We start from the raw sequence: 228,474 nt of genomic DNA, 5'->3' as shown, positions 1-228,474 counted from the left end.
CATGATCAACGCCGAGCTGCAACGCCATGGCGGCAACGTGGCCCGCTGCGCCGAGGCCTTGAACATCGCCAAGACCACCTTGCACGACAAGATCAAGCGCCACGGCCTGTGAAGCGCGTTCAGGCGAAGACGCCGGCCGTGTCCTGCATGCGTTGAGACACCTCGCCCAGGTGGTGCAAGGTGTCGCCCAAAGTCAACTCGATCACGGTCAAGCGCTTGAAGTAGTGCCCGGCGTTGTACTCGTCGGTCACGCCGATGCCGCCATGCAATTGCACCGCCTGCTGCCCGACGAAGCGCATGGATTGCCCCAACTGCACCTTCGCCTGCGAGATGGCACGGCGCCGTTCTTCCGCAGGCGCCGTCAGTTTGAGCGAGGCGTAATAGCTCATCGAGCGGGCCAGCTCCAGCTGCATCTTCATGTCGGCCACGCGGTGGCGCAAGGCCTGGAAGCTCGCGATGGCCACGCCAAACTGCTTACGCGTGTTCATGTAATCCACCGTGATGGCCAGCAGTTGCTCCATGGCCCCCACTGCCTCAGCGCAAAGCGCGGCGATGCCGATGTCGGTGGCGTGCTCCAGCACGGCATGGCCGCCCAGTGGGTGCGCACCCTGGCTCAGCGCGGGCACCAGCATCGTGGAAGCGGCTTGCGTCAAGGTGAGTTCAGCGGCACGGCCACCATCTTGCGTGGGATGGGGCTGAACACGCAGGCCGGGCGCGCCTCGCTCCACCAGGAACAGGCCGATGCCCGCGTGGTCATCCACCGCACCTGTCACGCGGGCCGGCACGATGTAGGCCTCGGCCACACCATCGTCCAGGTCGCCCACGGGCACCAGGCTCTTCACACCGTTCAGCACCCAGGTCTCGCCTTGGGCCTGGGCCGTGGTCGTGACGTGGCCCAGTCGGTAGCGCGCCGCGCGCTCCTGGTAGGCCAGGGTCAGACGCGCGCGCCCTTCCGCGATCTGTGGCAACCATTGAGCCTGCACGGCGACAGGCACGTGGTCTCGCAACACCGCCACGCCCATCAGGGCCACGGCCGCGTAAGGTGCCAGCACCAGGCCGCGGCCCAGTTCCTCCATCACCACCATGGCCTCGATGGGCCCCATCTCCATGCCGCCATGGTCACCCGGCACGGCCAGGCCCAGCAGGCCCAGATCGGCCAGCGATTGCCACACCTCTTTCGAGTAGCCACCCTGCTGCCCACCCGCCTTGACGATGCCACGCCGGCGTTCGAAATCGAAATCCTTGCTCACCCATTTGCGCACCGCGTCGCGCAACTGTTCCTGGTCGTCGTTGAAATCGAAATCCATGTCGGTGTCCTTTGCAGAAAGCGCGCGCGATCAGCCCAGCAGCTGCTGGGCCACGATGTTGCGCTGGACTTCGTTGGAGCCCCCGTAGATCGTGGTCTTGCGGTAGTTGAAGTAGTTGGCGGCCAAGGGCGCAGCGTGCAGCGCCCCGCCGGGGAATCCACCCGCGAAGTACTGGTCGCCTTGCCAACCCGCCTCCATGGCCTCGAACAAGAAGGGCACGGCGTAAGGCCCGGCCGCCAGCATCATCAACTCGGTGTAGCGCTGCTGGATCTCGCTGCCGCGGATCTTGAGCAGGCCCGCCACTTCCAGCGCCTTCTTGCCGCCCTTCTCGGCGCTGAGCACGCGCAGCACCATCATCTCCAGCGCCACCACATCCACTTCCAGCAAGGCAATCTGGTCGCGGAAGCGAGGGTCGTCATACACGCCTTCAGTGACGGCAATGCGCTTGAGGCGTTCAAGCTCGCGCTTGGCGCGGTTCACATCTGCGATGTTGGTGCGCTCATGGGCCAGCAGGTACTTGGCGTAGGTCCAGCCCTGGTTCTCCTGGCCGACCAGGTTGTCAACGGGCACCTCGACGTTGTCGAAGAACACCTCGTTGACCTCGTGCTCGCCATCCAGGGTGATGATCGGCCGCACAGTCACGCCGGGTGACTTCATGTCGATCAGCAAGAAGGAAATGCCCGCTTGCGGCTTTCCTTCGAAATTGGTGCGCACCAGGCAGAAAATCCAGTCGCCATGCTGGCCCAGCGTGGTCCAGGTCTTCTGGCCATTGACGATGTACTTGTCGCCCTGGCGCTCAGCCCGCGTCTTGACCGACGCCAGGTCTGAGCCCGAGCCAGGTTCGCTGTAACCCTGGCTCCACCAGACATCGCCACTCATGATGCCGGGCAGGAAGCGCTGGTGCTGCTCGGGCGTGCCATAGGCCATGATGACGGGCGCCACCATGACAGGGCCAAACGGCACCACGCGTGGCGCGCCTGCCAGCGCGCATTCTTCTTCGAAGATGTGGCGCTGCACGGCGTTCCAGCCAGGCCCGCCAAATTCCCTGGGCCACGCCCAGCCGTGCCAGCCCTTCGCGCCCAGGATGCGCGCCCAGCCCTGCTGATCGGCTTTGTCCAGCCGCAAGGCCTTGTGCACCTTGTCTGAAATGTGGGCTGGCAAGTTGGCGCGTACCCAGGCGCGCACCTCGTCGCGAAAAGCCTGTTCTTCAGGGGTGAAATGGAGGTCCATGTCAGTACCTTTTGGTCAGGGTCAGGGTGTCGTTGTCCCGCTTCATCTGGAAGCGCGACAAGAAGCTGTTGCCCAACAAAATATAGGGCATGGACTGAGGCAACACTGCCGCGTCAACATTGAAGATTTCCACGTCCTGAATGCGCACGCTGGCCAATTTGATGCCGTAGCCCGTGACAACGCCATTGGCCGTGCTGCCCTGGAAGCGCTGACCATCCTGGTACTTGATGCCCATGCGCTGCGCCTCGGCCATGCCCATGGCGATGGTGGTGGCGCCCGTGTCCACCATGAACTGGGTGGCCTTGCCATTGATGGTGCCCTGCGACATGAAATGCCCGCCAGACACCGCCGACAGCACGATCTGATTGCCCGTGCCGCCACCGCCCGAGCCACCCACACTGATGGGCGCGCCACCCAGCACCACGGTCTGGCGCACACCCTTCATCTCGACCACGGTCTTGTCGCCGTTCACGCTGATCACCTTGACGCCCTTGAAGGTGTCGCCCACCCCCACGGCCTTGGGCGGGCTGCCATCCACCACCAGCAGGGCCTTGCTGCCCATGCCACCGGTCATGGCCACGCTTTGTGCCTGGGCCGCCCCCAAGGTGAACCCGATCAAGGCGGACAAAGCCAAAACATGGCGCAAAGACGCAGGCATGGTGTGCAAGGTGCTCAAAAAGGGTCTCCCTGTGGGCGGTGGTGCCACCCTTGTCAAAAAACAGTCAGTCGCGGAAGTTGTCAAACGACAAAGGCGCTTCGGTGATTTCCTTGCGGATCAGCGCCATCGCCGTCTGCAAGTCATCGCGCTTGTTGCCTTGTACCCGAATGCTGTCGCCCTGGATGCTGGACGTGACCTTGATCTTGCTGTCTTTGAGCAGTTTGTTGATTTTCTTGGCCAGTTCGGCCTCAATCCCGGCCTTGACGGTGATAACTTGCTTGACCTTGTCCCCACCCATTTTTTCGGGCTTGCCAACGTCCAGGAAGCGTGAATCGACGTTGCGCTTGGTCATCTTCAGGGTCAGCACATCGCGCACCTGGTCGAGCTGGAAGTCGCTGTCGCCGAACACGGTGATCTCTTTTTCCTTGATCTCGATGCGGGCGCTGGTGCCCTTGAAATCGAAGCGCGTGACGATTTCTTTCGTGGTCTGGTCAACGGCATTGCGCACTTCAACCAGGTTGGGGTCTAAAACGGTGTCAAAACTGGGCATGAAAAGTCTCCTTTGGTCTGCGAAAATTCTGCCATGCACTTACCCCTAGCGGTCGACCGAGGCGCCAGCCTCAAACCCTACAACACCTTTGGCCTGCCCGCCGTGGCACGGACCCTGGTGCGCATCACGTCCGAGGCCGACGTGCGCAAAGTCGTCGACAGCCCTGAATTCGGCCGCGCCCGCAAGTTCATCCTGGGTGGGGGCAGCAACCTGGTGCTCACGCAGGATGTGGACCTGTGTGTGCTCAAGATCGAGATCATGGGCAAGCGCTTGCTGGAAACCCGCGATGATGCCTTCATTGTCGAGCTGGGTGCTGGTGAATCCTGGCACGAGGCCGTGGCCTGGACGCTGGACCAAGGCCTGCCCGGCCTGGAAAACATGGCCCTGATCCCCGGCACGGTGGGCGCCTCGCCCGTGCAGAACATTGGCGCTTATGGCGTCGAATTGCAAGACCGGCTTGAATCGGTCGACGTGGTCGACCTGACCACGGGCCGCACCGTGACCCTGGGTGTGGACCGCTGCCACTTTGCCTACCGCGACAGCGTTTTCAAGCACGAGCTGGCGGGCAAAACCGTCATCACCAAGGTCCGCTTGAGACTGCCCCGACCCTGGAAACCCTTGCTGGGCTACCTGGAGCTGGAACGCAAGATCGCCGAGACCTGCATCACCCAGCCCGATGCCCGCCAGATCTTCGACTGGATCTGCGAGATCCGCCGGGCCAAGCTGCCCGACCCGGCCGTGATCGGCAACGCCGGCAGCTTCTTCAAGAACCCGGTGGTGACGGCCGAACAATGCCGCGACATCATCGGCCGCGACCCGGAGATCGTGCACTACCCCTTGCCCGATGGCAGCTTCAAACTGGCCGCGGGTTGGTTAATCGACGCCTGCGGCTGGAAGGGCAAGTCCATTGGCCGCGCGGGTGTGTATGAAAAGCAAGCCTTGGTTTTAGTGAACCGAGGCGGCGCCATTGGGGCCGAGGTGCTGACCCTGGCGCGCGCGATCCAAGAGAGCGTGTACGGCCGCTTTGGCATCAGGCTGGAACCCGAACCCGTGGTGGTGTGAAGCATCACCCTTCTCCCTAGAGAGAGGGGTAGCGCCACAGAATCGTGCCCACCTATACTGCCGTTTTACGCCTCCACACTGCTCTTTCACAGGGGTAACTCATGCATTTGGTCTCTTCCAAAAACCACGCCACCGCTCAACGGCTTGGCCAACTGGCCGCCATGGCCACCAGCCTTCTTTTGATGACGGCTTGTTCCACCGGTCCCACCATGGGGGAGAACAAGGGCGTGGTCACAGGCGCCGTGGGCGGATCCAGCGCCGAAGCGCAGAACTCCGCGCTGGAGTCCTGCGGCGAAACCCTGGGCACCCTGGCGATTGAAGAAGACACCAATGCGCCCTGGTACTACCAATTGCGCGACCATCAACTGGGCTCGACCGTGCCCGTGTTGCGCATGATGATCCAGCAAAGCAACTGCTTCGTGATCGTCGAGCGCGGCAAGAGCATGAACAATGTGATGCGCGAGCGCGAGTTCGCCCGCGGCGAGGAAAGCCGCGCTGGCAGCAACTTTGGCAAAGGCCAATTGGTGGCGGCCGACTACACCATGTCACCGTCGATCCAGTTCTCGGGCAAAACGGGCGGCGGTTCTGCCTTTGGCGGCGGTGGCACTTTGGGCATGATCGCCGGGCTGGCGGCCAACGTCAGCCGCAATGAGGCCTCCACCACCCTGCTGCTGATCGACAACCGCTCTGGCGTGCAGATTTCGGCCTCCGAAGGCAGCGCCAAGAACTTCGACTTTGGCGGCTTCGGCGCGGCCTTTGGTGGTGGCGGCATTGGCGGCGGAGGTGGCTACTCCAAGACACCGCAAGGCAAGGTCGTGATGGCCGCCTTCGCCGACTCGTACAACCAGATGGTCAAGGCCTTGCGCAACTACAAGGCGCAAACCGTCAAGGGTGGTCTGGGCACCGGCGGCCGACTGGGCGTGCAAGGTGGCGACACCGCCGCATCCAGAGAAATCGATGCCAAACCCAGGCCCAAGTCGACCAAGAAAAAACAATGAGGCCAGCATCGCGATTTGCCGGCTTGGCTGGCGTCCTGTTGTTGATCGGCGGCCACGCCTGCGCCGCCGAATTCAACCTTTACCTCAACTGCAAGGGCAAGTTGTCAGCCGGCAGCAAGAGCAAGGCGGCCACGCTGGACCTGGCCATGCGCGACAACAACACCACGGCACTGATCCAGAAATCAAACGTGCTGCCGGTGGGTGAGCGCCTGCATTACAAGGCCTCGCAGGTGTCCTACACCATGCTGTACAAGCTGCCCTTGCCGGGCACCGTGTACTACAACGACTGGGTGCGCGGCCAGTGGATCGTGTGGCAGCCCAACCTCAAAAAGCTGGCCACCATCCGCATGTCCATCGACCGCCAGAGCGGTGAGCTGGAAGGCGAACTGCTGGACCATGACGACAATCTGCTGGGCAACCTCGAAATGGAGTGCGAGCCGCAGTCCATGGACGAGGTGCCTGAACCGCGGTTCTGAGCTTTCAGATCAGCCGAAGTGGCAGATGTAGTGGTAAGGCTCGCCTTCCACCTTGATCTCGAACGACGAATTGCCAGGCACGTTGTAGCTTTCGCCCGGGCCGTAAGTCGTCCATTCGCTGGCACCCGCCAGCTTGATCGTCGCCTTGCCGGCCACGGTTTCCATGATCTCGGGCGCGCCAGTGTTGAAGGTCAACACGGCCGGCAGGATCACGCCCACGCTCTTGCGCGTGCCATCGGCCAGCGTCACGGTGTGCGACACGCACTTGCCATCGAAGTAAACATTGGCCTGGGTGCTGACGGTGCCAGCCAGGGTGGTGGTGATGGTCATGAAGAATCTCCGAAATGAATGATGAGGAAGGCTGATCAGGCGGCCTTCTTGGCCACGGCCTTCTTCGCTGCGGGCTTTTTGGCGGCCGACTTGCGGGCCGCCGACTTGTCGGCCTTGGCCTTGGCAGTGGCCTCGCGTTGGGCGTTCACATTGGCGCCAATGCGCAAGCGCAGGGCGTTCAGCTTGATGAAGCCAGCCGCGTCGGCCTGGTTGTAGGCGCCGCCGTCATCGTCGAAGGTCGAGATCTTGGCGTCGAACAGGCTGTCGGTCTTGGACTCGCGGCCCACGCACAGGATGGTGCCCTTGTACAGCTTGAGCTTGACGGTGCCGTTCACAGTCACTTGCGACGCGTCGATCAGGCCTTGCAGCAACTCGCGCTCGGGGCTGAACCAGTAGCCGTTGTAGATCAGGCGGGCATAACGGGGCATCAGGTCGTCCTTGAGGGACAGCACTTCGCGGTCCAGCGTGATCGACTCGATGGCGCGGTGGCCCGACAGCAGGATGGTGCCGCCAGGCGTTTCGTAGCAGCCGCGGCTCTTCATGCCCACGTAGCGGTTCTCGACCTTGTCGAGGCGGCCGATGCCGTGCTTGCCGCCGATCTCGTTCAGCTTGGTCAGCACCTGAGCGGGCGACATCTTCACGCCGTCGATGGCGACCACGTCACCCTTGGCGTAGGTCAGCTCGATGATCTGCGGCTTGTTGGGCGCCTTCTCGGGCGACACTGTCAGGCGCCACATATTGGCTTCGGGCTCGAAGTTCGGGTCTTCCAGCACGCCGCCTTCGTAGCTGATGTGCAGCAGGTTGGCGTCCATCGAGTACGGGGCGCCGCCCTTGCGCTTCTTGAAGTCAACCGGGATACCGTGCTTGTCGGCGTAGGCCAGCAGCTTTTCGCGGGACAGCAGGTCCCACTCGCGCCAGGGGGCGATCACCTTCACGCCGGGCATCAGCGCGTAGGCGCCGAGCTCGAAGCGGACCTGGTCGTTGCCCTTGCCGGTGGCACCGTGGCTGATGGCGTCACCCTTGGTCTTCTTGGCGATCTCGATCAGGCGCTTGGCGATCAGCGGACGGGCGATGGAGGTGCCCAGCAGGTACTCGCCTTCGTACAGCGCGTTGGCGCGGAACATGGGGAAGACGAAGTCGCGCACGAATTCTTCGCGCAGGTCTTCAATGAAGATGTTCTCGGGCTTGATGCCCATCTTGATGGCCTTGGCGCGGGCCGGCTCGATCTCTTCACCCTGACCGATGTCGGCGGTGAAAGTGACCACTTCGCAGTTGTACTCGTCCTGCAGCCATTTCAGGATGATGGAGGTGTCCAGACCGCCTGAATAAGCCAGGACGACTTTCTTGACTTGAGGCGCGGCAGCGACAGCGGCGGGCGCAACTGCTTTCACGGGCTTCGCGGACTTGGCGGCGGGCTTGACGGTCTTGGACATGGTGATGAGTGGCGATTGAGACAAACCGGGGATTTTAGGCGCCCTGGGGGCCAGAAGTCTTCACCGATCTTTACGCCACCCACAAAACAATCCTGTCCACCCGCCTGAACGGGGGCCCGTTATAGGGGCAGGCTCGGCTCATTGCCGATCCGCCAATGGAGAAAGACACCGCCATGAACCACCGCCCCTCCCTCTTGAACACCGTGCTGGCCTTGGGCTGCGCACTGGCCGCGGGTGGCGCCATCGCCGGCCCCCGCGTGGGCTCCGTCGTTGGCGCGACCAGTTCAACCTCGTCCACCGTGCAGGCCAAGGTGATTTCGGCCACGCCAGTGGTGGCCCAGGTGGCCGTGCCCCGACAGGTCTGCCGTGACGAGCTGTACCAGGAACCCGCGCGTTCGTCGGGCGCCGGCGCCTTGCTGGGCGCCATCGCTGGCGGCGTGGTGGGCAATGCCCTGGGCAAGGGATCGGGCAATGTCTTGGCCACGGGTGCCGGCCTGATTGGTGGCGCTGTGCTGGGCGACCACATCGAGAACGATGGCCGCCAAGGCAGCACGCGCTCGGTGCGCCGCTGCGAACAGCAGGCCTCTTATGAAAACCAGGTGGTGGCTTATGACGTGGTCTACGAATACGCTGGCCAGCGTTACAGCACCCAGATGGACGAAGAACCAGGCCGCACCATCCCCTTGCAAGTCACGGTCAATCCCGTGGGCTCGGCGGGCCCCATGGTGATGGCGCCCCCACCAATGATGGAGGACTCTGGCGTGGGCCCCGCGACTTATTACCAGCCCGGCGTGACGGTCTATGGCGGCGCGCCCGCCCGAGGCTGGCATGGCGAGCCTCGCCGCTGGCACCACCGCTGGGATTGATGGCCTTTGACGGCGGCGGGCGGTCAGCCCTCGCCGTACACGATCTGGGGCTGGCCCAGGGGCATCAGTTCCTTGAAGCGGGCCAGGGCCTGGTCGCTGGGGTAGATGCGCGCTGATTCACCCAGGTCCAGCTCGCCCCGGGCCGACAGCTCGGCCTCCTGGCGCTCGACCACCACGCGGATCGGCAGACCCTGAATGGTCTCCGGCTGATCGGGCTGGGGCGAGGCCACCCGCCGCGCGGGGAACTCGCGCAACACATCGGCCACCGGCAAATGCTGGTTCTTCGCGGTCACCCGCACGAAGCGCGCGAAACGGCAACGGGCTGCCGCCAGGCTCCACACCTGTTGCACGTTAAGGCGCAGGCCGCCCGAGAACCGATCGGTTTGCACCTTGCCCTGGATGATCACCAGTTCATCGTCCTTGAGCAGCTCCTTGTTGGCGTCCAGCGTGTCCTGGTTGGCCACGGCCTCGATGCTTTCGCTCTTGTCATCCAGCTTGAACAAGCCGACGCGGCCGCGCGTGCCATTGATGACGCGCAGGTCGCTGATGATGCCGGTCACGACTTGCACCTCGCGGCTGTCCTGCAGGTCGGCGATGCGCTGTTTTGCAAAGCGGCGCACCTCGGCCTCGGCCTCGTCGAACAAGTGGCCCGACAAGTAGAAGCCGATGGCGGTTTTCTCGAGCGTGAGCTGCTCTTTCAGGCCCCAGGGCTCGGTGGGCACCAGGTCGGGCTCGTTGGTGGAGGCCGCGTGCGAATCTCCAAAGTCGAACAGGCCGCCCTGGTCGGCATTGGCCAGTTGGGTGTCGGCGTAGTCGAAGGCCAGGGCCACGCTGGCCAGCAAGCCGGCGCGGTGTGGCTCCAATGAATCAAAGGCACCGGCCTTGATCAGCGCCTCGACCACGCGTTTGTTGACGCGAGAGCGGTCGACCCGGGCGCAAAAATCGAAGAAACTTTTGAAAGGGCCGCCCTCATTGCGGCAGGCCACGATGGCCTCGATGGCGCCCTGCCCCGTGCCCTTGATGGCACCCAGCGCATAGCAGATCGTCTTGTTGTCGATCGGCTCGAACTTCCACGCGCCGGCATTGACGTTGGGCGGCGTGAAGGTGATGTTGAAATTCTGTGTGGCGTCGTCGTGGAAGATCTTGAGCTTGTCCGTGTCGTCACTCGACACGCTCATATTCCCCGCGAAGAACTCGGCGGTGTAATGCACCTTCAGCCAGGCCGTGTGGTACGCCAGCAAGGCATACGCGGCAGCGTGCGACTTGTTGAAGCCGTAGCCCGCGAACTTCTCCATCAAGTCGAAGATCTCATCGGCCTTGGCAGACTTGATGTCGTTCTTGGCCGCGCCTTCCGCGAAGATCGCGCGGTGCTGCGCCATCTCCTCGACCTTCTTCTTGCCCATGGCCCGGCGCAACATGTCGGCGCCGCCCAGCGAGTAGCCGCCCACCTTCTGCGCCACCTGCATCACCTGCTCCTGGTAGACCATGATCCCGTAGGTCTCCTTGAGCACCTCGGCCATCAAGGGGTGGGCGTACTCCACCTCCTCGCGGCCATGTTTGCGCGCGCAGAACGAGGGGATCAGGTCCATGGGACCAGGGCGGTACAAGGCCACCAGCGCGATGATGTCCTCGAAGACGCTGGGCTTGGCGTCGCGCAACATGCCTTGCATGCCGCGCGATTCAAGCTGGAACACGGCCACGGTCTTGCCTTCGGACAGCAAGCGGTAGGTGGCAGCGTCCTTCAGCGGGATCTTGGCGAAGTCAAAATCCTTCTGATCCGGGTGCCGCGCGATGATGAACTCTTTGGCGGTCTCCAGGATGGTCAGCGTGGCCAGGCCCAGGAAGTCGAACTTGACCAGGCCGATGGCCTCCACGTCGTCCTTGTCGTACTGGCTGACGGCGCTGTCGCTGCCGGGCTGCATGTAGAGCGGGCAAAAATCGGTGATCTTGCCTGGCGCGATCAAGACGCCCCCGGCGTGCATGCCGATGTTGCGCACCATGCCTTCAACGCGCATGGCCAGGGTCAGCAGTTCGGCCACTTCTTCTTCGGCCGCTTCGCGCTGCTCCAGTTCGGGCGCTTCCTTGCGGGCGTAGATGATGCCGGGATCGGGATTGGCGGGCACCTTGGCCAGCGTCACCGACTTGCCCGGCGGCGCGGGGATCAGCTTGGCGATGCTGTCGACGTGGCCATAGCCCATGCCCAGCACGCGGCCCACATCGCGCAGTGCCGCCTTCGCGGCCATGGTGCCGAAGGTGGCGATCTGCGACACGGCTTCGCGACCATACTTGTCTTTCACATAGTCGATGACGCGGTCGCGGTTGCCCTGGCAGAAGTCGATGTCGAAGTCGGGCATCGAGACGCGCTCGGGGTTCAGAAATCGCTCGAACAGCAGGTTGTATTGCAGCGGGTCGAGGTCGGTGATCTTGAGCGCATACGCCACCAGCGAGCCGGCGCCCGAACCCCGGCCCGGTCCCACGGGGCAGCCGTTGTTCTTGGCCCAGTTGATGAAGTCGGCCACGATCAGGAAGTAGCCGGGGAAGCCCATCTTCAGGATCGTGTTGATCTCGAACTCAAGCCGCTCAACGTATTCGGGCCGCTTGGCATCGCGCACGGCTTGATCGGGGAACAGGTGCAACAGCCGCTCTTCCAAGCCTTCAAAGGACAACACGCGGAAGTAGTCCGACATGGGCATGGGCTTGCCTTTGTCCGGCCCGTCTTCCAGGATGGGCGTGGGGAAGTCAGGCAGTTGCGGCTTGCCCAAGATCAAGGTCAGCCCGCAGCGGCGCGCAATGGCTGCAGTGTTGGCCACGGCGGTGGGGATGTCGGCGAACAGTGCCTCCATCTGCGCCTGCGTCTTGAAGTACTGCTCGCGCGTGAATTTCTTGACGCGGCGCGGGTTGCCCAGGGTCTCGCCCTCGGCGATGCAGACGCGCGCTTCGTGCGCCTCGAAATCATCGGGTGTCAGGAACTGAACCGGGTGCGTGGCCACCACGGGCAGGCCCAAGCGCGAAGCCAAGGGCACAGCGGCGCGGATGTAGGTTTCGTTGGTACCATGCCCCGAGCGCTGCAGCTCGATGTAGAAGCGCCCTTCAAAGATGCTGCCCAGGCGCTGGGCCAGGGCTTCGGCGCGCGCCAGGTCGCCCTGCATCAGGGCTTGCCCGATGACGCCCATTTCGGCACCCGACAAGGCAATCAGGCCCGCTGATTTGGCCTGCAGATTGGCCCAGCTGACCGTGGCATGCGTGCGCTGGCCCGGGGCCGTCCAGGCATCGCCCAGCAGTTCGCTTAAATGCAGGTAACCCTGGCTGTTTTGAATGAGCAGCAGCAAACGCGATGCGGGCCGCTGAGGCTCGTCGGCCTCCAGCCAGACGTCGGCCCCGATGATGGGTTGCACACCTTTTTTTCGCGCAGCGGAATAGAACTTGACCGCGCCAAACAGGTTGCTCAGGTCGGTGATGGCCAGGGCGGGCTGGCGGTCGTCTTTGGCGGCAGCCACCAGGTCGTCGATGCGGAGCGTGCCATCGACGACGGAAAACTCGGTGTGGGTGCGCAGGTGAATGAAGGGCATGAGGGGGATTGTAAGAAGCCCCTCCTTAGAATTGCGCCCATGACCCCGATCCTGAACATTTCCGCGTACAAATTCGTCACCTTGCCCGACGCTGCCCAGTTGCGGGAGCAGGCCATGGCCTTGTGCCAGGCTTCAGGCCTGAAAGGCACCATTTTGCTGGCCGAAGAGGGGGTCAACCTGTTCCTGGCCGGCCCTGAACAGGCCGTGCGCGATTTCGTGGCGTGGCTGCGCGCCGATCCTCGCTTTGCCGACCTGCTCCCGAAGGAAAGCTGGTCCGAGACCGTGCCTTTCCACAAGATGCTGGTCAAAGTCAAGAACGAGATCATCCGCATGAACCACCCGACCATCCGGCCGGACGTGGAAGGGGCCGAAGGCCGCGCGCCCGCCGTGGACGCGCCCACCTTGAAGCGCTGGCTGGATCAGGGCCACGACGATGAAGGCCGCAAGGTGGTCACACTGGACACCCGCAATGCTTTCGAGGTGGATTTCGGCACCTTCGAGGGTGCGATTGACTGGCGCCTGGGCAAGTTCAGCGAGTTCCCGGAGCAGGTGCTGGCCCACAAGGATCAATTCCAGGGCAAGACGGTGGTGAGCTTTTGCACCGGCGGCATCCGCTGCGAGAAGGCCGCGCTGTTCATGGCCGAGGCCGGCGTGGACCACGTCTACCAACTGGACGGCGGCATCCTGAAATACTTCGAGTTGGCTGGGGGCCAGCACTACCAGGGCACGTGCTTCGTGTTCGATGAGCGTGAGGCGCTGGGCGCGGATCTGGCGCCCAGTGATCGCTGACCTCAGCGCTTGTCCAAGAGCGACATCAACCCCTGATACGGCAGCAGATTCGTCCGCACCACTTTGTCGATCGGCTCCACAAACCCATCCTGCATCCAGCGCGCCGCCAGCAGCACGTTCATGCCGATCATGCCTTCGGCCAGCAGGTCCAGGCTGAGCTCGGGCAGATCGTTGGCGGGAATCATGCGCCCCAGGTGCAGCTTGAGCAATTCAGAGTAATCGCGCGCCGTGGCGCCACTGAAAGCCGCCACTTCGTTGTCAATGCTCAGCGAATCGACCAGCATGATCCGGCCCCGCCGGGGGTCGTCGCGGATGAACTCCAGGAACACGCGGATGGCAGGTTCCAGCAAGCCCAGGGGCGTCTTCTCGGCCGAGGCCATCACGGCCAGGGTCTTGGCCATCAACTCTTCGCGCAAATGCGCGTACACGGCGATGAACAACTGCGGCAGCGTCTTGAAGGACTCGTAGAAGTAGCGCTCCGTCAGGTGCGCGGCCACACACACTTCGCGCACGGTCGCGGCGTGGAAGCCCTTCGTGCCGAACACCTCGATGGCGCCGTCGATGAGCTTGACCCGCCGCTGACGCTGGCGGTCCTCGGGCAAGACGCCACCATAGCGGCGCTTGTTCGGAGGGTTGCTGTCAGAAATTAGTCCGTCCATAGGGATCACTATATTGACATGGATCATTGTCAAAGTTAATCTGACATGATTCTTTGTCACAAAAACGGATTTGAGAAGTCGCATGAACCCCAATTCCAACCTGGCCTACAAGCCCAGCGCCGATCCCCAAGCCGCCGTCGTGCAGCGGCACAAGATCCTGGTGATCGGCACCGGCTTTTCGGGCCTGTGCATGGGCGTGAAATTGCGCGAAATGGGTGAAGACGACTTCGTGCTGCTGGAGCGCGCCGACGATGTGGGCGGCACCTGGCGCGACAACACCTACCCCGGCTGCGCCTGCGACGTGCCCTCGCACCTGTACTCGTTTTCGTTCGAACCCAACCCGAACTGGTCGCGCATGTATGCGCCCCAACCCGAGATCTACGCCTACCTCAAAGGCGTGGCCACCAAGTACGACCTGCTCAAGCACATCCGCTTCAACGCCAACCTGCTGAGCGCGCGCTTTGACGATGCTCGCAAGCGGTGGGTGGTCCAGTCCGACGACGGCCGCACCTTCGAATCCGAGATCCTGGTCTCGGGCATGGGTGGCCTGAGCAACCCCGCCACGCCCAACATCAAAGGCCTGGACAAATTCAAGGGCGCCACCTTCCACTCCGCCACCTGGGACCACGACTACGATTTGGTCGGCAAGCGCGTGGCCGTGATCGGCAGTGGCGCCAGCGCCATCCAGTTCGTGCCCAAGATCGCACCCAAGGTGGATCACCTGTATTACTTCCAGCGCACCCCGCCCTGGGTCGTGCCCAAGGATGACCGCCCCCTGTCGCAGCGCGAGCAGGCCGACTTCAGCGCCAACCCCTGGCGCCAACGCTGGGCGCGCACCAAGCTGTACTGGACGATGGAACTGCGCTTCCTGGCCTTCAAGTTCAAGCCCGAGTGGATGGGCCTGGTGGCCAAGGTCGCCAAGCACAAGATCCGCCAGGCCATCAAGGACCCGGTGCTGCAAGCCAAGCTCACGCCCGACTACACGCCTGGCTGCAAGCGCCTGCTCATTTCCAACGACTACTACCCGGCCCTGGCCCGCACCAACGTCGATGTCATCACCGAAGGCATCCACGAAGTGACACCACGAGGCGTGGTCACCACCGATGGGGTAGAGCGCCCAGTCGACGCCATCATCTTGGGCACGGGCTTCAAGGTGCAGGACCCGATCCCGCACAACACCGTGTTCGGCAAAGGCGGCATCGACCTGGCCGATGTGTGGAAGCAAGGCCCTGAAGCCTACCTGGGCGTGGCCGTGTCGGGCTTTCCCAATTTCTTCATGCTGATGGGCCCCAACACCGGTCTGGGCCACAACTCCATGGTCTTCATGATCGAATCGCAGGCGCATTACATCGTCAATGCGATCAAGGCCATGAAAGAGCACCGCATCAAGGCGCTGGACGTCAAGCCCGAGGCACAGGCCCAGTTCATCGACAAGGTGCAAAGCGAGCTCAAGCAAACGGTTTGGAGTTCAGGCTGCAAGAGTTGGTACGTCGATGACAAAGGCCGCAACTCCTTGCTGTGGCCAGGCTTTACATTTGCGTACCGTTTGAAGACGCGCCACTTCAACCTTTCGAAATACACCGCGGACAAAGCATGAGCATTCAAGTCGTCATCGCCAACCTGGTTTTACGTTGGCAGTTCAAGAGCAAGGGCCGCGGTCCGATCGATGTTCCCAAAGTCCGCCACATGATCACCAAGGCGGCCAAGCGCTACCCGGCACCGCCCGCCGAGATCAAACACACGCCCGTGGCCGCCAAGGGCGCTTCCGGCCTGTGCGCGGCCGAATGGCTGAGCGTGGACAACCCGCAGCGCACGGTGCTGTACTTCCATGGCGGCGGTTATTTCTTTTGCGGCCTGGACACGCACCGCCCCGTGTGCGCCTACCTGGCCAAGTCGGCCAAGGCCCGCGTGCTGTCGGTCGACTACCGCATGGCCCCCGAGAACATCTTCCCCGCCGCCGTGGATGACGCCGTGGCCTGGTGGAAAGAGTTGTTGAGCCAGGGCATCTCGCCCAAAAGCGTGGTGTTCGCCGGCGACTCGGCCGGTGGTGGTCTGGCCCTGGCCTGCCTGGTGGCCGCGCGCGACCAAGGCCTGCCCATGCCCGCCGGTGCCTTGCTGTTCTCACCCTGGACCGACCTGTCGTGCTCGGGCGAAACCATGAAGACCCTGGCCGACGCCGACGTGATGTTCAACCCGGAATCATTGCCCCAGGCTGCCACCTTCTACCTGGCCGGCCAATCGGCCACGCACCCGCTGGCCTCGCCCCTGTTCGCCGATTTGAAGGGCTTGCCGCCGCTGATGATCCACGCCAGCAGGCACGAGATCCTGCTGTCCGACTCAACCCGTCTGCACGAACGAGCCCTTCAGCAAGGCCTGCAAAGCGAGATTCACCTCAAGGCCAAGATGCCCCACGTCTGGCCCACCATGGTGATGCTGCCTGAGGGGCGCCAGAGTCTGAAAGAATCCAGCCAGTTCATCACCCGCGTCACGACCGGAGCCTGATCGCCATGAAATCCTTCAAGAACAAAGTTGCCGCCATCACCGGCGCGGCCTCGGGCATGGGCCGCACCCTGGCGGTTGAGCTGGCCAGCCGCGGCTGCCACCTGGCGCTGAGCGATGTCAACGCCACCGAGCTGGCCAAGACGGCTGAATTGGCGGGGGCGCATGGCGTCAAGGTCACCATCGCCAAGCTGGACGTGGCCAACCGCGACGACGTGTTCGCGTGGGCCGACCAGGTCGCCAAGGACCACGGCCGCGTCAACCTGATCTTCAACAACGCGGGCGTCTCCCTGACCGTGCCAGTCGAGTCCTGCAAGATCAGCGATTTCGAATGGATCATGGGCATCAACTTCTGGGGCGTGGTACACGGCACGCAGGCCTTCCTGCCGCACCTGAAGGCTTCGGGCGATGGCCACGTCATCAACACCTCCAGCCTGTTCGGGCTGATGTCCATCCCCAGCCAGGGCACTTACAACGCCAGCAAGTTCGCGGTGCGCGGCTACACCGAATGCCTGCGCATGGAGCTTGAGATGGAAGGCGCTGGTGTGAGCGCCACCTGCGTGCACCCAGGCGGCATCGCCACCAACATCGCCATGGCCGGCAAGATCGATCCGGCGATGGAAAAAATCACGGGCGTGAGCGCCGAGCATCAAAAGCGCCGGGCCAACAAGATGATCAACACCACCACCGCACACTCGGCGGCTTTGCAGATCCTGGCCGCCGTTGAGAAAGACCAGCGCCGCGTGCTGGTCGGCCCTGATGCCAAGTTCCTGGACAAGCTGGTGCGGCTGCTGGGTGCCAGCTACCAAAGACTGGTGATCCGCCACGTGGCGCGCATGAACAAGCCCCGCCAGCCAGTGCGCGCCACCAGCTGATTCCTGAATGACCTGGCTCAACCGCGTTTGGTGGACCTGCGTTTTGCTGGGCCTTGGCCTGGCCATTGCCGTGGGCGTGTCCTGGGAGCCCGATCGGCAGATCGGCCCGCTGGTGGCCAAATGGGCCAAGGAGCCGTCCACGTTTGTCGAGCTGGATGGCATGCAGGCGCACATCCGAGACACGGGGCCACGGACGGATCCCGTGCCCATCGTGCTCCTGCACGGCATGGCCTCCAGCCTTCACAGCTGGGAAGGCTGGCAGCAGGAGCTGCAGAAAACGCGCCGGGTCATCTCGGTCGATTTGCCGGGCTTCGGCCTCACGGGCCCCAGCCCGCAAGGCGAATACCACATTGATGCTTACACGCGCTTCGTGCTGCGGCTGCTGGATTCGCTCGGGGTCAAGCGGGTGATGCTGGTGGGCAATGCCTTGGGCGGCGAGGTCGCCTGGCAGACCGCCATCCTCGCGCCCGAGCGTGTGCGCAAGCTGGTGCTGATCGACTCCGATGGCTACGCGCAATCGGCGCTCTCCATGCCGATTGGCTTCCAGATCGCCAGCGCGCGCAGTTGGCGCTGGATCGCCGAGCGCATCCTGCCGCGTGCCGTGGTCGAGTCCAGCGTGCGCAGTGTATTTGGTGATCCCAGCAAAGTCACGCCTGAGCGCGTGCAGCGCTACTTTGAGCTGACCCTTCGCGTGGGCAACCGACGCGCGCTCTTCCAGCGCATGGACCAGGCCCAGTGGGGCGCGAGCTCGCACATGATCAGGCGCGTGCAGCAACCCACGCTGGTGCTGTGGGGGATGAAGGACGGCATGGTATCGCCCGCGAACGGGCCGCAGTTTTGCCAGGAGATCCCGCATTGCACGCTGGTCACCTTTCCCGAGCTGGGCCACATCCCCCAGGAAGAAGATGCCCAGCAGACCCTGAAGGCGGCGCTGCCGTTTCTGGCCCAGGCCAGCACGGCCACCGGCAAGTAAGCCACTCAGGCGGTGGCGCGCCAGCGGGCCTGCTGGATCACCGAGGCGACCACCTTGTTCAGGATCTTGTCGTAACCCGCGCTCTTGAACGCACCGGCTTCGTCAAAGGCTTGGTCGGCTTGCGAGACGCCCAATTGCTCGGGCACCACCACCATCGCGAAATTGGTGCTCAAGAAAGTGCGCACGATGGGCAAGGCACGGATGCCGCCCAGCGCGCCCGGTGACGCTGCCAACAAGCCCACCGGCTTGCTGACCGTGGTGGCCGCACCGCCCGGGTGGCCTTCGCCCTCCGGCACGGTTGACAGCCAATCGAAACTGTTGATCAGCAAGGGCGTGGGCAAGGCGTTGTACTCGGGGCAGGCCAGCAGCAGGCCATCGTGCGAGGAAAAAAGCTCGCGCAGCTTCGAGGCGCCGGGCGGCACGCCATGCAAGGCATCCCAGTCGGCATGGAAGATCGGCAGATCGAGCGCCGCCAGATCGACCGAGGTCGTCTGGGCACCCAGGGCCTGCGCCTTGCGTTCGGCCAGATCAGCCAGTTGGCGGTTGTAGGAGCCTTTGCGGGCGCTGCCGGCGATCACCAGCAAGCGGACGGGAGCGGTGGCGTTGGTCATGGTCATCCAGTTAATGCAGATTTTTCATCAAGGCGAATCGTCGGATCATGCCGGGAATTTGGCGAAAAGCCGCTACCCTTGGCACATGTTCAGTTATCGACACGGCTTCCACGCGGGCAACCACGCCGATGTGCTCAAGCACATGGTTTTGGTGCAGCTGCTTTCGCACCTGCTGCTCAAAGACAAACCTTTCTGGGTCATCGACACCCACGCCGGTGGCGGGGTCTACGACCTGACCAGCACCTACGCAGCCAAAAGCGGTGAAGCGCTTGATGGCATCGTCAAGGTCTGGAAAGAGCGCAACGCGCCCGACCTGCCCAAGGGCGTGGCCGAACTGCTCGAGCAGATCCGCGCCACCAACACGGGCGACCGCCTGGACTGGTACCCAGGCTCGCCGCAGATCGCCGCGCAAATGCTGCGCGAGGGCGACCACCTGCGCCTGTTCGAACTCCACCCCAGCGAAATCAAGAACCTGCAGAACCACTTCTCGTCCGTCAAGCGCGGCGTGAGCGTGCAGGCGGCCGATGGCTTTGGCGGCCTCAAAGGCTGCGTGCCGCCGCCACCCCGCCGTGGCCTGGTCCACATGGATCCGTCCTACGAGATCAAGGAAGACTACCGCCGCGTGGTGCAGGCCCTGAAAGACAATGTGCCGCGCTTTTCCACGGGCGTGTACGCCATCTGGTACCCCGAGGTGGCCCGGCGCGAATCCAACCAGTTGCCGGCGCAGCTCAAGCGCGCGGCGGCCGAGCTGTCGGTCGATTGGTTGCACGCCACCTTGCGGGTCAAGGGCGCCTCGAAAGACGGCCTGGGCCTGCATGGCAGCGGCATGTTCGTCATCAACCCGCCGCACACCTTGTACGACACCCTGGCCGAGGCGCTGCCCTGGCTGGTGGAAACCATCGGCATCGACGAGCACGCGGCCTATTCGCTGGAAGTGCAGCAGCGCTGAGGCCACCTCCGTCTTCCAGGCTTTCCCATGTCCGAACGCCGCCAAGCCCTCACCCCCGATGCGCTCTTGATGATGGATGCCATCGAGCGCACTGGCAGCTTCGCGGCGGCGGCGCGTGAATTGGGCAAGGTGCCTTCGGCGCTGACGTACAGTGTGCGCCAGCTCGAAGAGTCGCTGGACGTGCTGCTGTTCGACCGGCGCTCGCGCCAGGCCAAGCTCACCGCCGCCGGAGAAGAACTGCTGCACGAAGGGCGGCTCTTGCTTCAACAGATGGACGCCGTCGCCAACCGCGTGCAGCGCGTGGCCTCGGGCTGGGAAACCCAGTTGACGATCGCGATCGACAACGCGGTGGCGCCCAGTGCCATGTTCGACTTGATCGAAGCCTTCTATGCCCTCAACCCGCCCACCCGCCTGAAGCTGCGCAATGAAGTGCTCAACGGCACCTGGGAGGCGCTGGTTTCAGGCCAGGCCGACATGGCCATTGGCGTGCCGGGCGATCGGCCATCGTCGTCCAGCATCCGCATCGAGCCTCTGGGTGAGCTCGAGTTCGTGCTCACCGTGGCCCCGCACCACCCGCTGGCGCAGGTGCCCGAGCCCCTGCCCGCCAGCACCCTGGCCCTGCACCGCATCATTGCCGTGGCCGACACCGCCCGCGATTTGCAGCCCCTCACCGTGGGCATCCAGCCTGGTCAGGATGTGCTGACCTTGCCGTCCATGTCGGGCAAGCTGCAGGCCTTGCTGCGCGGACTGGGCTGCGGCTTCTTGCCCGAACCCATCGTGCGGCCTCACATCGAAGCAGGCCGCTTGATCCTCAAAGCCGTCGACCAGCCGAGGCGACTGAACCCCGCCTACTACGCGTGGCGGCAGCAGTCGACCCGGCCCGGCCACGCGTTGGACTGGTGGCTCCAGCAACTCAGCCGGCCCGCCACGCGCACCGCGTTGCTGTCACTGCACGGAGACATGCTGCTGTGACCGCCGCTGCGCCGAGCCCCTGCATCGGACGCTTCGCACCATCGCCGACAGGCGCCTTGCACGCCGGCTCGCTGGTGGCGGCGCTGGCCAGTTGGCTCGATGCCCGCGCCCATGGTGGCCGCTGGCTGGTGCGCATTGAAGACGTTGACACGCCGCGCTGTGTGCCTGGCGCTGACCAACTTATCCCGCAGCAACTGGCCGCCTTGGGCCTGGTGCCCGACGAGCCGCCTCTCTACCAAAGCCAGCGCGGCCACCTGTACCAGGCCGCCCTGGACACCCTGGTGGCCCGCGATCTGGCCTACCCTTGCGCCTGCACCCGCGCTGACATCGCACAGGCCAATGCGGCATTGGGCCTGGCCAAAACTCGGCATGGCGAGCTGGTCTACCCCGGGACCTGCCGGCCTGAAAACGGCGGGCTGCGCGGACGTGCACCGCGCGCCTGGCGCCTGAAAGTGCCCCAAGGCCCGGCAGCGCTGTGGACATGGCACGACCGCCGGCTGGGGCCTCAGACTCAGGCGCTGGACGCCACCGTGGGCGATTTCGTGATCCGCCGTGCCGATGGCTTGTGGGCCTACCAACTGGCGGTGGTGGTGGACGACGCGGACCAGGGCATCACCCACATCGTTCGGGGCGAGGACCTGGCCGACAACACGCCACGCCAGCAGTGGCTGCAGCAGTGCCTGGACTTGCCCACCCCCACTTACCTGCACACCCCGCTGGTCCTGGATCCGCATGGTGAAAAGTTGTCCAAACAACATGGCGCCAAGGCACTCCAACCAGAACATGCTTTGACCGATATTCAAAGGGCCGGCGCAGTGCTGGGCCTGTGTGTGTCCGAAACCACCCTGGAGAAATGGCTTGAAAGCGCCCAAAAGGCCTGGCCCTGGTGCTGAAGTGGCCTGATCCCCCTCAGCCGAGGGGTCAGATTTTTACCATTGGCGGCCTGGCACTGCAACAATCCGTATCAGTTCAGAAGTCAATGGTGTTCAAAACACCACCCAGGAGTAGTTCATGTTGTACCGCATCGCCGCCGCCAGCCTGCTGGCCCTTGCCGCCGTCACCTCGGCCCAAGCCGCCCCCACCGCCGATTACTCGGTGCTGTTCACCACCCCGTTCAATGCAGCCGCCAACCCTGGCCTGACCTTCACCGACGCCGATGTGCAAGCCGACGGCCTGCACACTTACTACGGCAGTTGGGGCGCCTCGTCTGTCAGTCTGGCCGATGTGCTGGCTTCGGGCAGCGAATACACGCTCAACCTGAGCTTCGCCAGCGTGGCGCGCACCGACTACACCCGCAAGCTGTTGGACTTTGCCGGCCTGACCAGCGATGCTGGCGTCTACATCAACGATGGCGCCCTGGCGTTCTCCAACTCTGCCCACGCGAACGTGCTGGGCACCGCCGCCGTGTTGAGCCCCGGCCAGGCTTTCAACCTGACCCTGACCCGCTCGGCCTTGTCGGGCAGCTTCACCGCCTACATCAACGGCGTTGAGCAGTTCAGCTTCCTGGACACCGCTGGCGAAACCGTTTTCAGCTCGGCCTTGAAGTCCATCTATGTGCTGACCGACGACAACGACGGCTACGAAATCACCCCCGGCGTGCTCAAGGGCATCAGCGTCTACAACACCGCCTTGAGCGCCACCGACGTGGCCTCGATCAGCGCCGTGCCCGAGCCCGAGTCCTACGCGCTGGCCCTGGCTGGCCTGCTGACCGTTGGCAGCCTGATGAAACGCCGTCGCGGCTGATCAAACCGCCGGCTTTCACGCCTCTGAACTACCCCGCCAAACGCCCCTTCACTGGGGCGTTTTTCATTTCACCAGGAAATGCTCGCGGTAATACGCCAGCTCGTCAATCGACTCGTGGATGTCGGCCAGGGCGGTGTGTTTTTGCGCTTTCTTGAAGCCTTCGGCCAGGCCAGGTTTCCAGCGTTTGGCCAGCTCCTTGAGCGTGCTCACGTCCAGGTTGCGGTAGTGGAAAAACGCCTCCAGCTTGGGCATGTAATTGGCCAGGAAGCGCCGGTCCTGGCAGATCGAATTGCCGCACATCGGTGACTTGTTGGCCGGCACGTATTGCTTCAGGAAAGCGATCACCGCCTGCACGGCCTGGTCCTCGTCCACCGTGGAGGCCTTGACCCGGTCGATCAGGCCGCTGCGCCCATGGGTGCCCTTGTTCCAGGCGTCCATGCCATTGAGCATCTCGTCAGACTGATGCACCGCGAACACGGGGCCCTCGATGCGCACCGTCAGGTTCGGGTCGGTCACCACCACGGCAATCTCAATGATGCGGTCGGTGTCCGGCTTGAGCCCGGTCATCTCCAGGTCGATCCAGATCAGGTTCTGATCGCTGGAAGCGAGGGTCGGGGCGGCGGAGGTAGGCGTCGTATCGATCATGAGGGGCAAACAATGGGTGGTCGAGTGCAGATTGTCGGGCAACTCGTACACTTGCAGCCATGCAATCAAGCACCCTCTCTCTGGTTTTTGCCGCTTTCCTGGTGGCTTCCGTGATCACCAAATTGTGGCTGGCCAACCGCCAGGTGCGGCACGTGGTCAAGCACCGTGGCCAGGTGCCCGCCGGTTTTGACATGGCCGTGGGCCTGTACAACCACCAGCGCGCCGCCGACTACACGATCGACAAGCTGCGTTTCGACCTGGTCAGCACTGCCATTGGCACCGCGCTACTCGTGGGCTGGACGCTGCTGGGCGGGCTGGACGCCCTCAACATCGCCTTGCGCGATGCCCTGGCCACCAGCCATGGCCCCTTGGCCTACCAACTGGCGCTTCTGCTCAGCTTCGGCCTGATCAGCAGCCTGGTCGACCTGCCCCTGGCCGCCTGGAGCACCTTCCGCATCGAGCAGCGCCATGGCTTCAACCGCATGACCTTCCGCATGTGGATGGGTGACCAGCTCAAGGAAGGGCTGCTGGGCCTGGCCCTGGGTGCCCCCATCGCGGCCCTGATCCTGTGGCTGATGGGCGCTGCAGGGCCGCAGTGGTGGTTGTGGGCGTGGGGCGCCTGGGTGGGCTTCAGCTTGCTGCTGATGATCGTCTTTCCCATCTTCATCGCCCCGCTGTTCAACAAGTTCTCGCCGCTGGAAGACGACACCCTGAAAGGCAAAGTTGAATCGCTGATGGCGCGCTGCGGCTTCGCGGCCAAGGGCCTGTTCGTGATGGACGGCAGCCGCCGATCGGCTCACGCCAATGCCTACTTCACCGGCCTGGGGTCGTCCAAGCGCGTGGTTTTTTACGACACCTTGCTCAGCCGCCTCAACCATGGTGAGATCGAAGCCGTGCTGGCCCACGAGCTGGGCCATTTCAAGCACAAGCACGTGTTCAAACGCATGATTGGCATGTTCGCCATGAGCCTGTTGGGCTTTGCCTTGCTGGGCTGGCTGTCGCGCCAGGTGTTCTTCTACCAGGGCCTGGGCGTCACGCCCAACATGGCGGCACCCAACGATGCGCTGGCCCTGCTCTTGTTCATGCTGGCTGTGCCGGTGGTGATGTTCTTCGTGGCCCCGGTGTTCGCCCACTTCTCGCGCCGCGATGAGTTCCAGGCCGACGCCTATGCCTGCGCGCATGCGCAGGCCAGCGACCTGCGCCAGGCCCTGATCAAGCTCTACAAAGACAACTCGTCCACTCTGACGCCCGACCCGCTCTACGTGCGCTTTTACTACTCGCACCCGCCGGCCTCCGAGCGCATGGCGGCCATGGGCCTGTGACGATGAGCGCGCCCAAGCCATCCGCTTTGCCATTGGCCCAGCAGCGCTGCGAACACCGCACGGGCGCCTGCTTGTCCGAGCGGGGCGGCCAGATGATGCTGACCCAGGTACCCGACTGGGCCATCGACCACTCTGTGCCAGGTGGCGTGCTGCACCGCACCTTCTCCTTCAAGGATTTTCACGCCACCATGGCCTTCGTGAACGCGGTAGCCTGGATCGCGCACGATCAAGATCACCACCCTGACCTGGCCGTGAGCTACAACCGTTGCACCCTTCGCTGGTCCACCCACTCGGTGGCCGGCTTGTCCCTGAATGATTTCATCTGCGCCGCCCGCGTTGATGCACTGAGCCTGTAGCGCCCATGCGATCCCATCAACGCATTTCCACCCGTTCCCCGGCCACCAACAAACGCCACGATATCCCCGAAGGCACCGAGCTTGAAACCGGCCTGGTCGTGTCCACACATGGCCGCCATTGCTTTGTCGAAACACCCGATGGCCGCCGCCTGATTTGCCACCCACGTGGCAAGAAAAGCGAAGTCGTGGTGGGTGACCGCGTCAACTGGCACCTCACGCAAGACGGCGCCAACGAAGGCGTCATCGTCAACATCGAAGAGCGCCGCAACCTGCTCTACCGCCAGGACGAATGGCGCAGCAAGTCCTTCGCCGCCAACCTTGATCTGCTGCTGATGTGGATCGCGGTCGAGCCCGTGTTCAGTGAAGCGCAACTCACCCGTGCGTTGATTGCCGCCGAGGTGGCGGGCATCACGCCCTGCATCGTGCTGAACAAGACCGACCTGCCCGGCACCGACGCGGCCCGTGAACGCCTGCTGCCTTACCGCGCCATGGGCTACGAGGTGATCGAGCTGTCGCTCAAGCACCAGGGCGAAGCCGCCAAGGAGATCATCCTGCCCATGCTGCGCGGCAAGGCCACGCTGGTGCTGGGCCCCTCCGGCGCGGGCAAGAGCACCCTCATCAACACACTGGCACCGCACGCGCGCGCCGAGGTGGGCGAAATCTCGCAAGCCCTCAACTCGGGCAAGCACACCACCACGCACTCCACCTGGTATTGGGTGGAGGGTGAAGCCACCAGCGACGCCGACAAACGTGCCGCGGTGATCGATTCACCGGGCTTCCAGGAGTTCGGCCTGCACCACGTCACGCCCGTTCAATTGGCCCACCTGATGCCTGACATCGCCAAGCACGCCGCCGATTGCCGTTTCGCCAATTGCACGCACCGGCAAGAGCCGGGCTGCGGCGTTCAGGCCGCCGTGCAGCAAGGCCAGATCAGCGCCATGCGCATCAGCCTGTACACCGCCTTGTTCGACGAACTCAGCCAGACCCGCTGGTGACTTGATCCCACCAGCCGCATTGCCCCCTCTGCCATGCCTTCAGACCAACTCAACCCCCTGCCCGCCACGCTGGATGCCTTCCGGCAAGGCGCCTTGCCCCTGAACGCGCTGGTGCAGCAATGGCGCGCCGCCGCCGAAGGGCACGAGCCCGCCCTGCCGCAGCGCTACCGAGACGTGCTGGAACGCATCCTGACCCAGCTTGAATCCAGCGCGCTGTTCTCGGAAGAAAGCTGCTCGTTCAGCCAGACGGACATCGTCAACGCGCTGAACGACTGGTGGGTCAAGGCCCGCGCCTTGGGCTGATCCTGCTCAGGCCGCGGGGCGGGCCACCGAACACCAGGCCGCCTCGGCCAGCATCTCGCGGTACTGTTGCGGCGAGGTCTTGACCCGCCCTGACAACCAGGCCCGACAGTAATTCTCGGCCTGGCCCACGATCAAGGACGGCAGCAGTTCAGGCGGCCACTCGCGCAGGCCAGCTTGGCGCTCGGGCTGGGCAAACCAGGCCATCAATGCCTTGCCACGCAGGCGATTGCGCTGGCGCAGCTCCTGTCCATGCGGGCCCTTGGCCACGCTGGCGCGCGCCTGGAACATGAAACGCGCCAACTCTGGCTGCGCCGTCACCCAATCCACATAGCCATGGACCAAGGCCGCCACGCCCTCGCGCAGGGTTTGAGCTTGCGCAAAGCCTTCGTCTGACAGGGCCGCTTGCGCCTCCAGGGCACAGAAGAACAAGGCCGCCACCAGCCCCTCCTTGCTGCCGAAATGGTGGTACAGGTTGCCCACGCTGGCATCGCAACGCTCCTTGAGCATGTCGATGGTGGTGGGCTCGATGCCGTGCTCATTGAAGCAGGCCAACGCACCCAGGAGGATGCGGCGCTTCAACTGGGCACGGGCACCGGGATAAGCGCGCTCCAGCACGCTCAAGGCGGGGTTCACAAGGGCAGGCATCAGCGGGCTCGCGGGGCTTTCATCAAAAGTGCATTTGACACCGAATAATATTCCAGAATATTATTCTGCAAATAACTTGCATCACAGCTTTTTTACCTGGAGACCACCATGAGCCAACTTCTCAACCTTTACAAAAGCGCTGGCGCCGATCAGTTCACCGCCGCCGTCTGCCAGTTCGCGCCTTACTTCAGCACCATCTCCCCGCAGTTCACCGATCTGCAGCCCAACCGCGCCGAGGCCACGGTGCCCTTTCGCCGCGAGATCACCAACCACCTGGGCACCGTGCATGCGATCGCCCTGTGCAACGCGGCCGAACTGGTGGCCGGCACCATGACCGACGCCTCCATCCCCGCTGGCGCCCGCTGGATTCCCAAAGGCATGACGGTGCAGTACCTGGCCAAGGCCAAGACCGACGTGCGTGCCGTGGCCGATGGCAGCCAGGTGGCCTGGACGCAGCCTGGTGACCACGAAGTCCCGGTCGACATCTTCGACACGCAGGGCACCAAGGTGTTCCACGCCCGCATCACCATGAACATCAAGATCGACTGAGGCCGGCCATGATTGACATGCTTGCCATGGGTCGCCAGGTGCTGGCCATGCAGGGTTTCAGCCGCTTGCTGGGCACGGAGCTGATTGGCTACGGCCCCGAGGGGGTAGAGATGCGCCTGCCCCTGCGCGATGATCTGGGCCAGCAAAACGGCTTCGCGCATGGCGGCGTGATCAGCTATCTGGCCGACAACGCGCTGACGTTTGCCGGAGGTTCCAGCCTGGGGCCTGCGGTGCTGACCGCCGAGTACAAGATCAACTACCTGCGCCCGGGGGTGGGCACCGCCCTGGTGGCGCGGGCCACCGTGATCTATGCCGGAAAAACCTCGGCCACCTGCCGCTGCGATGTTTTCAGCGTGCTGGACGATGGCACCGAAAAACTGTGCGCCACCGCGCAAGGCACGATCGCCAAGGTGGGCTGAAGACCAAGACCCGGCTCAACGCCCTGGTTAGCCAATCAGGTTGGCCAGGGACAGCAAAGCCAGCAACAGCATCCACAGCACCACCGAGCGCCAGATCAGGGCCACGACGCTGCGCAAATGGGCCATCTGGGGTGGCGCCCCGGACGTGCTGCCCGCGGAGGACGTCGCATCGGGGTCATCGCCACTGCTGAGCGTGCGGCTCACGTCCAAGGTGGCCGACGCAGCGGGTGGCGCCTTGCCGCCCAGGCGCACGCCCACGGCGCCAGAGGCCGCTGCCAGGATCGTGCCTTCATTGCTGCTGATCCACAACCGGGCATGACGCCGCCAGGCCTCGACCGCCTCTTCGAAGTTGCCAACCACCGCAAAGCCGAAAGCCGTCAGGCGGGCGGGCACATGGTCCAGCCAGGCAAACAACTTTTGCGACAGGTTCATCAGCCCATCATGGGTAGGCGCCCCTGTGACATGGCTCTTGTAGGCCCAGTAACGGCTGGTGAACTCGGCCATGCGGTACAGCACGGCCCCCATCGGCCCCAGGCCGAGCGTGGACAAGGCCACGAACCAGAAAAACACGCCGAACACATGGCGGTGCGCCGCCAGCAGCGAATGCTCGATCACATGGCGCAGCAACTCGGCACGGGGCAACTCGCTGGCATCCACGTGGCGCCATTCGGCCAGCAACTCGCGCGCGCGGTCCTCCCGGCCATTGTCCAGCGCATCACGGATGGCCGTGAAATGGTGGCTGAACTGGCGAAAACCCAAGGTCGTGTACAGCACAGCCACATCCCACACCAGCGCCAGCACCGTGCTGTAGCGGTTGAGCAGCACATACACCAGGCCCAGCGCCAGGGCCGGGCCCAGCACCGTGATCGCCCAGACCACCTTGGAGTGCGAAGGCGCGCCCGCGTCAAAATTGCGCCCAGTCCAGAGCACCCAGCGCGTCAGGCTGTGGTGAATGGGATTGCGGGTCGGCAAGGGCTTGAGCTGTTCGATCAACAAGGCGAACAGCACGGCGAAGAAACTCATGCGTCGATCATAGCGGTGCGCCCGTGCACCAATGCAAAAAAGCCAGGCACGGCATCACGCAGCCAGGAATCGGTACAGATTTCGCAACATCGCGGCGGTGGCGCCCCAGATGAAATACGGTTCTTCGGCCAGGGTCGAGGACCAGGGCATGGCCAGGAACTCAACCGGCGCGCCGGCCACGATGAGCATGCGGCGTTGGTGGTGTGCAGGGTTCATCAAAAAGGCCAGCGGCACTTCGAAGATGTCGTCCACCTCGCCAGGCTGGCGCTCCAGCTTGAGCAGTTCGTCGTCCAGATCCCAGGGTTGCAGCAGGCCCACCACGGGCGTCACCACAAAGCCCGAATTGGTGGTGTAGGTGGGCAGGCTGCCCAGCACCTCCACCCGCTCAGGGTGCAGGCCGACTTCTTCGTGGGCTTCGCGCAAGGCGGTGTTCACCGGCGTGATGTCGGCAGGCTCATGGCGGCCACCCGGAAAGCTGATCTGGCCGCCATGAGCCTTCAGGTGCAGAGACCGCTGGGTCAGCAGCACGGTGGGCTCGGGGCGCATCACCAAAGGGATCAACACCGCCGCAGGCCGAGGGCTGGTGGCATTGAACCAGCGCTCGATCTCGACATCAGGCGTCCACTCGGGCGGGTGCTTGAAACGCTGACGCAAGGCATGCGCAGTCAAGCTCGCGGCGCCCACGGCCGGCAGATGCTGGTCGTATCCGAGCACTTCGGTGGCTTGAGGGTCGAACGGCAGGGCCATGACGGGTGGGTTCAAAAGCAAAAAACCGCCTGGGCGTGAGCAACAGGCGGTTGATGGAGTTGCTGCGATTAAGCGAGCTTTTCCTTGATCCGAGCCGACTTGCCGCTGCGTTGACGCAGGTAGTACAGCTTGGCACGGCGGACATCGCCGCGGCGTTTGACTTCGATCGTGGCGATCAGGGGGCTGTACAGCTGGAACGTGCGTTCCACGCCTTCGCCGCTGGAGATCTTGCGCACGATGAAGCTGCTGTTCAGGCCACGGTTGCGCTTGGCAATCACGACGCCTTCGTAAGCTTGCACACGCTTGCGGGTGCCTTCAACGACGTTCACGTTTACCACCACGGTGTCGCCAGGGGCGAACACGGGGATGGTCTTGTTCAGGCGAGCAATTTCTTCTTGCTCAAGCTGCTGGATCAGATCCATGGATAACTCCTAAGTGATCGTGTCTGCGCACTTAACGCCATTGTGGCGGGCCAGATAGAGGATCGGAAAAGACCGCGATTATAGCAGTAAAGTTTTAAGAAAGCGCTCGTCTTCTTTGCTGAGGGCGCCGGACTGGCGGGCAATCTCGATCAATTCTGGCCTTCGGCGGGCCGTGATCGTCAATTGTTGCTCACGCCGCCATTTGGCGATGTGAGCGTGGTGACCCGACATCAGCAAGGGCGGCACGGCCATTTCAACGCCATCCACTGTCAGAACCTCGGGTCGGCTGTAGTGCGGACAATCCAGCAAACCGTCCGAAAAACTGTCTTGCTGGTGCGAAGCGGCATCGTTCAGCACGCCAGGCTGCAAACGCGCCACGGCGTCGATCAAGGTCAGGGCGGGCAATTCGCCCCCCGACAGCACGTAGTCGCCCAGGCTGATTTCTTCGTCCACATGGGCATCGATGAAACGCTGATCGATGCCTTCGTAGCGGCCGCACAGCAGCACGGCACCAGGGCTTTGCGCCAGCGACTGCACGCGCGCCTGGGTCAGGGGCTTGCCAGCGGGACTGAACAAAATCACGGGCAATGGCGCCGGCAGGCCTTGCAAGGCCTGGTCTGCCTGGATGGCGCCCAAAGCCTTGGTCAGGGGCTCCACCAGCATGACCATGCCGGGGCCGCCGCCATAGGCCCGGTCATCAACACGCCGGTAGGTGTCTTCCGCGAAATCGCGCAGCGGCCACAGGCGCACATCGACCGACTTGTTTTCAAACGCACGGCGTGTCACGCCCACCGACTGAAAGGGCGCGAACAATTCGGGAAACAGGGTGATGACGTCAAAGCGCACGAGCGTGCCGCCTTGTTCAGTAGTCGAGGCCCCAATCGGCCACGATGCGCTTGTCAGCCAGGCTGACGCTGTCGATGTAGGCCGACACGAATGGGATCAGGCGCTCGGTGTTGGCCTCGTCGACGCAACGCAGCACGCTGTGCGCGCCGGTGTCGATGAGGTCGGCCACGGTGCCCAGGACTTCGTCCTGGCGGTTCACCACGGTCAACCCCATGAGGTCGATCCAGTAGAACTCGTCGGAATCAGGCGTAGGGAAGGCAGAGCGCGAAACAAATACGCGGGCCCCGCGCAATGCCTCGGCGCCATTGCGGTCCGTGATGCCATCGGCCGTGGCGACGATGGTGTCGCCTTGCTCGCGGGCGTTCTTGATCTTCAGGGTGCGGGGTGCGCTCAGGCGGGCCACAGCCGGGGCGGCAGACTTCGCAACAGGGCGCACTGCAGCGCCCGGCTGAACTTCAGCAGGGCGCAAAAACCAGCGCTTGGTGCAGAACAGGGCCTGGGGGTCACCCGAAAAAGGCTGGACTTTGAATCCGCCCTGGATGCCCCAGGCCTCGCCGATGCGCGCGACTTCCACCGCATCCTCAGGCCAGGCGATGTCATCGTCCAGCCCCAAAGAGGGCGCAGCCACGCGATCGTTCATGCCATCAAGACTCAAGCAGCCGCAACGGCCTTGGTCTTGGCTTCGCGGAACAGGCGTTCCACGGTGGGCGACACTTGTGCGCCGTGGCTCACCCAGTGTTCCACGCGGTCAAAAGCAACGCGCAGCGACTCGGCTTGACCAGAAGCCACGGGGTTGTAGAAACCCACGCGCTCCAGGAAGCGGCCGTCACGGCGGTTGCGCTTTTCAGCGGCAACGATGTTGAAAAAGGGGCGCTTCTTGGAGCCACCGCGAGCAAGTCGAATCACGACCATGATGTGTCCTTCAAATGAATTGGGCGGCTGCCTTTCCCGGGAGACACTCGGGGTCCGGCGACCTGTCGGCCGGCTTGGGGCTTTTTGCCTTGGGCCGACACCTGATCGTTCCAGCACATTTAGATACGCGCCCTGCCTGGCAGCAAACCGCCGGGCAAAACACATGCTGGAAAACCGCGCATTATAGTCCGAGCAATTCGTTTTGTGCGCATTCAATGGCGCCGCCCCATGAGCAACACCACCGCCAACGCCCAAAATTACAAGTCCAAGACCCTGGCCACCTGGCTCGCGCTGATCGGCGGGCCGTTGGGATTGCACCGGTTTTACCTCTACGGCTTTGGCGATTTGTGGGGCTGGTTGCACCCAATTCCGACCTTGTTGGGTGTGCTGGGCATCCAGCGCGTTGAAGAACTGGGGCAGGACGACAAATTGGCCTGGCTGCTCATCCCGGTTCTGGGCTTCATGGTGGCCTACACCATGCTGCAAGCCATCGCCTACGGGCTGATGGCCGATGAGAAATGGCACGCACGCTTCAATCCAGCCCTGCGCGCCGACCCCAACGCTCCTGCCAGCGGCTGGGCCGCCGTGATCGGTGTGGTGCTGGCCCTGCTGCTGGGCGCCACCGTGCTGATGGCCACCATCGCGTTCTCGGGCCAGCGTTATTTTGAGTACCAGGTCGACGAGGCCCTGAAGATCAGCCAATGATCCGCACCTTGTTGCCATGACGCGTTTGAGTTTGCACCACCGCCTGGGCAAGATGCTGCTCAGTCTGCGGGAAGACACGTTCTTGATGATTCTCCTCGCCGGGCTAGTCGTGCTCAGCGCGCTCGCGCCCGGCCGCATCGCCACTTATCCATCGCTGGTGGACTGGCCGACGATCGCGGCACTCACCGGCCTCCTGTTGCTCACCAAAGGCCTGGAGGTCAGCGGCACACTGCACCGTCTCGGCCACGCGCTCATCCGCAGGATCTTGACCGAGCGCCAGGCTGCGCTGTGCCTGGTGACGGCCGCCGCGCTGCTGTCCACCTTGCTGACGAATGATGTCGCACTGTTCATCGTGGTGCCCCTGACGATCGGCATGTGCCGCCTCACGAAAATGCCATCGACCAAGCTGGTCGTGTTCGAAGCACTGGCCGTCAACGCTGGCTCAGCCTTGACACCGATCGGGAACCCGCAGAACCTGTTCTTGTGGCAACTCTCGAAAGTCTCGTTCGGCGAGTTCGTGTGGCACATGCTGCCGCTGGTCACCCTGATGATGGCGGCGTTGCTTGTGCTGACCGCGTGTGCGTTTGGCAGCGAGCGAATTCAGGTTCGCGACGACGCTACCGCGGCGCCACTCGACCACACGCTGCTCGGCATGTCGCTGACGCTGTACGTCCCGTTCCTGATCGCGACCGATATGCACCACGCCGGTGCAGCAGTCGCCGCCGTGCTGGCCGTGTTCCTGATGTTGCGCCCGCGGGTGCTGGCGCAACTCGATTGGCGCCTGTTGCTGGTCTTCGTCCTGATGTTCATTGACCTGCGCCTGATCGCTGGCCTGGCAGTGGTGCGCGATGCGATGCAAAGCCTCGGCCTCGATCAGCCAGTGCACCTGTATTTCACCGGAATCGTCACCTCCCAGGTCGTGAGCAACGTGCCAGCGGCCATTGCGCTGGCGGAGTACGCCAACAACTGGCGCGTGATCGCGTACGGCGTGAGTGTTGGAGGCTTCGGGTTCATGGTTGGCTCGCTCGCCAACCTGATAGCGCTGCGTCTTTCAGGCGACCGCAGGGCTTGGCTGAGCTTTCACATGTACGCCATCCCTGCACTGTTGGTGGCTGCCGCGATGGGCTACGCGCTGCTGTTCAGCATGAAGTAACTGGGCGACTTCCTGCCGCAACTCAGGCAAGTGCCGGATAATCGCGCTTTTGCCCTTCCCTCGCTGCGCCATGACTGCTGAAAACCCGTCCACCCCCCTCACCTACGACCAGGCCGGCGTCAACTACGACCTGATCGACCCCTTGAAGGTGGCCGCACAACGGGCCGCCGCCCAGACGGGTGCGCACCTGGCCAGCCATGGTTTCAGCGAAGTGGGCGCCTCGCGCGGCGAATCGGCCTACGTGGTCGATGTGGGCCCGATGTACCTGGCCAGCATCGTCGAATGCCTGGGCACCAAGACGCTGGTGGCCGACGACATGGCCAAGCTGACTGGCAAAAGCTATTACGACGGCATCGCGCAGGACACCATCGCCATGGCGGTGAACGACCTGATCACGGTGGGCGCCACGCCCCTGGTGGTGCAGGCCTACTGGGCCGCTGGCGGCTCCGACTGGTTTGGCGACAAGGTGCGCGCCAATGCCCTGGTGGCCGGCTGGAAGAAAGCGTGCGACGTCTGCAATGTGGCCTGGGGCGGTGGCGAAACCCCCGCGCTGGCCGGCATCGTGGCCGATGGCCGGGTCGACCTGGCCGCGTCCTGCACCGGCATCATCAGCCCCAAGACCCGCCTGTCGGTGGGTGACAAGATGGGCCCGGGCGATGCAATCGTGCTGCTGGCCTCCAGCGGTATCCACGCCAACGGCCTGTCGCTGGCGCGCAAGCTGGCCGAACGCCTGCCTCAGGGTTACCTGACCGACATCGGCAACGGTGAAAGCTATGGCGAGGCCCTGCTGGCCCCCACGGTGCTGTACTCGCCCGTGACCGAGGCCCTGGCCGCCGCCGGCATCAACCCGCACTACTGCGCCAACGTCACCGGCCATGGCTGGCGCAAGCTTTTGCGCCACCCCAAGCAACTCACCTACCGCATCACGCAGGTGCCTACCGTCACGCCCGTGCTGGCCTTCATGCAGCGCGAATGCCAACTGGACGACCAGGAGGCTTACGGCACCCTGAACATGGGCGCCGGCTTTGCGCTGTACGTGGCGGCGGGCGATGCGCAACGCGTGGTGGACATCTCTAAGAGCCTGGGCATTGACGCCATCATCGCTGGCCGGGTCGAAGAAGGGCCCAAGCAAGTGGTGATCGAACCTTTGAACGTGGTTTACGGGGCGGACGAGCTGCAATTGCGTTGATCACACCTCTGGCTAAACTGAGGTTTAGGCCCCGGTTTTGAGCGATGGACCTCGTTACCATTTGTTCAACGGATTGTTCAAAACGCTGTCCGTTCACGACAAAAAAGGCATTTGCTCAGGGAACGTCATGGATCTCCGCTAGCCGGTTGGAGAAGTTGCAGCCGTGCGTGTATTGATCATTGACGACCATCCTCTCTTCCGAGAGGGTTTGCAGAGTCTGCTGCTCTCGCTGGATGCCCACAACCACGTGGTCCAGGCAGCGAGGGTGGCAGATGCTTGCAAACATCCCACCGATGGATTCGACCTCATCTTGCTGGACCTGAACCTGCCGGGCCAGAGCAGGCTGGACGCCTTGCGCGAAGTCCGCCAATGGTTCGAATCAGCCTCGGTGGTCATCATCTCCGCCGACGACGAACTGGACACCATCCACGCCTGCATCCAGGCGGGGGCCTCCGGCTTCATCCCCAAAGACACCGATTCGGACGTGACCATCGAGGCACTGCGCATCGTGCTGGCGCAAGGCATCTACCTGCCGCCCAAAGCCGTGACCTCGCCGCCCCCCAGTCGCGACACAAGCTCGGAGCCGGGCGCCACCAAGCCCCTCCCCACGGTTACCTTCAGTGACCGGCAACTGGCTGTGCTGCGCAGCCTGCTGCAAGGCAAGTCCAACAAGGTCATCGCCCGCGACATCGGCATCGCCGAAGGCACAGTCAAGGCCCACCTGTGGGCCGTCTACCAAACGCTGGGCGTGAGCAGCCGTGCTCAGGCCATGTACAAGGCCCATGAGTTGGGCCTCTTGCGGCAATTGGACACCTTGCAACGCCCCGCCCCCCGCAAAAAGCGCGAGTGGTGATGAACGCGGGCGTGCCAGTCCCCAGCAACGCGCCGTTGAGCCCACCGCACTCGGCGGTGCACGAGGTGCTCAGCCTGGTGGCCCGCCAAGTGGGTTTGATACCGTGGCCCGTGTTCCTGGTCGCGGCCCTGATCGCGTCCATTGCCATGCGCAGCTACCCAGGCTGGCTGGTGATCGGTTGGCTGCTGATGGTCGGGGGCGTGCTGACCCTGCGCTGGCGGCTGTTGACGTTTCCCACCGACGACGCCGACGATGAAGCCTTGGCCCCTGCGCTGCGCAAAGCCATCGTTCTGAGTGGCGTCAATGGCGTCACGCATGCAATGTGCGTGTTCTTCTTTCCACTCATGACCGAGTTGGAAAGGTCGGTACTGACCATGCTGCTGGCAGGCTTGTCCAGTGGCGCGGTGGGCAGCACGTCCGGGCACCCTGCGATCTACTCGGCCTATGCCGTGCCGGTCATGGGCGGGCTGGCGTTGGCGTGGCTCGTGGTGCCCTCGAACGCACAACAGGGCTGGCTCGGCACCTCAATGTCGGTGCTGATCGTGATGTACCTGCTGGTCCTGATGTCACTGGCACGCGGCAACTACCAATCCCTGCAACGGGCCGTGGGCCTGCGCCAGAAGGCCTTCCAGCTCAACCGAGAATTGCGCCAAGCCCTGGATGCGGCCGAGCATGCCAACATCGCCAAGACGCGCTTCCTGGCCTCGGCCAGCCATGACTTGCGCCAACCCCTGCACACCCTGACGCTGTTCAGTGCCGCCCTGAACACGGAGAACCTGTCGGATCGAGCCCAGGACATCGTGGGCCACATGAACACCGCCATCCGCGCGCTGGGCGAACAACTGTCAGGCTTGCTCGACCTGTCGAAGCTGGACGCCGGCATCATCCAGACCCAGGCCTGCGCCATGCACCTGGCGCCCTTGCTCAGGCAACTTCACCACGAGTTCACGCCCCTGGCCCACAGCAAGGGCCTGCGCCTGGTGCTGACCTGCCCCGAATCGCTGGGCGTTCACTCTGACGGCGTGCACCTCAGCCGGGTGGTGCGCAATCTGCTGGACAACGCCATCAAGTACTGCGATGCCGGCACGGTCTGGCTGGGCGCCGAGGCCCTGCCCGGGCAGGATGGGCTGCCCGACCGGGTGCTCATCAAGGTGCGCGACACCGGCCGAGGCATTCCATCCGAACACCACCGCCAGGTGTTCGAAGAATTCTTCCAGTTGGACAACCCCGAGCGCGACCGCACCAAAGGCCTGGGCCTGGGCCTGTCGATCGTGCAAAGGCTGTCTCAACTGCTGGACATCCGGATCTCGCTGGAATCGGAAATAGGCGTGGGCACCCAGGTGACCTTGAACATGGGCGCAGCCACATCGATGTTGCCGCAAACACCAGCGCATGACGAGCCGGAAGCGTCCATGCCCATGTGCCACATGCTGGTCATTGACGACGAAACGGAAGTCAGGGCCGCCATGAAAGCCTTGCTGACCTCGCGGGGTTGCCGCGTCACCCTGGCCGCCAGCACGGACGAGGCCATCCGCCTGGCCGCCGACGACCCGCCGGACATCGCTCTGGTGGACTTCCGGCTGCGTGCTGAAGAAAACGGCATCAAGGCCATCCGCAAGCTCAGGCAATTGCAGCCCAGCCTGCCCGCCTTGCTGGTGAGTGGTGACACCGCACCCGACCGCTTGAGGGAAGCCCAGGAAGAAGGCTTGCTTTTGCTGCACAAACCCGTGTCTGCGGACACCTTGCTTCAGGCCATCCGACTGGCGCTTGAGGAGGAAGACTGACCATGTCCACAGACACTGCCGAACATTTGCTTTCCATGGGATTGGAATCACTGATGGCCAGGCAGGAGGGCACCAAGCATGAACGGACCAAATCCTCGGCGGAACGATTTGATTGCGATGTGCTGATCGCTGGCAGTGGCTATGGCGCTGCCGTGACCGCCGATGCCCTGGCAGGCGCGCTCGACGGCCACACTGGTCAAGCCTGCCGGGTGTGGGTGCTGGAGCGTGGCCAGCCCTACGCGCAAGGCAGTTTTCCAGCTCGGCTGGCCGAACTGCCTGGCCACGTTCGATTCACCACACCCGACAGCACCACGGCCCAAGGAGTGCGTACCGGCCTGTTCGACGTGCGCGTAGGCCCAGATGTGTGCGCCGTGGTGGCCAACGGCCTGGGTGGCGGCTCGCTGATCAATGCCGGGGTGATGGTCATGCCTGAGCCCCAGGTGTTCGAGCAGGCTGCCTGGCCGCATGCCTTGCGCCAAGACACCGCCTTGCTGCGTGAATTGGCGCAAGGCTTGTCCACACGGCTGGGCGCGCAAGCCTGCCCCACTGACCAGCCCAGGCTGGCCAAGCACGCCGCGCTCGAAGAACTGGCCAATGCATTGCCCGGGCATGGTGGCACGTTCAAATCGGTGCCCATCACCGTGGACTGGTCAAACTGCCAACGCTGCGGTGATTGCGCCACCGGCTGCAACCACAACGCCAAACGATCGCTGGACAAGACCCTGCTGGCCTCGGCGCGTCGGCGGGGCGCGACCTTGGTCACTGGCGCCAGCGTGCAGCGCCTGGAGGCACTGTCGAGTGGTGGGTGGCGGGTCTGGGTCGAACACACCAACCCCTTGTTCGCGGCCCAAACCGACCAGGCGTTCACCATTCGGGCCAGGCGGGTGGTGCTGGCCGCAGGCACGTTCGGCTCCACTGAAATCCTCATGCGCTCACGGGCCCATGGCCTGCCAACCTCAGGCCGCCTGGGCGAGCACTTTTCAAGCAATGGCGATGTGCTTGCCGCCGTGTACGGGCAGGCTTCGCCGGTCAATGCCGTGGCCGACGAGCACCAAGCCCCCGGCGAACGCGAGGTGGGACCCACCATCACCGCGATGGTCGATCTGCGCCAGGCCACCCATGCAGAGCAACCCACGGCGCCGGGTCTGGGCCACGTGGTTCAGGAGCTGGCCATCCCGGGACCGCTCAAGCGGCTGTTCGCAGAGCTGTTCACCACCGCCAAGGCCCTGCACGACCTCGACCGTTTCGACCTGACCCGCCACCAGCCGGATGACAACGACCCCCTGGTCTTGCTGGATCAGCAACTCAGGCACACCCAGGTGCTCGCCATCATGGGCCACGACAGTGCCAACGGCCACCTGCGCCTGCCCGACCTCATCGACTGGGATGATCCGAGCCGTGGCGAAGGGCTGCTCACCGTGTCCTGGCCCGAGCTGCAGGAAGACCAGCGGCCCGACCAGCAACTGGCGGCACTGCGCCAATGGTGCGAGGCCTCTGACCGGCCCGGCCAGGTGCTCCCCATGCCATTGTGGCAACCCCTGCCCGCCGCCATGCGCGCGTTGACCGGAGATCAAAAAGGCCCAGCCGTGAGCACTCATCCGCTGGGCGGCTGCGCCATGGGGGACTCGGGCACCCATGGCGTGGTCAACCATCTTGGCCAGGTCTTTCAGGGGCAAGGCACCGAAGTGCACCCGGACCTCGTCGTGCTGGACGGCTCGATCATCCCCACCTCCCTGGGCATCAACCCCGCCTTGACCATCGCCACCGTCGCACAACGGGCCATCGATCGACTGCGCGTTCTCTGGCAAGTCACCGAAGCAGACCCCACGCCACCACCCCCCGTGACCGCGCCGCGTGTCTACCGTCAGCCATCGACCCTTTACGCCAGCGCCGCGCGCCAACGAACCCCCACGACCATTGAAGTCACCGAGCAACTGCACGGTTGGGTGAACCCCGAGGACTGGACACACGACCCCTGGCCCGAAGGCCACCGCCTGGCCTTGAGGCTCACCTTGCGCTTTGAGCCGGTGGAGGCCCTGTCCCTGCTCAAGCCGCACCCCGACGCCCGCACCCTGTGCCTGGACCCGCAGCACAGCCGTCTGGAATTTGCCCTGGTCAGGGGCCAGGAGTCGCGCGTGGCATCGGCGTTTGAATGGGGCAAGGTGGTGTTGACGGCCCCCCTGTCGGGCCAGTTGCGCTTCATGCACCGCGAGGCCTCGGCGGCCTGGCAACGCACGGCGCGCGCGGGTTGGGCCTGGCTCATCAACCGCGGCCTGCGGGACACCGTGCTTCACTTGCTGGGCCGGGATTCGACTTCTTCATCATCCGTCCAGTTGAGCAAAGTCGACCGGCTCCGTGGGCTGCTGCAACTGGCCACCCGAGCCGGCGAGGTGCGCCGCTTTGACTACAGCTTGCGCACACTCGAAGCCACAGCGCAAAGCCAGGACCCATGGGTTCTGCAGCTCCAGCAAGCCTGGCAAGGCCAAGATCTGGCCGGCCACAAACGCCTGACCTATTCGCGGCGCGGCAACCCCTGGGCACAGTTGATGAGCATGCGCCTGACCCGGTACCCGGGGCGCCCCGCCTGGTCCAACGCCGACATCCCCATGCAGGTGAACCTGTCGTACTTCGCAGAGCAAGGCGTGCCCTTGCTGCGATTGCTGCGCTTTGACACCATGCCCGATGCCCTGGCTGACCTGGGCAGCCTGGCGGCCTGGGTCTCGCGCGTGCTGCTGCACACCCATGTGTGGACTTTCCGCAAGCCCGACACGCCACCATCGCGCCCGGTCCACCGGCTGCCAGGCCCCATCCCCGACCTGCCAGCACCTGAAATCATCGAACTGGACATGGGCCCACCTGCGGTGCGCATCCGGCTCACGCGTTACGCCAGGCACCAAGGCCGCCCGGTGCTGATGATCCATGGCTACAGCGCCAGCGGCACCACCTTTGCCCACCCGGCCGTTCGCCCCAACCTGGCCGAAACCCTGTGGAAGCAAGGGCATGACGTGTGGATCCTGGACATGCGCACCAGCCCCGGCATGCCCACGTCGAGCCAGCCCTGGACCTTCGAGGACGTGGCCTACAACGACATCCCCGAAGCCGTGGACCACATCACACGCGTCACCGGCCACACCCAGGTCGACATCGTGGCCCACTGCATGGGCTCGGCGATGCTGTGGATGGCCTTGCTCGGTGACCTGCCCGCGCACGCCACGCCCACCGATGCGCGGCCCGCCTTGCGGGCCGCGCTCAAGGGCCGCATCCGCCGCCTGGTCATCTCGCAGGTCGCTCCCAAGGTGGCTTTCAGCCCCGCCAACGTCATGCGGGCCTACCTGGCCCGCTACCTGCGCCAGTTCATGCCCTTGGGGCGCTTCGAATTCCGCCCCGAGCACCCCACCCTGGCCGACACCTTGCTGGACCGCCTGCTGGCCTCGCAGGCCTACCCTGACGCGGAATACAGCATGGAGAACCCGTTCTGGCCGCCCTGGCGTCAAGCCAGCTGGATCGGCACGCGGCACCGCATGGACGCGCTGTATGGCCGGGACTTCAATGCCCTGAACCTGTCGGCTGGCATGCTGGACGCCATTGACGACCACTTCGGCCCCATGAACCTGGCCTCGGTCAGCCAGGCTATCCACTTCGCCCGCTGGCGTTGCCTGACCGACCAGCAGGGCAGCCCCGTCTACGTGACGCCCGCCCGCATGGCCGCCGCGTTCACTTTTCCCTGCCTGTACGTGCATGGCGAGGAAAACGGCCTGTCCGACATCACTGGCATGCACCTGTTCCGGGATTTTGTGGCCAGCCTGGGGCCCGAATTTGCCGAACGGCTGGTCTGCGCACCCATCCCCGGCTACGGACACCAGGACTGTCTGATCGGAAAGCGGGCGCATCACGACGTTTTTCCACACATCACACGATTCTTGCAATGAGCAAGCTCACCAAGTTGTTGTCGTTGTGATGTTGGTATGCAAAAAGATGCCCCTCGGGGTTCAGGGAGGCTTGGCTGCACATCGCCGGGCCATGGTCCATTCATGGTGCTGCACCAGGGTGCGGACGCTGTCGTGCGTGTGGGCATGGGGGCGTCACCGGGCGAATGCAGCCCCACTTTTGCGGTGCTGGTGGCCCCAGCGCAGCCCGGTTCGGACCGTTGGCACACCCATGCCTGGCGCTGGCCAAGCGACCATGCCACCGTGCATTTTTTCGACATCCCCGACGGCTGGCTGCAAGCCCATGACCGCTGTGCCGCGCTGCTGCTGACCGATTCATCCAGCACACCGGACTGCGTGCCCGGGCTGGATCACCCCAGCATCGCCGAAGAGATTCACCGCCACCTGGAAAACGGGCGCTTTCAAGTCCTGGCACAACTGAACCTGCTGGCGGCCCGCCACACGCGCTGGCCGGACTGTGGCCCTGATCCCGAGGAGCACGGCATCCACATCGCGGTGGCCAGTTGCCAATACGCCAGCGGCATGATCGATGGCCAACCACGTGGCGGCCAGTGGGTGCCCGGGCCTGCCGACCTGTCCTACCACCGCCTGGGCCAATGGCAAAAGCACAGCCCTCTGGACGCCATCCTGCTGGTCGGCGACCAGGTCTACAGCGACGCCACAGCGGGCCTGTTCGACCCCACCGCGGTGGATGACCGCTACCACGGTCCCTACCGGCACTGGTTGTCCCGCTCGGTGGTGCGCCAGGCGCTGGCGGGCCCCATGGTGCACACCCTCCCGGACGACCACGAGTTCCATGACAACTGGTCACCCATCGGGGCCCTGCATGCCCGGTTCGGCGACAACAACCATGCCCGGCAAAACGGACTGGCCGCCTACTTTGCCCATTTGAGGGGCCACACCGCCGACCGGGCCGCGCCGCCAGTCTGGTACCACTTCCAGCAAGGCCCCATCGCCTGCTTCATGATGGACACGCGCACCGAACGCGAACGCCGGCAGGCGCGCACCCTGGGCCAGGCCCGCATCATGTCCAGCGCCCAAAGGCAGGCCCTGGAGGACTGGCTGGCGACCCACGCCAGCACCTGGGCACCCAAGGTGATGGCGGGCCCTTCCATGGTCCTGCCCCGCAGGCACACCAGCCTGGCCGACGAGGCCGGCGCCCTCCAATCCGACGCCTGGGACGGCTACCCTGCCGCCCTGCACGGCCTGCTGGCCCGGCTGTGGCATCACCAGGCCAGGCACGTGGTATTCGTGTCGGGCGACGAACACCTGGGCTGCGTGTGCCAGATCACCATCAGTTGCCCTGAGGCGCCCGAGCGGGACGTCACCGCCTGGTCCGTGCATTGCCCGGCCCTGTATGCGCCTTTCCCCTTCGCCAACTCGCGGCGCGAAGACTTCGTGCCGCGCGAGTCGTTCCCCCTGTGCACGCCGCTGGCAGGCACCAACCTGGTTTGCCACGTCGACACCTGGTATCCACGCGCTGGCGATGGTTTTGCCGTGCTGGGCTTCCAATGCCAGCAGGGACGCTGGCAAGCACAAGTGAGCTTTGTCCAGGATGACCTGACGTCAGGGCTGCCCCACTCGCCAGAGGTCTGCCGCACCCTGTTCTGAGACCTCGTTTACAATGGTCAGTGACGGGCCTCCCCGCATGGGGGCGCGGCCAACCGGGTCAGATTGGGAACGAAGCAGCCCTAACCGTTTGCCTCCAGTGCCGGGGTAAGGCTCGTCACCCTATTCTTTTGATTGATGCCCCCTGCGTCGCGGCCATAACCGCTGGGAACTCCACCCACTCTTGCGCGGGCTTGGGGCCCTTGTTGGGACCCCAAGCGCTCATGGCATCGACCTCTTCCAGCTCGCCTTCCACCACCACCGTCGCCATCGACCTGGGTGACCGCAGCTACGACATCCTGATCGGCGAAGGCCTGCTCGGCCAGCCCGGCACCTACGCTGGCTTGCCCAAATCGGCCACGGCCCTGATCGTCACCAACACCACCGTGGGGCCGCTGTACACGGCCAAGCTGACGCAAGCCCTGCAGGCCCACCACAAGCGCGTGCTGTCGGTCGAGCTGCCCGATGGCGAAGAGTTCAAGGACTGGCCCTCGCTGAACCAGGTCTTCACCACACTGCTGGAGTCGGCTTGTGACCGCAAGACGGTGCTGTACGCCCTGGGCGGCGGTGTGGTCGGTGACATGACGGGTTTTGCGGCCGCCTGCTACATGCGCGGCGTGCCCTTCGTGCAGGTGCCCACCACCCTGCTGGCCCAGGTTGACTCCAGCGTGGGCGGAAAAACCGCCATCAACCACCCGGTGGGCAAGAACATGATCGGGGCGTTTTACCAGCCCCAGCGCGTGATCTGCGACATCGACACGCTCGACACACTGGCGCAAAGCGAGTTGCTGGCCGGCCTGGCCGAGGTCATCAAGTACGGCCCCATCGCCGACGCCGAATTCTTGAGCTGGCTGGAAGCCAACCTCGACGCCCTGCTGGCCCGTGACCGCACGGCCTTGCGCCACGCCATCCGCCGCTCATGCGAGATCAAGGCCTGGGTGGTGGGCCAGGACGAAAAAGAAGCCGGCCTGCGCGCCATCCTCAACTTTGGCCACACCTTTGGCCACGCCATTGAAGCCGGCCTGGGCTATGGCGAATGGCTGCACGGTGAAGCCGTGGGCTGCGGCATGGTGATGGCAGCCGATTTGTCGGCGCGCCTGGGCTTGATCGACCAAGCCACCTCATTGCGCATCAAGGCCCTGATCGAACGCGCGGGCTTGCCCATCGTCGGCCCCGCTCTGGGGGCCGAGCGCTACCTGGAGCTGATGAGCGTGGACAAGAAGGCCGAAGACGGCGAGATCCGTTTCGTGGTGATCGACCAGCTGGGCAAGGCCAGCATGCGGCCTGCCCCCGATGCCATCGTGCGCGAAGTCATCGCGGCGCACACCGCCTGACGCTGCGCCATGTGGCTCGCCCCTTACGCCAGTGACCCGGCCCACACCAGGGGCCGTCTGCACGCCGAGCCACCTGCGCCCACGCGCAACGACTTCCAGCGCGACCGAGACCGCATCGTGCACAGCACGGCGTTTCGCCGCCTGGTCTACAAAACGCAGGTATTCCTGAACCACGAAGGCGACCTGTTCCGCACGCGGCTGACGCATTCGCTGGAAGTGGCGCAACTGGGCCGTTCCATCGCGCGGGCATTAGGCCTGAACGAAGACCTGGTCGAGGCCATCGCCCTGGCGCATGACTTGGGCCATACCCCCTTTGGCCACGCCGGCCAGGACACGCTCAACGAGTGCATGAGCACCTATGGCGGCTTTGAGCACAACCTGCAGTCCCTGCGCGTGATCGATGAACTGGAAGAGCGCTACCCCGCCTTCAACGGACTGAACCTGAGCTTTGAAACCCGCGAAGGCGTGCTCAAGCATTGCTCACGGCGCAATGCCGAACTGATGGAAGCGCGCGAGCCCCATGGCGTGGGACACCGGTTTCTGCAAGGCACGCAGCCCAGCCTGGAAGCCCAGCTGTGCAACCTGGCCGACGAGATCGCCTACAACGCCCATGACATCGACGATGGGGTGCGCTCAGGCCTGATCACCATGGAGCAACTGGAAGACGTGCCCCTGTTCACGCGCTTTCGGGACGAGACCTTGTCGGAATTCCCGGACGTCAAGGGACGGCGCTTGTTGTTTGACACCATCCGCCGCATGTTGTCGCAGCAGGTGTACGACGTGATCGATGCCACGCGCGATGCCATCACCGAGCACGCACCCAGTTCTGCCGATGCGGCGCGGCTTTGCCCGTCACTGGTGCGTTTCAGCCACCCGATGCGGGAGGCCAGCACGCAGCTCAAGCGCTTCTTGTTCAAGGAGTTATACCGACATCCGCAGGTCAACGACACCACCGTCCGGGCCAAACAAGTGATCGCGGAGTTGTTCGCGGCTTATGTCGACAAGCCCGGTGACATGCCACCGGAGCATGCGCAGCGCGAAGACAAGCACCGCGCAGTGGCCGACTACATCGCAGGCATGACCGACCGCTTCGCCATCCGCGAGCACGAACGGCTCACGGGACAGCGGCTGTTCTGAGCAAGCGCCAGGGTCAGTTGTCGTCGGGCAGGCAGAAATCAGGGCGCATGACACGCGCGGTGGTGCGCTCTTTCAAGGTCGTCTCGATCTTGGTGAGCACCACCTTCATGAAGGCGGCTTTTTCTCGGCCGCACTCCACCAGCTTGTCGTCCAGATAACCGAACTGCTCGACCGTGAAACGGTGTTCGAACCAGCCCAGGTACCAGAACCAGTCGGTGTAGTACAGCCAGGATTTTTCATTCAAAGCGCGCAGGTGAGTCGGGTCTTGCCAAGCGGTGGCTGCGTGCTCGTAAGGCACCTCCAGCAAGAACTTGCCACCCAACTTGAGCAACTTCAGGCAATTGCCCATCAACTCGGGCAGATCGGGCACATGCTCCAGCACGTTGTTGGCATAGACCAAGTCCACGCTGCCGGCTTCCAGGCACACCGGGCCGGCGTAGGGCGTTTGCGCCCGAACTGGCCAGGTCACGGATCGTCCCAGGTCCAGCACCAGATCGGGCTGTGCGCGGTCCAGCACATCGATGTTCAGCCACCCTGGCTTGTAGTCCTTGCCCGACCCCAGGTTGATGCGGGTCGGTTGCCAAGCCTCTTGTGGCCTGGCCTGCTGGTGAGTGCGGCCATAGCCTGCGGCAAAAGCCAGTAGATCGGCATAGGCTTCGACAGGGTCAGCCTCTTGAAAATTCACCAGGCCATTGATGGCCTGCTCGTAGAACGCAGGCGTGCCAAACTGCTGCGCAAAGAAGCCTTCCAGCTGGGCTTCCTCGACCCACAGCACGCTGTTCTCAAAGGCTGCGTGAGGCTTGGCCAGGGGCGAACGCTCCGAGATGACGGGCGTTCCCAAAGACAGGCAATGCGACACACGGGCCTGCTCAAAGCGGCTGCTGGGGTAAAAGTGCGCGTTGAACACGGCCTTGGATTGCACGATGAACTGGTCGCGCTCGGGGCCGTACAAGGGACTTTCAAACAGGCTGACCTTCACGCCCTGCGCTTCGATGCGTTCGATCATGCTGCGGCGTCGTTCGTTCATGCTGCCGATGAACAGCAGGTCGATCGGCCGATCTTCCAGCGGCAGGAACTCGACCTGCGACAGGTAGGGCGCATACAGGAACGGCACCAGAGGCACGTCGTCGGCATGCGATGAATAGGCGGACACATTGTCGGCGTCGTAATCCACCACGGCTGAACTGGCCAACAATTGGAGGTAGTCGCGCGCGACGGCTGCGCCACCTTGGCCCAACTGCTCCAGATTCACGAAGATGCAGCTGTGGCGCTGGCGCAGCGAGGCGTCGAAGCCCAGGTGCGCACCAAAGATGAAGTTGACCGCGTCATGCCTCAACCGGTTCTTGGCCAGGCTCACCTGCGCACCCATGCGGCGGAACTGGTGACGGAAATACCGTGCCTGGTCCAGGAAGCCCAGCGAGTGCACGTACCCGCTCGGCTGCACGATGCACAGGTGGACTTGGGGGAGCTGGGTCATGGGGCGGTTCCGTCAATGAGTGAGATGTGATCAAAGGGCAAGCCTTGTGACCAACGCTCGGCCATGGCCCACAACAACTGGCCGAAGTCGCGCGTGTAGCTGTGGCTGTCGAACAATGGCGCGGTCTCTCGGGCGTGGACCAGTTGGTCGCGAATCGTCTGGCGCTGAACCAAGTCGGTGGCCAGTTGCATCACCTTGGCCTCGTAGTCGATCAGGTTGGTGGTGACCAGTTCAGGCAGGCCCACGTCGGTCAACAAGCTGGCGGCCACGCGCGATGCAAAGGTGTTGCCAGCGTAAGTGACCATCGGCACACCAGCCCACAAGGCATCGCTGGCGGTGGTGTGCCCATTGCAAGGCCAGGTGTCGATGAACAAGTCAGCCAAAGCAAGGCGGCTCATGTGTTCTTTGGGTCCGACCCTGGGTGCAAAGATCAGGCGGCTGGCGTCCACACCCCGGGCTTCGGCTTCGGCACGCAGCTGCGGGGGTGACTGGTCGTTCCACTGCAGCAGCCACAGCACCGAGCCGGGCAGCTGGCGCAACATGCGGCACCAGACGTCAAACACTTCCGGAGACAGCTTGAATGGCTGGTTGAAGCCGCACAGCACCAAGGCATCCCGTGGCAATCCCACTTCTTCGCGGGTGCAAGGCTGAGGCTTGGCGCGCTGGCGATCGTTGGGCTGGTAGCAACGTGGCATCAAGGCCAGCTTCTCGCTGTAGTTGTCCGCATGCTCCAGTGGCGACACGATGGCATCGCCAATGAAGTAGTCCATGTACTCGGCACCCGTCGTGCCGGGAAAGCCCAGGAAGCTGACTTGAACCGGCGCAGGCCGGTGGCCGAAGATGCCCAGGCGGCCGCTGCGCGTGTGGCCTTTCAGGTCCACCAACACTTCGATGCCGTCTTCTCGGACCATCTGGGCCACCTGCAGGTCGCTCAAGGCCTCGACGGCGACAAACTTGGCGCAGGCCAGCTTGAGCCGATCTCGCATGGGACTGCCATCTTCCGGGCCATGCGAGTACATGACGACTTCAAAGCGCGGATCGGCGTTCAGATGCTCGAACACTTCGGCCATCAGGATGGCTGTGGCGTGCTGGTGGAAATCGGCGGACACAAAACCGACGCGCAGGCGCTCGCCCAGTGCCCGGGACGCCAATGGCGGGAGCGGCTCGGCCAAACGGGCCTGGAAGCGCGCGCATGAGCGGGCCACGCGCAGATGTTCTTGCGCATCGTCGGTGACCGTGACATGCGCGAACACGGATGCCCAAGCCTTTGAGTCGGCAGGCAACCTGGCAGCCAGTCCGCGCAAAACCACGAGGTCGGTCTTGGCATGCTGCCAGGAGCAGATCTCTCTTTCGATGAAAGTCAACAGGCCTTGCGCGGCCAAGTCACCAGGCCCCATGCCCAAGGCCAGCGCCGTGCGAAAGCATTCGATGGCTTCTGGCTTGAGCCCGAGCGCATTGAATGACAGGCCAAGCCGGTAGTGAGACAGGACGTGGTCGATGTCCCGCCCCAAGGCCTCGAACAAGGCACTGATGGCCTTCTCGTGTTGATTGGAGTTGAACAGCGACTCACCCAGGAGCTGGTAGTACCGGGTTGAACGCGCCACGTGCTCGGGCAGTTGCTGCATCAACACCACGCTTTCGGCGTGGCGATTCTGCTGGTTCAGGCACTCACAAGCGATCTCCAGGGCAATGACATTGTCGGGCTCTTGGGAGACCACCTTCATGGCTGTGAGGTGGGCATCCTTGATATCACCGTTCTTCATCTGGGCCCGCGCCAGGTTCAGCAAGTACAGCGCATCGCGCGGTTGCCCTCTCACGGCCTGATCAAACGCAGCCTGCGCCTTGGGCCAGTCGCCGGACTTGGCGTATTTCACACCCGCCTCCCAATTCTGTTGGGCCAGCCTCAAGACTTGGCTTTTCGCGCCGTTATGAGTCTTGTTCGGAGTTTTAGCGGGTTTCTGGTGAATAGCCATGAACCGCAGTCTAGAAAGAATGTCTGGAGCCCAGATTTGAAGTTGGCAGCCGCAAGCCGCTTTTTTCACCGGATCTAAAAGTTCCTAGACCCTTTCAAAAAAAAACTCAAGTCCCTGCAAGCACGTTCCGATAACTAAACCAACGGCCTTCACATCAATTAAGTAAGTAGGCACGTGGTCCGGTTAGCCGGCCGATGGTTCTGGTGGCCAAGCCACTTGGGCAACGCGGTTGACTAGCGTCGGGCAGGCGAGCTGCAGTAGCTGTATCGCTGCACCAATCTTGTTTAGGCGCTTTCCGCCGTTTTTTTTACCATTAGGAGTACACCATGGCTTCCATCATCAGCACAAACTTGAACTCGCTGAACGCTCAGCGCAACACGTCGGCCTCGCAAATGTCGCTGGCCACCTCCATGCAGCGTTTGTCGTCAGGTCTGCGGGTCAACTCCGCCAAGGACGACGCCGCCGGTCTGGCCATCGCCGAACGCATGTCCGCTCAAGTCAAGGGCATGAACGTCGCAGTGCGCAATGCCAATGACGGCATCTCGCTGGCTCAAACGGCTGAAGGCGCCTTGGGCAAAGTTGGCGAATCGCTGCAACGCATGCGTGAACTGGCTGTCCAAGCCCGTAATGCCACCAACAGCGACGGCGACAAGGATTCGCTGGACAAGGAATTCCAACAACTGTCGGCCGAAATCAAGCGCGTTCTGGGTGGCACCACCTTCAACGGCAAGGCCATCATCGGTAGCGACGCAGACACCTTGACGTTCCAAGTTGGTGCCAACACCACCGACAACGACATCATCTCGATCACGACCACCGACATGACCACCGACGCCAGCATCACCGCTGTCACGGACACAACGGTCGTGATCGACAGCACGACGGACGCCACCGCATTGGCAACCGTGATCGACGACATCGACGGCGCCATCGACCGCATCAACAACGAACGCGCCGTCTACGGTGCCACGCAAAACCGCTTCGACTCGGTGATCTCGAACCTGCAAGTGTCGGTTGAAAACCAGACCGCCGCCCGCAGCCGGATCATGGATGCCGACTTCGCCTCGGAAACGGCCAACCTGTCTCGTGCCCAGATCCTGCAACAGGCTGGCAACGCGATGATCGCCCAGGCCAACCAGTTGCCCCAGCAAGTCCTGTCGCTGCTGCGCTGATCTTCCTGGCAACTCCCGGGCTCCAGCAGCCCGGACCGCCTCCAAGCCACCTTCGGGTGGCTTTTTCATTGGTTTGGATTAAAGCGGTTTTCACTCCTCACATCCGACGATTGCCGGCTAAAGAACTCTCGAACAATCGAGTCACAGGTCAAAGCTTTTCAACCAGCATCTTTGGCCAGCTTTCTAGCAGGCCGGCGTGCGCGCCGGAAGTCACAGGATTTCTCAGGAGTGCCCCATGGCCCAAACGATCAACACCAATCTGAATTCGCTGAACGCTCAGCGGAATCTGAACATGTCGCAGACTTCCCTGTCTGTGTCGATGCAGCGTTTGTCTTCGGGCTTGCGCGTCAACTCCGCCAAGGACGATGCCGCCGGCCTGGCCATCGCCGAGCGGATGAACTCCCAGATCAAGGGGATGAACGTCGCAGCGCGCAATGCGAACGACGGCATTTCCTTGGCGCAAACGGCTGAAGGCGCCCTTGGCAAGGTCAGTGATGCCCTGCAACGCATGCGGGAACTGACGGTTCAAGCGCGCAATGCATCGAACAGCGACAGCGACCGCGACTCGCTGAACAAGGAATTCCAGCAGTTGTCCGCAGAAATCATCCGCGTGACCGCTGGCACCACCTTCAACGGCAAGCCCATCCTCGCCACTGGCGCTGCACAAGATTTCCAGATCGGGGCCAACACCACGGCCAACGACATCATCACCATCACCACCACGGACATGACGGCTGATCCCAGCATCACGGCCGTGACGGATGCCCTGACCGTGATCGACAGCACATCGACCACCACCACCCTGGGTGACGTGATCAATGCCATCGATGGCGCCCTGGACCGCATCAACAGCGAACGCGCTGTCTACGGTGCCACGCAGAGTCGTTTTGACGCGATCATCTCGAATTTGCAGGTTTCTGCCGAGAACCAGACCGCTGCCCGCAGTCGGATCATGGACGCCGACTTTGCCGCGGAAACGGCCGCCATGTCGCGCGCTCAGATCCTGCAACAAGCTGGCAATGCCATGGTCGCCCAGGCGAACTCCCTGCCCCAGCAAGTGCTCAAGCTGCTGCAAGGCTGATCTTTGAGGGCTTAAGTTTCCGGCTGGTGGTGCCGATACACCTTGTGTCGAGCCACGTTGTGTAACGGGCCGAGACGTTTCGTGGGCTGAAGGAGCAACACATGGCCACCACCAGTAGCATCAGTTCCCTGGGCATCGGCAGCGGTCTGCAGGCAAACGACATTGTGGCCAAGCTGGTTTCGGTGGAAAGCCAGCCTATCGTCAACCTGCAAGCCGCTTCAGACAAGCTGCAGACGAAGATCTCGGCCTACGGGCAGGTCCAGTCCGCAGTGTCGAGCGTGCGTGATGCCGCCCGAAAACTGACTTCGGCCGACTTGTGGGGCGCTACCGCCGCCGCCTCAGCGGATGCCACCGCCGTGAACGCCACCACTTCGGCAGGCGCCCAGGTGGGCACCTACGCCGTCGACGTGACGGTTCTGGCCAAAACTCAATCGGTGGTGACCAAGACTTCACTGGCCTCAGGCGCAAGCACCTTGGGCTCGGGCACTTTGACCATCGACCTGGGCACCTGGACCGGCAACAGCTTTGCTGCCAAATCGGGCACCACACCCGTGACAATCAATGTGGCGGCCACCGATACGCTGGCCAACATCCGCGACAAGATCAACAGCAGCAATTCAGGCGTCAAGGCTTCGATCATCACGGACTCGTCAGGGTCGCGCCTGGTCATGCAATCAGCCACCACCGGCGAGGCCAATGGCTTTCGCATCACAGCCGCCGACGCGGGCGACGGCAACAACGCTGATGATGCCGGACTGTCTGCCCTGGCCTACGACCCTGGCAACGCCACCGCCGGCACGAATTTGAGCCAGGCCGCCACGGACGCGGAAGCAACGATCAACAACGTCCCCATCAAGTCAGCCACCAATACCCTGAGCGAAGTGGTGTCCGGCTTGACCATCACCTTGAGCAAGGTCACCAGCAGCCCCACCATCACCACCGGCCCGATCAGCATCACGGTCAGCCAGGACACGGCCACCATCACCAAGGCCGTCACGGACTTCGCCACGGCGTATTCGGCCATGGCCAGCCTGTTGAAGAGCAACACGAAGTACGACGAGAGCACCAAGACCGCCGGCACCTTGCAAGGCGACAGCGGTGCCCTGAGCGTGCAGAACCAGTTCCGGGCCCTCCTGGGCAGCAGCTCCGATGCGTCGAGCACCTTTGGCACCCTGTCGTCCATCGGGCTTGAAATCCAGACCGATGGCACGGTCAAGGTCAACAGCACCAAGCTGACCAGCTCGCTGGGCAACCTGGGCGAAGTCAAAAAGCTGTTCATGAACTCGGATTCGGTCGACTCCAACAAGGATGGCATCATGACCCGCTTGCGGGTGCTGAGCGACAACCTGATGGGCAGCGAAGGCATCCTGACCTCGCGCACGGCCGGGCTCAAGCAAACCATCACCGACAACGGCAAGCGGCAAGAGAGTTTGCAAGCCCGTGTGGACTTGTATGAAAAGCGCCTGAAGGCGCAGTACACGGCACTTGACACCATCATGGCGGGCCTCACCAGCCAGGGCAACTACGTGACACAGATGATCAACTCGCTCAACAACAGCAGCAGTTGATCAAGCCCTGCCACGGCAGGATTTCACGAGTTATTGCCGATTGCTTCTCAAGACTGAGCCAAGCCTGCCGAAACCCATGGTGAATGGGTTTTTTGTGCAGGTTTTCAGCAGTACCGGGAGCAATATCATGGCTTCAATCTCCGTATCGGGGACGGGCAGTGGCATTGATGTCAGTTCGTTCGTCACACAGCCACCACTGACGGTTGACAAACCGTCAGCTGAGTCATCGCGAGCCATCCCGGCTGAACCTGTCCAGACCCACTTATCCCCCCAGGGAAAATTGCAAAGCGCGCAATCCAACTACGCGAGCGCCGCCCAATACCTGGCCAATGAGATGAGCTGGGCCAACACCGCCACACAGTCCAGCCAGCCATCGGCCGTCTCGGCCTCCAGTGACGGCACCGCCGCGGCGGCGGGCAACTACAGCATTGAAGTGAACTCCCTGGCCACGGCACAGGCCACCTCGTCCGCGTCCTTCTCTGGTGTGGGCACCGTCATCGGCCTGGGCACCCTGCACATCGAGCTGGGTGGCTTGAACAGCTCACAAACGGCGTTTTCAACCAACCCCAATTGGCCCAAATCGGACGTGCGCCTGGGCCCGCACGACAACTCGCTGGAAAAGATCCGCGACAAGATCAACGCAGCGGGCGTGGGGGTGGTGGCCTCGGTCATCAGCGATGCCACCGGCTCACGCCTGGTGCTGCGATCGACCAACACCGGCGCAGACAACGGTTTCAAGGTCTCGGCCTCAGGTGAGGGCGGCAAGCCCCCCAGCCCCGATCTGGCGGCCCTGGGCTTCGACCCCATGCAAACTCAGCAAAGCACCGTGCAGACGCAAGCCGCGAGCGATTCCAAAGCCAAGGTCAATGGCGTGGATTTTCAATCGCCCACCAACACCATCTCGAACGCCGTGCAGGGCGTGAGTTTCAAGCTGGGCAAGGTCACCGATGGACCGGTCAACGTGTCGATCGGCCAGGACCAAGATGCCTTGAAGAAATCGATCGACCAGTTCACCCAGGCATACAACGAATTGAACGCGCTGGGGCAGCCCCCCACCGCGCCAAACCAGCGCCTGGTCGACATCGGCATTGATCAGGACGCCAGCGGCGACCTGAAGGTGGACAGCGCCAGGCTGGACAAGGCACTTGTCAGACAGCCTGAAAAGGTCCGGGATGTGTTTGCCGAAGCCGCAGAACTGGCATCCGCCGCCAAAGCCCAGGTGCCATCGCCAGCGCGCAGCTCGCAACAAGCTGCGACCTCCTATGCACAGAAGCTGCTGGACCAGTACAAGTCGCTCGAGTCCAGCGAGACCGCTGCACATTGATTTTTCGTGTTGGAAAACAGAGGCCCAAACCCCCTCCATTTCGCGCAATCAGGATGGCGTTTGAGGTTCAAGCTGATCAGGGAAGTGTCGATAAATAGCTCAACGCTGATTGCAGCATCTTCCGAGAGTCATTTCAGATGTACGCCACCATCACAGCCTCCTCTGCCAACGTCTTTGGTCCCCGGACCTCGGGCAACATGTACCGCCAGGTCGGTCTCGAAACCGGCGTCAGCGGTGCGTCGCCGCATCAGCTGATCGGCATGCTGCTCAATGGCGCGCTCGAAGCCATTGCCCAGGCACGGGGCGCCATCAAAGCCAAGCAGGTCGAAACCAAGTGCAAGGCCATCAGCAAGGCCGTGAGCATCGTCGACGAGGGCCTGAAGGCCAGCCTTGACCTGAAAACCGGCGGCGAACTGGCCGCCAACCTGAATGACTTGTACGCCTACGTGACCACCCGTCTGACGCAGGCCAATCTGCATTCGGATGACGAAATCCTGGAGGAATGCGCCAACCTCCTTGGCCCTTTGCGCGATGCCTGGAGCAGCATTGGCTCCGGCAACGTGGAACAAGCGCGCACAACCTACCTTGAAGGGGTTCGCCCATGAACGCCCCAGAACTGATCACCGCCCCTGACGAAGACATCCAAGCAGGAAGCCTTTTGAGTTACTACGAAGCCATCGAAACCGCCAGCCACGACATGCTGGAAGCTGCCCGCACGGGCGATTGGGACACCGTGGTCCGCCTTGAAGGCGCCTGCGCCGTGCTGATCTCTCAGCTCAAGCACGCGGCCGACCAATACCCGCTGGGCGCCGATGAACGCGCGCTCAAGAGCCGCATCATGCAGCGCATCCTGGTCAACGACGCCGAGATTCGCCACTTGGCCGAACCCTGGATCAATGACCTGAGCAAGATGATGGGCAGCAAGTCGGATCCTTCCCAGATGCATTGACCACAGCGGCCCATGGACGACTACCGAATCACCTCGCCTGTTGAAGTCGACGACTTCCTCAAGCGATTGCTCAATGCCAATGCCTTGATGACGCTGAGCGGTCCTGGCGGGACCAGCTACACCACCATGCTGTGGGCGGTCGATTCAACGCGTGGCATCGTGTGCTTCAGCGCCGAGACGGGTGACACCCGTTTGCAAGCGCTGCTGGAAACCGAAGAGGTGGTGGCCGTGGGCTATCTGGACAGCATCAAGCTCCAGTTCGACCTGGAAGGCGTGGTGCAGGTGCATGGCAATGGCACCGTGGCCCTCAACGCGCAATACCCGCGCACGCTTTACCGCTTTCAACGGCGCTCCAGCTTCCGCGTCAAGCCGCTGGTCAGCAGCACCCCGGTGGCGCACATGCGCCACCCCGCCCTGCCCGACATGAAACTGGATCTGCGCGTGCTGGACATCAGCCTGGGCGGTGTGGCGCTGTTCTTGCCGCACAACGTGCCCATGGTGTCCCCCGGCGTCAAGATTGGCCAGTGTTTTCTGGACCTGGACTCTGACACGCGCCTGGAGATCGGCCTGATCATCCACCACGTCAGCGTGATCAACCCCGAATCCCAAGGCGCCCGCCTGGGGTGCGAATTGATCAACGTGAACGGCGCCACCGAACGCGCCCTGCAGCAGTACGTCAACCAGACCGAAAAAAGGCGCCTGGCATTGGCCATGAGCCAGGACTGAGCCCACGGCTGGCACGCAGCGCCCCGAGCGCTGATAGCATCGCCGCATGACCGCTCATGACAAGACCCCCTCGGCGTGGGTGATCGCCACCCGCGAAAGCCGCCTGGCCCTGTGGCAGGCTGAACATGTTCGCGACCTGCTTCAAACCCGTTTCAGCCACCCCGTCTCCCTGCTGGGCATGACCACCCGAGGCGATCAGATCCTCGACCGCTCGCTGTCCAAGGTGGGCGGCAAAGGCCTGTTCGTCAAAGAGCTTGAAGTGGCCCTGGAGGAAGGCCGGGCCGATCTGGCCGTGCACTCGCTCAAAGACGTGCCCATGGAACTGCCCGATGGCTTCGTGCTGGCCTGCGTTCTGGAGCGTGAAGACCCCCGCGATGCCTTTGTGTCCAACGATTTCGCCACCCTGGACGCCCTGCCCCAGGGTGCAGTGGTGGGCACCTCCAGCCTGCGCCGCCTGACGCAACTGCGCGCATTGCGCCCCGATTTGAAGATCGAACCCTTGCGTGGCAACCTGGACACCCGACTGCGCAAGCTGGACGACGGCCACTATGCCGCCATCATCCTGGCCACAGCCGGCCTCAAACGCCTGGGCCTGGCCGAGCGCATCCGCCAGGTCATCGACACCAACGTCATGTTGCCCGCCGCCGGGCAGGGTGCCCTGGGCATCGAAGTTCGCCTGGATCACCCAGACCTGGTGACACGGCTGGCCACGCTCACGCACACGCCCACCTGGCTGGCCACGCTGGCCGAACGCGCTGTCTCGCGCGCCCTGGGTGGCAGTTGCTCCATGCCCCTGGCCGCTCACGCGCAGTGGTCAGGCAGCGATGCCGCCACGCCAGGCACCATGACGTTGCGCGCGCTGTTGGGCCACCCCGCCCAGAACCAACTGGTGCGCGCCCAGCTGCAAGGCTCACCCACCACGCCGGCCGAGGCCGAAGCCCTGGGCCAGCAAGTGGCGCAGCAGCTTCAGGCCCAAGCCGGCCCCGAGTGGCTGGCCGCGCTGGTGGCCTGAGCTGGCATGAGGCTGCTGGTCACCCGGCCCGAACCCCAAGCCAGCGCCTGGGTTGAGCAACTGCGGTCCTTGGGCGTGGATGCCCAGGCCCTGCCATTGATCGACATCCAGGCACCCACCGACCCGGCGCCCGTTCAAGCCCTGTGGCGCCAATTGCACCAGGCCCGCCTGCTGATGTTCGTCAGCCCCAGCGCGGTCGAATGGTTCTTCCGCCTGCGCCCGCCAGGCTGCCTTTGGCCAGAGCAGACCTTGGCCGCGGCCCCTGGCCCCGGCACGGCCCGGGCCTTGACGCAGACCGCGCAGGACGCCAAGGTGAGCCTGCCCCCCATCATCTGCCCCAGTGAGGACGCCGCCCAGTTCGACTCCGAAACCCTGTGGCCACTGCTGCAAACGCTCGATTGGCAAGGCCAGGCCGTCTGGACCATCAGCGGCGGTGATCGCCAGGATGCCAAGGGCCGGGCCTGGCTGAGCGAGCAATTGCGCTCGCGTGGCGCCACCGTCACCCCGCTGCTGACCTACCAGCGCCGTGCCGCGTCATGGTCGCCCGATCAGCAAACAATGGCCCAGGCCGCCGCACAGCAGCCCTCCGATCACCGCTGGCTGTTCAGCAGCTCTGAAGCCATTGACCACCTCACCGACACGCTGATGCCCGACCAATCCTGGCACGAGGCCACCGCACTGGCCACCCATCCACGCATCGGCGAGCGCGCCAGGCTGGCCGGATTTGGCCGAGTAATTGCGACACGCCCCACACCCGAGGCAGTGGTGGCCGCACTACGACCCGCGGAATCGGGCCGCGCCCACGTCGATACAATGAATCCATCGTGAGCGAAACCGACGTCATCCTTCAGCCTGAACCCGACTACCAACCCGTGGCCACCTCGGACTGGATGCGCTGGGCCGTCCTCGTCCTCACCGCGGTTTGCGTGGGTGGCGCCTGGCTGGCCTGGACCACCCAGAAAAAGGTCGACACCCTGGAACAGGAGTTGGTGCGCCGCCAGCAAGACAGCCAAAGCCAAGCTGCCGAAGCGCGCCTGCTGGCCAAGCAGGCCCAGGACATCTCTCGCGAGGCCGCCGCCCGCACCACCTTGCTCGAAACCCGGTTGGCCGAAGTCACCTTGCAACGCAGCCAGGTCGAAGACCTCATCAAATCGATGTCCCTGTCGCGCGACGAAAACCTGGTGGTGGACGTCGAAGCCGCGCTGCGCGTGGCCGTGCAGCAATCGGCCCTGACCGGCAGCGCCGAACCCCTGATCACCGCCATGAAATCGGCGGAAGACCGCCTGAGCCGCGCCCGGCAACCTCGGCTGGACGGCGTGCGCCGCTCGCTGGCCAAAGACCTGGACCGCATCAAAGCCACCCGCGTGGCCGATCTCTCGTCCCTCACGATTCGCCTGGACGAGGCCATTCGCCTGGTTGATGAGTTGCCACTGATCAGCCAGCCCGTTGACGAGTCTGGCCGAGCGTTGGCCCGCCCTACTGCCCCACCGCCCAAGGGCAAGGCCGCGCAACGCGCCAAACAAGCTGCCAGCAGTGCCTCCACTGTCGAATCGGCCGCATCAGACGCCCCGCTGGGCGATCAATTGATGCGTTGGGGCCAAAGCACCGCGCGGACCGCCTGGCAGGAAGCCCAGGCCCTGGTGCGCATCACCCGCATCCGCCAGCCTGAAGCCATCCTGATCACGCCCGAGCAATCGTTCTTCCTGCGCGAGAACCTCAAGCTGCGACTGCTGAACGCGCGACTGGCCCTGTTGAGCCGGCAATCGGCCTCGGCCGTGGCCGACGTGAACGTGGCACAAGCAGCCCTGGCCAAGTACTTTGACACCCAATCGCGCAAGACCCAGTTGCTGCAAAACCTGCTGACCGACGTGGCCACGCAAAGTTCGCAGACCCTGGTGCCCCGCCCCGATGACACGCTGGCCACCCTGGCCGCCATCGCCGGCGGGCGCTGAGCCGCCCCTGAAAGACACCGCCTTCCATGCGCACCATCGTCTGGCTCCTGTTGCTCGCGGTCGTGGCGGTTGTCGCCGCCTCTGGCCTGGGCGGCAACGACGGCCTGGTCAGCATTTACTGGCTGGGCTGGCGCACCGACCTGTCCTTCAACCTGTTCGTGATCGGGATGGTGCTGCTGTTCCTGGCCATCTACTCCACGATCCGTGGGCTGGACTCCCTGATCGGCCTGCCCCAGCGTGCCAAGCGCTGGCGCCTGATGCAACGCGACCGCGCCGCCCAGACAGCCCTGCGCGAAGCCCTGGCCCTCTACCTGGCCGCCCGCTACACGCGTGCCCACCGCGAAGCCCAGCGCGCCATCGCCATCCAGGCCGACACGCCCGATCTGGCCCTTGATGCCGAGTTCACCGCCTTGTCGCACCTGTTGTCCGCCGGCAGCCTGCACCGCCTGCAAGACCGCAAGCAGCGCGACGAACACCTGCAGCGTGCGCTTGACCTGTCTCTGCTGACGCGCCGCCCCCGCGCCACCGAAGAAGGCGCCCGCCTGTTGGCCGCCGAGTGCGCCATCGACGACCGCGACGCCACCCGCGCACTGCGCGACCTGGGTGAACTGGCGCCGGGCGTGGCCCGCCGCACGCAGGCACTGCGCTTGAAGCTGCAAGCCGCCCGCCTGGCACGACAGCCCCTGGAAGCGCTCAAGACCGCGCGCCTGCTGGCCAAGCACCAGGGCTTCACCGAAGGCGCCGCCGAAGGCCTGTTGCGCACCCTGGCCACCGAAACGCTGGAAACCGCGCGCGATGCCGAGCAACTGCGCAAGATCTGGCAGCAACTCGATCCCGCCGATCGACGCGACCCCATCGTGGTGGCCCGTGGCGCCACGCGCATGTCCGAGCTGGGCGCCCCCAAGGAAGCCCGCCAATGGCTGGCTCCTTTGTGGGATCAGATCAGCCGGCAAACGCCAGAAGCCAGTGAAGCCCTGGCCCGGGCCTTGTCGAACAGCCTGCTGGGCCTGGAGGCCGAATGGCTGCCGCGCCTGGACGCCGCCACGCCATCGGCCTTGCGCAGCGCAGGCCTGGCCCTGGCCGTGGGCTTGGCGCTCGCCGAACGGCAGCTCTGGGGCAAGGCCCGAAGCCTGCTGTTGTCGGCCGCCAATGACCTGCAACTGGACAGCCACCGCCGCCGCCGCGCCTGGACCCGCCTGGCCCAGTTGGCCGAACAAGAGCACCGTGCCGATGAAGCCGCGCGGTTCTACCGTCTGGCGGCCTTGGCTGATGCCTCTTGATTTCAAATATTTTGCGCCCGGCTTTACAAGACGCTTAAATCAATGCTACATTATTGGTCTTGGCGGCTGTAGCTCAGTTGGATAGAGTACTTGGCTACGAACCAAGGGGTCGTGGGTTCGAATCCTGCCAGCCGCACCAGAAATGACGAGGGTCAGCAAGTTAACTTGCTGACCCTTTTGTCATTTTCGGCCGCATTCAAGTGCCGCCACCCTGTGCCGATAACGTTGCATCAAGTCATGCAGACGGTGCACATGAGGTCCAAACTCCTTCCGCTTCTGAGTTTCAGAACGCACATCGCGATTGTTTTCGGTGGGCTGGTCATCGTCGTGGCCGCGGCCCTCACCTTCGCCCTGGGCCAGATGCTGAAAACCCAGATCCAGCGTGACTCTGGCGGCGCCCTCAGCGTGATCGCCAAGAATGCCTCGCAGATGCTGGCCGACGGCCTGTACGACCGCAGCCGCGAGGTTCAAGTGCTGACCGAATCCCCCGCCATCTGGAGCGGCGGCCTGGACGGCCCCGAGGTGGCACACAACCTGGCCCGCAGCCAGGCCATGCGGCCCAACAGCCTCTGGATTGGCGTGGCCGACACCGAAGGCGTGGTCAAGTCGGCCACTGGTGGCCTGCTGCTGGGCAAGAACGTCAAGGAACGGCCCTGGTTCGCCGCCGGCATCCAACGCAACTTCGTGGGCGATGTGCACCCCGCCAAACTGCTGGCCTCGCTGATTCCCCGCCCCGCGACCAGCGAGCCTTTGCGCTTCGTGGACTTCGCCGCCCCCATCAAGGTCGGCGGCAAGGTGGTCGGCGTGCTGGGTGTCCATGGCAGCTGGGATTGGGCGCGCGACGTGGTGGAGTCGCTGTACCCCGCGAACGCCAAGGCACGCGAATTGTCGGCCTTCATCTTTGACCGATCAGGCGCCGTCATCTATGCGCCCAACGGCAAAACCGCCGAGTACGCCGAAGCGGGCATGCGCCTGCCCGTGAGCCTGTCCATCGCACCCGGCCGCGACGGCGAAGATCAACCCGCCTCGGTGATGAAGTGGCAGGACGGCCAGGAGTACCTGACCGCCGTCGTGCGCATGAAAGCCCGCAGCGTGGCCAGCGACATGGGCTGGTACGTGGTGGTGCGCGAGCCCGTGGGCATCGCCTTTGCCAGCAGCCACGATGCCATGCTGCGCAGCCTCATCGTCGGACTGGCGATTGCCTTCGTGACCGGCGTGATCGCCTGGATGGCGGCAGGCCGAGTGAGTGAACACCTGACCACCATGGCCCGCTCGGCCCGCGATGTGGAACTGGGCTTGCCCGGCGCCTCCATCGCCTTGCTGGACAGCAGTGCAGAGGTGCACGCCCTGTCGACCGCGCTCCACAACATGACCCGGCGCCTGATCACGCTCAATGAGCAGATGGAAGACAAGGTCAAGTTGCGCACGCAAGAGCTGGAAGCGGCCAACCGCGAGCTGGATCGGCAATCGCGCAGCGATCACCTCACTGGCGTGCTGAACCGCCGTGGCTTTGAGGCCCAACTGAAGATCGCCTTGTCATCGGCCAAGCGCCGCAGCAGCCCGATCAGCGTCATCATGGTCGATCTGGACCACTTCAAGCAGGTCAATGACACGCACGGACATGATGTGGGTGACCAGGTGATCCGGCACCTGTCGGACACCCTGCGCCAACGCGTGCGCGACTCAGACATCGTGGCCCGCATGGGCGGCGAAGAATTCATCGTGATGCTGCCGGACACCGACGCCAAGGGCGCCCAGATCCTGGCCGATGAACTGGTCAAGGTCGTGGCCTCGCGCCAGGCGCCGGTGGCCGGCAAGGTCACCATCAGCGCTGGTGTGTCACAACTGGACATGAAGGTCGAAGACCTGACCGAGATGCTCAAGGGCGCCGACGAAGCGCTGTACGTGGCCAAACGCTCCGGCCGCAACCAGGCGGTCTTGCACGACGCTGGCGCCATGGCCTCCATGGCTTGAGCAGCCCCGAAAGGTCAGTTGCCCAGGTAATCGCGCTTGCCGATCTCGACCCCGCCGTGGCGCAGCAGGTTGTAGGCCGTCGTGACGTGGAAAAAGAAGTTGGGCAACACGGCTTCCGTCAAGTACTGCTGGCCTTTTGACTCGACCACACGATCGCGCATCTTGATCGAGATGTCGCGCTCTTCGCTGCCATCGATCTGCTCGGGCTGCAGGGTAGCCAGGTAATCCACTGTCTTGGCGATGCGGGCCTGCAGCTCGGCGAAGCTGGTTTCAGTGTCTTCAAAGCGAGGGATCTCCACGCCCGCGAGGCGCGAGGCGCCGCCCTTGATCATGTCGCAGGCGATCTGCACCTGGCGGGTCAAAGGGAACATGTCGGGAAAGATGCGCGAGTTGAGCAGCGCGCTTTCATCGATCTTGCGGGCCTCGCAATGCGCGGCGGCCTTGCCCAGGATGGTCGACAGGTTGTTCAGGATGCGGGTGGCCACGGGCACGCTGGCCGAGTACATGGAGAGGGACATGGTGTGCTTTCTGAGGGGGTGGGGAGCCGCATTACACCCCAAGCGCGAAAAACCTGCACGAACAAGGCCCCTCTTGAAATCCCGCAGCCGGCCACTATCTCCTGCAGCAGACGCACGGTGCGTCGCCCTTCATTGCGACAGGAGAACTGCCATGTACCCTTCACTGCAAAGCCATGCCAGCGGCGTGTTCGGCGACTTTGAACGTCTGCGCCGCGAACTGGACGATGTCTTCGGCCTGGGCACCGCGCCCACCAGCATCCGGTCCGCCGGACCCGGCGCCTTCCCGGCCCTCAACGTGGGACACACCCCTGCCAGCGTCGAGATCTACGCCTTCGCCCCCGGCATTGATCCGGACCAGGTTGAAGTCACGCTCGACCGTGGCGTGCTGACCCTGGCCGGTGAGCGCCCATCCGCCGTGCCCGAGGGCAACGAGAAGGTCAGCGTGTACGGCCGCGAACGCCTCAGTGGCCGCTTCAAGCGCGCCGTGAGCCTGCCCGACGACGTGGACCCGGACCGCGTGCAAGCCAGCTACAGGGACGGTGTGCTGCACATCAGCATTGGCCGGCGCGAAGCCGCCCAGCCCAAGCGCATCACCATTCAATGAATGACCGAAACGCACATAGGAGTTGAGACCATGAACAACCAACAACTGCAGCAGACCGACAACTCGTCACGCCCCACCCGGGCCATGGTGCCCCGCGTGGACGTGCTGGAAGACCAGACCGGCATCACCTTGCTGGCCGACCTGCCGGGCGTGGCCAAGGAGCAGCTTGAGCTGAAAGTGGATGGCGACACGCTGCTGATCGAGGGCAGTGTGGGCACACTGACCCAGGAAGGCCTGGAGCCCACCTACGCCGAAGTGCGGCTGCCCTTGTACCGGCGCGCCTTCACGCTGAGCCGCGAGCTGGACTCATCGCGCATCGAGGCCAACCTGAAGAACGGCGTGCTGAACCTGCGCATTCCCAAGCAGGCGCATGCCCAGCCACGGCGCATCCCCATTCAGGTGAACTGATGCGCTGTGGGAGTGGGACAATGGCGGGGCCCCGTTCACCCTAGCCCTGAAAGTCAGCACGATGCCCATCCAATGGTTTCCCGGTCACATGCACCTGACCAAAAAAGCCATCGGCGAGCGCATCAAGGAAATTGACGTCGTGATCGAGCTGCTGGACGCCCGCTTGCCGGGCTCCAGCGCCAATCCCCTCCTGCACCAACTGACGGGCCACAAGCCCAAGCTGAAACTGCTGAACAAGCAGGACCTGGCCGACCCGGTGCGCACCGAGGAATGGCTGGCCTACTACAACAGCCAACCCGACACCCGCGCCCTGGGGCTTGATGCCTCGGTGACTGCCCCGGCGCAGCGCCTCATCCAGGCCTGCCGGGCCCTGGCACCCTTGCGTGGCGGCATGGCCAAACCCATGCGCGTGCTGATCTGCGGCATCCCCAACGTGGGCAAGTCCACGCTGATCAACACCCTGACCGGCAAGAAGGCCACCAAGACGGGCGACGAGGCCGGCATCACGAAGATGGAGCAGCGCATCGCGCTGGCCAACGACTTCTACCTGTTCGACACACCTGGCATGCTCTGGCCCAAGATCATCGTGGACAAGAGCGGCTACAACCTGGCGGCCAGTGGCGCGGTGGGCCGCAACGCGTATGACGAAGAAGAAGTGGCGCTGGAACTGTTGAACTACCTGCGGCAGCACTACGCGCCTTTGGTTGAGGCGCGCTTCAAGCTGGACAACACGGCCGGCCTGCAAGACGAAGAACTGCTGACCGAGATCGGCCGCAAGCGCGGTGCGGTGCTGGGCGGCGGGCGCATCAACCTGCAAAAGGCTGGCGAAATCGTGCTCACCGATTTCAGGGCCGCCACCATGGGCCGCATCACCTTGGAAACGGTGGACGAGTTCCAGGCCTGGTGGGCGGCCGGCATGGCGATCGAAGCCGAGAAAGCCAAGAAGAAAAACAAGAGCAAGAAAGGCACCCGCGAGGCCGATGCTGAAGCCGCCCAAAACGTCGATTCGGGCGATGAATGACGGGCGCCGTTTTCCAGCCCAAAGGCATCACGCCGACCGCTGAGCAGCGCGCAATCCAGCTGGAGCGCCACCGGCACGTCGTCGTCGAGGCCAATGCTGGCGCGGCCAAGACCACCACCCTGGCCTTGCGCCTGGCCCAGGCCTTGGAGCGCGGCGCCAACCTGACCCACATCCAGACATTGACCTACACGGACGCCGCCGTGGCCTCGCTGCGCCTGGCGCTGGACCGCATCGGCATCCCGGCTGCCGTGCGCAACAAGCTCCGCATCCAGACCTTCGACCAGTTCTGCGCCGAACGCCTGGCCAGCGTCGAAGGGCCTGGCGTGACACGCTACAACGCGCCCGAGCAGCTCAAGCCTCATGTGCTGCAGGCGATCGACCGCGTCTTGTCCAACGAGGACGAGCGCCACCGCGACGAATTCGCCATCGAAGGTTCGGGCGAAGGCGCGGTGGAAGGCCTGCTGGCCTCCTTCGCCCGCCTGAAAGGCACGATGCAACTGACCCTGGAGGCGGCGGACCGCCCTTTGACACCGGCCCTTGCCGATGAACTGGGCCACGACTACCTGACCCTGCGCACCTTTTGGGCTTATGAGCACCTGCGCCGTGGCGGCCACCCTGATCGCCACGCCTTCCGGGCGCCCGACGACGCCACGCACGACCTGGCCAAGCTGCTACTGACCGAAGACGCTTTGCTGGAAGGCGAGCACCCCCTCGCGCTGGGCCTGCACCTGGTCCTGCTGGACGAGATGCACGACACCAACCGCGCCATGTTCACGGTGCTGCAGCACCTGATGGCTCAGAACCCAGCCGCCTTCATCGGCTTTGGTGACCGCGACCAGGTGATCCACGCCACGGCGGGCGCCGACGCCAGCTTCATGGGCAGTGGCTTTGACCGCGAGATCGGCCCGGCGCGGCGCCTGCCCCTGACCAGCTCCTACCGCTTTGGCCGGACCTTGGCGCACCATGTGGGCCGACTGGCGGTGAAGGACTACCTGTCCCAGAGCCTCCACGACACCCCCGTCAACATGGTGCGCTACGAGCACCTCAAGGAAGCGCACTGGCACATCGCCAAAGTCATCGCCGAGCGCGAAGGCCTGGGGCCCCAATCGCATTTGTCGGAAATTGCGGTGCTGCTGCGGCAGCCTCACCAGTCTGTCGAGCTGGAGAACCACCTGCTGGACAAAGGCGTGGACTACCGCACCGCAGGCTTCGACCCCTACCTGATGCGACCCGAGGTGCTGTTCGTGCGCGGGCTGATCGCCCATGCGCGCGAGGAGTTCGCGGCCATCGAAGACGTGGCCACGCGCGTGCGCATCCTCCAATCGCTGCTGCTGTTTTGCGGCTCTTTTGTCGAGGCCGACACCGACGACCACGGCCAGCAGCAACAGGCCGAGCAATTGGCCATCAAGGAAGTGGCCGCGCAGCCCGTGCTGGTGCCCCACTTCGTGCAGAACCAAGTGCTGCGCAACGCCCCACCCCACATCCGGGGACTGATCTACGCCGCGCTGGACGTGATCCGAGCCAACGCCACCGATGTGCTGATGGAACGCTTCATCCAGGCCCTGGCGCCCCAGCAACTGGCCGCCCGCGTGATGGTGCGCACCGATGACATTGCGCAGGTGAGCGCCAACATCCAGGGCCTGATCCAGTCGGCCGCCACCTTTGACAACGTCGAATCGTTCTTTCGGGCCATGAACGCGCGCGAAGTGCGTCAAAAATCCATGCGCAGCAAGCACTGCGTGGTGCTGTCCAGCATCGAAGCCGCCAAGGGCCTGGAGTTCGAGCACGTCATCATGCCGGGCCTGAACAAAGGCGAATTCGCTGTGGGCGGCAACACCGCCGACAACCGCAACCTGCTGTATGTGGGCATGACCCGCGCCAAGCACCGGCTCACCATCCTGTACGACGTCGGCAAGCCCAGCAAATACCTCGTCGACGCCGGGCTGATTTGATCCCCGTCAGCCATCAGGCAGTTGCGCTCTGCCGCCCGGTACGCCCTGCCTGGAAAATGACCCCACGAGGAAAGCCTTTTTGCCCCTCGAAGGAGCCTTCATGAAACGCAGCCCTTTGTTCCCTCGCTTCCTCAGCAACCTGGTCATGGCAGGGGCCATGTTGCTGTCCGCGCCTGCAGGTGCCCAGGTCATCAGCGCCTCCGCCGAGGCCGAGGCCCTGGTCCAGAAGATCAAGTCCGGCGCGCTGCTCGCGATGAGTGACGAGCAAGTGCTCAAGACATTCAGCCAGCTGGACCCCCAGGCCATTCCCAGCTACCTGGAACTGGGCCTGAAGTCGCTCGACGAGTGCGAGATCTGGATGAAGCGCCAGGAGCGCTTGTCCAGTGGCTGGACGAGGCAACCCTTCGTCACCTACATCAAATATCGCCACCAGCCTCGTCAGGTCTACGTTCAGTGGCTCAAGGACAGCCCCAAGGCTGGCCAGGAAATCATCTACGACGAAACCAAGCGCAAGGACGCCAGCTATGGCCACCTCGGGGGTTTCTTCAACGTGACCTCGATGTGGACCTCCATCGACGGCGCCATGGCCAAGGGCAACTCCAACCACACCGTGCGCGATCTGGGCATGCAGTCGGTGGTGGGCATCCTGGTGGACAGCAACCGCCGGCGCCTCAAGGAAGGCCTGCCCACCGCGCCCAATCAGATCGAGATCGCCAGGATCAATGGTGAGCGCACTGCGGCCCTGACCTGGGTCACGCCCCCTGGCATGACCGGCAGCTACGCCGCCAAATCCAAGGTCTACGTGAACCTGGCCCAGCCCTGGATCCGCATGATCGAGTCCTGGGACGAACATGGCGAGATGAACGAACGCGTCAGCTTCGACAAGGTGCTTCCCGCCACCTTCACCGACGCGGATTTCGACCCTGAAAACAGCAGCTATGGGTTTTGAGCCCAGGCCATGTGATGATTCGGGCCACTGAGACCAATGAGAACGACATGGCCACACCCCAAGACCACATCAGCATGGCGCTGTTCTGCGACTTCGAAAACGTCGCCCTCGGCGTGCGCGATGCGCAGTACGACAAGTTCGACATCAAGCGCGTGCTGGAGCGCCTGCTGCTCAAAGGCAGCATCGTCGTCAAGAAAGCCTATTGCGACTGGGAGCGCTACAAGGGCTTCAAAGCCACCATGCATGAGGCCAATTTCGAGCTGATCGAGATCCCGCACGTGCGCCAATCCGGCAAGAATTCAGCCGACATCCGCCTGGTGGTCGATGCGCTCGACCTTTGCTACACCAAGTCGCACGTCAACACCTTCGTCATCATCTCGGGCGATTCCGATTTTTCGCCGCTGGTGTCCAAGCTGCGCGAGAACGCCAAGTACGTGATCGGCGTGGGCGTCAAGCAATCGACCTCGGACCTCTTGATCGCCAATTGCGACGAATTCATCTTCTACGACGACCTGGTGCGCGAAAGCCAACGCCAGGCCGCGCGGCGCGACACGCGCGACAACCGCGAGCCCCAGCAAAACCGCCGCACGCCCGAAGAAGAAGCGCGCCGACGCGAAGAGCTGCACGCCCACCGCACCAAGGCCGTGGAGATGGCCGCCGAAACCTACGAGGCCATGGTCACGGACCGCGACGAAGGTGGCCGCATCTGGGCCTCGGTGCTCAAGGAAGCCATCAAGCGCCGCAACCCGGGCTTCAACGAGAACTACTACGGCTTTCGCACCTTCGGCAACCTGCTGGAAGAAGCGCGTGCCCGTGGCTTGCTGGAGTTTGGCCGCGATGAAAAATCCAGCGCCTATGTGTACCGCAGCAGCGGTGTGCCACCGCGCGCCGAAGACAACAGCGCCGCCGAGGCCACGTCGGATCAGGCCCGTGCCCAGACAGCCCATGGCGAAGGTGAGGCGCAGCCATCCAACGCCGAGCCTTCGGTCCGTGAAGAGCGCGGCGAGGGTGGCCGCCGCCGTGGGCGCGGTGGTCGTTCGGCCTCAGGCCGTGGGCAGCAGCAAGGCGAACGCAGCGAAACTCGCCGCCCACAGCATGAGGCCGACGCAGGCCGTGGGCGCGACGGACGCGCGGCACCGCAGGGCGATCGCCAGCCCGCCGGACAGGAACACGCCAGCCCGCCCGAGCCCGTGAACGCACCGGTGAACCCGCCCAACGCCAGCCCCAGCCCGGCGCAGGGCGACCTGGCCCTCCCCCCCGCCGCCAAGAAAACGCCGCGTGCTGCCGCCAAGAAATCCCCTGCCCGCAAGAGCGCGGCCAGCAAGGCAGCAACGGCGCCAGCCACCGCAGGCGACGCACCCGCGGCCCGCAAGGCTGCGCCCCGCGCGCGGCGGCCGCGCAAAGCCGCTGACGACAACCCCGCATGAAACGCGTTGCATGCTGGGCGAAATAGCGCCCAAGCGTGCAACATTTCACACGCGCATACCCAGGGTTGTCTGCATGCTTGAGGGTGTCAAGCCGATATACAGGGCTTGATCCGATAAACATGGAGGAACCTCATGCTGGGCTCATGCCGCATTCACAAAGCAGAGGGTTCTTCCACGGGCCATCGGAGCAGTTTCCTGCTTGACCAGCACGAGTCGGTCGGTCTGACCGACTCGTCGAGCTTGAATTCAACTCTGACAAAAAATGGATCCCTGGCGCTGCTGGCCGTCACTCCACACTCAATCAGTGAAGGACATTCAGCATGAGCCAAGCTACGCATTCGTGGATCACCCGCCTTTTTGACAACGCCAGGTACCGCCGGCAACTGGCCGAGGCCGAGCAAGCCAGGCTGGATGCTGAGATTGCGTTGGCCGACATGAAGGGTCAACTCAGCGCCATCAGAAAGGCCCAGGCCGTGATCGAGTTCTCGCTGGATGGCAAGGTCCTCACCGCCAACGACAACTTCCTGAACACGCTGGGCTACTCGCTGGCCGAGATCCAGGGCCAACACCATGGCCTGTTCGTGGACCCGGCCTACCGCGCCACCGTGGAGTACCGTCTGTTCTGGGAAAAGCTGGGCCGCGGTGAGTTCGATGCAGGCGAATACAAGCGCATCGGCAAGGGCGGCAAGGAGGTCTGGATCCAGGCCACCTACAACCCCATCATGGACGCCCATGGCAAGCCCTTCAAAGTGGTGAAGTACGCCAGCGACATCACCACCGCCAAGCTGCAGGCCGCCGATTTCTCGGGCCAGCTGTCCGCGATCAACAAGGCCCAGGCGGTGATCGAATTCACGCTGGATGGCAAGATCGTCAACGCCAACGAGAACTTCCTGAGGACGCTGGGCTATTCGCTGGCCGAGATCCAGGGCCAGCACCACGGCATGTTCGTCGACCCGGACCACCGTGCCAGCCTGGAATACCGACTGTTCTGGGAAAAACTCGGCCGTGGCGAGTTTGATGCCGGCCAATACAAGCGCATTGGCAAGGGTGGCAAAGAGGTCTGGATCCAGGCTTCTTACAACCCCATCATGGACATGAACGGCAAGCCCTTCAAGGTGGTGAAGTACGCCACCGACACCACGGCCCAAGTCAACGCGGCCCGAATGTTGGCGCAGGCTGTGGAACAGGCTCAAAGCGTGACCTCGGCTGCCCAAGGCGGTGACCTGAGCCAGCGCATCCCCATGGCCGGCAAGACCGGCCCGATCGAAGTTCTTTGCGCCGGCGTCAATGCCCTGCTGGAAACCACCAGCGTCATCTTCGACGATGTGGGCCGTGCCCTGAGCGCCTTGTCGGCCGGTGACCTGAGCCAGCGCATCACCCGTGATTACAGCGGTGTCTTCGGCCAAGTCAAGGAAGACGCCAACGCCACCAGCGAGAAGCTGTCCAGCATCATCGACGACGTGGGCCGCGTGCTCGGCGCCATGGCCTCGGGCGACCTGGGCCAGCGCATCACGCGCGATGCCGAAGGCACGTTCGAGCAAGTCAAGAACGACGCCAACACCACCTGCGAGAAGCTGGCCAGCATCATCGACGAAGTGCGCGGTGCGGCCGATGCCTTGTCGGGCGCGGCCAGCCAGGTCAGCGCCACCGCGCAATCGCTGTCGCAAGCGGCCAGCGAGCAGGCTTCTTCCGTGGAAGAAACCACCGCCTCCATCGACATGATGTCGATCTCCATCACGCAGAACAGCGACAACGCCAACGTCACTGATGGCATGGCCACCAAGGCCAGCACCGAAGCCGGTGAAGGCGGCGAGGCCGTCACGCAAACCGTGCACGCCATGAAACAGATCGCGCAAAAGATCAGCATCGTGGACGACATCGCCTACCAGACCAACCTGCTGGCCCTGAACGCCGCCATTGAAGCGGCGCGCGCGGGCGAGCATGGCAAGGGCTTTGCCGTGGTGGCCGCCGAAGTGCGCAAGCTGGCCGAACGCAGCCAGGAAGCCGCCAAGGAGATTGGCGACCTGGCCAGCCACAGCGTGTCCACCGCAGAGCGAGCGGGCAAGTTGCTGGGCGAGATCGTGCCCTCCATCCAGAAAACCAGCGGCTTGGTGCAAGAAATCGCCGCGGCCTCATCCGAGCAAAGCCAGTCGGTGTCACAGATCAGCAGCGCCATGTCGCAGCTGAGCAAGGCCACGCAGCAAAACGCCTCGGCCTCTGAAGAACTGGCCGCCACGTCCGAAGAGTTGTCGGGCCAGGCCGAACAGTTGCAACAATCGGTGGCCTTCTTCCACCTGGGCGAAGAAGCCGCCCCGGCCAAGAAGGCCAAACCCGATGCCGACCAGGGCAAGCGCCGCGCCAATGGCGCACCCTCGGTCATGCGCGCCGTGGCATCATCGTCCAAGCCAGGCGCCCCAAGGGCCATCAGCGGCAACTTCCGGCCTTACTGAGCGAGGAGCTGATCATGGTTGAGCTGCGTGACGACACGTACCGCCAGATCACAGGCCTGATGTACCAAACCATGGGGCTGTCGCTGGGCGACGCCAAGAAGCCCTTGGTGTCATCGCGCCTGGGGCCTCGCATCCAAAGGTTGGGCATGGAGGGTTTTGATGATTACCTGGCCTTGATTTCCAGCGATCACGACGAGGGTGAATTCCAGGTCGCGGTAGACCTGCTGACCACCAACGAGACCTACTTCTTCCGCGAGCCCGAGCACTTCGCCTTGCTCGAAAAAGAGATCGATGCCCAGCGCCTGAAAGCGCCTTCGATCTGGAGCGCCGCCAGCTCGTTTGGCGACGAAGCCTTCAGCATCGCCATGCTGCTGGCCGACCTGCAGCAAAAGGGCCGCATCAGTTCGAGATGGTCCATCCTGGGCACCGACATCAGTGACAGGGTGCTGCGCAGCGCCAGCCAGGCCATCTACCCTGAAGAGCGCCTGCGCCACGTTGCGCCCCGGCGCCTGAAGCAGTACTGCCTGCGCGGCGATGGCGATGCCGAAGGCCTGGTCCAGATCCAGCCCAAGCTGCGCGAGCACGTGCGTTTTGGCCAGCTCAACCTGTGCCAGCCCATCGAAGACCTGGGGCCGTTCGACATCATCTTTCTGCGCAATGTGCTGATCTACTTTGACGCGCCCACCAAGCGCGAGGTGGTGGACCGCGTGCTGACCCAACTGAAGCCCGGCGGCCTGTTTTTCATCGGCTCGGCCGAAGGTCGCGTGGCCTGCGACACGCCCTTGAAATCCATCGCCACAGGCGTCTTCCGCAAGGTGGCCGGGTGATGGCGGAACAGTGCTTCCACACCTTTTTGCACCCCGGCGATGTTGTGTGCGCCCACCGTGGTGACCGGATCGAAACCCTGTTGGGCTCGTGTGTGGCCATCATCCTGACCGACCCACACCGCACGGTGGGCGCGATGTGCCACATCGTGCACGCGCATTCGGCCAACGCCAAAGCGCGGCTCACCACCTCCCACGCCAGCACGGCCCTGGCCACCATGTACCAGTTGCTCAAGACCGAGGGCTTTGCCCCCCAGCTGTGCAAGGCCTACGTCTATGGCGGCGGCAACATGTTCCCCACCCTGTCGCACCGGCGCCCGGTGGGCGATGCCAACGTCAGCTGGGTGCTTGACGCCCTGCAGCGCGATCGCGTGGACCTGATCCACCATGACGTCGGTGGTGATGCCTATCGACGCCTGGCCTGGACCGTCGGTACCGTGGCGCCGCAGGTGAAGGCCGTGAAAGTAGCCTGAGGAAGGTTGCCCAACCCCGATCTGCAAAAACAATCAGACCGGGGTTTTCTTCTTTCGGCGCCATGCAAGCGCCAGCGCCCCACCCCCCAACAAAGACAGAACGACCGCATTGGGCTCAGGCACCGAGCTTGGGATCAGCATATAAGGTCTGGACACCCCTGAAACAACATGCTGCGCGTTGCCAACGACCCACCCCTGGTCATTGATGCCCACGGCATTGACGAGCACCCACTCCGACCCTTCTGCATATTGGTTGAGGTCGATGACGCTCTGACCGTCCCACAACGTCGCGACGGCTTGCCCGCCTTTGTAGCTGCTTCCGACGATCTGGCCCAGGTTGTTGATGTCCCCGGCAGCACCGGAGACAGACCCGGCGAGCAAACCAAGTTCCGTGATGTTGCCGTTGTCCCAGCGCACGGCGTGGCCACCGCTATCCCCGATGATCTGACCGGCATTGTTGATGTCGAACGCCGCACTGCCATCGCCTTCATGGAGCACGCCCAGGTCTGTCGGCACGCCACTTGTCCACAGCGTGGCTCGACCCTGGGAGAAATCCATCTCGCTGCGTCCCACCACCAGCCCGGCGTCATTGATGGCGGACGCGCTGCTGCCAAGGTGCGCCCCGCCCACGGACGGCAGGATGGCGGCTTGGGCACTGTGCGATTGCCAAACCAGCGCATGCGCGGTGCCACTGACACTGCCCGTGCCCACAATCTGGCCAGAAAGGTTGATGCTTTCCGCCTGGCTTTCATCGTTGATATCGCCGGGTGACCGCAATTGCTGAACAACAGAGTTGTCCCAATAGCTCGCCTGGTTTCCACGTCTGCTGGAGTTATAACCAACGCCTGCACCCAGGTCATTGATGGCCAAGCCCCCGCTGTAACTGCTCACCTGCATGGCGGAGGTTTCAGTCCAGACCATGGTCGAGGTGACGTCCGCGACCCAGGACCCGCCAACTGCTTGTCCAACGTTGTTGATGCCCGCCACCCAGCCCGAGGCATATTCCCCGCCCTCCACGCCCAGCTCCACGAATCGGTAAGGCGGGGAAGTGGCGGCTTGAGCGCTGGCCGCCAAACCTGTGGCAGCCACGAAGGCCAGTAATTTTCGGCGCAGGCCCATGTTGCGGCTTAGCAATGTGGTCGACATGTGGATTCACCCTGAAGTTTTTAATGACAAAAAGCATCGTACAGGGGCTGGCGAGTTCATCAAGCTGAAGACTGCTTCCCTTTGTAAATGGCCTGCCCGTGGAAATCCGCGAAAATGGCGACCATTGCCCGCAACCCACCATGAGGCCCCATGAACGAAGCTTCTCTACACACCCCCAGCCTGCCCGACCGCCTGTCCATCGACCCGCGCAGCGCGCATTACAACGCCGCTGTGTTCGAGCGTGACATCGGCATCCGCTTCAATGAAAAAGAGCGCTTCGACGTCGAAGAATACTGTGTCAGCGAGGGCTGGATCAAGGTGCCCGCCGGCAAAAAGGTCGACCGCAAAGGCAAGCCCCTGCTGCTCACCTTGAAGGGCAAGGTCGAAGCGTTTTACAAGTGACTGAAGGCTGTTGACCCAACCACACAATCAGCCCCACGATGAAACCCCTACCCCGCAAACTGCTGGCAGCCATCGCCTCCGCAACAGCCTTGTTGACATCACTTCCCGCCACCGCCGCCCAACACGGCCCAGCGCCCATTGCAGCCAAGCTCAATGAAGCCGGCCCCTACGAGGTCAGCGACTACTCAATCCCCAATGCCGACGCAGAAGCCAAGGGCTACGGCGGCGGCACCGTCTACTACCCCAAGGCCTCTTCAGGCGAAACCTTCGGCATCGTGGCGATGATGCCCGGCTTCCTGGCCTTCCAGGCCGTGTACGCCAAGCTGGTCCAGAAGATCGCATCGCATGGCTTCATCGTGGCCAGCCTTGACAGCGTGGGCCGGGCCGACTTTCCCGAAGCACGCGCGGCACAGTTGGCGGTGGGCCTGGCGCACGTGGCCCAACTCGCCCGGGGTGGCCAAGTGCCTTACGCCTCGGTGGCCGATCCTTCGCGCCGCGCCATCATGGGCAACTCCATGGGCGGTGGCGCCGCCTTGTCAGCCATGCTCGTTGACCCAAGCCTGAAGGCCGCGGTGGCCCTTCAGCCCTGGCACACCGTCAAAAGCTTTCCAGGGGTCAAGACACCGACCTTGGTCGTGGCCTGCCAGACCGACGGCATTGCGCCCAACAAGGCGCACTCCGACGCTTTCTACGCCAGCTTGCCCGGCAATCTGCCCCGGGCTGAAATCGAGGTCAAGGACACCGGCCACCTGTGCGCCACCTTCCTGACCAGCGAGGCCAACCTGAACACCATGGGCAAATCGGCCGTGGCCTGGCTCAAGCGCTTCCTGGACGAGGACATGCGTTACGACCCGATGGTGAAGGGCGGCATCAACCAGGGCGAGTTCAGCCGTTTCACCGTCGAGGGCTTCTGATCACGCGGGGTTGAGCGAAGTGCCGCATGGTGCGCTCAAGCGCCATTGTGGCGCGCCTGCCAGGCCCGCAAGGCCTGCCGGTAGTCGTCCATGGCCATGTCGTGGAGGTCGAAGATACAGGGCTCGCAGCCATTGCCGCAGCAGGCGTCGAGGTCAGGCTGCTCGGGCGGCAAAGGCATCGGGTCGGTGTCGGGGATGGCGGAATCGGTGCTCATGGCGGCTATTTTCGCGCACATGCGGACACACGGCATTGGCCAGGCGCGGACAGAATCCCCTCCCATGTCACGAAGCAGCAAACGGCGCCCACCCGCCGCCCCACCCCAACGCACCGCCGCCCTGATCTCGCGCTCCCTGGCCTACGTGGACGCGCACCTCGACCAGGTGCTCGATGCCCACACCCTGGCCGACCAGGCCGCGATGTCGCGCCACCACTTCCACCGCATGTTCCAGGCGCAAGTAGGCTGCAGCGTCGCCAGCTACGTCACGTGGCGCCGTCTGCAACGTGCCTGCGCGCTGCTGGTCAGCGGCCCCGAGCCGGTGCTGGAAATCGCGCTGGCGGCAGGCTACGAATCGGCCCAGGCCTTGGCCAAGGCCATGCGGCGCGAACTGGACACCACGCCCACCGCCGTGCGCCGGGGCGACAGCGCGCCCTGGACCAGCCTGCTGACGCCCGATCGGCTGCAGCACCTCATTCCCTCCATTCACCAAACAGGAACCCCCACCATGCAAGTCACCCGCTTCACCACCCTGCCCCCGGGCATCCAGGCCCTCACCGCCACCGCGCGCGGCATGGTCGCCAACACCATGACCCGCGCCGCCCAAAGCGCCTTTGGCGAATTGATGGCCGCCGTGGTGCCCACTGGCCTGATGGCGCAGGCGCGCAGCTTCATCAGCATCGTGCCCGACGAGCACCAGGGCCCCGATGACCCGCATTGCCGCTACGTGGCCGGCATCGTGTTTGGCCACGAGATGGCCAGCGGCCAGGGCACCAGCCAGCAACCCGACCTGCCCTTGAGCGGCACACTGGCCTGGCAGACCCTGGAGCCGGGCCGCTACGCCGTGTTCACGCACATCGGGCCTTACACCACGTTGTACCAAGCCTGGGACGCCATCTACGCCGACTGGCTGCCGTCTTCAAACCTCACCCTGCGTGACGTGCCGCCCATGGAGCTGTGCATCAACACCCCGCAGACCACGCCGCCTGAAAAACTGCACACCGAGATCTGGCTGCCCGTGAACGACTGACCAGTCCTGCAGTCATCACGCCGACACACGCGAACGACAAGCTGCCGGGCTTCACCCTTTGTCATGCGTTCAATTGGAGTTGTCGATGAAAGCAGTTCAGAAGAAGGCCTTGCTGGCCGCGACCGTCCTGGCCTTGAGCTTGGACACCGCCGCCACGGCCCAGGCCCAGATCCGCGTCACCGAAGTTGCCCCCTGGGGCAGCAGCGCCAGCAACCCGGCCATCCCCTATGCCACCGACTGGTTCGAGTTGACCAACTTCGGCAGCAGCGATATCAGCATCAGCGGCTGGAAGATGGACGACAGCTCCAATGGCAGCGCCAAGGTGTCGCTGGTCGGCATCTCCACCATCAAGGCCGGTGAGTCAGTGATCTTCACCGAGACCGCCGCCTCGGCCAGCTTCCTGAGCACCTGGTTCGGTGCGAACGCACCCGCCGGCTTGCAGATCGGCACCTACACCGGCAGCGGCGTGGGCCTGAGCCAGTCGGGTGACGCGGTCAACATCTACAACGCCAGCAACGTGCTGCAGGCCAATGTGGTGTTCGGCGCTTCTGACGCCACCTCGCCTTACCAGACCTTCGACAACGCCATCGGGCTGAACAACACCACCATCACACAGTTGAGCGTGGTCGGTGTCAACGGCGCCTTCGCGGCGGCCAACCATGCCATCGAGATCGGCTCGCCCGGCAGCATCGCCGCCGTGCCCGAACCCGAAAGCTACGTGCTCGCGCTGGCCGCCCTCGGCCTGTTCGGTGTGATGGCTCGCAAGCGCCAACAGCGCTGATCACTCGGCGAAGGCACGCACACCATGAAGATCAAACACTTGACGATGGCCCTCGTGGCCGCGCTGGCCAGCCTGGGCGCGCATGCGGCCAGTTCCATCAACCTTGGCAACTACCAGGTCACGGGCACCTATGGGCTCGACATCCTGGGCAACACCAGCACGGGTGTGTCGGGCCTGGAAGCCTCGGCCGTCACCTACGCGCGCGACCGCGGCACCCTGTTCTACGTCGGTGACGAAGGCACGGGTGTGGTCGAGGTCTCGCTCACGGGCCAGACGCTCGGCACCATGGCCTTCAACTGGTCCAACACCGGCAGCAGCAAGCACGACACCGAGGGCCTGACCTACCTGGGCAACGGCGTGCTGGTGGTGAGCGAAGAGCGCCTGTACGACGCCTACCGCTTCACCTACGCCGCCAATGGCACCGCCAACCTGGCCAACGCGTCCGTGTCCATCAGCAATGCCAACGTGGGCAACGATGGCCTCGAAGGCATCAGCCACGACCCACGCAACGGCAGCTTCGTGATGGTCAAGCAGGACGTGCCCGAGGACATCCGCAGCGGAACATTGACCTTCGGCAACAACCTGGGCGGCGTGGCCAACACGACGACCTTGTTCGATCCCACGCTGATGGGCCTGTCGACCTTGTCCGATGTGCAGACGCTGTCGCCCGTGGACGCGTTGGCCGGCACCGCCGCAGCCGACAATCTGCTGGTGCTGAGCCTGGGTTCGCGCAAGCTGGTCGAGGTGAACCGCCAGGGCCAGGTCCTGAGCTTCTTCGACCTGTCCAACGTGCTGCCCCACAACGGCATCGAAGGCGTGACCGTGGACGAGAAAGGCACCATCTACCTGGTGGCCGAGCAGATCCAGGACGGTTTCGGCCCGGCCAATCCGCAGTCGCAGCTGATCGTGCTGTCGGCCATGCCGGTGCCCGAGCCCGAGTCCTACGTCATCGCGCTGGTGGGGCTGGGTTTGCTGGGCGTCCTCTCGCGTCGCAAACCACTATTCACTTGCCCCAGCTGTCCTTCAAGCCCGTCACCCGGTTGAACACGGGCTTGCCGGCCACATGGTCCTTGCGGTCGGCCACGAAATAGCCGTGCCGCTCGAACTGGAACTTCTGGTCAGGCGCGGCCTGGGCCAGTGAAGGCTCCACAAAGGCCGTGACGACCTTCTTGCTGTCGGGGTTCAGGCTGGCCAGGAAGTCCTTGCCACCGGCATCCGGTTGCGCATCGGTGAACAGGCGGTCGTACAGGCGCACCTCGGCGGCCACGCCATCGGCCACGCCAACCCAGGTGATGGCGGCCTTGACCTTGACGCTGTCGGCGCCGGGTGTGCCACTCTTGGTGTCGGGCACCACGGTGGCGTGAACCTCGATCACGCGGCCATCGGCGTCTTTGGCGCAGCCGGTGCACTCGATCACGTAGCCGCCCTTCAGGCGCACCTTGTTGCCGGGGAAGAGGCGCTTGTAGCCCTTGGGCGGCACTTCCTCGAAGTCCTCGCGCTCGATCCACACTTCCTTGCCCAGCGTGAAGTGGCGCACTGGCGATTCAGTGCCTTCGGGCGGGTGCGGCAGGGCGGGCAGCGCGCAGGGCTCCAGGTGGCCGTTTGAAAAAACCTCGTCCCAGTTGTTCAGCACCAGCTTGACCGGATCGAGCACGGCCATGCCACGGTGGGCCTTGTTCTCCAGGTCGTCACGCAAGGCGATGTCCAGCGTGCTGTAGTCGATCCAGCTGTCGGCCTTGGTCACGCCAATGCGTTCGCAGAACAGCTGGATGGCCTCGGGCGTGTAGCCACGGCGGCGCAGGCCAACGATGGTAGGCATGCGCGGGTCGTCCCAACCTTCAACCGTGCCTTCGTCCACCAGTTGCTTGAGCTTGCGCTTGCTGGTGATGACGTAGGTGAGGTTCAGACGCGCGAATTCGTACTGCTTGGGCGTGGGTTGTTGCAGCAGGCCCAGTTCGGCCAGTCGGTCGAGCAGCCAGTCATAGAAGGGGCGCTGGTCCTCAAACTCCAACGTGCAGATCGAATGCGTGATCTGCTCCAGGGCGTCTTCGATCGGGTGCGCGAAGGTGTACATCGGGTAGATGCACCACTTGTCGCCCGTGTTGTGGTGGGTGGCGCGGCGGATGCGGTAGATGGCCGGGTCGCGCAAGTTGATGTTCGGCGCGGCCATGTCGATCTTGGCGCGCAGCACCATGCTGCCGTCGGCATGCTGGCCATCGCGCATTTCGCGGAAACGGGCCAGGTTCTGCTCGGGCGTGCGCGAGCGGAAAGGGCTGTCCTTGCCGGGCGTGGTGAAGTCACCGCGGTTGGCGCGCATTTCTTCGGGGGTCTGCTCGTCCACATAGGCCAGGCCAGCACCGATCAGGGCTTCGGCCGCGCGGTACATGAAATCGAAGTAATTGCTGGCGTAGTAGAGGTGGTCCTGCTGCTGGCCATTGAAGTTCGATTGCCAGCCGAAGCCCAGCCACTTGACCGAGTCCAGGATGCTGTCGACGTATTCCTGTTCTTCTTTTTCAGGGTTGGTGTCGTCGAAGCGCATGTGGCAGACGCCGCCGTAATCGCGTGCCAGGCCAAAATTCAGGCAGATGCTCTTGGCATGGCCCACATGCAGGTAGCCGTTGGGCTCGGGCGGGAAACGGGTGCGGACCTTGGCCGGATCGGGTTGCCCGCTCAGTTGGTGTTGGGCGTCACCGGGTGTGCCGGCCCATCGGCGGCTGGCATACGTGCCCTGCTCCAGGTCGCGGTCAATGATGCCGCGCAGGAAGTTGCTGGGTTTGTGGGGGGTCGAATCATCAAGGGGAGCGTTCATCCCCCGATTCTATTCATTCACCGGTTCGGGTTGGCCAGTTGCTGCAGCATGGCCAGCAACTGCCCGGTGCCGGCCGCCCCCAGTGGCCGCGCGGCCAACTGGTCTTGCTGCACCACGGCCTGGGTGATCGCCACCAGGTCGGTCTGCCCTTTCGCGGTCAAGGCCAGGCCAAAGGCGCGGCGGTCTTCGGGGACATCCAGGCGCTCCACATAGCCCAGATCCTCCAGGGCATCCACCAACATCACCGCGCCGGAGCGGGCGATGCCCATCACTTTGGCCAGCTGGGTTAGCTTGAGGCCCGGGTTGCGCGAAATGATGATCAGCGCCGAGAACCGAGGCGGGGTGATGTTCCACGGGGCGAGGGACTGGATGAACAGGTCGTTCAGGGCCAGTTGCGCGCGGCGAACCCCGTAGCCCACCAGGGAGTCCAGCACGCCGTAGTCAATGCCCGGCACCTGGGGATTGAAAAATGCATCGATGGAAACGTCGTTCTTGTTCATTGGGGCCCTGGGTAACTTGTGCGGCGGATTTTAGTCGCAGTGCCAAAACACCAATTTCAAACATCGCCATCGCAAACACTTAGAGAGAATTGATGCTTGTTTCAAACGATCACCCCTCAAGCAAGGGGGTAGCTTGGCCAATCAAGGGTTCGCCCTCGCAGGCGATGCAAACGGTGCTTCTCACAATGGCCGGGGCGCGAAAAACATCACACAAAGCTGCCCGAGATCGGCCTCAATGCTCAGCACCCATTACCAAAAAGTACGGTCCCTCAGCGTGTTCGACATCATGCGGATGCACGCCATCTTCTCGGCCAACTACGCCAATGGACCCATGGACACCTTCATGAGCGACCTGAGCCGCAAGGACGGTGTGTTCCTGGTCCGCAAGAAATCCACCGACGAGATCGTGGGCTTTTCAACGCTGGGCATCCACGAGTTCCAGCACCAGGGGCGCACCGTGCGCGGCCTGTTCAGCGGTGACACCATCATCGAGAAGGCCTACTGGGGCTCGCGCAGCCTGCAGACCGCGTTCGCGCTCAAACTGTTCACCGAGGCCCTCAAGCGCCCTTTCTCGCGCCAATACTGGCTGCTGATCTCCAAGGGCTACAAGACCTATCTGCTGCTGTCCAAGAACTTTCCAGAGCATTACCCCAAGCGCGGGCAAGACAACCCACGGCTGAAGGCGCTGGTGATCAACTACTGCGATGCGCTCTTCCCCGGCAAGCTGGACCGCGAGTTGATGACGCTGGATTTTGGCGACAACGCCAATTGCCTGAAGCAGGATGTGGCCGGCATCGATGACGCGCTGAGGGCGCGCGAGCCCGACGTGGCTTTCTTTGAACAGCTCAACCCGAACTGGCAGCGCGGCACCGAGCTGCCGTGCATTGGCCGCGCCGACCTGGGCATGTTTTTGTGGGCGATCTGGCCCTTCTTGTGGAAGGCCGTTTTCAAACCGGCCAAGAAAGCAGGCGCCAGGGCCGGCGTCAATCAGGTCGTCTGACCACTGCCATCTTCAGCTGGTGCGGGCGAGACCGCCACCCCTTCGCGGGCCCGCTCTGAATAGCGGTTGAAACGCCAGGCGCTGGATTCCATGGTGATGCGGCGCCAGGTGCCGCGTTTTTCACCGGGGGTCATCTCGGGCCACAACTGCACCTCGTCAAAGGTGCGGCCACAGCCTTTGCAGATGTCATCGCCCTGGCTGGTCGAGCAGATGGCGATGCAGGGCGTGTCGGGCGTGGTTTCGTACCATGCCAGCCAGGCCTGCTTGGCCTTGGGGGGCATGGTCGCTTCGTCGCACGAGGGTTCGCGGTAATACACCATCAAGGCGTATACCTCGGCCAGCGCACCCACTTGCGGACATGACTGGATGCCGTCCACGGACGGGCTGCGCTCGCGCCACCAGTTGATCGCCGATTCGATGTCCGTGATGTGGATGCCAGCCATGGTGGCGTTTACTCCTGCGCCGCGAGCAGTGCGGCCAAGGCGGCTTCAACGTCGGCCTGGGCCACGCCAGCGGCCAGGGCCACCGGTGCGCCAGCCAAGGCCTGCACGCCCTCCTGCTTGAAGCGCTTGACCCAAGTGCCTGCTTCGCGCCCCTCGGCAAAGGCCTGGCTTTGCAGCAGCACGCCGCCATCGGCCGTGGTGAGCTTGAAGTAGAACTGGCCATCGGCCTCGCGGTATTGCTTGAACACCGGCACGGCCGCTTTGCTGGCCTGGGCGGCCTGGGCTTTGGGGGCCGCCACGGCCACCATCTTGCGCAGGCCCACCGCATTGCGCAACTCGGCGAGGAAGGGTGTGGCCACGGCGCGGGCCTTGCGGGCACCCAGCAACAAAATCTCTTCGATCTGCTCGGGGTGAGCCATCAAGTGCTCGTACTTCTCGCGCATGGGGCCCACATGGGCTTCGATCAGATCGACCACGCGCTGCTTGGCCTCGCCCCAAGCCAGGCCAGCGCGCAGGTCGGCGTGGAAGCTGGCACGTTGTGCATCATTGGCGAAGGCATCGTGGATGGTCACCAGGTGCGCACCCTCGGGGTCTTTCGGCTCGCCAGGCAATCGGGAATCGGTGACGATGCGCGCAACCGCGTCCTTCAAAGCCTTGGGACCACCCTGGAACAAGGGCACGGTGTTGTCGTAGCTCTTGGACATCTTGCGGCCATCCAGGCCAGGCAAGGTGGCCACGGTCTCTTCGATCTCGGCTTGCGGCAGCACGAACAAGTCCTTGCCGGCCCCAAAGACATGGTTGAAACGCTGGGCCACGTCGCGGGCCATCTCGATGTGCTGCACCTGGTCGCGGCCCACGGGCACGCGGTGGGCGTTGAACAGCAAGATGTCGGCCGCCATCAGGATGGGGTAGCTGAACAGGCCCATGGTGATGCCGGCATCGGGCTCCTCGCCCGCGGCTTCGTTGGCATCGACCGATGCCTTGTAGGCGTGGGCGCGGTTCATCTGGCCCTTGGCGGTCACGCAGGTCAGCAGCCAGGTCAGTTCAGTCGTTTCGGGGATGTCGCTCTGGCGGTAAAAGGTAACGCGCTCCGGGTCCAGGCCGGCCGCCAGCCAGCTGGCCGCGATTTCGATGCGCGAGCGCTCGATGCGGGCCGGGTCGTCGCACTTGATCAGCGCGTGGTAATCGGCCAGGAAGAAAAAGCTTTCAACGCCGGCCTCACGGCTGGCCGCAATGGCCGGTCGGATGGCCCCGACGTAGTTGCCAAGGTGCGGGGTGCCGGTGGTCGTGATGCCGGTGAGAACGCGTTCGGTCATGGCTGGCTCGGGTGGGCGGTTGCGTGGTGGCAGGAAAGAGGCGCATTGTAGAAGGCCCCTCTTCCAAGCGCCCCCGCTACACTCTACGCCGCATGAAAAACATCGTCATCCTGATTTCCGGACGCGGCTCCAACATGGAAGCCATCGTCGAGGCCTGTGCCTCGGAGCACTGGTCGGCGCGCATTGCCGCCGTGATCAGCAACAAAGCCGAGGCCACGGGCCTGCGCTTCGCGGCCGACCGGGGCATTGCCACGGCGTCGGTGGACCACCGCCAGTTCGACACCCGCGAGGCCTTTGACGCCGAGCTGGCACGCACCATCGATGGCTTCGCACCCGACCTGGTGGTGCTGGCCGGTTTCATGCGCATCCTGACCGAGGGCTTTGTGCGGCACTTCGAGGGGCGCATGCTGAACATCCACCCCTCGCTGTTGCCAGCGTTTCCGGGCTTGCACACGCACCAGCGCGCCATTGAGGCGGGCTGCAAGCTGGCCGGTGCCACGGTGCATTTCGTGACGCCGGAGCTGGACCACGGCCCCATCGTGGCGCAAGCTGCGGTGCCCGTGCTGGTTGGCGACACGCCCGAGAGCTTGTCGGCGCGGGTGCTCAAGCAGGAGCACGCGGTCTACCCACGCGCCGTGCGCTGGTTCGTGGAAGGCCGCTTGAAGGTCGATGGCCACCAGGTGGTGCAGACCGAGGGCGAAGCGCAACTGGTGGTGGCTGCCGCGACAACCACCTCGCCATGATCAAGTGGTTGCTGCTGCTGTTCGGCGCGCTGAAGTTCAGCAAGCTGTTGATCACGGGCGGCACCATGCTGCTGTCGGTGGGGGTGTACGCCTGGATCTACGGCTGGCGCTATGCCGTCGGCTTTGTGGGCCTGCTGTTCGTACACGAGATGGGTCATTTCATCGCTGCGCGCCAACGCGGCTTGAAGGTCGGCGCGCCCACCTTCATCCCTTTTCTGGGCGCGTGGATCGAGATGAAAGACATGCCACACAACGCCGAGACCGAGGCGTATGTGGGCCTGGGCGGCCCCTTGATCGGCAGCCTGGGCGCCCTGGCCTGCTATGCCGTGGCACGCGATGGTGGGCCGGCGTTGATGTGGCTGCTGGCGGTGTCCTACGCGGGCTTCTTCTTGAACCTGTTCAACCTGATCCCGCTGTCGCCGCTGGATGGTGGGCGCATCACGGCTGTGTTGTCGCCCAAGCTGTGGTTGCTGGGCGCGCCCATCCTGGTCGGCCTGTTCTGGCTGAACCCCAACCCGGTGCTGCTGATCGTGGCCTTGCTGGCGGCACCGCAAGTGTTCAAGGCCTGGAAGTTCAAGGCTGAAGACCCCGTCCACGCCGACTACTACCGCGCCTCACCGCAGACGCGCTGGGTCTATGGCACGGCCTACCTGGGCCTGCTGGTGTTCCTGGCCGTGATGACGCATGACGTGCATGAGTTGCTGAAGATGGGCCAGGTTCACCCCGGGATGTGAACCCCGATGCCCGAGCGGGTGCCGTTGAACGGCTTGAGAACCACGCTGCCCCCCAGCTGTTGGGCGATCTGGGCCACGATGGCCAAGCCCAGCCCACATCGCCTGAGCGTCTGCGTGGGTGAGGCCTGCATGCCAAGCTGAACGAAAGGCTGAGTGGCCTTGAGCAGTTGTTCATGCGAAAGACCCGGCCCATGGTCGAAAACCAGCAGCGCCACGCCTGCCGCATCAGCCTGCACTTCGACCCAAACCGGCGCCGCGCCGTGGGCCAGCGCGTTGTCAACCAGATTGGCCAGCACCCGCTGCAGGGGCAAGCAGGGCACGACCACATCACGGGCTTCCAAAGGCCCCAGGCCGACATCGGACTGAACCTGTCGGTACGACGACACCCCACGGCGCACCAGTTCATGCAAGGAACCGAAGCCCTGGGACGATGGCGCGATGCAGCCCTGCGCGTAGCCCAGAATCTGGTCGATGAGGTGCGTGACCGTCTGGAAGTCCTCCTCCATGGCGCGAGAGACTTCTTCGGGGCAGTCCAGCTCGGCACGCAGGCGCAGGCGCGCCAGCGGCGTGCGCAGGTCGTGGGCGATGCCGGCCAGCAGCTTGATGCCAGCGGGCATGTCGGCCTTAAGGGACGAAGACATAGCCGTGGCCCCTGACCGTCTGGATGTAGCGCGGGCGCGAAGGCTCGGGCTCCAGCGTTTTGCGCAAACGCACGATGGACGCGTCAACCGAACGCAAGGTCACGTCGCCTGTCTTCGGATGCGACACCTGCAGCAGGCGTTCACGGGTGATGGCGGCGTGGGGATTGAGCACCAATTCGGCCAGGATGGCGTACTCGACAGTGCTGAGGATGCGCATCTCGCCATGGCGCTGCAGGCTGCGTGAGGCGGCCACAAAGCTGTGTTCGCCAATGCGCACGGTGGCATCGGGATCGATGGTGGAGCCCCCGTTCACGGGCCCCTGCCGGGCTGTCCGGCGCAACAGGGCGCGCACGCGGGCCAGCAACTCGCGGGTCGAAAAAGGTTTGCTGAGGTAGTCGTCGGCGCCCATTTCCAGGCCCAGCACGCGGTCGATTTCATCATTGCGCGCGGTGACCAACATCACGGGCATGTCGTGACCACCGGCCCGCAGGCGTCGGCAAGCGTCCAGCCCGTCCAGGCCTGGCAGGCCGATGTCCATCAGGATCAGGTCGGGGCGCGTCTCGGACACGCGCTGCAGCATTTCTTCGGCCTTCGTCATGGTTGTGACGGCGAAACCTTGCTTGCCCAGGTAACTGGACAGCATGTCCTGCAGCGCCAGATCGTCTTCCACAAGGTACAAGTGATAAGGCCGATCGTTGTCCATCGTGGTACTGCGTTGGGAAGGAAACCGCATCCTAGAGATGGGGTCGGCGCCTTGATCTGCCCATAAGGTCATGGCGGGAGGTCTTTATTGGCCAATGTGGTTCATGACATTTTCACGCCAGGGAAAAACACAGTTTACCCATATTGAATGAGCGCACCGGCCGCTTACCCGATTTAACATAACTTTTCGAAAGCGAACCCAACTTCACAAAATTGATCTGAACCCACATTTCAACTTCAACACAAAATCATCACATTGTGACGCGAGGTGAGGCGCGCATGAGGTTGGCCTCTATTTATGAGTGGTTTGTGATATGGGTGTAGCACCACGGTAAGGCGGCGGCCAAATACCGCCGTTTCCGAGGCCAGATTGAAAGAACGGGGATTATTTCGGCACCTAGCATTCATTCACCTCATCCACCTATCGGAGTTTTGAAATGAATGGCATCAGCAATTATTCGGTGCGCCCCAGCGCCGCCTCCACGGTCAACGCCGCCAGCAAAACCGGTGATTCAAGCTCGTTTGGTCCGATGATGTCCAGTGCCCTGTCGGCAGCCGCAGCGGCCAGCGCACCGACCGCCAGCGCCGTGTGCGCCATCAGCCAGGAAGGGCTCTCGGAACTGGCCAAGGTGTCCCGCGATGCCTACCACGCGGCCGACTCCGCCCTGCACGCCACCACCTCCTTCGTGAGCAAAGCCATCGACACGGTGGAAGACGCCGCGCAGGACGGCGTCAATGAGGTCAAGGCCGCCGCGCGCTACATCGGCAAAGAGTTGTCAGAGGCGGGCGAAGCCATCTCGGAAGGCGCCTCCACCGTGGCGGACGCCGTGAGCAGCGCCATTGACTCGGCCGAGAGCTACGTGGGGCACGCCGTCATCGCCGGCGTCACGGCCTTCAACAAGATCGTCTGAGGCGCCGAACATGTACGCCCGCCCCTTGTCCATCCTGGCAGCCTTGACGCTGTCGTCGCCGCTGCTCACGGCCTGCTCGGTGTTCAGCCCCCATCCGCTGTGGGAGCTGGCCAAGGCTTCGGGCGCCACGGTCACCGCTGCTGTGAGCACGGCGGCGCCTGGCAAGGCCATCAACACGGTCTACCACCTGCACCCGCCAGTGCGCAGCGTGTGCATCGAGTTCAACCCCAACACCCAGGTGCCCGACATCTTGCCGGCGCTGCAGATTGAACTCAAAGCCCAGCGCGTGGAAAGCCGGGTATATGAGACACGGTCGGCCACCGGCCTGTGCAAATTCTGGCTTCGGTACAGCGCCTACACGGGTTTGGATATTCCACCCTTGGGGGGCGATTACAAACCTTATATCCAGCAAGCCACCCTGACCTTGTGGAATGGCAGCGAACAGATATTGGCCAGCAGCCATTATGACCCCGGCGGCCCATTCGGGATTGGAAAATGGGCCAGCACCCGCGCCAAACTGGCCCCGGTGGTGCAGGCCCTGATCACGGGCGACGAGAATATCAAGGAATAACACCATGAATATGAAATTCAATACCTCCCAAATGTCGATTCGGCGCCGGATCACCGTCTGCGCCGTGGCCCTGCCCTGTCTGAATACCTTGCTCGGCTGCAGTTCGACGTCGCCATTTGCCAACTTGCCCATGTCGACAGCGCCCCAGGAAACACCTGCCTACATCGAGAAGATCAATACCGGATCTTTGTTCCAGGCGGGCATGGACGCCACATCGCTCTTCTCGGGCGACCGAAAACCCCGGTACGTCGGCGACACCTTGAAAATCGACATCGCTGAAAAATTCGCAGCGACGAGCAAGGTCAACACCAGCACCAGCCGCGAGAACAAGGTCAGCACCAAGGGGCCCGGCACCGCGAACCCCAATGGCGGCTTCATCGACCGGGTGTTGAACGTGGACGCCAGCGCGGCCGGCAGCGACGCCTACAAGGGCAAGGGCACGACCGACAACGCCGGCACCTTCAATGCACTGCTCACGGCATCGGTCATCAACGTGCTGCCCAACGGGCACCTGTTGGTGGCAGGCGAGCGCAGCATCACCCTCAATGGCGGCACCAGCAACCTGCGCTTCCATGGCGTGGTCAACCCCAAAACCGTCAAGGCGGGCAACATCGTCGCCTCCGAAGACGTGCTGAACGCGCGCTTCGAGGTGGGCGGCCAGGGTGACGTGTCGGATGCCGGCTCACGCAATTGGCTGCAGCGCTTCCTCACCAACAACCTGGTGATCTGGTGATGGTGGATGGGCGCGTGGATCAGGCCAGCACCGCGCGGCTGGCCAAGGCCGCCGCGGCCGCGCGCGTCTCCACCCCCAGCTTTTCAAAGATGTGCTCCAGGTGCTTGTTCACCGTGCGGTGGCTCAGGCCCAGGATCTCGGCGATGTCGCGGTTGGTCTTGCCCTTGGCCAGCCAGGACAACACCTCGGTTTCGCGCGGGGTTAGCGCGGCCAGGTCCAGTCGCGGGCGCGTGCCCCAGGCGTTGCGCAGGTGCGTGGCCAGGCGGGCCAACACCTCTTCGATGCGCACAGGCTTGACCACGTAGTCCACGCCACCGGCGTCAAACCCCGCCACCACGTCGGCGGTCTCAGACAGGCCGGTCATGAAGATCACCGGGATCTTGCACCAGACCTCGTGGGCCTTGATCCGACGGCAAGTGTCAAAGCCCGACAGGCCCGGCATCACCGCGTCCAGCAGGATGGCATCGGGCAGGATCAGCGACAGGCGGTCCAGCGCCTGCTGGCCATCGCGGGCCACCAGCACGGTGTAGCCCTCGTTGGCCAGCGCATCGCACAGCATGCGCAAGGTGTCGACGGCATCGTCCACCACCAGCACGGTGCCCAGGTGGGGTTCAGGCTTGGGGCTCATCCAAAGCATCCTCAGAGATCACGGGGTTCAAACGCTCGATCAAGGTGTCGAACTCGAATTGGTCGGCCAGGTGGGACAGGTTGACCCACTCGCTTTGCCATTGCGGATAGCGCTCGGCCAACTGCGTCAGCTTTTCACGAAGCGCGCGCAGGTGGCCAATGCGGGCCAGGCGGCACAGCTCTTCCACCACCTCCAGGGGCAGGTCGCTGGCCGTCAGGCGCGGGGCACCAATGGCCTCGGCCTCGTTGTGGCGCTGGCCCAGCAGGTGCAAGGGCAAAGCGGCCGGCTCGGCACTCCACTCGATGTGGAGATGCTCGCCCAAGGTGTCCAGCAGTTCAGACTCAATCACCGGCTTGGCCACAAAGGCCTGGCATTGCGCGGCTTGCAGGTTCTCGGGCCGGTTCTCGAACACATTGGCCGACACCATGATGATGGGCACCTCGGTGAAGCCAGCCGCGCGGATCTGGCGGGCCACTTGCCAGCCATCGACATCGTCCATGGTGATGTCCAGCAACACCGCGTCGGGGCAAGCTTCCCGCACGCTTTCAAGGCACTCCAGGCCGCTGGCCGCCTCGCGCAAAATGAAGCCCAAGGGCAGCAGCATGCCCGCCAGCATCTGCCGCTGGATGGGTTGATCGTCCACCACCAGCAAGGTGCGGCGCGCGCCGTCGTAGGCCGTGATCGGCAAATGGCGTGGCCTGGCGGCCAGGGCCGATTGCGGCGGCATGGCGGGCTCGGCAATCTCGCGCAGGTACATGCGCACGGTGAAGGTGCTGCCCTGCCCCAGCTCGCTCTTCACACTCAACTCGCCCCCCATCAGCTCGGTCAGCAGGTGGGTGATGGTCAGGCCCAGGCCCGTGCCCGGCTCGCTGCTGCGGCGGCCCGCACTGCCACGCTCAAACGGCAGGAAGATGCGGTCCAGGTCTTGGGGCGCGATGCCAATGCCGGTGTCGATCACTTCAAAGCGCAGCACCTCGCGGCGCGCGTCCACCAGCAGCGTGATGCGGCCTTTGTAGGTGAAGCGCGCGGCGTTGCTCAACAGGTTCAGCAAGATCTGGCGCAGGCGCTTGGCATCGGCATACACCCATGCAGGCACGCGGCCACGGGTCTCCAGCGCGAAGTCCAGGCCCTTGGCCTGGGTCTGCGTCTGCACCATGCGCACCACATCGTCCAGGAACTCGCGCAGGGGCAGGGGCACCGGGTCCAGCCGCAAACGGCCGGCCTCGATGCGGGCCAGGTCCAGCAGCCCGTCGATCAGGCCCATCAGGTGTTCGCCACTGCGCTGGATGGTGTTGAGGGCTTCGCGGCCCGAGCCCTGTCGCGGCTCATCCTTCAGCAATATCTGCGCGTAACCCATGATGCTGTTGAGCGGCGTGCGCAACTCGTGCGTCATGCCGGCCACGTAGCGCGTCTTGGCCTGGTTGGCGGCCTCGGCCAGGTCCTTGGCGGCTTGCAAGGCGGCATCGGTGCGGCGGTGGGCGTCGATCTCCAGCTGCAGCAACTGGTTGTGACGGTTGCTTTCGTCTTGCGCCAGGCGCCGGCTTTCCGAGGCCAGCACCACCCACCATGAACACACGGCGGCCGCCAGCAGCAGCAAGGCATAGGCCTTGATGAAAGGGCCTTCGAGCATGGCCACGGCCGGGCCGTTCACGGCATCCACCACGTGGTTGACCACGCCCTCCTGGTAATAGACCACGCCCAGCACCATCGCCAACACGGCGGCCAGTGACAAGAAGACGACCAGGTAGTGCCCCACCCGGAAATTGATGCGGCTGGACAGTTGCAGTGGCAGCACCGCGGTGAGTGCATCAGACACCTGCTCGGCCGCGCGCGACCGGCTCTTGCAGCGGTCATGGCAGCGTGACTCCAGGGTGCAGCACAAGGAGCAGATGGGCGCGTCGTAAGCCGGGCACGTCGCCATGTCTTCTGACTCGAACTGGTTCTCGCACACCGAGCAGGCCACCATCTGGCCCGGTGCCCAAGGCGTCTTGTTGGGCCGCGCCAGGTAATAGCGGCCCTGGGTGGTCCAGGCCAGCAAAGGCGAGGCGATCAGCGCGGTGGTCAAGGCGATGAAAGGCGAGCCCGCCTGCGCCAGCGCGCCGAACATGCCCGCGTGCGCCGCGAAGGCCATCACCGTGGCCAGCAAAGTGGCCCCCAAACCCACGGGGTTCAGGTCATACAAATAGGCGCGCTTGAACTCGATGTGTTTTGGGCTCCAGCCCAGCGGCTTGTTGATGACCAGATCAGCCACCAGCGCGCCCACCCAGCCAATGGCCACGTTGCCATACAAGCCCAGCACACGCTCCAGTGCGCCGAACACGCCCAGCGTCATCAGCATGACGGCGATCAACACATTGAACACCAGCCACACCACGCGCCCGGGGTGGCTGTGCGTGAGCCGCGCGAAGAAGTTGGACCAGGCCAGCGAACCCGCATAGGCATTGGTGACGTTGATCTTGACCTGCGAGACGATGACGAACAACACCATCGTGCCCAGTGCCCAGGTGGGCGAGGTGAAGACCTCGCCGAACCCGGCCAGGTACATCTGCGTGGGCTCCATGGCCTTGTCGGCTGGAACGTTGTGCTGCAGGGCCAGAAAGGCAAGAAAGCCCCCGCCCACCATCTTGAGCATGCCCGGCACGATCCAGCCCGGCCCCGCCACCAACACCGCCGTCCACCAGCGCACGCGGTTCTCTTTGGTTTTCTCAGGCAAGAAGCGCAGAAAGTCGACCTGCTCACCCACCTGCACGATCAGCGAGAACACCACCGTGGCCGCCATGCCAAAGGCCATCAGGTTGAAATCGCTGCTGCCCGAGCTGCGCCCCACCATGCCGGTGAACTCGACATAGGCCTCGGGCCGCTTGATGGCCACGAACACGAAGGGGCACACGAACATCAGTGCCCACAAGGGCTGCGTCCACAACTGTAGGCGCGAGATGAGCGTGATGCCGTGCGTGACCAGCGGCACGATCACCAGCGACGACGCCAGGTAGCACACCGGCAATGACCAGTCGAACACCATCTGCAAGGCGAGCGCCATGATGGCCGCCTCCAGCGCAAAGAAGATGAAAGTGAAGCTGGCGTAGATCAGCGAGGTGAGCGTGGAGCCCAGGTAGCCAAAGCCCGCGCCGCGCGTGAGCAAGTCCAGGTCAACCCCGTACTTGGCCGCGTAGTAGCTGATGGGCAGGCCTGTCATGAAGATGATCAAGCCCACCACCAGCGTGGCCCACAGCATGTTCGAGAAGCCGTAGTTCAGCGCAATGGCGCCGCCAATGGCCTCCAGCGCCAAAAAGGACACCGCGCCGAACGCCGTGTTGGCCACGCGGAACTCCGACCACTTGCGGAAGGTGCGTGGCGTGTAGCGAAGCGCGTAGTCCTCCAGGGTTTCGTTGGCCACCCAGGAGTTGTAGTCACGACGGATGCGAAAGATCTTCTGCCGGGCAACGGACACAGACTGGCTCCGTGGAATGAAGACTCTATGGCAATTGCAAGAAGCGATCCACCGCCTCACCTACGTTGAATGACGTATTCAAGGAAGCCTGGCTCTTGCTTACTGTGATGGACATGGTCACACCAACAGTGCATGCACGAAATCATGCATGCACCAAGGCGTGGCATCTGTAGTCCCTTTTTGTGTGCAAGGAGCTTTTCCATGTCGAATGACCGTGACGATTCCAATCAGCAAAACCGCCGCCGCCTGTTGCAAGGCATCGGTGCCCTTCCCCTCGTGGGCATGACGGGGCTGAGCTACGGAGCCGCCCCCGCCACCGCCGCCGTCAACACGACCAAGCTGGCCGTGACCGACACCGAAGTCACCGTGGGCCAGTTGCACTCCGCCACCGGCACCATGGCCATTTCGGAAACCGGCTCGATCCAGGCCGAGCAGTTGGCCATCGACCAGATCAACGCCATGGGCGGCATCCTGGGCCGCAAGATCAAGGTCATCAAGGAAGACGGCGCCTCCGACTGGCCCACGTTTGCCGAGAAGTCCAAAAAGCTGCTGGTCAACGACCACGTCGCTGCCGTGTTCGGCTGCTGGACATCGGCCTCGCGCAAGGCCGTGCTGCCCGTCTTTGAAAAGGAAAACGGCCTGCTGTACTACCCCACCTTCTACGAAGGCCTGGAGCAGTCCAAGAACGTGATCTACACCGGCCAGGAAGCCACGCAGCAAATCATCTGGGGCCTGGACTGGGCCTCGAAAGAGAAGAAGGCCAAAACCTTCTTCCTGGTGGGCTCTGACTACATCTGGCCCCGCACCTCGATGAAGATCGCGCGCAAGCACATCGAATCGGTGGGCAAGCTGGGCAAGGTCGTGGGTGAAGAGTACTACCCACTGGGCAACACCAACTTCAACTCCCTGATCAACAAGATCAAGGTGGCCAAGCCCGATTGCATCTTCGCGGCCGTGGTGGGTGGCTCCAACGTGGCCTTCTACAAGCAGCTCAAGGCCGCCGGCATCACGGGCGCCAAGCAGTTCCTGCTGACCTTGTCGGTGACCGAGGACGAAATGCTCGGCGTGGGTGGCGAAAACTTCGCCGGCTTCTACTCGTCGATGAAGTACTTCCAAAGCCTGGACAACGACAACAACAAGAAGTTCGTTGCCGCGTTCAAGGGCAAGTACGGCCCCAAATCGGTGATCGGCGACGTGACGCAAGCCGGTTACCTGGGCCCATGGTTGTGGAAAGCCGCGGTTGAAAAGGCCGGCAGCTTCGACGTGGACAAGGTGGTGGCCGCCTCGCCAGGCATCGAGTTGAAGATCGCGCCTGAAGGCTACGTGAAGCTGCACGAGAACCATCACTTGTGGAGCAAGGCCCGCATCGCCCAAGGCCAGCCTGACGGCACCTTCAAGGTGGTGGCCGAGTCCAAAGACCTGATCGAACCGAATCCTTTCCCCAAGGGTTACCAGTAAAGGAAGGCCCACCCCCTGCGGCCTTCGGCCGCCCCCTCAAGGGGGCAACACCAGCGGACCGGCATAGCCGGATCCGCGGTGTTTGCTTGATCAGTGACTTTGGCGCGCGAGGACCTCATGACTCTTTCAGAAATACTCAACATCAGCGTGATGCAGGGGTTTGCAGGCTTGAGCCTGTTCTCGGTGCTGCTGCTCATGGGCCTGGGCCTGGCCATCATCTTTGGCCAGATGGGCGTGATCAACCTCGCGCACGGCGAGTTCATGACCATCGGCGCTTACACCATCTACATGGTGTCCAGCTACGTTGAAGCGAAGTACCCCAACTTCCTTCCCTATTACTTTCCCTGCGCCATCGTCCTGGCCTTCATCTTCGCGTTCGTGGTCGGCTACCTGGCCGAGTGGGCGTTGATCCGCCACCTGTACAAGCGCCCGCTGGACACCCTGCTCGCCACCTGGGGCTTGAGCCTGGGCATGCAGCAATGCTTTCGCACCTTCATCGGCCCCAAGGAAGTGAGCCCCACCCTGCCCGAATGGCTGATGGGTTCATGGGCCCCCAAAGAAGGCCTGGACATCCCCATCAACGGCATGTTCGTGATGGGCCTGACGGCTTTGGTGACCGCCGGCGTGATGCTCGCGCTGTACAAATCACGCTGGGGCCTGCGTGTTCGCGCCTCGGTCTCCAACCGCATGATGGCCAACGCCATCGGCATCAACACCAGCCGCACTGACCGCCTCACCTTCGCCATTGGTTGCGGCATCGCCGGGATCGCGGGCGCGGCCTTCACCACCATTGGCTCCACCGGCCCCACCTCGGGTTCGCTCTATATCGTCGACGCCTTCCTGGTGGTGACCTTCGGTGGCGCGGCCAGCTTGCTGGGCACCGTGGCCTCGGCCTTCGGCATCGCGCAAACGCAGTCCATCGCTGAGTTCTTCATCACTGGCTCCATGGCCAAGGTGCTGACGCTGTCGCTGATCGTGGTGATCTTGATGATCCGTCCGCAAGGCCTGTTCGCCTCCAAGGTGCGCCGCTGAATCCCGACTTGACTGATACACGGAGTAGCTACTCATGAAGAGTCTTTTGAACTGGTTGAAAACGTCGAGTCTGGGCAGCATCTTGTTGCTGGCCCTGGTGATCCTGGTGGTGTTCCCGCTGTCGATGGACATCTTCCGCCTGAACCTGGTGGGCAAGTACCTGACCTACGGCTTCGTGGCCATCGGCCTGGTGATGCTGTGGGGCTGGAGCGGCACCTTGAGCCTGGGCCAGGGCGTGTTCTTCGGCCTGGGTGGTTACTGCATGGCCATGTTCCTGAAGCTGGAAGCCTCTGACCCGGTGACCACCAAGATCCAGTCCACCCCCGGCATCCCTGACTTCATGGACTGGAACCAGATCACGGCCCTGCCGCTGTTCTGGAAGCCGTTTCAAAGCCTGCCCCTCACCTTGATCGCGGTGATCCTGGTGCCCACCTTGCTGGCCTTCATCATCAGCTACGCCATGTTCAAGCGCCGCGTGGGGGGCGTGTACTTCGCCATCATCACGCAGGCGGTGGCACTGATCCTGACCGTGCTGATCATTGGCCAGCAGGGCTACACCGGTGGCGTGAACGGCATGACCGACCTGAAGACCGTGCTGGGTTGGGACACCCGCACCGACCACGCCAAGCTGATCTTGTACTTCGTGAACGCGGGCTTGCTGCTGGGCTGCATCCTGCTGTGCAAATGGGTGCAGACCAGCAAACTGGGCACCCTGCTGCTGGCCATGCGTGACAAGGAAGACCGCGTTCGCTTCTCGGGCTACGACGTGTCGATGTTCAAGGTCTTCACCTTCTGCCTGGCGGCCGGCATCTCGGGCATTGGTGGCGCGATGTTCGCCTTGCAAGTGGGCTTCATGTCGCCGTCCTTCGTGGGCATCGTGCCCTCGATCGAGATGGTGATCTTTGCCGCGGTGGGTGGGCGCATGAGCCTGGTCGGCGCGGTGTACGGCACCTTGCTGGTCAACGCGGGCAAGACGTACTTTTCGGAGACGGCGCCTGACCTGTGGCTGTTCCTGATGGCCGCGCTGTTCATCGGTGTGGTGATGGCCTTCCCCAACGGCTTGGCTGGTTTGTACGAAGAAAAGATCAAGCCCTGGGCCGCCAAGCGCCGTGTTGATCTGGCAGCAGAGAAGGCACGCCGCAAGGCCCGCGATGCGGACGATGCCAAGCCCGTGGCAGCCGTGCCCCAGTCCACCACGCCCACACCGCCCACACCGCAGATGCCCAACGGCATGAGCAACCAGCAAGCCTGACCGCCACAAGGAACGACTGAATCATGAGCAACACTGACTTCGTCCTCGCGGTTGAAGACCTCACCGTGTCCTTCGATGGATTCAAGGCCATCGATGCCCTGACCTTGTACGTGGACCGCGGTGAGCTGCGCGTCATCATCGGCCCCAACGGCGCCGGCAAGACCACCTTGCTTGATTTGATCTGCGGCAAGACCAAGGCCAGCACCGGCAGCATCAAGTTCAAGAACAAAGAGATGACCAAGATGCAGGAGCACAAGATCGTGCGCGCTGGCATCGGCCGCAAGTTCCAGACGCCCTCCATCTACGAAAACCTCAGCGTCTTCAAGAACCTGGAGGTGTCGTTTCCCCGAGGCCGCAGCGTGTTCGGCGCCCTGTCTTTCAGCTGCACCGACGAGGTCAAGGCCCGCATCCAATCGGTGGCTGAAGAGATCGGCCTGGCCGACCAGCTGCACACCGAATCCGGCCTGCTCAGCCACGGCCAGAAGCAGTGGCTGGAGATCGGCATGTTGCTGATGCAAGACCCCGAGCTGCTGATGCTGGACGAGCCCATCGCCGGCATGAGCGTGCGCGAGCGCGAGCTCACCGCCGAGCTGCTGCAACGCATCGCCAAGAACCGCTCGCTCATCGTGATCGAGCACGACATGGATTTCGTCAAGCGCATCGCCGACAAGGTGACCGTGATGCACCAGGGAAAGATCCTGGCGGAAGGGTCGATGGACAAGGTCCAGAACGATCCCAAGGTCATCGACGTGTATCTGGGCCACTGAGCCTTCAAGCCAAGGAAAGCAACACCATGTTGGCAGTCAACGATCTGTTTGTCGCATACGGTCAGAGCGAGGCGCTGCACGGCATCTCGTTCGAGGCCAAATCCAAGGAAACCGTGGCCATCATGGGCCGCAACGGCATGGGCAAGACCACGCTGTTCAAGAGCCTGATGGGCGTGCTGCCCACCAAGTCGGGCAAGGTCGAAGTGGGCGGGCTTGATGTCACCAAGGACGAGAGCTACCGCCGCGTGGCCAAGGGCATCGCCTATGTGCCGCAGGGCCGCATGATCTTCCCCACCCTGACGGTGGAAGAGAACATCCAGACCGGCCTGGAAAACGCCAAGCACAAGCGCATCCCCGATGAGATCTACGCGCTCTTCCCCGTGCTGTTCGACATGCGCGCGCGCAAGGGCGGCAACCTGTCGGGCGGGCAACAGCAGCAACTGGCCATCGCCCGCGCGCTGGTCACCAACCCCAAGGTGCTGCTGCTCGACGAGCCCACCGAGGGCATCCAGCCTTCCATCATCAAGGACATCGCCAAGGCCCTGAACGAGATCCGCAAGATGCGCGACATCACGATCATCGTGTCCGAGCAAGTGCTGTCCTTCGCGCTGGACGTGGCCGACCGCCTCTTCGTGATCGAAGGCGGCCGCCTGGTCCATGAAACCGACCGCGCCGACACCGACGTCGCGCGCATCAAGCAATACCTCTCTGTGTAAGTCAAAGGAGCCAAGCCATGCCTGAAACCCTCATCAAAGTCGACCTCAACGAATCGCCCTACAGCAACGAGAACATCCACAACCGCTGGCACCCGGACATCCCCATGGCCTGCTGGGTGAACCCCGGCGACGACTTCGTGCTGGAAACCTACGACTGGACCGGCGGCTACATCAAGAACAACGACAGCGCCGACGACGTGCGCGACGTGGACCTGACCACGGTGCACTTTTTGTCGGGCCCCGTGGGCGTGAAGGGTGCCGAGCCGGGCGACCTGCTGGTGGTGGAGCTGCTGGACATCGGTGCCAAGCAAGACAGCCTGTGGGGCTTCAACGGCTTCTTCAGCAAGAAAAACGGCGGCGGTTTCTTGACCGAGCACTTCCCGCTGGCGCAGAAGTCGATCTGGGACTTCAATGGCATGTTCACCAAGAGCCGCCACATCCCTGGTGTGGAGTTTGCCGGCCTGATCCACCCCGGCCTGATTGGCTGCCTGCCCGACCCCAAGATGCTGGCCACCTGGAACGAGCGCGAAGTGGACTTCATCGCCACCCAGCCCGACCGCGTGCCCCCCTTGGCCAACCCGCCCTTCGGGGCCACCACCCACGCCGGCAAGGCCACGGGCGCGGCCAAGGAAAAGATCGCGGCCGAAGGCGCCCGCACGGTGCCCCCGCGTGAACACGGCGGCAACTGCGACATCAAGGACTTGTCGCGCGGCTCCAAGGTCTTCTTCCCCGTGTACGTGGAAGGCGCGGGCCTGAGCGTGGGCGACCTGCACTTCAGCCAGGGCGATGGCGAGATCACCTTCTGCGGCGCCATCGAGATGGCCGGCTGGGTGCACATGCGCGTGTCGGTCATCAAGGGCGGCATGGCCAAGTACGGCATCAAGAACCCCATCTTCAAGCCCAGCCCGATCACGCCCAACTACAAGGACTACCTGATCTTTGAAGGCATCTCGGTCGACGAATACGGCAAGCAGCACTACCTGGACGTGCACGTGGCCTACCGCCAGGCCTGCCTGAACGCCATCGAGTACCTGACCAAGTTCGGCTACAGCAAGGCACAGGCTTATTCGATCCTGGGCACCGCCCCCGTGCAGGGCCACATCAGCGGCGTGGTCGACATCCCGAACGCGTGCGCCACCTTGTGGTTGCCGACCGAGATCTTCGAGTTCGACATCAACCCGACCGCGGCCGGGCCCATCAAGATGCTGGACGGCAGCATCGACATGCCGATCTCGCAAGACCTCTGATTGATCGATCGAAGCAGGAGCCACCACATGCCGACCTATGAATACGACTGCCCGGACTGCGGTGGCTTCGATGCCATCCGCAGCGTCTCGCAACGCAACGAGCCGTGCGCCTGCCCGGAATGCGGGAGCGCGGCGGGCCGCGTGTTCGCGACGGCACCGCGGCTGGCCTGCGTGAGCAGTGACACGCGCACGGCCATGGACCGCAATGAGAAGGCGCGGCATGAGCCGCGTTCTTCAAAGGATGGGAGCTATGGGAGGTTGAGCCACCCGTCGGGGTGCGGGTGCTGCTCGACGGCCTCCAAGGGGATCCGGAGTGCGACGGTGACGGCGGCGAATGGGAACAAGGCGTTTCCGTCGAAGAGGCCTTGGATGATTAGTCATTGAGAGTAATGGCGCATTGGCCATCATTGGAGTGATTCTTGGCAAGAAGGTGAAGTGGTTGGAAGCGGTCGGGGACGAGCAACATTAGGAAGTACCACTTCTTCAGGACTGACGCTTTCGTCCCAGCTTTCGTGCAGGTTGGCCGACTGCAGGCCCCCTGCACGGTCGGTTTAAAGCTTTAATCGACACCTTGTGCGGTCTTTTCAATCAGTTCCATCCCCGATCGGAAATTCAGTACTGAGACTGTTAAGTGCCTATGGTTGGCCTTTCCTGCTGTCGCCACCTGCGAACAATGTCGGTAACGTAGGCAGCATCTGCGGTGTCCGTACACCACAAAGCCGCGAAAGGAACGTCTGCACTGTGGGGGCGGCGGTCTTCAGCAAGGTCACTGAATCGCACTCGAACAGGCACGGCAGTTCCCTCGCCGACAATGAGTGCCTCCTGAGAACGAAGCGTTGGCAACGAGTCAATCAGGCTTCGCACGGCATCTGGTAACGCCCTTTGCACAAAGTGCTGATCCTGTTCGTTGCTCATGCGTAAGGCGATCAAGGTATTGCACTGCGAGAGGATGGTTTCCGCAAGTTCTGAGGGGCGTTGGGAGATAAGTCCTAGCGATACGCCGTACTTGCGGCCCTCCTTGGCAATTCGCGCCAAGGCTTGCTTTGTAGGCTGAAAGGCCGCCGCGTCACTGCGTGGCGCATAGCGGTGAGCCTCTTCGCAGACTAGAAGGATCGGTACTTTGACCGGACGCGGACTCCAAACTGCGAAGTCGAAGACCATGCGACACAGGACAGACACCACCACATCAACCACATCCGAAGGAATGCCAGAAAGGTCAATGATTGATATTGGCTTGTCGTCGACTGGAATTCTCAGGTATTGCTTGATGATGTCAACAAGGCCATCAGTCACTTCCGTATCAGGACGAACCAAGAAAGAGAACCGTTTGTCAGCTTGCATCGACTTGATCTTGTTGATGATCTTGTCATGAGACTCTCGTTTTGATGGTGACAGGTCCTTGGCCTGTAGCTCAACAGCCGCCAATACCGCGCCAAGTTTGTAGGGTATGGGTGTATCTACAGTTATATCGTCTGCCGCAATATCGGCGATCCCAAAGCTACGACGAGCCGACAATATTGCTTCCTTAAGTATATTGGTTTGACTAGTTGCGGCGAATTCGGACTTCCCAACAAAAATCTCACTACATTCCTCAAAATTTAGTAGCCAGTGAGGCAAGTTCAGTGTTGCTGGGTCAATGACTTCGGCCCTTGTACCAAAGGCCCTACTATATTCGTTGTGCGGATCTAGAAGAATGATGTGTCCGCTGGGCGCCGCATCCAATATTGCTTGGAGTAAGACAGTAACAGAGCAGGACTTTCCAGACCCAGTTGTCCCAAGCACAGCGAAATGCTTGCCAAGCAACTCATTCGTCATTAGGTAAATTGGCAATGCCGATGCCTGCGACAGCGAGCCAATATGAATAGAGGGGCTGTCAGGCCGATTATAAATTTGACTCAACTCACCCACAGTCGCGACAAATATGGGCTGACCAGGCAGAGGGTAGGTGACAACGCCACGTTGAAATGTGAAATCGTTTTCACCAAGACCGCTACGCAGCCCTTCGCCGAAAAGCTCGATTTCGAGCCATTTGGCATCACTGCTGCGTTCCACTACTTTCTTATCTTTGGATTTTTCTGCTATGGCGACTTCAGCCATTCTCAACGCTGTCACGAGGCCGAACACTAACTTGTCGCCAGCCTCGATTCGAACAATTGAGCCGATCTGTCCCACTGTGTAGCGGCGGCTTTTATAGGTCCGATATAGGTCTTCGACAGAAGACTCCAATTCACCGACAACTTTAGAGCCAGAAATCTCGATAACCCGGCCAACCCGTAGAATTTCTGCGCTCATGCTGCCACCCCTGCGATGTAATCCACTAAGCCTTCAAATTTCCAAAGCTCCGCCTCAAGAAGAATCTTTGCTTCGGTCGCATCAAGCGCATCGCCAACATGAAATGAATTACCGACATAAGCATTAAATCGGCTATTGCAGCGTTTTTCAATTTCTTTTAGTTGTGTTTGCTGCTCAATCGCTTTCACGTCGGGCCCAATGAACGCTATCACGGTCAGATTGCTGCCGGTGGCGTTAACAGCATCAATGATTGCTTCATTAATATGTTCGTCATTGAAGCTGTAGCCCAGCGTCACAAGGCAGTTGTTCACATTGGGCGCGCGCAAGCGCGCTCTGAATTTACCGAAAAGTGTCTCATACACGCCAAACTGGGTTTGGAGATATTTTTGTTCCGAGGGATAAACAAGGACTGTTTCTGTGATGTCGGCGGCTGAACTGACGACCGAGCGACGTACATGCCCAGTTTTTTCTCGTAACCAGTTAATAGAGCCGTGCAGTTTGTAAATTCGAAAATTCGGCATGCAGGTTGGCGCCTCTTCAAATATCGTCGGGTCAAACCACCCCAGACGTGAACCTCGAAAACCATCAACATACTGATAACGCAATTTATCAAGTGTCGCCTCAATCAGCGTGTCATAGTTAAGAGTAAAAATATCGCGACCTGCCTTTGTTGATCTATTAGCGATCCGCTGCAGAAAACGCGCATGTACCGTGCTATCCAGCCATGAATCGGCAATGTTCTCGACGATTTCTTTCTTAATGGAATGCAACGCGTCGCCAATCCATGCTGGCTTGACCGCATGTTTATCTGCATCTCTAAGCGTTTGCAGAATATTTTGGTAACGCACCAAATAATTTATGAGGTCTTCGATCGTCGTTGGCCGCGTTCCAGCTGCTTTCAGTCCATCGAATTCTGTCTTAATGGACGCATCGACCTTAGCCAACACATTCGTTGTCAATTCGCCAATGAGCGGTTTTCCTGCGCAGCGACTGCAACCGGCGCCAATGAGAAAGCAGGTATCTGAGCCTGTAAGCCATTGAAGAACACGCTCTTTCGTTTCGCTCGACATATTTTCCTCCCTTAATGCAACCCGAGACGGGCAAATGAATCCTAGCTTTCATGCGAAATGAGCGGCAGTTGCGCCCATGAAATTCGGCAACACGGCCGAACCCAACGCTTAACAGACTCTGAAAACACCTACGGCGCGCAGCGCCCCTACTGACCGAGCGTTCGATTTCGCGATGGAACTGCGAACCGTGCGTCATTTAGGCGCCAAAAAATACTTTTATTTGATAGTGAGTTAACATGCATTCATGAGAAGCCACAACGCTACGGCGAGTTGCCGACTGGAATAAAATCAGAAATTTGCATTTGACATTAACTCATTCGTCCCGCAGTTGATGATATGAGTGTCCGAGAAACAACCCCCAGATAAATCGGTTATCTTCCTGAGCTCTGTAAACAGTGCCCGCCATCGATCCTGACCAAAAAAAGTCGGGTCATCAAAACCTACTAAAAGATTGGTTCCTCTTGGATATTGCTTTTTCGCCTTCTTCTCGTGCAGGTACGCAATGCTTTCGGCTAAATTTTCAATACCGACTTTATATGGTTCTATTTCGCTGACGGCAACAATCTCGCCTGTGATTTTGTCTCGATAGATCCTTCCCGCCGTTGGAGTTGATCCCGTTCTCCACATAAGTTCTCGCCTCAACGCATCTTCATATGAGTGTACATAGGTCACTTCGACATTGAGCTCTTGAGAATATTGACCTAAGAAATGAATTACTCCATCAACGGGCTCATTGTTCTCGAAAGCTTCGACTTCTACATGAGAGCCTGGAAACTTGAGACTAATGGCAAATCGGCTCAAAGGGTACAGTTCCTCCAGCAAGTGCTTAGCCCTCCCAGTTCTGAGGATGTACTCCTGTCTCGATAGCGCTTCAATCTGGCTATCTACTGACAATGCGAAATCGAATACAGGTGCGCGCATATGAATTTTTGAAGCTAATGGCGAGTTGAACCTGACGGCGTAGCCCTGGCAATTTCAAGCAGCCAAATTGGAGATATGTGCTTCTTGGGAATTAGGTGTTACTGCTAACTGTCCCGGTGTCGCAAGATTCGGCCCCGCAATCTGGGCAGCCCCGCCCTCATCGTCCGGATCCTCCGCAGCCATGCTGGCTTCATAAACCAACTGCTGACTCACCCATACTTGACGAGCCAGTTCGCTCTCTTCGATCTGCTTCTCTATCGCTAGCGTTTCCCTGTACTCGCGCGCCTCAGCAGCCATGGTCCAACTCACATTGAGTCCCATGTTCTCCATCGCCACCCTCAAGTCTGTGATGCCCACCCTGAAAAACTCTTTTCTGGGATTGAGCTTGTTCACCTGCGCCTGCACAAACATCCGGTGCAACTTGGTCTCCAACTGCGGCGCGTTGTCCGACCAGATCATGGCGTGAACATCGAACCCGAACGGCACACTGGCATCGCCCAATTCACGAATGCGATCCAGCGGCTCCATGCGGCGAGTCATGCCCACCTTGTAGACGTGCTCTCCGAATGAGCCAACATTCGAGATCACATAGACATGGCCAGCTTTGGTTTGCTGAGCCATCGACAAGGCCCGCTGGTTCTTACTTTCCGCATCCAGCAACTTGCCTTGAAGTTCAGCCAACAAGGCCTCGTACTTGGCACGCTGTTCATCCGAAGCCTTGGCAACCTGGGCTTGGGCTTTCTCCATCGCTTTGCGGATGGTGTCTTCTTCTTTGGCTGCTTCCTTTATCGCGCGTTCGTATTCGCGACGAGCTTTTTCTTCTTCACGAATCTGCTCCCGGATGCGGCGTTGCTCTTCACGCTCCCGCTCACGCAGTTCGTTCACCCGCACGGCCCATTGAAGCTCCTGGATTCGACTTTCCACGTACTCTGGTTTGATGCGCGCGGACTTGAACGCCGTTCCATTGGCATTGACGATGGCAACAGCATCCCTCAGCTCTTGTTGCAAAGTCCCGAAGTTGTCGATCTTCGCCCGCGACAGGATGGAGTCGGCCTTGCCATTGAACGCATCCGTCACGAATCTGATGGCCGTCTCCTTGCGAACTTTTTCGACGTAGTCGCAATCGGCCGCAATGCCTTGCACCACCATGCGCTTGGTGCGTTCACGTGCTTGCTTCAGTTCACGCCCGGCTTCTTCATGCGAATACGCTTCTGCAAGGTCATCGAGCAGGCTGTGGGTTGGGATCATGTAGCGATTGCCATACCCATCAATGACGTTCTTCATCGCCTGGACGGTGGCTGCAATGTTCTTGGCGTCCTCTAGTGCGCGGTAAGCATCGCCGCCGATGGCTTCGGCATTTTTTCGAGCTTCATCGACAATGCCGGCGGCCTGTGAGCCGGCTTGTTCGAGCATCAAGTCTGCGGCTTGGCGCTTGGCTCGCACTTCATCACCAACCGCTTGCCTGAGTTGATCGGCTTCCAAATTGGCGAGGGACTTGTCTACCTCCCCTGCGGAGCGCAACGCTGATGCCTGGCGCTTCGCCTCTTCCAAGAGGCCAGAGGCTTCCAAGGCTGCATCGCGCACCTGGGCAAAGGGCGTCAACGACTCGATTTCCCTGCGGCGAAGTTCTGACTCACGACCAACCGCGTCCAGTTCCGTCTGTACTTGCACGGCATGAGCCTTAGCCTTTGCCAGTTCCCCGCGAACTTTGAAGAGGGCATACAACAGGACGCCCAAACAAACTAACAGTAGCAATGCAACTAGTGCATCCATAGCATTCCTCCCTGATCTCGTCATCGCATGACGCGTTAACTGTTACGGAATGCTACGACAAAAAATCGAGTCTTAAATTGGAGCCAACGCCAAGCCGTAACTGAGAAGAGCGCCACCTTCTGGCCATACGCTGCCTCCAGCTGTATCGGTAACGCTTGGCAAAGCCAGGTCCAAACACCCCCTTGATGGTGATTTCCTAGCCTTGTCCGAATCCCTAAAGTCGCGGCCTCATCAACAAAACGAACGCCAGGAAGCCATGCCTCAAAACCTCATTTCCCTCACCCTGACCGCCGCCGACCACGTCGCCATCGCCGACGCGCTGTCCACGCTCGAAAGCAAGCTGTCCGGCCTGATCTCGCTGAGCACCGACGAGCGCCGCAGCCTGAACAAGATGGGCGAGAAGTCTGAAACCTTCTGCCGCCGCACGCTGGTCGCGATGAGCGACAACGCCGGTTTGATCCCGACCGACGTGGACGTGGCAGAAGCGCAGCGCGACCTGGCCCAGCTCGACGCGCTGCGCCCGCACATCGCCAGGCTGACCAAGCTGCTGGGCCGCGCTGAAGACTCCGAGATGGCCTTGGGCAGCGACGTCATGGTCACCGCCTTGGAGGGCTACGCCCTGTTGAAGGTGCTGGGCAAGGGTTCTGGCCTGGACGCCCTGCGCAAAGACATGTCCGTCCGCTTCATGCGCAAGACGCGCGCCACGGAAAGCACGGCCGAAGCCGCTTAAAGCCCGGCCCGCCAGCATCAAAGCCCCGCTCGCGGGGCTTTTTTCATGGGCCTTCGGGTTGGAAGGCCTTGCGCGCAAGGCTTTTCTCCTTGCGGCCAAGGCTCTGGTACCCGGCGCTTGGGGCTCAGAGGCTTGCGCCGCAAGGCTCAACACCCCGACGTTGGGGATGCAGGGCCTTGCGCGCAAGGCTCAAAGCCCGGCGCTTCGGGTTCAGATGGGCAAAGTGCAAGGCTCAAGTGCCTTGCGTTTGGGGCTCTCCATCCTTGCGCGCAAGGCTTTTTGCCTTGCGGCCCGGGTTCAGAAGGCGGCACGAAGGGAAACAAAACAGTCAGTAGCCCCCCTGCTACAGTGCGCCCAAACACATGAATCCAGGAGAGTGAACATGGGGCGCCCATTCATCGTCCTTGGCGACAGCACTGACCACGGTGGCGTGGTGGTTGGCGCCGCGGGCACGACAGATACCCACGGCAAACGCATCGCCCGCGTGGGCGACCAGGTAACGTGCCCGAAGAAGGGACATGGCACCACGGTGATCGTGACGGGCGATGCCACCATGATCATTGACGGCCAGCCGGCCGCCCGGCACGGCGACAAGTGCGCCTGCGGCGCAACCCTGATTGCCGGCCAGTTCTTGTCCACGACTTCGGAAGGCGGAGCTTCCAACCCCGCAGCGGCCAGTGCCGACCAAACGGGCAAAGCTGCCGCCGCAGGCTACGCTGCCGTCAAGCCCGATGTGCGCATCACCTATGACGAGCAAACGAGGCTTGAGGTCATCGGCGACACGGCGGTGCTGGTAGGCCTACCCTGGGTCGTCAAAACCCTGTCCGGCCAGACCCGCTCCGGACGCTTGGACCAAAGCGGCGAATTGCCCCGCATCGTGACGGACTCAGAAGAAGAGTACGAAGTGTTCTGGGGTGAAGATGCCCTGTTGCTGATGGAGGGCCACTGAGATGGCCACCACGCTCAAGCAACAAGCGAAGGTTCGCACCAACACCACGCCTCAATCCGTCTGCGCCATCCAGGTCACCCCCATCCAATTCGCAAACCTGTGGGCAGCCTATCCCAAGGAGCGCGATCCATACCGGGACGCGAAGGGCAAGGTGCCAGCAGGCTTTGACAACCAATGCGCCATCAGGGTGAGTTCGGCCCTTCACCATGTCGGCGTCACGATGAAGTCATTCAAAGGTGCTGCGGTGCAGCTTGATGGCCAGCGCGCCGCCATCCGGGCCGAGGAATTCGCCACATGGCTGAAGCTGCAACCCTTTTGTGGTCTGCCCAGCAAGCCACACAACATCACAGGGCCCGACTGGCAGCAGAAAATCAAAGGCAAGACGGGCATCATCTTCTTCAAAGACTACTGGTCCCGGGACGGCGAGGTCAGCCATGCGTCAGGTGATCATGTGGACCTTTGGAACAAGGATCGCCTGACACCTGGCTTTGCCAGCTTCATGCGATTCACTCTTGGCTTGAACGCCAGCAGCATCTTGGGTTTTTCTGACCTGGGCAAAGCAAAGGAAATACTGTTTTGGGAAGTCAAGTGAGATCCCGCATCAAACCGGCCGGCCTTTTCTTTCTGGCGGGCATTGTGTTTGTCGTGCTGCTGGACAGGTTTTCCACGGTGGCGTGCAACGGCACATGCCCAGATTGGTTTGCCGGGCTGGTGATGGGGCAACTGCTGTTTCCCCTGGCCTGGGCCATCATTGGGTACGCGGCGCCGCCGGGCCGACGCACACGGTGGCTGTTTCTCACGGCCGTGTGCTCAAGCGCCATCTCATACGCCTTGCACGTTCAGACGATGCAGTTTGCGATGAGGGCCATCAGCGGTTGAACCATCTGTTCTGACCAAATGCAAGCCATGCAAATGAACAAGGTTCTGCTCACATTGGGCGCGGCTTTGCTGCTCGCCGATGCGTCATGGGCAGTCAAGGTGCGGGACAAAAAATCAGGCAAAGAAGTATGTCTGGGAGTCCACGGCGGCGTATGGCCGAAGCATCTTCTGGAAACACGATGCGGACTATCTGACTGCGACCGGCGGAAAGGCCTACCGATGAAGTTCCTTGCTGCATTGATACTGCTTCCTGCATTGGGCCAGGCTGCCACGGTATTTGATGGCTATGAGGCCTACTACGAGGCCCTGCCGAACCGCTTGTTTCGGGACAAGGGCACAGAGTTGCAACCTTATAGCTTGGAAGGCGACGATGTCGCTCGCCATGAATGGCACGGCATGGCCGCCGGCCGTCAACAACGAATTGACGTGCGCGACGGTCAACTGAAAATCAACGGCCGGGTGTTGAGCCCGAAACGGGTCAAGGCGTTTCCCGATGAGGTCGTGAGCAACTCAGACCTGGGCCTTGGCACGACGGTCTATTTCTCAAAGGGATGGGTTTGTGTCGAGAACACGCCCGCTTCAGCGTCGGGTACGGCCGTCAGGCACAAGGCCGTTTACCTGATCAAGCAATCCGGCAAGCAACAGCAGGGTTGGAAGCTGCCCAGCCTGTTTGCGTCTTGCACGGCCATTCGAATGCAGAAAGGCCAAGTGCAGTTTGACAAAGTGACGTATCGCTACCTTGATGGGCAAGATGAACCGCAAGGGGTCATGTTCAAGGGGTACGCCATACAAGGCAACAAGTTCGTTGCGTTGGGAAGCCTTAGGTCCTCCACGTTTGTGGAGCCTGGCAATGTGTACAAGTTCTCCGTAGAGCCAAATTGAGCAAATTGAGCGGGGGGACCATCCGGTTCTTCAGGCGCTCAGAATCCAGCACGAAACCTTCGTGCAGGTATGCCTTGATGCTGGTGGATGACCGAAGCCGACCACGCCGCCATCGCCGACGCGCTGTCCACGCTCGAAAGCAAGCTGTCCGGCCTGATCTCGCTGAGCACCGACGAGCGCCGCAGCCTGAACAAGATGGGCGAGAAGTCTGAAACCTTCTGCCGCCGCACGCTGGTCGCGATGAGCGACAACGCCGGTTTGATCCCGGCCGACGTGGACGTGGCCGAAGCGCAGCGCGACCTGGCCCAGCTCGACGCGCTGCGCCCGCACATCGCCAGGCTGACCAAGCTGCTGGGCCGCGCTGAAGACTCCGAGATGGCCTTGGGCAGCGACGTCATGGTCACCGCCTTGGAGGGCTACGCCCTGTTGAAGGTGCTGGGCAAGGGTTCTGGCCTGGATTCCCTGCGCAAAGACATGTCCGTCCGCTTCATGCCCAAGACGCGCGCCACGGAAAGCCCGGCACAAGCTGCTTGAAGCCCGGCGCTTGGGCCTCAGATGAAATAGGCAGACAAGCGGCCTTTCACCATGTCCGATGCTTCAGCCATCATTCGATCAATCAGCTCCTTGACGGTAGGAATATCGTCGATCAAACCCACAGTCAGACCGCAGCTCCACGCCCCGGCATCAACCTCGCCTTGCTGCATCACCCGGGGGTACACGCCCGCCACCATCGCGATGATGTCTGCGATCTGGAGATCACCCCCTTTTTCATGCTCGACCTGCAACAGCCGATCAACGCTGTCGTTGTGCAGAACGCGTTCGGTATTCCGAAGCGGCCGCATGATCAACCTGGTATCGCGCTCTGTCGCGGCAACCAGTGCATCCTTCACACGTTGGTGCACCGGCGCCTCACGGGTTGCCACAAATCGCGTACCCATGTTCACGCCCTCAGCGCCCAATGCGAAACACGCGACCATGCCTCTGGCATCCGCCACGCCGCCGGAGGCCACAATGGGCACGCTCAACTGAGAGGCCGCCAACGGCAACAGGATCATGTTGGGAATGTCATCCTCCCCTGGGTGCCCCCCGCATTCAAAGCCATCCACGCTGACCGCGTCGCAGCCGATCGTTTGCGCTTTGATGGCATGGCGTATGGACGTGCACTTGTGAATGACCTTGATGCCCGCGCCTTTGAGCAGCGGCATGAATTCTTCGGGGCTGCGTCCAGCCGTCTCCACGATCCGCACGCCACCTTCTCGGATGGCACTGATGTACTCGGCATAGGGCGGCACGGCAAAGGCCGGCAAGAAGGTGAGATTCACCGCAAATGGCTGATCGGTCATCTCCTGGCAGCGCCGAATCTCCTTGAGGAGGTCTTCCGGCGTGCGCTGGGTCAGTGCCGTGATGGTGCCCAGGCCTCCGGCGTTCGACACGGCTGACGCCAGTTCGGCGTAGCCGACATGGTGCATGCCGCCTTGCATGATGGGATGGCGGATGCCGAAGAGTTCAGTGATGCGGGTTTTCATGGTTTGGTCACCAATTCCAATTGACGGCGAAGCCCGCGCTTGATCGCCGTGTAGGTTCGCCGGTCGAACTCGGCCAGCTGCTCAGCCCTTGCCATGGCCGCAGACAACACGTCGTTCTCCTGAAGTGCTGCTGAAACCACCCCTCGCGCAGCACACTCGTCACCACCCCAAGCGTCGCCTGTCAGGGCCAGCTCATACAGGGCGTCTGGCGCAGGCAGCAATCGAATCACTTCGAGCAAGGGGGCTGTGAACGGAAGGCCCAGCTTGACTTCAGAGAAGCAAAACCGTCCGCGGTCGGCTCGCATGTAGCGAAAATCAGCGGCACACGCCAATACCGCGCCACCTGCATAGGCATGCCCATTGATCGCGGCAACGACGGGCATGTTGAGCAAGCTGAGTCGGATGAAGAAGTCTTCCAGTTGGCTGACGAAGGGCTTCACGTCAGCTTGCTGCATCACCCAGGGCACATCCAGTCCAGAGCTGAAGAACTTCGGGTCATCGCTGGTGATCACCAAACCTGCTTTCCCTGGCGTGTTCTCCAGCTCATCCAGGACAGCCGACCATTCATCGACAGCGTCGCCGTTGAATACATTGCCTTTGCCGCCGTCGCTCCATGTCAGCACTTGGACTTTGTCAACGCGGGTGAGCTTCAAATTTGCCATCAAGCACAACCTCAGATAGTGGAGCGCTCATTGTTCTCGGCAGGCTGGTCGATGCCTAGTTCAGCCAATGCCAGAATGCATTCATTTCACGCCAGCCCCCTGGGTCATTGGTCATGAGCCATCCACTTCTTCCTACAGCGCCGCAGTTGCCGGGTGCTTACGTCAACCTGCTCACCGAATTGGTGTCGCAGAAAGGCGTGCCAACGCGGCTTTTGCTTTCCGGAAGCGGCGTCTCGGTCGAGAAACTGGATAGGCCTTACTGGTATGTGGATTTCGCTTGCTTCGACGCCCTGCTTCATCGCGCCATCCATCTCACCGGTGAGCCAGATCTGCCGGTGCAACTGGGGCTGAAGATGACGGTCACCTGCCATGGCCCGCTGGGCTTTGCGATGCTCGTTTCGCCTGACCTGAGATCGGCTATCCAGCTAGGGTGCGACCTGCTGCAGCACCAATGTCGCGGCATACGCTTTACCCTTCATGAAGGTCAAGACAAGTCAACACTTCGCCTTGAGCAACCGCTTGCTTCTCATCAAGTGGGAGAGGCTGCTTTGATGTTCCTGATGGTGGGTTTGGGAAAGGTGGCGACATCACTGGCCGGGCGCCCATGTCCGGCACGCGCAGAGATGACCGTTGTGAAGCCAAACTACACGCATGGCTTCCTTCGTCGGCTCTTTCGCTTCAGTGCGCCGTCCAACCAGTGGGTATTCTCGACAGCATGTCTTGGATGGCCGCTGCCCCATGCAGACCCCATCGCCGCCCGTCTGGTTGGGGCGCAATGCAAGCGTTTCATCATCGCCAGGAATCTGCCCATCGAAAGCCTCAGCCAAACGATACGTCAGCTGGTGATGCACACAGCCGAAGGGCAGCCCAGCATAGAACAGGTCGCGAAGAAGCTGAAGGTTTCAGCCAGAACCTTGCAGCGCCAGTTGGCCTCAGAAGGCAGCAACTTCTCCGACATCGGCGAGCAAGTGCGGTGTGAGAAGGCAGCGCAGCTTTTGCGAGCTCGAAGGCAGACGGTGTCCAGCATCGCCGAAGAACTGGGTTACGCCAGCGTGGCAAACTTCAGCCGCGCCTTTCGACGCTGGTATTCATCCACGCCATCCGAATACATCAACGTCACACTCGATGAGCCGTCTCATGGCCCTGCCGCTGCGCCAGACGCACCGTGACCTTCCGGTCCAGCCCGTTGGGTCAGTGGAAATCCTCTTCGCGCTGGTGGCGTGCGCCGATGACGAGGACCAACTCAGGGGTGCGTATATCGAAGCGGAGCACATACCCGGTGGAGCCGAACGGGACAATGAGTTCACGCAATGTTGGGCGTTGACCGACCTTGCGATAGCTGTAGGGCGTGATCGCGAGATGACTGTTGGCAGCGGTGCGAATGGCCTCGACAGCTTCGTAGGCACGCATGGCTTCTTCGACAGTCTCGGCGCGCTCCAGTAGGAAGTCGAACAGGCGATCCAGGTCGGCATCGGCCTCAGGCGTGAACTCGACTCTGAACGTCATTTGCGAAGCTGCTTCACCCGTGCTGCGACCTTCGCCTCAAGCTTCGACAAAACAACGTCCGACGGGATGGAAGCCCCGGTGCGCTCGTACGCTGCCAATGAGGCATCGCACCGCGCGGCGAAGTCTGTTTGTACGCGACGAAATTCAACGGCGCGGCGCACCGATGCCTCGACAAATTCAGTCAGCGTTTCGCCGGGCAGGAGTACCGAATCAAGATCGGCGCGCAACTCTGGTTCGACACGGACTTGGGGGATGACAGCGGTTTTCATGGCCTCAATGTATTGCATTAGCACTACAAATTCAAGGGCTTCGCTGCGGTTGACGGTGTATTTGCTGTCCATCCGGCACCACCGGCAGCTCTCTCGATTGACTTTGCGTGTCTCTGGCTGGCGCCTGAACAGGCCATCTCTGCGCCCTGTTGAAGGTGCTGGGCAAGGGTTCTGGCCTGGATGCCCTGCGCAAAGACATGTCCGTCCGCTTCATGCGCAAGGCGCGCGCCACGGAAAGCCCGACGCAAGGCTTTTTGCCTGGCGGCCCGGGTTCAGATGCTTGGCACCCTGCAGCACGCAAGACATGGGATTACGCCGTGCTAGGGGGCCAGGTCCGACGGCGTGCGAAAGTCCAGTCGCCTCGACGACATGGCGTCGAATGCAGCCTGCAATTGCCCCGCAACAGCGGGCAGGGTTGCGCGGTAGGTGGCAATCAAGTCCCGCGCTGCCAACTCGTCACGTGGGTCCAGGCGCCCCAGCTCATCCATGCGGGAGCCGAAGAAGTTGGCGGGGCCGAATTGCGTCGGGTCAAAGTCCAATTTGGGAAGACTGCGAAAAATCGACGCCGAGGGCAAGGTACGCAGATAGCGTGCCCAGCACCGAGCCACAGCATCGTGCCAATCCTGGCCATAGGCGAGCAGCACGCCATCGACGCGCAGGTTGCCGGCGGCGGACCGATCGTCGGCCGGCGTCTTGAGGGCGCCGGGCGCGTCCTCGCTGGAGGTCACCTGAACCCAAAGGTCGAAGTTGCCGTCGCTGCTTCGCGCCCCCAAGGTCAGTGTGTTGTCAACGAGCTCAAAGTTCAGCGTTGCCATCAGGTTCTGCTTGAGCACCTGGTTCGGCTGCGGGAACTCGGCATTGACTGGCACTTGCACGGACCCCGATTTGCGCGGCGTGCCCGGCGCAACCTCGGGCAAGGCCACACCGTTGATGGCCCACCCGAAGGCCGGCAGCGTGTAGCCAGAGGCCCGCGCCGACAAGACGAACTTGGACTCCTGACGCGTGATCTGGTAATGGAAGCGACCGGTGCCGCAATTGGGCGGGATAAAGACGTCTGCGATACCAGACTCCACCAGTTCGCTATCACCGCCTTGCCACTCGGGAATGCTGGCCACCACGCCTTTGCGTTCCACCAGAGCCGCCCCACCGATCGTCAGGTCTACGTAGCTGCCATCCGGGGCCACGCCCCGCACGACCAGGCCGAGATCGCGCCCACCCCCGAGCCGGAAGTCCGCGTCGCCAGTGAGCGGAATCGGGATGACGCCTTCGTAGACAGCAAGCTGGCGTGTGGCGCGCAGCGGATCGACGCCGTCGCGAATCGAATGGATGACGATGCCAGGCGAGACAAAGCCGAGGCCGCTGCGTTCGCCAGCTTTGAAGGCGCGGTCCCACCCCTGCGAGCGGCGGTACTCCAAGACGAAAGACTTCTCGGCCGCGCCCGCCGCCGGGTCGGTCGCCGCCACGACGACGATGGGCTGGCCGGCCCAGCCGCCGTCCGTCGCGTGCAGTCGCACGTTCACGCCCGCCAGCCGGAAATCGGCGGGGAGCGTCTGTACCAGGCTGGATGTCTGGAAGGCATTGATCGAGTGGTAAAGCATGGCGCCAGAGGGGCGCGGCGCCATCCCTGAGAAGTAGGTGCCGCCCACGCTTGGCACAGACGGGTCAGCCGGCAACGCAAAAGCCGACTGGCTGCTAGCGTAGAAGCGTGCGCTCATGACGCAATAGGGATCCCAGTAGATGGTGGGGTCTGGACGGTTGCCGAAGGCGTCCGCCAGGCCGAGCGTGTGCCCGATCTCATGCGCGATCACGTCCTGCGTCAAGCCCTCATTGAGCAAGGCGCCACCCACCAACTTGCCGCCGCCGATGTTGATGGCGGACGAAGCGCCCGCATCCGCGCCAGGGACGGCCGGAAACACAACGACCACCGCGGCATAACCGGCAAGGGACACGCCCTCTGCCAACACCTGGTCGACGGCGGCCTGGATCACCTTGCCGCGGTCGTTCTGCTCGGTCACACCTTTCTCGGGATTGAAGCGCATGAAGGTGAATGCGTGCGTGCGCCAAGGCAGCACGGCACTACCGCCCAGCTCGATCAAATTGAACGAGCAGTCCTCCCAGTAGCGCGCCACCCCCCACCATGGGCCGCCGGGCAGAAAGATGGATGCATAGGCACTGTCACTCCAAGCAGCCGGCGCCTGGGCCTGGTCGCTCCACTTGAACCGAAGAATCGCGATGGGCATGGAAATCATCGTGGGCTCCTGGTTGGAATCTGATCCAAGTGTGCGGTGCTCACGCTCCCTGTGGCATCCCTAACTTAGCTGGCGGCCCGCCTCCCGGTAGACCGCCATGTCCATGGCCAAGAGTGGTTCCTTATCGTGCCTGTGGATCTCTTTATCCTCATTCAGATGGGAACAAGCCGGGCGGATCAGCTTGCGGAGGGCCTGGTGGGCTGTACTGGCTGTATTGGCTGGCAGGCGGCGGCGCAGGCGTGGCCTGCCCATCGGATGAAGGGGCCTGCAGCCAAACCTTGCAGCCTTGCGCATTGCACAGGGCTGCAAAGTCAATGTGCCCATCCAGCAACTGGGCCAGCAAAGGCATGGCGTTGCGCCCCTGCCAATGCCGGCTGACCGTTGGCGTGTCGTCCAGCGCGCTGGTGGACCCAATCAGTTGGGTGCCGGTGGCGGCGGCCAGTTGTTCCACCACGGCACGACGCGAGGCACGCTGGGCGTCCACCTGCAAGGCATCGCCCACGCGTTGCACCAATGGCGCCTGTGCGGTCGCGTGTGCAGGCAGTTTTGCAGGCGGTGCTGCAGGCGGTGCTGCAGGCGTGCCCAGCTTCGTGGTCGGCCGCGTGGCCTGCACCACCACCGCCACCGGCGCATCGTGCGCCGCAGGGCTGGCGGCGGTTGAGCCTGCTTGCACCAAAGCCTGCACGCCCGAGGCCGCCAAGAGCCATGCCAGCACATAGGTGGTTTTCATGTCAGAACTGGGTGGTGCCGTTCAGGTTGTTGCCCATCGAGCGAAACCCGTAGAAGTTCTGGGCGGGGTTGGTGCCGTTGCCGTTGCCCGTGGCATAGACGGCATGCCCGGCGGCCCCATCAACACCGTGGCCGAAGTTTTCAATGGCCTCCACATTGAACAGGGTGACACCGCTCTGCGCGTTGATGCCTTTGCCGCCGTTGTGGTTGGACTGTGAGCGCTCGATCGTGCCGACGGCAGAGCCAGTGTCGATGCCATTGCCCGAGTTGTAGCTGGCGTTGATGCCTGACAGGCGGAACGACGTGCCAGCACTTACGCTGAAGGAGACCCCTTGCATGTTGAAGGTGGCCGTGATGTCTTCAACACTGGCTGATGCGTACGAGGAAACACCTGACTGGAAGCCCTTGACAGTGCCCCCGCGCACCTTGGCGCCTGCAGCGTTGGAGCCGACCGCCACACCGGCGAACGAGCCGGTGTAAACGCAGGTCACGGCTTTGGTGTTGTAGACGCGGGTGCAGGTGCTCGGCCCGATGATGCTGAAACCATTCAGGTCCAGCGTGACATTCGCAGCTGTGATACTGACGCCAATCGAGCCCTCGGGCACGAACAGGTTGCTGGTGAGCTTGTAGCTGCCAGGCTGGCTGATGGTGACGGGGAAGCCCGCCGTGTCGCCGGGCGTGACGCCGCCGGCCACGGCCATGTTCTGTGTGATGGCGGCCTGTGCGAAGGCAGCGCTGCCGCTGGCGATGAGGGCTGCGGCGATGAGGGTGCGGGTGAAGTTCATGATGAGTAGTCCTGTGAAAGTTTGTTGCCGCAGCACCGTGCTGCGTTGGGGTTCAGTGTCAGCAGCGGGCGTTTCAATTCGGTTTCATTGCAAACGCCTGTGTGTTTCATTTGTTGCGCCACGGCAGCCCGTTGGGGATGGCGTGGTAACCGGGGCGGAGAGAGGCGTGAACAATTGAAACAATCGCGCGCTTGTGTTGCAACGTCTTTGAAACGGGCGTCTCTCACACTTCGGTCTGTCGCATCGAAGTTCATTCCGAACCAGGCGAACAATCAACGGAGAGATCCATGAACCGCTTTATTTCCACCATCCGCCAATCCGCTGTCCTCGTCGCTGCCGCAGTCGTCATGGCCTCGTCCCATGCCTGCTTGAGCAACAATGCACTGCACAACAACGCGCTGCACAACAACGCACTGCACAACAATGCCCTCCACAACAACGCGCTCCACAACAACGCCATCGGAGCCAACGGCCTCAACGCGGTTGCCAAGCAGCCCGCCAGCACGCCACTGCCTGCGGGCAGCTACACGCCCGCCAGAAGCTGGGACCTGTCGACCATCCAACTGACTTCGCCCGCGACGGCCGCGCGCTAAGGCGCTCCGCGACGCACCCTGCACACTGAGATGATGATGTTCAAGCGAATGGTTGGCACCGCGGCCCAATTGACCGCGGTCGCCTTGATGCTGCTGGCCGCCACCGCCCACGCGTCGGGGTCCGCCCCGGGGCGGGTATTGCGGGTGGTGGGAACTTCGATCGAAGTCGTCGACGGCGAAGGTGTGCGTCGCGCTGGACAGGCGCTGGCCGGCACCGAACTGACGCTGGGCGATGGCCCTGATGCACCGCACCTGCGTGTACTGACAGTGCTGTCGGATGGCACGCGCGGCGTGTTACTGCACGAGATCGAAGCGCTGGACGCATCGACCGGGCAATGGACCAACATCTGCGATGCCGATCGGGACAACCGCAAGCTCGTGCTGTTCATCGAAGGCCACGACCTTCCCGATGGCAGCCAGGTGCGTGTGCCCGGACAGCTGTCGCTGACCTGTACCGCTGGCGTGCAAGGCAAGTGTTTGCGCGCCGGATATTTTCCCTGGGACGACGCGCACGGGCCCGGCTCGGGTGTGGCGATGTTCCAGACCTGCACCCGCATGTTCCGCGCCGACTACTGCGGCGACGGCATTGGCTGGACGCGAAAAGGCATGGCGATCGATCTGTTCGACGTGCATGGGATCCAACAGGCCGAGACGCCGGCCACCATGCCCTTGGAGGCCGCATGGGGACCGGGAGGCGCCCTGTGCGTGCACCACACGCGGGTGCGCGAACGCGGCCCACTCGCCGCGCTGCTGGCGCAGTGCCCGCGTCTCGCGGCAGTGGCCAACGGTGCCGCCTGCACCGAAGACACTGGTAAACGCCTTCCAGGCGCACTGCTGTTCAACCGCTCTGTCGACACTTCCGACTGAAACCTGAGGCCCTTGGCACCCGGGGCCAATACCGCGAAATAGTCCGCCTCAATCGGCTCCAGTTTCAGCGCTTTTTTGCCGATGAACACTCGGTACACAGGCGGTCCCTTTTTCCATGCGGGGGGCAAGCATTTCTTTTGCATGGAAGCTGAAGACCAATCCATGTTCAAAAATCTCAAGATCACGACCCGTTTGACAGCCACCCTGGCGCTGCTCGTGTCCATCATCGTTGGCCTGTCAGGCTTGGCACTCTGGCAGATGGGCAAGATGCGCACCTCGACCTACGAGATCACGTCCAACTGGCTGCCCAGTGTGAGCCTGGTCAACGCCATGAACACCAACACCTCGGACTTCCGTTTGGGAGAGGTTCGGCACGTTCTGAGCACGGACGATGCCGAAATGGCGCAGATCGAGAAGGACATCGCAGTGGTCAAGGCCGGCTTCGACAAGAACCACGACGCTTACATCAAGCTGATCAGCAGCGATGAAGAGCGCAAGCTCTATGAAAGCTTTGCTGCGGACTGGAAGTCTTACCTTGCGATGCACGAGCAGTTGATCGCCGCATCGCGGAAGAATGAGACGGAGCGCGCGCGCGTCATCCTCAACAAGGAAACCCTGCCGGTTTATGACCGCTTCAGCGCAACACTGCTGAAGCTGGTCGAACTGAACAACAAGGGCGGCGCCGATGAGAGCGTCACGGCCGACCGTGCCTATGCCCAGGCCCGCACGTCGTTGTTGGTGGGCGTGGTCGCTGCGCTGGGCATCGCGGTCGTCGCGGGCTGGTGGTTGGTTCGTTCCATCGCACGGCCGCTGGCCAACGCAGTTACCGCTGCGGATCGCGCGGCAGCGGGCGACTTCACGCAGGCCATCCAGGCCGACGGCGATGATGAAGCCGCCCAGGTGCTCAAGGCCCTGGCACGCATGCAGGTCAACCTGACGAACGTGGTTTCCGGCGTGCGCGCCAATTCGGAGAGCGTGTCCACCGCGAGCGCCCAGATCGCCCAGGGCAATCAGGACCTGAGCCAACGCACCGAGGAACAGGCCAGCGCCCTGCAGCAGACGGCCGCCACGATGGAACAGTTGAACACCACCGTGCGCAACAACGCCGACAACGCCAAGCAGGCCAACCAACTGGCGCAAGGCGCTTCCGAGATCGCCGCCCAGGGCGGTGAGGTGGTCGGACAGGTCGTCACCACGATGCAAGGCATCAGCGACAGCAGCCGCAAGATCGGCGACATCATTGGCGTCATCGACGGCATCGCCTTCCAGACCAACATCCTGGCGCTGAACGCCGCCGTGGAGGCAGCCCGCGCTGGCGAACAGGGTCGTGGCTTCGCGGTGGTGGCGAGCGAAGTGCGCACGCTGGCGCAGCGCAGCGCCGAGGCGGCCAAGGAGATCAAGACCTTGATCGGGCGCAGCGTCGAACAAGTCGAGCAAGGCACGGTGCTGGTCGACCAGGCCGGCAAGACCATGGGGGAGATCGTCGGCTCGATCCGCCGCGTGAGCGACATCGTGGCTGAGATCTCCTCGGCCAGTCAGGAACAGAGCGATGGCATCACGCAAGTGGGCAATGCAGTTGGGCAGATGGACCAGGTGACGCAACAGAACGCGGCCCTGGTCGAGGAAAGCGCCGCCGCCGCCGAGAGCCTGAAGGGCCAGGCGCAACAGTTGGTGCAGTCCGTGGCGGTGTTCAAGCTTCCCAGCGACCGGGCTGGGCAACCCAGCTACCTGAGCTCGCCTGCCGCCAATGCGCAGGTTGTCGAGCGCAGGGGACCGGAGCGCGCCAAACCCGCAGCCAGGCCAAGCAAATCACCACAGGCTTCTTCGACGGCCAGTGCTGCCGCGTTGACGGGCGCCGACGACTGGACGTCGTTCTGAGCTTGAATGGAAAAAGGGCTGCCCGTCATGGACGGACAGCCCTTGCAAAATCACCTCAGGTGATCAATTGCGGGTCAGCAGCGCAGGGCTTTGGTTCACCGAGAACGGAGCCGGGATGCTCGTCTTCACGCCCGCCAGGTTGGTGACATAGCTCACGTAGTCGATGCCACTTGGCACGGTATAGCCGAAGGTGCCGGCAGGGTTCCAGACGATGAATTGCTTGGCCGCGAAAATGCCCGGGTTCAGCACGATGGTCCAGGTGCCATTGGCATCCACCGTCTTGCTCACCACCTTCTTGCCGGTCAACCACGTGGCCACCTGCTGGTAGGCCGTGCCTGCCGCAGTCTTGATGTAGTTGTTGGAGTTGGGAGGGCTTGCTGGTTCGCGCGCACCGGCAACCCAACCGACATCACGCTGATCCCACGCGTAGTAGAAGTTGCGATCAAGACCGCCCAATGCCCAACCCAGGATCAGGTTACGCGCCACCCAAGGCGCACCAGCCGCATCGTTGGAGGTGCCATTGGCGAACTTGGCGCCGCCATAACCGCCTTCGGTGTTCCAGACCGGCAGGGACTGGAAACCATACCTGGCCAGGATCGACTTGGTGTTCTTGATCAAGTGTTCCTTGTAGTACATCGCTTCGGGAGCTGCTGGATCGCCTGTCCGGCTGCCGGCCGAGACGGTGGCATCCAGCAGGTTTCCGCCAAAGAAGTCATAGGCGTGCACGGAAACGATGTCCATGTAAGAACCCCCGCCGGCCTGCAGAAAGCGCTCCAGGAAGTTGTTGTCGTAAACATCAAAACTGGGGCTCAGGACCTTGTTGGTCGAGCTGGCATTCTTCAGGATGGGATAGGCCAGCTGGGCCAACCTTGCCAAGCGCGGAATGTCGGCCTTGAACGTGCCGTTCTGGTAGGGCTCGTTCCAGATTTCCCAGAGCTTGACCTTGCCTTGGGCATGTTGGGCAACGGCCGTGACCCAGGCAGTCCAGACCGCCTCGCTCACGGGAGGAGCACTGCTGCCCGGGCCGTAAAAGCTGGAGCCTGTCTGCGACCCGGTGGGGTCCGAACTGGCCCATTGGGGAATGTTGCCGCCGAGCACCACCACCGGTTCCGCGCCGTTGTCGAGCGCGCGCTGCACCCGTGCATCGAACTTGGTCCAGTTGGGCGTGCCGCCCAGTGCGGGATCCGTCGGGAAGATGTCGGCCCATTGCGTGCCATCGGCATCCCATAGCCGCTCGGAGCCAATCGTCGAACCCACCGTTGGCCAATTGGGGTCACGGTGCACGTGAAGTCCGAAATAGCTCTTGGGCACCACCACATCGCTGCGCACTGTGTCGATGTTGGCGTCGGCCACCGCGGTGACGCTGGCATCGTCCAGCCAGACCTTGCCCGTGTTCTGCAGCACGACATAAAGACCACCGTTCAGCTGTGTGCTGGAGGCCGGTGAATACCCGTCGAAGGTGAATTGCTGCCAAGTCGTGGTCACCTTGGCAACACGGCTGCCGTAGGCGGTGTAAGGGCCACCGTTGAGACGAAGCTGGAGCACCACATCCAGGGCGCGGTCAGCCTTCAACCAAATGGATGAGGTGTACTTCTTGCCACCATCCAACGGAACATTGATGTAGAACTGACCGACGCCAGCGGAGGAATCGACCGATTGGCTGAGCGCGCCTGAATGCGGGGCAAAGCCGGTTGCAGCATTGGCGCCTTCAAGCGCGTAGGTCAATGTGGAAGTGCTGGCTATCCAGCAAGAGTTGTCAGCCCAATAGGCGCCAATCTGGCCAGACACGGTGAGCGTGCCCGATGAACATGACACACCCGACGAGCCGATTTCAAAACCGGTGTTGTTCAGCAATTGCTGGGCCGAGGCGGCCGTGGCAAACATCTGCAAAGTGACAGCCATGGCAATGGCTGACTTGACCAAATACGGCTTCATGAAAGCCCCCCTGTGAATAAAAATGCGCCGTCACATCGACGGCATTTTTGATTCTGCGGGGGATTTTTGACAAATCAGCGTCGCCATTTTCTCCCCGGGTGAGTTTTAGGCGACCTCACCACGAGGGTTTACCCACCACCCTCCACTGAACGCCCTGAGCCAAGACATGTCCCGTCCGCTTCACGCGCAAGACGCGCGCCACGGAAAGCCCGGCGATTGGGCCTCAGATGGGAAAAGCGCAAGGCCGAAGTGCCTTGCGGCCGGGGTTCAGAAGGCGGGCCGCGCCGTTCGACAGCGACCGCGCTGGCCGAAGCCGCTGCAAAGCATGTCGATCCGGCAGTCGCTTCTTAAGCCATCTTGAACACGGCCACCGCCTGCACAAGTTGCCGTGCCTGCCCCTTCAGGCTCTCCGCGGCGGCGGCACTCTCCTCCACCAGCGCCGCGTTCTGCTGCGTCGCTGTGTCCATCTGGCCGATGGCTTCGCCAACCTGTGAGATGCCCAAGCTCTGCTCGACGCTGGCCGACGTGATCTCGGCAACGATGTCACTCACGCGCCGGATCGAGCCGACGATCTCGCCCATCGTCTTGCCTGCCTGGTCCACCAGCACCGTGCCTTGCTCGACCTGCTCGACACTGCGGCTGATCAGGGCCTTGATCTCCTTGGCTGCTTCAGCGCTGCGCTGGGCCAGGCTGCGCACTTCGCTGGCCACGACTGCAAAGCCGCGGCCTTGTTCGCCGGCCCGCGCCGCTTCCACCGCGGCGTTCAAGGCCAGGATGTTGGTCTGAAAGGCGATGCCGTCGATGACGCCGATGATGTCGCCGATCTTGCGGCTGCTGTCGCTGATGCCCTGCATGGTGTTGACCACCTTGCCGACCACCTCACCGCCCTGAGCCGCGACGGTCGATGCCCCTTGCGCCAGTTGGTTCGCCTGCTTGGCGCTGTCAGTGTTGTGGCGCACGGTGGTGCCCAGTTGCTCCATCGTCGCCGCGGTCTGCTGCAGCGCGCTGGCTTGTTCTTCGGTGCGTTGGCTCAAGTCCTGATTGCCCTGTGCGATCTGCGCGCTGGCCGTGGCCACGCTTTCGGAGTTGGCGCGAACGCTGGAGATGACGCCAGACAGGCTGGATTGCATGCGCGCCACACTCGCAAGCACGCTGGCCGTGTCACCCGTTGCCACTACGAGCGCCTGGCTCAGGTCGCCATCTGCCACCCGGGCGACCGCGATGCTCAGATCACCGGGCTCGGCCCCGAGCGCGTTGCGCAGGCTGCGCGTCAGCAGCCATCCCACGGTCGTGCCGATCAAGGCCATCAGCAGGGCCAGGCTGGCCATCAACGTCCCACCAAAGGATGCTGTCGCGATGGCGTCGTGGCCTAGCTTGTCGGCCAACTCCTGCTGCATTTGCACAGATTCGTCGACCGCCTTGAACAGCACCGTCTGGAGAGGCCGTACCTCATTGAAAAGAATGGCCGCAGCCTGGGAGTTCTCGTTCTTCAGGCCGTGCTGCACGACACGGCCCATGGCCTCGTTGTACGCCGCCTCGGTGTCGATCATAACCTTGAGGATGGCGCGGCCCCGGGGCAAGACCATGGTCTTGTCGAGCTTGTCAAGCAAGGCGCCGTCCGCGGCCCGAAGCGTCTTGATCCGCTCTTGTTCAAGGGCGTATTGCGCGGCATCGTTGTCGATGATGACGATGTTTCTGGCACTGCGCCCGATGGTCTGGATGTTGTCCCTGAGCGTCGCGAGTTGGGCCATTTTGGTCATGCGGTCGGTGGCCAATTCCTTGACGCCCACACTCAGGCCGTTCATGGCCGTGGCCGCATAGCTCGCGACGGCGACACCGAGGATCACCACGATGCCAAAGCCCAGAGCCAGGCGTTTGGCGACAGTCAGATTCTTGAACATTCGTTCACCTTCACTTGTTGCTCGCGGTCAATCTGGGCCCTCCCTGCCCGCGCGCAAAAGTGACTGATCTCAGGATCCTGAGCCAGTTTTCGGCAACTTATGACGAAAGTTGAGGCGGATTTGACGGAGGAAGATGTGGCCGAGGAGCGCGCCGTGTGGGGTCGCGTCCTTGAGCTTCTGCACGCCCGTGCGCAGGTCGCCAGCGAGGTGCCCTGTTCAACCAGCGGCTGCGGGCATCGCCGCCGTGTCCATCCAGAGCGCCGCCCACATGTGGCCGTCGGGGTCGGCCAGGTCGCGGGTGACCATGAAGCCGTGGTCCTCCATCGGGTTCACATCGGCCTGCCCGCCATGGGCCGCGGCGGCCTCGTTCATCGCGTCGACGGCGGCGCGGCTTTCCAGGGCCAGCGAGAGCATCATCCCGCACGAGCCGGCCGGCGGGAAGGGTCGCTGTGTGAAGCTCCGCCACTTGGCGTGCGTGACCAGCATGACGTGGATCGCCTCGCTCCAGACCATGGCGGCGCCATCCTCACTGCTCAGTTGCGGGTTCTGGCTAAAGCCCAGGGCTTTGTAGAAGGCGGTTGAGGCGCCGAGGTCGGTCACCGGGAGGCTGATGAAGAGGGTCTTGTTGGTCATGGTTAGCTCCGTTCGCTGGTTGATTCCGTCAATACGACGATTGGGCAGCATCTGGATCGACAAAACCGCGAGTTAAAAATGGCATGGCGATGGCTTGCACAAGCCATCTTGAGCCTCACTGACATTGGGGTTTTACCAAAGATCACGGCCTGAAATTCTTTTCTCGACTTTGGAGCAATCCCTGCTTACGATCTGCGGCTGGCAACAGACATCAACCCGGAGTGGGATACCGAACATGTTCACCAAATCATCGCAAGTCGATGCGCTTGTTCGATTGGCAGACCGCATCCCGTCCATGCTGGCCTACTGGGACAGAGACCTGCGGTGCCGCTTTGCAAACCGCGCCTACGAGCGCTGGTTCGGGGTGGACGCCGATGCCCTGATCGGCACCTCGATCAAAGACCTGCTGGGCCCCACGCTGTTCGCACTCAACAAGGTTCACATCGATGCGGTGTTGGCGGGCCAGCCGCAAACCTTCGAGCGCCTGGTTCCCGGTCATGATGGCGTTCAACGTCACAGCCTGGCCAATTACATCCCAGACGTGGTGGATGGCGAGGTCAAAGGCTTCATGGTCGAGGTGACGGAAGTCACCAAGCTCAAGAACACCGAAATGGCGTTGAGGGCGGAAATCGCCGCCCGCGAGAGAGCCATCGAACTTTTGCTCAAAAGCGAAACGGCGCTTCAAAGGGCCCAACATCTCGGCCAACTCGGCAGTTGGGAGCTGGAGGCCGGCACCGGGATCGTCACCTGGTCGGCTGAGCTGTACCGCATCTTCGGCTTCGACCCTGCCAGGCTTCCTCCAAACTACCAGGAGCAATCGGTGCTGTTCACGGAGGAAAGTTGGGCCCAGCTGAAAGCTGCGATCGAGCTGGCACTGTCCACCGGCACGCCATACCAATTGGAAGTGCAGTACATCCCTGTGAATGGGGCCAGGGGCTGGCTGGATTGTCGTGGCGAAGCCATCCGGGACGAAGAAGGCACCGTGGTGGGCCTGCAGGGGCTGGCGCAAGTCATCACCGAGCGCCACCTTGGCCAACGAGAGCGCGACAGCCGCGTGTTGCTCGTGTCGAAAGTCAGCGCTCGCTCCCGCACATCGCTGAGCCGCATCCTTGGTTTGGCCGAACTGATCAGGCGCAAACCCTCCGACGACACCCGCTCAAAATGGCTTCGCATGATCGAGGATTCGACCCTGGTGATATTGGATGGCCTGACTCAGCTCGAAGAGCTGTTGCCGCCCGATGGAGACCTCGCCACCACGGCAACTCAAAGTGAGTCCTTGGGCGCCCGGCCAAGAGAGAACGAAGCCCTCGCGATGGTGGTGCACGAACTGCGCAATCTGCTGACACCACTCAAGACGGGCCTGGGGGTTCTGACATTTTCCATTCAACACACCGATGCGGTTGACCGGACCCTGGACGCCTTGCTGCGTCAGGTGGACTACATGTCGCGCCTCACCTCGGACCTGTTGAACATCTCTCAGATCAGGGCTGGGACATTCCAGCTGGTGCGAACCCGCGTGTCGCTTGACCAGGTGGTCAGCGAGGCCGTGGCAGTCAGCCAGCCTTTGATCGACAAGGCCGGACACCAACTCGTTGTTCAACTGCCGTCGCCCACGGTCTGGCTGCACGTGGACGCGCTGCGCATGGTGCAGGTGCTCAGCAACCTGCTGATCAATGCCGCCAAGTTCACGCCAGCGTCAGGGCGGATCGAACTCGCCGCCTACCAAGAGGGTGACGAGTTGTCCATCACGGTGTCAGACAACGGCATCGGCATGTCAGACAACGCCATGGATTCCAGTTTCGACTTGTTCGACCAGGGCCAAGAGGCCGGAGCGTCAGCGCCACATGCTCAAGGCTTCGGCATTGGTTTGACCATGGTGCGTCAGTTGGTGGCCTTGCACGGCGGCACGGTGGCGGTCACCAGCGAAGGGCTGGGGCTGGGCAGTTCATTCATCATCCGCTTGCCGGTGCCCCCTCTTGCCTGACGGTGCCTTCGTCACCGATGGCGATTTCCTCGTGGATGGTCCTGAACGTTCTTTCGCCCCACGCTCGGCGCAAACCCAAACCACCGCTTGTATGCCTGCGAGAAGCTGGACAAATCGCTGAAGCCCATCCGCTCAGCGATCTGCGTGAGCGACAGCGTGTCATCCGCCAACAAGCCATTGGCCTGCCGGCCGCGCACTTCGGCCAGCAGCATCCTGTACGACACGCCTTCATCCTGCAGCCGCCGTTTCAAAGTCCGGTCGCTGAGGCCCAGCGTGCGCGCGGCCTGGAGCAGATCCGGGGCCGTGTTGAGCGGCACGGAATCAAGGTACTGGCGCACGCATTCGGCCGCACCCAAGCGGGCACGGCGGCGTTCCATCAACTCCTCACAGGCTCTTTCGCACATGGCCACGGTGACCGGATTGGCTTGGGGCAGTCGCATGTGCAGTAGCTTGCTGTCGAATGACAAGCTGTTGCTGGCGCCCCCAAACTCAGGGCGGACACCGCCCATGCGCGAATGCGAATGGTTGGCCAGCCCGGCCACACCGGGCGGCAAGGTGTGCTTGAGGGTGAACCGAGACAAGGTGAACTCTGGTCCCAGCGTCTCCTTCATCAGCCGCGAAGCCGCCGCCACATCGCGCTCCACCAGGAAGCGCTGGAGGGCGGGCTCCACCTCCGGTGCCTCGAACGTGACGGTGTACATCTCACCATCCACGCCGCCAGAAATCCGGCAGAAGGCAAACGTGAGGGGGATGAAACGCAAGGCCAGCGCCAAGGCGTCGGCCGCTGTGGCGCTGCTGACCAGGCCCAGGCCCCACAAGCCGTATGAAGCGAAGTTGTAGCGCAGGCCCACTTCGAGCCCCAGCCCCGGCTGCTTGAACGTGCGGATGAGGTTGTTCACCACGCACAGTTCCTGGCTGGCATCGAGTTCAATGGCCGGGTCGGCCAGATCGGCTTCCTTCAGCCGCGAGCGGGCCAGGATCTTTGAAGTGTCCACCCCATGCTCTTGGCCAAACTCGACCAAAAGCCGAACGCTGGCGGCACTGCGCCTGAAATCCCAAAAGCTCATGAAAGGTGGACCGGCATTGAATTGGCCCAAATCATAAAGACTTTGTCCCCGAGCAACATTCTCATGGGCGGTGGTTTCTTGCATGATCCGCTCCCACGTCGCGCCTTTCGCCGCACTTTCAGGTTTCAGCGCATGCAAAGCATCGGCTTGTCCACCAACACTGCTCTTCACACCATCATCATCGGATCCGGCTTTGCGGGCATCGGCATGGCGGTGGCCTTGAAGAAGGCGGGCCTGGGCAACTTCCTCATCCTTGAAAAGCAGCACGATGTCGGCGGAGTCTGGCGGGACAACACCTACCCGGGTGCCGCGTGTGACGTGCCCTCGCACTTGTATTCGTTTTCATTCGAGCCCAACCCGAATTGGTCTCGGGTGTTTGCGCCCCAAGCCGAGATCCACGCATACCTGCAGCACTGCGCCCACAAATATGGGCTGCTGCCCTTCATCCGCTTTGGCTGTGAGGTGGCCCAAGCCGCTTACGACGAAGGGCTCGCGCTCTGGCGCGTGACTTTGACCAACGGCCAGGTCCTGCAAGCCCGGTTCCTCGTCACGGCCACAGGCCAGCTCAGCCGCCCCGTGTATCCCAAACTGCAAGGCATGGAAAGCTTCAAGGGGCAGGTGTGCCACTCTGCCCACTGGGACCACAGTTATGACATGAAGGGCAAGCGTGTTGCAGTGATTGGCACCGGGGCTTCGGCCATCCAGTTCGTGCCTGCCATCGCGGGCCAGGTGCGCGAGTTGACGGTGTTCCAGCGCTCAGCGGCGTACATCCTGCCTCGCCCTGATGGCGCGTATGCGGGCTGGCGCAAAGCCTTGTTCAGGATCGCCCCTTGGACCATGAAGCTGCACCGGGCCCGCATCTATTCGCAGTACGAAAGCCGTGCGGTGGGTTTCACGCGCGTCAAAGCGATGATGGATTTGGCGGTAGGCGTTCCTTTCAAAGCACTGCTGCATCGGCAGGTGCGGGACCCCGCTCTGCGCGCCCGGCTGACGCCGGATTACCCCATCGGCTGCAAGCGCATCCTGCTGTCCAACGATTACCTGGCGACCATGGCCAAGCCCCATGTGAAGCTGATCACGCAGGGCATACGCCGCATCACGGCCGATGGCATCGAGACGGCGGATGGGCAGCACCACGCGGTGGACGCGATCGTCTACGGCACGGGGTTCGCGGCCACCGAGTTCCTCGCGCCCATGACCATTACCGGGCGGGATGGTCTCAACCTGAACGAGGCCTGGCGCAAAGGCGCGCAAGCCTACCTGGGCCTGGCGGTGCCGGGCTTTCCCAACTTCTTCATGCTCTATGGCCCCAACACCAACCTGGGCCACAGCTCCATCATCTTCATGCTCGAAAGCCAGATCGCGCATGCCTTGCGGTGCATGAAAGCCGCTCACCGGGCCGGGGCCAGCGCGGTTGAAGTGGACAGGGCGCGCTACGCCAGCTTCAATCGCGATGTGCAAGCGCGCTTGGCCAAGACGGTGTGGCAAGGCTGCAAGAGCTGGTATGTGGACGCGAACGGCCACAACAGCACGAACTGGCCGGGCTTCACCTTCGGATACCGCTGGCTTACACGGTATTCATCGCTCAACGCTTACACCCTGCATGCTAAAAAATGATGTCTCGCCGTTACCCTGATACCTCGCATGTGCGCCTGCGGGCCATCAAATCGACCTTCATGGCTGAAGGCGCCCTTTGTGGCGCCACGCTTTATGTGCCTGAAGACGCCAGCCCCGATCAAGAACTGCCCGCCATCCTCATGCTCGGCGGGTGGGGCAGCATTCAGCGGGCCATGACCTCATCGTTCACGCACAGCTTTGTCGAGGCAGGCTTTGCGGTGATGGAGTTTGACTACCCGGGTTGGGGAGACAGCGGCGGCTTTCCCCGCCAGGGCATCAACCCATGGCGCCGAACGCGCGTGGCCGACACCGCGCTGGCGCACCTGAAATCACAGCCCATGGTGGCCGCCCACCAGATCACGCTGTGGGGTACCTCCTTTGGCGGCGGGCATGTGGTTGATCTGGCCTCACAGCATCCTGAACTGAAGGGCGCCATCATCCAGGTGCCGATGCTGGACGGCCTGGCCGCCACCTTGGCCACGCCGCCCCTGCGCCTCATCAAGCTGACCACGCTGGGCCTGCTGGATCACATCAAGCCTGGCGCCCCGATCTACGTGCCGACCTTGGCCCGCGAAGGTGAGTTCGGCACCATGGACCGCGATGGTGCCTGGGACGCCATGGACATCGCGCTGGCCGCCTGGAAGGACCGCGCCTATGACAACCGTGTTGCCGCCAGATCCGTGCTCACCATGCCCTTGTACCGGCCTTGGCTGCGCTTAAAGGACGTGAAGATCCCCATGCTGATGATCGGTGCCACGGGCGACACGGTGGCGCCCTTCGTGTCTGAGAAGGTTCGCCGTGTGGGCAACCCGAATGTGCAGGTGATCCAGATCGACGCGAATCACTTCGATCCGTACTTTGATCCGCTGTTTCCGGAAGTGCTGGCGCACCAGTTGAAGTTTCTGCGCCGATGACGTTGGCTACAGTTGCGAGCCCATCAACGAGGCAGCGTGTTCGTTCAAGCGCTCATACCAAGGCCTTTGCTGCCATTGCGCGAGCGTGATCTGGCGAGCTTGCGCGAGGTCTTGTTCAAAGACCTCGGTTTGCTGAGCTGCGAAGCCCGCATCCATGATGTTGAGGGTGGCCTCGTCATTCAGGCTGAAAGAGCGGTTGTCAAAATTGGTTGAGCCCACCGACACCATGCGGCGATCCACGATCATCACCTTGCAGTGGTACATGGTGGGTTGGTATTCGGCGATGACCGCGCCGGCCGCCAACAGCGGCCCCCATTTGGCACGCGAAGCATGGCGCACGGCGTCGCTGTCAATGTGTTCGCCTGGCACGATGATGCGCAGCTTCACGCCCCGCTTCAACGCGGCCACGAGCGCATTCAAGGTCAACTCGTCCGGCACGAAATAAGCGGCAGACAGATCGATGGAGCGCGATGCCGCGGCAATCGACAAGAGGTACATCAGCTGCATGTTCTCGCTGCCGCCAGAGGGCGAGCTGCTGAACATCTGTGCCCACACATCTCCCCGCGCCGGGATGTCAGGGAAATACAGCGGCCCATGCAATACCTCTCCGCTGACTTTGATCCAGTTGTCGAGGAACACGGACTGCATCTGCGCAACCACCGGCCCTTCAATGCGGAAGTGGGTGTCGCGCCAGTGATCGGGATCTTGCCCATGGCCAGTCCATGGCGGCGCAATGCCGACACCACCGGTGAATCCAACACGGCCATCCACCACCAGGAGCTTGCGGTGGGTTCGGTTGTTCATGCGGCCAAGGTGCGTCCAATGGGGCGGGTGGAAGCGGCGGATCTGCACACCAGCACGCAGCATCTCATCGAGAAGCTCATCTTCCATTTTGGCGCTGCCCACCCAGTCCAGCAGCACATGAACCTTCACGCCATGCTTGGCTCGCTCGGCCAGTGCATCCGCGAACTGCTGGCCGATGGCACCAGACCAGTAGATGTAGGTCTCAAAGGTGATAGACGACTTGGCAGACCGGATGTCGGCCAGCATGGCGGGAAAGATGTCATCGCCATTGACCAAGGCCTGCGCTCGGTTGCCACCCACGAAAGGCGGCCCCAGCATCACGCCCAGCTCCTTCATGAAGCCGGCATCGCCCAACGCATGAATGCGGTCGATGCGACGCTCGACGTTGGCTTCGTTGCCTTTGAAATTGAAAGCGATGAGCGCCACTGCCAAGGTGGCGAGCATCGTCAAAAGGATGATTCCGGTGGTTCGTTTGGTGGATTGCTGAATGGGCATCTAAGGCTCAGGCTGGCGGAGGTGAATCGCCCTTCCGAGCAAACGGCGTTCCCGGCACGGCCATTCTATTAATACACCCCGATCTCCAACGAGGCGATCAGCCCGCGCTCGAGCCGAAAGCGGTACTGAAGATCGACGGGGCTACCAGGGAAGTTGCCGCTCACCCGGCTGCGGACGACGAGGGCGCCTTCTTCCGTCTTCTCCATGGCAAACGGTTCGCTCGTGTACGTGTATTGGGCCGATGCCGCTGCCTTCCATGCCTTGATGGCTTCGAGGCCGCGGTGCGTGCGGCCTTCGTCCTTCACGATGGCTTGTGGGGTGAAGCACCGGGCAATAGCTTCGGGGTTCTGTCGGTCAGCCGCAAAGTAGGCGGCCATCGGTTCGGGAAGGATCAGCTTGTTCATGGGGACGACTCCGTGTTGATGATGTCAACAGAGTGCGCGCCACGTAGAGATTAGTGAATCCTCTAGAATCTTGATGGTCTATGTAGAAAGCGATACAGAATGCGCGGATCGGAGTTTGCCGAGCTGAAGGCCTTTGCCGCGGTGGTGGAGCGGGCGAGCTTTGCACGCGCGGCGGATCACCTGGGGCTGTCGGCTTCGGCGCTGAGCCAGACCATCCGCCAGCTTGAAGAGCGGCTTGGAACGCGGCTCCTGAACCGCACCACGCGCAGCGTGGCCCCCACCGCCACCGGCGAACAGCTGTACGGGCGCATCGCGCCGCTGTTCAGGGACATGGCCGAGGCAGTTGCCCAAGCCAGTGCCACCGCCGGGCAGACCAGCGGCACGCTGCGCATCAACACCTTGGGGATGGCGGCCCGGCAGATCATCGCCCCGCGTCTGCGTCGGTTTCATGACGCGCACCCCAATGTGAAGCTTGACCTCGTGGTGGACGACGGATTGAGCGACATCGTCACAGGCCGCTTTGATGCCGGCATCCGCGTGGGCGCTCGGCTGGAGAAGGACATGATCGCGGTGCGCCTGACGCCAGACGTGAAGATGGTGGCAGTGGCATCGCCGGACTATCTGAAGCATCGCGGCACGCCACGCTCGCCCGACGAACTGCGCAACCACGCCTGCATCAACTGGCGGCTCCAAGCCGATGGCCGGGCTTACCGCTGGGAGTTTCAGAAAAGAGGCAAGCAGCTTGAGGTGGCGGTGGAAGGACCGCTGATCACCAACCAGTCGGACATCGGCATTGCCGCAGCGCTACAAGGGCTGGGCATCGCCTATGCCTTCGACCGTGAGCGACTGGATGAACACCTCGCCGAGGGAAGCTTGGTGCAGGTGCTCGCCGACTGGTCTATCTCTCGTCCAGGGCTGTTCCTGTATTACCCCAGCCGACGGCACCAGCCACCGGCGTTGCGGGCGTTCATCGACTGCCTGCTGGACAAGGGTTGCTGAGTGATCAGGCAGCCTTGCGCGGCGCCGTCGGTGTCGCACCCGCCACATGTGGCTTGCGGAAAGCCATCACGCCGTCCTCCAGCGCACCGTTGTGCAGCTGTTCTGTGTCCAGCTTGTAGTTCTGGTACAGCTTCCACGGTGCGCGGTCGGCGCCCTTGGGCAAATAATGCTCGGCACGGGCCACGTAGTTCGAGCTCATGTCCAGCAGCGGGCCGGCCTTGACGTTCGGGTCCTTGCGCTCGGGCACCGCGATGCGTGTGCCCGTTTTGTCCATGTGCTTGAGCAGGCGGCACACGTACTCGGCGATCAGGTCGGCCTTCAGTGTCCACGAGGCATTGGTGTAGCCAAAGGTGTTGGACAGGTTGGGGATGTCGCTGAACATCAGGCCCTTGTAAGAGATGTGCTGGTTCATCTCGATGGCATTGCCGTCCACGCTCATCTGCATGCCGCCAAACAGGCGCATGTTCAGGCCCGTGGCCGTGACGATGATGTCGGCCTCGAGCACCTGGCCCGATTTCAGCAAGATGCCGTTGTCGACAAAACGATCGATGTGGTCGGTGACCACCGAGGCCTTGCCCTTGCGCAGTACCTTGAACATGTCGCCATTGGGCACGGCGCACAGGCGCTGGTCCCAGGGGTTGTAAGGCGGCGTGAAGTGCTTCATGTCGAAGTCCTTGCCCACCTGCGCCTTCACCTGCTTGAGCAGCAGCTTGCGCATGAAGTTGGGGTACTTGCGTGACAGCTTGAAGATCGATTGGGTGATGAAGTTGTTGCGCGCACGGCTCATGCGGTAGACCGTCATCTCGGGCAAGAACTTCAGCAGGAAGCGCACCATCGGGTCGAACTGCGGCACCGAGATCACATAGCTGGGCGTGCGCTGCAGCATGGTCACGTGCTTGGCCTTGTCCGTCATCGATGGGATCAGGGTGATGGCCGTGGCGCCAGAGCCGATCACGACCACGCGCTTGCCGCTGTAGTCCAGCTTCTCGGGCCAGAACTGCGGGTGGATGATCTGGCCCTTGAAATCGTCGCGGCCCTTGAACTCGGGCGTGAAGCCTTCTTCGTAGTTGTAGTAGCCCGAGCACATCATCAGCCAGCCGCAGCTCATCTGCACCGTCTCACCCGAACTCTTTTGCACCGTGAGGGTCCAGGTGGCAGTGTCACTGCGCCAATCGGCCGAGACCACTTTGTGACCGCAGCGGATCTTGCCTTCGATGTTGTTCTCACGGGCCGTTTCACGGATGTAGTTGCGGATGCGGTCGCCATCGGCGATGACTTGCGGCTCCGTCCAGGGCTTGAAGTTGTAGCCCAGGGTGTACATGTCCGAATCGGAGCGGATGCCCGGATAGCGGAACAGATCCCACGTGCCGCCGGTGGTGTCCCGGCCTTCCAGGATGGCGTAGCGCTTGTCGGGGCAATGGGCCTGCAGGTGGCGCGCCGCGCCAATACCGGACAAGCCGGCACCCACGATCAGGACATCAAAATGTTCAACCATCGAAAGTCTCCGCGACTCTATGTGAAAACGAATGTGAGCAGTTTACGATCTGGCAATGGGTATTGTCAAATGCTAGGAATGCTGATTGCCCCTCATGGACATGCTTTCCAACACCCGGAGCCCCCCATGAGCACATTGATGAGCCATTTCTCGCCCACGATCACCAACATGATCCGCCTGGACCACACCCATGTGCTGAGCACTTTCCACAAGTACAAGGCCGATACCGCGCCCGACACCAAGCAGGCCCTGGTGAATACCGTGAGCCTCGCGTTGGAGATCCACGCCCAGCTGGAAGAAGAGATTTTCTACCCCGCCCTGCGTGCCGTCACCACCAATGAGGCGGTGCTGGCCAAGAGCGAACCCGAGCACAACGAGATGCGCAGCCTGATCGGCCAGTTGCGCGACATGAAGCCCACGGCCACGCACTACGACAGCACCTTCATGAGCCTGATGCGCCACGTCATCCACCATGTGGCTGACGAAGAAACCGTGCTCTTGCCTGAGGCCGAGCTGTTGCTGGCCGACCAGTTGAGCGAGCTTGGGGCGCAGATGACCAGGCGCCGACTGGCCTTGGCGGCCCCCAAGGCAGGCAACATCGCTGCCAACATGGTCCGCGCCATGCCCACCAGCACCATGCTGGTGACGGCGGGCGGCCTGGTGGCCGGTGGCTACCTGCTCAAGCGCGCCCTGGAGCGCCGAACCTGAGGCCGCCATCACCACTTTGAACGGTGATCCTCGGTCACCCCGAGGAGACCGTCGATGGCCCGGGGCGCGGCAGCCCGCGAGGCCCTGACGGTGCCGCTGAAGGTGCCCACCGGTTGCACGTAGTGGCTGGATGCCATCCAGACATCGCGGTCTTCCTGGCGGGCCCCTTCGGGGGTGAACATCAGGTCCAGCAAACCGTCATCGGTGCTGACCCGCCACGGGGCCATCGGCCGCTTGGGGTTGAACTCGAAGTTCGCGGCCCCCAGAGGGATCAACTGTCCATCCAGCCACAGGGCGTTTTCGTTCACGCCGAAATAGCCTTGCTGCAGGTTGAACCCCACTTCGGCACTGTGCGCGCTGGCCCAGCGCCACTCGGTATCGCGCGCCAGCAGGCCGTTGGAGCTGTCCAGACAGGCCACGGCGTCGGACAGGTCAAAACGCCGCCCGCGCACATTCAGCCAACCGCTCACGGGCAGGGCCGATGACTTTTGCGTGGCATGCGCCACGCCCCCCTCCACCGGGCCCACCCCCAGTAAGAATGGCGCGGCATGGGCCAGGGACAAGTCCACCTGCACTTTCATGGCCCGCGTGCGCACGCTCAGCTCCAGGATGTCACTGCCCTCAGCCTCGCCGTCCTCGTCAGAGGCGCCATGCTGCAGCCTCAAGCGCGCAAAAGGCCCTCTGAACCACGCATGCGCGCCCTGCACTGGTTCGTCGGACACACGGCCTTGCCAGCCTGCCAAGCCATCTTGCCGCCAGTTGGCCACCAGCTCGCCGCGCACGCGGTCAAACGCATACGCGAACGCGGTGCACATCCAGCCCAGATCCACGATGGCCACGCCCACGAACACCTCCTCATTGCCGAGACCAACATACTGCCAACGCTTGTGGTGCAGGCGCCGCCATAGCCAGGAGCGCGCATGCGGCCCTTGCAAGGCTTGCCAATCGATGTAATCGATGCGGCCCGCATAGCGGCCGGACAGTGGCGCGCCATCGGACACGACTTCGGAAGGTGCTGGCGGCAACATGGGCAGTGCATCTCGCTTCATGGTGCGAAGCCTGGACCGCAATGGGGCCCTGGCAACTCAGTGTTTTCCAACATGGGGGTGACAAATCACCGCTTTGGTGGGCCAGTCAGCCAGGCAAGGCGCACTCGCGGGATAATCCCCCCATGCATCCCCAAGCCCTCCTCGACCTCACCGGCGCCCTGCTGCGTGACATTCTCAAGCTCGACGCCCCGGCCGACACCCTGGTTTCGCTGTTTTTCCGCAAGAACAAAAACCTGGGCCAGCGCGAACGCCACGCCCTGGCTGAGACGGCCTACGCCGTGCTGCGCCAGAAGCTGATGTGGCAGCACCTGGCCCAGTCGGGCTTTGGGCCCATGGACCGCCGCCTGACCTTGCTGGCGTGGCAAGGCCAGGAACACGTGCTGAAACTGGGCATCAACCCCGACGAAGCCGCCTGGCTGGACCGCATCAAGAAAATCGACCGCACCACCCTGCCCGACAAGCTGCGCCACAACCTGCCCGACTGGCTGGCCAACCGCCTGCGCGAGCAGCTCAGCCCGGAAGAGTTCTGGGCTTTTGTCGAGGCGATGTCAGGTGGCGCGCCGCTGGATTTGCGCGTCAACCCCTTGAAGTCCAAGCGCGAAGCCGTGTTGGAAGCCCTGACCGCCGCCGAAATTCCCGCCATCGAAACGCCATTTTCACCTTGGGGCATCCGCATTGAGGGCAAGCCTGCTCTGCAAAAAATGGATTTGTACACCGGCGGACATGTCGAGGTGCAGGACGAAGGCAGCCAGTTGCTGGCCTTGATGACCGGCGCGAAGCGTGGCGAGATGATCGTGGACTTTTGCGCGGGCGCGGGCGGCAAGACGCTGGCCCTGGGCGCCATGATGCGCAACACCGGCCGGCTGTACGCTTTTGACATCTCAGGCCACCGGCTGGAAGCGCTGAAGCCGCGATTGGCGCGCAGTGGCCTGTCCAATGTGTACCCCACGCAGATCGCGCACGAACGCGATGACCGCATCAAGCGCCTGACCGGCAAAATTGACCGCGTGCTGGTCGATGCACCCTGCACTGGCTTGGGCACGCTGCGCCGCAACCCCGATTTGAAGTGGCGTCAAAGCCCCAAGGGCGTGGAAGAGATGCAGGCCAAGCAAAAGGCCATCTTGCACAGTGCCGCGCGCTTGCTGAAGCCGGGCGGCCGCCTTGTTTACGCCACGTGCAGCCTGATGCCCGGCGAGAACGAAGTCGTGGCCGATGCCTTCACGGCGGAACATCCGGAGTTTGTGCAGCTCGACGCACGGCAGGTGCTGGAGCAAGGTGGGGTTGTGCAGGCCGAATCGCTGACAACCCCGGCGGGCCACCTCAGGTTGTGGCCCCACCGTCACCACACCGACGGCTTCTTCGCCGCGGCGTGGGAAAAGAAGGCCTGATGTTCAAGCTTTGCGAGGCTGGCACCCCGCAAGCCTGATCAGAACAGGCTTTCCTTGACGTAGATGACGTCATTGGCCAGGAGCTTGTCATTCATGCCAGGCTCCAGGATTTGCACGGTGCCATTGGCATCGCGGCGGTGCACCTTGATACCCTTGGCGGTGCCACGTTGCGTGAGACCCCCCACCGAGGCCAGGGCCTGCAGCAAGGTCATGTCACGCTCCAGACGCATGGATCCGCCACGCAGCACTTCACCATAAATGTAGATGGTGGGAGCGCGGTCGACCCAGATGGCATCGTTGTTCTCCAGCGGGAAGTCTTCCGTCGTGCCCGAGGCGGCAAACACCAGGGGAAAGTCGATTTCCTTGCGGAAAGCCTTGCCATTGCGCTTGCCCGACACCACCACGGTGTCAGATCCCTGGATAGGCACGATGCCGCCGGCTTGGGCCAGCAGGTCGCTCAGGCGGTTGGAGCCCGCCTCGAGTGGGTAACGCCCCGGGCGGTTCACCAAGCCCAGCACCGACACCTGGTTGCTCTTGACCGAGGTCAACAGGATCGAAACCTGGGGTTGCTTGAGGAAGTTGCCGTTCTTCAAGCCATCGGCGATTTTCTTCTCGGCCTCGGACACCGACAAACCACCGATCTTGACCGTGCCCAGCAGCGGGTAAGAAATCGTGCCCGCTTCAGACACTCGGGCGTCCAACGTCAAGTCCGCGTTCTGGAACACCGTGATGCGGAGGATGTCTCCGGGGCCCAGCACGTAGTCGCCTTGCGATGCCGCATGGGCATGCCCTGCGGCCATCAAGGTCACCGACAGCAGCCATTGAGCGATGAGTCGCATCCACTTCATGTTGAAAGATCCTCTGGTGAGATAAATGTAGGAGCAGGCAACCTTGGCTGGCGCCCCGCAGAACGTGTCAATGTATCACCTGGCCTGACGCTACTGGGTAACCCCAAGAGCATCCCAAATGGCCTGGCATAACAGCACGGTAGAGTCAGTTTTCGCGGACTGGTTCCATGCGGGCCAGAAATGCAGGGATGTCGGTGGCGGGCATGGGGCGCGCCATCCAGAAGCCTTGCACCACATCGCAGCCCAGCGCGCGCAACATCACCATCTGCTCTGGCAGCTCCACGCCTTCGGCGGTGGTCTCCAGCCGCAGGGCCTTGGCCAGGCTGATGATGGCGGTCACCACGGCCTGGGCATCGGGGTCGCTGTCCAACGATCGCACGAACATGCCATCGATCTTGAGCTGGTCCATCGGAAAACGGCGCAGATAGGCCAGCGATGAATAGCCCGTGCCAAAGTCGTCCAGGGCCACGCGGATGCCCCGGCTGCGCAAGGCGGCCAAGGTGGCCTGCGCGCCTTCGTGGTCATCGATCAGGGCCGATTCGGTGATCTCCAGCTCCAGGCGCTCGGCGGGCAAGCCGCTGTCGGCCAGCGCCTGCTCCACCAAATCCACCACCGAGTGGCTGCGGAACTGCACCGCCGACAGATTCACCGCCACGCGGATCTCGCCCGGCCACTGCATGGCCACCTTGCAAGCCTGCCGCAGCACCCAGGTGCCCAAGGGCACGATCTGGCCGGTTTCTTCGGCCACGGGGATGAACTCGTTGGGGCCGATCAGGCCGCGCTCCTGGTGCTGCCAGCGCACCAAGGCCTCGAAGCCCACCACTTGCCCGGTCAGGGTGCTGACTTGTGGTTGGTAATGCACGGCAAATTGCTCGTCGGCCAGGGCCACGCCCAACTCCTGCTGCAGCCGGGCACGCGCCCGTGCGCTCTCGCCCATGAAGGGCAAGAAGAAGCGGTGGGTGTTGCGGCCACCGGCCTTGGCCGCGTACAGGGCCAGGTCGGCGCTTTGCAGCAAGGTCTGAGGGCTGGTGCCATCGCGCGGCGCCAGCGCCATGCCGATGCTGGCGCGAACTTCCACGCGCACGTCTTCCAACTGGCAAGGAGTGGCCAAGGCGGCCAGGACGCGGTCGCCCAATTGCACCGCAGAGGCCTCATCGCCGGCCTGCCAACTCAGCAAAGCGAACTCGTCACCACCCAGTCGCGCCAGCAGATCGCCCGGCGCCACGCAAGCCTGGATGCGCGCTGCCACACTGCGCAGCAACTGGTCGCCCACGGCATGCCCCAGCGAATCGTTGATGCCCTTGAAGTTGTCCAAGTCCACGAACAGCAAGGCACAGCCACGCTGCGATGTCTCGACGCTGGCGCAAACGCGTGCCAGTTCCAGGCTGAAACAATGACGATTGGCCAGGCCCGTCAAGGCATCGACATTGGCCAGGCGCGCCATTTCATCACGGGCGATGCGCCCCTGCGTGACATCGGCTCCCACGCCACGCCAGCCCGCGGCACGGCCTCGGTCGTCAAACAGCGGCTTGGCCATCAATGACCACCAACGCAATTGGCCGTCGACCCGCACCGGCAATTCCAGATCGCGGAATGGGCGACCCAGGCTCAAATGGGTTTGCAGCTGCTCAAACGCCGCCACGGCTTCGGGCACTTCGCGGGGCAGCATGCTCTCTACCAATTCGGAGAAAGAGTGCGTCACCAGTTGCCGCGAAGGCAGCCCGAACGATTGGGCCAGTCGGGCAGAGACATGCCGGAAGTGACCGGTGCGCGAGACCTCCCACAGCCAGTCGCTGGCGTGCTCTTCAAAATCACGCAGCAAAAGGTCAATCAACTGGCGCTGCCGATCGGACTCGGCCTCGGCCCGCAAACGCGCAAAGAACATGCGCGCATTGGCCATGGTCACGCCCATGACGGTCACGGACCAGATGCCCAGCAAACCCAGCAAAGACACGTTGTTGACGTAGGCCGAGCGTTGCAGGGCCAATGCTGTTGCCGCGCAAATCACCATGACATAGGCGCAGGCCGCGATGGGCACGGAGCTGAGGATCAGGCCGCCGCCGCACATCATGCCGACCAACACTGAAGCGATCAGCAACTGGCCCAGGTGATCGGTGATGGGGAACATCAAGGCAGGGATGACGGCCCAGATGCCGGCGAATGCCGCGACACTGAGGCACACCACATGCAGGCTCGATGGCTCGGCCACTGGCTTGGCGCCCACCATTTTCACCAATAGGCGCAAGCCCCTGTCCAAAGCGACCAGGCTCAACACCGCCAGGATCACCCACAAGCTCAGTGCCCACGAAGGCATTTGCCCCCAGAAGGTGGCGGCGATCGTCACCGTGCCAATGAGGTTGCCCGTGAAAACCATGGGCAGCAGACCCACCACGGCCAGGATCTGCCGAGCCCGGAAATGGCGGGCGTTGAAGCCGTCAACATGCTCGGTGGCCGACACTTCACGCCACAAAGGCGTCAAGCGCTGCCGCCAACCGGTTGGGAGCGGCGTGGCGGCTTTCAAAGGGACAGAGAGTTCGGTCATGGACAGGTCATGGGCAACATCCAAGGGGACATCGGCTTTTGGGCACCTAACTTAAGCGCGCCAGGGCAATTGGGGGTGATTTCAGGCAGGGTTCGCCCCAGGAAGGGGAATGCCTCACGACGGACGGCATCAACAGGCAAGGCAATTGGCTTACCATGGCCGCCCTTGCTGAGCCCTGAATTGCCTGCCATGAGCGACTCGAAGTCCCCTTTGTCCGACGCCGAACAATCCTTGAGCGATGCCGCTCTGGAATACCACCGCCTGCCCACGCGGGGCAAGATTGCCGTCACCCCCACCAAGCCGTTGACGAACCAGCGCGACTTGTCGCTGGCTTATTCGCCCGGCGTGGCCTACCCCTGCCTGGCCATTGAAAAAGACCCCGGGCTGGCTTTTGACTACACCTCGCGCGGCAACCTGGTCGGTGTGATCACCAACGGCACCGCCGTGCTGGGCTTGGGCGACATCGGCCCGCTGGCCAGCAAACCGGTGATGGAGGGCAAGGGCTGCCTGTTCAAGAAGTTCGCCGGCATCGACGTGTTCGACATCGAACTGGCCGAGCGCGACCCGGACAAGCTGGTGGACATCATCGCGGCGCTGGAGCCCACGCTGGGCGGCATCAACCTGGAAGACATCAAGGCGCCCGAGTGCTTCTACATCGAGCAAAAGCTCAAAGAGCGCCTGAACATCCCCATCTTCCACGATGACCAGCACGGCACGGCCATCATCTCGAGCGCCGCTTTGTTGAACGGCCTTGAACTGGTCGGCAAGCAGATTGGCGAAGTGAAGATCGCGGTTTCGGGCGCGGGCGCGGCGGCCATTGCTTGCCTGGACCTGATGGTGGGCCTGGGCGTGAACCGCGCCAATGTGTTCGTGTGCGATTCCAAGGGCGTGATCCACACTGAGCGCGGCGACAAGCTCGACGAGTCCAAGCGCCGCTATGCGCAGCCCACCAATGCCCGCACCCTGGCCGACGTCATGAACGGCGCCGACGTGTTCCTGGGTTGCTCGGCAGCAGGCGTGGTCACGGCCGAGATGGTCAAAAGCATGGCGCGCCAGCCCATCATCCTGGCCCTGGCCAACCCTGAGCCCGAGATCCGGCCCGAGATCGCCAAGGCGGCGCGGCCCGACTGCATCATCGCCACGGGCCGTTCGGACTACCCCAACCAGGTCAACAACGTCCTGTGCTTTCCGTACATCTTCCGGGGTGCGCTGGACTGCGGCGCCACCAAGATCACCGATGCGATGAAGCTGGCCTGTGTGCGGCAGATCGCCGATCTGGCCAAGGCCGAGACCAGCGATGAAGTGGCCGCGGCCTACCCTGGCCGCGAGATGCGCTTCGGCCCTGATTACCTGATCCCCACGCCGTTCGATTCACGCTTGATTCTGCGCATTGCACCGGCAGTGGCCGAAGCAGCGGCGGCATCGGGCGTGGCCACGCGGCCCATCACCGACATCGTGGCTTACCGCGATTCGCTGTCGCAGTTCGTGAGCAACACGGGCCTGTTCATGCGCCCGGTGTTCATGGGTGCCAAGGCCGCGCCCAAGCGCATCGCCTTCTCGGAAGGTGAAGACGAGCGCGTGCTGCGCGCCGCCCAGGTGGCCATCGACGAAGGCATTGCCCACCCCATCCTGGTGGGCCGCCCCGAGGTGATCGAAGAGCGCGTGCTGCGCGCGGGCTTGCGCCTCAAAGCTGGCGTCAACTGCGAGGTGGTCAACCCCGGCAAGGACGACCGCTTCCGCCAGTATTACGAGGCTTACCACGCCCTGCGCGCCCGCGATGGCATCACGCCCGAACTGGCCAAGGTGGCCGTGCGCCGTTCCAACTCGCTGATCGCCACGATGATGGTCAAGCTGGGCGATGCCGACGGCATGATCTGCGGCGTCATTGGCCGCTACGACCTGCACCTCAACCACATCCAGGAAGTGATCGGCCAGAAGCCCGGGGCCCATGGTCTGGCCGCGCTGAACGCGCTGATCCTGGAGAACCATTCGCTGTTCATCGCCGACACCTTCGTCAACGAAGAACCCACGGCCGAGCAGCTGGCCGACATCGCCGTGCTGGCGGTGGAAGAAGTGCAGCGCTTTGGCCTGCCACCGCGCGTGGCCTTTCTGTCGCACTCGATGTTCGGCTCCAGCACGCGGCCTTCGGCCCGCAAGATGCGCCTGGCGCGTGACTTGTTCGTGGCCCGCATGCCGCACATCCCGGCCGATGGCGAGATGCAGGGCGATGCCGCGCTGAGCGAAAGCGTGCGCACCAAGCTGCTGCCCGAGACCACGCTGCACGGTTCGGCCAACATCCTGATCCTGCCCAATCTTGACGCGGCAAACATCTTGTTCAATGTGCTGAAGATGACAGGCGGCCAAGGCGTGACCGTGGGCCCGATCCTGCTGGGCGCGGCGGCGCCGGTTCACATCCTGACGCCATCGGCCACGGTGCGCCGCATTGTCAACATGACAGCGCTGGCGGTGGCGCACGGGGCGACGGCGAGCGAGTCGCGTTGATGTAGCTGGCTGTTGGTTGCAGCGCGGGGCGCGGGCTGGGGCGCCGCCGGAAGCCGCCCCAGCCCTTGTTTCGCCCCGCTGGTGGCCTGCCACGGCCGCATTCGTGCTGCGCCACCCCGCGCTGCCCATACAACGCTCAAAAATCCCCTTGACGCCACGCCCGCCCCTCAATACATTACAGGAAAAATCATAAATAATGATTGCTTGTAATATTCATGAGCGTCACCGCCAAAAACCTCATCCTTGATCTGCTGCTGGCCGCCGGCAGCGATCACCTGCCTGTTCGGCACCTGCTGGCCGCCGCCGCCCTGTTCGGCATCCCGGCCAACAACCTTCGCGTGGCATTGGCCCGCCTGTCGGCAGACGACATGATTGAATCAGTGGGCCGCGGCGTCTACCAGCTCAGCGCCAGCGCCAGCCACTTGGCGGCCGACGTGGCCACCTGGCGCAGCGCCAGCCAGCGCGTCAGACCCTGGCAAGGTGGTCACATCGCCGTGCATTGCGGGGCCCTGGGCCGCAGCGATCGGGTCGCCCTGCGGCACCGCGACCGTGCACTGCAGATGGTGGGCCTGCGCGAGCTGGAGCGCGGCTTGTTCGTGCGCCCCGACAACCTGCAAGGCGGCATCGACACCGTGCGCAAGCGGCTGCACACACTCGGTCTGGAGCGCGAAGCCTGTGTGTTCATCGCCACGGAGTTTGACCAGGAGCGCGAGGCGCGCATCCCCCAGCTGTGGCACAGCCAAGAGCTGAATGAGGCTTACACGCACATCCAATCGCAGCTGTCGCAATGGACAGCGCGCGCCAAGCAACTGCCCATTGAAGACGCCGCGCGCGAGTCCTACCTGCTGGGCCGCAAGGCGATCCGACAAGTGGTGTTCGATCCTCTGTTGCCCGCGCCCCTGGTGGACATCCAGAGCCGCGATCGCTTCATGCAGGCGGTGCAGGACTTCGACCAGTTGGGGCATGGCATCTGGCGCCAGTTCCATGCCAAGGTCGATGCCCCGACACCCATCGCCGGCAAGTCCGCCTCATCTTCATTGCCTCATTGATCATCCAACCAGGCCCTGTCACCATGAGCACCGCCAAGCCACAACGCATGCGTCCGTCCGACGTCCTCAGCCGCGAAGAAATCGCACGCTTCACCGCACGATCCGACCTGGCCGGTTGGTCGGCGTTGGCCTTCACGTGGGGCGTGATCGCCTTGTGCTTTGCCGCCTTGGTCTGGTTTCCGAACCCGTTGACCTACCTCGCAGTGGTGGTGGTGCTGGGTGGCCGCCAACTGGCCTTGGCCATCTTGCTGCATGAGGGCGCGCACGGCACCTTGTTCAAGACGCGCTGGCTGAACAACCACGCTGCCGACTGGTTGGCGGGGCGCTGGATCTGGGTCGATGTGGCTCGATACCGCGAACACCACCTCAAGCACCATGCGCACACCAACCAGGAGGGCGATCCCGACCTGAGCCTGGTCCAACCTTTTCCAGCATCGCGGTCGTCGGTGCGCCGCAAGTTCCTGCGCGACATCAGCGGGCTGAGCGGCCTGCGCCGCGTGGTGGGCCAGGTGCTGATGGACATCGGCGTGCTGAAGTGGACCGTGGCCGCCGACATCGTCAAGCTGCCGCGCGATGGCCGACGCTGGCATCACTACGCGGCTGAAGGCCTGCGCCACATGAGCGGCTTCATCGTGCTGCATGCATTGCTGGCAACGACACTGGCACTGATGGGCCACTTGTGGGTCTACTCGGCCTGGTGGGTTGCTTATCTCACCACCTTCGGCGTGTTCATGCGCCTGCGGTCCATGGCCGAGCACGCGTGCACCGAGCGCAGTGGCAACATGCTGCGCAACACCCGCAGCACGCGCGCCGGTTTCCTAGCTCGCATGACGGTGGCGCCGATCCGGGTCAACTTCCACATCGAGCACCATTTCATGGCCTCGGTGCCCTATTTCCGCTTGCCTGCATTGCACCAGGTGTTGCGCGAAAGGGGCGTTGTTCCCCCCTCACCTTCCTACGTGGACGTGCTCAGAATGGTGTCCAGCCCACGCTGAGAAACCGTCTGTCGGACCCACCGACCGTCCGTCGAACTGGGTCTTTTTACTGCCAATTATTGCCGCACGCCTCAGAAAGCCCCTTCCTAGAATCGGCCACGTGAATGGTCCATTCGTGTGTTCAAGGGGTTTGAAAAATGGTTTCGTGCAGTCTCAGGCAAACCAGTCGAGGTCAACGCGGTTTCTCCATGGTCGAGGTGGCTGTCACCCTGGCCGTGCTCGGCATCCTGATGGCGTCGGCCATGCCCAGCGTGGGCGCCTGGATGGTGAACGCGCGCATCCGCAACACGGCCGAATCCATTCAAGAAGGCCTGCAAAAGGCGCGGGCCGAAGCAGTTCGCCGCAACCAAAGCGTCACCTTCTGGATGGTCACGACCAGTGATCCCAAGGTGCTGAGCGACGACTGCACCACCAGCGCCACCGGCGGTTCATGGGTGGTTAGCCTGACCGACCCGACCAGCAAGTGCTCGGTGGCTCCTTCCGATACGACCGCGCCTCAAACGGTGGCGGCCCGGCCCATTGGTGATGGTGGCGATGGCGTGACGGTTTCGGCCAAACAGCGCGATACCACGACCGATGCCACCAGCATCACCTTCAATGCGTTTGGCCAGGTGGCCAATGCCGGCCCGATTGGCCAAATCCGGATCAACGACGGCACCGATGGCAACGACCACCGCCGCTACAAAATTTTGATTTCAACGGGTGGCCGCAGCCTGGTCTGTGATGAGGCCGTGGCCAGCACCACCGATCCACGCTACTGCCCAGGGAGCTGAACCATGCGCAGCCAACCACTTCCCCAAAAGCATTCAGCGCGAGGCTTCATGCTGATCGAGGTGCTGGTGAGCGTCTTGCTGTTCAGCGTTGGCGTGCTGGCGCTGGTGGGCTTGCAAGCCAACATGAACCAGGCGCAAGGCGCGTCCAAGGTGCGCACCGATGCAGCCTACCTGGCCAACGAACTGACAGGACTGATGTGGTCGGACGCAGACCACCTCGGTGACTACACGGACACCGCTTGCGGGGCCTACAAGCGGTGCCAGGCCTGGAAAGACAAGGTGGCCGCGTCGCTGCCGGGAGGCGCCGCCAACGTCACAGTGAACACCGACCGCGAGGTGACGATCCAGATCAACTGGACGCCCCCGGATGGCACAGCCCACAAATACGTCTCCGAAACCACCATCCAGGGTTGACATGAGCAAGCGCACTCGCACCTCTCGCCCCCCCCAGCAGGGCTTCACCCTCATCGAATTGATGGTGGGCGTGGTGCTGGGCATGCTGGCCATCGTGGCCATCGCGCAAGTGATGGTGATGTCGGAGGGCAGCAAGCGCACCATCACGGGTGGCGCAGACGCGCAGATCAGCGGCGCCCTGGGTCTGTTCTCCCTGCAACGGGAACTGGGCATGTCCGGTTATGGCTTCAGCGCGATCCCGGACTCATTGGGGTGCAGGGTCAACTACCAGTTCGACTCGATGCCTGCCGCCAGCTTCACGCTGGCCCCGGTGATCATCAGCGCGGGCACGGACGGCTCTGACACCATCACCGTCTTGCGCGGCACCAAGACTTCCTTCTCAGTGCCAATGCTGGTCAACGTCGCCCACACCTCCGCCAATACAGAATTCTCAGTCGAGTCCTCCTTTGGTGCCGCGGCGGGCGACCTGGTGGTTGCCATGCCCACCGACATCACCACCACCGACTGCCGAGTCTTCCAGGCCTCCAGCACCCCGGTGAACAACAAGATCCCGCACGCGGTCGCCTCGACATCCCCTTGGAATGCCGGCAGTGCGTCGGCCGGCACCTACCCCATAGACAGCTACCTTCTCAACGTGGGCGGCCTGTCGATGCAGGAGTTCTCGGTCAACAACCTCACCCGATCCTTGCAGGTCAGGCAATTGACGAACGGCGGCACGTGGGGCGATGCGCAAGATGTGCAACCGCAGGTGGTGATGCTTCGGGCTCTGTATGGCAAGGACACCGCTCCCGCCGATGGCATCCGGGCGGTCGACACCTACGACGCCACCACGCCCACCACGAACGCAGGTTGGCGTGAGGTGCTGTCCGTCCGTGTGCTGATCGTGGCACGAAGTGCCCAGCCCGCGAGACGGGAAGAGGCAGACCCCACACCCCAATTCTTGGAGTGGGATGTCGGCACTGAAGACGACACCGTCGCAGGCTCGACCGTTTGCCACACCAACCGCCGGTGCGTCGCGATCGACCTCAGCCCCTTGGGAGACGACTACCGCAGGTACCGCTACAAGCTGTACGACACCGTCATCCCATTGCGCAACATGCTCTGGAAGGCGGCATCGTGAAGGAGCTTTCCATGATCAATCACTGGCCTTCATGCCGTGGCCATTCCACGCGGGAACGAGGCGTTTCGCTGCTGTTCGCCCTTCTGGCCCTGGTGGCTCTATCACTGGCCGGTGTAGCGCTGGTGCGCTCGGTGGACACCAGCGCCTTGGTGATGGGCAACCTGGGCTTCAAGCAAGATGCCACCGCTGCCGCGGACAAAGCCACCCAAGCGGCGATCGCCACGGTTTTCGGCCCCGCCTCCGCTATTGACCGCAACGTCAACAACGAGGCAGTGGGCTACTACGCCATTGCCCACGAAAGCATCGATGCGACTGGCCAACGAACCTCGGAAGCGAGCCGCGAGTTGATCAACTGGGACCTGAACAGCTGCGCCTACGCCACCAACACCGCCATGGCCACCTGCCTGGTCCGCCCATCGGACGAGATTGAGTTCAACGGCAACAAGATGCGCTATGTGGTGTTTCGGCTGTGCTCTGCAACGGGCGCACCAGGCAACGCTGGCAACGTTTGCGCTCGACCGAAAACCGTGGAAGGAGGCTCAGAGGGAACAGACACGGGCCCGGCGGCCGCCCCCAAGCGCGGCGAAATCAAGACCGGAAGCGGAAAGCGGCTTATCTCCCCCGGCACAGTTCCCGGCGGGGCCTACCAAGGCGTGTACTACCGCATCGTGGTTCGCGTGATTGGCGCGCGGAACACCACCAGCTTCGTTGAAACCATCGTGCACCAGTAATGTGCCCTTGCCTTGCGGCACAGAAGGAAGTCACCATGAAATCCCTTTACAACTTCACCGTGCAGAACCCAGTCCAACGGATTTTGCTGGCGGCACTGATCGGGCTGGTGGCGCTCAACCCTGCTGTGCTTGCCGCCACGGATATTTCCAACACGCCACTGGCGACCACCTCGGACATCACCGCCAAGCCCAACGTCATGTTCATCCTTGACGATTCGGGCAGCATGGGCTGGGAATACCTGCCGGACAACATGGGCGACAACCAAACGGCCAGAGACTCCTGGGGCTACAAGTCGATCCAATGCAATGGCGTGGCCTTTGACCCCGCCTATGACTACACCACCAACCGGCCTGTCAAACCCGACGGAAGCCTGTACCCCAACGCGCTGTTGAGTTCGGCGCCGACGGACGGTTTCCAGATGGACCTGTCGACTTCTTACGACCTTCTCACACCCATTGCCATGGGAACCGGGGACAGGACCTTCCAGGTATCGGGTGCCAGCTCGGGCACTTTCGTTGTCGGTGCAAGGGTAGGCATCGCCAACGTCATCCCCACTCCAAACGATGCCAACCCGCCCAGCCCCAACTGGATGCTGGGCACCGTCAAAAGCTGGAACAGGCCCAATTTGGTGGTGACCATCACGGACGTGGTCGGCAATGCCAGCGCCTCAGCCGCTTGGAAGGTGGGCCCACCGGTCGGCGTCAGTTTGGGCAATTCGGTCTATCACAAGTACAAGGGCAGCAAACCGCGTGCAGCCTGGAAGTACAAGAATGACGGCTCGGTGGACACCACGACCGACGGCGGATTCGCCAACGAGTGCCTGGCTGCTGCCGCCAATACTTCGTCAGTGTTCGACAAAATCACGGTCAACACCAGAACGGCCACAGAGCAGCAAAACTACGCCAATTGGTACGCTTACTACCGCAAGCGTTATTTGATGATGCGCAGTGCGGTGGGCCGAGCCTTCACCCCCATCGATTCAAAGTACCGGGTGGGGTTCACCACCATCAACAATCCCAGCGCAGCGCCCGGCGACAAGTTCCTGGAAGTGGCCCCTTTTGACAACAATCAAAAGGTGACTTTTTACTCAGACCTCTACAGCGCTGACGTCGACAATTCCACCCCATTGCGCGGCGCCCTGTCGAAGATCGGGCGTTACTTTGCCAACAAGGCACCGGGCCAAGTCCATGACCCAATGGAGTACGCCTGCCAGCGCAACTACAGCATCCTGTCAACCGATGGTTACTGGAACACCGGCAGCAACACAGTTCCTGAAAGCGGCACTTTTGGCCCCTTGAAGCTGGACGGCAGCACCAACGTTGGACAGCAAGACGGCCTGGAAGCCCGCCCAATGTGGGATGGCGCCGCCATGGTATCGACCACACAAACGCCTTACACGGTTGTCAAGCACGAAAAAGTGGTGATCGCCACACGCACCACCACACAGGTTTGGACACGCAACAGGTACAGCGAGACATCAAGCGGCTGCGGATTCGGAAAGAGACGACTCAGCACCCAGCCGCAGACTTACACCCAATCGACCAAAAAAGAAAAGATCACAACCCTTCAGGATGTCGTCGGCACCTACACGCGGACGCGAGTCACCACCAACGGCACACTCACCTCTGACACCAATAGCAGCACCGCCTGGGGCGCACCCACCATCACCTCCACAAGTTCCGCACTGATCTCAAACGTGGACAGCGGCGCACCCACGGGCGCCACCACCTGGACCGATTCGGGCACCGCCACCCTTTCGGGCACTTGCGTTAATACGGGAACGGTGGCCATCCCCACCCCCTCTCCCAGCACCCCCGTGGCACCTGCAAGCGCCACGGTGTCCGACACCGCTCCCACCCTGAGCACGGTGTCCACCGATGCCGCTGTGGCTGGCACGCCAGGCACCCCTGTCATCAGCAGCTCTGGGGGCTCCAGCAACAGCCTGGCCGACGTGTCCCAGTACTACTACGCCACCGACTTGCGCACCAGCGCCTTGGGCAACTGCACCGGCGCCCTGAACACCGACGTGTGCAACAACGAGGTTCCCATCAGCAGCCTAGACCGGGCCGAGCACCAGCACATGACCACCTTCACGCTGGGCCTGGGCATGAACGGCATCCTGCCCTACAACGAGGACTACCTCAATCCCAACCTGACCAGCGGCAGTTACTACGACATCAAGAACGGCACCAAGACTTGGCCGATCTCTGAGAGCAACTCTTCAGGCATCACCCACGTCGATGACCTGTGGCACGCCGCAGTCAACGGACGTGGCCAATACTGGTCAGCTTCCGATCCAAGCGCCGTGGCACGGGCCATCAGCGCCGCCCTGTCCAATGTGACGCGCACCATTGGTTCCTCGTCGTCGGCCGCCACCAGTTCACTGCAACCTGTCGAGGGCAGGAACAACCAGGTGTTCGTGGCCAAGTACACCACCAAGGTCTGGACTGGCGACCTGGTGTCCTACACCCTGGATGGCACCACCGGCGAGATCGACACCACCACCGAAGTCTGGAGCGCCGCGGCCCGCATGGGCAGCACCACACCTTCCGCACGCCGCATTTACTACAGCCAGCCCAACGTCACCACACCCACTCGGCGGGAGTTCAACTACGCCAACCTGAGTGCCGATGGCCTGGGCGGCAACTTCACCAATTTCTGCACCAAGCCGCTTGTTCCCGGGCAATGCGCAAGCCTTGAAACCGACCCCAAGGCCGCAGCAGAAAATGGCACCAACCTGGTCAACTATTTGCGGGGCGATGGCAGCCTGAGCAGCTACAGCTACACCAAGAGCATCGTGGGGCCGCCTGCCAGCACGTCCACGGAAACGGTGACGGTGTACCGCTCGCGGGAGTCGATCCTCGGCGACATCATCAACGCCTCTCCGGTTTACGTGAGCACGCCCGAGTTTGAGTACACCGACGCTGGCTACGCTGCTTTCAAGAGCGCGCAGGCCAACCGTTCCCCAGTCGTGATGTCTGCCGCGAACGACGGCATGTTGCATGCCTTCGCAGCGGAAGCCATTGGCACCACACCCGCAGGCACCGAGCTGTGGGCCTATGTTCCCTCGGCCGTGATGCCTGACCTGTACCGCTTGGCCGATACCAACTACGAGACCAATCACCATTTCTTCGTGGACGGCACACCTACTGTGGCCGATATCCACGATGGCACTGCCTGGAAGACCATCTTGGTGGGCGGTCTTAACGCCGGTGGCAAGTCCTACTACGCGCTCGACATCACCAACCCGACCGACCCCAAAGTGTTGTGGGAATTCTCGTATAACGCCTCGACAAACCCCAACCTGGGCTTGACCTACGGCAACCCCGTCGTCACCAAGCGCGCCAATGGTGACTGGGTGGTTGTGGTGACATCGGGCTACAACAACACCGATGGCGACGGCAATGGCCGCCTGTTTGTGCTCAACGCGAACACTGGCCAACCTGTCTCTGACTTCCCCAATGGCATCGCCACCATGACGGGAGTGACCACCCCTGCGGGCACCCGGGCCGCGCCCAACGGCCTGGCCAAGATCAACGCCTGGATCGAAGACACCACCAACAACACGTCCTTGCGCTTTTATGGCGGCGACCTCCTGGGCAACCTCTGGCGTTTTGACATCGACAGCCAGGTGGCTCCCCATGGCAAGGCCCTGCTGCTGGCCAGTTTCAAGGACCCATCCGGGAATCCTCAGCCCATCACCATCAAGCCTGAAACAGCCGTGGTGAACGGCGAGATCGCGGCCGTGCTCGTTGCCACGGGCCAATATCTGGGCTTGAGTGACATTGCCAACAGGCAAGTGCAGTCCGTCTACGCCGTCAAGGATGCCTTGACTGGCACTGGCCTGGGCGACCTGAGCTACACGCGCACGGACATCGTCAAGCAAACCCTGACCGACGCCGCGGGGCTGACCCGCACCTCAACCAACAATGCGGTGGACTGGTCCACCAAGAATGGTTGGCGAGTTGATCTGCCCACGGAAGGCGAGCGCGTTTCGGTTGACATGCAACTGCAATACACCACCTTGGCCTTGGTCTCGGCGATCCCTGGCAGCAGCGTTTGCAGCCCTTCCGGCGGCTCATCCTGGCTGTACACCTTCAACATCGCCACGGGGGGCTCGTTGACCTCGGCCGGGGGCATCGCCGGCAACAAACTGGGCAATTACCTGGGCGTGGGTTTGACTTGGATCAAGTTGACCGATGGAAGGTCCCGGCTCATCATCCCAGGCAGCAATGCCAAGGTCACCGACGAGCCCGTTCCGGTAGACCTTCCCAGTACCGAGACCTCACCATCAGGCACGCCTTATTCCGCGACCCGCACGTCTTGGCGGGAATTGGTGGACTGAGCCTCTGATGAACGTCACCGGCGCCCCTCGGCGCGCATCCATTGGCGCCCTCATCTTCAACGTGGCCTTGGTCCACGCTGCGGGGCTGGTGCTGTTGAACCAATACCAGCCCGCTTCGGCGAAAGGGAGCACAGGCCGGTTGGGGGCTCAAGTCGTTCAAATGCGTTTGGCCCAGGCAACGCTGCCTACCTCGCCGGCTCAAAGCACGATGGGCACTCCCATGGCGAACATCTCCGAGGCAACACCCACAGCGCCGGCCGATGTGGCGCCCCTAGCGCCACTCTTGGTCGACAGCATCCTGGCTGGCCTGGACCTCGAACCTGGACCAGGTGCGCAAGCCTCGGGCAGCGAATACATCCCCCGCCCTCAGTTGAGTACGGCACCCAGGCCTTCAGTACCGGTGGTGGTTCCGTTCCCCAAGGAGATCACCACCCAAGGCCGCTACACCACCATCCTGGCCCTCTTCATCGATGAAAACGGCATCGTGCGCCGCGTGCGCATCGACGGCCCCTCTTTGCCCAAGCCCATGGAAGACGCCGCCCGCGACACCTTCCTGCAGGCCCACTTTCAACCCGGTGAAGTGCAAGGCCAACAGGTCAAGTCACTGATCCGGGTGGAAGTCGTGTTCGACAACACGCCCATCGAAGCACAAGCATTGCCCCAGTCCTGAGGGTGGTGCCAGCCCTGCCCGGCCAGCGCCTCAGCCAGCTTTGGGCTCAGCCGCCATCGCCAGCACCAAACGCTTGCGCAAGGCCCTGGCCGCTGTCACCAGCGCCACCAGGAACAAGGCCACACCCACATAAGTGCCCACCCCAGGGTTGCGCCAAGCGGCAACGAGGCGGTCCATGAACAGGGACAGCATGATCGTGCCGGGCAGCACGCCCAGCACCGTGCCAAGCACATAGTCACGAAAACGCACCCGCAATGCGCCCGCCGTCACGTTGATGACCAGGAAGGGTGCCACCGGAAACGCGCGCAAGAAAACGATCGCCAGCAAGCTGCGGTTCTTCAAGCTGCGCGCCAGATGCTGCACCTGCGGATCGCCAAAGCGGTCCAGCAGATAGGCTCCGCTCAAACGCCCCACGCCATACGTGACCACCGCGCCGCTCAGCATGCCCGCCAGCGAATACACCATGCCGACCCAAGGCCCGAACACCAGCGTGCCCACCGAAATCATCAGCAGGATGGGCATGGCCAACACCACGGCCAGCACATACCCCCCCAGCACGGCCAAAGGCCCCAAGGGCGAAGCCAACAAGTCGCGCCCCAATTGGCTCAACACGGCCGGGTCCAGCCAATGGCTCATTGATGGGCTCCGCCACACCAACGCCACGGCCGCGAACAAACCCAAGTACACCGCCACCACAAGGCGGCGCACCAGCTTGCTGCCCGACACCTTTGATGAACCGCCCGCACTCATGACACACACCTCATTGCACTGCCCACATTCCATCCAACGGAAAACTCGTGCATCTTGAGGCCATTCAAGGGCGGCCGACGCAGGTGATTTCCTGCGTATTTGTCACCGTCCCCTTGCTTCGGGGGGCATCACAAATCGGGGTGAATGCCAGGCAGTGGCCGCTGTGTGAGCATCCAGCGGCCCACCCTCACCGCCAGGGCTTCGGGCGACACCGGCCACGAGAACAACTCCACCCAGCTCGGCAACCCACCCCGCGCGGCGATGGCCTCGGGCTTCAATGAGGTCAAGGCCAACACGGCCATGCCCGTGACCGTCTCGCAGCGCTCTAGCGTGCGCAGCATGGCAAAACCATCCATGCCCGGCAGCTCCAGATTGGTGATCAACAAATCGGGGGGCCGCTGCCCCATCTGCAGCAGGGCCAAGTAGCCGGTTTCGGCAAAACGCAAGCTCAGCGCCGACTCAAACACCTCCAGGGCCGACGCGCATTGCGCCTGCCACAAGGGGTCGTCGGCCACCAGCAGGATGTCGTGGTGGCGCGCCTCCCGGCGCACCTTGGCCAAGGCGCTGGGCTTGGGCAACACCGCGGCTGGGTTGCCCTGGCGACGCGCCTGGTCCGCCAGCGGATCGCCCCCCAGCCCCGTGCTCAAGGCCAGGGCCTCGACCGCGTTGTAAGGAATGCGCCGGTGGCCGCCAGGGGTGCGCGCCGCCGGCAAGATGTCGGCCTCGACCCACAGCTGCACGGTGCGCAAAGAGACACCCAAGCGGCTCGCCGCCTCGCGGGTGGTGAGCATGCGGGCACCGGGCCCCAGATGGATGACTTGCGACATGGTTTCATTTTTGCGGGATCCACCCTGCCGCGGTAGGCCCATCGGCTGCAAACCACAGGCCGGCGTGAAGCATTGGGCACAATCAGCCACCATGAACAAGGCCTTCACCAAGGAAACCGACCAGGACGACGAGGACGATCTCTCCCCGTCGCCCATCCCCGCCGGCACCAAGAACTACCTCACGCCACAGGGCTACCAGCGCCTGCGCGACGAGTTGCTCACGCTGATCGATGTCGAGCGGCCCAAGATCGTCGAGATCGTGCATTGGGCCGCCTCCAATGGCGACCGCTCAGAGAACGGCGACTACATCTACGGCAAGAAGCGCCTGCGCGAAATCGACCGCCGCATCCGATTTCTTACCAAGCGACTGGACATCGCCGAAGTGGCCGACCCGTCGGTGCACCATGGTCACGACCAAGTCTTCTTCGGCGCCACGGTCACCTACGTGAATCAGGACGATGTGGAGCGCACCGTCACCATCAAGGGCATTGACGAGGTCGACAATCTGAAAGGTGAAGTCAGTTGGGTCTCCCCCATTGCCCGCGCCTTGCTCAAGTCACGCGTGGGTGACGAGATCCAGTTGATGACGCCGGGTGGTCTGGAGCACGTCGAGGTGCTGTCGGTCAGCTACCCCGCGCCTGTCGGCAAAGACTAGTCAGGGATTGACGCGGCCGGCCTTGAGCACCACCGGGCAACGCTTGAGCGTGCGCAGTACGTCGTTCAGGTGCTCCACATCGCGCACGGCCAGCGTCAACTTCAGCTCGGCGGTTTCGCCCAGGCGTTCGTCGCCCATCTCGATGTGGGTGATGTCGGTCTCGGCGCTGCTGATGGACGCGGCCACCTGCGCCAGCACGCCCTTGCCATTGGCCACCAGCACCTGGATGGCTGTCTCGAAAGGCCGTGTGGGCTCGTCGGCCCAGCTCACGTCGATCCAGCGCTCGCTGTCGCGCTCGAACAAGCGCCTGCCGACGCCGCACATCTGCGTGTGCACCACCAGGCCTTCACCACGGCCCAGGTAGCCCGCGATCGGATCGCCTGGGATGGGCTTGCAGCACGGCGCCAATTGCATCGTGGCGCCTTCGCTGCCATCGATCACCACACCGCCGTGCGACGGCGATTCGGAATCGGCAAAGCGACCCAGGGTCAGGGTCAGGGCATCAGGCCGCTCGCCCGACTCGGCCATGAGCTGCGCCAGGCGCTTGGCCACCATGTTGCTGATCTTGCGGCCCAGGCCGATGTCCACGCACAAATCATCCTTGCTGCGGTTGCCACCCCAGCGGATCAGGGCCTGCCAGGTGGCACCGCTGGCACCTTCGCTGGTTTCGTCGCCCGGCGGCATGGCCAGGCCCTCGGCGCGCAGCGCTTGCGTCAGCAGCTTCTCGCCCAGCTCCAGCGACTCTTCCGTCTCCATGTTCTTCAGGTAATGGCGGATCTTGGAGCGGGCCCGGCCCGTGCTCACGAAGTTCAGCCAGCCCGGGTTGGGCCGCGCACTCGGCGCCGTGATGATCTCAACCACATCACCGCTGCGCAGCTCAGTGCGCAAGGCCGCGGCCTCGCCATTGATCTTGACCGCCACGCAGTGATCGCCCACGTCGCTGTGAATCGCATAGGCGAAGTCCACTGAGGTGGCGCCACGTGGCAGCGCCAGGATGCGCGATTTGGGCGTGAACACGTAGACCGACTCGGGGAACAAGTCGATCTTCAAGTGCTCCAGGAACTCGGCCGAATCGCGTGTCTCGTGCTGGATGTCGATCAGCGACTGCAGCCACACGGCCGCCTGTTGAGGCGAGGCCTCTGCGCCTGCCCCTTCTTGCGTCTTGTACATCCAGTGCGCGGCGATGCCCTTCTCGGCCACCGCGTGCATGGCCTGCGAACGCAGCTGGAACTCCACCGCCGTGCCCACCGGGTTCACCAAGGTCGTGTGGAGTGACTGGTAGCCATTGGCCTTGGGGATGGCGATGTAGTCTTTGAAGCGGCCCGGCAGCGGCTTGTACAGCTGGTGCAACACGCCCAGGGCGCGGTAACAGTCCAGCAACTCGCGCGTGACGATGCGGAAGCCGAAGATGTCGCTGACCTGGGCGAAGGTCAGGTTCTTCTCGATCATCTTGTGATAGATCGAGAAGATGGTTTTCTCGCGGCCATAGACCTCGACCACCATGTCGGCCGCGCCAAAGGCCAGCTCCACTTCACGCTGGATGCGGTCCACCAGGTCGCGGCGGTTACCGCGCGTTTTTTTCACCGCCTTCGACAGCACGCCATAACGCCAGGGGTTGATGTACTGGAAGGACAGCTCCTGCAACTCGCGGTAGGTCTGGTTCAGGCCCAGCCGGTGCGCGATCGGCACGTAGATGTCCAGCGTTTCCTTGGCGATGCGCGTGCGCTTGTGCGCCACCATCGCGGCCATGGTGCGCATGTTGTGCAGGCGGTCGGCCAGCTTGATCAGGATGACGCGCACATCGCGCGCCATGGCCAGCAGCATCTTGCGGAAAGACTCGGCCTGCGATTCTTCCTTGGTCGAGAACTGCAGTTTGTCCAGCTTGGTCAGGCCATCGACCAGCTCGGCGGTGGGCGCGCCAAAGCGCTCGATCAACTCGATCTTGGTGACGCCGCAGTCTTCCATGGCGTCGTGCATCAACGCGGCCATGATGGCCTGGGCATCGAGCTTCCAGTCGGCGCACAGGCCGGCGACCGCGATCGGGTGGGTGATGTAGGGCTCGCCGCTGGCGCGGAATTGCCCCAGGTGGGCTTCGTCGGCGAAGCGGTAGGCGTCGCGCACGCGGCGCGCATCCGCCTCGTCCAGATAGTCGAGTTTGTGGGTCAGCGCCGCGAAGGAAGCCGCGGCGGCGTCGGAAGTGGCCTGGGTCATGCGAACTACTTTAGCGCGGAACGAGAGGGCCAGACACCAAGCGTGTCAATCACCGAAATAGAAAACGGCCCACCAAGGCGGGCCGTTGACTTGCTTTTGAGCAAGCAGCTGGCAGTGCCAGCGCGCAAATCCGATCAGGTTGGGACCTTGCGCAGCATCTCGATGCCGACTTGGCCGGCGGCGATTTCGCGCAGAGCGGTCACACCGGGCTTGTTGCGCGATTCGATCTTGGGCGTGTGGCCCTGGCTCAGCATGCGCGCGCGGTAGGTCGCGGCCAGCACCAACTGGAAGCGGTTGGGGATCTTGGTCAGGCAGTCTTCAACGGTGATGCGGGCCATGGTGGAACCTCTTGAAAATGGGACTGAACAGGGCTCAGACCAGGTTAAGCGCGCGGAACACGGCAGATTTGTTGCGACGCTGAGCTGCGTATTTTAACCGCTGCGCGTGAACAATGGCTTTTAAATCGAACAAAGCGGTCTCAAACAGGCTGTTGACCACCACGTAATCGAAGAATTGCGCCTGCTCGACCTCGACCTTGGCGTTGCTCATGCGGATTTCGATCACGTCCGAGGTGTCCTCGCCACGGCGGTGCAAACGCTGCAGCAACTCCTCGTAGCTGGGCGGCAGAATGAAAATCAGCACGGCATTCGGGAAGATTTTCTTGATCTGCAGGGCGCCCTGCCAATCGATCTCCAGTACCACGTCTTCGCCGCCCTTGATCCGCTCCTCGATCGCGTGGCGCGAGGTGCCATACAGGTTGCCGTGCACCTCGGCCCATTCGAAGAAATCGCCATGCGCAATCATTCCGCGAAACTCGGTTTCCTCGATGAACAGGTATTCGCGGCCGTGTTGCTCCTGGCCTCGCGGAGGCCGGGTGGTGTGCGAGATCGACACCAGCAAGCGCGAATCCAGCTCCAGCAGGGCCTTGACCAGGCTGGATTTGCCCGTCCCGCTGGGGGCCGAGACCACGAAAAGATTGCCCGGGTAGTCCATTTCGTCACCTCCGGCAAATGCCGCTTCATTCGACAGGTTATCGGCGCTCATTCGATGTTCTGAACCTGTTCACGCATTTGCTCGATCAGCACCTTCATCTCGACCGAGATCTGGGTCAGCTCCAGTGCCGCGGCCTTGGAGCCCAGCGTGTTGGCCTCGCGGTGCAGTTCCTGAATCAGGAAGTCCAGGCGCTTGCCCACTTCACCGCCCTTTTTAAGCAGGCGCGCGATCTCGTCCAGGTGCGCCTTCAGGCGTGTCAGCTCTTCATCGACATCGATGCGCAAGGCGTAGGCCGCCGCCTCGCTCAAGGCGCGCTCCTGGGCCGCCTCTTCGGTGATGCTGCCGCCCACAGCCTCCAGTGCCTCTTTGTAGCGCTGCACGAAACGTTCCTGCTGGCGCAGCACGGCCTGGGGCACCAGCGGCATCGCCTGCTCGGCCAGGGCTTTCAGGCCATTGAGCTTGTCCACCAAGATGGCCACCAGGCGCTTGCCCTCGCGCTGGCGGGCCTCCAACAAGCCTTCGATGCTCTGGCGGGCGGCATCCAGGGCCACCTCTTCCAATTTGGCGATCGGGCCGGCGGTGCGGCACCAGTTCATGATCTCGTTGACCGACAACGGCGTGGCCTTGGGCAGCCAGTTCTGCACCATGCCCTCCAGACGCGCCAGGCTGTGCAACTGGTCAGCCTGCGGTTGCGGCCAGGCCGTTTCGACCGGTCTTTGCGGTTGCATCTTCAGTTCGATCTTGCCGCGCCGAAATGAAGCTGTCAGCAAATCACGCAAGGCGGGCTCCAGGGCCCGAAACTCGTCAGACAGCTTGAAGCTCAGATCCAGGAATCGGCTGTTGACCGAGCGCAACTCGGCCCCGACCCCACCGGTTGGAGACTTGGTTGCCGTGTTCGCCGCCGAGCGTGTCGCGCTGGACGAATCCGCATCATCAGAGGCGTCGCCGCTGTGTTCCGGAACCGACGCGACCGCGCTGGCAAAGCCGGTCATGGAGTAGACTGACATAGATACTTGACACCAGACACAAAACCCGATTATGTCAAAGCCAAAACCCGCTCCGCTGCCTTCAGGCACCGTCGTGGGGGGTTACCAGGTCGTCAAGAAACTGGCTGCCGGTGGTTTCGGTGTGGTTTACCTCGCTGAAGACCCCGAACACCGACTCGTGGCGCTCAAGGAATACCTCCCCTCTTCTCTGGCAGAACGTGCCCTGGGAGAGTTGATCCCGCGCGTCAAACCTGACAAGCAGCCGTTGTACCGCCTGGGCCTGAAAAGCTTTTTCGAAGAAGGCCGTTCGCTCGCGCAGATTTCGCACCCGAGTGTGGTGTCGGTGTTGAATTTCTTCCGCGAAAACGAAACCGTTTACATGGTGATGAATTACTTGCAAGGAGATACCTTGCAGGATTTCATCGTCACCGCGCGCGATTTGAAGCGCGACAAAGTTTTCCGCGAATCCACCATTCGCTCGCTTTTTGACGAAATGCTGCGCGGTCTGCGCATCGTCCATCAGCACAAGATGCTGCACCTGGACATCAAGCCGGCCAATGTCTTTGTCACCAATGAAAACAAGGCGGTGTTGCTCGATTTCGGGGCCGCGCGCGAGGTGCTCTCCAAGGAAGGCAACTTCATCCGCCCCATGTACACACCCGGCTTTGCCGCGCCCGAGATGTACCGCCGGGATGGCTCATTGGGTCCCTGGACCGACATCTACGCCATCGGCGCGTGCATTTACGCCTGCATGCAGGGGTACCCCCCCAACGATGCGCCCCAACGCCTCGAAAAAGACCGTTTGAACCTGTCCCTGTCCAGACTGCGGAACGTGTATTCAGATAACCTCCTGGAAGTGACCGAGTGGTGCATGTCACTCGACCCGCTGGCACGCCCGCAAAGCGTGTTCGCGCTCCAGAAAGAGCTTGCCCGTGAAACCGAACGCCGCTATTCCAAGCTGACGTTCTCCGAGCGGGTCAAGCTCCAGCTTGAAAACCTCAAATCAGGTGCGAAGGCATGAGGCCAGCATGAGATTCTCTGTCTACCAGATCAGCCGCAAGGGCGGCCGCGAGAAAAATGAAGACCGCATGGGCTATTGCTACACGCGGGATTCCGGCCTGTTCGCCCTGGCAGACGGCATGGGCGGCCATCCCGAAGGCGAAGTCGCCTCGCAACTGGCTCTGCAGACCATGGCAGCGCTTTACCAGCGCGATGCCCGCCCCACTCTGGCCGACCCCCTGCGCTTTTTGCAGGACGCAGTCATGGCCGGCCACCACCAGTTGCTGCGCTACGCCAGCGAAAAAGGCCTGATCGACACGCCTCGCACCACCATCGTTGCCTGCATCATGCAAGGCAACGCGGCCTACTGGGCCCACTGTGGTGATTCACGCCTGTACTTTGTGCGCGGCGACAAACTCATCGCCCGCACCCGCGACCACTCCTATTCCGAGTTGCAGCAAACGCTGAACACAGTGGTCCCGCTGAACGACCGCTACAACCGCAACGTGCTGTTCACCTGCCTGGGCAGCCCTGGCAAACCGGTGGTCGACACCGCCGGCCCGCTGCTGCTGCAAGAAGGCGACCGCATCCTGCTGTGCTCCGATGGCCTGTGGGGCACGGTGGACGACGAAGTCATCACCCGCCACCTCACCACGCGCGCCATCTCTGATGCCGTGCCCGAGCTGGTCGAAGAAGCGCTGCGCAATGGCGGCCCCAAGTGTGACAACGTCACCATCATCGCCATGGAGTGGGAATCGGCCAGCAACGATGAGGTCGCTGGCGGCACCTCCACCTCGACCGACAACCTGGGTGACCAGGTTTTCGCGTCCACCATCCAGGCGAGCGTGGGCAGCGGCATGGGTCCGGGCGACAATGTCGATGCCGATGACCTGGACGAGGCTGAAATCGAACGTTCGATCCGCGAGATCAACGAGGCGATCAAGCGCTCGGCCCGGGGCAGCCACAAGCCTTAATCCCGCGCTTTTTTTTCCGCGCCAGTTTCCCAGGAGCCCGCCATGGCTTATCAACGCACGCAAGACCGTGCGGCGGACGCCTTGCGTCCCGTCACCATCACCCGCAGCTACACCAAGCACGCCGAAGGCTCCGTCCTGATCGCCTTCGGCGACACGCATGTGCTGTGCACCGCCTCTGTTGAAGAACGCGTGCCGCCCCACAAACGCGGCAGCGGCGAAGGCTGGGTCACCGCGGAATACGGCATGCTGCCCCGCGCCACCCACACCCGCAGCGACCGCGAAGCCGCACGTGGAAAGCAAAATGGCCGCACGCAAGAGATCCAGCGACTGATCGGCCGCTCGCTGCGTGCCGTGTTCGACCTCAAGCTGCTGGGCGAGCGCACCATCCACCTCGATTGCGACGTCATCCAGGCCGACGGCGGCACGCGCACCGCCGCCATCACCGGCGCCTACGTGGCCGCACACGACGCCGTCACATGGCTGCTGGCGCAAGGCAAGATCACCACCACGCCCATCCGCGAGCCCGTGGCCGCCATCAGCGTCGGCATTGTGCAAGGCACGCCCCTGCTCGATCTGGAATACGTGGAAGACGTGGACTGCGACACCGACATGAACGTCGTCATGACCGGCGCAGGGCACTTCATTGAAGTGCAGGGCACAGCCGAAGGCGCGGCCTTCACACGCGCCGAGATGGACCACTTGCTGGCCCTGGCCGACCAAGGCATCCAAGGCCTGGTGACCTTGCAAGCCGAAGCCCTCGCCAAGCCATGAAACTGATCCTGGCCTCCAACAACGGCAAGAAGCTGCGCGAACTGCAGGCTTTGATCGGTCCACTGGGGCTTGAGCTGGTGACGCAAGGCAGTCTGGGCATCCCCGAGGCTGAAGAGCCACATGTGACTTTTGTCGAGAACGCGCTGGCCAAGGCGCGCCATGCAGCGCAGTTGGGCCAGGGCCCGGCCATCGCTGACGATTCAGGCTTGTGCGTACGCGTGCTGCAAGGCGCCCCCGGCGTGCGATCAGCCCGCTATGCCGTCGACCATGGCCAGATCGAAGAGACGGCCGGACGCGAATTGATCGACTCGGCCAACAACGCCTGGTTGCTCCAGAAAATGCAAGGCCAGCTTGACCGCCGCGCGCATTTCACTTGCCTGCTGGTGGCCGTGCGCCACGCCGAAGACCCCGAGCCCTTGATCGCCGAGGGCCATTGGGAAGGCACCTTGCTGGAAGTGCCGCAGGGCGAGCATGGTTTTGGTTACGACCCGCTGTTGTGGCTACCCGAACACCGGCAATCCGCCGCACAACTGGCGCCTGAGGTCAAGAACGCCGTCAGCCACCGTGCGCTGGCCTGTGCCCGCTTGCGCGAGTTGATGACCGCCCGCTGGACCCTGAAGTGATCACACTCCAACGCCCCGGTGCGCTGCAAGCTTTGCCGCCGCTGTCTTTGTATGTGCACCTGCCCTGGTGCTTGAAGAAGTGCCCTTACTGCGACTTCAACTCGCACGAGGTCGCTGGGCCCGCCATTCCCCTGGTGCCCTTGCAACCAAGTACCAAACCCGGCCTGTCTCCAGCCCTTGAGGCCCAGTATCTCGACGCACTGCGCGCCGACCTGGAATCCGCCCTGCCGCAGATCTGGGGCCGCCGCATCCACAGCATCTTCATCGGTGGTGGCACGCCCAGCCTGTTCTCGCCCGAAGGCATCGACCGCCTGCTGGCCGACATCCGCGCCCGCCTGACCTACGACCCCGACTGCGAAGTCACGCTGGAAGCCAACCCCGGCACCTTCGAGAAAGACCGCTTCAAGGCCTTCCGCCAGGCCGGCGTGAACCGCCTGTCCATCGGCGTGCAAAGCTTTGACGATGCCAAGCTCAAGGCCCTGGGCCGCGTGCACAACCGCGCGCAAGCCATCGCCGCGGTTGAAGAAGCGCAAGCCTGCTTCGACACCTTCAACCTCGACCTGATGTACGCCCTGCCCGGCCAAAACCAGGCCGACCTGGACGCCGACCTGCAACAGGCGCTGGCCTTCACGCCACCGCACTTGTCGCTCTACCACCTGACGATGGAGCCCAACACGCGCTTCGCCACGCAACCCCCGAAAGACCTGCCCGACGAAGACACCGCCTTCGACATGCTGGACAGCCTCATCGAGGCCACCGGGCGGGCAGGTTTGGAGCGCTACGAGATCTCGGCCTATGCGCGCAAAGGCCACCGCGCCCTGCACAACCTGAACTACTGGCAGTTTGGCGACTACCTGGGCATCGGCGCTGGCGCGCATTCCAAAATCAGCTTCCCTGACCGCATCGTCCGGCAAGTGCGCTGGCGAGAGCCGCAGGCCTACATGACGCAGGCCCTGCAAGGTAAGGCCTGTTCAAACGAGCACGACATCAGCCTGAAGGCGCGCCCCTTCGAGTACATGCTCAACGCCTTGCGCCTGAAGGAAGGATTCGAGCTGGCGCGCTTCACCGAGCGCACCGGCCTGCCGATCACATCGATCCAGCAGGCGATGCAGGAGGCCGAGGCCAAAGGACTGCTGGCGCGTGACCTTCAGCGCGCCTGGCCCACTGACAAGGGCTTCGACTTCCTGAGCGACCTGCAGGCACTCTTCCTCCAGGAAGAGTGATCCGCATCAAGCCGCCTTTTTCTCGTCACGCAACTCGCGGCGCAGGATCTTGCCCACATTGGTCTTGGGCAGGTCATTGCGGAACTCGATGTACTTGGGCCGCTTGTAGCCGGTGAGTTGTTCCTTGCAGAACTCGGCTACCGAAGCCTCGGTCAGGGTCGGGTCCTTGCGCACCACGAACACCTTCACCGCTTCGCCTGCCTTGTCGTCCGGCACGCCAATGGCGGCACACTCCAGCACGCCCGGGTGCAAGCTCACCACCTGCTCCACTTCGGTCGGATACACGTTGAAGCCTGACACCAGAATCATGTCCTTCTTGCGGTCCACGATTTTGGTCTGGCCCGTTTCGTCCATGATGCCGATGTCGCCCGTGCGGAAGAAGCCATCGGCCGTCATCACCTTCGCGGTTTCATCCGGGCGCTGCCAGTAACCGGCCATCACCTGCGGGCCGCGCACACAGATCTCGCCCGGCTCGCCAAAGGGCAAGTGGTTACCGTCGTCATCCAGGATCGCCACTTCGGTGGAAGGCACCGGGTAGCCGATCGAACCCGTGAACTCGACGATGTCCAGGCGGTTGACTGTGGCCACCGGCGAGGTCTCGGACAAGCCATAACCCTCCACGATCGGGCAGCCCGTGAGTTTCTTCCACTTCTCGGCCGTGGCCTGCTGCACCGCCATGCCGCCACCGTTCGAAATCTTCAAACCCGAGAAATCAAGCTTGGCGAAATCAGGATGGTTGGCCAGGCCGTTGTAAAGCGTGTTGACCGCCGGGAACTGGTTCACCTTGTAGTTCGTCAACGTCTTGATGAAGCCAGGAATATCGCGCGGATTGGGGATCAGGATGTTCATCCCGCCCAGGCGCGCGCCCATGAAGTAGCAAACCGTCAACGAGAAGATGTGGTACAGCGGCAGGGCACACACCGTCACGATCGGTTGGCTGCCCAGCTTGGCCAGTTGGGGCTTGAACCAGGCCTCGCATTGCAGGATGTTGGCCACGATGTTCCGGTGCAGCAAAGTTGCACCTTTGGAGACACCTGTGGTGCCGCCCGTGTACTGCAAGAAAGCCACATCGTCAGGCACCAAGGCCGGGCGGGTGTACTTGCTGGAAGCGCCTTGCGACAGCGCCTTCTTGAACTGCGTGACTTTGATCGGGCCGCCATTGGGCAGGCTGAACGCCGGCACCATTTTCTTGACATGGCGCACCACGAAATTGACCAGCGGGCCTTTCAGGCCAGGCAGCATGTCGCCCATCGCGGCCAGCACCACGTGCTTGACCGGCGTGCGCGAGATCACGTCCTGCAAGGTCACCGCAAAGTTTTCCAGGATGACGATCGCCTCGGCGCCCGAATCCTTCAACTGGTGTTCCAACTCGCGCGGGGTGTACAGCGGATTGACGTTGACCACCACATAGCCGGCGCGCAACACGGCGGCAATCGCCACCACGTACTGCGGCACGTTGGGCATCATCAACGCCACGCGCGCACCCTTCGACAGGCCCTGCGCCTGCAGCCAGGCGGCCAAGGCGCGCGACATCTCGTCAACCTGCGCAAACGTCCACCGCACCTCCATGAAGGCGGCGATGTCGCGGCGCGCATGTTCCCGGAAAGCCTGGTCCAGCAAATCGATCAGTGAGTTGTACTCACCTGGATTGATCTCTGCAGGAACACCAGCTTCGTACTGCGCCAACCATGGTTTGGACATTGCCATTTGTGAGCCTCTCACTTGATAAACAGGACATTTCATCGGCTTGACATCACTCAAGACGCAAGCTTGAAACACTGCATTCATTTTGCAACATAGTCAGCTCAGGGTATTCCCTTGAGGCGCGGCAACTTTGCACACAGCTCCTGTCAGTTTCGGCGCAATGCTGAGGTCCGGCGGCGATCCGCAAGATAAAGCAGGCAAGTCCGCAGGGCACAATATTCGGATGACCTCGAAAGACACCACCCCACCCAGCTCGCCCAAGCGCCGCTGGCTACTCAAATCCGCCCTCGTCCTGGGCGCCGTTGGTGCTGCCCTGGGCGGCGCTGTGTTCTGGAACCGCGGCGTTTCCAATGGCACCCTGACCGACGCTGGCAAAGACGTGCTCAAAGGCATTGCCCGCGCGGTCCTGGCCGACATGCTGCCCACCGACCCTGCCGCCCGCGAAGCCAAGCTTGAAGGCCAAATGGTCCGGCTGAACCAGGTCATCCAGACCATGCCCGCCAGCTCACAAGGTGAACTGGCGGCCTTGCTCGGCCTGCTCGTCAATGCGCCCACCCGTCTGATGGTGACAGGCTTGAGCAGTTCCTGGGCCAAGGCCAGTACCGAGGAAATCTCGGAAGCCCTGGAAAGCATGCGGATCCACAAGCTGCCCACCACGATGCTGAGCTACCACGCCGTGCGTGACCTCACCTGCATCGCCTTTTTCACGAACCCCGACAACTGGGCACTGACCGGCTACCCCGGCCCTCTAGAGATATGAGCAAATTGCCTGACCCTTTCCGCGCCGGCATCGAGCGCGGCTGGAAGACCACCGATGGCGCTTTGGGCCTGCCTGAAAAAATCAACTGTGACGTCGTCATTGTGGGCACTGGCGCTGGCGCCGGCATCACCGCCGAGCTGCTGACCAAGGCTGGCCTGGACGTCGTGCTGATCGAAGAAGGCCCGCTCAAGACCAGCTCCGACTTCAACCAGAAAGAGTCCGAGGCTTACGCCGACCTCTACCAGGAAGGCGGCACCCGCGCCACGCTGGACAAGGGGCTGACCTTGCTGCAAGGCCGTTGCGTTGGCGGCACCACCGTCGTCAACTGGACCAGCTCTTTCCGCACTCCGCCCACCACCCTCAAGTACTGGCAGGAACACTTCGGCCTGAAGGACTTCAACGTCGATGCCCTGGCGCCCTGGTTCACGCAGGCCGAACAGAGGCTGAACATGACCGCCTGGGAAGCCGCGCCCAACGCCAACAACGAGATCCTGCGCACCGGCGCCACCAAGCTGGGGATTCCCGCGCACGTCATCCCCCGCAACGTCAAGGGATGCTGGAACCTGGGCTCCTGTGGCATGGGCTGCCCCACCAACGCCAAGCAATCCATGCTGGTGACCACCATCCCGAGCGCGCTTGAAGCGGGCGCACGCCTGTTCCACCAAACGCGCGCCGAGAAGTTCGAGATCGACAATGGCGAGGTCAAATCCCTGCAGTGCGTCGGCGTGACCATCAATGGTAATCGCGTCAATGACAAGGTCATGCACATCACCGCCAAGCACTACGTGGTGTCGGGCGGCGCCATCAACTCACCGGCCCTGCTCAAGCGATCCAAGGCCCCCGACCCCCACGGCTTGCTGGGCAAGCGCACCTTCGTGCACCCGGTGGCGTTTTCATCGGCGGTGTTCGATCAGAAGATCGAAGGTTGGGCGGGTGCACCCCAGTCCATCTACTCCGACCATTTCCTGTACACGCAGGCCATCGACGGCCCGATCGGCTACAAGCTCGAAGCCACGCCCATGCACCCCGGGCTGACCTCCAAGCTGTTGGGCGGCATTGGTGCCACCTTGGCCGAGCGCTTCAAGCACTACCCCAACACCCAGATGATGCTGGCCCTGGTCCGCGACGGCTTCCACGCCGACGCCTCCGGCGGCGAAGTATTCTTGAAGCTTGACGGCTCACCGGTTCTGCACTATCCATTGACTGACTACGTGCTCGATGGCTTCCGGCGTGCCTTCCTGTCCATGGCGGAAATCCAGTTTGCGGCCGGTGCCAAAACGGTCTTGCCCATGCACGAGCAAGCCACCGCTTACGCCAGCTGGGCCGAGGCAAAGGCCGGGATCGAAAAATTGGACATGAAGTCGCAGCTGACCGGCGCGGGCAGTGCCCACATCATGGGTGGGTGCCGCATGGGCGGCACAGAACAGCAAGGCGTGGTCAAGCCAGATGGCGTGCATTGGCAGATCAAGAACCTGTCGGTGCACGACGGCTCGGTTTTTCCGACCAGCATCGGCGCCAATCCCCAACTGTCGATCTACGGCATCGTGAACCGCATGGCCACTCAATTGGCCAAGCGGCTCAGCGGCAAGGATGTCACGCTCGTGTGATCAGGCGGCTTCCAGCGTGCTGGGCTCAACGACCGCCTTCAAGGCGGTCGTTTTATGGGTGCGCACCGTTTCCTGGCCCAACCGGTAAGCCACCCAGCCCACGCACGCAGCCAGCGCCAGATGGCGCACAGAATGGCCGCCAATGGCGTGGTGCGTCAGGTCGAACACAGCGCCATCGGTCCAGTCGACCGTTTGCGCCACCACGAAGCTGATCTGCGAACGCATCCAATCCTGTCTTGACAGCAAATGTCCGCTGAGTGTCCAGGCACCGGTGGCCACCAACAACACTGGCAGCATTTCCAGCCAGATCAGGGGGCGCAGATCGCCCACACCATCGTGGTGAAGGCTGTACAGCCACCAGATGCCGCCCAACAAGGAAGCGATCAGGGCGGTGGCGATGGCCGGGGACTCGCCGCAGCGGCGGTCAATGCGTTCGGCCAGGAAGGCAAATGCAAACAGGGAACAGGCGGCCGACTTGGGCACCTGATCCCAGATGAAGGCTGAATCGCTGGGCGCCAGGTGGTAGAACATGCCGCCCAGGGTGGCCAGCATCTGGCACAAGAAGAACCAGCCCCAGATCCAGCGAAGGGGCTCGTACGATGGCAAACGGCTGACACGCCAGATGCCCCAAAGTCCGATCGGAATCAGCGGCACATGGCTCAGGACATTGATGCCATTGGGCACGCCCATCCAGGTGCCTTCATCCACAAAGTGGTGCATGTGCGGCACCAAACCCACCGGCCCCCACGCCACCAGGCCCACCATGGCAGCCAAGGCCATGGCCACCATCAAAGCAACGGTGGCACGCCGGGACAAGGTGGAGGAAACGGGGTCGACGTGAACGTGATCCATGGGAACCACTCCATTCAATGACACTCCCTGTGCCGGGCAGTTTGAGGCGTTTCACCCAATGAGGCAATCACACTGATGGGCTCCCCTGATGGGGTGTATTGTGAATCGCCCCAGCATGAAAAAACCCCGCCGGAGCGGGGTTTTCAGCATGACAACCAGTGTCAGGACCAGACCAATTACTTGGTGCGGGTGCCCACAACTTCGATTTCAACGCGGCGGTTCTTAGCGCGCCCAGCATCGGTCTTGTTGTCGGCCACAGGCTGGGCTTCGCCCTTGCCTTCGGTGTAGACGCGGCTGGCTTCAAAGCCCTTGGTCGTCAGGTATGCCTTGACGGCATCAGCGCGGCGAACCGACAGCTTCTGGTTGTAAGCGTCGCTGCCCTTGGAGTCGGTGTGACCCACGGCAATGATGACTTCCAGGTTCAGACCCTTGACCTTTTCGGTCAGGTCGTCCAGCTTGGCCTTGCCTTCGGGCTTGAGCACAGCCTTGTCGAAGTCGAAGAAGGCATCAGCAGCAAAGCTGACCTTTTCGGTCTGAGGAGCGGGCACGGGCACAACAGCCGGTGCGGGCGCTGCCGCAGGTGCGGGAGCAGGAGCAGCCACGGGAGCGGCAGGAGGAGGAGGCACGCCGTCGCAACCTTGGATGCCGGTTTCAGGCGTCCAGAAGTTGTCGCGCCAGCACAGTTCGTTGGTGCCGTTCTTGACGGGCTTGCCGTCGGACGAAACCCAGTTGTTGACATTTTGAGCAGAGGCGCCCATTGAGGCCGACATGGCGACCACGGCAAACAGAGCCGCAACGTTATTGAGTTTGTTCATGCAGATCCTCAAAAAATAGACGCAGCGCAACGCCGCGGAAGGCCCACTTGGGCAGAAATAACTGAACTCTTACCAGGGCCTTGGTGGTCAATGACTTGACAAATAACCAAGGGATGTCCCTAGGGTGAGAAAACGCTTTCGATTGTGCCATAGCCAATATTTCGCTCAAGACATCCGCTCAAAGACATCAAAAGACGTTGCGAGATGTTGCTCGGGGACGACAAGAGCGGCCAATTACAATCCCGAAGTTCCCCTCCGCCTGGATAAACGCCTCGCATGACCCAATTCGCCAAGGAAACCCTGCCCATCAGCCTCGAAGAGGAGATGCGGCGTTCGTACCTCGATTACGCGATGAGCGTGATCGTGGGCCGCGCCCTGCCCGACGCGCGAGATGGATTGAAACCCGTGCACCGTCGCGTGTTGTTCGCGATGCACGAGCTCAACAACGACTGGAACCGACCTTACAAAAAGTCGGCCCGCATCGTTGGTGACGTGATCGGCAAGTACCACCCGCACGGCGACTCGGCGGTGTACGACACCATCGTGCGCATGGCGCAAGACTTCTCGCTGCGCCACATGCTGGTCGATGGCCAGGGCAACTTCGGCTCGGTCGACGGCGACAACGCCGCCGCCATGCGGTACACCGAAATCCGCCTGGCCAAGATCGCGCACGAACTGCTGGCCGACCTGGACAAGGAAACGGTCGACTTCGGGCCCAACTACGACGGCTCGGAAAAAGAACCGCTGGTGATGCCCACCCGCGTGCCCAACCTGCTGGTCAACGGCTCGTCGGGCATCGCCGTGGGCATGGCCACCAACATCCCGCCGCACAACCTCAACGAGGTCGTGGACGCCTGCCTTCACTTGCTGAAGAACCCGTCCGCCACCATCGACGAGTTGATGGAGATCATCCCGGCGCCCGACTTCCCGACCGCCGGCATCATCTATGGCCTCTCCGGCGTGCGCGATGGTTACCGCACCGGCCGTGGCCGCGTGGTGATGCGCGCCAAGGTCCACTTCGAAGACATCGACAAGGGCAACCGCCAGTCGATCATCGTTGACGAGATCCCTTACCAGGTCAACAAGAAGAGCCTGCTGGAACGCATCGCCGAGCTGGTCAACGAGAAGAAGATCGAAGGCATCAGCCACATCCAGGACGAGTCCGACAAATCGGGCATGCGGGTGGTGATCGACCTGAAGCGCGGCGAAGTGCCTGAAGTGGTGCTGAACAACCTGTACAAGCAGACACAGCTGCAGGACACCTTCGGCATCAACATGGTCGCCCTGATCGATGGGCAACCCAAGCTGTGCAACCTCAAGGACCTGCTGGCGATCTTCCTGGAGCACCGCCGCGAAGTCGTCACACGCCGCACGGTGTTCGAGCTGCGCAAAGCGCGCGAACGCGGCCACGTGCTCGAAGGCCTGGCCGTGGCGCTGGCCAACATCGACGAATTCATCGAAACCATCAAGACCTCGCCGACGCCCCCCGTGGCCAAGGCCGCCCTGATGAGCAAGAGCTGGGATTCATCGATGGTGCGCGAGATGCTGGCGCGCGCCGAAGGCGATCCGGCGGCTTACCGCCCAGAAGGTCTGCTGGCCCAGTACGGTATGCAGCCTGATGGCCTGTACCGCCTGTCCGACGACCAGGCTGGCGAAATTTTGCAGATGCGCCTGCAACGCCTGACCGGCCTGGAGCAAGACAAGATCATCGGCGAGTACAAAGAGGTCATGGCGCAAATTGCCGACCTGCTGGACATCCTCGCCAAGCCCGAGCGTGTGACCTTCATCATCTCGGAAGAGCTGACCGTGGTGCGCCAAGAGTTTGGTCAGACCAAGATTGGCGCGCGCCGCAGCGTGATCGAGCACAACGCCCAAGAGCTGGGCACCGAAGACCTGATCACGCCCACCGACATGGTGGTGACGCTCTCGCACACCGGCTACATCAAGAGCCAGCCGCTGGCCGAGTACCGTGCGCAGAAGCGCGGCGGGCGCGGCAAGCAGGCCACGGCCACGAAGGAAGACGACTGGATCGACCAACTCTTCATCGCCAACACGCACGACTACATGCTGTGCTTCAGCAACCGTGGGCGTGTTTACTGGCTGAAGGTCTGGGAAGTGCCGAGCGGTTCGCGCAACTCGCGCGGCCGCCCCATCGTCAACATGTTCCCCCTGCAACCTGAAGAGAAGATCAACGTGGTGTTGCCGCTGACCGGCGAGTTCCGCAGCTTCCCTGAAGACCACTTCGTGTTCATGTCGACCAAGCTGGGCACGGTCAAAAAGACAGCGCTGACCGAGTTCAGCAACCCGCGCAAGGCCGGCATCATTTCTGTTGATCTGGACGAAGGCGATATCCTGGTGGGCGCTGCCCTGACCGACGGCAAACACGACGTGATGCTGTTCAGCGATGGCGGCAAGGCTGTGCGCTTCGACGAAGACGATGTGCGCCCGATGGGCCGCAATGCCCGCGGCGTGCGCGGCATGATGCTCGAAGAAGGCCAGAGCGTGATTGCCATGCTGGTGGCAGAGGACGAGACGCAAAGCGTATTGACCGCGTCCGAGAACGGTTATGGCAAACGCACTAGCATCGTCGAATACACCCGCCATGGTCGCGGCACGAAGGGCATGATCGCCATCCAGCAGACCGAGCGCAATGGCAAGGTGGTCGCGGCCACGCTGGTGCGCCCGGAAGACGAGATCATGCTGATCACGGACAAGGGTGTTCTGGTGCGCACCCGCGTGTCGGAAATCCGCGAACTGGGCCGCGCCACACAAGGCGTGACCCTGATCGCACTGGACGAAGGCGCCAAGCTGATCGGCTTGCAACGCATTGTCGAGAATGACGCCCAGGCCGAAGTGGTCGAAGGCGGTGAAGATGAAACTCCGGACACCGCCGCCCCCGAAGGCGACGGGTCTGCCCAATGATCCCGCAGCTTGACTGCACCGACATCAAAGGTACAACGATGAAATTCACCCAACTGGCTCTGGCGACCGCACTGACAGGCTCTTTGCTGGCCATGCCGCTGTCGGCTTCTGCGCAAAGCAAGAAGGAACTGGTTCAAAAGCTGATGGTCACGCAACAGCCTTTGATCGACAACGCCGCGCAAAACCTGGCAGAACAACCAGCCCGCCAACTGGTCGGTGGTGCCAAGCAGGTCTTGTCGCAAGCCGTTCCGCCTGAAAAGCGCGAAGCCACGGCCAAGCAAGTCGATGCCGAAATCAAGAAGTACCTGGACGGCGCCGTGCCGCTGTTCAAGGCCAGCGCCAACAAGCTGAGCGCCGCCTCCGTGGCCCCGGCCCTGGAAGAGAAGTTCAGCGAAGACGAGCTGAAGCAACTTATCACCATCCTGGATTCGGCCGTGCTGAAGAAGTACCAGGCCGCCCTGCCCGACCTGATCGGCAGCAGCTTCCTGGAAAAAGTGGTGCTTGACGTTCGACCACAGCTGGATCCCAAGCTGCAAACCGTGCAGAACAACCTGCGCGCCATCCTGGACACGGCGTCGGGTGGCAAGCTCAGTGGTCAGGCTCCAGCGCCCGCACCGGCGCCAGCCAAGGCCGCCAAGCCTGCTCCCAAGCCAGCCGCCAGCAAGTAAGTGAGAAGGACGCCGCCCAGGCGTTGACCGAGATGACCCGACCTTTCAATTTTTCCGCCGGTCCGGCGGCGCTGCCTGAAGAAGTGTTGCAACAGGCCGCGAGCGAGATGCTGGACTGGCATGGGTCGGGCATGAGCGTGATGGAGATGAGCCACCGCGGCAAAGAGTTCATCTCCATTGCCCAGCAGGCCGAAAGCGACTTGCGCGAGATCCTGGCCATCCCTGCTCACTACAAAGTGCTGTTCATGCAGGGTGGCGCCATCGCCGAGAACGCCATCGTGCCGATGAACCTGTCATCGCGCGGCGGGCACATGGACTATGTGGTGACCGGTTCGTGGTCGCTCAAGTCGCAAAAGGAGGCCCGCAAGTATGGCCAGGTGAACGTGATCGCCAGCAACGAAGCGGACGGCCACACCACCGTGCCCGATCCCGCCACGTGGACGTTCAGCCGCAACGCCGCTTACGTGCACGTGTGCAGCAACGAAACCATCAACGGCATCGAACTGCACGAGCTGCCTGATTTGAAAGCGTTGGGCTGCGATGCACCGCTGGTGATCGACTGCTCATCGCACATCGCTTCGCGCCCGATTGACTGGTCTCGCGTGGGCCTGGCTTACGCCGGGGCGCAAAAGAACATCGGCCCTGCCGGCCTGACCCTGGTCATCGTTCGTGAAGACCTGCTGGGCCACGCCCTGCCGATCACCCCCTCGGCCTTTGACTACAAGATCGTGGCCGACCACGAGTCGATGTACAACACCCCGCCCACCTACGCCATCTACCTGGCTGGGCTGGTGTTCCAGTGGATCAAGCGCCAGCGTGAAGCCACCACGCAGGGTGAGCTGCAAGGCCTGGCCGCCATTGAGGCGCGCAACATCGCCAAGGCCGATCGACTGTATGGCTACCTGGATGCCTCGGGTTTTTACAGCACGCACGTGGCGGCCAATGCGCGGTCGCGCATGAACGCCCCGTTTTTCCTGCCTGCCGATGCGCTGTACGAACCCTTCCTGGTTGGCGCCAAGGCCCAGGGCTTGCTGCAACTGAAAGGCCACAAGAGCGTTGGCGGCCTGCGCGCTTCGATCTACAACGCCCTGCCTTTGGCAGGTGTCGATGCCTTGGTGGCTTACCTGAAAGAGTTCGCGCAGCGCCATGGCTGATCACCCAAGCCCCGATCAACGCCCCGTCGAAGAGCAATTGGGCGAGTTGCGCACGCGCATCGACGCGGTCGATCAGCAGTTGCTGCAGTTGCTGAATCAGCGCGCGCAATTGGCCCAGGCCGTGGGCGAGGTCAAGAAGATCGACAGCTCGCCCGTGTTCCGCCCGGACCGCGAAGCCCAGGTCATCGACAAACTCAAGAACCTGAACCCCGGGCCCATCCAGGCCGACAGCATCGCCCCCATCTGGCGCGAGATCATGTCGGCCTGCCGCTCACTGGAAGCCAAGTTGAAAGTGGCCTTCCTGGGCCCCATCGGCACCTTCAGCGAACAGGCGGCCCTGGACTACTTCGGTTCGTCCATCGATGCGCTGCCCTGCCCCTCCATTGATGAAGTGTTCCGCGCCACCGTGGCCGGGTCAGCTGACTTTGGCGTGGTGCCGGTTGAGAATTCCACCGAAGGTGTGGTGGCCCGCTCGCTGGACCTGTTGCTGCAATCACCAGTGACCATCATTGGCGAGACCAGTCTGCTGGTCAGCCACAACCTGCTGCGCAAAGAGCCTTTGCGCGCGGGCATCAAGGTGGTTTGCGCCCACCCACAGGCCTTGGCCCAATGCCAAGGCTGGCTCAGCCAGAACCTGCCGGATGCCGAGCGCCGCCCGGTGTCCAGCAACGCCGAAGGCGCGCGCCTGGCCGGTAAAGACGCCAGCATTGCCGCGCTGGCCAGCACGCGCGCCGCCTCGCGCTATGGCCTGCATGTGCTGCAAGCCGGTGTGCAAGACGACGCCCACAACCGCACCCGCTTCGTCATCATCTCGCAGCCCGAAGCGCTGCCCGCCAGCGCTCCCACGGGCCATGACTGCACCAGCCTGATCGTGTCGGTGGACAACCGCCCGGGCGCCGTGCATGACATGCTGGTGCCTCTGAAGCACCACGGCGTGTCGATGACCCGCTTCGAATCCCGCCCGGCCCGCTCCGGGCAATGGGAGTATGTTTTCTACATGGACTTGGCTGGCCACCCGGCCCAAGACAATGTCGCTGCGGCGATGAGCGAGTTGCGTGCGCAATGCTCGTTCTTCAAGGTGCTGGGCACCTACCCGCTCGACGTGCACTGAGACCATTGACGATGTTCAATCAACTGGGACTGATCGGATGCGGCCTGATGGGCGGTTCGTTCGCGCTCGCCTTGAAAAAGGCAGGCCTGGTCAAACGCGTGGTGGGCTACAGCAAATCGCCCTCCACGGTGGAGAAGGCCCGTCGCCTGGGTGTGATCGATGTCGCGGCCGAATCGGCCCTGCTGGCTGTGGCCGGCTCCGACATCGTGCTGATCGCCGTGCCCGTGGCGGCCAGCGAGAGCACCTTCAAGGCCATCCGCCACCTGGTCGATCCGGGCGTGCTGTTCATGGACGTGGGCAGCACCAAGCGCGATGTGGTCGACGCGGCCCGCCGTGTGCTGAAGGAACGCCTGCCCTCGTTCGTGCCCGCACACCCCATCGCCGGCCGCGAAGTGGCCGGGATCGAACACTCCGATGCGGCGCTGTACCAGGGCCGCAAGGTCATCCTGACACCCCTGCAGCAGACCGACCCCGTCCTGCTGCAAAAGGCCACCGACGTGTGGTCGGCCATTGGCTGCCAGGTGCTCAAGATGACGCCCGAGAACCATGACGCCGCGTTTGCCGCCGTCAGCCACCTGCCGCACCTGCTGGCCTTCGCCTACCTGAACGCCATGGCCGAGCAACCCTCGGGCCGCGAGTTCCTGTCACTGGCCGGACCAGGCTTTCGCGACTTCACCCGCATCGCGGCCAGCGATCCCACCATCTGGCGCGACATCCTGCTGTCCAACCGCGAAGAGGTCCTGCGGCAATCGATGGCGTTCCGGGCCGCACTGGATGCGATGGAACACGAGATGCGCAACTGGAACGGCTCCGCACTGGAAAGCCAGATCCAATCGGCCTCCGACGCCCGCAGTCAGTGGACCTTGCAAAGCGCGCCCGGCCGAAGCGGCCCGCAGACGCAGCGTTGATTGAGCGCTCGCTGACTTTTCCCCTTCCATGTACACGACCGAATTCCTCGACCTTCCCCCTTTGCTGGGCATCAGCGGCGCCGTGCGCCTGCCGGGCTCCAAGAGCATTTCCAACCGCGTCTTGTTGCTGTCGGGCCTGAGCGAAGGCACCACCGTCGTCCACGACCTCCTGGCCTCGGACGACACCCGCGTCATGCTGGACGCATTGCGCGTGTTGGGCTGCGATGTCGAGCAGTCAGGCGACACGGTGCGCATCACTGGCGTGGCCGGACGACTGCCAGTGCTGAACGCTGACCTGTTCATGGGCAACGCCGGTACCGCCATCCGTCCGCTCACCGCGGTCCTGGCCCTGCTGTCGGCCAGCCATGGCGGCATCTACACGCTCAGCGGCGTGCCCCGCATGCACGAGCGCCCCATTGGCGACCTCGTGAATGCGCTGCGGCCCTTGGGATGCCAGATCGAATGCCTGGGCCAGGAAGGCTACCCACCCCTGCGCGTGGCGGGCGGCCGTTTGAACCTGGGCCAGGCCATCCGTGTGCGGGGCGATGTGTCGAGCCAGTTCCTCACAGCCCTCCTGTTGGCACTGCCGCTGGTGTCGCAACAGCAAGCCCTGACCGTCGAGGTCGAGGGCGAACTCATTTCCAAACCCTACATCGAGATCACGCTGAACCTGCTGGCGCGTTTCGGCATCCAGATTCAGCGACAAGGCTGGGAACGTTTCACGATCCCGCAAGGCAGCCGCTACCAGTCGCCCGGTGAGATCCATGTCGAGGCCGATGCTTCGTCGGCTTCTTACTTCATCGCAGCCGGGGCGCTGGCGGCGATCGAAGAGCCCTTGCGCATCGACGGCGTTGGCGCGGACTCCATCCAGGGTGACATCCGCTTTGTCGAAGCCGCACAGGCCATGGGCGCCCAGATCACCAGCGGCCCCAACTGGCTGGAAGTGAGCCGGGGTGCCTGGCCACTCAAAGCCATCGACCTGGACTGTAACCACATCCCCGACGCGGCGATGACCCTGGCCGTGATGGCCCTGTACGCCCACGGCACAACCCGCCTGCGCAACATCGCCAGCTGGCGCGTCAAGGAAACCGACCGCATCGCCGCCATGGCCACCGAGCTGCGCAAGCTGGGCGCCACCGTGGTCGAGGGCGAAGACTTCATCGAAGTGACGCCCCCGGCCATCTGGCAGCACGCCAGCATCCACACCTACGACGACCACCGCATGGCGATGTGCTTCTCGCTGGCGGCGCTCAACCCATTGGCCCCCACTGCCACGCCAGGCCGACCGATTGCCGTGCGCATCGAAGACCCGCGCTGCGTGGGCAAGACCTTCCCGGATTATTTCGAGACGCTGTTCCAGGTGGCGGACACGCACCCCGCCTTGATCCCTGTCATCACTGTCGATGGCCCCTCGGCCTCCGGCAAAGGCACGCTGGCCAGCAACCTGGCCACCCGCCTTGGCTACCAGTTCCTGGATTCCGGATCGCTCTACCGCATCACCGGCTTGGTGGTCGTTGAAAAGGGGATCGACCCGGACGACCACGAGGCCGTTACCAAGATCGCCCGCCAGATCGGCACCCACTTGCCCCTGCATTTCGAGGAGCATCAGGTGTGGCTGAATGGCAAGGAAGTGAGTGAGGACTTACGCCAGGAGGCCGCTGGGCAAATGGCTTCGCGCATCTCAGCCATCCCAGGTGTGCGTCAGGCGCTGGTTGACCTGCAGCTCAGTTTCAGGGGTCTGCCCGGCTTGGTGGCCGATGGCCGCGACATGGGCACCGTGATCTTTCCCGATGCAGCGCTCAAGGTATTTTTGACGGCCAGCGTCAAAGAACGTGCCGAGCGCCGGTATAACCAATTGATTTCAAAGGGGTTTTCTGCTAACCTTGATGAGATATGCGCGGACTTGGAAGCGCGCGACTTGCGGGATCGCACCCGCGCCGTGTCGCCTCTTGTCCCTGCACCAGATGCCCGAAAACTCGACAATTCCACACTGACCAGCGACCAATCGGCCGAGACAGTGTTGAAGTGGTGGGTCGACGGGTGGCCTCATGTCAAAGCCAATGTGGTCAATGACGTGAAGCCAATTTAAGGCTGTGACACTCAGCCTTCACCGCCCGGTGAAGGTTTGGTTTTTGCCAGGGTTTGCCGCCGTTTTGTGCAGATCAGGGTGTCATGTTCTCAACCCAACCGTGCTTCGTCGTTCCTGTCGATGAAGCCGTCACCGCTGGCCCCAAGCCGGCACAGGAAATCCTCAATGTCTCAAGCACAAACCGCCGCCTATTCGGGCGCAGATTCTTTCGCCGCCATGTTCGAGGAGTCCCTGAAGGGCTCCAACATGCGCACGGGCGAAGTCATCACTGCTGAAGTGGTGCGCATCGAACACAGCTTCGTCGTGGTCAACGCAGGCCTGAAGTCAGAAGCCTACGTGCCAATCGAAGAGTTCAAGAACGACCAAGGCGAGCTCGAAGTCCAAGTGGGCGACTTCGTCTCCGTGGCCGTGGACGCCGTCGAAAACGGCTATGGCGACACCATCCTGTCGCGCGACAAGGCCAAGCGCCTGGCCTCGTGGATGTCGCTGGAAACCGCACTGGACTCCGGCGAATTCGTCATCGGCACCGTCAATGGCAAGGTCAAGGGCGGCCTGACCGTTCTGGTCAATGGCATCCGCGCCTTCCTGCCCGGCTCGCTGCTGGACACCCGCCCCGTCAAGGACATGAGTCCTTACGAAGGCAAGACCATGGAATTCAAGGTCATCAAGCTGGACCGCAAGCGCAACAACGTCGTGCTGTCGCGCCGTGCCGTGGTCGAAGCCTCGATGGGCGAAGAACGCGCCAAGCTGATGGAAACGCTGCGCGAAGGCGCGATCATCAATGGCGTGGTCAAGAACATCACCGAATACGGTGCGTTCGTGGACCTGGGCGGCATCGATGGCCTGCTGCACATCACCGACATGGCCTGGCGCCGTGTCCGTCACCCCTCCGAGGTCGTGACGGTGGGTCAGGAACTGACCGCCAAGGTCCTGAAGTTCGACGCCGAGAAGAACCGCGTCTCGCTGGGCCTGAAGCAAATGGGCGACGATCCTTGGGTCGGCGTTTCGCGTCGCTACCCCGCGTCGACCCGCCTGTTCGGCAAAGTCACCAACATCGCTGACTACGGCGCATTCGTCGAGATCGAACCCGGCATCGAAGGCCTGGTCCACGTGTCCGAAATGGACTGGACCAACAAGAACGTGGCCCCCAACAAGATCGTCAACATGGGCGACGAAGTGGAAGTCATGGTCCTGGAAATCGACGAAGACAAGCGTCGCATCTCCCTGGGCATGAAGCAGTGCAAGCCGAACCCATGGGACGACTTCGCCGTCAACTTCAAGCGCGGCGACAAGGTCAAGGGCCCCGTCAAGTCGATCACCGACTTCGGCGTGTTCGTTGGCTTGGCCGCTGGCATCGATGGCCTGGTGCACCTGTCCGACCTGTCTTGGGACGAGCCCGGCGAAGCCGCCGTGCGCAACTACAAGAAGGGCCAGGAAGTCGAAGCCATCGTGTTGGCCATCGACGTCGAGCGCGAGCGCATCTCCCTGGGCATCAAGCAGATGGATTCCGATCCGTTCACGAACTACACCTCGGTCAATGACCGTGGCATGACCGTGACCGGCAAGGTCAAGACCGTCGACGCCAAGGGCGCCGAGATCGAACTGACCGAAGGCGTCACCGGCTACCTGCGTGCTTCCGAAATCGCCCGCGAGCGTGTGGAAGATGCCCGCAACGTGCTGAAGGAAGGCGACGAAGTCACCGCCGTCATCATCAACGTCGACCGCAAGACCCGTTCCTTGCAACTGTCGGTCAAGGCCAAGGACAGCGCCGAGCAACAAGAAGCTCTGCAACGTCTGAACGTCGCCGATGCCAAGGAAGGCTCCGGCACCACCAGCCTGGGCGCTTTGCTCAAGGCCAAGTTGGACCAGAACAACGGTTGATCCCGTTTTTCTGAGACCATCCACCCCGCCGAGTCTTTTCTCGAAAAGGCCCCGGCGGGGGTTGTGATGAGCACACCCTGCTGTCATTTCCGACCCGCGTGTTTTCATCACAGCCCCCGATCTCTTGACGTGACACCCTCATGACCCGTTCCGATCTAGTGGCCCGCTTGGCCGAGCGCTTTGGCCAGCTGACTCAGCGCGACGCCGAGTTCGCCGTCAAGACCATCCTGGACGCGATGTCCGAGGCGCTGGCCCATGGCCACCGCATCGAGATCCGGGGCTTTGGCAGCTTCTCGATCAACCGCCGCCCACCCCGCATGGGCCGCAACCCCCGCTCGGGCGAGCAGGTGCTGATCCCTGAAAAACTGGTGCCTCACTTCAAGCCCGGCAAGGCCCTGCGCGAAGCAGTCGATGCTCGGGGCGAAGCGCCCATTGCAGACACCACCCAATCGGCCCTCGTTCGGAAAGCCTGAGGCAAACCCATGCGTTTATTGACTTGGTTGTTGCGTGGCGTGGTGTTCTTCGTCCTGTTTGCCTTTGCCCTGAACAACATGCACCCCGTGGAGTTGCAATGGTTCTGGGGCTACCGCTCACAAGCCCCGATGGTCTTCATCGTGCTGGCGGTGTTTGGCCTGGGGTGCGCCGTGGGCGTGCTGGCCATGGTGCCCAGTTGGTGGCGGCATCGCCGCGACGCCCGCCAGCGCCTACACTTGCTGCCCGAGAAAACCGTGGTTCAGGCACCGGTGGCCACACATGCCCACAGCCGTTCTGGCGGCCACTCCACTTTGCCGGCCGAGTTGCCCCACCCACCCGACATGCCTGCCCCCCGCAAGCCCGGCAAGTGACCCCCCAGAGCCGCACGCACCCTCATGGAATTTGACCTGCAATGGCTGCTGCTGGCCCTGCCTGGCGTTTTTTTGCTGGGCTGGGTGGCCTCGCGGCTGGACCTGCGCCAGCTCAAGCGCGAAGACAGCGCCTCGCCCCAAGCCTATTTCAAGGGTCTGAACCTCTTGCTCAACGAGCAGCAGGACAAGGCCATCGATGCGTTCATCGAAGCAGTTCAGCAAGATCCGAACACGTCCGATCTGCACTTCGCGCTGGGCAACCTGTTCCGACGCCGTGGCGAATACGAGCGCGCCATCCGCGTTCACGAGCACCTGCTGGCACGCGGTGATCTGCGACGCGATGACCGCGAGCGCGCCCAACATGCCCTGGCCCAGGACTTCCTGAAAGCCGGCTTGTTTGACCGCGCCGAGGCCGCTTTCAAGGCGCTGGAAGGCACTGCCTTCAGCACCGACTCCCGGCTGGCCTTGCTGACCTTGCACGAGCGTTCACGCAATTGGCACCCGGCCATCGAGGTGGCCCGCCAGTTGGAGGCCGCCGGCACGGGTTCATTCGCCCAGCGCATGGCCCACCATTGGTGCGAAGTGGCACATGAAGCCGACGCCCGGGGCCGCCATGATGAAGCCGAACAAGCCCTGGTACGCGCCCGGGAAGCCGCGCCCCAAGCAGCGCGCCCGCTGGTCATGCAAGGGCACCGCTTGGTGCGCCAGGGACAACATGCCGCCGCCTTGAAGGTGTGGGATGAATTGATGGCGCTGCAACCGCAAGCGTTCTCATTGGTGGCACAAGACTACGCGACGAGCGCGCAAGCCAGTGATGGCGTGCCCGAAGCACTGGCCAGGCTGGAGTCCTTGTACAAGCAGGCTCCCTCGGTGGACCTGCTGTCGGCGCTCAATCGTTTACAAGATGAGCCGGCCCGGCGCCGCCAGCGCCTGATCAACCACCTGAGCAATCAGCCTTCGCTGTCGGCCGCGCAAGGCGTGATCCGAGAAAGCCTGAGCACGGGCGTGCCCTTGACCGTGCCTGAGATTGAACGCCTGCAGGATGCCTTGGCCACGGCCGCCAAGCCCTTGCAACGTTATCGCTGTGCGGCTTGCGGTTTTGAAAGCCAGCACTACTTCTGGCAATGCCCCGGCTGCCACGGCTGGGACACCTACCCACCTCGTCGCCTGGAAGACCAGTGAGTCAGCGATGCGGCTGGCTGGCCGCCCCAGCAGGCGCAGTGGCCAACACAGGCACCCGGATTCTTTGCTGGACCAAGCGGCCTTTCTCGTCGCGCAGCTTCAAGGTCAACAGCAGGTGATCCCCCACCGACAGGGGCCGTTTCAGGCCCATCAGCATCAGGTGATGGCCACCAGGCTGCAAGGCTACCGGCTGCCCGGCAGGCAAGGGCAAGGCATCGATGGCGCGCATGCGCATCACATCGCCCTGCATGTTCATTTCATGAAGCTCTGCCGACGTGGACACCGGCGATCGAAAGCCCACCAAGGTGAGCGGCACGCGGCTGGTCAGCACCATGAAGCCACCCGTGCCGCTTTGGCCCTTGACCGCTTGCCGAACCCAGGCATCGGTGACCTCGACCAATGGCTCTTTTGCCATGCTGATCGAACACACCATCGCCAACATCAGCGCGGCCAAAGATTGTTTGCTGGTCATCATGCTCATCCGGCTTTCATTTGAGTGGTCAAGGTGGCGGGTTGCCCAAAATTGGTGATCCCGAACACCTCTTCGCTGTACTGCCAAAGTTGGCGGCCCAAGGCTGGATCACGGTTGGCGGGACTGCCCTGGCGAACGCGGCACCCCGCCCAGTATTCGCCAGAAGTGCTCAGCCCCTCATGCGAAGCCAGGTAGACCTGGGTCTTGGCACCCTTGGCTTCCGACACGAGGAAAGGATCAACCATGGCAGTGACCCAGCCCGGCGTGTCACGCCAAAAATCGCTTTTGATGCCGCCTGGATGAAAGCCATTGACCTTGATCGACGTGCCTTGCAGGCGCCTGGCCAACTCACGCACGAACAGCATGTTGGCCAGCTTGGAGCGGCCATAGGCCATGAACGGTGCCAATTGCAGGAACTGGCTTGACGATGGCCGGCGCATGGTGTCCAGGTTCATCCGCCCACCCATCCACTGCGCCAGCGAGCTGCTCACGACGATGCGCCCATCGCTGGAAGCGCGCACATTGGGCAGCAGGTGGTGGGTCAGCAAGAAGTGCCCCAGGTGGGTAGTGGCGAACATCAGCTCGATGCCCGCATGGTTGGTCGTCAGTTGGCGCGTGTACAAACCGGCGTTCAACAGCAGCGCGTCGATCACCGGCATGCGGCGCGACACCTCTTCAGCGAAGGCCTCGATGCCATTGAAGTCGGACAGGTCAACCGACAACCAGTCGATCTGGGCCTGGGGATTGGTGGCGCGGATCGACTCCACGAGCGCACGGCTTTTGGCGGCATCGCGTGCGGCGATCAAGACCCGCCACCCCAAGCCCACCAGCGCACGCGCCGCTTCCTTGCCAATGCCGCTGTTGCCGCCAGTGATCAACGCCGTTTTCATGGGAGTGTCCTTGGAACCAAGTCATCAAGCGCCATATGATCCTCCAAAACCGGCGCGCTGGATCACGGTGCCTGCACCACCCGCCTGTATTGGATCGCTTCAGCCACATGCGCCACCTGGATGGTGTCGGACTCGGCCAGGTCGGCGATGGTGCGGGCCAGCCGCAAGACTCGGTGAAAGCCCCGTCCTGACCACCCCAGGCGCGCACTGGCGTTTTGCAAAAAAGCCATGGCCGCCGGCTCGGGCATGGCCAGGCTGTCCAAGCCTGCACCGTCCAGCACGGCGTTGACACAACCTTGGCGGGTCAACTGACGCTGCCGCGCGCGGGCCACGCGCTCGGCCACCTGCTCCGATGCTTCACCGTCAGGGGCTTGCGCCAGGATGTCGGGTGACACCGCGGGCACTTCCACTTGCACATCCACCCGGTCCAGCAAAGGGCCGCTGAGTTTGCCCTGGTAACGCGCGACTTGATCAGGCGTGCAGCGGCAGGCCTTGAGCGGATTGCCCAGATGCCCGCACGGGCATGGGTTCATGGCAGCCACCAGTTGGAAACGGGCAGGGAAGTCATGCCGACGGGCAGCACGCGAGATGGTGATGTGGCCGGTTTCAAGCGGCTCGCGCAAGGCTTCCAAGGCGGCGCGGGGAAACTCGGGCAATTCGTCCAAAAAGAGCACGCCATGATGCGACAAAGAAATCTCGCCAGGCTTGGGCGGTGAACCTCCGCCCACCAGGGCCACCGACGAGGCTGTGTGGTGCGGGCTTCTGAAAACGCGCCTGCGCCAAGCACTGGCCTCGAAACGACCCGCCAGGCTCAACACGGCGGCCGACTCCAGGGCCTCGTCCTGGGTCAAGGGCGGCAGCAAGCCTGCAAAGCGCTGAGCCAGCATGGACTTGCCGGTGCCGGGCGGCCCCACCATCAACAAGCTGTGGTTGCCGGCCGCGGCCACCTCCAAGGCGCGCTTGGCCGCAGATTGCCCCTTCACATCGCGCAAATCATGGACACGCTCTGGCGAGCCAGCCATGGCTTCGGCCTGGGCCACCTCCAACGGTACCCGGACAGCCTCATCGGCCATCAGGGACTGCACCACCTCCATCAGGTGGCTCGCCTCAAACAGAGACACGCCCGACACCAGGGCCGCCTCGCGGGCGCTGGCCTGCGGCAGCACCAGGCCTCGCTTGAGCAAACCGCCCTGCACCCGCCGCCGCAGGGCCAACGCCATGGGCAGCGCGCCGCGCACGGGGCGCAACTCCCCACCCAGCGAGAGCTCTCCGGCGAATTCCAGGTCGGCCAGATGCCGTCCATCGATGTGCCCCATCGCCGCCAGGATGCCGACCGCGATCGGCAAGTCGAAACGACCCGACTCCTTGGGCAGATCGGCCGGAGCCAGGTTCACCGTGATCCGCTTGTTGAAGGGGAACTCCAGGCCGCTGTTGCTGAGCGCCGCCCGGACCCGCTCCCGGGCTTCCTTGACCTCGGTGTCAGCCAAGCCCACCAGGGTGAAGCAAGGCAGCCCATTGGCCAGGTGGACCTCGACGGTGACCTCGGGGGCGTTGAGCCCATCAAGGGCACGGCTGTGAACAATGGCTAGGGACATGGCACTCGCAAAAGCTAACGGCTAAGGCGCACCGACTCGGGGTCCGAGTGGACCCACTGGACCGAACGGTGCGCGCTGATTGTGCCGAGCAAGCTTTTGGAAAGCCCTCCCCCAATGGAGCGCTGTGCATTGGACGCCACGGTCAAATGCACAATAAAAGTGCGCGGCAATTCATGAGGTGCCGAAGCCACAAAACAAGCACTTATTCGGTGCAAAAAGCCAAACAAGAACTCAAACTGGTGCGTGCAGGTGATGAGCAGGCGTCTGGCTCCCTGTTTTGGCGCGCTGGCACAGATCATGCAGACATGGTTGCAGAATCCTTTCACCAGACAACCTTTACCGGAGAACCACCCATGAAAATGGTGACAGCCATCGTCAAGCCCTTCAAGCTTGATGAAGTGCGGGAGGCCTTGTCCGCCATAGGCGTGCAAGGTATCACCGTGACCGAAGTCAAAGGCTTCGGACGCCAGAAAGGTCACACCGAGCTGTATCGCGGCGCGGAATATGTGGTCGATTTTTTACCCAAGGTCAAGATCGAAGCCGCGGTGGACGAATCCATCCTCGACCGCGTGATCGAAGCCATCGAGGCTTCGGCCCGCACCGGCAAGATCGGTGACGGCAAGATCTTCGTGACCTCGCTTGAGCAGGTCATCCGCATCCGCACCGGCGAGACCGGCACCGACGCCCTTTGAGGCCGGGGGCTCGCGTCCCCTCTTTCTGACGACACCCCTGGGGGGCGCCTTGAGGCGCGTCTCCGTGGCCTATTTTTGATTTTCCAAGAGGCATTTCATGAGAAAACTCCTTGCGTCGCTCGCACTGGGGCTCGCGGCTTTAGGTGTATTTGGCGTCTCCCACGCCCAAGACACCGCGGCCTCCGAACCCGTCGCCGCCACCGCCGTGGCGGAAGCTCCCTCGGCTGCAGCCCCTGCGGCATCTGACGCCGCCCCGGCGCCCGCTGAAGCGGCGTCGGCAGCCGCCGCACCCGCGCCCGTGCCCAACAAGGGCGATACCGCCTGGATGATGGTCAGCACCATTTTGGTCATCCTGATGACCATCCCCGGCTTGGCCCTGTTCTATGGTGGCCTGGTGCGCAGCAAGAACATGCTGTCCGTGCTGATGCAGGTCATGGTGACGTTCTCCGTCATCGTCGTCCTGTGGTTCATCTACGGCTACAGCCTGGCGTTCACCGAGGGCAATGCCTTCATCGGTGGTCTTGACCGCCTGATGATGAAGGGCGTCTGGGACAATGCCGCAGGCACCTTCGCCAACGCGGCCACGTTCAGCAAGGGCGTCTACATCCCTGAAATCGTGTTCGCCGCCTTCCAGGCCACGTTCGCGGGCATCACCTGTGCCCTGATCGTGGGTGCGTTCGCAGAGCGCGCCAAGTTCTCGGCCGTGCTGCTGTTCATGGTGCTGTGGTTCACCTTCAGCTACGCCCCCATGGCCCACATGGTCTGGTTCTGGATGGGCCCTGATGCCTACGCCAGCGCCGATGTCGCGGCAGAAATGACCGGCAAGGCCGGCCTGCTCTGGCAGTGGGGCGCCCTGGACTTCGCGGGCGGTACCGTGGTGCACATCAACGCCGCTGTTGCCGGCTTGGTGGGCGCCTACATGATCGGCAAGCGCATTGGCTACGGCAAGGAAGCATTCACGCCTCACTCCCTGACGCTGACCATGGTGGGTTCCGCCCTGCTGTGGGTGGGCTGGTTCGGCTTCAACGCCGGCTCCGCCCTGGAAGCCAACGGCTTCGCCGCCCTGGCCTTCATCAACACCCTGGCTGCCACGGCTGCTGCGGTGATCGGCTGGATCCTGGGTGAGTCGCTGCTCAAGGGCAAGGCTTCGATGCTGGGTGCGGCTTCTGGTGCCGTGGCAGGCCTGGTCGCCATCACGCCTGCTGCTGGCAACGTCGGCATCGGCGGCGCGCTGATCATCGGCGTGCTGGCTGGCCTGATCTGCCTGTGGGGCGTGACCGGCTTGAAGAAGCTGCTGGGCGCGGACGACTCGCTGGATGTCTTCGGCGTCCACGGCGTGGGCGGCATCCTGGGTGCCCTGCTGACCGGCGTGTTCAACTCGCCCAACCTGGGTGGCCCCAGCGCCGTCGCTGACTGGGTGACCGTGGGCATGGTGGCTCCGGCCGACTACTCCATCGTCAACCAGGTCATCATCCAGGCCAAGGCTGTCGGCCTGACCGTCGTGTGGTCGGCTGTGGTGTCGCTCATCGCCTTCAAGATCGTTGACCTGGTGATCGGTCTGCGCGTCTCGGAAGAAGAAGAGCGCGAAGGCCTGGACATCTCGGCCCACGGCGAAACGGCGTATCACAAGTGATTGACTGAGCGGTGATTTGATTCAATCACCGTGATAGTCAAGGGGGCGGCTCTCAAGCCGCCCTTTTTGCATTTGGGCGCGCAGAACGTGTCCGCATGTTTCTAGAATGGGGGTCTTCCCCATCGCCAAGACAACACAAGCCCCATGGTTCCACACCTGATCACCGCGCTCACCGGTCCCATCAATGAGCTGGAGCAGCGCATGCTCGAATCCATGCCGGCGATCGAACGCTGGTTCCGGCTGGAGTGGATGGAGCACACGCCGCCCTTCTACACCTCGGTGGATTTGCGCAATTCGGGCTTCAAGCTGGCCCCGGTGGACACCAACCTCTACCCTGGCGGCTTCAACAACCTGACCCAGGAGATGATGCCCCTGGCCGTGCAGGCCGCCATGGCTGCGATCGAGAAGATCTGCCCCGAGGCCAAGAACCTGCTGCTGATCCCAGAGCGGCACACTCGCAACCAGTACTACCTGGCCAATGTGGAACGCCTGGTGCAGATCTTCAGCCTGGCCGGGCTGAACGTGCGCCTGGGCACCCTGGATGAATCCATCACCGAGCCGGTCGAGGTGCCCCTGCAAGACGGCGGCTCCCTGACCCTGGAACCCCTGATCCGCACCAAGCGCCGCCTGGGCCTCAAGCATTTCGACCCCTGCACCATCTTGCTCAACAATGATTTGTCAGCAGGGATTCCGGACATCCTGACGGACCTGCACGAGCAATACCTGCTGCCCCCCTTGCATGCGGGCTGGGCCGTGCGCCGCAAGAGCCAGCATTTCGAGGCTTACGAGGAAGTGGCCAAGAAATTCTCCAAGTTGCTGGGCATGGACCCGTGGCTGATCAACCCGATGTACTCGGTGTGCGACGAGGTCGACTTCCAGGAGGGCTCCGGGGGTGAGTGCCTGCAAACCCAGGTGGACGCGCTGCTGAACAAGATCCGCCGCAAGTACAAGGAATACGGGATCAACGAGAAGCCTTTCGTCATCGTGAAGGCCGACAACGGCACCTATGGCATGGGCATCATGACCGTGCGCGATGCCAAGGAACTGACCGACCTGAACCGCCGCACACGCAACAAAATGTCGGTGGTGAAAGACGGCCAGGAAGTCAGCCGCGTGATCATCCAGGAGGGCGTGCCCACCTACGAGCAGATGAACAACTCGGTGGCCGAGCCGGTGGTCTACATGATCGACCGCTATGTCGTGGGCGGTTTCTACCGCGTCCACTCGGACCGCGGCATCGATGAAAACCTGAACGCGCCCGGCTCCAGCTTCGTGCCCCTGGCCTTTGCCGAACCCACACAGATGCCCAAACTGGGCGCCAAACCAGGGGCCAGCGCGCCCAACCGCTTCTACATGTACGGGGTGATCGGCCGTTTGGCCATGCTGGCGGCCAGTTATGAGCTGGAAGCAACAGACCCCAACGCGGAAGTCTACGAATAAGCAGGCAATAAGCGGGCAGAATGGGCCCCTCGTCGATTCGCGTCCACCACTCGTGCAAACAAGCTCCAACGCCCCCCTCAGCCGCTCGCAACTGGCAGCGCTGACCTTGGGGGCCATCGGTGTCGTCTACGGCGACATCGGCACCAGCCCCCTGTACGCGCTCAAGGAAGTGTTCGCCCACGGGCACCTTCCGCTGAACGAAACCAGCATCTACGGCATTTTGTCGATCATGTTCTGGACGCTGACGGTCATCGTCTCGCTCAAGTACGTGACGCTGATCCTGCGGGCTGACAACAATGGCGAAGGCGGGCTAATCGCCATGCTGGCCTTGGCCTCCACGGCGGTCAAGCAACACCCCAAACTGCGGCAACTGCTGCTGGGGCTGGGCATTTTCGGCACGGCCATTTTCTTTGGTGACGGGGTGATCACGCCGGCCATCTCGGTGCTGTCCGCCGTCGAGGGCATGGAGGTGGCGGCACCGGGGCTGGAACGCTTCGTGGTGCCCGTGACGCTGGTGGTGCTGACCTTGTTGTTCATGGTTCAAAAGCACGGCACGGGCGGCATTGGCAAGTTCTTCGGGCCGATCACGGCGGTGTGGTTCCTGGTGCTGGCCGTGCTGGGTTTGATCCACATCATCGACAACCCCTCGATCCTGCAGGCCATGAGCCCGCACCACGCCTTGATCTTCATCTACGAGCACCCAAAAATGGCTTTTGTGGCCTTGGGCGCCGTGGTCTTGTGCGCCACCGGGGCCGAGGCGCTCTACGCCGACATGGGTCACTTCGGCAAAAAACCCATCCGCCTGGCCTGGTTCTTGTTGGCCATGCCTGCCCTGGTCCTGAACTACTTTGGCCAAGGCGCCATGCTGTTGGAGCACCCCGAGAACGCCAACAACCCCTTCTTTGAAATGGCCCCCCACTGGGCGCTTTACCCCTTGGTGATTCTGGCCACGTTTGCCACGGTGATCGCCTCGCAGGCCTTGATCTCGGCGGCGTTCTCGGTCACCAAACAGGTCATCCAGCTGGGGTATCTGCCGCGCCTGCGCATCATGCACACCTCGGTCGAATCAACCGGGCAGATCTACATCCCCTTTGTGAACTGGACGCTGTACGGTTGTATCGTCATGGCCGTGGTCTTCTTTGGCTCCAGCAGCAAACTGGCGGCAGCCTACGGCATCACCGTGACCATCGACATGCTCATCACCACGGTGATGACCTTCTTCGTGATCCGCTTCGCCTGGAAGCTGGCCCTGCCCTTGTGCATCGCGGCCACCACCTTCTTCTTCGTGATCGATGTGCTGTTCTTCAGCGCCAACGTCATCAAGGTGATCGACGGGGGCTGGTTCCCCCTGCTGATTGGCGGCGTCATGTTCATGCTGATGATGACGTGGAAACAAGGCCGCGCTCTGCTCAGCGAACGCCTGCGCAGTGATTCGATCGACCTGGAGCCCTTCCTGGACGCGGTGTTCTCCAGCCCGCCCACGCGCGTGCAGGGCACGGCGGTGTTCCTCAATGCCGACGCGGGCACCACGCCCAACGCGCTGCTGCACAACCTCAAGCACAACAAGGTGCTGCACGAGCAGAACCTGTTCGTCACAGTGAAGGCGCACGAGGTGCCCTGGATCGGCCTGGATAAACGCATCCAGATCGAGACCCTGGGCCACGATTGCTGGCAGGTGATGCTGCACTTCGGCTTCAAGAACGAACCTGACGTGCCCAAGGCCCTCGGCCTGCTCAAGCGCTACGGTGTCAACCTGGACGACATGGAGACCAGCTATTTCCTCTCGCGCGACATCGTCATCCCGACCATTGGCAGCGGCATGGCGCCTTGGCGCGAGAAGCTGTTCGCCAGCATGCACCGCAACGCCTCGGGCGCGGCGGACTTCCTGAGCCTGCCCACCAATCGCGTGATCGAGATGGGCTCCAAGGTCGAGATCTGAACACCCTGCTGTCATCGCTGAACCGCATCCGCCAGGACACCTCGCTGGCGGCAGTCTCGGCAGGGTTCGTGGCCACGCTGGTGGGCTTCACCAGCACCATTGCACTGATCTTCCATGCGGCGCAATCGCTGGGCGCCTCTCCGGCGCAGATCAGCTCTTGGGTGTGGGCGTTGGGGATGGGCATGGGCCTCAGCACGCTGGGCTTGTCGCTGTGGTCCCGCACACCAGTCCTCATCACCTGGTCCACGCCCGGCGCGGCGGTGATTGCGGCGTCGGCCAGCGGTGTCAGCCTGCCCGAGGCCGTGGGCGCCTTCCTGGTGTGCGGCATGTTGATGTGGCTGTCGGGCGTGACCAAGATCTTCGAACGCATGATGGGGCGCATCCCCGTGTCACTGGCATCGGCATTGCTGGCGGGCATCCTGGCCAAGTTCGCGCTATTGGCGTTCGCGCACACCACCTTGCAACCCGCCCTGGTGCTGACCATGTTCGCCGCCTATGTGGTGGGCCGCCGTGTGTGGCCGCGCTACGCGGTGCTGGGCGTGCTGGTGGCGGGCATGGGCGTGGCGGCGCTGCAAGGCCAGCTCAACACCAGCGAGCTGCGCTGGCAACTGGCCGCGCCGGTGCCAGTGGTGCCGCAGTGGTCCTGGCACGCCATCATGAGCATGGGCCTGCCCTTGTTCATCGTGACCATGGCCTCGCAAGCCGTGCCAGGCGTGTCGGCGATCAAAGCGGCGGGCTACCAACCCAGGGTGTCGTCGTTGATGACGTGGTCTGGAGTAACCACGGTATTGCTGGCGCCCTTTGGCGGCTATGCCTTCAACCTGGCGGCGATCACGGCGGCCATCGTGCTGAGCCCCCACGCGCACAGCAATGCCGGCAAGCGCTACACGGCCGCGATCATGTCCGGGTTGTTCTACATCGCCATGGGCTTGCTGGGTGGCGCCGTGGCGGGCGTGCTGGCCGCGTTCCCGCCAGCCCTGGTCATGGGCGTGGCAGGCCTGGCCTTGCTGGGCACCATTGGCGGCGGACTGGCCACCGCCTTGCGCGACGACCGCCACCGCGAACCCGCCTTGATCACCTACCTGGTCACCCTGTCGGGCATGAGCCTGTTGGGCGTCAGTTCGGCCTTCTGGGGCTTGGTCGCCGGCATCATTGCCTTATTGGTGCAACACTGGCGGGCCGCCGCCCCCGACATCGCAGACTCGCCATGAACATCCTCTTTCTCGCCGACCCGCTGAACAGCTTTAAAACCTACAAGGACAGCACCTTCGCCATGATGCGCGAAGCCGCGCGCCGAGGCCACCAGGTGTGGGCCTGCGAGCAGGACGACCTGGTCTGGCAGCATGGCGGTCAAGTGCAGGCAATGTCCCGCCAGATCTCGCTGACCGGTGACGCTGATGACTGGTTCAAGGTGCTGCAGGAAAGTGTGGTGAGCCTGGCCGACATGGACGCGGTGGTGATGCGCAAGGACCCGCCCTTTGACGCGGAATACCTGTACACCACGCACCTGCTGACACAGGCTGAACGCGAAGGCGCTCGCGTGTTCAACAGCCCGCAGGCCCTGCGCGAGCACCCCGAGAAGCTGGCGATCCTGGAGTTTCCCCAGTTCACCGCGCCGACGCTGGTCACGCGCAACATCAGTGCCGTGCGCGCCTTCCACGCGGCTCACCAAGACATCATCCTCAAGCCGCTGGATGGCATGGGCGGCGCGGGCATCTTCCGCGTGCCGGCCGATGGCCTGAACCTGGGCAGCATCGCCGAAACCCTGACCCGCGACGGCACGCAAACGATCATGGTGCAGGCCTTTTTGCCAGCCATCGCGCAGGGCGACAAGCGCGTGCTGGTGATCGATGGTGAGCCCGTGCCTTTCGCGCTGGCCCGCATCCCGCAAGGCGGCGAAGTGCGTGGCAACCTGGCAGCCGGGGGCAAGGGCGTGGCCCAACCATTGAGCGAGAGCGACTGGCACATCGCCCGCACGCTGGGCCCGATCCTGGCGGCGCGCGGGCTGCTGCTGGTGGGCCTGGACATCATCGGCGACAAGCTCACCGAGATCAACGTGACCAGCCCGACCTGCTTTCAGGAGATCACGCAGCAGGCCGGCTTTGACGTGGCCGCGCGCTTCATGGATGCGTTGATGTCAAAAACCAGCGCCTGAATCAGCGTTTGAGCGTCTCGTTGAGCAGGCCCAATCGGTTGGCCTGGAACACGGCTTCGCTGCGCGAGTGCACGGCCAGCTTGCCGTAGAGCTTCTTGATGTGCGTCTGCACGGTGTGCACGGTCACGCCCTGCAAACGCGCGATTTCGGCATAGGCCAGCCCGCGCGCGATGTGCTGCAGCACCTCTTGCTCACGCGGTGACAGGCTCACGGCGGCAGGCTGGGGTTCGGGTGTGGTGGGCCGCATGCGCAGCAGCAGGTGCCGCGCGATCATGGGTGAGATGGGCGAGGCACCGCGCTTGACTGCGAGCAAGGTCTCGGCGATGTCGGCCGCCTCGTCGTCCTTGTGAACATAGCCCACCGCACCGGCCTCGATGCTGGCCACCACATTGACCTCGTCACCGAACATGGACACCACCAGCATGTCGCATTGGGGCCAGCGCGCATGCACTTCGCGCATCAGGGTCAGGCCACTGCCATCGGGCAAGCCCAGGTCGACCAGCAGCAGGTCGGATTGGTGCCGAGCGAACCACTGCCGGGCCGATGCCAGCGTGGCGAAGGAGGCGGCCACCGTCAACTGCGGGTGCGCGTTGATGCACGACACCAGGAACTCGCAGGTCAACGGATTGTCTTCAACCACGACCACCGTCAATCCGTTCTCACTGTCCTGACTCATCTGGACTCCTCATGGGCAAACTCAAACGCACTTCATGGCCACCTTGTGGCGGGCTCACGAACTCGATGCCCGCACCGATGGTGCCAGCGCGGCTGCGCATCGTCTGCGAGCCATGGCCTTCGGGCCTGGAACCTGAGCCGGACAAGCCCCGGCCGTCATCATGCAGCACCAACAACAATTGATCGCCCTGGCGCTGAGCACGCAGCGTGATCTCTTGCGCGCCAGCATGCTGCAGCACATTGGACATGGCTTCGAACAGGATGTATTGCAACTGGCGCAAGGCCGCCTGCGTGCCCCCGGGCCATTCGGGCAATTCATCGACCTCCCAGCGCAAGGACACACCCGCCGCCTTGAAGCGGGGCGTCATGCGAAAGCGCAGGCTGGCCAGCAGACCCACCACATCACCGGGCGGCATGGACATCGCGTCGATGGACAGCTTCAACTGGTCCAGTGCCTCGCGCAGGATCCGCGTCACCATGCGCAGGTCCACCGTCTGCGGCGTGGGGGGGTTGAGCTGGCGCAAAGCCGTGGTCAAGTGCGCGCCCACGCCATCGTGCATGTCACGCAGGATGCGCGAGCGCTCGGCCGACACCGCCTGTGCCTGCTCCAGGGCCGACACACGCTGAAAGCTGTCGCGCAACTCCGCTTCACGGCGCTGGATGCTGGCCACCAGGTCGTTGTTCAAATGGGCCAGCGCCCGCCTGGAGCGGGCATGGTCGCCCGCCACGATGAAGGCCATGCAACCCACCATCACCGGCCCGCCGTACGGCAACATGTACACCGACTCCAGGGACAACTGGTTCAACTGCAGCGCCACGTCATGGGCCGCCGCGGGAATGGAGACCAGGGAACCAAAGGCAAACAGGTTGCGGTCAGGGCGCCGGGTGCGGTAGGCATGCCACAAGGCCAGGGCAAAGCCCACCAGGGCGACCAGGTAGATGGTGAGGTAAGTCAGGCCCACCAACATCTGCGAGGGAACCAGGACCACCGCGATGGGATCGAGCACGGCGAAGCCGGCGATGAGCCGTTCAGCCCACACCCATTTGCGTTCTGAGAACCGCAGAAAGAACAGGCACATGGACAACTGGGCCCACACGATGCACAGAAAGCTGAGCGAATCCCACACCGCCATGGGCAAAAATGGATCGGGCACGATGTTGGCCGACGAGCCCAATCCCCACAGGATGGCCGCCTGGCCAATGTAGCCAAACGCGCTTTGGCTGCGGTCTCTCATCCACAGCACCACCAAAAACAAGCCCATCATCACCAGGCCGACATTGGCAGCGTGCACGCCCATGACCTGCACCCACCAGCGGCGGGCGTACATCTCGGAGATGGTGCGCGCCGACCCGACCCACACCGGGGCCAGCCCCGATCGGCTGACGCTGTCGCCGCTGACCCGCACTTCAAGCGCGTTGTCGCCCACCTTCCACAAGCTGGGCGGCACGGTGAACATCAAGGGCGTGTACCAGTTGGCGGTGAGCGGGGGATCCATGGAACCCACCACACCCAGCGACACACCATTGACCCACACCTCGGCGTTCATGCTCACCTTGGGCAGATAAACGGCCCAGGTCTGCGGAGGCAAGGTCGACAAGGGCACATTCAGCCGGTACCACAAGCTGCCAGTCAGCTCGCGGTGCGTTTGCGACCAGCGGTGCGGCAGCCGCACGCTCACCCCGTTGTCCATGTCATTGGGCGGCGTGGCACGCTGTGAGGCCAGCGCCTCGGCGTCGGTCAATTCCATCACATGGGATGGAGGCCCGCCGTGCTCGACCGGAAAGTGCCACAACCACCAACCAGCCGCCAGCACCAAGGCGCCCGCCAGCCCCCAAAGGGCCGAAAACAGGCGGGCACGGTAGCGGGGATCCAGGAGAAAAGGCGGCATGGCCGCACATTGTGCGGGCGCAGGCCTGACAATGCCGACTTCACGAACCCTCAAGCACCCAAACGAATGGCCCTCCTGACCTTGAATGACGCCTGTCTGGCTTTCGGCCACGTGGCCCTGCTGGACCACACCGCTTTCGCGCTCGAAAGCAGTGAACGCGTCGGCCTGATCGGGCGCAACGGCACCGGTAAATCCTCGCTGCTCAAAATCATCGCCGGCATGGAAAAGCTCGACGACGGGGTGGTGCAATTCCAGAATGGCGTGCGCCTGGCCTACGTGGCCCAGGAGCCGCAGTTCGCCGATGGCATCAATGTGTTCGACGCGGTCAGCCTGGGACTGGGCGACATCCGCGAACTGCGCGACCGCTTCGAAGCCCACCAGGAAGGCGACGACCTCGATGCCCTGATGACACAGATCGAAGCCCGCGACGGCTGGAACTGGGAACAGCGCGTCGAGCAAACGCTGCAGCACCTGGACTTGCCGCACGATCTGATGATCAGCGACCTGTCAGGCGGCATGAAAAAGCGCGTGGCGTTGGCCCAGGCCTTGGTGGCCTCGCCCGATGTGCTGCTGCTGGACGAGCCCACCAACCACCTGGATCTGAACGCCATCACCTGGCTGGAAGAGCTGCTGGTGGCCTTCAAGGGCAGCGTCCTGCTGATCAGCCACGACCGCGCCTTCCTGGACAACGTCTGCACCCGAATCATCGAACTCGACCGTGGCATCCTGCGCTCCTACCCTGGCAACTTCGCGGCCTATGAAGGCCTGAAAGCGGGCCAGCTGGCCGACGAAGCCCTGGCCAACGCCCGCTTCGACAAGCTGCTGGCCCAGGAGGAAGTCTGGATCCGCAAGGGCGTCGAAGCCCGCCGCACGCGCAGCACCGCGCGCATCAAGCGCTTGGAAGACCTGCGTGGCGCGCGCGCTGCCCGCCGCGACACCATCGGCCGCGTCAAGCTGGAAGTCTCGCAGGGCGACCGTGGCGGCAAGATCGTGGCCGAGCTGGAAAACGTCAACAAACGCTATGGCGACCGAGACATCGTCAAGAACTTCACCGGCACGTTTTTGCGCGGTGACAAGGTCGGCCTGGTCGGCTCCAACGGCGCCGGCAAAACCACGCTGCTCAAGATCATCCTGGGCGAGCTGGCGCCCGACAGCGGCAAGGTCAAGATCGGCGCCAACATCAATGTCGCCTATTTTGACCAGATGCGCGACAACCTCGACCTGAACGCCACCCTGGCCGACTTCATCAGCCCCGGCAGCGAGTGGATCGAGATCAACGGTTCGCGCAAGCACGTGATGGGCTATCTGCAGGACTTTTTGTTCTCGCCCGCGCGCGCCAATTCGCCCGTGCGCACCTTGAGCGGCGGCGAGCGCAACCGCCTGCTGCTGGCGCGCCTGTTCGCGCGTCCCTCCAACGTGCTGGTGCTGGACGAGCCCACCAACGACCTGGACATCGACACCCTCGACCTGCTGGAAGACCTGCTGGCCGACTACCCTGGCACGGTCTTTTTGGTCAGCCACGACCGGCGCTTCTTGGACAACGTGGTCACCAGCACCGTGGTGTCCGAAGGCGGCGGCAGCTGGCGTGAATACGAAGGCGGCGTGCAGGACTGGCTGATCCAGTCGCGCCGCGCCGAGGCATTGGCCAACGCCAATGCCAAGTCGTCGGGCAACACACCACCGGCCGCCGCAGCACCTGCTCCGGCACCAGCGCCCGCCGCCCCAGCCACGCCCACGGCCAAGCCCCGCAAGCTCAGCTACAAGGAGCAACGCGAGCTGGACGAGTTGCCCAAGCGCATTGCCGATCTGGAGACTGAGCAGGCGTCCCTGAACGCCCAACTGGCCGACCCGGACATCTACAAGAAGAACCCCCAAGGTCTGCCCACCATGCAGGAACGCATCACCGCCATCGACGAAGAGCTGTTGACCCTGCTGGACCGCTGGGAGAAGCTGGGCCAGCCGTGAAGCAAGCGCGGACCTGAGCCATGGTTGTAGGTCACACCGTTCTGGCCAGCTGGGCCCGCGTCATCCGCCGCACGCTCGACGCCTGTGGCTGTGACAGCGCCCAGTTGCTGCTGGACGCTGGCCTGAGCCATGCCATGCTCGACGACCCCAATGGCCGCTGCCCGGCCCAAGCCATGGCACGGCTGTGGCGGCTTGCGGCAAGCGCCACCGGAGACGAGGCCTTTGGTCTGAAGGTCGCACGCCACGTCGTCCCCACGTCTTTCCATGCCCTGTGGCAGGCCCAGTCGGCCAGCCTGACTTTGAAAGATGCGTTCGAGCGCGTGGCGCGGCACTTCCATGTGGTGACCGACGCCTGGAGCCTGGAGTTCACACCCGAAGGCGACGAACACATCGTGCGTTTGCTGGCTCCGGCCTCGGGCATCGCCCCTGAGCCCGAGGCCATCGATGCGGCCGCAGCCCTGGTGGTGTACACGGCGCGCTCACTGCTGGGTGACCGCAGCGTGGCCCCATCGCGGGTCGAGCTGCAACGCACACCGCCTTTGGCCATGGACACCTTCGCACGCACCTTCAGGTGCCCGGTCAGCTTTGGTGCCGCTCAGAACCTCATCGTGTGGCCCCGAGCCTTGACCGAAGCCCGGCTGGAAGGCGCCAACCCGGAATTGGCCCGCCACAGCGAGGCCTTGCTCACCACCTACCTGGCCGGCATCCACAAGGACAACACCGTGGCCCAGGTGCGCGCCTGCCTGGCCGATCTGCTGCCCCGAGGCGAGCCTTCACAAGCTCAGGTGGCGCAACAACTGAACTGCAGCGTGCGCACCTTGCAGCGCCGTTTATCAGACCAGCAAACCAGCTTCACCGACCTGCTGGACCGCACCCGCCACGAATTGGCCTTGTCGCACCTGGCCGACCCAGCCTGCTCGATCAGCGAAGTGGCCTACCTGCTGGGCTTTGCCGACACCAGCAACTTCACGCGGGCTTTCCGGCGCTGGACGGGACAGTCGCCGACCGAGCATCGGCGCGCCAACGGTTCGCCCGGCTGAACGTTCCGATGTCATTGAAGCGCACCCCCACTTCGCGCATCACGCGGTGGGCCACCGGCGCGGTCATCTGCCGCACATAGAACGGTTCCTTGACCACGAAGTGGTGGATAGCGTGGGTCGACCCAAAGTTGCAGCAAAACAGCTGGAAGGGCCACATCCACACGGGCGTCAGCACCTGGCATTGCTGCAGCACATTGCCATCCTCGATGTCACCGTAGTAATGCATGTTGCTGCTGACGAAGTGCAGGCAGAAGGTGCGCCACACATTGGGCGCGATCCACACCACCACCAGCGTGTCCAGCCCCGACACCCACGCCGCATTGACCGGGTGCCCGGCCAAGGCCAGCGCATGCACGGCCAGGAACACATACCAAAGCGCCCAGTGCAGCAGGCCCAGAGGAAAGTAGGCCGCCATCGTGCGGGTCAACATGCGAACACGCAACTTGCGGTTGGGCGCGCGGTGCAGTCGCAGCAACACCGACAGCATGTTGTCGCTCGTCATCAAGAAGCGGCGCAAACCCCAGCGTTCGCCATTGGTGATGGCACGCTCTTCAATGTCGCGCTCGGTGCCCGAGTGCTTGTGGTGGTTGAAGTGGATCTCGCGGCGCAGCCAGGGGTTGATGGTGCTGGGCCGGGCCAGCCACACCAGCGCCATCATCAAATGGTGCGCCCACGGCTTCTGCCGGAAGTACATCCAGTGGATGAGATCGTGTTCCAGCTCGTGCGTGAACGAGGCGAAAAACGCCACCAGCAGGATCGTGGCCCAGGCCGGCAAGGCACCTTGCACATAGCCAAGGGCTGACGCCAGCATGCCCACCCACGACAGCACCAGGATGGCCACACCGATGGCGTTCTGCTGCTTCAGGATGGGAAAGCGCTGGCGCAACTGGGCGCCCTCTTGCGTCACCACGCGCTTGACGTATTCGGCCCGCTCGTGAGGCGATTGGCGGCTGATATCTGGGTTCGAAGACATGATCGGTTCGCGGGCCAGCAGCCCAACTGTGACAAACCGCACGACTTTAAAAGCGAGCCGCTTTCACCGCCTGTCTTTGAACGCCAGGTTGTTGGCTCAGGCCGCCACCGACAACAAAGTCTTGCCCGCCAGGCCCGGTGTGGCCACGGCCGGGAACAGGTGCGTGCAGGTCTCTTCTGGATCGTCGCTTTGCAAGACGGGTTCGAGCAAGGCCGCCAGGCGGCGCGTGTCCGCGCGCAGCACCCGTTGCTTGACCGATGCGATCTGCGAAGGGTGCATCGAGAAACTGCGCAGCCCCATGGCCAGCAGCAACTCGGTGAAGACCGGGTCGCCCGCCATTTCGCCGCACACGCTCACGCCGCGTCCTGCCGCGCGAGCCTGCTTGATGGTGGTCGACACCAGTTGCAACACCGCCGGGTGCCACGGGTCGTACAAATGCGCCACAGCCTCGTCGGCCCGGTCGATGGCCAGGGTGTACTGGATCAAATCGTTGGTGCCGATCGACACGAAATCAAAATGCCGCAGGAACACCGGCAAGGTCAGCGCGGCCGCCGGTACCTCGATCATGGCGCCCAGCTCGACCGTGCCGAAAGGCTTGCCCGATTCCGTCAACTGGCGCTGCACGTGCGCGATGTTCTCCAGCGTCTGGCGGATCTCGTGCAGGCTGGCCAGCATGGGGATCAGCACCTTGACCGGCCCGTGGTACGCCGCCCGCAGCAGCGCACGCAATTGGCGCCGGAACATGCTGGGTTCGGACAGGCTCCAGCGGATCGCCCGCAAACCCAGCGCCGGGTTCAGCACCGACTCATGCCGCAGCTCGTTGGGCGACAGGCCGTCCAGCGGCTTGTCGGCGCCGATGTCCACCGTGCGGATCGTCACCGGCAGGCCCTTCATGGCATCGACCGCCGCGCGGTAGGCCATGTACTGTTCTTCTTCGTCGGGCAGGTTGTCGATGCCGCGGTTCATGAACAGGAATTCGCTGCGGAACAAGCCCACGCCCACGGCACCGGCCTCCAACGCCGCCGCGCCGTCTTCGGGCATCTCGATGTTGGCCAGCAACTCGATGCGCTCGCCGTCCAGGGTGACCGCCGGCGTGTGGCGCAAGCGGGCCAGGCGGCCGCGCTCCAGCTCGCTCTGGCGCTGCCGGAAGCGATACTCTTCCAGCACGATGGGCGAGGGGTCCACGATCACCAACCCGGCATCGCCGTCAATGATGATGCAATCGTCTTGCCGGATCAGGTGGCTGGCCTGGCGGGCGCCCACCACGGCCGGGATGTCCATGCTGCGGGCCACGATGGCCGTGTGCGAGGTTTTGCCACCCACATCGGTCACGAAGCCTTTGAACACGCTGCGCTTGAAGCTGAGCATGTCGGCCGGGGCGATGTCGCTGGCCACCAGCACCAGGGGCTCGTCGCCGCCAAAATCCTTGGCGCTGGTCACCACCGAGGGCGCGCCACGCCCCAGGGTGCGCAAGATGCGCTCGACCACCTGCTCCAAGTCGGCCTTGCGCTCGCGCAGGTAGGCATCTTCCATCTCGTCGAACTGCCGCGCCAGCACTTCCAGCTGGGCCGACAAAGCCCATTCGGCGTTGTAGTGGCGCGAAGTGATCCAGTCGGCCGTGGCGCCGATCAGCGCCTCGTCCTGCAGCAGCATCTGGTGAACATCCAGCAGCGCAGCCAGTTCGGAAGGTGCATCGGGCGGCAGATCGCGCTTGAGCACCTCGAATTCGTGCGCGACCACGTCGCGGGCATCCAGCAGGCGCGAAATCTCCTCGTTGACCAGATCGGGGTCGACGAAATGGTGGGGCACGTCCACCCGGCTGGAGGCGACAAGAACCGCCCGGCCGATGGCCACGCCCCTTGAGACAGGCAAACCGAATATCTGGATGCTCATGGTCTTCGATGCTAACAGCGCTGAACGGGGCACAGCGTGAGGATTTACAAGGATCCGCCCGCCCGTCACCGTTCTGTCATGCGAGATTCACGCCAGCGTCACGCCACCCGCCAACACTCGGCCCCGTCACACGTTCATTGAACCCACTGAAGGAGCCGACCATGAGGGATTTGCCGCTGCCCACGCTGCCCATTGCCGACTTGCGTCCCAACTTTTCGGCCGAATCGCGCGCCGCCCGGAGGTCACTTCACCCAAGCTCACACGCACTTGAAGTCGTTTGGGCACGCACTGAAGAAGATGTTCTCGCGGCGCAGCGCCTGAGGTTCCAGGTCTTTGCCGAGGAGATGGGCGCGAAATTGCGCGTGCCCGCCGGCAGCCCTGCAGGCCACGACATCGACCTGTTCGACCCCTATTGCGAGCATCTGCTGGTGCGCCTGGCGGGCCCCGGCCCGGACGCCGGCATGGTGATTGGCACCTACCGGGTGCTCACCCCTGACTCGGCCAAACGCGTGGGTGGCCTCTACAGCGAAACCGAGTTCGACCTGATCCGCCTGCGCCCCCTGCGCGCCAAAATGGTGGAACTGGGCCGCTCCTGCGTGCACCCCGACCACCGAAACGGCGGCGCCATCCTGGCGTTGTGGGGCGCCCTGGCCGAATTCATGGTGCGCAATGACCTGGACACCATGATCGGCTGCGCCAGCATCAGCATGCGCGACGGTGGCCACCTGGCCGCCAGCCTGTGGAACAAGCTGCGCCACACCCACCTGGCCCCGATCGAGCTGCAAGTGCGCCCGCGCCTGCCCCTGCCGGTTGAAGAGCTGGACCACCACCTCAACGTCGAAGCCCCCGCGCTGATCAAAGGCTACCTGCGCTGCGGCGCCAAAGTGCTGGGCGCCCCCGCCTGGGATCCGGACTTCAACACCGCCGACCTGCCCATGCTGATGCGCATTGGCGACCTGCCCAGCCGCTACCGCCGCCACTTCCTGGGAGACTGAGGCCCGGATCCTGGGGCAAACGCGCATAGACTGCGCGCCATGACCTCGCCTTCCCCCTCTCCCGCCACCCCGCTCAGCCTGCCTTTGTGGCAATTGCTGGCGGGCTGCGCTGACGCCGTCACCGCTGTGAGCAACGGCCAATCCCTGACCGAAGCCCTCACCGCCTGCCGCCCTGCAGAACGACCAGGCGTCCAGGCTTTGTCCTTCACCGTGCTGCGCCGCATCGGCCGCGCCCAGGCCCTGCGCCAGGCCCTGGTCCCCAAGAAGCCCGCCCCCTGGGTCGACAGCCTGATCATTTCCGCCCTGGCCCTGGCCTGCGGCACCGAGTACGACGAACACACCCTGGTTGACCAGGCCGTGACCGCTGCCAAGCGCAAGGCCGAGCGTGCCTCGGGCCTGGTCAATGCGGTGTTGCGCCGCTTCCTGCGCGAACGCGATGCCCTGATGGCCCAGACCGATCGCGACCTGATGGCCCGCTACAACCACCCCGAATGGTGGATCACCCGCCTGCGCAAGGACTGGCCCGACCATTGGGAAGCCTTGCTCAACGTCAACCAGGCCCAGCCCCCGATGACCTTGCGTGTCAACGCCCGCAAGACCACCGCCGGCGCCTACCTGCAGCGCCTGCAAGACGCCGGCATTCACGGCCACCTGCTGCCCGATGCCGCCCACGCGCCCGACGCCATCGTGCTGGGCGCGGCCGTCCCGGTGAGTCGACTGCCAGGGTTCGAGCAAGGCGACGTATCCGTGCAAGATGCCAGCGCCCAATTGGCCGCCACGCTGCTGTTGGCCCCCATCGATGGCCAGACCCTGCCCAGCGGCGCACGCGTGCTCGACGCCTGCGCCGCCCCCGGCGGCAAGACCGCCCACCTGCTGGAACAAGCCGACCTCAACGTCACCGCGGTGGACGCCGACCCCGAACGCCTCAAACGCGTCACCGACACCTTGAACCGCCTGGGCCTGCACGCCACCACCATCGCTGCCGACGCCAGCCAGCCTGACAAATGGTGGGACGGCGAGTTCTTCGACGCCATCTTGCTGGACGCGCCCTGCAGCGCGTCGGGCATCGTGCGCCGCCACCCCGACGTGCGTTGGCTGCGCCGCGACAGCGACATCGCCAACCTCGCCCGCACGCAGGATGCCATGCTCACCGCCCTGTGGCCCAAGCTCAAAGCGGGCGGCCGCCTGGTCTATTGCACCTGCTCCGTCTTCAAACAAGAAGGCCAGGCCCGGATCGACGCATTTTTGCAACGAACGCCCAGCGCCCGCGCCATGCCGTCCCCCGGCCACCTGCTCCCTGTGGTCGAATATCCCGACGACCCTGCCTTGGCCAACCCGGCCCTGCTGCAGGACATGGGCGACGGCTTCTTCTACGCCCTGCTGATCAAAACCCCCTAGGTGCTCGATGCCCCTGTTGCGCCGCCGAGACCTGCTGCAACGCAGTGCCTCTGCACTGCTGACTGCCGCTCTGACGATGACAGGGCTGCCCTCGCTCGCCCAAACTGGCGGCCACCCGGGCATTGAACTGACGCAACTGACGACAGAGCGTGGCGACGAGGGCCTGCTGCTCAGCTACACCGTCCGCCTCGAACTCTCCAAAGACGTCGAAGAAGCGCTCTACAAAGGCGTGGCCGTGGTTTTCGTCGCTGAAGCCGAGCTGTTCAAGAGCCGCTGGTACTGGTACGACAAGCCCAAGGTGCGGATTGTCCGGCGATGGCGCCTGGCCTACCAACCGCTCACCCGCCATTGGCGTTTGAGCTTTGATGGCCTCAGCCGCTCTTACAACTCCCTGAACGAAGCACTGGGCGTCATGCGCCGAGCTTCGCAATGGCGCATCTCGGACAACGTCTCGGGCGAAGACGACCACTACGTCATCTTCAGCTTCCGCCTGGACACCGACGAGCTGCCCCGCCCCATGCAGATCGGACTGGGCGGCCAGAACGACTGGAACCTGGCCGTGCAGCGCCGCATCACCGTCAGCCAGGGACGCTGACACCACCATGAGCTCGATCAAAGCCAACCGATGGGCGTGGATCGTCTCCGCCTTGGCCATGATCGGGGTCGGGCTGGTCCTGGCCTTCATGCTCGTGTTCGCCACGCAAAACGGCGAACGCTACGAACGCCATTTCGAATGGCTCTTCATCGCCAACATCGCCATCGCCTCGCTGTTGGTGCTGGTGATCCTGCTGGCCTTGCTCCGATTGGCGGTGCGGTTGCGGCGGCGCAAGTTCGGCAGCCGCCTGCTGCTCAAGCTGGCTGGCATCTTCGCCGTGGTGGGTGTGTTGCCTGGCCTGCTGATCTACACCGTGTCCTACCAGTTCGTCTCGCGCAGCATCGAGACCTGGTTCGATGTGCGCGTGGAAAGCGCACTGGAAGCCGGGCTCAACCTGGGGCGCAACACCATCGACACCCTGGGCCTGGACCTCGGCAACAAAACACGCCTGGCGGCCGAACGCCTCAGTTCCTCGCCCACCAGCACCAGCACCACCGAGACCGCGCCCCCACCCGGCGTGCTTGACCTCGAGCGCGTGCGCGAACAACTGGGCGCGCAGTCCGTGGCCCTGATCAGCGAGACCGGTCAATTGCAGATCGGCGCCGGCAGTGAGACCTTGCCCCTCATGTCGGCCGAACGCGTGCCCTTGAGCATGCGGCAAGACGCCCGCAACAAAGGCGTGGTCAGCCTCATCGAAGGCCTGGAAGAAAAAGGCGACACAGGCAGCTCGTCGCCCACCAACAGCGTGAACAACGAGGCCCGCATCGTCGCGCTGGCCTGGATGCCCGACCGCAGTTTCAGCCTGCAAAGCAAAGGCCACTACCTGCTGGTCACGCAAAAACTGCGCGCCGATCTGGTCAAGAACGCCCTGGATGTGCAGAACGCCTACCGCGAATACCAACAACGCTCGCTGGGCCGCGAAGGCCTGCGGCGCATGTACATCGGGACCCTGACACTGGCCCTCATCCTGGCCGTGTTCGGCGCCTTCTTGCTCGCGGCGATCCTGGGGCAGCAACTGGCGCACCCACTGCTGCTGCTGGCCGAAGGCGTGGACAAGGTGGCCAAGGGCGACCTCAGTCCCAAAGCCATCTTCGCCAGCCACGATGAACTCGGCGGGCTGACGCGATCCTTTGCCGCCATGACCCAGCAGCTGTCCGATGCCCGCATCCTGGCCCAGCGCAGCGTGGCCGAACTCGACAGTGCCCGCGGCCACTTGCAGACCATCCTGGACAACCTCACCGCTGGCGTCATCGTGTTCGATGAGCACGGCCACATCGACACCGTGAACCCGGGCGCTACACGCATCCTGCGGTTGCCTTTGTCGGCCTACCGGGGCCGGCCGCTGTCCGACGTCCCCGGGCTGGAGACCTTCGCGGCCAGCCTGAACGAACGCTTCGAGTTGTACGCCAGCGACCCCACCCCGGGAGAACGTCAGCAATGGCAAGAATCGTATGAATTGCAACTGAACCCGCAGCAAGAACCACAGACCCTGCTGGTGCGTGGCGCCGATCTGCCGCCCGACGCCAACCTCATCGTGTTCGACGACATCACCGAGGTGGTCTCGGCTCAGCGCGCCGAAGCCTGGGCCGAAGTCGCGCGGCGCGTGGCCCACGAAATCAAGAACCCGCTCACACCCATCCAGTTGTCGGCCGAACGCCTTCAGCTCAAGCTGGAAGACAAGCTCGACGAAGCGGGGCGCTCGCTGCTCAACCGTTCGGTCAACACCATCGTGACGCAAGTGCAGGCGCTCAAGACGCTGATCAACGAGTTCCGCGACTACGCGCGCCTGCCCACCGCCAAGCTCGTGCCTCTGGACTTGAACGCCCTGATCACCGATGTGCTGGCGCTGTACGGGCACGCCATCGACAAGGGCCTGCTGGTCACTGAACTGTCCCCGGAGCTGCCCACCATCTTGGGCGATGCCACCTTGCTGAGGCAGGTGGTACACAACTTGGTGCAGAACGCCTTGGACGTCGTCAACGAGCACCCACCCACGCATCAACCGGCCCAGGTCATGGTGCGCACCGATGTGCCACGCCACCCCGATGGCAGCGTTCGCGCGGTGAGGCTGGCGGTGCGCGACAATGGGCCAGGCTTTTCAGACAAAATACTCAAGCGGGCTTTCGAGCCCTACGTCACCACCAAAGCAAAAGGAACAGGCCTCGGCTTGGCCGTCGTCAAGAAAATCGCCGATGAACACCATGCCCTGGTGCGCATCCGAAACCTTGAAAACCCCATCACAATGACCACACCCCCAGGCAAGTCCCCGGAAGAAGTCGTTTGGAGCGGGGCGCAAGTTTCGTTATCATTTTCAAAGCTGTCATCCACATTACCTCTGGCTGGTACACACTAGTCGTGTTCCGACTACCGAGGACATTAAATTCATGGCCACCATTCTTGTAGTTGACGACGAACTGGGCATCCGTGCCCTGCTCTCAGAAATTCTCACCGACGAAGGTCATTCCGTCGAAGTCGCTGAAAACGCGGCGCAAGCCCGCACCATGCGGGAGTCCTGCAAGCCAGACCTGGTCTTGCTCGACATCTGGATGCCCGATGTAGACGGCGTCACGCTCCTCAAGGAATGGTCTGCCAACGGCCAGCTCACGATGCCCGTGATCATGATGTCCGGCCACGGCACCATCGACACGGCGGTCGAGGCCACCAAGTTCGGCGCCCAGGCCTTCCTTGAAAAACCAGTGACCATGCAAAAGCTGCTGCGCGCCGTTGAGCAAGGCCTCACCAAGCCCGCACCGCGCGCCACGGCCGCTTCAGCAGCCCCGGTGCACCTGGCCACCGTCACGCCCATCACCGCAGCACCGTCGTACAGCAGCATGATGCCCAGCCTGGCGGCCGTGCGCATCGAAACACACCACCCGGTTGACAACGGCCACCACCATGCGCCGGCCAACCACGGCTTTGCCGCGCACCAACAAGCCCTGTCCCACGAACAGAGCTTCGAGCTGGACCGCCCCTTGCGCGAAGCCCGTGATGATTTCGAGCGCGCCTACTTCGAGTTCCACCTGGCCCGCGAAGGCGGCAGCATGACCCGCGTGGCCGAGAAAACCGGCCTGGAGCGCACCCACCTGTACCGCAAGCTCAAGCAATTGGGCGTTGACTTGAGCCGCAACAAAAAAGCGGCAGCAAACTGATGTATACTTTTGGTCTTCGCTGATGAAGCGAAAGAGGCCAAGTAGCTCAGTCGGTAGAGCAGCGGATTGAAAATCCGCGTGTCGGTGGTTCGATTCCGCCCTTGGCCACCAAAATTCAAAAGCCCCGCCAGCATCACTGCTAGCGGGGCTTTTTCGATCCAGGGCTTGATCGCAGAAAGCGCACGACATGCAGATCTTGATCATCAATTTGCCAAGACACAGTGATCGCCTGGCGTTTCAGAAAGCACAGATGGACAAGCTGGCATTGTCCTTCCAGTTGGCCCATGCCGTTGATGCCGCCACCTTGCCCGATGCCACCTACGACAGCCTGGCCAACACCTGGGAAAGGCCTTTGAGGAAGGCCGAGGTCTGTTGCTTCCTGAGCCACCGCAATGCCTGGCAAGCTGTGGTGAACAGCGGCCAACCCGCTCTGATCCTTGAAGACGACGCGGTCTTGGCCAACCACACGCCTGAGCTTCTGGCTAAACTGTCAACGCTCAAGAACATCGACTTGGTGGTGTTGGAGATCAGGGGGCGCAAGAAGATCATGGGCAAGCACGCTGCCCGCATCACCGCTGACTTTGGCGTGCTGGACTTGTTCCAGGACCGCACCGGCTCGGCAGGCTATGTGCTGTGGCCATCGGGCGCTCAAAAGCTGCTGGACAAGGCAAATCGGGGGCTGGCCGGCCCCTCCGATGCTTTCATCACCAGCCACTATGCCTTGCGCGCCCTTCAGGTCGAACCCGCCGCCATTGTCCAACTGGACATGTGCGAACACTATGGATTGAGGCCGGCGGCTGGGGGCTCGTCCTCCATAGGCATCGTCGGCCGCCCCACGGTCGAGAAACAATCCAAAGCCCTGTTCGTCTACCGCCGCCTGGTGTCCCAACTGCGCATTGGCTTGCGCATCGCGAGTGTGCTGCACAAGGCAGAACGCCGGTACGTGCGGCTGGACAAAACTCAGTTCAGCATTGCCCTTGGCAGCGACTGACCCGAGCATGCTTCGCTGGCAAAATGGCGCCATGTCAAGCACCGCGATGATGCCCCCCCCCGCCGCATCGGTCGCGGCCGAGCTTGCTCGCGTCACCGTGGTGCTGGTGACCTTCCACAGCGGGCATTGCGCGCCCGAACTGGGCCGGGCATTGGCGAGCTTTCCGCACGTTACCCTGGTCGACAACGCCAGCACCGATGACACGCTGGCGCAGTTCCGCCGCCACTTGCCTCACGCCACCTTGCTGCCCAACGAACGCAACCTCGGCTTTGGCGCGGCCAACAACCGCGGTGTGTGGGCCGCCAGCACGGAGTTCGTGCTGCTGCTGAACCCCGACTGTGTGGTGGATGCGGAGGCGGTCAGCCAGATGATTCGCTGCGCGGATGCCAACCCCACTGCAGCGCTGATCGGCCCGCAATTGCTGGGGCGCTCCGGTCAACCTGACATCAGCTACACCTGGGCGCCCAACACGTGGGCGGCCAAGGGGCCTGGGGCCGAAGCGCCAGCGTGCGTGGGCTTCATCTCGGGCGCCTGCATGCTGATCCGCCGCGAAGCCATGCTGCGCATCAAGGGTTTTGACGAAGGCTTCTTTTTGTACTACGAAGACACTGACCTGTGCCTGCGACTGGCCCAGCAGTTCGGTGAGTTGATCGTTGAACCGCAGGCCAAGGTCACCCATTTGTCGCGAGGATCCAGTGGCGGCAGAGGCCGATTCAAGGCCGAGTACATGCGCGGCTATCACCACATCCAGTCCAAGTTTTTGTTCAACCTCAAGCACTTGGGTGTGCAGGTGTCCGCGGCGCGGCGCTGGCGGTATTGCGTGACGGCTGCAATTGAAATGCTGGCCCGCGTTCTGGTGCTGGATTTGGTTCGGGCCACGCGGGTGTTCGGGCGGGTGGCCGGTGCTTGGCGCTACCCCGCTGACATGCAATCACGACAGGTCCAACTTTGAATCCATTCACCCAGGTGCTCGGAGCTTGGCACGATGGCTTGCAGGCGCTCAAGCAGAGCGTGCGTGCGGCCAATCGCCATCGCTTGTACAAGCGCCGCATGAAAAAAGGCGTGGACTACGCCAGCTGGATTGCCAGCAACGACACTCCCACCGAGCAGGACCGCGCCTCGTGGGCAACTTGGCTGCGTTCCTCGGCCAAGGTCCCCACGGTCAGTCTGATCCTTCACATGGACACTCAAGGCAACCTTGACGCGCTGGAGCGCAGCATCGCCAGTGTGCGCCAGCAGGCTTGCCCGCACTGGCAGTTGTTGCTCACCGTGCCGAGGCATGCCCAAGGCACCATGGTGCCGCGCCTGTCCTTGCTGGGCAAGGACGAACCGCGCATCAAGGTGATCACCGCAAGCCAGGACGAAGCCACGCCAGCACAGCGTGCCCAGGATGCACTCCTGCAAGCCAGTGGAGACTGGGTGGGCCAACTCCAGGTCGGCGATCAATGGCGCGAGCATTCGCTGTTGCGGCTGCTCCAGGCGGCGCAGGCCCACCCCGATGCCAAGATCATCTACCCAGATGAAGATCGGATCGATGCACAAGGCCGCCGAAGCACACACCACTTCAAGCCAGACTGGAACCTTGACTTCCTGCTGTCGGCCAACTACATCGGGCATGCCTGCCTGATCTCGCGCGAACACCTGATTGCGGCGGGGGGTTACCGGCACCAGGAGGGCTCCGCCTACACCTTTGAAGCCTTGCTGCGGTGCGTGGAGGGACTGCAACCACAACAGATCGTCCATGTCACCGAGGTGTTGTGGCACCAGCCTGCCTCGGGCCCGCGCCCACTGGATGAGACTGCTGTCCAGGCCCTGCAGCCCCACCTCGATCGCACAGCGCCAGGGTCACAGGCCCGGCCTCTGGCGAACAGCGGCACGAGAGGGTTGCTTCAGGTTCGCTATCCCGTTCCCAACCCGGCCCCATTGGTCTCGATCGTCATCTGCACGCGCAACCAGTACACGCTGCTGCACACCTGCATTGAATCGATCACCCGCCGAACCCACTATCCCCACTACGACATCATCGTCGTCGACAACGGCTCCGATGAAGCCCGGACCCTGGCCTACCTCGAGCGCCTGCCTCGGCAAGATCCGCGCGTGCGCGTCATCCGGGACGACAGCCCATTCAACTACGCGGCCCTGAACAACATGGCCGTGGCGCATGCGCAGGGTGACTTGGTGGCACTGCTCAACAACGACATCGAAGTCATCGATGGCGACTGGTTGACCGAGATGGTGGGCCACGCGCTGCGCCCGGATGTCGGTTGCGTGGGGGCCAAGTTGTTGTACCCGGATGAGACCGTTCAGCATGCCGGCGTGCTGGTCGGTGCCGGCCACGATGCACCTGGCGCCATCGCGGCGCACTACCTGCGCGGCATTCCGCGCGAGGCGCCGGGCTATGCGAATCGCGCCATCGTCACTCACCAGCTCACCGCCGTGACCGCAGCGTGCCTGGTCATCCGCAAAGCGACTTTCCTCCAGGTCGGCGGGCTCGACAGCCAACACCTCGCCGTCACTTACAACGACGTGGACTTCTGCTTGCGGGTGGGTGAACTCGGCCTGCGCCATGTGTGGACGCCGCATGCGCTGCTGTACCACCATGAGTCCGTCAGCCGTGGGCGAGATGCTTCCAGCAAGAATGTCGCGCGCTTCTTACCAGAGTTGGCATACATGCAAGAACGCTGGGCCGTGCAGCTTCAGCATGACCCTCAGTACAACGTCAACCTGAGCCACGAGAAGCCGGACTTCCTGTTGAGCAGTGCTCCCCGGCTCAGCGGCAAATGATGGACAGGCTCAGCTCGACGGGTGCCATGTCACCCGACCGCGAAGTGTCGTCCAGCTCCTTGGCCGAAAACGCCACCCGACACAGGTACTTGTCGCGAATCACACGGTGAGTCACCAGGGCAACGGCCGAGGCCTGTGATTTGTCGATACCAACCTGCACACTGTGCTGAGCATCGCCCAGTTCGATTTCGCCATCCGTCAAGCCCACGGCGTGGTTGGCAGAGATCAGGAAGGACACCGCGGTCCCGTGGTCGAAATCCACACCGCTCAGCGAGAACCGCTCAACGTCTCGCCCACCATTGTGGGTGCGATAGGCGAGTGAGCCAGGGTCAAACGCTTCCGGATTCAATGTGATGTGGCCCAGCCGCAAAGAACCCAGCCCCATGTCTTTCCAATGAAAGCGGTAGCTCAGGCTGACACGCCCACCCGCCTCGTCAATGGACCAGCACTTTTCCACGGGGCCCAGGATGGTCGGCACCGTGCCCTTGATGCACACGCCGCCGGTCACCCATTCGACTGTGGGCTCCACTGCGTTCAGGTCGGTGACCTTGGGTCGGCCAGGCGACTCAAACACCAGGTGACCACTGTAGTAGTCGGCGCCCCATTGGATATCGTCGAAGTAGCCATGGGGGATGGTCCCGCACAGCGATTGCTCGCTCACCGAGGTATCCACCAGGGAATCCAAGGCCAGGCCGCGAAGGCAGTTCAGGCGCACCACGAAGCGCTGCCCACGGACCTCCATCATCCGCCCTGCCCTGACCACGGTCTGCGTGCCATAGGCGGATCCGGCACCCGATGGCAACGGCGCGTCGTGAATAGGCTGGGGCTGCGCCATGCCCACCCACCGCGTGTGGACGGCAGCCAGGCGCGCTTGGAATTCCTGCCAGCGCGCCTGCGTGATGTGCGTGCGGAAATCGCTGCTCCACAGGTAGCACAGCTCGGTCCAGTCCTCATCCGACGCTTGGCCATCGGCCTGCATGGCCTCGCAGATCTGCCAGCAGCGCGTGTTGATCGCCAGGTCGTCACGCCCGGTGACCGCCCAGCGCAAAAGGTTGTACTTGTCCTGCTTCTTGACAGGCACCGGCTGGGCTGCGGTCTCCAGACGCAGGCGATTGCCGGCACCGGGATGGCCCATCAGGTCCAGCACGCGGCTGGGCGCGATCATGTCCAGGTCGACTGACTGCGCCAGGGCGGCGTACAAGGCATCAATGCGTTGCCATTCACCCGTGGCGTGCAAGGGTGCCTCCGTCATGTACCGGCCTGGGCGGAAGTCAAAGACTTCGACGTCATTGCCATACACCGGGAACACGCGGGAGCTCTCGCTGGCATGCGAACGCACGTAGCCCAGATACTCATCCAGCTCGATCTCGCCATGCACGTAGCGCTGGAATTTCTGAAAAGAGATCGACTTGTTCCAGACCAAAGGCAAGGCCTGGTCGCCCGTGCCGCAGGCATATTGCGGCAGGTAGCGCCACTCGGCATCCCACTCGGGGTGCACCCGCGCCGGATTGTTCCACTCCATGATGAGTGATTCATAGCCCGCCTCGCGGTAAAGCGGCACAAGCCCAGCCGCATAGGCTTGCTCATTGACCAAGGCCATTTTGGGACGCAATCCCAGCAAGGTTTCGTAGCGCTGCATGCCCAGGCGGAAATTCGCTTCATTGACGGCCGCAGGCACGAGGGGGCCGATGACCTGGGCATAGCCACAGCCGATGAACTCGCAAGGGCCCTGAGTGACCAGATCACGCAGTTCTTCCACCCAGGCCGGATCGATCTGGGCGATGGTCTCCAGCGTCCAGGCCGAGGCTTCGATGCCGAAGGGCAACCTACGCGCGCGTGCCAGGCGCAGCAGTGGCCAATAGCACCGCTCGATCACGGTGGCGCGCTGCTCCACCCCGATGGCCGAGTAGGCCAGGTTAAGGTGGAAGAAGGAAAACAACTGTAGGTTCATGTCATCAGGTTCACAATTTCAGCGCACAGGCGGGTTGCCCCCGGCGTGCTCAGCAAGGCCCGCGAGCGGTTGGACAGTTGGCTGGCCAGCGCGTCGTCATTCATCAATCCAAGCAGTAGGCTGCCGGCCTCGGCTTCGTCACCTGCCACCAGCGCGGCACCGGATTCGGCAATGCCCGCCAGTTCGCTGTCGTCCTTGCCGTTGTACGGCGAAAAAACTACTGTAGGAATGCCCAGGTACATCAACTCGAAAAAGCTGACGCCAAACACCGTCACCGCGTAGTCGGACGCCTGCATCAGAGGCCCCAGGCCCGCCGGTGCAATGTGCTCATGGATGCTGATGCGAGGCGATGCGGGAAAACTCGGCCGCGCGGCGAACGGGCCCGTGACCCAATGCAGCTCGGTACTTGGCGGCAAGCTGGCGTCCAGCAACCGGGGCCAGGTCTGGCCCAAGCCCGTGGCGTCGCTGCCACCCGTCAGGGCCAGAACGCGCCGCCGGCCAGGCCGCCATTCATGGGGTGTCTCGTGCACATTGAGCAGGAAGCAATCCCAGCCCAGAACGATGGGCGCGCCCTCGAGCATATCGGGCGGAGGGGCAAAGTGGAACGAAGGGGTGAAGATCAAGTCGAGCTGCGGCCGGTATTGAAGCAGGCCGTCCACGGCCACCAATTTGCACGCTGTGTCCCGCAGCTCGTCCAGCAAAGGCCCGAAGTCCCCGGGCACTTTCCTGGAGGGCATGTCGAACACCAGGACATCACGATGTCCCTGGGCCAGCGTGTCCCTGATGCCAGCTGACAGCGCCTCTTCAGGGGCCACGAACCGGTGCGGAAATGCTGAGAGCTCCGCCCACTGCACCTCGTCGCCTTGGATCAACAAGCAGACCTCCGCACCCAACTCGCGCTTCAACGCCCTGGCCGCCACCAGGCACCGGGTCAGGTGCCCCAGGCCCACACCCGTCCCCGCATGGCACACCAGCAAGATGTTCATCGACAAGCCATCTGCCTATTCCGCCAACTTCCGCGCGACCCGGGTTTCTTTCAAGGGCCGCAAGCCATCGGAGGGGTCGGCGCGCCAGGCGCGGTCGGACAGTTCGGAAGGCACGGGTTCCTTGACGCCATTGCCATCGGCCTCGAAGCCTTTCGAAACATCGCGGATGACCGAGCCGATCTGGTCGGGCAGCCAGCAGTGGCCTGCCGAATACTCCTCGCCCTGGCCATCCAAATCGAGGTGGAACTCGATCACCTTGGCCCCCCAACGATGGATGGCGCGGTACATAACCGCAGGCTCCACCGTGTGATCGGACCAGCCCACCTCGCAACCCGTGGACTGGCGGATGGTCTCGATGGCGGCCAGGTTGGCTTCTTCGTGCGGCGTGGGATAGGCCGACGTGCAGTGCAGCAATACCGGCGCCGCGCAACCATGGCGCTTCAGCGTCTCCACCGCGTGCAGGATCTCCGGCATGGTTGCCATGCCCGTCGAGATAACGATGGGCTTACCCGTTCTGGCGCAAGCGGCCAGCAGGTCGTCCCACAGCAGTTCATAGGAGGCAATCTTATAGAAATCGACGTAAGGATCGAGTTCGGCGACAGCCGCCAGATAGAAAGGCGTGCACGAGAACTGGATGTTCAGCTCACGACAACGTTGCGCCAGCGGTGGCAGGAACTCCAGCGGCAGCTCCCAGTTCTTGCGGCGAGCCACTTCGCTATCGGGCAGAGCTCCTTTGGCGAACAACTCGTCAACCCGAAAAAGCTGGAACTTGACTGCGGAGCAACCTGCGTCAGCCGATCGCTGGATGAACTCCAGACAGCGGTTCAGATCGCGGGCGTGGTTACTGGAGACTTCAGAAATGAATTGAATCATGGACATTCAACCTAAGATGTTGCCGCCACCGGCCAGCCAGCCGCCATCGACATAAAACGATTGCCCGGTGATGTACGACGAGGCGTCTGACGCCAAGAGCACGGAGATGCCCGCCAGGTCTTCAGGCTGACCAGCGCGGCGCATGGGGATGACGTCCAGGAAACGCTTGGCCTTGGCTTCGTCCTTGAACACGTCCGCCGTCATCGCGGTGAGGAAGCGGCCGGGGCCGATGCAATTCACGGTCACGCCATGGGGCGCCAGTTCGACCGCCAATGTCTTGGCCAATTGCCGTATGCCGCCCCGGCTCGCGGCATAGGCCGAGATGTTGGGGATACCGATCTCCGAAGTCAAGGAGGTGATCATGATGATCCGCCCGGCTTGGCGCCCCACCATGTGCCGGGCCACGGCCTGCGCACAATAGAAGGCACCGGTCAGGTTGACCTTGATGACGTCGTTCCAATGGCCATGGTCGAAATCGAGAACGGGGCTGCGGTGCTGGATGCCCGCGGCGGTCACAAGAATGTCGATGCGGCCGTGCTGCTTCATCACGGCGTCCACCATGGCGTCGATCTGCACATCGTCGGACACGTCCGCCGAGATCGAAGTGAGGCGTTCAGGCACACCCAAGCTTGCCACTGCGGCATCGAGGCTGGCCAGGCGCCGTCCCACCAGCACCACCGTTGCCCCGGCATCCAGGTAGGCCCTGGCAATGGCCAGGCCCAGGTCGCCAGCGCCACCGGTCACGATGGCCACCTTGCCCGACAGGGAGAACAGGTCAGCCACGGTTCATTCCAGTTCGGTGTGGTCGCCCCACCAGGCGTTTTTGGTCCAGCCGCCATCTATCACGATCTGCTGCCCATTGATATGCTTGGCCTCGTCGGATGCCAAGAAGGCGATGGTCGAACTGACGTCCTGCAACTCGCCGATCTGTACCGTTGGCGTGCGGGCCAGCATGCCCGCCTTGTTGCTTTCGTCCTGACTCAGGAACCACTGGGTGCGCGGCGTCATGATCGGGCCAGGCGCCACCGTGTTGACCGTGATGCCATGGTGGCCCCACTCCACGGCCAGCGCGCGGGACAAGCCCTCCACACCAGACTTGGCCGTGTTGTACAGGGTCCGGTAGGGATAGGTGGCGACATTGTGGAAGCTGGTCAGATTGACGATGCGGCCATGCTTGTTCTTCAGCATCGATTGACCAAAGATGCGACAGGCCAGGAAGACACCGTCCAGGTCGGTGGACAGCAACGAACGCCAGTCCGCCACCGTCGTCGCTTCGAACTTGCCAGATGCCGCCGAAGCCGCTGCGCAGGTCACCAGGATGTCGACTTTGGCGTGTCTGGACAGGATGTCCGCAGCCGCTTGCGTCAGCGAGGCCTCATCGGCGACATCGCAAACCTGGACGCTGGCACGCCCGCTGGCGGGTTCGATCTGGGCCAGGGCTGCTTGCAGCTTCTCCAGCGAGCGGCCCAGCAGAACCACCGCTGCCCCTTGATCGTGCAATGCTTTGGCGGCTGCCAGCCCCAGCGCGCCGCCGCCACCCGTGATGACGGCCGTCCGCCCGGTCAGGTCAAACACTTAGATCTTCTCCCAAGCCTGCTTCTTGCAGACATAGGCCCAAACGTAATGAACGGTCGAGCCAGGTTCGGCCACCACGGGGTGATAACCCATCGGGATGGTACCGAAAGTGTGGTCTTCGACAAACCAGGCTTCTTTGACCGGCGAGTTGTCATGCCAGACACCTTCACCCACCTGGATGGCGCGCTTCTTGGCGCCCGAGATCAGGTAAAAGAAGACCTCTTCGAACCCTGGTTCCAGGTTCAATTCGAAATCGTGCGGCAGGCTGGACCAAGTGCCGATGCCACGATGCTTGGTGATGCCGATGCGCAGTTCGGGCGCCGGCCCCTTGGGCTTGAGGTAGTGGTAAACGTCGCGTTGGGCATTGCCTTCGCCCACCACGATGTGGTGGGCCTCGGCGTTCTGGATGACGGTCTCGACACCACCGCTACGGTGGACGACGCGGCTGATGTCCTGGCCATCCAGGTAGATCTCGGCCACTTCCTTGTCGGTGGTGAAGACCAGCTTCGAGTCACCGCCTTCGACTTTGAGTACGTCCAGCTTGACCTCGTTCGACCATTTATAAGACATGCTTGTTTTCCTTCAGGTTAGACAGTGAAAGTTGGAGTGAACGCTCTCGGCCGAAATCGGTGCCCAGCGCGAATTGCCGCCCCACGCAATCCTTCGCATCGGGCGAAATATTGGCCAGGATGGCGGCGTACAGATTGGGATTCTTAAACTCGAAATGGCGGTGCCACAGACCCAGGTCCAGGGGCTCGCCCAATGCCAGCTGGATGATGCCGCCTTGGAAATCTGCGCCTCGCGCAGGCGTCGTGGCCGAGCTGTCCCAACCACCAGACAGGCGCGGGGTCATTTCGATGATCATGGGACCAGCGTCGGTCAGCATGATGTCAGCTTTCAGCACATGGCCGCCAGCTTCCTTACCCATGCCCAGCGCCAGGCCCGCGGCCTTGACCAGGGCATGGACCTGCTCCTTCACCGCCAAGGGGTGCTGGGCGGGGTTGATGTGGCCCACCTCGACGCCCCAGTTGATCTTCTCATCCTGGTAGCGTGCCAGCGTGGGAAAGAATTTGAGATCGGGCGCGAACAGGCGATCGACCCAATTGAGCCAGTACATCTCGCCCTCGAACCACACGGTCTCGACCGAGAGCTCGGAAATGCAATCATGCCGAGGCACCAGGGCCTCCTCGACCAGCGCGACACCCGTCGTGCCCGCCGCCACCGCCGCTTGGAAGACTTCATCGGTCAGCTCGCTCACCGCGTTGAGCTTGGCGAACCCCCGGCTGGCGGAGTTGTCCGTGGCCTTGATCACGCCATGGCCACCCAGTTCGGCGAGGAAGGCTTGCGCTTCGGCCAGTGTCCTGACGCATTTGAACCTGGGCTGAGGTATACCGGCGGCCGTCAGGATTTCCCGAGTCAGGTTCTTCTGGCGACAGGCCCGCGAGATGTCCGGGGAGATGCCATGCAGGCCTAAATGCTGGCTAATGACGGCCACGGTGTGATGGCAATCGGCCGCCAGGGTCACGACCGCGCGGATTTCGTATTTCTCGGTCAGATCGCGGGCAGCCGCGAGGTTGCTGTCCACATCGAAGGTGTCGAACGCCAGGAACTCGTCGGCGTATCGGGCGCACACGCATTGTGGATTCAGGTCCGTCACGATCAAACGGTGCCCGAGCGCCACGATGCTTTTGGCCGCCGACTCCTGCATGGGTCCGCCCGCGAACAACCAGATGGCTTGGGGTTTCTTCATTTGACCGCCCTCGCAAACATGACCACTTCCCGACCGATGTTCTGGTTGGCAAAGCCCGTGTACAGCTTCGTCAGGACATCGCCACGGCCAGATTGGACCATGGCCTTCTCGAAGTTCATCCGCCTGGTGTGGCATGCCCGCCCCAGGGCATCGTTGCCCACATAGTTGTCGCCCATCAACAAAAACAGGTCGATGGGGAAAGTGGACTCCTGGTGCAGGACTTCAAAGCCACAGTGCGCCAACAGACCTGCCAGGGTCGGGAAATCAAAATAATTGATGTGGTGGGGCGGTGCGACCCACCAGGGGCTGAACCCCAGGTGGCCTTCCAGGGCTTCCTGGAAAGGGTTGAAATCGTTCGGCACGATGATACAAATCAAGCCATTGACGTTCAGCTTCGAATGCGCCAGCTTGAGCAAATCCGCAGGCGCGGGGATGTGTTCGAGCACCTCGCCCATGTTGATCACATCGAACGTGCCCAGCGTGGGTGCGGTCTCTTCAGAAAAGAAGATGTTCTCCACGTCCAGACCCAGCTTCTGGCTGTGAGTGGCCGCCTCGATGGACGGCTCGATGCCCTTCACTCGCCAACCGCGCTGCTGGCCATTCAGCAGGAAGAAGCCTGGTCCGGACCCGATGTCCAGGATGCTGCGCGCTCCGTCAGACAGGTTCTGCTCCAGAAGCTCGTAACGCCGGGTATAGACAGTGTTCCACCATTCCAGGTCCTGACGGTAACGTTCGAGGTACAGCGGCTTTTCCTGGGTGTAGTACTCGTGCCGGTATGCCTTCTCCAACTCTTCTTCGGTCGGGATGGGAATCACGTGCTTGAACTTGCATTCGGCACAGTCAATGACGTCGAACCCGTTGACGGACGACAGGACAGTGCCGCCATGGTCGTGCCACTGCTTGTGGTGGCCCTTGCTGCTTTCGCCAGACATGTCTTATTCCTTGGTCAGCCGCTGAAAACCCGCGTGGTGTTTTGGCGTGTCGAGCACAGTGCACTCGAGGTCCGAGGCCAACTCGGCGAACACCTTGGTCACGGCTGTTTCATACTGGTCGAGTTCCGCCGCCCCGTGGGCGAACGATGGCTTGAATTGCCGGAAACCCAGGAAGCCTTCCTGGAGCATCTCGATGGTGAAGCGAGTGTTCATGCCCATGGGGTGCCGCGCCTTGAAGGCGAAGGCAGCCAACGATGGCAAGCCCGTGACGCCCACCTCCAGGCCGCTGGCTGCCGCGGCCCGCCGCCAGATGTCTTTCACTCGGTTGCCGGTGGCGATGAGGTGCTGATCGACCGACTCGCGCTGGTACTTCTTCAAGGTGGCCAATGCCGCGGCGGGCCCGACGCGGTCCGTCCAGTTCGTACTTGAAATGAAGGTGGTCTGCGCCGCCTGCATGACCTTCTCCGTGCCCAGGACGGCCGACATGGCGTAGCCATTGGCCATGCTCTTGGCGAACACGGCGATGTCCGGGTGCACACCGTAGTTGCGGTGGATGCCCCCCGCACACATGCGAAAGCCGCTGGTGATTTCGTCGAACAGCAAGACCGCCCCGATCTCCGAAGCCAATTCACGCAGGTCTTTCAGGTAACCTGCGGGAGCATCTTCGCCCCGCGCCGGCTCGATGATGATGGCGGCGATCTTGTTTTCCTGGCCCTTGACCTTGTCCCGCAGGGACTCGATGCTGTTGGCGTCGAAAGGAATGGCCGTGCCGGCAAGTCCTCTTGGCACGCCATTGGGCTCTAGGCCAGGCATGAGTTGCCCATCCAGGCCCTTGCCGTCGGCCAGGTTGGCCGCCAGGTACCAGTCGTTCCAACCATGATAGCCACTGAACAGCACGGTGTCGCGCCTGGTGTGCGCGCGAGCTATGCGCACGGCCAGACCCATGGCCTCGCCGCCGCTGCGCGCATAACGAACCATGCCGAACCACGGGTGCAAGGCCATCAAGGCTTCCGCCAGTTGAACCTCTTCCGGGCAATTGAGAGAGCTGTTGACGCCGTTGCGCAAGGCGGCGACTACCGCGTCATCCACCTCGTCGTCGGCATAACCAAGAATGCAGGCACCCACCGCCATGATGGACATGTCGATGAACTCCCGGCCGTCCAGGTCCCACACGCGACAACCCTTGGCCTTTTCGTAATACGCCGGCCAGACTTCGGGCGCGAACATCTCTGGCCGCTTGGACAGCAATTGTGTCCCGCCAGGGATGAGTGTCTTGGCATGGTTGTAAAGGGCCACGCCCTGGCTCTTCTTGAGTTCTTCAAGGCTGTACATGACGTTCCTTGTCTGTTTGGAGTGACTTGAGGTAGCCTGCATTGCGAACGATGTCGCTGTTGATGCCGGCCAGTTCAGGCTCGGCGTCCAGCAGGGTCAATACCTCGCTGGCCATGAATGGCGGCGCCTTGTCGCGGTACAGGCGCGTGAAGACGGCCTGCAAGAATTCAAGGTCACGCGGCTCGTCCAGCGTCCAGCGGTGGTGCGACAGGCCTGTGAACTTGGTCAGGCCGCCGCTCTTGAACAGCCCGGGCTGCTTTTCGATGAAGGGCCCAACGTGTTCACGTTCGGAAGGCAAGGTCGCCTCCTTCCACGCACGCTCAATGGCGGAAAAGGCGAACACCGTGCAGTCCAGTCCATCAGGGAACTCGCCCGCCAGGCCGAAAAATTCGAAACCACCAGCCAGGTAGCCCTGCACCACCTCATCGACGATGGTCGGGTCGATGGCAGGGCAATCCGCGGTGATGCGCACGATGGCATCGGCGGCATGGAGCCTGGCCGCCTGGTAATAACGGTCCAGCACATCGTGCAGGCTGCCTCGATAGCAGGCAACACCCCGCTCAAGGCACCACTGCTCAATGGCGTCATCGCTGGCATCATGCGAGGTCGCCACCACAATCTTCTGGATGGTCTGGCAATGCTCGATGCGGCTGACGACATGCTCAAGCACTGGCTGGCCCGCCAGCGGCATGAGCACCTTGCCAGGCAAGCGGGTCGAGCTCATCCGTGCTTGGATGATGGCGACAACGTTCATAGCGTGTTCCATTTCGAGGGGTTGACCAGGCTTTCGTCATCGACCCCGATGGCCGGCCATTTGGCTGGGACAGCGGCATGGGCCGCCCCAGCCAGTTGCCTGAACTGGTCCAGGCTGTCCACGCCGACCACGATTCTGTCGATCTGCGCAAAGGTGCGCACGAATCCAAGGCAAGCCTGTACGGCGGGACAGCCACTGGCGGCCAGCCAGGCATGCCAGGCATCCCAGGTTGGCGCCCAGGGAGAGAACTTGCCGGGAATGCCGTCTCGGGGCATCAACAGCAGGCCCTGCAGAAAAGCGGAGCGCACATGCACTTCCACGCCGGTCTCGTGCAGTTTCTGCAGCCAGCCGCTGGTCTGCAAACGCCGGTCGACCAGGCTGAAAGGCGCCTGCACCAGGTCCACCGGACAGGCTTGAAACACGCTGTCCAACTCCGCGGGCGAATAGATGGACACGCCCAGCTTCTCGACCAGGCCTTTTGCCTTCAAACGCTGGAGGGCCCGCGCCAGCTCAGGGCCTCGGGGGCCTGAAAGTTGATGCGGGCGGTGCAGCAGCAAACTGCGAACGGAAGGCACCCGCAAGCGTCGCAGGCACGCCCGCACCTTGCCCTGCACCCATTCGTCGACATCGGTGACTTCGTCAGGCAGGGCCGACAACTTCGTGACGATCCGGAAATCCGACACGCCGCATTCCCCCAGGCAGGCTTCGCTGTCGCCATAGTCCATGGCGGTGTCCAAGGTGTCGATGCCTTGCTCCCGCGCCAGCGCGAGGATGCGTCCGACTTCGTCCAGCGACACCTGACCCGACTGGTTCGCAATGCCATAGTTCATGCCGAACTGGGCCGTGCCCAGCGCGATCAGCGGTGCGGTCATGGGGCCAGCGCCTCGCTCAATGCGCTGACCACCTCGTCCTGCTGCGCTGGCGTTAGTTGGGGGTACATGGGCAGACTGATGGCCCGCGCATAGTAATGCTCGGCCTGTGGGAAGTCGCCGGGCTTGAAGCCCAGTCCCCGGTAGTAAGGCTGGGTATGAACGGGGATGTAATGCAGGTTCACGCCAATGCCCTGCGCCCTCAGGGCGTCGAACACTTGGCGGTGGGTTTGGCGGATCCTCTCCAACTGCACGAGAACGACGTACAGGTGCAGGCCGGAATAGCTGTCAGGGCGCCGCCAGGGGCACATCACCGGCAAGCCTTCCAGCAAGGCATCGTACCGGTCGGCGATGGCATGCCGACCGGCCACATAGGCATCCAGGCGGGTCATCTGGCTCACACCCAACGCGCCTTGCAGCTCGGTCATCCTGTAGTTGAAGCCCAGGTCGATCTGCTGGTAATACCAGGGGCCATCGGCCTCGTGCGTCATGTGGGTCGGATCACGCGTGATGCCATGGCTGCGCAACAAGGCCATCTGGTGCGCCAGGTCAGCGTCATTGGTCACCGCCATGCCGCCTTCGGCGGTGGTCACGATCTTGACCGGGTGAAAGCTGAAGATGGTGATGTCGCTGTAGCGGCAAGCCCCAATGGGTTCGTCCTGGTAGCGCCCACCGATCGCGTGGGAGGCGTCTTCAATGACCTTGAAGCCGTACTGTCTACTCAGTGCGCGGATGCCCTCCATGTCGCAGGGTTGGCCGCACAAGTGCACGGGCACCACGATCTTGGGCAAGACCCCGAGCTTGTCAGCCTGAGCCAGTTTCTCAGCTAAGCGCTCCACGCTCATGTTGTAGGTGAGCGGGTCGATGTCCACGAAATCGACCTCGGCCCCGCAATACAAACCGCAGTTCGCGCTGGCGACAAAGGTCACCGGTGTGGTCCACAGGCGGTCACCGGGCCCCAGCCCGAGGGCCAGGCAGGCAATGTGCAGGGCCGATGTGGCGCTGTTAACTGCCACCGCATGGCGAGCACCGCAATAGGTGGCCACCGCTTGCTCGAACATCGGGACGGCCGGCCCCTGAGTGAGGAAGTCCGAGCGCAAAACGTCGACAACCGCATCGATGTCAGCCTGTGTGATTTCTTGGCGACCGTAAGGAATCATGAGTTCAGATCTTCCCGATCGTGTCGCGGTTCTGCTCGATCCAAGTACTGAGCCCTTCCACACTCATCCACTCGGGATTGGTATCGGACGAATAAGTGAAATCGGGCGCCACCAGCTTGCCCCCGTTGATCCGCGCCGCGTCCTGACTCCAGTTGTGGATGGCAGGCAAAATCTTGTAGTACGAGTCGTACTCGTAAGTATGGGGTGCGTCTTCGGCACCGATCATCTGCTCGTGCAGTTTCTCACCAGGGCGGATGCCCACCACCTCATGCGCCGCCCCAGGTGCCACGGCCAGGGCGATGTCCGTCACCTTCATGGAAGGGATCTTCTTGACGTAGATCTCACCGCCTCTCATGTCGTCGAAAGCGTGCCAAACCAGGTCGACCCCTTCTTCCAGCGTGATCATGAAGCGGGTCATGCGCTCGTCGGTGATGGGTAAGGACCCTTTGCTCGCCTGTGTCAGGAAAAATGGGATCACCGATCCACGCGACCCCATGACGTTGCCATAACGCACCACCGCAAAGCGCGAGTCCTGCGTACCGCTGTACGAGTTGCCCGCGATGAACAGTTTGTCGGAGGCCAGCTTGGTGGCCCCGTAAAGATTGGCCGGGCTGCTGGCCTTGTCCGTGGACAGAGCGACCACACGCTTGACGCCTTGGTCGATGCAAGCATCAATCAGGTTCATGGCCCCAATGATGTTGGTCTTCACGCACTCGAAGGGGTTGTACTCAGCCGTGGGCACGATCTTGGTGGCGGCCGCGTGCACCACGAAGTCGACTCCTTTCAAGGCACGCGCCAGCCGATCCTTGTCGCGCACATCGCCAATGAAGAAGCGCACCCGCTCATCATCCTTGTACAGCTTGGCCATCTCCCATTGCTTCATTTCATCCCGGGAGAAAATAACCAACCGGCGAGGGTTGTATTTCTTCAGGGTCATGGGCACGAATGTGTGCCCAAATGAGCCGGTCCCGCCAGTAATGAGAATGGATGAATTATTTAGCATGGTAATTAGTATTCAGGACTTCAGACCAAGTGCGCCATGGCCCGGCTGATGCCCCCTGTGCACAGCGCGCTATTGTAGCGCCGACCTCCTCAGGCTCACCCATGGCCACCCTGCGGTGCGCGAGCCCCGATGGGATCGGTTTAGCAAACCGCCTGCCCATCAAGACCACCACAAGCTGCTTTACCTCTTGTTGCAACCCGCCGAAGTCACCTCACTCAGTGAGATCTGCTCCAATAAGCGGGCCATTCTCGGGCCCACAGGATCAGAGGCAATGGGCACAGCCCGTTCTGAAAAGATTTTTTTCAACCACTCAGCATTGAATGTTGCCCCAGATTGGACGAAGGTATTAGGCACCCCCCGAATCTCAGGAAATGCATCCGCTTTGTGCTGGTCGGCGGGCGGCGTGATCCAAATGGTTCGGTAGCCCCGCAGCGCGGCCTCGTATAAAAATGTGGAGTAATGCCCCACGAACAAGGTTTGGGACGTGTCCAGCTTGAATACCTCATCCTTGCGACCCAACGCCAGAGCAAAAGGCAGCCCATCCAAATTCGAAAGCTCCTGCGGATGAGGCCTCAGGTAGAAATCCACACCCAGCTCCTGGCACGATTTGAAAATCGCATCAATGGCGGCTCTCTTATCCTTGAAACGTAAATCATCGCTGCTGATGAAATACAAGGCAGGCTTGTTTTGAGATACCAGGCCGTCCACGGCATTGCCCACATCGAAGGGGGCGCCCAATATGGGCAGCCGAGCGCCTGGCCGTTTTGCCGCCGTGAGAACTTCCTGGTAAGCCTGGCTGTACACCGCTTCCAAATGGTTGCGGTAACCCGGGTAGATCGATGACGACAGATAGTCATGCCGCAGCAGGCCATGCTGCAAACCCACGATATTCAGGTCCGTCAACTGCGACAAGGTGACCAAAATTGAATTCTGACCATAATAATCATGATTGGTGATGAATACCTGATCAGCCAGGGCGCGCACGTTCCTGGAAATCCAGCGAAGCAAAACCCGCAAAAACATCTTGCGCAAGACGTCCGGGTACAAACCTGGAAAGTGAATCAGTTGGTAAATGGCATCCAGTTCGGCCAAGGAATCGCCACGGACCAAATTGCGCGCCTTGCTGCTGGGACACACAATGGGCACGTCGGTGTGCGTCCGAGTCTGCTGGACAATCTGATTCTTACCAAAGGACACGAACACATAATTACCTCCTGCGCGCCTCCAGTGGCTTGGGAAAAAAGAGGCCAGCAAACCTTTGGTCACGATCGACCTTGATTTTTTGGCGCTGACCGCGGGAGGAGTTTCCCGTCTGGCCACTTCCGCGAGCACCTGCTTGCGCCATTTCAGTTCCAGCCGGAAAAAACTCGCCCAGTTTCCACCTGGCAACGTCAAGGGGAACACTTGCATCGCGATGCCCTAAGCTTTGCTCGACATGCGAATTTTGTGATCGGCGATGCATTTTTCTCGGGCGGCGACTGCGTAGGGCTTAGCCCGCCTGGACGACGCGGTACTGTGCTCATGCATTCTCCAGTGGTACAGAATCTGGGGAATATAGATAATCTGCTGAGCATCCAGCCGCTCCGAGCACCGAAGTACCAGATCGTGATCTTGCGCGCCCTCGTAACCGACGCGGAAGCCGCCCAACGCGCGGACCAATTCGGTGCGGTAAACCCCCAGGTGGGAGATGTAATTGTGGATTTGCAACCTGTCCGGATCCCAGCCACCTTTTTTTGTCGGACTTTCGCGCAGATTCTCGGCGTCGATCTTGTCCTCGTCCGAGTAAAGCAAGCCCGCCTTCGGGTGCTGGCCGATGGCCTCGGCCATTTCCAGCAAGGCGTTGGGCGTAATGAGGTCATCTTGGTCCATCAACGCCAGGAAGGGGCCACTCGCCAACTCGATGGCCGAATTCGAGGCGGCAGAAATATGGCCGTTCTCAGACCGGAAAGCCACCTTGATGCGAGCATCTTTCAGAGACCAGGCGGACAGCGCCTCGCGTACCTCGCGCCTTGGTGAGCAGTCATCAGCGATGCACAACTCCCATTCCTGGTAGACCTGGCCACGGATGGACTCGATCGCCTGGTCCAGCCAGTTCAGGTTCGCGTTATAGACCGGCATGATCACCGAGATCAAGGGCCGGGGCACCAGACGCCGGTATCGCTCGGCGAAGCCCATCAGACGCTCGGAGGTGGGCGCGTCGTTTTCACGCACCCATTGCTGGTAAGCCAGGCGAGCGGGTGCCCTGCGGCGGCGCAATCGCCGCGCGTTGGCATCCCGAACCATGTCGGCAAATCGTGTAAACAGTTGGATCATGGCCATAATCAGGGTTGCCATCATGCCATCACCCACGGCAAGCAGACTCGGCGGCATGGTCGATAATCACCCACCGAACCGAGAGCCCCGTGACCGATGAGCATGTTGACCGATTTGAGCAGACAGACCAGCCACCTGCACGACGCGACCCTGATCGCCGCAGGCGGCCCACCAGTCGCCACGGTCGGCGCTGCACCGGGCAATGATCGCGCCGCACTACTTTGGCATTGGATCGCCACCAACCACTTTTTCAACAGCAGCCTGTGGGCCGAAGAAGACCTCGCTCGCCGCACCACCGTCAGCGACACCGAGATCGCCAAGAACAAACGCGCCATCGACAAGTACAACCAGGCACGCAACGATGCCACAGAGCGCGTTGACGAAATCCTTCTGACCGAACTCGGCCTGGTTGACGCAGCCTCCGCGCAAACCGACTCGCCCGTGGCCAAAGTGCCCCCCAATGCCCGCCTCAACAGTGAAACCGCCGGCAGCATCATCGACCGCATGTCCATCATGGCCTTGAAGATCCACGCCATGCGCGCTCAGACGCAACGCACCGATGTCGACGACTCCCACCGCCAATCCAGCGCCGTCAAGTTGGACAAGTTGCTCCAGCAGCGCTCCGACCTGGGCGCGTGCCTGGATGCCCTGATCGCCGATACACAAGCGGGCAAAGCCTATTTCAAGGTCTACCGCCAGTTCAAGATGTACAACGACCCCCGCTTCAACCCCGCTCTGGTGGCCGAACGCGCCGCAAGCCAAGGCCAGGCGTGAGGGTCCTGATCGTCAAGACCAGCTCCATGGGCGACGTGGTTCATGCCCTGCCCGCCGTCAGTGACATGGCCCGGGCCATCCCTGGACTGCAAGTTGACTGGCTGGTCGAAAAAAACTTCTCGGCCATCCCCGCCCAGCACCACGCGGTGCAGCGGGTGATCACCCTCCAATGGCGCAAGTGGCGCAAATCACTGCGATCTGCCGAGACCAAGGCCGCGCTAAGCCAATGGCGCGCCGAGATGAAGCAGCAACCCTACGACCTGATCATCGACATGCAAGGTCTGCTCAAAAGCGCCGGCTTTGCGTGCTTCGCCCAGGGACCACGCGCAGGCTACGACTGGCACAGCATCCGCGAACCACTGGCCAGCCTGTTCTACCAAAGGCGCGCCCATGTTTCACGCCAACTGCACGCAGTAGACCGTTGCCGGCAACTGGCCGCGCAGGTACTTGGTTACCCATTGCCAAGCACACCACCCGACTTTGGCATGCGCCAAGCGGACCGGTTCTGGCGCCCCGCTGAAGGCCCATATGCCGTGCTCATCCCCTGCGCCAGCCGCCCTGAAAAGCTTTGGCCTCAAGCCGACTGGATCGCAGTAGGGCGCCACCTTACCAGCCAGGGGCTGGCCATCGCGGTGATGTGGGGCAGTCCGCAAGAACAACAACGCGCCCAGGAAATCGCACAAGCCACGGGGGCCATCGTGCCGCCCTTCCTCACAGTGGCCGAAGCCGCCAATTGCCTGGCCCACGCCCAAATCGTCGTCGGCCTGGACACTGGCCTGACCCACCTGGCTGCCGCCAGCGGACGCACTACCATTGGCATCTATTGCGACCACGAACCTGGCCTGGCCGGCGTCACCGGCCCCGGGCATGTTCAAAGCCTGGGCGGC

208 protein-coding genes, 2 tRNA genes, 1 other RNA gene and 2 pseudogenes (2 of these 213 running past the window's edge) are annotated in these 228,474 nt (G+C 62.9%); 131 read left to right on the top strand and 82 right to left on the bottom strand.

The window, feature by feature from the left end; all coding sequences use genetic code 11:
• A protein-coding gene (locus LQ232_RS18590) for a sigma-54 dependent transcriptional regulator (RefSeq protein WP_230181885.1) crosses the window boundary here: on the top strand, positions 1-112 show its 3' portion. 1,214 nt of this gene lie to the left of the window's left edge; 112 of the gene's 1,326 nt are visible here — the last part of the coding sequence; its start codon lies beyond the left edge, outside the window; the stop codon is at positions 110-112.
• A gap of 7 nt (positions 113-119) precedes the next feature.
• On the opposite strand, the gene LQ232_RS18585 is transcribed toward LQ232_RS18590, so the two are convergent.
• The 4 genes from LQ232_RS18585 to LQ232_RS18570 are packed head-to-tail and all read right to left on the bottom strand — an operon-like array spanning position 120 to position 3,745.
• Positions 120-1,307: an acyl-CoA dehydrogenase family protein gene (locus LQ232_RS18585; RefSeq protein ID WP_230181884.1), complete on the bottom strand. Its 1,188-nt coding sequence runs from the start codon at positions 1,305-1,307 to the stop codon at positions 120-122.
• Positions 1,308-1,337: 30 nt separating this feature from the next.
• A complete protein-coding gene (locus LQ232_RS18580; protein ID WP_230181883.1) occupies positions 1,338-2,537 on the bottom strand; it encodes an acyl-CoA dehydrogenase family protein in 1,200 nt (399 codons plus the stop codon).
• Between the two features lies 1 nt (position 2,538).
• Positions 2,539-3,213, bottom strand: coding sequence for a TIGR02281 family clan AA aspartic protease (locus tag LQ232_RS18575; RefSeq protein WP_371820310.1), 675 nt, complete (start codon positions 3,211-3,213; stop codon positions 2,539-2,541).
• A gap of 46 nt (positions 3,214-3,259) precedes the next feature.
• Positions 3,260-3,745, bottom strand: a complete 486-nt coding sequence (locus LQ232_RS18570; RefSeq protein WP_230181882.1) for a YajQ family cyclic di-GMP-binding protein — start codon at positions 3,743-3,745, stop codon at positions 3,260-3,262.
• Between the two features lie 33 nt (positions 3,746-3,778).
• Here LQ232_RS18570 and murB point away from each other — a divergent pair, with 33 nt between their 5' ends.
• The 3 genes from murB (at position 3,779) to LQ232_RS18555 (ending at position 6,281) form a co-directional block, all read left to right on the top strand.
• Positions 3,779-4,807 carry a UDP-N-acetylmuramate dehydrogenase gene (gene murB, locus LQ232_RS18565; RefSeq protein ID WP_230181881.1) on the top strand — a complete coding sequence of 343 codons (1,029 nt, stop codon included), beginning with the start codon at positions 3,779-3,781 and terminating at the stop codon, positions 4,805-4,807.
• A 101-nt stretch (positions 4,808-4,908) separates the two neighbouring features.
• The gene (locus tag LQ232_RS18560; protein WP_230181880.1) at positions 4,909-5,805 is read left to right on the top strand and encodes a CsgG/HfaB family protein; all 897 of its coding nucleotides are present in this window, start codon (positions 4,909-4,911) and stop codon (positions 5,803-5,805) included.
• On the top strand, positions 5,802-6,281 hold the full coding sequence (locus LQ232_RS18555; RefSeq protein WP_230181879.1) for a hypothetical protein: 480 nt from the start codon (positions 5,802-5,804) through the stop codon (positions 6,279-6,281). Before LQ232_RS18560 ends, LQ232_RS18555 begins: the two co-directional genes overlap by 4 nt.
• A 9-nt stretch (positions 6,282-6,290) precedes the next feature.
• Here the strand turns inward: LQ232_RS18555 and LQ232_RS18550 are convergent, their stop codons facing one another.
• Positions 6,291-6,611, bottom strand: a complete 321-nt coding sequence (locus LQ232_RS18550) for a pyrimidine/purine nucleoside phosphorylase (protein WP_230181878.1) — start codon at positions 6,609-6,611, stop codon at positions 6,291-6,293.
• 35 nt (positions 6,612-6,646) lie between these two features.
• Positions 6,647-8,044 carry an argininosuccinate synthase gene (locus LQ232_RS18545; protein ID WP_230181877.1) on the bottom strand — a complete coding sequence of 466 codons (1,398 nt, stop codon included), beginning with the start codon at positions 8,042-8,044 and terminating at the stop codon, positions 6,647-6,649.
• Positions 8,045-8,217: 173 nt separating this feature from the next.
• On the opposite strand from LQ232_RS18545, the gene LQ232_RS18540 reads away from it, so the two are divergent.
• A complete protein-coding gene (locus LQ232_RS18540; RefSeq protein ID WP_230181876.1) occupies positions 8,218-8,910 on the top strand; it encodes a glycine zipper 2TM domain-containing protein in 693 nt (230 codons plus the stop codon).
• 23 nt (positions 8,911-8,933) lie between these two features.
• Here LQ232_RS18540 and dnaE read toward each other — a convergent pair whose 3' ends face one another.
• Positions 8,934-12,479, bottom strand: a complete 3,546-nt coding sequence (gene dnaE / locus LQ232_RS18535; RefSeq protein ID WP_230181875.1) for a DNA polymerase III subunit alpha — start codon at positions 12,477-12,479, stop codon at positions 8,934-8,936.
• A gap of 39 nt (positions 12,480-12,518) precedes the next feature.
• Between dnaE and LQ232_RS18530 the strand changes: the two genes are divergently transcribed.
• Positions 12,519-13,268 carry a sulfurtransferase gene (locus LQ232_RS18530; RefSeq protein ID WP_230181874.1) on the top strand — a complete coding sequence of 250 codons (750 nt, stop codon included), beginning with the start codon at positions 12,519-12,521 and terminating at the stop codon, positions 13,266-13,268.
• A 2-nt stretch (positions 13,269-13,270) separates the two neighbouring features.
• Here the strand turns inward: LQ232_RS18530 and LQ232_RS18525 are convergent, their stop codons facing one another.
• Positions 13,271-13,927 carry a TetR/AcrR family transcriptional regulator gene (locus tag LQ232_RS18525; RefSeq protein ID WP_230181873.1) on the bottom strand — a complete coding sequence of 219 codons (657 nt, stop codon included), beginning with the start codon at positions 13,925-13,927 and terminating at the stop codon, positions 13,271-13,273.
• Between the two features lie 82 nt (positions 13,928-14,009).
• On the opposite strand from LQ232_RS18525, the gene LQ232_RS18520 reads away from it, so the two are divergent.
• From LQ232_RS18520 to LQ232_RS18505, 4 genes are read left to right on the top strand one after another with little or no spacing between them, the layout of a single operon-like run.
• The gene (locus tag LQ232_RS18520; RefSeq protein ID WP_230181872.1) at positions 14,010-15,524 is read left to right on the top strand and encodes an NAD(P)/FAD-dependent oxidoreductase; all 1,515 of its coding nucleotides are present in this window, start codon (positions 14,010-14,012) and stop codon (positions 15,522-15,524) included.
• A complete protein-coding gene (locus LQ232_RS18515; protein WP_230181871.1) occupies positions 15,521-16,429 on the top strand; it encodes an alpha/beta hydrolase in 909 nt (302 codons plus the stop codon). The genes LQ232_RS18520 and LQ232_RS18515 overlap by 4 nt, the downstream gene beginning before the upstream one ends.
• Positions 16,430-16,434: 5 nt before the next feature.
• Positions 16,435-17,301 carry an SDR family oxidoreductase gene (locus LQ232_RS18510; protein WP_230181870.1) on the top strand — a complete coding sequence of 289 codons (867 nt, stop codon included), beginning with the start codon at positions 16,435-16,437 and terminating at the stop codon, positions 17,299-17,301.
• A 7-nt stretch (positions 17,302-17,308) separates the two neighbouring features.
• Positions 17,309-18,274, top strand: coding sequence for an alpha/beta fold hydrolase (locus LQ232_RS18505; RefSeq protein WP_230181869.1), 966 nt, complete (start codon positions 17,309-17,311; stop codon positions 18,272-18,274).
• A 5-nt stretch (positions 18,275-18,279) separates the two neighbouring features.
• On the opposite strand, the gene LQ232_RS18500 is transcribed toward LQ232_RS18505, so the two are convergent.
• The gene (locus LQ232_RS18500; RefSeq protein ID WP_230181868.1) at positions 18,280-18,885 is read right to left on the bottom strand and encodes an NADPH-dependent FMN reductase; all 606 of its coding nucleotides are present in this window, start codon (positions 18,883-18,885) and stop codon (positions 18,280-18,282) included.
• Positions 18,886-18,970: 85 nt separating this feature from the next.
• On the opposite strand from LQ232_RS18500, the gene LQ232_RS18495 reads away from it, so the two are divergent.
• The 4 genes from LQ232_RS18495 (at position 18,971) to LQ232_RS18480 (ending at position 22,549) form a co-directional block, all read left to right on the top strand.
• The gene (locus LQ232_RS18495) at positions 18,971-19,834 is read left to right on the top strand and encodes a 23S rRNA (adenine(2030)-N(6))-methyltransferase RlmJ (protein WP_230181867.1); all 864 of its coding nucleotides are present in this window, start codon (positions 18,971-18,973) and stop codon (positions 19,832-19,834) included.
• A gap of 27 nt (positions 19,835-19,861) precedes the next feature.
• Entirely contained in the window at positions 19,862-20,806 is a 945-nt protein-coding gene (locus LQ232_RS18490) for a LysR substrate-binding domain-containing protein (protein WP_230181866.1), read from the top strand.
• The gene (gene gluQRS, locus LQ232_RS18485) at positions 20,803-21,699 is read left to right on the top strand and encodes a tRNA glutamyl-Q(34) synthetase GluQRS (protein WP_230181865.1); all 897 of its coding nucleotides are present in this window, start codon (positions 20,803-20,805) and stop codon (positions 21,697-21,699) included. The genes LQ232_RS18490 and gluQRS overlap by 4 nt, the downstream gene beginning before the upstream one ends.
• A gap of 118 nt (positions 21,700-21,817) precedes the next feature.
• On the top strand, positions 21,818-22,549 hold the full coding sequence (locus LQ232_RS18480; protein WP_230181864.1) for a LamG-like jellyroll fold domain-containing protein: 732 nt from the start codon (positions 21,818-21,820) through the stop codon (positions 22,547-22,549).
• Positions 22,550-22,612: 63 nt separating this feature from the next.
• Here LQ232_RS18480 and orn read toward each other — a convergent pair whose 3' ends face one another.
• A complete protein-coding gene (gene orn, locus LQ232_RS18475; RefSeq protein ID WP_230181863.1) occupies positions 22,613-23,194 on the bottom strand; it encodes an oligoribonuclease in 582 nt (193 codons plus the stop codon).
• A 59-nt stretch (positions 23,195-23,253) separates the two neighbouring features.
• Here orn and LQ232_RS18470 point away from each other — a divergent pair, with 59 nt between their 5' ends.
• The 4 genes from LQ232_RS18470 (at position 23,254) to LQ232_RS18455 (ending at position 26,170) form a co-directional block, all read left to right on the top strand.
• Entirely contained in the window at positions 23,254-24,516 is a 1,263-nt protein-coding gene (locus tag LQ232_RS18470) for a M48 family metallopeptidase (RefSeq protein WP_230181862.1), read from the top strand.
• 2 nt (positions 24,517-24,518) lie between these two features.
• Positions 24,519-24,872 (top strand): 4a-hydroxytetrahydrobiopterin dehydratase, encoded by a 354-nt coding sequence (locus LQ232_RS18465; protein ID WP_371820308.1) that lies wholly within the window; start codon positions 24,519-24,521, stop codon positions 24,870-24,872.
• Positions 24,873-24,934: 62 nt separating this feature from the next.
• A complete protein-coding gene (gene rsgA / locus LQ232_RS18460) occupies positions 24,935-25,867 on the top strand; it encodes a ribosome small subunit-dependent GTPase A (RefSeq protein WP_371820343.1) in 933 nt (310 codons plus the stop codon).
• A 33-nt stretch (positions 25,868-25,900) separates the two neighbouring features.
• Complete coding sequence (locus LQ232_RS18455; protein WP_230181860.1) at positions 25,901-26,170, top strand: hypothetical protein; 270 nt, start codon at positions 25,901-25,903, stop codon at positions 26,168-26,170.
• Between the two features lie 6 nt (positions 26,171-26,176).
• Here LQ232_RS18455 and LQ232_RS18450 read toward each other — a convergent pair whose 3' ends face one another.
• Complete coding sequence (locus LQ232_RS18450; RefSeq protein WP_230181859.1) at positions 26,177-26,815, bottom strand: TetR/AcrR family transcriptional regulator; 639 nt, start codon at positions 26,813-26,815, stop codon at positions 26,177-26,179.
• Between the two features lie 108 nt (positions 26,816-26,923).
• Here LQ232_RS18450 and LQ232_RS18445 point away from each other — a divergent pair, with 108 nt between their 5' ends.
• The gene (locus LQ232_RS18445; protein ID WP_230181858.1) at positions 26,924-27,364 is read left to right on the top strand and encodes a hotdog fold domain-containing protein; all 441 of its coding nucleotides are present in this window, start codon (positions 26,924-26,926) and stop codon (positions 27,362-27,364) included.
• A gap of 8 nt (positions 27,365-27,372) precedes the next feature.
• Positions 27,373-27,783: a PaaI family thioesterase gene (locus LQ232_RS18440; RefSeq protein WP_230181857.1), complete on the top strand. Its 411-nt coding sequence runs from the start codon at positions 27,373-27,375 to the stop codon at positions 27,781-27,783.
• A gap of 27 nt (positions 27,784-27,810) precedes the next feature.
• Here the strand turns inward: LQ232_RS18440 and LQ232_RS18435 are convergent, their stop codons facing one another.
• The 6 genes from LQ232_RS18435 to rpsP form a co-directional block, all read right to left on the bottom strand.
• Positions 27,811-28,806 carry a CobD/CbiB family protein gene (locus LQ232_RS18435; protein WP_230181856.1) on the bottom strand — a complete coding sequence of 332 codons (996 nt, stop codon included), beginning with the start codon at positions 28,804-28,806 and terminating at the stop codon, positions 27,811-27,813.
• 54 nt (positions 28,807-28,860) lie between these two features.
• Positions 28,861-29,553 (bottom strand): CoA pyrophosphatase, encoded by a 693-nt coding sequence (locus LQ232_RS18430; protein WP_230181855.1) that lies wholly within the window; start codon positions 29,551-29,553, stop codon positions 28,861-28,863.
• A 68-nt stretch (positions 29,554-29,621) separates the two neighbouring features.
• Positions 29,622-29,975: a 50S ribosomal protein L19 gene (rplS, locus tag LQ232_RS18425; RefSeq protein ID WP_230181854.1), complete on the bottom strand. Its 354-nt coding sequence runs from the start codon at positions 29,973-29,975 to the stop codon at positions 29,622-29,624.
• 78 nt (positions 29,976-30,053) lie between these two features.
• Positions 30,054-30,821: a tRNA (guanosine(37)-N1)-methyltransferase TrmD gene (gene trmD, locus LQ232_RS18420; protein ID WP_230181853.1), complete on the bottom strand. Its 768-nt coding sequence runs from the start codon at positions 30,819-30,821 to the stop codon at positions 30,054-30,056.
• Between the two features lie 16 nt (positions 30,822-30,837).
• Positions 30,838-31,461: a ribosome maturation factor RimM gene (gene rimM, locus LQ232_RS18415; RefSeq protein WP_230181852.1), complete on the bottom strand. Its 624-nt coding sequence runs from the start codon at positions 31,459-31,461 to the stop codon at positions 30,838-30,840.
• Positions 31,462-31,472: 11 nt separating this feature from the next.
• Positions 31,473-31,733 (bottom strand): 30S ribosomal protein S16, encoded by a 261-nt coding sequence (rpsP, locus tag LQ232_RS18410; protein WP_230181851.1) that lies wholly within the window; start codon positions 31,731-31,733, stop codon positions 31,473-31,475.
• A 228-nt stretch (positions 31,734-31,961) separates the two neighbouring features.
• Between rpsP and LQ232_RS18405 the strand changes: the two genes are divergently transcribed.
• The 10 genes from LQ232_RS18405 to LQ232_RS18360 all read left to right on the top strand — a co-directional run bounded on the left by LQ232_RS18405 (position 31,962) and on the right by LQ232_RS18360 (position 45,443).
• Complete coding sequence (locus LQ232_RS18405) at positions 31,962-32,438, top strand: hypothetical protein (protein WP_230181850.1); 477 nt, start codon at positions 31,962-31,964, stop codon at positions 32,436-32,438.
• 16 nt (positions 32,439-32,454) lie between these two features.
• The gene (locus tag LQ232_RS18400; RefSeq protein WP_230181849.1) at positions 32,455-33,591 is read left to right on the top strand and encodes an SLC13 family permease; all 1,137 of its coding nucleotides are present in this window, start codon (positions 32,455-32,457) and stop codon (positions 33,589-33,591) included.
• Positions 33,592-33,661: 70 nt separating this feature from the next.
• Positions 33,662-34,780: an AIR synthase-related protein gene (locus LQ232_RS18395; protein ID WP_230181848.1), complete on the top strand. Its 1,119-nt coding sequence runs from the start codon at positions 33,662-33,664 to the stop codon at positions 34,778-34,780.
• Between the two features lie 163 nt (positions 34,781-34,943).
• On the top strand, positions 34,944-35,633 hold the full coding sequence (locus tag LQ232_RS18390; protein ID WP_230181847.1) for a response regulator transcription factor: 690 nt from the start codon (positions 34,944-34,946) through the stop codon (positions 35,631-35,633).
• A gap of 11 nt (positions 35,634-35,644) precedes the next feature.
• Positions 35,645-37,417, top strand: coding sequence for a hybrid sensor histidine kinase/response regulator (locus LQ232_RS18385; RefSeq protein WP_230181846.1), 1,773 nt, complete (start codon positions 35,645-35,647; stop codon positions 37,415-37,417).
• Positions 37,418-37,419: 2 nt separating this feature from the next.
• Positions 37,420-41,346, top strand: coding sequence for an alpha/beta fold hydrolase (locus tag LQ232_RS18380; RefSeq protein WP_230181845.1), 3,927 nt, complete (start codon positions 37,420-37,422; stop codon positions 41,344-41,346).
• Between the two features lie 102 nt (positions 41,347-41,448).
• The gene (locus LQ232_RS18375; protein WP_230181844.1) at positions 41,449-42,975 is read left to right on the top strand and encodes an alkaline phosphatase D family protein; all 1,527 of its coding nucleotides are present in this window, start codon (positions 41,449-41,451) and stop codon (positions 42,973-42,975) included.
• A gap of 22 nt (positions 42,976-42,997) precedes the next feature.
• An RNA gene (gene ffs / locus LQ232_RS18370) (signal recognition particle sRNA small type) lies at positions 42,998-43,095 on the top strand.
• A gap of 101 nt (positions 43,096-43,196) precedes the next feature.
• The gene (gene aroB, locus LQ232_RS18365; RefSeq protein ID WP_230181843.1) at positions 43,197-44,306 is read left to right on the top strand and encodes a 3-dehydroquinate synthase; all 1,110 of its coding nucleotides are present in this window, start codon (positions 43,197-43,199) and stop codon (positions 44,304-44,306) included.
• Between the two features lie 9 nt (positions 44,307-44,315).
• Positions 44,316-45,443: a deoxyguanosinetriphosphate triphosphohydrolase gene (locus LQ232_RS18360; protein ID WP_230181842.1), complete on the top strand. Its 1,128-nt coding sequence runs from the start codon at positions 44,316-44,318 to the stop codon at positions 45,441-45,443.
• Positions 45,444-45,456: 13 nt separating this feature from the next.
• Here the strand turns inward: LQ232_RS18360 and LQ232_RS18355 are convergent, their stop codons facing one another.
• Both LQ232_RS18355 and LQ232_RS18350 read right to left on the bottom strand, forming a co-directional pair.
• On the bottom strand, positions 45,457-46,920 hold the full coding sequence (locus LQ232_RS18355) for a methyltransferase domain-containing protein (protein ID WP_230181841.1): 1,464 nt from the start codon (positions 46,918-46,920) through the stop codon (positions 45,457-45,459).
• Complete coding sequence (locus LQ232_RS18350) at positions 46,917-48,794, bottom strand: tetratricopeptide repeat protein (RefSeq protein WP_230181840.1); 1,878 nt, start codon at positions 48,792-48,794, stop codon at positions 46,917-46,919. Before LQ232_RS18350 ends, LQ232_RS18355 begins: the two co-directional genes overlap by 4 nt.
• 425 nt (positions 48,795-49,219) lie before the next feature.
• Here LQ232_RS18350 and LQ232_RS18345 point away from each other — a divergent pair, with 425 nt between their 5' ends.
• From LQ232_RS18345 to LQ232_RS18285, 13 genes are all read left to right on the top strand, one after another.
• Positions 49,220-50,065 carry a flagellin gene (locus tag LQ232_RS18345; protein ID WP_230181839.1) on the top strand — a complete coding sequence of 282 codons (846 nt, stop codon included), beginning with the start codon at positions 49,220-49,222 and terminating at the stop codon, positions 50,063-50,065.
• A 235-nt stretch (positions 50,066-50,300) separates the two neighbouring features.
• A complete protein-coding gene (locus tag LQ232_RS18340) occupies positions 50,301-51,146 on the top strand; it encodes a flagellin (RefSeq protein ID WP_230181838.1) in 846 nt (281 codons plus the stop codon).
• A gap of 101 nt (positions 51,147-51,247) precedes the next feature.
• Positions 51,248-52,714, top strand: coding sequence for a flagellar filament capping protein FliD (gene fliD / locus LQ232_RS18335; protein WP_230181837.1), 1,467 nt, complete (start codon positions 51,248-51,250; stop codon positions 52,712-52,714).
• A gap of 76 nt (positions 52,715-52,790) precedes the next feature.
• Positions 52,791-54,038, top strand: coding sequence for a flagellar filament capping protein FliD (fliD, locus tag LQ232_RS18330; RefSeq protein ID WP_371820307.1), 1,248 nt, complete (start codon positions 52,791-52,793; stop codon positions 54,036-54,038).
• Between the two features lie 137 nt (positions 54,039-54,175).
• Complete coding sequence (gene fliS / locus LQ232_RS18325) at positions 54,176-54,643, top strand: flagellar export chaperone FliS (RefSeq protein ID WP_230181835.1); 468 nt, start codon at positions 54,176-54,178, stop codon at positions 54,641-54,643.
• The gene (locus LQ232_RS18320; RefSeq protein WP_230181834.1) at positions 54,640-54,987 is read left to right on the top strand and encodes a flagellar protein FliT; all 348 of its coding nucleotides are present in this window, start codon (positions 54,640-54,642) and stop codon (positions 54,985-54,987) included. Before fliS ends, LQ232_RS18320 begins: the two co-directional genes overlap by 4 nt.
• 12 nt (positions 54,988-54,999) lie before the next feature.
• Positions 55,000-55,713, top strand: coding sequence for a flagellar brake protein (locus LQ232_RS18315; protein WP_230181833.1), 714 nt, complete (start codon positions 55,000-55,002; stop codon positions 55,711-55,713).
• Positions 55,714-55,759: 46 nt separating this feature from the next.
• Positions 55,760-56,725, top strand: coding sequence for a hydroxymethylbilane synthase (gene hemC, locus LQ232_RS18310; protein WP_230181832.1), 966 nt, complete (start codon positions 55,760-55,762; stop codon positions 56,723-56,725).
• A gap of 6 nt (positions 56,726-56,731) precedes the next feature.
• Complete coding sequence (locus tag LQ232_RS18305; RefSeq protein ID WP_230181831.1) at positions 56,732-57,553, top strand: uroporphyrinogen-III synthase; 822 nt, start codon at positions 56,732-56,734, stop codon at positions 57,551-57,553.
• Entirely contained in the window at positions 57,550-58,677 is a 1,128-nt protein-coding gene (locus LQ232_RS18300; protein WP_230181830.1) for a uroporphyrinogen-III C-methyltransferase, read from the top strand. Before LQ232_RS18305 ends, LQ232_RS18300 begins: the two co-directional genes overlap by 4 nt.
• A gap of 26 nt (positions 58,678-58,703) precedes the next feature.
• The gene (locus LQ232_RS18295; RefSeq protein ID WP_230181829.1) at positions 58,704-59,957 is read left to right on the top strand and encodes a heme biosynthesis HemY N-terminal domain-containing protein; all 1,254 of its coding nucleotides are present in this window, start codon (positions 58,704-58,706) and stop codon (positions 59,955-59,957) included.
• Between the two features lie 62 nt (positions 59,958-60,019).
• A tRNA-Arg gene (locus LQ232_RS18290) sits at positions 60,020-60,096 on the top strand.
• Between the two features lie 113 nt (positions 60,097-60,209).
• Positions 60,210-61,931 carry a diguanylate cyclase gene (locus tag LQ232_RS18285; protein WP_230181828.1) on the top strand — a complete coding sequence of 574 codons (1,722 nt, stop codon included), beginning with the start codon at positions 60,210-60,212 and terminating at the stop codon, positions 61,929-61,931.
• A gap of 14 nt (positions 61,932-61,945) precedes the next feature.
• Here LQ232_RS18285 and LQ232_RS18280 read toward each other — a convergent pair whose 3' ends face one another.
• The gene (locus LQ232_RS18280) at positions 61,946-62,449 is read right to left on the bottom strand and encodes a DUF1993 family protein (RefSeq protein ID WP_230181827.1); all 504 of its coding nucleotides are present in this window, start codon (positions 62,447-62,449) and stop codon (positions 61,946-61,948) included.
• A gap of 151 nt (positions 62,450-62,600) precedes the next feature.
• Here LQ232_RS18280 and LQ232_RS18275 point away from each other — a divergent pair, with 151 nt between their 5' ends.
• The 9 genes from LQ232_RS18275 to LQ232_RS18235 all read left to right on the top strand — a co-directional run bounded on the left by LQ232_RS18275 (position 62,601) and on the right by LQ232_RS18235 (position 72,557).
• Positions 62,601-63,053, top strand: coding sequence for an Hsp20/alpha crystallin family protein (locus tag LQ232_RS18275; protein ID WP_230181826.1), 453 nt, complete (start codon positions 62,601-62,603; stop codon positions 63,051-63,053).
• A 30-nt stretch (positions 63,054-63,083) separates the two neighbouring features.
• Positions 63,084-63,461: an Hsp20/alpha crystallin family protein gene (locus LQ232_RS18270; RefSeq protein ID WP_230181825.1), complete on the top strand. Its 378-nt coding sequence runs from the start codon at positions 63,084-63,086 to the stop codon at positions 63,459-63,461.
• Positions 63,462-63,522: 61 nt separating this feature from the next.
• Positions 63,523-64,482 (top strand): ribosome biogenesis GTPase YlqF, encoded by a 960-nt coding sequence (ylqF, locus tag LQ232_RS18265; RefSeq protein ID WP_230181824.1) that lies wholly within the window; start codon positions 63,523-63,525, stop codon positions 64,480-64,482.
• Complete coding sequence (locus LQ232_RS18260) at positions 64,479-66,434, top strand: 3'-5' exonuclease (RefSeq protein WP_230181823.1); 1,956 nt, start codon at positions 64,479-64,481, stop codon at positions 66,432-66,434. The genes ylqF and LQ232_RS18260 overlap by 4 nt, the downstream gene beginning before the upstream one ends.
• Positions 66,435-66,534: 100 nt before the next feature.
• Positions 66,535-67,383, top strand: a complete 849-nt coding sequence (locus LQ232_RS18255; RefSeq protein ID WP_230181822.1) for a DUF1571 domain-containing protein — start codon at positions 66,535-66,537, stop codon at positions 67,381-67,383.
• A 47-nt stretch (positions 67,384-67,430) separates the two neighbouring features.
• Complete coding sequence (locus LQ232_RS18250) at positions 67,431-68,810, top strand: NYN domain-containing protein (RefSeq protein ID WP_230181821.1); 1,380 nt, start codon at positions 67,431-67,433, stop codon at positions 68,808-68,810.
• Positions 68,811-69,130: 320 nt separating this feature from the next.
• Positions 69,131-71,260 carry a methyl-accepting chemotaxis protein gene (locus LQ232_RS18245; RefSeq protein WP_230181820.1) on the top strand — a complete coding sequence of 710 codons (2,130 nt, stop codon included), beginning with the start codon at positions 69,131-69,133 and terminating at the stop codon, positions 71,258-71,260.
• Positions 71,261-71,274: 14 nt separating this feature from the next.
• The gene (locus tag LQ232_RS18240) at positions 71,275-72,087 is read left to right on the top strand and encodes a protein-glutamate O-methyltransferase CheR (protein WP_230181819.1); all 813 of its coding nucleotides are present in this window, start codon (positions 71,275-71,277) and stop codon (positions 72,085-72,087) included.
• A complete protein-coding gene (locus LQ232_RS18235; RefSeq protein ID WP_230181818.1) occupies positions 72,087-72,557 on the top strand; it encodes a chemotaxis protein CheD in 471 nt (156 codons plus the stop codon). The genes LQ232_RS18240 and LQ232_RS18235 overlap by 1 nt, the downstream gene beginning before the upstream one ends.
• Before the next feature lie 33 nt (positions 72,558-72,590).
• Here LQ232_RS18235 and LQ232_RS18230 read toward each other — a convergent pair whose 3' ends face one another.
• On the bottom strand, positions 72,591-73,586 hold the full coding sequence (locus LQ232_RS18230; protein ID WP_230181817.1) for a PEP-CTERM sorting domain-containing protein: 996 nt from the start codon (positions 73,584-73,586) through the stop codon (positions 72,591-72,593).
• A 267-nt stretch (positions 73,587-73,853) separates the two neighbouring features.
• On the opposite strand from LQ232_RS18230, the gene LQ232_RS18225 reads away from it, so the two are divergent.
• A complete protein-coding gene (locus LQ232_RS18225) occupies positions 73,854-74,105 on the top strand; it encodes a DUF3297 family protein (protein WP_230181816.1) in 252 nt (83 codons plus the stop codon).
• Between the two features lie 38 nt (positions 74,106-74,143).
• Positions 74,144-75,019, top strand: coding sequence for a hypothetical protein (locus tag LQ232_RS18220; protein ID WP_230181815.1), 876 nt, complete (start codon positions 74,144-74,146; stop codon positions 75,017-75,019).
• A 35-nt stretch (positions 75,020-75,054) separates the two neighbouring features.
• Here the strand turns inward: LQ232_RS18220 and LQ232_RS18215 are convergent, their stop codons facing one another.
• Positions 75,055-75,234 (bottom strand): oxidoreductase-like domain-containing protein, encoded by a 180-nt coding sequence (locus LQ232_RS18215; RefSeq protein WP_230181814.1) that lies wholly within the window; start codon positions 75,232-75,234, stop codon positions 75,055-75,057.
• Positions 75,235-75,298: 64 nt separating this feature from the next.
• Between LQ232_RS18215 and LQ232_RS18210 the strand changes: the two genes are divergently transcribed.
• The 3 genes from LQ232_RS18210 to LQ232_RS18200 all read left to right on the top strand — a co-directional run bounded on the left by LQ232_RS18210 (position 75,299) and on the right by LQ232_RS18200 (position 78,089).
• Positions 75,299-76,264, top strand: coding sequence for a GyrI-like domain-containing protein (locus LQ232_RS18210; RefSeq protein ID WP_230181813.1), 966 nt, complete (start codon positions 75,299-75,301; stop codon positions 76,262-76,264).
• Positions 76,265-76,349: 85 nt separating this feature from the next.
• Positions 76,350-77,045 carry a lamin tail domain-containing protein gene (locus LQ232_RS18205; protein ID WP_230181812.1) on the top strand — a complete coding sequence of 232 codons (696 nt, stop codon included), beginning with the start codon at positions 76,350-76,352 and terminating at the stop codon, positions 77,043-77,045.
• A gap of 24 nt (positions 77,046-77,069) precedes the next feature.
• Positions 77,070-78,089 carry an SdiA-regulated domain-containing protein gene (locus LQ232_RS18200; RefSeq protein ID WP_230181811.1) on the top strand — a complete coding sequence of 340 codons (1,020 nt, stop codon included), beginning with the start codon at positions 77,070-77,072 and terminating at the stop codon, positions 78,087-78,089.
• Here LQ232_RS18200 and LQ232_RS18195 read toward each other — a convergent pair.
• Both LQ232_RS18195 and LQ232_RS18190 read right to left on the bottom strand, forming a co-directional pair.
• The gene (locus LQ232_RS18195; RefSeq protein WP_230181810.1) at positions 78,049-79,854 is read right to left on the bottom strand and encodes a glutamine--tRNA ligase/YqeY domain fusion protein; all 1,806 of its coding nucleotides are present in this window, start codon (positions 79,852-79,854) and stop codon (positions 78,049-78,051) included. The two genes, LQ232_RS18200 and LQ232_RS18195, sit on opposite strands and share 41 nt — an antisense overlap.
• Before the next feature lie 17 nt (positions 79,855-79,871).
• Positions 79,872-80,354: a MarR family winged helix-turn-helix transcriptional regulator gene (locus LQ232_RS18190; protein WP_230181809.1), complete on the bottom strand. Its 483-nt coding sequence runs from the start codon at positions 80,352-80,354 to the stop codon at positions 79,872-79,874.
• Between the two features lie 235 nt (positions 80,355-80,589).
• Between LQ232_RS18190 and LQ232_RS18185 the strand changes: the two genes are divergently transcribed.
• The gene (locus tag LQ232_RS18185) at positions 80,590-81,354 is read left to right on the top strand and encodes a hypothetical protein (RefSeq protein WP_230181808.1); all 765 of its coding nucleotides are present in this window, start codon (positions 80,590-80,592) and stop codon (positions 81,352-81,354) included.
• Here LQ232_RS18185 and LQ232_RS18180 read toward each other — a convergent pair.
• Both LQ232_RS18180 and LQ232_RS18175 read right to left on the bottom strand, forming a co-directional pair.
• Positions 81,342-81,797 carry a DUF3717 domain-containing protein gene (locus LQ232_RS18180; RefSeq protein WP_230181807.1) on the bottom strand — a complete coding sequence of 152 codons (456 nt, stop codon included), beginning with the start codon at positions 81,795-81,797 and terminating at the stop codon, positions 81,342-81,344. The genes LQ232_RS18185 and LQ232_RS18180 overlap by 13 nt on opposite strands.
• 8 nt (positions 81,798-81,805) lie before the next feature.
• Entirely contained in the window at positions 81,806-83,113 is a 1,308-nt protein-coding gene (locus tag LQ232_RS18175; RefSeq protein ID WP_230181806.1) for a tryptophan--tRNA ligase, read from the bottom strand.
• Positions 83,114-83,205: 92 nt separating this feature from the next.
• On the opposite strand from LQ232_RS18175, the gene purN reads away from it, so the two are divergent.
• Together purN and LQ232_RS18165 are read left to right on the top strand one after the other, a co-directional pair.
• Positions 83,206-83,856 (top strand): phosphoribosylglycinamide formyltransferase, encoded by a 651-nt coding sequence (purN, locus tag LQ232_RS18170; protein WP_230181805.1) that lies wholly within the window; start codon positions 83,206-83,208, stop codon positions 83,854-83,856.
• Entirely contained in the window at positions 83,853-84,590 is a 738-nt protein-coding gene (locus LQ232_RS18165) for a site-2 protease family protein (RefSeq protein ID WP_230181804.1), read from the top strand. The genes purN and LQ232_RS18165 overlap by 4 nt, the downstream gene beginning before the upstream one ends.
• Here LQ232_RS18165 and LQ232_RS18160 read toward each other — a convergent pair.
• Both LQ232_RS18160 and LQ232_RS18155 read right to left on the bottom strand, forming a co-directional pair.
• On the bottom strand, positions 84,575-85,231 hold the full coding sequence (locus LQ232_RS18160) for a HAMP domain-containing sensor histidine kinase (protein WP_230181803.1): 657 nt from the start codon (positions 85,229-85,231) through the stop codon (positions 84,575-84,577). The two genes, LQ232_RS18165 and LQ232_RS18160, sit on opposite strands and share 16 nt — an antisense overlap.
• Complete coding sequence (locus LQ232_RS18155) at positions 85,215-86,006, bottom strand: response regulator (protein ID WP_230181802.1); 792 nt, start codon at positions 86,004-86,006, stop codon at positions 85,215-85,217. The genes LQ232_RS18160 and LQ232_RS18155 overlap by 17 nt, the downstream gene beginning before the upstream one ends.
• Before the next feature lie 364 nt (positions 86,007-86,370).
• Between LQ232_RS18155 and LQ232_RS18150 the strand changes: the two genes are divergently transcribed.
• Genes LQ232_RS18150 through LQ232_RS18140 form a run of 3 tightly spaced genes read left to right on the top strand, consistent with a single transcriptional unit; the run spans position 86,371 to position 88,148 of the window.
• Positions 86,371-86,844: a hypothetical protein gene (locus LQ232_RS18150; RefSeq protein WP_230181801.1), complete on the top strand. Its 474-nt coding sequence runs from the start codon at positions 86,371-86,373 to the stop codon at positions 86,842-86,844.
• Between the two features lie 10 nt (positions 86,845-86,854).
• Complete coding sequence (locus tag LQ232_RS18145) at positions 86,855-87,415, top strand: cell division protein FtsI (RefSeq protein ID WP_230181800.1); 561 nt, start codon at positions 86,855-86,857, stop codon at positions 87,413-87,415.
• A 4-nt stretch (positions 87,416-87,419) separates the two neighbouring features.
• Positions 87,420-88,148: a flagellar basal body L-ring protein FlgH gene (locus LQ232_RS18140; protein ID WP_230181799.1), complete on the top strand. Its 729-nt coding sequence runs from the start codon at positions 87,420-87,422 to the stop codon at positions 88,146-88,148.
• A 19-nt stretch (positions 88,149-88,167) separates the two neighbouring features.
• Here LQ232_RS18140 and LQ232_RS18135 read toward each other — a convergent pair whose 3' ends face one another.
• Together LQ232_RS18135 and LQ232_RS18130 are read right to left on the bottom strand one after the other, a co-directional pair.
• Positions 88,168-88,776, bottom strand: coding sequence for a DNA-binding response regulator (locus LQ232_RS18135; protein WP_230181798.1), 609 nt, complete (start codon positions 88,774-88,776; stop codon positions 88,168-88,170).
• Positions 88,760-92,227 carry an ATP-binding protein gene (locus LQ232_RS18130; protein ID WP_230181797.1) on the bottom strand — a complete coding sequence of 1,156 codons (3,468 nt, stop codon included), beginning with the start codon at positions 92,225-92,227 and terminating at the stop codon, positions 88,760-88,762. Before LQ232_RS18130 ends, LQ232_RS18135 begins: the two co-directional genes overlap by 17 nt.
• Before the next feature lie 201 nt (positions 92,228-92,428).
• Here LQ232_RS18130 and urtA point away from each other — a divergent pair, with 201 nt between their 5' ends.
• The 7 genes from urtA (at position 92,429) to LQ232_RS18095 (ending at position 99,083) form a co-directional block, all read left to right on the top strand.
• The gene (gene urtA / locus LQ232_RS18125) at positions 92,429-93,685 is read left to right on the top strand and encodes an urea ABC transporter substrate-binding protein (protein WP_230181796.1); all 1,257 of its coding nucleotides are present in this window, start codon (positions 92,429-92,431) and stop codon (positions 93,683-93,685) included.
• A gap of 117 nt (positions 93,686-93,802) precedes the next feature.
• A complete protein-coding gene (urtB, locus tag LQ232_RS18120; protein ID WP_230181795.1) occupies positions 93,803-94,717 on the top strand; it encodes an urea ABC transporter permease subunit UrtB in 915 nt (304 codons plus the stop codon).
• A gap of 34 nt (positions 94,718-94,751) precedes the next feature.
• Entirely contained in the window at positions 94,752-95,969 is a 1,218-nt protein-coding gene (urtC, locus tag LQ232_RS18115; RefSeq protein WP_230181794.1) for an urea ABC transporter permease subunit UrtC, read from the top strand.
• A 23-nt stretch (positions 95,970-95,992) separates the two neighbouring features.
• Entirely contained in the window at positions 95,993-96,736 is a 744-nt protein-coding gene (urtD, locus tag LQ232_RS18110) for an urea ABC transporter ATP-binding protein UrtD (RefSeq protein WP_230181793.1), read from the top strand.
• A gap of 26 nt (positions 96,737-96,762) precedes the next feature.
• Positions 96,763-97,452, top strand: a complete 690-nt coding sequence (urtE, locus tag LQ232_RS18105; protein WP_230181792.1) for an urea ABC transporter ATP-binding subunit UrtE — start codon at positions 96,763-96,765, stop codon at positions 97,450-97,452.
• A gap of 17 nt (positions 97,453-97,469) precedes the next feature.
• Positions 97,470-98,699, top strand: coding sequence for a formamidase (gene fmdA / locus LQ232_RS18100; RefSeq protein ID WP_230181791.1), 1,230 nt, complete (start codon positions 97,470-97,472; stop codon positions 98,697-98,699).
• A gap of 27 nt (positions 98,700-98,726) precedes the next feature.
• Complete coding sequence (locus LQ232_RS18095; protein WP_230181790.1) at positions 98,727-99,083, top strand: zinc ribbon domain-containing protein; 357 nt, start codon at positions 98,727-98,729, stop codon at positions 99,081-99,083.
• 243 nt (positions 99,084-99,326) lie between these two features.
• Here the strand turns inward: LQ232_RS18095 and LQ232_RS18090 are convergent, their stop codons facing one another.
• The 4 genes from LQ232_RS18090 to LQ232_RS18075 form a co-directional block, all read right to left on the bottom strand.
• Complete coding sequence (locus LQ232_RS18090; RefSeq protein WP_230181789.1) at positions 99,327-100,991, bottom strand: ATP-binding protein; 1,665 nt, start codon at positions 100,989-100,991, stop codon at positions 99,327-99,329.
• Entirely contained in the window at positions 100,988-102,061 is a 1,074-nt protein-coding gene (locus LQ232_RS18085) for an SIR2 family protein (protein WP_230181788.1), read from the bottom strand. Before LQ232_RS18085 ends, LQ232_RS18090 begins: the two co-directional genes overlap by 4 nt.
• 288 nt (positions 102,062-102,349) lie before the next feature.
• The gene (locus LQ232_RS18080; protein ID WP_230181787.1) at positions 102,350-102,982 is read right to left on the bottom strand and encodes a hypothetical protein; all 633 of its coding nucleotides are present in this window, start codon (positions 102,980-102,982) and stop codon (positions 102,350-102,352) included.
• Between the two features lie 54 nt (positions 102,983-103,036).
• Positions 103,037-104,755, bottom strand: coding sequence for a DUF4041 domain-containing protein (locus LQ232_RS18075; protein ID WP_230181786.1), 1,719 nt, complete (start codon positions 104,753-104,755; stop codon positions 103,037-103,039).
• 256 nt (positions 104,756-105,011) lie between these two features.
• Between LQ232_RS18075 and LQ232_RS18070 the strand changes: the two genes are divergently transcribed.
• From LQ232_RS18070 to LQ232_RS18050, 5 genes and pseudogenes are all read left to right on the top strand, one after another.
• Positions 105,012-105,485 (top strand): hypothetical protein, encoded by a 474-nt coding sequence (locus tag LQ232_RS18070; protein ID WP_230181785.1) that lies wholly within the window; start codon positions 105,012-105,014, stop codon positions 105,483-105,485.
• Positions 105,486-105,867: 382 nt separating this feature from the next.
• Positions 105,868-106,128, top strand: a pseudogene (locus LQ232_RS18065) (PAAR domain-containing protein); the annotation flags it as partial.
• A gap of 307 nt (positions 106,129-106,435) precedes the next feature.
• Complete coding sequence (locus tag LQ232_RS18060; protein ID WP_230181784.1) at positions 106,436-107,026, top strand: type VI secretion system amidase effector protein Tae4; 591 nt, start codon at positions 106,436-106,438, stop codon at positions 107,024-107,026.
• A 320-nt stretch (positions 107,027-107,346) separates the two neighbouring features.
• On the top strand, positions 107,347-108,195 hold the full coding sequence (locus LQ232_RS18055; protein WP_230181783.1) for a hypothetical protein: 849 nt from the start codon (positions 107,347-107,349) through the stop codon (positions 108,193-108,195).
• A gap of 87 nt (positions 108,196-108,282) precedes the next feature.
• Entirely contained in the window at positions 108,283-108,729 is a 447-nt protein-coding gene (locus tag LQ232_RS18050; protein ID WP_230181782.1) for a hypothetical protein, read from the top strand.
• A 17-nt stretch (positions 108,730-108,746) separates the two neighbouring features.
• On the opposite strand, the gene LQ232_RS18045 is transcribed toward LQ232_RS18050, so the two are convergent.
• Together LQ232_RS18045 and LQ232_RS18040 are read right to left on the bottom strand one after the other, a co-directional pair.
• Positions 108,747-109,721, bottom strand: a complete 975-nt coding sequence (locus tag LQ232_RS18045; protein ID WP_230181781.1) for a nitronate monooxygenase family protein — start codon at positions 109,719-109,721, stop codon at positions 108,747-108,749.
• Positions 109,718-110,383, bottom strand: coding sequence for an enoyl-CoA hydratase/isomerase family protein (locus LQ232_RS18040; protein ID WP_230181780.1), 666 nt, complete (start codon positions 110,381-110,383; stop codon positions 109,718-109,720). Before LQ232_RS18040 ends, LQ232_RS18045 begins: the two co-directional genes overlap by 4 nt.
• 113 nt (positions 110,384-110,496) lie before the next feature.
• On the opposite strand from LQ232_RS18040, the gene LQ232_RS18035 reads away from it, so the two are divergent.
• The gene (locus LQ232_RS18035) at positions 110,497-111,552 is read left to right on the top strand and encodes an AraC family transcriptional regulator (RefSeq protein ID WP_230181779.1); all 1,056 of its coding nucleotides are present in this window, start codon (positions 110,497-110,499) and stop codon (positions 111,550-111,552) included.
• 22 nt (positions 111,553-111,574) lie between these two features.
• Here the strand turns inward: LQ232_RS18035 and LQ232_RS18030 are convergent, their stop codons facing one another.
• From LQ232_RS18030 to LQ232_RS18010, 5 genes are all read right to left on the bottom strand, one after another.
• Positions 111,575-111,889, bottom strand: coding sequence for a type II toxin-antitoxin system RelE/ParE family toxin (locus LQ232_RS18030; RefSeq protein ID WP_230181778.1), 315 nt, complete (start codon positions 111,887-111,889; stop codon positions 111,575-111,577).
• The gene (locus LQ232_RS18025) at positions 111,886-112,230 is read right to left on the bottom strand and encodes a YlcI/YnfO family protein (RefSeq protein ID WP_230181777.1); all 345 of its coding nucleotides are present in this window, start codon (positions 112,228-112,230) and stop codon (positions 111,886-111,888) included. The genes LQ232_RS18030 and LQ232_RS18025 overlap by 4 nt, the downstream gene beginning before the upstream one ends.
• A gap of 248 nt (positions 112,231-112,478) precedes the next feature.
• Positions 112,479-114,407: a hypothetical protein gene (locus tag LQ232_RS18020; protein WP_230181776.1), complete on the bottom strand. Its 1,929-nt coding sequence runs from the start codon at positions 114,405-114,407 to the stop codon at positions 112,479-112,481.
• 148 nt (positions 114,408-114,555) lie between these two features.
• Entirely contained in the window at positions 114,556-115,137 is a 582-nt protein-coding gene (locus LQ232_RS18015; RefSeq protein ID WP_230181775.1) for a hypothetical protein, read from the bottom strand.
• 1 nt (position 115,138) lies between these two features.
• Positions 115,139-115,921 (bottom strand): hypothetical protein, encoded by a 783-nt coding sequence (locus LQ232_RS18010; RefSeq protein ID WP_230181774.1) that lies wholly within the window; start codon positions 115,919-115,921, stop codon positions 115,139-115,141.
• Positions 115,922-116,208: 287 nt separating this feature from the next.
• Between LQ232_RS18010 and LQ232_RS18005 the strand changes: the two genes are divergently transcribed.
• From LQ232_RS18005 to LQ232_RS17990, 3 genes are all read left to right on the top strand, one after another.
• Positions 116,209-116,514: a hypothetical protein gene (locus LQ232_RS18005; RefSeq protein ID WP_230181773.1), complete on the top strand. Its 306-nt coding sequence runs from the start codon at positions 116,209-116,211 to the stop codon at positions 116,512-116,514.
• 36 nt (positions 116,515-116,550) lie between these two features.
• Positions 116,551-117,381: an ADYC domain-containing protein gene (locus tag LQ232_RS18000; RefSeq protein ID WP_230181772.1), complete on the top strand. Its 831-nt coding sequence runs from the start codon at positions 116,551-116,553 to the stop codon at positions 117,379-117,381.
• Positions 117,382-117,543: 162 nt separating this feature from the next.
• Positions 117,544-119,259: a methyl-accepting chemotaxis protein gene (locus LQ232_RS17990; protein ID WP_305878727.1), complete on the top strand. Its 1,716-nt coding sequence runs from the start codon at positions 117,544-117,546 to the stop codon at positions 119,257-119,259.
• Positions 119,260-119,322: 63 nt separating this feature from the next.
• On the opposite strand, the gene LQ232_RS17985 is transcribed toward LQ232_RS17990, so the two are convergent.
• The 3 genes from LQ232_RS17985 to LQ232_RS17970 all read right to left on the bottom strand — a co-directional run bounded on the left by LQ232_RS17985 (position 119,323) and on the right by LQ232_RS17970 (position 123,728).
• The gene (locus LQ232_RS17985; protein WP_230181771.1) at positions 119,323-121,194 is read right to left on the bottom strand and encodes a hypothetical protein; all 1,872 of its coding nucleotides are present in this window, start codon (positions 121,192-121,194) and stop codon (positions 119,323-119,325) included.
• Positions 121,195-121,541: 347 nt separating this feature from the next.
• Entirely contained in the window at positions 121,542-123,095 is a 1,554-nt protein-coding gene (locus tag LQ232_RS23625) for a methyl-accepting chemotaxis protein (protein WP_305878726.1), read from the bottom strand.
• 216 nt (positions 123,096-123,311) lie between these two features.
• Positions 123,312-123,728 (bottom strand): VOC family protein, encoded by a 417-nt coding sequence (locus tag LQ232_RS17970; protein ID WP_230181770.1) that lies wholly within the window; start codon positions 123,726-123,728, stop codon positions 123,312-123,314.
• Between the two features lie 235 nt (positions 123,729-123,963).
• Between LQ232_RS17970 and LQ232_RS17965 the strand changes: the two genes are divergently transcribed.
• Positions 123,964-125,712: a PAS domain-containing protein gene (locus LQ232_RS17965; RefSeq protein ID WP_230181769.1), complete on the top strand. Its 1,749-nt coding sequence runs from the start codon at positions 123,964-123,966 to the stop codon at positions 125,710-125,712.
• Positions 125,713-125,723: 11 nt separating this feature from the next.
• On the opposite strand, the gene LQ232_RS17960 is transcribed toward LQ232_RS17965, so the two are convergent.
• On the bottom strand, positions 125,724-126,779 hold the full coding sequence (locus LQ232_RS17960; RefSeq protein WP_230181768.1) for an AraC family transcriptional regulator: 1,056 nt from the start codon (positions 126,777-126,779) through the stop codon (positions 125,724-125,726).
• A gap of 132 nt (positions 126,780-126,911) precedes the next feature.
• Here LQ232_RS17960 and LQ232_RS17955 point away from each other — a divergent pair.
• Positions 126,912-128,375: pseudogene (locus LQ232_RS17955) on the top strand (flavin-containing monooxygenase); the annotation flags it as partial.
• Between the two features lie 17 nt (positions 128,376-128,392).
• Positions 128,393-129,310, top strand: coding sequence for an alpha/beta hydrolase (locus LQ232_RS17950; RefSeq protein WP_230181767.1), 918 nt, complete (start codon positions 128,393-128,395; stop codon positions 129,308-129,310).
• A gap of 6 nt (positions 129,311-129,316) precedes the next feature.
• Here the strand turns inward: LQ232_RS17950 and LQ232_RS17945 are convergent, their stop codons facing one another.
• Together LQ232_RS17945 and LQ232_RS17940 are read right to left on the bottom strand one after the other, a co-directional pair.
• Positions 129,317-130,609: a phosphatidylserine/phosphatidylglycerophosphate/cardiolipin synthase family protein gene (locus LQ232_RS17945; protein ID WP_230181766.1), complete on the bottom strand. Its 1,293-nt coding sequence runs from the start codon at positions 130,607-130,609 to the stop codon at positions 129,317-129,319.
• Positions 130,610-130,677: 68 nt separating this feature from the next.
• Positions 130,678-131,013 carry a nuclear transport factor 2 family protein gene (locus LQ232_RS17940; RefSeq protein WP_230181765.1) on the bottom strand — a complete coding sequence of 112 codons (336 nt, stop codon included), beginning with the start codon at positions 131,011-131,013 and terminating at the stop codon, positions 130,678-130,680.
• Positions 131,014-131,112: 99 nt separating this feature from the next.
• On the opposite strand from LQ232_RS17940, the gene LQ232_RS17935 reads away from it, so the two are divergent.
• Positions 131,113-132,012 carry a LysR family transcriptional regulator gene (locus LQ232_RS17935; RefSeq protein ID WP_230181764.1) on the top strand — a complete coding sequence of 300 codons (900 nt, stop codon included), beginning with the start codon at positions 131,113-131,115 and terminating at the stop codon, positions 132,010-132,012.
• A gap of 4 nt (positions 132,013-132,016) precedes the next feature.
• Here LQ232_RS17935 and LQ232_RS17930 read toward each other — a convergent pair whose 3' ends face one another.
• Positions 132,017-133,507 carry an NAD(P)/FAD-dependent oxidoreductase gene (locus LQ232_RS17930; RefSeq protein WP_230181763.1) on the bottom strand — a complete coding sequence of 497 codons (1,491 nt, stop codon included), beginning with the start codon at positions 133,505-133,507 and terminating at the stop codon, positions 132,017-132,019.
• A 126-nt stretch (positions 133,508-133,633) separates the two neighbouring features.
• Between LQ232_RS17930 and LQ232_RS17925 the strand changes: the two genes are divergently transcribed.
• Entirely contained in the window at positions 133,634-134,215 is a 582-nt protein-coding gene (locus LQ232_RS17925; RefSeq protein ID WP_230181762.1) for a hemerythrin domain-containing protein, read from the top strand.
• An 8-nt stretch (positions 134,216-134,223) separates the two neighbouring features.
• Here the strand turns inward: LQ232_RS17925 and LQ232_RS17920 are convergent, their stop codons facing one another.
• Positions 134,224-135,264 (bottom strand): DUF2804 domain-containing protein, encoded by a 1,041-nt coding sequence (locus LQ232_RS17920; protein ID WP_230181761.1) that lies wholly within the window; start codon positions 135,262-135,264, stop codon positions 134,224-134,226.
• Between the two features lie 122 nt (positions 135,265-135,386).
• On the opposite strand from LQ232_RS17920, the gene LQ232_RS17915 reads away from it, so the two are divergent.
• A complete protein-coding gene (locus LQ232_RS17915; protein WP_230181760.1) occupies positions 135,387-136,652 on the top strand; it encodes an RsmB/NOP family class I SAM-dependent RNA methyltransferase in 1,266 nt (421 codons plus the stop codon).
• Positions 136,653-136,690: 38 nt separating this feature from the next.
• On the opposite strand, the gene epsE is transcribed toward LQ232_RS17915, so the two are convergent.
• Positions 136,691-137,500, bottom strand: coding sequence for a polysaccharide export protein EpsE (gene epsE, locus LQ232_RS17910; RefSeq protein WP_230181759.1), 810 nt, complete (start codon positions 137,498-137,500; stop codon positions 136,691-136,693).
• A gap of 145 nt (positions 137,501-137,645) precedes the next feature.
• Positions 137,646-140,042, bottom strand: a complete 2,397-nt coding sequence (locus LQ232_RS17905; RefSeq protein WP_230181758.1) for a bifunctional diguanylate cyclase/phosphodiesterase — start codon at positions 140,040-140,042, stop codon at positions 137,646-137,648.
• 189 nt (positions 140,043-140,231) lie between these two features.
• Here LQ232_RS17905 and LQ232_RS17900 point away from each other — a divergent pair, with 189 nt between their 5' ends.
• The 9 genes from LQ232_RS17900 (at position 140,232) to LQ232_RS17860 (ending at position 152,642) form a co-directional block, all read left to right on the top strand.
• Positions 140,232-142,544 (top strand): NADP-dependent malic enzyme, encoded by a 2,313-nt coding sequence (locus LQ232_RS17900; RefSeq protein WP_230181757.1) that lies wholly within the window; start codon positions 140,232-140,234, stop codon positions 142,542-142,544.
• A gap of 215 nt (positions 142,545-142,759) precedes the next feature.
• Complete coding sequence (locus tag LQ232_RS17895) at positions 142,760-143,593, top strand: PaaX family transcriptional regulator C-terminal domain-containing protein (protein ID WP_230181756.1); 834 nt, start codon at positions 142,760-142,762, stop codon at positions 143,591-143,593.
• A gap of 23 nt (positions 143,594-143,616) precedes the next feature.
• Positions 143,617-144,588, top strand: coding sequence for a fatty acid desaturase family protein (locus LQ232_RS17890; protein ID WP_230181755.1), 972 nt, complete (start codon positions 143,617-143,619; stop codon positions 144,586-144,588).
• A 137-nt stretch (positions 144,589-144,725) separates the two neighbouring features.
• Complete coding sequence (locus tag LQ232_RS17885; RefSeq protein ID WP_256450097.1) at positions 144,726-145,361, top strand: GspH/FimT family pseudopilin; 636 nt, start codon at positions 144,726-144,728, stop codon at positions 145,359-145,361.
• Positions 145,362-145,364: 3 nt separating this feature from the next.
• Complete coding sequence (locus LQ232_RS17880) at positions 145,365-145,775, top strand: pilus assembly protein PilV (protein ID WP_230181753.1); 411 nt, start codon at positions 145,365-145,367, stop codon at positions 145,773-145,775.
• A gap of 1 nt (position 145,776) precedes the next feature.
• Complete coding sequence (locus LQ232_RS17875) at positions 145,777-146,895, top strand: PilW family protein (RefSeq protein ID WP_230181752.1); 1,119 nt, start codon at positions 145,777-145,779, stop codon at positions 146,893-146,895.
• Between the two features lie 11 nt (positions 146,896-146,906).
• On the top strand, positions 146,907-147,626 hold the full coding sequence (locus LQ232_RS17870) for a hypothetical protein (protein ID WP_230181751.1): 720 nt from the start codon (positions 146,907-146,909) through the stop codon (positions 147,624-147,626).
• 35 nt (positions 147,627-147,661) lie between these two features.
• Positions 147,662-151,972 (top strand): pilus assembly protein, encoded by a 4,311-nt coding sequence (locus tag LQ232_RS17865; protein ID WP_230181750.1) that lies wholly within the window; start codon positions 147,662-147,664, stop codon positions 151,970-151,972.
• A 7-nt stretch (positions 151,973-151,979) separates the two neighbouring features.
• Entirely contained in the window at positions 151,980-152,642 is a 663-nt protein-coding gene (locus tag LQ232_RS17860; RefSeq protein ID WP_230181749.1) for an energy transducer TonB, read from the top strand.
• A gap of 30 nt (positions 152,643-152,672) precedes the next feature.
• Here LQ232_RS17860 and LQ232_RS17855 read toward each other — a convergent pair whose 3' ends face one another.
• Both LQ232_RS17855 and LQ232_RS17850 read right to left on the bottom strand, forming a co-directional pair.
• The gene (locus tag LQ232_RS17855; RefSeq protein ID WP_305878723.1) at positions 152,673-153,392 is read right to left on the bottom strand and encodes a TVP38/TMEM64 family protein; all 720 of its coding nucleotides are present in this window, start codon (positions 153,390-153,392) and stop codon (positions 152,673-152,675) included.
• Between the two features lie 128 nt (positions 153,393-153,520).
• Positions 153,521-154,219, bottom strand: a complete 699-nt coding sequence (locus LQ232_RS17850; RefSeq protein WP_230181748.1) for an excisionase family DNA-binding protein — start codon at positions 154,217-154,219, stop codon at positions 153,521-153,523.
• Positions 154,220-154,310: 91 nt separating this feature from the next.
• Between LQ232_RS17850 and greB the strand changes: the two genes are divergently transcribed.
• Positions 154,311-154,874, top strand: coding sequence for a transcription elongation factor GreB (gene greB, locus LQ232_RS17845; RefSeq protein ID WP_230181747.1), 564 nt, complete (start codon positions 154,311-154,313; stop codon positions 154,872-154,874).
• Here greB and LQ232_RS17840 read toward each other — a convergent pair whose 3' ends face one another.
• From LQ232_RS17840 to LQ232_RS17825, 4 genes are all read right to left on the bottom strand, one after another.
• Positions 154,875-157,085, bottom strand: a complete 2,211-nt coding sequence (locus tag LQ232_RS17840; protein ID WP_230181746.1) for a bifunctional (p)ppGpp synthetase/guanosine-3',5'-bis(diphosphate) 3'-pyrophosphohydrolase — start codon at positions 157,083-157,085, stop codon at positions 154,875-154,877. It lies immediately after the preceding gene.
• A 134-nt stretch (positions 157,086-157,219) separates the two neighbouring features.
• A complete protein-coding gene (rpoZ, locus tag LQ232_RS17835) occupies positions 157,220-157,423 on the bottom strand; it encodes a DNA-directed RNA polymerase subunit omega (RefSeq protein WP_230181745.1) in 204 nt (67 codons plus the stop codon).
• Positions 157,424-157,457: 34 nt separating this feature from the next.
• The gene (gene gmk, locus LQ232_RS17830; protein ID WP_230182376.1) at positions 157,458-158,078 is read right to left on the bottom strand and encodes a guanylate kinase; all 621 of its coding nucleotides are present in this window, start codon (positions 158,076-158,078) and stop codon (positions 157,458-157,460) included.
• A gap of 47 nt (positions 158,079-158,125) precedes the next feature.
• Positions 158,126-159,085 carry a YicC/YloC family endoribonuclease gene (locus tag LQ232_RS17825; RefSeq protein ID WP_230181744.1) on the bottom strand — a complete coding sequence of 320 codons (960 nt, stop codon included), beginning with the start codon at positions 159,083-159,085 and terminating at the stop codon, positions 158,126-158,128.
• A gap of 31 nt (positions 159,086-159,116) precedes the next feature.
• Here LQ232_RS17825 and LQ232_RS17820 point away from each other — a divergent pair, with 31 nt between their 5' ends.
• From LQ232_RS17820 to hemW, 5 genes are read left to right on the top strand one after another with little or no spacing between them, the layout of a single operon-like run.
• A complete protein-coding gene (locus LQ232_RS17820; protein WP_230181743.1) occupies positions 159,117-160,085 on the top strand; it encodes a serine/threonine-protein kinase in 969 nt (322 codons plus the stop codon).
• A gap of 7 nt (positions 160,086-160,092) precedes the next feature.
• Entirely contained in the window at positions 160,093-161,037 is a 945-nt protein-coding gene (locus LQ232_RS17815) for a PP2C family serine/threonine-protein phosphatase (RefSeq protein WP_230181742.1), read from the top strand.
• 42 nt (positions 161,038-161,079) lie between these two features.
• Positions 161,080-161,808 carry a ribonuclease PH gene (gene rph, locus LQ232_RS17810; protein ID WP_230181741.1) on the top strand — a complete coding sequence of 243 codons (729 nt, stop codon included), beginning with the start codon at positions 161,080-161,082 and terminating at the stop codon, positions 161,806-161,808.
• Complete coding sequence (gene rdgB, locus LQ232_RS17805) at positions 161,805-162,431, top strand: RdgB/HAM1 family non-canonical purine NTP pyrophosphatase (protein WP_230181740.1); 627 nt, start codon at positions 161,805-161,807, stop codon at positions 162,429-162,431. The genes rph and rdgB overlap by 4 nt, the downstream gene beginning before the upstream one ends.
• Positions 162,428-163,654 (top strand): radical SAM family heme chaperone HemW, encoded by a 1,227-nt coding sequence (gene hemW, locus LQ232_RS17800; protein WP_230181739.1) that lies wholly within the window; start codon positions 162,428-162,430, stop codon positions 163,652-163,654. Before rdgB ends, hemW begins: the two co-directional genes overlap by 4 nt.
• Positions 163,655-163,660: 6 nt before the next feature.
• Here hemW and LQ232_RS17795 read toward each other — a convergent pair whose 3' ends face one another.
• Positions 163,661-165,355 carry a long-chain-fatty-acid--CoA ligase gene (locus tag LQ232_RS17795; protein ID WP_230181738.1) on the bottom strand — a complete coding sequence of 565 codons (1,695 nt, stop codon included), beginning with the start codon at positions 165,353-165,355 and terminating at the stop codon, positions 163,661-163,663.
• Between the two features lie 226 nt (positions 165,356-165,581).
• On the opposite strand from LQ232_RS17795, the gene LQ232_RS17790 reads away from it, so the two are divergent.
• Both LQ232_RS17790 and LQ232_RS17785 read left to right on the top strand, forming a co-directional pair.
• Positions 165,582-166,118, top strand: a complete 537-nt coding sequence (locus LQ232_RS17790) for a hypothetical protein (protein WP_230181737.1) — start codon at positions 165,582-165,584, stop codon at positions 166,116-166,118.
• A complete protein-coding gene (locus LQ232_RS17785) occupies positions 166,115-167,725 on the top strand; it encodes a GMC family oxidoreductase (protein ID WP_230181736.1) in 1,611 nt (536 codons plus the stop codon). Before LQ232_RS17790 ends, LQ232_RS17785 begins: the two co-directional genes overlap by 4 nt.
• Here LQ232_RS17785 and LQ232_RS17780 read toward each other — a convergent pair whose 3' ends face one another.
• Both LQ232_RS17780 and ompA read right to left on the bottom strand, forming a co-directional pair.
• Positions 167,726-168,577, bottom strand: coding sequence for a hypothetical protein (locus tag LQ232_RS17780; protein WP_230181735.1), 852 nt, complete (start codon positions 168,575-168,577; stop codon positions 167,726-167,728).
• A 176-nt stretch (positions 168,578-168,753) separates the two neighbouring features.
• Positions 168,754-169,392, bottom strand: a complete 639-nt coding sequence (ompA, locus tag LQ232_RS17775; RefSeq protein ID WP_230181734.1) for an outer membrane protein OmpA — start codon at positions 169,390-169,392, stop codon at positions 168,754-168,756.
• Between the two features lie 276 nt (positions 169,393-169,668).
• Between ompA and gyrA the strand changes: the two genes are divergently transcribed.
• From gyrA to lapB, 10 genes are all read left to right on the top strand, one after another.
• Entirely contained in the window at positions 169,669-172,314 is a 2,646-nt protein-coding gene (gene gyrA / locus LQ232_RS17770; protein ID WP_230181733.1) for a DNA gyrase subunit A, read from the top strand.
• Positions 172,315-172,352: 38 nt separating this feature from the next.
• A complete protein-coding gene (locus tag LQ232_RS17765) occupies positions 172,353-172,982 on the top strand; it encodes a hypothetical protein (RefSeq protein WP_230181732.1) in 630 nt (209 codons plus the stop codon).
• Between the two features lie 32 nt (positions 172,983-173,014).
• Positions 173,015-174,136, top strand: a complete 1,122-nt coding sequence (serC, locus tag LQ232_RS17760) for a 3-phosphoserine/phosphohydroxythreonine transaminase (protein WP_230181731.1) — start codon at positions 173,015-173,017, stop codon at positions 174,134-174,136.
• Positions 174,129-175,247, top strand: a complete 1,119-nt coding sequence (gene pheA, locus LQ232_RS17755; RefSeq protein ID WP_230181730.1) for a prephenate dehydratase — start codon at positions 174,129-174,131, stop codon at positions 175,245-175,247. The genes serC and pheA overlap by 8 nt, the downstream gene beginning before the upstream one ends.
• Positions 175,248-175,258: 11 nt before the next feature.
• Complete coding sequence (locus tag LQ232_RS17750) at positions 175,259-176,155, top strand: prephenate dehydrogenase/arogenate dehydrogenase family protein (RefSeq protein ID WP_230181729.1); 897 nt, start codon at positions 175,259-175,261, stop codon at positions 176,153-176,155.
• Positions 176,156-176,183: 28 nt separating this feature from the next.
• A complete protein-coding gene (locus tag LQ232_RS17745; protein WP_230181728.1) occupies positions 176,184-178,244 on the top strand; it encodes a bifunctional 3-phosphoshikimate 1-carboxyvinyltransferase/cytidylate kinase in 2,061 nt (686 codons plus the stop codon).
• A gap of 165 nt (positions 178,245-178,409) precedes the next feature.
• Positions 178,410-180,125: a 30S ribosomal protein S1 gene (gene rpsA, locus LQ232_RS17740; protein WP_230181727.1), complete on the top strand. Its 1,716-nt coding sequence runs from the start codon at positions 178,410-178,412 to the stop codon at positions 180,123-180,125.
• Positions 180,126-180,265: 140 nt separating this feature from the next.
• Positions 180,266-180,598: an integration host factor subunit beta gene (locus LQ232_RS17735; protein ID WP_230181726.1), complete on the top strand. Its 333-nt coding sequence runs from the start codon at positions 180,266-180,268 to the stop codon at positions 180,596-180,598.
• A 9-nt stretch (positions 180,599-180,607) separates the two neighbouring features.
• The gene (locus LQ232_RS17730; protein WP_230181725.1) at positions 180,608-180,970 is read left to right on the top strand and encodes a lipopolysaccharide assembly LapA domain-containing protein; all 363 of its coding nucleotides are present in this window, start codon (positions 180,608-180,610) and stop codon (positions 180,968-180,970) included.
• A gap of 24 nt (positions 180,971-180,994) precedes the next feature.
• The gene (gene lapB, locus LQ232_RS17725; protein ID WP_230181724.1) at positions 180,995-182,152 is read left to right on the top strand and encodes a lipopolysaccharide assembly protein LapB; all 1,158 of its coding nucleotides are present in this window, start codon (positions 180,995-180,997) and stop codon (positions 182,150-182,152) included.
• Between the two features lies 1 nt (position 182,153).
• On the opposite strand, the gene LQ232_RS17720 is transcribed toward lapB, so the two are convergent.
• The 3 genes from LQ232_RS17720 to LQ232_RS17710 all read right to left on the bottom strand — a co-directional run bounded on the left by LQ232_RS17720 (position 182,154) and on the right by LQ232_RS17710 (position 185,109).
• Complete coding sequence (locus LQ232_RS17720) at positions 182,154-182,633, bottom strand: copper chaperone PCu(A)C (RefSeq protein WP_230181723.1); 480 nt, start codon at positions 182,631-182,633, stop codon at positions 182,154-182,156.
• Complete coding sequence (locus LQ232_RS17715) at positions 182,630-183,514, bottom strand: SDR family NAD(P)-dependent oxidoreductase (protein ID WP_230181722.1); 885 nt, start codon at positions 183,512-183,514, stop codon at positions 182,630-182,632. The genes LQ232_RS17720 and LQ232_RS17715 overlap by 4 nt, the downstream gene beginning before the upstream one ends.
• A gap of 62 nt (positions 183,515-183,576) precedes the next feature.
• A complete protein-coding gene (locus tag LQ232_RS17710) occupies positions 183,577-185,109 on the bottom strand; it encodes a YifB family Mg chelatase-like AAA ATPase (RefSeq protein ID WP_230181721.1) in 1,533 nt (510 codons plus the stop codon).
• Positions 185,110-185,462: 353 nt separating this feature from the next.
• Between LQ232_RS17710 and LQ232_RS17705 the strand changes: the two genes are divergently transcribed.
• From LQ232_RS17705 to gshB, 6 genes are all read left to right on the top strand, one after another.
• Positions 185,463-185,801 carry a P-II family nitrogen regulator gene (locus tag LQ232_RS17705; protein ID WP_230182375.1) on the top strand — a complete coding sequence of 113 codons (339 nt, stop codon included), beginning with the start codon at positions 185,463-185,465 and terminating at the stop codon, positions 185,799-185,801.
• A 97-nt stretch (positions 185,802-185,898) separates the two neighbouring features.
• Entirely contained in the window at positions 185,899-187,434 is a 1,536-nt protein-coding gene (locus LQ232_RS17700) for an ammonium transporter (RefSeq protein ID WP_230181720.1), read from the top strand.
• Between the two features lie 144 nt (positions 187,435-187,578).
• The gene (gene gshA, locus LQ232_RS17695; RefSeq protein WP_230181719.1) at positions 187,579-188,874 is read left to right on the top strand and encodes a glutamate--cysteine ligase; all 1,296 of its coding nucleotides are present in this window, start codon (positions 187,579-187,581) and stop codon (positions 188,872-188,874) included.
• 52 nt (positions 188,875-188,926) lie between these two features.
• Positions 188,927-190,813 carry a potassium transporter Kup gene (locus LQ232_RS17690; RefSeq protein WP_230181718.1) on the top strand — a complete coding sequence of 629 codons (1,887 nt, stop codon included), beginning with the start codon at positions 188,927-188,929 and terminating at the stop codon, positions 190,811-190,813.
• Positions 190,702-192,024: a benzoate/H(+) symporter BenE family transporter gene (locus LQ232_RS17685; RefSeq protein ID WP_371820299.1), complete on the top strand. Its 1,323-nt coding sequence runs from the start codon at positions 190,702-190,704 to the stop codon at positions 192,022-192,024. Before LQ232_RS17690 ends, LQ232_RS17685 begins: the two co-directional genes overlap by 112 nt.
• Complete coding sequence (gene gshB / locus LQ232_RS17680; protein WP_230181717.1) at positions 192,021-192,968, top strand: glutathione synthase; 948 nt, start codon at positions 192,021-192,023, stop codon at positions 192,966-192,968. Before LQ232_RS17685 ends, gshB begins: the two co-directional genes overlap by 4 nt.
• A gap of 1 nt (position 192,969) precedes the next feature.
• Here gshB and LQ232_RS17675 read toward each other — a convergent pair whose 3' ends face one another.
• Both LQ232_RS17675 and LQ232_RS17670 read right to left on the bottom strand, forming a co-directional pair.
• Positions 192,970-193,644 carry a response regulator transcription factor gene (locus LQ232_RS17675; RefSeq protein ID WP_230181716.1) on the bottom strand — a complete coding sequence of 225 codons (675 nt, stop codon included), beginning with the start codon at positions 193,642-193,644 and terminating at the stop codon, positions 192,970-192,972.
• Complete coding sequence (locus LQ232_RS17670) at positions 193,628-195,532, bottom strand: ATP-binding protein (protein ID WP_230181715.1); 1,905 nt, start codon at positions 195,530-195,532, stop codon at positions 193,628-193,630. The genes LQ232_RS17675 and LQ232_RS17670 overlap by 17 nt, the downstream gene beginning before the upstream one ends.
• Before the next feature lie 66 nt (positions 195,533-195,598).
• Here LQ232_RS17670 and LQ232_RS17665 point away from each other — a divergent pair, with 66 nt between their 5' ends.
• Positions 195,599-197,497, top strand: a complete 1,899-nt coding sequence (locus tag LQ232_RS17665; RefSeq protein WP_230181714.1) for an ATP-binding cassette domain-containing protein — start codon at positions 195,599-195,601, stop codon at positions 197,495-197,497.
• Between the two features lie 20 nt (positions 197,498-197,517).
• Positions 197,518-198,537 (top strand): AraC family transcriptional regulator, encoded by a 1,020-nt coding sequence (locus LQ232_RS17660; RefSeq protein WP_230181713.1) that lies wholly within the window; start codon positions 197,518-197,520, stop codon positions 198,535-198,537.
• On the opposite strand, the gene LQ232_RS17655 is transcribed toward LQ232_RS17660, so the two are convergent.
• Both LQ232_RS17655 and ptsP read right to left on the bottom strand, forming a co-directional pair.
• Positions 198,464-199,510 (bottom strand): fatty acid desaturase, encoded by a 1,047-nt coding sequence (locus LQ232_RS17655; protein ID WP_230181712.1) that lies wholly within the window; start codon positions 199,508-199,510, stop codon positions 198,464-198,466. The genes LQ232_RS17660 and LQ232_RS17655 overlap by 74 nt on opposite strands.
• Positions 199,511-199,606: 96 nt before the next feature.
• A complete protein-coding gene (ptsP, locus tag LQ232_RS17650) occupies positions 199,607-201,403 on the bottom strand; it encodes a phosphoenolpyruvate--protein phosphotransferase (RefSeq protein WP_230181711.1) in 1,797 nt (598 codons plus the stop codon).
• 161 nt (positions 201,404-201,564) lie between these two features.
• On the opposite strand from ptsP, the gene LQ232_RS17645 reads away from it, so the two are divergent.
• The 9 genes from LQ232_RS17645 to LQ232_RS17605 all read left to right on the top strand — a co-directional run bounded on the left by LQ232_RS17645 (position 201,565) and on the right by LQ232_RS17605 (position 211,315).
• Positions 201,565-202,398 (top strand): GNAT family N-acetyltransferase, encoded by an 834-nt coding sequence (locus LQ232_RS17645; RefSeq protein ID WP_230181710.1) that lies wholly within the window; start codon positions 201,565-201,567, stop codon positions 202,396-202,398.
• Between the two features lie 39 nt (positions 202,399-202,437).
• A complete protein-coding gene (gene rsmB / locus LQ232_RS17640; RefSeq protein ID WP_230181709.1) occupies positions 202,438-203,796 on the top strand; it encodes a 16S rRNA (cytosine(967)-C(5))-methyltransferase RsmB in 1,359 nt (452 codons plus the stop codon).
• A 7-nt stretch (positions 203,797-203,803) separates the two neighbouring features.
• Positions 203,804-204,391: a DUF4390 domain-containing protein gene (locus LQ232_RS17635; RefSeq protein WP_230181708.1), complete on the top strand. Its 588-nt coding sequence runs from the start codon at positions 203,804-203,806 to the stop codon at positions 204,389-204,391.
• 7 nt (positions 204,392-204,398) lie between these two features.
• The gene (locus tag LQ232_RS17630) at positions 204,399-206,744 is read left to right on the top strand and encodes a PAS domain-containing sensor histidine kinase (protein WP_230181707.1); all 2,346 of its coding nucleotides are present in this window, start codon (positions 204,399-204,401) and stop codon (positions 206,742-206,744) included.
• A 31-nt stretch (positions 206,745-206,775) separates the two neighbouring features.
• Entirely contained in the window at positions 206,776-207,540 is a 765-nt protein-coding gene (locus tag LQ232_RS17625) for a response regulator (protein WP_230181706.1), read from the top strand.
• Positions 207,541-207,575: 35 nt separating this feature from the next.
• Positions 207,576-207,651, top strand: a tRNA-Phe gene (locus LQ232_RS17620).
• A gap of 76 nt (positions 207,652-207,727) precedes the next feature.
• Positions 207,728-208,531, top strand: coding sequence for a glycosyltransferase family 25 protein (locus tag LQ232_RS17615; protein ID WP_230181705.1), 804 nt, complete (start codon positions 207,728-207,730; stop codon positions 208,529-208,531).
• 7 nt (positions 208,532-208,538) lie between these two features.
• Positions 208,539-209,483, top strand: coding sequence for a glycosyltransferase family 2 protein (locus tag LQ232_RS17610; RefSeq protein WP_230181704.1), 945 nt, complete (start codon positions 208,539-208,541; stop codon positions 209,481-209,483).
• Positions 209,480-211,315, top strand: coding sequence for a glycosyltransferase family 2 protein (locus tag LQ232_RS17605; RefSeq protein WP_230181703.1), 1,836 nt, complete (start codon positions 209,480-209,482; stop codon positions 211,313-211,315). The genes LQ232_RS17610 and LQ232_RS17605 overlap by 4 nt, the downstream gene beginning before the upstream one ends.
• On the opposite strand, the gene LQ232_RS17600 is transcribed toward LQ232_RS17605, so the two are convergent.
• The 15 genes from LQ232_RS17600 to LQ232_RS17530 form a co-directional block, all read right to left on the bottom strand.
• A complete protein-coding gene (locus LQ232_RS17600; protein ID WP_230181702.1) occupies positions 211,302-213,266 on the bottom strand; it encodes a hypothetical protein in 1,965 nt (654 codons plus the stop codon). The two genes, LQ232_RS17605 and LQ232_RS17600, sit on opposite strands and share 14 nt — an antisense overlap.
• The gene (locus LQ232_RS17595) at positions 213,263-214,252 is read right to left on the bottom strand and encodes a hypothetical protein (protein ID WP_230181701.1); all 990 of its coding nucleotides are present in this window, start codon (positions 214,250-214,252) and stop codon (positions 213,263-213,265) included. The genes LQ232_RS17600 and LQ232_RS17595 overlap by 4 nt, the downstream gene beginning before the upstream one ends.
• Before the next feature lie 15 nt (positions 214,253-214,267).
• Positions 214,268-215,125: an N-acetylneuraminate synthase family protein gene (locus LQ232_RS17590; RefSeq protein WP_230181700.1), complete on the bottom strand. Its 858-nt coding sequence runs from the start codon at positions 215,123-215,125 to the stop codon at positions 214,268-214,270.
• A 6-nt stretch (positions 215,126-215,131) separates the two neighbouring features.
• Positions 215,132-215,908 carry an SDR family NAD(P)-dependent oxidoreductase gene (locus tag LQ232_RS17585; protein ID WP_230181699.1) on the bottom strand — a complete coding sequence of 259 codons (777 nt, stop codon included), beginning with the start codon at positions 215,906-215,908 and terminating at the stop codon, positions 215,132-215,134.
• A gap of 3 nt (positions 215,909-215,911) precedes the next feature.
• A complete protein-coding gene (locus tag LQ232_RS17580) occupies positions 215,912-216,700 on the bottom strand; it encodes an SDR family NAD(P)-dependent oxidoreductase (protein WP_230181698.1) in 789 nt (262 codons plus the stop codon).
• Positions 216,701-217,270 (bottom strand): 5-deoxy-glucuronate isomerase, encoded by a 570-nt coding sequence (locus tag LQ232_RS17575; protein ID WP_230181697.1) that lies wholly within the window; start codon positions 217,268-217,270, stop codon positions 216,701-216,703.
• Positions 217,260-218,450, bottom strand: a complete 1,191-nt coding sequence (locus LQ232_RS17570) for an acetyl-CoA carboxylase biotin carboxylase subunit family protein (RefSeq protein ID WP_230181696.1) — start codon at positions 218,448-218,450, stop codon at positions 217,260-217,262. The genes LQ232_RS17575 and LQ232_RS17570 overlap by 11 nt, the downstream gene beginning before the upstream one ends.
• Positions 218,447-219,382, bottom strand: coding sequence for a bifunctional 2-polyprenyl-6-hydroxyphenol methylase/3-demethylubiquinol 3-O-methyltransferase UbiG (locus LQ232_RS17565; RefSeq protein ID WP_230181695.1), 936 nt, complete (start codon positions 219,380-219,382; stop codon positions 218,447-218,449). Before LQ232_RS17565 ends, LQ232_RS17570 begins: the two co-directional genes overlap by 4 nt.
• A 3-nt stretch (positions 219,383-219,385) precedes the next feature.
• Positions 219,386-220,714, bottom strand: a complete 1,329-nt coding sequence (locus tag LQ232_RS17560) for an aminotransferase class III-fold pyridoxal phosphate-dependent enzyme (RefSeq protein WP_230181694.1) — start codon at positions 220,712-220,714, stop codon at positions 219,386-219,388.
• Positions 220,701-221,468 carry a cytidylyltransferase domain-containing protein gene (locus LQ232_RS17555; protein ID WP_230181693.1) on the bottom strand — a complete coding sequence of 256 codons (768 nt, stop codon included), beginning with the start codon at positions 221,466-221,468 and terminating at the stop codon, positions 220,701-220,703. Before LQ232_RS17555 ends, LQ232_RS17560 begins: the two co-directional genes overlap by 14 nt.
• Positions 221,465-222,340 (bottom strand): aldo/keto reductase, encoded by an 876-nt coding sequence (locus LQ232_RS17550; RefSeq protein ID WP_230181692.1) that lies wholly within the window; start codon positions 222,338-222,340, stop codon positions 221,465-221,467. The genes LQ232_RS17555 and LQ232_RS17550 overlap by 4 nt, the downstream gene beginning before the upstream one ends.
• Positions 222,337-223,497, bottom strand: a complete 1,161-nt coding sequence (gene pseC, locus LQ232_RS17545; protein ID WP_230181691.1) for a UDP-4-amino-4,6-dideoxy-N-acetyl-beta-L-altrosamine transaminase — start codon at positions 223,495-223,497, stop codon at positions 222,337-222,339. Before pseC ends, LQ232_RS17550 begins: the two co-directional genes overlap by 4 nt.
• 4 nt (positions 223,498-223,501) lie before the next feature.
• Positions 223,502-224,500, bottom strand: coding sequence for a UDP-N-acetylglucosamine 4,6-dehydratase (inverting) (gene pseB, locus LQ232_RS17540; RefSeq protein ID WP_230181690.1), 999 nt, complete (start codon positions 224,498-224,500; stop codon positions 223,502-223,504).
• 180 nt (positions 224,501-224,680) lie between these two features.
• Positions 224,681-225,910 carry a hypothetical protein gene (locus LQ232_RS17535; RefSeq protein WP_230181689.1) on the bottom strand — a complete coding sequence of 410 codons (1,230 nt, stop codon included), beginning with the start codon at positions 225,908-225,910 and terminating at the stop codon, positions 224,681-224,683.
• Positions 225,911-225,919: 9 nt separating this feature from the next.
• The gene (locus LQ232_RS17530; protein ID WP_230181688.1) at positions 225,920-226,870 is read right to left on the bottom strand and encodes a glycosyltransferase; all 951 of its coding nucleotides are present in this window, start codon (positions 226,868-226,870) and stop codon (positions 225,920-225,922) included.
• Between the two features lie 45 nt (positions 226,871-226,915).
• Between LQ232_RS17530 and LQ232_RS17525 the strand changes: the two genes are divergently transcribed.
• Entirely contained in the window at positions 226,916-227,587 is a 672-nt protein-coding gene (locus LQ232_RS17525; RefSeq protein ID WP_230181687.1) for a DUF4254 domain-containing protein, read from the top strand.
• Positions 227,584-228,474, top strand: the 5' portion of a protein-coding gene (gene waaC, locus LQ232_RS17520) for a lipopolysaccharide heptosyltransferase I (RefSeq protein ID WP_230181686.1). 57 nt of this gene lie beyond the right edge of the window; the window shows 891 of its 948 coding nt (coding positions 1-891); its start codon is at positions 227,584-227,586; its stop codon lies beyond the right edge, outside the window. Before LQ232_RS17525 ends, waaC begins: the two co-directional genes overlap by 4 nt.

It is taken from the genome of Aquabacterium sp. CECT 9606, assembly GCF_918741295.1.
GTDB lineage: Bacteria > Pseudomonadota > Gammaproteobacteria > Burkholderiales > Burkholderiaceae_C > Aquabacterium.
This window is presented reverse-complemented; position numbering and strand designations above follow the sequence as displayed.

Bases quoted from the DNA above. Each gene is read 5' to 3' on its own strand.
- LQ232_RS18010 (WP_230181774.1), bottom strand. From the start codon at position 115,921: ATGAACTTCACCCGCACCCTCATCGCCGCAGCCCTCATCGCCAGCGGC.
- LQ232_RS17670 (WP_230181715.1), bottom strand. From the start codon at position 195,532: ATGCCGCCTTTTCTCCTGGATCCCCGCTACCGTGCCCGCCTGTTTTCG.
- LQ232_RS17950 (WP_230181767.1), top strand. From the start codon at position 128,393: ATGATGTCTCGCCGTTACCCTGATACCTCGCATGTGCGCCTGCGGGCC.
- LQ232_RS17795 (WP_230181738.1), bottom strand. From the start codon at position 165,355: ATGTCCAAACCATGGTTGGCGCAGTACGAAGCTGGTGTTCCTGCAGAG.
- LQ232_RS18060 (WP_230181784.1), top strand. From the start codon at position 106,436: ATGGCCACCACGCTCAAGCAACAAGCGAAGGTTCGCACCAACACCACG.
- LQ232_RS17735 (WP_230181726.1), top strand. From the start codon at position 180,266: ATGACCCGTTCCGATCTAGTGGCCCGCTTGGCCGAGCGCTTTGGCCAG.
- gyrA (WP_230181733.1), top strand. From the start codon at position 169,669: ATGACCCAATTCGCCAAGGAAACCCTGCCCATCAGCCTCGAAGAGGAG.
- LQ232_RS18580 (WP_230181883.1), bottom strand. From the start codon at position 2,537: ATGGACCTCCATTTCACCCCTGAAGAACAGGCTTTTCGCGACGAGGTG.
- LQ232_RS17815 (WP_230181742.1), top strand. From the start codon at position 160,093: ATGAGATTCTCTGTCTACCAGATCAGCCGCAAGGGCGGCCGCGAGAAA.
- LQ232_RS18040 (WP_230181780.1), bottom strand. From the start codon at position 110,383: ATGGCAAATTTGAAGCTCACCCGCGTTGACAAAGTCCAAGTGCTGACA.
- hemC (WP_230181832.1), top strand. From the start codon at position 55,760: ATGACCGCTCATGACAAGACCCCCTCGGCGTGGGTGATCGCCACCCGC.
- LQ232_RS18405 (WP_230181850.1), top strand. From the start codon at position 31,962: ATGAGCAACACCACCGCCAACGCCCAAAATTACAAGTCCAAGACCCTG.
- LQ232_RS18520 (WP_230181872.1), top strand. From the start codon at position 14,010: ATGAACCCCAATTCCAACCTGGCCTACAAGCCCAGCGCCGATCCCCAA.
- LQ232_RS18070 (WP_230181785.1), top strand. From the start codon at position 105,012: ATGCCTCAAAACCTCATTTCCCTCACCCTGACCGCCGCCGACCACGTC.
- LQ232_RS17535 (WP_230181689.1), bottom strand. From the start codon at position 225,910: ATGCAAGTGTTCCCCTTGACGTTGCCAGGTGGAAACTGGGCGAGTTTT.
- fmdA (WP_230181791.1), top strand. From the start codon at position 97,470: ATGCCTGAAACCCTCATCAAAGTCGACCTCAACGAATCGCCCTACAGC.
- LQ232_RS17710 (WP_230181721.1), bottom strand. From the start codon at position 185,109: ATGTCCCTAGCCATTGTTCACAGCCGTGCCCTTGATGGGCTCAACGCC.
- LQ232_RS17745 (WP_230181728.1), top strand. From the start codon at position 176,184: ATGTACACGACCGAATTCCTCGACCTTCCCCCTTTGCTGGGCATCAGC.
- LQ232_RS17940 (WP_230181765.1), bottom strand. From the start codon at position 131,013: ATGAACAAGCTGATCCTTCCCGAACCGATGGCCGCCTACTTTGCGGCT.
- LQ232_RS18225 (WP_230181816.1), top strand. From the start codon at position 73,854: ATGAACGAAGCTTCTCTACACACCCCCAGCCTGCCCGACCGCCTGTCC.
- LQ232_RS18080 (WP_230181787.1), bottom strand. From the start codon at position 102,982: ATGCGCGCACCTGTATTCGATTTCGCATTGTCAGTAGATAGCCAGATT.
- LQ232_RS17895 (WP_230181756.1), top strand. From the start codon at position 142,760: ATGAGCGTCACCGCCAAAAACCTCATCCTTGATCTGCTGCTGGCCGCC.
- LQ232_RS18455 (WP_230181860.1), top strand. From the start codon at position 25,901: ATGCCTTCAGACCAACTCAACCCCCTGCCCGCCACGCTGGATGCCTTC.
- LQ232_RS17925 (WP_230181762.1), top strand. From the start codon at position 133,634: ATGAGCACATTGATGAGCCATTTCTCGCCCACGATCACCAACATGATC.
- LQ232_RS18435 (WP_230181856.1), bottom strand. From the start codon at position 28,806: ATGAGTTTCTTCGCCGTGCTGTTCGCCTTGTTGATCGAACAGCTCAAG.
- LQ232_RS18250 (WP_230181821.1), top strand. From the start codon at position 67,431: ATGGCCACACCCCAAGACCACATCAGCATGGCGCTGTTCTGCGACTTC.
- LQ232_RS18490 (WP_230181866.1), top strand. From the start codon at position 19,862: ATGTCCGAACGCCGCCAAGCCCTCACCCCCGATGCGCTCTTGATGATG.
- LQ232_RS17870 (WP_230181751.1), top strand. From the start codon at position 146,907: ATGATCAATCACTGGCCTTCATGCCGTGGCCATTCCACGCGGGAACGA.
- LQ232_RS17850 (WP_230181748.1), bottom strand. From the start codon at position 154,219: ATGTCGCAAGTCATCCATCTGGGGCCCGGTGCCCGCATGCTCACCACC.
- LQ232_RS18210 (WP_230181813.1), top strand. From the start codon at position 75,299: ATGTCACGAAGCAGCAAACGGCGCCCACCCGCCGCCCCACCCCAACGC.
- greB (WP_230181747.1), top strand. From the start codon at position 154,311: ATGAACAAGGCCTTCACCAAGGAAACCGACCAGGACGACGAGGACGAT.
- LQ232_RS18505 (WP_230181869.1), top strand. From the start codon at position 17,309: ATGACCTGGCTCAACCGCGTTTGGTGGACCTGCGTTTTGCTGGGCCTT.
- urtD (WP_230181793.1), top strand. From the start codon at position 95,993: ATGAGCAACACTGACTTCGTCCTCGCGGTTGAAGACCTCACCGTGTCC.
- LQ232_RS17765 (WP_230181732.1), top strand. From the start codon at position 172,353: ATGAAATTCACCCAACTGGCTCTGGCGACCGCACTGACAGGCTCTTTG.
- LQ232_RS17570 (WP_230181696.1), bottom strand. From the start codon at position 218,450: ATGAAGAAACCCCAAGCCATCTGGTTGTTCGCGGGCGGACCCATGCAG.
- LQ232_RS17915 (WP_230181760.1), top strand. From the start codon at position 135,387: ATGCATCCCCAAGCCCTCCTCGACCTCACCGGCGCCCTGCTGCGTGAC.
- LQ232_RS18570 (WP_230181882.1), bottom strand. From the start codon at position 3,745: ATGCCCAGTTTTGACACCGTTTTAGACCCCAACCTGGTTGAAGTGCGC.
- LQ232_RS17630 (WP_230181707.1), top strand. From the start codon at position 204,399: ATGAGCTCGATCAAAGCCAACCGATGGGCGTGGATCGTCTCCGCCTTG.
- LQ232_RS18315 (WP_230181833.1), top strand. From the start codon at position 55,000: ATGGACGACTACCGAATCACCTCGCCTGTTGAAGTCGACGACTTCCTC.
- LQ232_RS18030 (WP_230181778.1), bottom strand. From the start codon at position 111,889: ATGACGTTCAGAGTCGAGTTCACGCCTGAGGCCGATGCCGACCTGGAT.
- LQ232_RS17610 (WP_230181704.1), top strand. From the start codon at position 208,539: ATGCTTCGCTGGCAAAATGGCGCCATGTCAAGCACCGCGATGATGCCC.
- orn (WP_230181863.1), bottom strand. From the start codon at position 23,194: ATGATCGATACGACGCCTACCTCCGCCGCCCCGACCCTCGCTTCCAGC.
- LQ232_RS18550 (WP_230181878.1), bottom strand. From the start codon at position 6,611: ATGACCATCACCACCACCCTGGCTGGCACCGTCAGCACCCAGGCCAAT.
- pseC (WP_230181691.1), bottom strand. From the start codon at position 223,497: ATGATTCCTTACGGTCGCCAAGAAATCACACAGGCTGACATCGATGCG.
- LQ232_RS18085 (WP_230181788.1), bottom strand. From the start codon at position 102,061: ATGTCGAGCGAAACGAAAGAGCGTGTTCTTCAATGGCTTACAGGCTCA.
- LQ232_RS18585 (WP_230181884.1), bottom strand. From the start codon at position 1,307: ATGGATTTCGATTTCAACGACGACCAGGAACAGTTGCGCGACGCGGTG.
- LQ232_RS17920 (WP_230181761.1), bottom strand. From the start codon at position 135,264: ATGAAGCGAGATGCACTGCCCATGTTGCCGCCAGCACCTTCCGAAGTC.
- LQ232_RS17990 (WP_305878727.1), top strand. From the start codon at position 117,544: ATGTTCAAAAATCTCAAGATCACGACCCGTTTGACAGCCACCCTGGCG.
- LQ232_RS17600 (WP_230181702.1), bottom strand. From the start codon at position 213,266: ATGAACCTACAGTTGTTTTCCTTCTTCCACCTTAACCTGGCCTACTCG.
- LQ232_RS18020 (WP_230181776.1), bottom strand. From the start codon at position 114,407: ATGATTTCCATGCCCATCGCGATTCTTCGGTTCAAGTGGAGCGACCAG.
- LQ232_RS18095 (WP_230181790.1), top strand. From the start codon at position 98,727: ATGCCGACCTATGAATACGACTGCCCGGACTGCGGTGGCTTCGATGCC.
- LQ232_RS17935 (WP_230181764.1), top strand. From the start codon at position 131,113: ATGCGCGGATCGGAGTTTGCCGAGCTGAAGGCCTTTGCCGCGGTGGTG.
- LQ232_RS17900 (WP_230181757.1), top strand. From the start codon at position 140,232: ATGAGCGACTCGAAGTCCCCTTTGTCCGACGCCGAACAATCCTTGAGC.
- LQ232_RS17675 (WP_230181716.1), bottom strand. From the start codon at position 193,644: ATGAGTCAGGACAGTGAGAACGGATTGACGGTGGTCGTGGTTGAAGAC.
- LQ232_RS18530 (WP_230181874.1), top strand. From the start codon at position 12,519: ATGACCCCGATCCTGAACATTTCCGCGTACAAATTCGTCACCTTGCCC.
- LQ232_RS18345 (WP_230181839.1), top strand. From the start codon at position 49,220: ATGGCTTCCATCATCAGCACAAACTTGAACTCGCTGAACGCTCAGCGC.
- LQ232_RS17750 (WP_230181729.1), top strand. From the start codon at position 175,259: ATGTTCAATCAACTGGGACTGATCGGATGCGGCCTGATGGGCGGTTCG.
- LQ232_RS18400 (WP_230181849.1), top strand. From the start codon at position 32,455: ATGACGCGTTTGAGTTTGCACCACCGCCTGGGCAAGATGCTGCTCAGT.
- urtA (WP_230181796.1), top strand. From the start codon at position 92,429: ATGTCGAATGACCGTGACGATTCCAATCAGCAAAACCGCCGCCGCCTG.
- LQ232_RS17615 (WP_230181705.1), top strand. From the start codon at position 207,728: ATGCAGATCTTGATCATCAATTTGCCAAGACACAGTGATCGCCTGGCG.
- rpsP (WP_230181851.1), bottom strand. From the start codon at position 31,733: ATGGTCGTGATTCGACTTGCTCGCGGTGGCTCCAAGAAGCGCCCCTTT.
- aroB (WP_230181843.1), top strand. From the start codon at position 43,197: ATGGCATCGACCTCTTCCAGCTCGCCTTCCACCACCACCGTCGCCATC.
- LQ232_RS17625 (WP_230181706.1), top strand. From the start codon at position 206,776: ATGGCCACCATTCTTGTAGTTGACGACGAACTGGGCATCCGTGCCCTG.
- LQ232_RS17590 (WP_230181700.1), bottom strand. From the start codon at position 215,125: ATGATTCAATTCATTTCTGAAGTCTCCAGTAACCACGCCCGCGATCTG.
- LQ232_RS18500 (WP_230181868.1), bottom strand. From the start codon at position 18,885: ATGACCAACGCCACCGCTCCCGTCCGCTTGCTGGTGATCGCCGGCAGC.
- gshA (WP_230181719.1), top strand. From the start codon at position 187,579: ATGGTTCCACACCTGATCACCGCGCTCACCGGTCCCATCAATGAGCTG.
- LQ232_RS18320 (WP_230181834.1), top strand. From the start codon at position 54,640: ATGAACGCCCCAGAACTGATCACCGCCCCTGACGAAGACATCCAAGCA.
- rplS (WP_230181854.1), bottom strand. From the start codon at position 29,975: ATGGATCTGATCCAGCAGCTTGAGCAAGAAGAAATTGCTCGCCTGAAC.
- LQ232_RS18190 (WP_230181809.1), bottom strand. From the start codon at position 80,354: ATGAACAAGAACGACGTTTCCATCGATGCATTTTTCAATCCCCAGGTG.
- LQ232_RS18480 (WP_230181864.1), top strand. From the start codon at position 21,818: ATGTTGTACCGCATCGCCGCCGCCAGCCTGCTGGCCCTTGCCGCCGTC.
- LQ232_RS17595 (WP_230181701.1), bottom strand. From the start codon at position 214,252: ATGAACATCTTGCTGGTGTGCCATGCGGGGACGGGTGTGGGCCTGGGG.
- LQ232_RS18195 (WP_230181810.1), bottom strand. From the start codon at position 79,854: ATGAACGCTCCCCTTGATGATTCGACCCCCCACAAACCCAGCAACTTC.
- fliD (WP_371820307.1), top strand. From the start codon at position 52,791: ATGGTGAATGGGTTTTTTGTGCAGGTTTTCAGCAGTACCGGGAGCAAT.
- LQ232_RS17820 (WP_230181743.1), top strand. From the start codon at position 159,117: ATGTCAAAGCCAAAACCCGCTCCGCTGCCTTCAGGCACCGTCGTGGGG.
- LQ232_RS18185 (WP_230181808.1), top strand. From the start codon at position 80,590: ATGCTCAGCACCCATTACCAAAAAGTACGGTCCCTCAGCGTGTTCGAC.
- LQ232_RS18165 (WP_230181804.1), top strand. From the start codon at position 83,853: ATGATCAAGTGGTTGCTGCTGCTGTTCGGCGCGCTGAAGTTCAGCAAG.
- LQ232_RS17700 (WP_230181720.1), top strand. From the start codon at position 185,899: ATGAGAAAACTCCTTGCGTCGCTCGCACTGGGGCTCGCGGCTTTAGGT.
- LQ232_RS18280 (WP_230181827.1), bottom strand. From the start codon at position 62,449: ATGTCCCTCTCCATGTACTCGGCCAGCGTGCCCGTGGCCACCCGCATC.
- LQ232_RS18145 (WP_230181800.1), top strand. From the start codon at position 86,855: ATGTACGCCCGCCCCTTGTCCATCCTGGCAGCCTTGACGCTGTCGTCG.
- urtE (WP_230181792.1), top strand. From the start codon at position 96,763: ATGTTGGCAGTCAACGATCTGTTTGTCGCATACGGTCAGAGCGAGGCG.
- LQ232_RS17555 (WP_230181693.1), bottom strand. From the start codon at position 221,468: ATGAACGTTGTCGCCATCATCCAAGCACGGATGAGCTCGACCCGCTTG.
- LQ232_RS17890 (WP_230181755.1), top strand. From the start codon at position 143,617: ATGAGCACCGCCAAGCCACAACGCATGCGTCCGTCCGACGTCCTCAGC.
- pheA (WP_230181730.1), top strand. From the start codon at position 174,129: ATGGCTGATCACCCAAGCCCCGATCAACGCCCCGTCGAAGAGCAATTG.
- LQ232_RS17565 (WP_230181695.1), bottom strand. From the start codon at position 219,382: ATGTCTGGCGAAAGCAGCAAGGGCCACCACAAGCAGTGGCACGACCAT.
- ptsP (WP_230181711.1), bottom strand. From the start codon at position 201,403: ATGAGCATCCAGATATTCGGTTTGCCTGTCTCAAGGGGCGTGGCCATC.
- LQ232_RS17860 (WP_230181749.1), top strand. From the start codon at position 151,980: ATGAACGTCACCGGCGCCCCTCGGCGCGCATCCATTGGCGCCCTCATC.
- LQ232_RS18495 (WP_230181867.1), top strand. From the start codon at position 18,971: ATGTTCAGTTATCGACACGGCTTCCACGCGGGCAACCACGCCGATGTG.
- LQ232_RS18440 (WP_230181857.1), top strand. From the start codon at position 27,373: ATGATTGACATGCTTGCCATGGGTCGCCAGGTGCTGGCCATGCAGGGT.
- ompA (WP_230181734.1), bottom strand. From the start codon at position 169,392: ATGAACAAACTCAATAACGTTGCGGCTCTGTTTGCCGTGGTCGCCATG.
- LQ232_RS18015 (WP_230181775.1), bottom strand. From the start codon at position 115,137: ATGAAAACCACCTATGTGCTGGCATGGCTCTTGGCGGCCTCGGGCGTG.
- LQ232_RS18545 (WP_230181877.1), bottom strand. From the start codon at position 8,044: ATGTCCAAGACCGTCAAGCCCGCCGCCAAGTCCGCGAAGCCCGTGAAA.
- LQ232_RS18515 (WP_230181871.1), top strand. From the start codon at position 15,521: ATGAGCATTCAAGTCGTCATCGCCAACCTGGTTTTACGTTGGCAGTTC.
- lapB (WP_230181724.1), top strand. From the start codon at position 180,995: ATGGAATTTGACCTGCAATGGCTGCTGCTGGCCCTGCCTGGCGTTTTT.
- LQ232_RS17790 (WP_230181737.1), top strand. From the start codon at position 165,582: ATGACCTCGAAAGACACCACCCCACCCAGCTCGCCCAAGCGCCGCTGG.
- murB (WP_230181881.1), top strand. From the start codon at position 3,779: ATGCACTTACCCCTAGCGGTCGACCGAGGCGCCAGCCTCAAACCCTAC.
- LQ232_RS18285 (WP_230181828.1), top strand. From the start codon at position 60,210: ATGAGGTCCAAACTCCTTCCGCTTCTGAGTTTCAGAACGCACATCGCG.
- LQ232_RS18305 (WP_230181831.1), top strand. From the start codon at position 56,732: ATGAGGCTGCTGGTCACCCGGCCCGAACCCCAAGCCAGCGCCTGGGTT.
- LQ232_RS18035 (WP_230181779.1), top strand. From the start codon at position 110,497: ATGAGCCATCCACTTCTTCCTACAGCGCCGCAGTTGCCGGGTGCTTAC.
- LQ232_RS18160 (WP_230181803.1), bottom strand. From the start codon at position 85,231: ATGTCTTCGTCCCTTAAGGCCGACATGCCCGCTGGCATCAAGCTGCTG.
- LQ232_RS18340 (WP_230181838.1), top strand. From the start codon at position 50,301: ATGGCCCAAACGATCAACACCAATCTGAATTCGCTGAACGCTCAGCGG.
- LQ232_RS18050 (WP_230181782.1), top strand. From the start codon at position 108,283: ATGACCGAAGCCGACCACGCCGCCATCGCCGACGCGCTGTCCACGCTC.
- LQ232_RS18220 (WP_230181815.1), top strand. From the start codon at position 74,144: ATGAAACCCCTACCCCGCAAACTGCTGGCAGCCATCGCCTCCGCAACA.
- LQ232_RS17635 (WP_230181708.1), top strand. From the start codon at position 203,804: ATGCCCCTGTTGCGCCGCCGAGACCTGCTGCAACGCAGTGCCTCTGCA.
- rsmB (WP_230181709.1), top strand. From the start codon at position 202,438: ATGACCTCGCCTTCCCCCTCTCCCGCCACCCCGCTCAGCCTGCCTTTG.
- LQ232_RS18560 (WP_230181880.1), top strand. From the start codon at position 4,909: ATGCATTTGGTCTCTTCCAAAAACCACGCCACCGCTCAACGGCTTGGC.
- LQ232_RS18175 (WP_230181806.1), bottom strand. From the start codon at position 83,113: ATGACCGAACGCGTTCTCACCGGCATCACGACCACCGGCACCCCGCAC.
- LQ232_RS18445 (WP_230181858.1), top strand. From the start codon at position 26,924: ATGAGCCAACTTCTCAACCTTTACAAAAGCGCTGGCGCCGATCAGTTC.
- LQ232_RS18140 (WP_230181799.1), top strand. From the start codon at position 87,420: ATGAATATGAAATTCAATACCTCCCAAATGTCGATTCGGCGCCGGATC.
- LQ232_RS17645 (WP_230181710.1), top strand. From the start codon at position 201,565: ATGAGGGATTTGCCGCTGCCCACGCTGCCCATTGCCGACTTGCGTCCC.
- purN (WP_230181805.1), top strand. From the start codon at position 83,206: ATGAAAAACATCGTCATCCTGATTTCCGGACGCGGCTCCAACATGGAA.
- LQ232_RS18450 (WP_230181859.1), bottom strand. From the start codon at position 26,815: ATGCCTGCCCTTGTGAACCCCGCCTTGAGCGTGCTGGAGCGCGCTTAT.
- LQ232_RS18075 (WP_230181786.1), bottom strand. From the start codon at position 104,755: ATGGATGCACTAGTTGCATTGCTACTGTTAGTTTGTTTGGGCGTCCTG.
- LQ232_RS17865 (WP_230181750.1), top strand. From the start codon at position 147,662: ATGAAATCCCTTTACAACTTCACCGTGCAGAACCCAGTCCAACGGATT.
- LQ232_RS18150 (WP_230181801.1), top strand. From the start codon at position 86,371: ATGAATGGCATCAGCAATTATTCGGTGCGCCCCAGCGCCGCCTCCACG.
- urtC (WP_230181794.1), top strand. From the start codon at position 94,752: ATGAAGAGTCTTTTGAACTGGTTGAAAACGTCGAGTCTGGGCAGCATC.
- LQ232_RS18045 (WP_230181781.1), bottom strand. From the start codon at position 109,721: ATGAAAACCCGCATCACTGAACTCTTCGGCATCCGCCATCCCATCATG.
- serC (WP_230181731.1), top strand. From the start codon at position 173,015: ATGACCCGACCTTTCAATTTTTCCGCCGGTCCGGCGGCGCTGCCTGAA.
- LQ232_RS17720 (WP_230181723.1), bottom strand. From the start codon at position 182,633: ATGAGCATGATGACCAGCAAACAATCTTTGGCCGCGCTGATGTTGGCG.
- LQ232_RS17660 (WP_230181713.1), top strand. From the start codon at position 197,518: ATGGTTGTAGGTCACACCGTTCTGGCCAGCTGGGCCCGCGTCATCCGC.
- rph (WP_230181741.1), top strand. From the start codon at position 161,080: ATGGCTTATCAACGCACGCAAGACCGTGCGGCGGACGCCTTGCGTCCC.
- LQ232_RS18155 (WP_230181802.1), bottom strand. From the start codon at position 86,006: ATGACCTTATGGGCAGATCAAGGCGCCGACCCCATCTCTAGGATGCGG.
- ylqF (WP_230181824.1), top strand. From the start codon at position 63,523: ATGCCCATCCAATGGTTTCCCGGTCACATGCACCTGACCAAAAAAGCC.
- pseB (WP_230181690.1), bottom strand. From the start codon at position 224,500: ATGCTAAATAATTCATCCATTCTCATTACTGGCGGGACCGGCTCATTT.
- LQ232_RS17550 (WP_230181692.1), bottom strand. From the start codon at position 222,340: ATGACCGCACCGCTGATCGCGCTGGGCACGGCCCAGTTCGGCATGAAC.
- LQ232_RS18360 (WP_230181842.1), top strand. From the start codon at position 44,316: ATGTGGCTCGCCCCTTACGCCAGTGACCCGGCCCACACCAGGGGCCGT.
- LQ232_RS17885 (WP_256450097.1), top strand. From the start codon at position 144,726: ATGGTTTCGTGCAGTCTCAGGCAAACCAGTCGAGGTCAACGCGGTTTC.
- gshB (WP_230181717.1), top strand. From the start codon at position 192,021: ATGAACATCCTCTTTCTCGCCGACCCGCTGAACAGCTTTAAAACCTAC.
- LQ232_RS18205 (WP_230181812.1), top strand. From the start codon at position 76,350: ATGAAAGCAGTTCAGAAGAAGGCCTTGCTGGCCGCGACCGTCCTGGCC.
- LQ232_RS17705 (WP_230182375.1), top strand. From the start codon at position 185,463: ATGAAAATGGTGACAGCCATCGTCAAGCCCTTCAAGCTTGATGAAGTG.
- LQ232_RS17965 (WP_230181769.1), top strand. From the start codon at position 123,964: ATGTTCACCAAATCATCGCAAGTCGATGCGCTTGTTCGATTGGCAGAC.
- LQ232_RS18005 (WP_230181773.1), top strand. From the start codon at position 116,209: ATGAACCGCTTTATTTCCACCATCCGCCAATCCGCTGTCCTCGTCGCT.
- LQ232_RS17960 (WP_230181768.1), bottom strand. From the start codon at position 126,779: ATGAGCTTTTGGGATTTCAGGCGCAGTGCCGCCAGCGTTCGGCTTTTG.
- LQ232_RS18525 (WP_230181873.1), bottom strand. From the start codon at position 13,927: ATGGACGGACTAATTTCTGACAGCAACCCTCCGAACAAGCGCCGCTAT.
- LQ232_RS18240 (WP_230181819.1), top strand. From the start codon at position 71,275: ATGGTTGAGCTGCGTGACGACACGTACCGCCAGATCACAGGCCTGATG.
- LQ232_RS17530 (WP_230181688.1), bottom strand. From the start codon at position 226,870: ATGCCGCCGAGTCTGCTTGCCGTGGGTGATGGCATGATGGCAACCCTG.
- LQ232_RS18465 (WP_371820308.1), top strand. From the start codon at position 24,519: ATGAGCGCGCCCAAGCCATCCGCTTTGCCATTGGCCCAGCAGCGCTGC.
- LQ232_RS17930 (WP_230181763.1), bottom strand. From the start codon at position 133,507: ATGGTTGAACATTTTGATGTCCTGATCGTGGGTGCCGGCTTGTCCGGT.
- LQ232_RS17985 (WP_230181771.1), bottom strand. From the start codon at position 121,194: ATGAAGCCGTATTTGGTCAAGTCAGCCATTGCCATGGCTGTCACTTTG.
- LQ232_RS17525 (WP_230181687.1), top strand. From the start codon at position 226,916: ATGTTGACCGATTTGAGCAGACAGACCAGCCACCTGCACGACGCGACC.
- LQ232_RS18245 (WP_230181820.1), top strand. From the start codon at position 69,131: ATGAGCCAAGCTACGCATTCGTGGATCACCCGCCTTTTTGACAACGCC.
- rdgB (WP_230181740.1), top strand. From the start codon at position 161,805: ATGAAACTGATCCTGGCCTCCAACAACGGCAAGAAGCTGCGCGAACTG.
- LQ232_RS17655 (WP_230181712.1), bottom strand. From the start codon at position 199,510: ATGTCTTCGAACCCAGATATCAGCCGCCAATCGCCTCACGAGCGGGCC.
- LQ232_RS17875 (WP_230181752.1), top strand. From the start codon at position 145,777: ATGAGCAAGCGCACTCGCACCTCTCGCCCCCCCCAGCAGGGCTTCACC.
- LQ232_RS17785 (WP_230181736.1), top strand. From the start codon at position 166,115: ATGAGCAAATTGCCTGACCCTTTCCGCGCCGGCATCGAGCGCGGCTGG.
- LQ232_RS18235 (WP_230181818.1), top strand. From the start codon at position 72,087: ATGGCGGAACAGTGCTTCCACACCTTTTTGCACCCCGGCGATGTTGTG.
- LQ232_RS17665 (WP_230181714.1), top strand. From the start codon at position 195,599: ATGGCCCTCCTGACCTTGAATGACGCCTGTCTGGCTTTCGGCCACGTG.
- LQ232_RS18275 (WP_230181826.1), top strand. From the start codon at position 62,601: ATGTACCCTTCACTGCAAAGCCATGCCAGCGGCGTGTTCGGCGACTTT.
- LQ232_RS18470 (WP_230181862.1), top strand. From the start codon at position 23,254: ATGCAATCAAGCACCCTCTCTCTGGTTTTTGCCGCTTTCCTGGTGGCT.
- LQ232_RS17730 (WP_230181725.1), top strand. From the start codon at position 180,608: ATGCGTTTATTGACTTGGTTGTTGCGTGGCGTGGTGTTCTTCGTCCTG.
- fliS (WP_230181835.1), top strand. From the start codon at position 54,176: ATGTACGCCACCATCACAGCCTCCTCTGCCAACGTCTTTGGTCCCCGG.
- LQ232_RS18000 (WP_230181772.1), top strand. From the start codon at position 116,551: ATGTTCAAGCGAATGGTTGGCACCGCGGCCCAATTGACCGCGGTCGCC.
- LQ232_RS17945 (WP_230181766.1), bottom strand. From the start codon at position 130,609: ATGCCCATTCAGCAATCCACCAAACGAACCACCGGAATCATCCTTTTG.
- LQ232_RS18270 (WP_230181825.1), top strand. From the start codon at position 63,084: ATGAACAACCAACAACTGCAGCAGACCGACAACTCGTCACGCCCCACC.
- LQ232_RS17855 (WP_305878723.1), bottom strand. From the start codon at position 153,392: ATGAGTGCGGGCGGTTCATCAAAGGTGTCGGGCAGCAAGCTGGTGCGC.
- LQ232_RS17575 (WP_230181697.1), bottom strand. From the start codon at position 217,270: ATGTCTTATAAATGGTCGAACGAGGTCAAGCTGGACGTACTCAAAGTC.
- LQ232_RS18260 (WP_230181823.1), top strand. From the start codon at position 64,479: ATGACGGGCGCCGTTTTCCAGCCCAAAGGCATCACGCCGACCGCTGAG.
- LQ232_RS17880 (WP_230181753.1), top strand. From the start codon at position 145,365: ATGCGCAGCCAACCACTTCCCCAAAAGCATTCAGCGCGAGGCTTCATG.
- LQ232_RS17560 (WP_230181694.1), bottom strand. From the start codon at position 220,714: ATGTACAGCCTTGAAGAACTCAAGAAGAGCCAGGGCGTGGCCCTTTAC.
- LQ232_RS18215 (WP_230181814.1), bottom strand. From the start codon at position 75,234: ATGAGCACCGATTCCGCCATCCCCGACACCGACCCGATGCCTTTGCCG.
- rpsA (WP_230181727.1), top strand. From the start codon at position 178,410: ATGTCTCAAGCACAAACCGCCGCCTATTCGGGCGCAGATTCTTTCGCC.
- LQ232_RS17715 (WP_230181722.1), bottom strand. From the start codon at position 183,514: ATGAAAACGGCGTTGATCACTGGCGGCAACAGCGGCATTGGCAAGGAA.
- LQ232_RS23625 (WP_305878726.1), bottom strand. From the start codon at position 123,095: ATGTTCAAGAATCTGACTGTCGCCAAACGCCTGGCTCTGGGCTTTGGC.
- LQ232_RS18025 (WP_230181777.1), bottom strand. From the start codon at position 112,230: ATGGACAGCAAATACACCGTCAACCGCAGCGAAGCCCTTGAATTTGTA.
- LQ232_RS18395 (WP_230181848.1), top strand. From the start codon at position 33,662: ATGACTGCTGAAAACCCGTCCACCCCCCTCACCTACGACCAGGCCGGC.
- epsE (WP_230181759.1), bottom strand. From the start codon at position 137,500: ATGAAGTGGATGCGACTCATCGCTCAATGGCTGCTGTCGGTGACCTTG.
- LQ232_RS18375 (WP_230181844.1), top strand. From the start codon at position 41,449: ATGGTGCTGCACCAGGGTGCGGACGCTGTCGTGCGTGTGGGCATGGGG.
- LQ232_RS18295 (WP_230181829.1), top strand. From the start codon at position 58,704: ATGCGCACCATCGTCTGGCTCCTGTTGCTCGCGGTCGTGGCGGTTGTC.
- fliD (WP_230181837.1), top strand. From the start codon at position 51,248: ATGGCCACCACCAGTAGCATCAGTTCCCTGGGCATCGGCAGCGGTCTG.
- gmk (WP_230182376.1), bottom strand. From the start codon at position 158,078: ATGGACTACCCGGGCAATCTTTTCGTGGTCTCGGCCCCCAGCGGGACG.
- LQ232_RS18090 (WP_230181789.1), bottom strand. From the start codon at position 100,991: ATGAGCGCAGAAATTCTACGGGTTGGCCGGGTTATCGAGATTTCTGGC.
- LQ232_RS18200 (WP_230181811.1), top strand. From the start codon at position 77,070: ATGAAGATCAAACACTTGACGATGGCCCTCGTGGCCGCGCTGGCCAGC.
- dnaE (WP_230181875.1), bottom strand. From the start codon at position 12,479: ATGCCCTTCATTCACCTGCGCACCCACACCGAGTTTTCCGTCGTCGAT.
- LQ232_RS17825 (WP_230181744.1), bottom strand. From the start codon at position 159,085: ATGTCAGTCTACTCCATGACCGGCTTTGCCAGCGCGGTCGCGTCGGTT.
- LQ232_RS18540 (WP_230181876.1), top strand. From the start codon at position 8,218: ATGAACCACCGCCCCTCCCTCTTGAACACCGTGCTGGCCTTGGGCTGC.
- LQ232_RS18135 (WP_230181798.1), bottom strand. From the start codon at position 88,776: ATGAGCCCCAAGCCTGAACCCCACCTGGGCACCGTGCTGGTGGTGGAC.
- urtB (WP_230181795.1), top strand. From the start codon at position 93,803: ATGACTCTTTCAGAAATACTCAACATCAGCGTGATGCAGGGGTTTGCA.
- LQ232_RS17905 (WP_230181758.1), bottom strand. From the start codon at position 140,042: ATGACCGAACTCTCTGTCCCTTTGAAAGCCGCCACGCCGCTCCCAACC.
- LQ232_RS18055 (WP_230181783.1), top strand. From the start codon at position 107,347: ATGAACAAGGTTCTGCTCACATTGGGCGCGGCTTTGCTGCTCGCCGAT.
- LQ232_RS18255 (WP_230181822.1), top strand. From the start codon at position 66,535: ATGAAACGCAGCCCTTTGTTCCCTCGCTTCCTCAGCAACCTGGTCATG.
- LQ232_RS18355 (WP_230181841.1), bottom strand. From the start codon at position 46,920: ATGACCCAGCTCCCCCAAGTCCACCTGTGCATCGTGCAGCCGAGCGGG.
- LQ232_RS17970 (WP_230181770.1), bottom strand. From the start codon at position 123,728: ATGACCAACAAGACCCTCTTCATCAGCCTCCCGGTGACCGACCTCGGC.
- LQ232_RS18510 (WP_230181870.1), top strand. From the start codon at position 16,435: ATGAAATCCTTCAAGAACAAAGTTGCCGCCATCACCGGCGCGGCCTCG.
- LQ232_RS18380 (WP_230181845.1), top strand. From the start codon at position 37,420: ATGTCCACAGACACTGCCGAACATTTGCTTTCCATGGGATTGGAATCA.
- LQ232_RS17840 (WP_230181746.1), bottom strand. From the start codon at position 157,085: ATGACCCAGGCCACTTCCGACGCCGCCGCGGCTTCCTTCGCGGCGCTG.
- LQ232_RS18555 (WP_230181879.1), top strand. From the start codon at position 5,802: ATGAGGCCAGCATCGCGATTTGCCGGCTTGGCTGGCGTCCTGTTGTTG.
- LQ232_RS17780 (WP_230181735.1), bottom strand. From the start codon at position 168,577: ATGGATCACGTTCACGTCGACCCCGTTTCCTCCACCTTGTCCCGGCGT.
- rimM (WP_230181852.1), bottom strand. From the start codon at position 31,461: ATGAACGATCGCGTGGCTGCGCCCTCTTTGGGGCTGGACGATGACATC.
- LQ232_RS18430 (WP_230181855.1), bottom strand. From the start codon at position 29,553: ATGGCCCTGCCGTTCGACCCTCAAGCCACCGAAGTGCTCGGATACGAC.
- LQ232_RS18180 (WP_230181807.1), bottom strand. From the start codon at position 81,797: ATGGCTGGCATCCACATCACGGACATCGAATCGGCGATCAACTGGTGG.
- rpoZ (WP_230181745.1), bottom strand. From the start codon at position 157,423: ATGGCCCGCATCACCGTTGAAGACTGCCTGACCAAGATCCCCAACCGC.